The organism is Streptomyces lusitanus (assembly GCF_042647945.1).
GTDB classification, from domain to species: domain Bacteria; phylum Actinomycetota; class Actinomycetes; order Streptomycetales; family Streptomycetaceae; genus Streptomyces; species Streptomyces pseudogriseolus.
The window spans coordinates 171,678-394,988 of sequence record NZ_JBHRWL010000011.1 but is presented as its reverse complement, the minus strand read 5'-3'; the positions used below and the strand labels follow the sequence as shown (position 1 = coordinate 394,988).

At 73.0% G+C, this 223,311-nt stretch carries 205 protein-coding genes, 1 tRNA gene, 1 other RNA gene, 4 pseudogenes and 1 riboswitch (2 of these 212 running past the window's edge); of the genes and pseudogenes, 111 read left to right on the top strand and 100 right to left on the bottom strand.

The genetic code is table 11. From position 1 onward, the window contains the following. The 4 genes from ACFOSY_RS19775 to ACFOSY_RS19760 form a co-directional block, all read left to right on the top strand. On the top strand, nucleotides 1-146 hold the end of the coding sequence (locus ACFOSY_RS19775; RefSeq protein WP_394308649.1) for a DUF1963 domain-containing protein. 799 nt of this gene lie to the left of the window's left edge; only the last 146 of its 945 coding nucleotides appear in the window; the start codon falls outside the window, past its left edge; the stop codon is at nucleotides 144-146. Between the two features lie 26 nt (nucleotides 147-172). Then, entirely contained in the window at nucleotides 173-1,561 is a 1,389-nt protein-coding gene (locus ACFOSY_RS19770; RefSeq protein ID WP_394308647.1) for a hypothetical protein, read from the top strand. 114 nt (nucleotides 1,562-1,675) lie between these two features. Then, a complete protein-coding gene (locus tag ACFOSY_RS19765; protein WP_394308644.1) occupies nucleotides 1,676-1,933 on the top strand; it encodes an SCO2583/SCO2584 N-terminal domain-containing protein in 258 nt (85 codons plus the stop codon). 49 nt (nucleotides 1,934-1,982) lie between these two features. Next, entirely contained in the window at nucleotides 1,983-3,320 is a 1,338-nt protein-coding gene (locus tag ACFOSY_RS19760; RefSeq protein ID WP_394308977.1) for a hypothetical protein, read from the top strand. Nucleotides 3,321-3,338: 18 nt separating this feature from the next. Here the strand turns inward: ACFOSY_RS19760 and ACFOSY_RS19755 are convergent, their stop codons facing one another. Beyond that, nucleotides 3,339-3,653 carry a hypothetical protein gene (locus ACFOSY_RS19755; protein WP_031061755.1) on the bottom strand — a complete coding sequence of 105 codons (315 nt, stop codon included), beginning with the start codon at nucleotides 3,651-3,653 and terminating at the stop codon, nucleotides 3,339-3,341. A gap of 232 nt (nucleotides 3,654-3,885) precedes the next feature. Here ACFOSY_RS19755 and ACFOSY_RS19750 point away from each other — a divergent pair, with 232 nt between their 5' ends. The 7 genes from ACFOSY_RS19750 (at nucleotide 3,886) to ACFOSY_RS19720 (ending at nucleotide 11,268) form a co-directional block, all read left to right on the top strand. After that, a complete protein-coding gene (locus ACFOSY_RS19750; protein WP_394308641.1) occupies nucleotides 3,886-4,245 on the top strand; it encodes an arsenate reductase family protein in 360 nt (119 codons plus the stop codon). 147 nt (nucleotides 4,246-4,392) lie between these two features. Beyond that, complete coding sequence (locus ACFOSY_RS19745) at nucleotides 4,393-5,079, top strand: hypothetical protein (protein ID WP_394308639.1); 687 nt, start codon at nucleotides 4,393-4,395, stop codon at nucleotides 5,077-5,079. A 278-nt stretch (nucleotides 5,080-5,357) separates the two neighbouring features. Beyond that, nucleotides 5,358-6,386, top strand: a complete 1,029-nt coding sequence (gene glnII, locus ACFOSY_RS19740) for a glutamine synthetase (protein ID WP_031061758.1) — start codon at nucleotides 5,358-5,360, stop codon at nucleotides 6,384-6,386. A gap of 139 nt (nucleotides 6,387-6,525) precedes the next feature. Continuing rightward, nucleotides 6,526-7,536, top strand: a complete 1,011-nt coding sequence (locus ACFOSY_RS19735) for an NAD-dependent epimerase/dehydratase family protein (protein WP_394308636.1) — start codon at nucleotides 6,526-6,528, stop codon at nucleotides 7,534-7,536. Between the two features lie 68 nt (nucleotides 7,537-7,604). Next, nucleotides 7,605-8,864, top strand: coding sequence for a sensor histidine kinase (locus ACFOSY_RS19730; protein ID WP_394308634.1), 1,260 nt, complete (start codon nucleotides 7,605-7,607; stop codon nucleotides 8,862-8,864). Then, nucleotides 8,855-9,508 (top strand): response regulator transcription factor, encoded by a 654-nt coding sequence (locus ACFOSY_RS19725; protein ID WP_394308631.1) that lies wholly within the window; start codon nucleotides 8,855-8,857, stop codon nucleotides 9,506-9,508. Before ACFOSY_RS19730 ends, ACFOSY_RS19725 begins: the two co-directional genes overlap by 10 nt. A 212-nt stretch (nucleotides 9,509-9,720) precedes the next feature. After that, on the top strand, nucleotides 9,721-11,268 hold the full coding sequence (locus ACFOSY_RS19720; RefSeq protein ID WP_394308629.1) for a DUF1996 domain-containing protein: 1,548 nt from the start codon (nucleotides 9,721-9,723) through the stop codon (nucleotides 11,266-11,268). A 126-nt stretch (nucleotides 11,269-11,394) separates the two neighbouring features. Here ACFOSY_RS19720 and ACFOSY_RS19715 read toward each other — a convergent pair whose 3' ends face one another. Continuing rightward, on the bottom strand, nucleotides 11,395-11,826 hold the full coding sequence (locus ACFOSY_RS19715; RefSeq protein ID WP_394308625.1) for a hypothetical protein: 432 nt from the start codon (nucleotides 11,824-11,826) through the stop codon (nucleotides 11,395-11,397). A 191-nt stretch (nucleotides 11,827-12,017) separates the two neighbouring features. On the opposite strand from ACFOSY_RS19715, the gene ACFOSY_RS19710 reads away from it, so the two are divergent. After that, nucleotides 12,018-13,940 carry a hypothetical protein gene (locus ACFOSY_RS19710; RefSeq protein ID WP_394308622.1) on the top strand — a complete coding sequence of 641 codons (1,923 nt, stop codon included), beginning with the start codon at nucleotides 12,018-12,020 and terminating at the stop codon, nucleotides 13,938-13,940. 65 nt (nucleotides 13,941-14,005) lie between these two features. Beyond that, nucleotides 14,006-14,701: a TetR/AcrR family transcriptional regulator gene (locus ACFOSY_RS19705; RefSeq protein WP_394308619.1), complete on the top strand. Its 696-nt coding sequence runs from the start codon at nucleotides 14,006-14,008 to the stop codon at nucleotides 14,699-14,701. 54 nt (nucleotides 14,702-14,755) lie between these two features. Here the strand turns inward: ACFOSY_RS19705 and ACFOSY_RS19700 are convergent, their stop codons facing one another. The 8 genes from ACFOSY_RS19700 to ACFOSY_RS19665 all read right to left on the bottom strand — a co-directional run bounded on the left by ACFOSY_RS19700 (nucleotide 14,756) and on the right by ACFOSY_RS19665 (nucleotide 28,396). After that, nucleotides 14,756-15,115 carry a 5-carboxymethyl-2-hydroxymuconate Delta-isomerase gene (locus tag ACFOSY_RS19700; RefSeq protein WP_394308616.1) on the bottom strand — a complete coding sequence of 120 codons (360 nt, stop codon included), beginning with the start codon at nucleotides 15,113-15,115 and terminating at the stop codon, nucleotides 14,756-14,758. Nucleotides 15,116-15,170: 55 nt separating this feature from the next. Then, entirely contained in the window at nucleotides 15,171-20,582 is a 5,412-nt protein-coding gene (pulA, locus tag ACFOSY_RS19695; protein WP_394308614.1) for a pullulanase-type alpha-1,6-glucosidase, read from the bottom strand. A gap of 269 nt (nucleotides 20,583-20,851) precedes the next feature. Further along, nucleotides 20,852-21,508, bottom strand: a complete 657-nt coding sequence (locus ACFOSY_RS19690; RefSeq protein ID WP_394308612.1) for a hypothetical protein — start codon at nucleotides 21,506-21,508, stop codon at nucleotides 20,852-20,854. A gap of 149 nt (nucleotides 21,509-21,657) precedes the next feature. Next, nucleotides 21,658-23,031, bottom strand: a complete 1,374-nt coding sequence (locus ACFOSY_RS19685) for an alpha-amylase (protein WP_394308610.1) — start codon at nucleotides 23,029-23,031, stop codon at nucleotides 21,658-21,660. Between the two features lie 169 nt (nucleotides 23,032-23,200). Further along, nucleotides 23,201-24,895, bottom strand: a complete 1,695-nt coding sequence (locus tag ACFOSY_RS19680; RefSeq protein WP_394308608.1) for a glycoside hydrolase family 13 protein — start codon at nucleotides 24,893-24,895, stop codon at nucleotides 23,201-23,203. A 199-nt stretch (nucleotides 24,896-25,094) separates the two neighbouring features. Further along, entirely contained in the window at nucleotides 25,095-26,009 is a 915-nt protein-coding gene (locus tag ACFOSY_RS19675; RefSeq protein WP_394308606.1) for a sugar ABC transporter permease, read from the bottom strand. Between the two features lie 13 nt (nucleotides 26,010-26,022). Continuing rightward, nucleotides 26,023-27,027, bottom strand: coding sequence for a carbohydrate ABC transporter permease (locus tag ACFOSY_RS19670; RefSeq protein ID WP_006130103.1), 1,005 nt, complete (start codon nucleotides 27,025-27,027; stop codon nucleotides 26,023-26,025). Nucleotides 27,028-27,124: 97 nt separating this feature from the next. Beyond that, the gene (locus ACFOSY_RS19665; protein WP_394308603.1) at nucleotides 27,125-28,396 is read right to left on the bottom strand and encodes an extracellular solute-binding protein; all 1,272 of its coding nucleotides are present in this window, start codon (nucleotides 28,394-28,396) and stop codon (nucleotides 27,125-27,127) included. A gap of 419 nt (nucleotides 28,397-28,815) precedes the next feature. Here ACFOSY_RS19665 and ACFOSY_RS19660 point away from each other — a divergent pair, with 419 nt between their 5' ends. Both ACFOSY_RS19660 and ACFOSY_RS19655 read left to right on the top strand, forming a co-directional pair. Next, on the top strand, nucleotides 28,816-29,850 hold the full coding sequence (locus tag ACFOSY_RS19660; RefSeq protein ID WP_031019702.1) for a LacI family DNA-binding transcriptional regulator: 1,035 nt from the start codon (nucleotides 28,816-28,818) through the stop codon (nucleotides 29,848-29,850). A 158-nt stretch (nucleotides 29,851-30,008) separates the two neighbouring features. Continuing rightward, nucleotides 30,009-30,920, top strand: a complete 912-nt coding sequence (locus tag ACFOSY_RS19655; RefSeq protein ID WP_394308601.1) for a phosphatase PAP2 family protein — start codon at nucleotides 30,009-30,011, stop codon at nucleotides 30,918-30,920. 34 nt (nucleotides 30,921-30,954) lie between these two features. Here ACFOSY_RS19655 and ACFOSY_RS19650 read toward each other — a convergent pair whose 3' ends face one another. After that, nucleotides 30,955-33,963: a bifunctional [glutamine synthetase] adenylyltransferase/[glutamine synthetase]-adenylyl-L-tyrosine phosphorylase gene (locus ACFOSY_RS19650; protein ID WP_394308599.1), complete on the bottom strand. Its 3,009-nt coding sequence runs from the start codon at nucleotides 33,961-33,963 to the stop codon at nucleotides 30,955-30,957. A gap of 165 nt (nucleotides 33,964-34,128) precedes the next feature. Between ACFOSY_RS19650 and ACFOSY_RS19645 the strand changes: the two genes are divergently transcribed. Next, nucleotides 34,129-34,680 carry a pyridoxamine 5'-phosphate oxidase family protein gene (locus ACFOSY_RS19645; RefSeq protein WP_394308596.1) on the top strand — a complete coding sequence of 184 codons (552 nt, stop codon included), beginning with the start codon at nucleotides 34,129-34,131 and terminating at the stop codon, nucleotides 34,678-34,680. A gap of 41 nt (nucleotides 34,681-34,721) precedes the next feature. Continuing rightward, nucleotides 34,722-35,162: a VOC family protein gene (locus ACFOSY_RS19640; protein ID WP_394308594.1), complete on the top strand. Its 441-nt coding sequence runs from the start codon at nucleotides 34,722-34,724 to the stop codon at nucleotides 35,160-35,162. A 22-nt stretch (nucleotides 35,163-35,184) separates the two neighbouring features. Here the strand turns inward: ACFOSY_RS19640 and ACFOSY_RS19635 are convergent, their stop codons facing one another. From ACFOSY_RS19635 to ACFOSY_RS19620, 4 genes are all read right to left on the bottom strand, one after another. Next, a complete protein-coding gene (locus ACFOSY_RS19635) occupies nucleotides 35,185-35,622 on the bottom strand; it encodes a type II toxin-antitoxin system VapC family toxin (RefSeq protein WP_394308592.1) in 438 nt (145 codons plus the stop codon). Continuing rightward, nucleotides 35,619-35,888: a ribbon-helix-helix domain-containing protein gene (locus ACFOSY_RS19630; RefSeq protein WP_394308588.1), complete on the bottom strand. Its 270-nt coding sequence runs from the start codon at nucleotides 35,886-35,888 to the stop codon at nucleotides 35,619-35,621. Before ACFOSY_RS19630 ends, ACFOSY_RS19635 begins: the two co-directional genes overlap by 4 nt. Nucleotides 35,889-35,969: 81 nt before the next feature. Continuing rightward, nucleotides 35,970-36,446, bottom strand: coding sequence for a hypothetical protein (locus tag ACFOSY_RS19625; RefSeq protein ID WP_394308586.1), 477 nt, complete (start codon nucleotides 36,444-36,446; stop codon nucleotides 35,970-35,972). Continuing rightward, nucleotides 36,443-36,658, bottom strand: a complete 216-nt coding sequence (locus ACFOSY_RS19620) for a hypothetical protein (RefSeq protein ID WP_394308584.1) — start codon at nucleotides 36,656-36,658, stop codon at nucleotides 36,443-36,445. Before ACFOSY_RS19620 ends, ACFOSY_RS19625 begins: the two co-directional genes overlap by 4 nt. A 133-nt stretch (nucleotides 36,659-36,791) precedes the next feature. Between ACFOSY_RS19620 and ACFOSY_RS19615 the strand changes: the two are divergent. Together ACFOSY_RS19615 and ACFOSY_RS19610 are read left to right on the top strand one after the other, a co-directional pair. Then, nucleotides 36,792-36,980, top strand: a pseudogene (locus ACFOSY_RS19615) (Scr1 family TA system antitoxin-like transcriptional regulator); the annotation flags it as partial. Then, on the top strand, nucleotides 36,977-37,180 hold the full coding sequence (locus ACFOSY_RS19610; RefSeq protein WP_394308582.1) for a DUF397 domain-containing protein: 204 nt from the start codon (nucleotides 36,977-36,979) through the stop codon (nucleotides 37,178-37,180). The pseudogene ACFOSY_RS19615 and the gene ACFOSY_RS19610, both read left to right, overlap by 4 nt. Nucleotides 37,181-37,216: 36 nt before the next feature. Here the strand turns inward: ACFOSY_RS19610 and ACFOSY_RS19605 are convergent, their stop codons facing one another. Next, a complete protein-coding gene (locus ACFOSY_RS19605; RefSeq protein ID WP_394308581.1) occupies nucleotides 37,217-38,764 on the bottom strand; it encodes a pectate lyase family protein in 1,548 nt (515 codons plus the stop codon). Between the two features lie 352 nt (nucleotides 38,765-39,116). On the opposite strand from ACFOSY_RS19605, the gene ACFOSY_RS19600 reads away from it, so the two are divergent. Next, nucleotides 39,117-39,683, top strand: coding sequence for a DinB family protein (locus ACFOSY_RS19600; protein ID WP_394308579.1), 567 nt, complete (start codon nucleotides 39,117-39,119; stop codon nucleotides 39,681-39,683). A gap of 43 nt (nucleotides 39,684-39,726) precedes the next feature. Here ACFOSY_RS19600 and ACFOSY_RS19595 read toward each other — a convergent pair whose 3' ends face one another. Both ACFOSY_RS19595 and glnA read right to left on the bottom strand, forming a co-directional pair. After that, nucleotides 39,727-40,323: a GNAT family N-acetyltransferase gene (locus tag ACFOSY_RS19595; protein WP_394308577.1), complete on the bottom strand. Its 597-nt coding sequence runs from the start codon at nucleotides 40,321-40,323 to the stop codon at nucleotides 39,727-39,729. 55 nt (nucleotides 40,324-40,378) lie between these two features. Then, on the bottom strand, nucleotides 40,379-41,740 hold the full coding sequence (gene glnA / locus ACFOSY_RS19590) for a type I glutamate--ammonia ligase (protein WP_394308575.1): 1,362 nt from the start codon (nucleotides 41,738-41,740) through the stop codon (nucleotides 40,379-40,381). 290 nt (nucleotides 41,741-42,030) lie between these two features. On the opposite strand from glnA, the gene ACFOSY_RS19585 reads away from it, so the two are divergent. Next, nucleotides 42,031-43,212 carry a globin domain-containing protein gene (locus ACFOSY_RS19585; protein WP_394308573.1) on the top strand — a complete coding sequence of 394 codons (1,182 nt, stop codon included), beginning with the start codon at nucleotides 42,031-42,033 and terminating at the stop codon, nucleotides 43,210-43,212. 12 nt (nucleotides 43,213-43,224) lie between these two features. Here ACFOSY_RS19585 and ACFOSY_RS19580 read toward each other — a convergent pair whose 3' ends face one another. Further along, nucleotides 43,225-43,668 carry an RrF2 family transcriptional regulator gene (locus ACFOSY_RS19580; protein WP_394308571.1) on the bottom strand — a complete coding sequence of 148 codons (444 nt, stop codon included), beginning with the start codon at nucleotides 43,666-43,668 and terminating at the stop codon, nucleotides 43,225-43,227. Between the two features lie 168 nt (nucleotides 43,669-43,836). Between ACFOSY_RS19580 and ACFOSY_RS19575 the strand changes: the two genes are divergently transcribed. The 3 genes from ACFOSY_RS19575 (at nucleotide 43,837) to ACFOSY_RS19565 (ending at nucleotide 46,976) form a co-directional block, all read left to right on the top strand. Further along, nucleotides 43,837-44,508, top strand: coding sequence for a DUF3105 domain-containing protein (locus tag ACFOSY_RS19575; RefSeq protein WP_394308569.1), 672 nt, complete (start codon nucleotides 43,837-43,839; stop codon nucleotides 44,506-44,508). Next, nucleotides 44,505-45,137, top strand: a complete 633-nt coding sequence (locus ACFOSY_RS19570) for a DUF305 domain-containing protein (protein ID WP_394308566.1) — start codon at nucleotides 44,505-44,507, stop codon at nucleotides 45,135-45,137. Before ACFOSY_RS19575 ends, ACFOSY_RS19570 begins: the two co-directional genes overlap by 4 nt. Before the next feature lie 72 nt (nucleotides 45,138-45,209). Beyond that, nucleotides 45,210-46,976 carry an NAD+ synthase gene (locus ACFOSY_RS19565; protein ID WP_394308563.1) on the top strand — a complete coding sequence of 589 codons (1,767 nt, stop codon included), beginning with the start codon at nucleotides 45,210-45,212 and terminating at the stop codon, nucleotides 46,974-46,976. Nucleotides 46,977-47,057: 81 nt separating this feature from the next. Here ACFOSY_RS19565 and ACFOSY_RS19560 read toward each other — a convergent pair whose 3' ends face one another. The 3 genes from ACFOSY_RS19560 to ACFOSY_RS19550 all read right to left on the bottom strand — a co-directional run bounded on the left by ACFOSY_RS19560 (nucleotide 47,058) and on the right by ACFOSY_RS19550 (nucleotide 50,613). Beyond that, entirely contained in the window at nucleotides 47,058-48,107 is a 1,050-nt protein-coding gene (locus tag ACFOSY_RS19560) for an endonuclease/exonuclease/phosphatase family protein (RefSeq protein WP_394308561.1), read from the bottom strand. Nucleotides 48,108-48,323: 216 nt separating this feature from the next. Further along, entirely contained in the window at nucleotides 48,324-48,944 is a 621-nt protein-coding gene (locus ACFOSY_RS19555) for a TetR/AcrR family transcriptional regulator (RefSeq protein ID WP_394308559.1), read from the bottom strand. Nucleotides 48,945-49,011: 67 nt separating this feature from the next. Beyond that, nucleotides 49,012-50,613 (bottom strand): MFS transporter, encoded by a 1,602-nt coding sequence (locus tag ACFOSY_RS19550; RefSeq protein WP_394308557.1) that lies wholly within the window; start codon nucleotides 50,611-50,613, stop codon nucleotides 49,012-49,014. A 226-nt stretch (nucleotides 50,614-50,839) separates the two neighbouring features. On the opposite strand from ACFOSY_RS19550, the gene panB reads away from it, so the two are divergent. The 3 genes from panB (at nucleotide 50,840) to ACFOSY_RS19535 (ending at nucleotide 53,845) form a co-directional block, all read left to right on the top strand. Then, nucleotides 50,840-51,715, top strand: a complete 876-nt coding sequence (gene panB, locus ACFOSY_RS19545; protein ID WP_394308555.1) for a 3-methyl-2-oxobutanoate hydroxymethyltransferase — start codon at nucleotides 50,840-50,842, stop codon at nucleotides 51,713-51,715. A gap of 277 nt (nucleotides 51,716-51,992) precedes the next feature. Beyond that, nucleotides 51,993-53,021, top strand: a complete 1,029-nt coding sequence (locus tag ACFOSY_RS19540; RefSeq protein WP_394308552.1) for an ATP-binding cassette domain-containing protein — start codon at nucleotides 51,993-51,995, stop codon at nucleotides 53,019-53,021. Then, the gene (locus tag ACFOSY_RS19535; protein WP_394308549.1) at nucleotides 53,018-53,845 is read left to right on the top strand and encodes an ABC transporter permease; all 828 of its coding nucleotides are present in this window, start codon (nucleotides 53,018-53,020) and stop codon (nucleotides 53,843-53,845) included. Before ACFOSY_RS19540 ends, ACFOSY_RS19535 begins: the two co-directional genes overlap by 4 nt. A gap of 27 nt (nucleotides 53,846-53,872) precedes the next feature. Here the strand turns inward: ACFOSY_RS19535 and ACFOSY_RS19530 are convergent, their stop codons facing one another. Continuing rightward, the gene (locus tag ACFOSY_RS19530; RefSeq protein ID WP_394308547.1) at nucleotides 53,873-57,151 is read right to left on the bottom strand and encodes a BTAD domain-containing putative transcriptional regulator; all 3,279 of its coding nucleotides are present in this window, start codon (nucleotides 57,149-57,151) and stop codon (nucleotides 53,873-53,875) included. A 154-nt stretch (nucleotides 57,152-57,305) separates the two neighbouring features. Here ACFOSY_RS19530 and ACFOSY_RS19525 point away from each other — a divergent pair, with 154 nt between their 5' ends. Continuing rightward, nucleotides 57,306-58,100: a site-2 protease family protein gene (locus tag ACFOSY_RS19525; protein ID WP_394308545.1), complete on the top strand. Its 795-nt coding sequence runs from the start codon at nucleotides 57,306-57,308 to the stop codon at nucleotides 58,098-58,100. 320 nt (nucleotides 58,101-58,420) lie between these two features. Here the strand turns inward: ACFOSY_RS19525 and ACFOSY_RS19520 are convergent, their stop codons facing one another. After that, on the bottom strand, nucleotides 58,421-58,612 hold the full coding sequence (locus tag ACFOSY_RS19520; RefSeq protein ID WP_394308543.1) for a hypothetical protein: 192 nt from the start codon (nucleotides 58,610-58,612) through the stop codon (nucleotides 58,421-58,423). A gap of 61 nt (nucleotides 58,613-58,673) precedes the next feature. After that, nucleotides 58,674-59,390, bottom strand: coding sequence for an NADPH-dependent F420 reductase (npdG, locus tag ACFOSY_RS19515; RefSeq protein WP_394308541.1), 717 nt, complete (start codon nucleotides 59,388-59,390; stop codon nucleotides 58,674-58,676). Between the two features lie 141 nt (nucleotides 59,391-59,531). Between npdG and ACFOSY_RS19510 the strand changes: the two genes are divergently transcribed. After that, a complete protein-coding gene (locus tag ACFOSY_RS19510) occupies nucleotides 59,532-60,134 on the top strand; it encodes a hypothetical protein (RefSeq protein WP_394308539.1) in 603 nt (200 codons plus the stop codon). Nucleotides 60,135-60,154: 20 nt separating this feature from the next. Here ACFOSY_RS19510 and ACFOSY_RS19505 read toward each other — a convergent pair whose 3' ends face one another. Continuing rightward, entirely contained in the window at nucleotides 60,155-60,382 is a 228-nt protein-coding gene (locus ACFOSY_RS19505; RefSeq protein WP_006130070.1) for a hypothetical protein, read from the bottom strand. 58 nt (nucleotides 60,383-60,440) lie between these two features. Here ACFOSY_RS19505 and map point away from each other — a divergent pair, with 58 nt between their 5' ends. The 4 genes from map to ACFOSY_RS19485 all read left to right on the top strand — a co-directional run bounded on the left by map (nucleotide 60,441) and on the right by ACFOSY_RS19485 (nucleotide 62,784). After that, nucleotides 60,441-61,298 (top strand): type I methionyl aminopeptidase, encoded by an 858-nt coding sequence (gene map, locus ACFOSY_RS19500; protein ID WP_394308536.1) that lies wholly within the window; start codon nucleotides 60,441-60,443, stop codon nucleotides 61,296-61,298. Between the two features lie 52 nt (nucleotides 61,299-61,350). After that, nucleotides 61,351-61,998, top strand: a complete 648-nt coding sequence (locus ACFOSY_RS19495; RefSeq protein WP_394308534.1) for a biliverdin-producing heme oxygenase — start codon at nucleotides 61,351-61,353, stop codon at nucleotides 61,996-61,998. Between the two features lie 94 nt (nucleotides 61,999-62,092). Next, nucleotides 62,093-62,461: a type II toxin-antitoxin system RelE/ParE family toxin gene (locus ACFOSY_RS19490; RefSeq protein ID WP_394308530.1), complete on the top strand. Its 369-nt coding sequence runs from the start codon at nucleotides 62,093-62,095 to the stop codon at nucleotides 62,459-62,461. Beyond that, nucleotides 62,461-62,784, top strand: coding sequence for a helix-turn-helix domain-containing protein (locus ACFOSY_RS19485; RefSeq protein WP_394308527.1), 324 nt, complete (start codon nucleotides 62,461-62,463; stop codon nucleotides 62,782-62,784). Before ACFOSY_RS19490 ends, ACFOSY_RS19485 begins: the two co-directional genes overlap by 1 nt. Here ACFOSY_RS19485 and ACFOSY_RS19480 read toward each other — a convergent pair. Next, nucleotides 62,765-63,310 (bottom strand): AAA family ATPase, encoded by a 546-nt coding sequence (locus tag ACFOSY_RS19480; protein WP_394308525.1) that lies wholly within the window; start codon nucleotides 63,308-63,310, stop codon nucleotides 62,765-62,767. The two genes, ACFOSY_RS19485 and ACFOSY_RS19480, sit on opposite strands and share 20 nt — an antisense overlap. Nucleotides 63,311-63,401: 91 nt before the next feature. Then, a pseudogene (locus ACFOSY_RS19475) lies at nucleotides 63,402-63,578 on the bottom strand (AAA family ATPase); the annotation flags it as partial. 78 nt (nucleotides 63,579-63,656) lie between these two features. Here ACFOSY_RS19475 and ACFOSY_RS19470 point away from each other — a divergent pair. Further along, on the top strand, nucleotides 63,657-63,860 hold the full coding sequence (locus ACFOSY_RS19470) for a DUF397 domain-containing protein (RefSeq protein WP_394308524.1): 204 nt from the start codon (nucleotides 63,657-63,659) through the stop codon (nucleotides 63,858-63,860). Here ACFOSY_RS19470 and ACFOSY_RS19465 read toward each other — a convergent pair. After that, on the bottom strand, nucleotides 63,841-64,902 hold the full coding sequence (locus ACFOSY_RS19465) for an NAD(P)-dependent alcohol dehydrogenase (protein WP_394308521.1): 1,062 nt from the start codon (nucleotides 64,900-64,902) through the stop codon (nucleotides 63,841-63,843). The genes ACFOSY_RS19470 and ACFOSY_RS19465 overlap by 20 nt on opposite strands. Before the next feature lie 97 nt (nucleotides 64,903-64,999). Between ACFOSY_RS19465 and ACFOSY_RS19460 the strand changes: the two genes are divergently transcribed. Continuing rightward, complete coding sequence (locus ACFOSY_RS19460) at nucleotides 65,000-65,587, top strand: TetR family transcriptional regulator (RefSeq protein ID WP_394308519.1); 588 nt, start codon at nucleotides 65,000-65,002, stop codon at nucleotides 65,585-65,587. 14 nt (nucleotides 65,588-65,601) lie between these two features. On the opposite strand, the gene ACFOSY_RS19455 is transcribed toward ACFOSY_RS19460, so the two are convergent. After that, a complete protein-coding gene (locus ACFOSY_RS19455; RefSeq protein ID WP_031019746.1) occupies nucleotides 65,602-66,246 on the bottom strand; it encodes a PhzF family phenazine biosynthesis protein in 645 nt (214 codons plus the stop codon). 231 nt (nucleotides 66,247-66,477) lie between these two features. On the opposite strand from ACFOSY_RS19455, the gene ACFOSY_RS19450 reads away from it, so the two are divergent. Beyond that, nucleotides 66,478-67,647: a serine hydrolase domain-containing protein gene (locus tag ACFOSY_RS19450; RefSeq protein WP_394308514.1), complete on the top strand. Its 1,170-nt coding sequence runs from the start codon at nucleotides 66,478-66,480 to the stop codon at nucleotides 67,645-67,647. Nucleotides 67,648-67,716: 69 nt separating this feature from the next. On the opposite strand, the gene ACFOSY_RS19445 is transcribed toward ACFOSY_RS19450, so the two are convergent. Beyond that, nucleotides 67,717-69,234 (bottom strand): HtaA domain-containing protein, encoded by a 1,518-nt coding sequence (locus ACFOSY_RS19445; RefSeq protein WP_394308512.1) that lies wholly within the window; start codon nucleotides 69,232-69,234, stop codon nucleotides 67,717-67,719. Nucleotides 69,235-69,264: 30 nt separating this feature from the next. Next, nucleotides 69,265-70,701: an HtaA domain-containing protein gene (locus tag ACFOSY_RS19440; RefSeq protein WP_394308510.1), complete on the bottom strand. Its 1,437-nt coding sequence runs from the start codon at nucleotides 70,699-70,701 to the stop codon at nucleotides 69,265-69,267. Between the two features lie 101 nt (nucleotides 70,702-70,802). Between ACFOSY_RS19440 and ACFOSY_RS19435 the strand changes: the two genes are divergently transcribed. The 5 genes and pseudogenes from ACFOSY_RS19435 to ACFOSY_RS19415 all read left to right on the top strand — a co-directional run bounded on the left by ACFOSY_RS19435 (nucleotide 70,803) and on the right by ACFOSY_RS19415 (nucleotide 74,867). Beyond that, entirely contained in the window at nucleotides 70,803-71,831 is a 1,029-nt protein-coding gene (locus ACFOSY_RS19435) for a heme/hemin ABC transporter substrate-binding protein (protein WP_394308508.1), read from the top strand. 5 nt (nucleotides 71,832-71,836) lie between these two features. Beyond that, a complete protein-coding gene (locus tag ACFOSY_RS19430) occupies nucleotides 71,837-72,925 on the top strand; it encodes a FecCD family ABC transporter permease (RefSeq protein ID WP_394308975.1) in 1,089 nt (362 codons plus the stop codon). Continuing rightward, entirely contained in the window at nucleotides 72,922-73,758 is an 837-nt protein-coding gene (locus ACFOSY_RS19425) for a heme ABC transporter ATP-binding protein (RefSeq protein ID WP_394308506.1), read from the top strand. The genes ACFOSY_RS19430 and ACFOSY_RS19425 overlap by 4 nt, the downstream gene beginning before the upstream one ends. 4 nt (nucleotides 73,759-73,762) lie before the next feature. After that, a pseudogene (locus ACFOSY_RS19420) lies at nucleotides 73,763-73,885 on the top strand (iron transporter); the annotation flags it as partial. Next, nucleotides 73,860-74,867: a hypothetical protein gene (locus tag ACFOSY_RS19415; protein ID WP_394308504.1), complete on the top strand. Its 1,008-nt coding sequence runs from the start codon at nucleotides 73,860-73,862 to the stop codon at nucleotides 74,865-74,867. The pseudogene ACFOSY_RS19420 and the gene ACFOSY_RS19415, both read left to right, overlap by 26 nt. 40 nt (nucleotides 74,868-74,907) lie before the next feature. On the opposite strand, the gene ACFOSY_RS19410 is transcribed toward ACFOSY_RS19415, so the two are convergent. Continuing rightward, entirely contained in the window at nucleotides 74,908-75,642 is a 735-nt protein-coding gene (locus ACFOSY_RS19410) for a bifunctional DNA primase/polymerase (protein ID WP_394308502.1), read from the bottom strand. A gap of 217 nt (nucleotides 75,643-75,859) precedes the next feature. Between ACFOSY_RS19410 and ACFOSY_RS19405 the strand changes: the two genes are divergently transcribed. Further along, nucleotides 75,860-76,741: a glycerophosphodiester phosphodiesterase gene (locus ACFOSY_RS19405; RefSeq protein WP_394308500.1), complete on the top strand. Its 882-nt coding sequence runs from the start codon at nucleotides 75,860-75,862 to the stop codon at nucleotides 76,739-76,741. 56 nt (nucleotides 76,742-76,797) lie between these two features. On the opposite strand, the gene ACFOSY_RS19400 is transcribed toward ACFOSY_RS19405, so the two are convergent. Continuing rightward, nucleotides 76,798-77,418: a TetR/AcrR family transcriptional regulator gene (locus ACFOSY_RS19400; RefSeq protein ID WP_394308498.1), complete on the bottom strand. Its 621-nt coding sequence runs from the start codon at nucleotides 77,416-77,418 to the stop codon at nucleotides 76,798-76,800. 103 nt (nucleotides 77,419-77,521) lie between these two features. Between ACFOSY_RS19400 and ACFOSY_RS19395 the strand changes: the two genes are divergently transcribed. Further along, on the top strand, nucleotides 77,522-77,722 hold the full coding sequence (locus tag ACFOSY_RS19395) for a DUF6243 family protein (protein WP_394308495.1): 201 nt from the start codon (nucleotides 77,522-77,524) through the stop codon (nucleotides 77,720-77,722). Between the two features lie 19 nt (nucleotides 77,723-77,741). On the opposite strand, the gene ACFOSY_RS19390 is transcribed toward ACFOSY_RS19395, so the two are convergent. The 3 genes from ACFOSY_RS19390 to ACFOSY_RS19380 all read right to left on the bottom strand — a co-directional run bounded on the left by ACFOSY_RS19390 (nucleotide 77,742) and on the right by ACFOSY_RS19380 (nucleotide 81,837). Next, on the bottom strand, nucleotides 77,742-78,743 hold the full coding sequence (locus ACFOSY_RS19390; protein ID WP_394308493.1) for a small ribosomal subunit Rsm22 family protein: 1,002 nt from the start codon (nucleotides 78,741-78,743) through the stop codon (nucleotides 77,742-77,744). A gap of 566 nt (nucleotides 78,744-79,309) precedes the next feature. Next, nucleotides 79,310-80,479 carry a serine hydrolase domain-containing protein gene (locus ACFOSY_RS19385; RefSeq protein WP_394308491.1) on the bottom strand — a complete coding sequence of 390 codons (1,170 nt, stop codon included), beginning with the start codon at nucleotides 80,477-80,479 and terminating at the stop codon, nucleotides 79,310-79,312. Further along, on the bottom strand, nucleotides 80,440-81,837 hold the full coding sequence (locus ACFOSY_RS19380) for a multidrug effflux MFS transporter (protein WP_394308489.1): 1,398 nt from the start codon (nucleotides 81,835-81,837) through the stop codon (nucleotides 80,440-80,442). Before ACFOSY_RS19380 ends, ACFOSY_RS19385 begins: the two co-directional genes overlap by 40 nt. Before the next feature lie 138 nt (nucleotides 81,838-81,975). Here ACFOSY_RS19380 and ACFOSY_RS19375 point away from each other — a divergent pair, with 138 nt between their 5' ends. Then, nucleotides 81,976-83,025 carry a Gfo/Idh/MocA family protein gene (locus tag ACFOSY_RS19375; RefSeq protein WP_394308487.1) on the top strand — a complete coding sequence of 350 codons (1,050 nt, stop codon included), beginning with the start codon at nucleotides 81,976-81,978 and terminating at the stop codon, nucleotides 83,023-83,025. A 43-nt stretch (nucleotides 83,026-83,068) separates the two neighbouring features. Here ACFOSY_RS19375 and ACFOSY_RS19370 read toward each other — a convergent pair whose 3' ends face one another. Beyond that, on the bottom strand, nucleotides 83,069-84,733 hold the full coding sequence (locus tag ACFOSY_RS19370; RefSeq protein ID WP_394308485.1) for an alkaline phosphatase D family protein: 1,665 nt from the start codon (nucleotides 84,731-84,733) through the stop codon (nucleotides 83,069-83,071). A gap of 137 nt (nucleotides 84,734-84,870) precedes the next feature. On the opposite strand from ACFOSY_RS19370, the gene ACFOSY_RS19365 reads away from it, so the two are divergent. After that, nucleotides 84,871-85,647 carry an SDR family oxidoreductase gene (locus ACFOSY_RS19365; RefSeq protein ID WP_394308483.1) on the top strand — a complete coding sequence of 259 codons (777 nt, stop codon included), beginning with the start codon at nucleotides 84,871-84,873 and terminating at the stop codon, nucleotides 85,645-85,647. Nucleotides 85,648-85,896: 249 nt separating this feature from the next. Here ACFOSY_RS19365 and ACFOSY_RS19360 read toward each other — a convergent pair whose 3' ends face one another. The 6 genes from ACFOSY_RS19360 to ACFOSY_RS19335 form a co-directional block, all read right to left on the bottom strand. Further along, the gene (locus ACFOSY_RS19360; RefSeq protein ID WP_394308476.1) at nucleotides 85,897-86,883 is read right to left on the bottom strand and encodes an aldo/keto reductase; all 987 of its coding nucleotides are present in this window, start codon (nucleotides 86,881-86,883) and stop codon (nucleotides 85,897-85,899) included. A gap of 74 nt (nucleotides 86,884-86,957) precedes the next feature. Further along, complete coding sequence (locus ACFOSY_RS19355; protein ID WP_394308474.1) at nucleotides 86,958-87,476, bottom strand: hypothetical protein; 519 nt, start codon at nucleotides 87,474-87,476, stop codon at nucleotides 86,958-86,960. Further along, a complete protein-coding gene (locus ACFOSY_RS19350) occupies nucleotides 87,469-87,849 on the bottom strand; it encodes a hypothetical protein (RefSeq protein WP_394308472.1) in 381 nt (126 codons plus the stop codon). Before ACFOSY_RS19350 ends, ACFOSY_RS19355 begins: the two co-directional genes overlap by 8 nt. A gap of 424 nt (nucleotides 87,850-88,273) precedes the next feature. Then, nucleotides 88,274-89,005 carry a DUF7873 family protein gene (locus tag ACFOSY_RS19345; RefSeq protein WP_394308470.1) on the bottom strand — a complete coding sequence of 244 codons (732 nt, stop codon included), beginning with the start codon at nucleotides 89,003-89,005 and terminating at the stop codon, nucleotides 88,274-88,276. Between the two features lie 89 nt (nucleotides 89,006-89,094). After that, on the bottom strand, nucleotides 89,095-89,580 hold the full coding sequence (locus ACFOSY_RS19340; protein WP_394308468.1) for a hypothetical protein: 486 nt from the start codon (nucleotides 89,578-89,580) through the stop codon (nucleotides 89,095-89,097). Further along, a complete protein-coding gene (locus ACFOSY_RS19335; RefSeq protein WP_394308467.1) occupies nucleotides 89,577-89,909 on the bottom strand; it encodes a plasmid mobilization protein in 333 nt (110 codons plus the stop codon). Before ACFOSY_RS19335 ends, ACFOSY_RS19340 begins: the two co-directional genes overlap by 4 nt. Nucleotides 89,910-90,097: 188 nt before the next feature. On the opposite strand from ACFOSY_RS19335, the gene ACFOSY_RS19330 reads away from it, so the two are divergent. Then, entirely contained in the window at nucleotides 90,098-91,324 is a 1,227-nt protein-coding gene (locus ACFOSY_RS19330; RefSeq protein ID WP_394308465.1) for a cytochrome P450, read from the top strand. Nucleotides 91,325-91,435: 111 nt separating this feature from the next. Here the strand turns inward: ACFOSY_RS19330 and ACFOSY_RS19325 are convergent, their stop codons facing one another. From ACFOSY_RS19325 to ACFOSY_RS19305, 5 genes are all read right to left on the bottom strand, one after another. After that, nucleotides 91,436-92,626 (bottom strand): cytochrome P450, encoded by a 1,191-nt coding sequence (locus tag ACFOSY_RS19325; RefSeq protein WP_394308972.1) that lies wholly within the window; start codon nucleotides 92,624-92,626, stop codon nucleotides 91,436-91,438. Nucleotides 92,627-92,712: 86 nt separating this feature from the next. Beyond that, nucleotides 92,713-93,330, bottom strand: a complete 618-nt coding sequence (locus ACFOSY_RS19320) for a GTP-binding protein (RefSeq protein WP_394308463.1) — start codon at nucleotides 93,328-93,330, stop codon at nucleotides 92,713-92,715. Then, complete coding sequence (locus ACFOSY_RS19315; protein WP_394308460.1) at nucleotides 93,311-93,670, bottom strand: DUF742 domain-containing protein; 360 nt, start codon at nucleotides 93,668-93,670, stop codon at nucleotides 93,311-93,313. Before ACFOSY_RS19315 ends, ACFOSY_RS19320 begins: the two co-directional genes overlap by 20 nt. Beyond that, nucleotides 93,667-94,089 (bottom strand): roadblock/LC7 domain-containing protein, encoded by a 423-nt coding sequence (locus tag ACFOSY_RS19310; RefSeq protein ID WP_394308969.1) that lies wholly within the window; start codon nucleotides 94,087-94,089, stop codon nucleotides 93,667-93,669. Before ACFOSY_RS19310 ends, ACFOSY_RS19315 begins: the two co-directional genes overlap by 4 nt. 139 nt (nucleotides 94,090-94,228) lie before the next feature. Next, entirely contained in the window at nucleotides 94,229-96,181 is a 1,953-nt protein-coding gene (locus tag ACFOSY_RS19305; protein WP_394308458.1) for a sensor histidine kinase, read from the bottom strand. Between the two features lie 869 nt (nucleotides 96,182-97,050). Here ACFOSY_RS19305 and ACFOSY_RS19300 point away from each other — a divergent pair. Then, entirely contained in the window at nucleotides 97,051-98,946 is a 1,896-nt protein-coding gene (locus tag ACFOSY_RS19300) for an ATP-binding cassette domain-containing protein (RefSeq protein ID WP_394308455.1), read from the top strand. Nucleotides 98,947-98,991: 45 nt separating this feature from the next. After that, complete coding sequence (locus ACFOSY_RS19295; protein WP_394308453.1) at nucleotides 98,992-99,330, top strand: hypothetical protein; 339 nt, start codon at nucleotides 98,992-98,994, stop codon at nucleotides 99,328-99,330. 23 nt (nucleotides 99,331-99,353) lie between these two features. Here ACFOSY_RS19295 and rnpB read toward each other — a convergent pair. From rnpB to ACFOSY_RS19280, 3 genes and pseudogenes are all read right to left on the bottom strand, one after another. Continuing rightward, nucleotides 99,354-99,758: RNase P RNA component class A (rnpB, locus tag ACFOSY_RS19290), an RNA gene on the bottom strand. Between the two features lie 112 nt (nucleotides 99,759-99,870). Then, nucleotides 99,871-100,590 (bottom strand): annotated as a pseudogene (locus ACFOSY_RS19285) (DMT family transporter); the annotation flags it as partial. A 59-nt stretch (nucleotides 100,591-100,649) separates the two neighbouring features. After that, complete coding sequence (locus tag ACFOSY_RS19280) at nucleotides 100,650-101,507, bottom strand: AraC family transcriptional regulator (protein ID WP_394308451.1); 858 nt, start codon at nucleotides 101,505-101,507, stop codon at nucleotides 100,650-100,652. 167 nt (nucleotides 101,508-101,674) lie between these two features. Here ACFOSY_RS19280 and ACFOSY_RS19275 point away from each other — a divergent pair, with 167 nt between their 5' ends. The 4 genes from ACFOSY_RS19275 to eda all read left to right on the top strand — a co-directional run bounded on the left by ACFOSY_RS19275 (nucleotide 101,675) and on the right by eda (nucleotide 104,887). Then, complete coding sequence (locus ACFOSY_RS19275; RefSeq protein ID WP_394308449.1) at nucleotides 101,675-102,430, top strand: MerR family transcriptional regulator; 756 nt, start codon at nucleotides 101,675-101,677, stop codon at nucleotides 102,428-102,430. Nucleotides 102,431-102,605: 175 nt separating this feature from the next. After that, complete coding sequence (locus tag ACFOSY_RS19270) at nucleotides 102,606-103,184, top strand: hypothetical protein (protein WP_394308447.1); 579 nt, start codon at nucleotides 102,606-102,608, stop codon at nucleotides 103,182-103,184. A 100-nt stretch (nucleotides 103,185-103,284) separates the two neighbouring features. Then, nucleotides 103,285-104,067: a peroxide stress protein YaaA gene (yaaA, locus tag ACFOSY_RS19265; protein ID WP_394308445.1), complete on the top strand. Its 783-nt coding sequence runs from the start codon at nucleotides 103,285-103,287 to the stop codon at nucleotides 104,065-104,067. Nucleotides 104,068-104,221: 154 nt separating this feature from the next. Next, on the top strand, nucleotides 104,222-104,887 hold the full coding sequence (eda, locus tag ACFOSY_RS19260) for a bifunctional 4-hydroxy-2-oxoglutarate aldolase/2-dehydro-3-deoxy-phosphogluconate aldolase (protein ID WP_394308443.1): 666 nt from the start codon (nucleotides 104,222-104,224) through the stop codon (nucleotides 104,885-104,887). 31 nt (nucleotides 104,888-104,918) lie between these two features. Here eda and ACFOSY_RS19255 read toward each other — a convergent pair whose 3' ends face one another. From ACFOSY_RS19255 to ACFOSY_RS19245, 3 genes are read right to left on the bottom strand one after another with little or no spacing between them, the layout of a single operon-like run. Further along, nucleotides 104,919-106,544, bottom strand: coding sequence for a bifunctional RNase H/acid phosphatase (locus ACFOSY_RS19255; RefSeq protein WP_394308441.1), 1,626 nt, complete (start codon nucleotides 106,542-106,544; stop codon nucleotides 104,919-104,921). Nucleotides 106,545-106,573: 29 nt separating this feature from the next. After that, entirely contained in the window at nucleotides 106,574-107,317 is a 744-nt protein-coding gene (locus ACFOSY_RS19250) for a zinc ribbon domain-containing protein (RefSeq protein WP_078886665.1), read from the bottom strand. After that, on the bottom strand, nucleotides 107,314-108,183 hold the full coding sequence (locus tag ACFOSY_RS19245; protein ID WP_394308439.1) for a Nif3-like dinuclear metal center hexameric protein: 870 nt from the start codon (nucleotides 108,181-108,183) through the stop codon (nucleotides 107,314-107,316). Before ACFOSY_RS19245 ends, ACFOSY_RS19250 begins: the two co-directional genes overlap by 4 nt. Before the next feature lie 300 nt (nucleotides 108,184-108,483). Between ACFOSY_RS19245 and ACFOSY_RS19240 the strand changes: the two genes are divergently transcribed. Both ACFOSY_RS19240 and ACFOSY_RS19235 read left to right on the top strand, forming a co-directional pair. Beyond that, the gene (locus tag ACFOSY_RS19240; protein WP_394308436.1) at nucleotides 108,484-109,758 is read left to right on the top strand and encodes a hypothetical protein; all 1,275 of its coding nucleotides are present in this window, start codon (nucleotides 108,484-108,486) and stop codon (nucleotides 109,756-109,758) included. A 97-nt stretch (nucleotides 109,759-109,855) separates the two neighbouring features. Then, nucleotides 109,856-110,023, top strand: coding sequence for a hypothetical protein (locus ACFOSY_RS19235; protein WP_394308433.1), 168 nt, complete (start codon nucleotides 109,856-109,858; stop codon nucleotides 110,021-110,023). A gap of 93 nt (nucleotides 110,024-110,116) precedes the next feature. Here the strand turns inward: ACFOSY_RS19235 and ACFOSY_RS19230 are convergent, their stop codons facing one another. Together ACFOSY_RS19230 and ACFOSY_RS19225 are read right to left on the bottom strand one after the other, a co-directional pair. Next, nucleotides 110,117-110,980 (bottom strand): MaoC/PaaZ C-terminal domain-containing protein, encoded by an 864-nt coding sequence (locus ACFOSY_RS19230; protein WP_394308431.1) that lies wholly within the window; start codon nucleotides 110,978-110,980, stop codon nucleotides 110,117-110,119. A 175-nt stretch (nucleotides 110,981-111,155) separates the two neighbouring features. Next, entirely contained in the window at nucleotides 111,156-112,589 is a 1,434-nt protein-coding gene (locus ACFOSY_RS19225) for an MFS transporter (protein WP_394308429.1), read from the bottom strand. 223 nt (nucleotides 112,590-112,812) lie between these two features. Between ACFOSY_RS19225 and ACFOSY_RS19220 the strand changes: the two genes are divergently transcribed. From ACFOSY_RS19220 to ACFOSY_RS19200, 5 genes are all read left to right on the top strand, one after another. Beyond that, nucleotides 112,813-114,564, top strand: coding sequence for an MFS transporter (locus ACFOSY_RS19220; protein WP_394308427.1), 1,752 nt, complete (start codon nucleotides 112,813-112,815; stop codon nucleotides 114,562-114,564). Nucleotides 114,565-114,711: 147 nt separating this feature from the next. Then, the gene (locus ACFOSY_RS19215; RefSeq protein WP_225654097.1) at nucleotides 114,712-115,371 is read left to right on the top strand and encodes a class I SAM-dependent methyltransferase; all 660 of its coding nucleotides are present in this window, start codon (nucleotides 114,712-114,714) and stop codon (nucleotides 115,369-115,371) included. Nucleotides 115,372-115,380: 9 nt separating this feature from the next. After that, nucleotides 115,381-116,349 carry an N-acetylmuramoyl-L-alanine amidase gene (locus ACFOSY_RS19210; RefSeq protein WP_394308425.1) on the top strand — a complete coding sequence of 323 codons (969 nt, stop codon included), beginning with the start codon at nucleotides 115,381-115,383 and terminating at the stop codon, nucleotides 116,347-116,349. A gap of 161 nt (nucleotides 116,350-116,510) precedes the next feature. Then, nucleotides 116,511-117,323 (top strand): DUF5336 domain-containing protein, encoded by an 813-nt coding sequence (locus ACFOSY_RS19205; protein WP_394308423.1) that lies wholly within the window; start codon nucleotides 116,511-116,513, stop codon nucleotides 117,321-117,323. Nucleotides 117,324-117,433: 110 nt separating this feature from the next. Continuing rightward, entirely contained in the window at nucleotides 117,434-117,727 is a 294-nt protein-coding gene (locus tag ACFOSY_RS19200; protein ID WP_394308421.1) for a hypothetical protein, read from the top strand. Nucleotides 117,728-117,787: 60 nt separating this feature from the next. On the opposite strand, the gene ACFOSY_RS19195 is transcribed toward ACFOSY_RS19200, so the two are convergent. From ACFOSY_RS19195 to ACFOSY_RS19185, 3 genes are read right to left on the bottom strand one after another with little or no spacing between them, the layout of a single operon-like run. Then, complete coding sequence (locus ACFOSY_RS19195; protein WP_394308418.1) at nucleotides 117,788-118,891, bottom strand: prenyltransferase; 1,104 nt, start codon at nucleotides 118,889-118,891, stop codon at nucleotides 117,788-117,790. Continuing rightward, entirely contained in the window at nucleotides 118,888-119,628 is a 741-nt protein-coding gene (locus tag ACFOSY_RS19190; RefSeq protein WP_394308416.1) for a class I SAM-dependent methyltransferase, read from the bottom strand. Before ACFOSY_RS19190 ends, ACFOSY_RS19195 begins: the two co-directional genes overlap by 4 nt. Next, a complete protein-coding gene (locus tag ACFOSY_RS19185; RefSeq protein ID WP_394308414.1) occupies nucleotides 119,622-121,130 on the bottom strand; it encodes a glycosyltransferase family 4 protein in 1,509 nt (502 codons plus the stop codon). Before ACFOSY_RS19185 ends, ACFOSY_RS19190 begins: the two co-directional genes overlap by 7 nt. 207 nt (nucleotides 121,131-121,337) lie before the next feature. Here ACFOSY_RS19185 and ACFOSY_RS19180 point away from each other — a divergent pair, with 207 nt between their 5' ends. From ACFOSY_RS19180 to ACFOSY_RS19150, 7 genes are all read left to right on the top strand, one after another. Then, nucleotides 121,338-121,985, top strand: coding sequence for a TetR family transcriptional regulator (locus tag ACFOSY_RS19180; protein ID WP_394308412.1), 648 nt, complete (start codon nucleotides 121,338-121,340; stop codon nucleotides 121,983-121,985). 134 nt (nucleotides 121,986-122,119) lie between these two features. Next, a riboswitch (cobalamin riboswitch) is annotated at nucleotides 122,120-122,172 on the top strand. Between the two features lie 147 nt (nucleotides 122,173-122,319). After that, nucleotides 122,320-123,540 (top strand): prenyltransferase/squalene oxidase repeat-containing protein, encoded by a 1,221-nt coding sequence (locus ACFOSY_RS19175; RefSeq protein WP_394308409.1) that lies wholly within the window; start codon nucleotides 122,320-122,322, stop codon nucleotides 123,538-123,540. Beyond that, a complete protein-coding gene (locus ACFOSY_RS19170; protein ID WP_394308407.1) occupies nucleotides 123,537-124,214 on the top strand; it encodes an SCO2322 family protein in 678 nt (225 codons plus the stop codon). The genes ACFOSY_RS19175 and ACFOSY_RS19170 overlap by 4 nt, the downstream gene beginning before the upstream one ends. After that, on the top strand, nucleotides 124,207-125,391 hold the full coding sequence (locus ACFOSY_RS19165; RefSeq protein ID WP_394308405.1) for an energy-coupling factor transporter transmembrane component T: 1,185 nt from the start codon (nucleotides 124,207-124,209) through the stop codon (nucleotides 125,389-125,391). Before ACFOSY_RS19170 ends, ACFOSY_RS19165 begins: the two co-directional genes overlap by 8 nt. Continuing rightward, on the top strand, nucleotides 125,388-127,052 hold the full coding sequence (locus ACFOSY_RS19160; protein ID WP_394308402.1) for an ABC transporter ATP-binding protein: 1,665 nt from the start codon (nucleotides 125,388-125,390) through the stop codon (nucleotides 127,050-127,052). The genes ACFOSY_RS19165 and ACFOSY_RS19160 overlap by 4 nt, the downstream gene beginning before the upstream one ends. Further along, entirely contained in the window at nucleotides 127,049-127,894 is an 846-nt protein-coding gene (locus ACFOSY_RS19155) for an ECF transporter S component (protein ID WP_394308398.1), read from the top strand. Before ACFOSY_RS19160 ends, ACFOSY_RS19155 begins: the two co-directional genes overlap by 4 nt. 306 nt (nucleotides 127,895-128,200) lie before the next feature. Further along, the gene (locus ACFOSY_RS19150) at nucleotides 128,201-128,629 is read left to right on the top strand and encodes an aggregation-promoting factor C-terminal-like domain-containing protein (RefSeq protein WP_189480115.1); all 429 of its coding nucleotides are present in this window, start codon (nucleotides 128,201-128,203) and stop codon (nucleotides 128,627-128,629) included. A 79-nt stretch (nucleotides 128,630-128,708) separates the two neighbouring features. On the opposite strand, the gene ACFOSY_RS19145 is transcribed toward ACFOSY_RS19150, so the two are convergent. Next, nucleotides 128,709-129,380, bottom strand: coding sequence for a maleylpyruvate isomerase N-terminal domain-containing protein (locus ACFOSY_RS19145; protein WP_394308394.1), 672 nt, complete (start codon nucleotides 129,378-129,380; stop codon nucleotides 128,709-128,711). A gap of 19 nt (nucleotides 129,381-129,399) precedes the next feature. Next, a complete protein-coding gene (locus ACFOSY_RS19140) occupies nucleotides 129,400-130,005 on the bottom strand; it encodes a hypothetical protein (protein WP_394308392.1) in 606 nt (201 codons plus the stop codon). 81 nt (nucleotides 130,006-130,086) lie between these two features. Here ACFOSY_RS19140 and ACFOSY_RS19135 point away from each other — a divergent pair, with 81 nt between their 5' ends. Continuing rightward, nucleotides 130,087-131,739 (top strand): hypothetical protein, encoded by a 1,653-nt coding sequence (locus ACFOSY_RS19135; RefSeq protein ID WP_394308390.1) that lies wholly within the window; start codon nucleotides 130,087-130,089, stop codon nucleotides 131,737-131,739. On the opposite strand, the gene ACFOSY_RS19130 is transcribed toward ACFOSY_RS19135, so the two are convergent. After that, nucleotides 131,693-133,804, bottom strand: a complete 2,112-nt coding sequence (locus ACFOSY_RS19130; RefSeq protein WP_394308387.1) for a bifunctional glycosyltransferase 87/phosphatase PAP2 family protein — start codon at nucleotides 133,802-133,804, stop codon at nucleotides 131,693-131,695. The genes ACFOSY_RS19135 and ACFOSY_RS19130 overlap by 47 nt on opposite strands. A 389-nt stretch (nucleotides 133,805-134,193) precedes the next feature. Between ACFOSY_RS19130 and ACFOSY_RS19125 the strand changes: the two genes are divergently transcribed. Beyond that, nucleotides 134,194-135,663, top strand: coding sequence for an MFS transporter (locus ACFOSY_RS19125; protein WP_394308385.1), 1,470 nt, complete (start codon nucleotides 134,194-134,196; stop codon nucleotides 135,661-135,663). Between the two features lie 80 nt (nucleotides 135,664-135,743). Then, complete coding sequence (locus ACFOSY_RS19120) at nucleotides 135,744-136,421, top strand: O-methyltransferase (RefSeq protein WP_394308383.1); 678 nt, start codon at nucleotides 135,744-135,746, stop codon at nucleotides 136,419-136,421. A 39-nt stretch (nucleotides 136,422-136,460) separates the two neighbouring features. Here ACFOSY_RS19120 and ACFOSY_RS19115 read toward each other — a convergent pair whose 3' ends face one another. Then, nucleotides 136,461-136,853, bottom strand: coding sequence for a hypothetical protein (locus tag ACFOSY_RS19115; RefSeq protein WP_394308381.1), 393 nt, complete (start codon nucleotides 136,851-136,853; stop codon nucleotides 136,461-136,463). A 102-nt stretch (nucleotides 136,854-136,955) separates the two neighbouring features. Between ACFOSY_RS19115 and ACFOSY_RS19110 the strand changes: the two genes are divergently transcribed. Continuing rightward, nucleotides 136,956-137,393, top strand: a complete 438-nt coding sequence (locus ACFOSY_RS19110) for a DnaJ family domain-containing protein (RefSeq protein ID WP_394308379.1) — start codon at nucleotides 136,956-136,958, stop codon at nucleotides 137,391-137,393. 54 nt (nucleotides 137,394-137,447) lie between these two features. Here the strand turns inward: ACFOSY_RS19110 and ACFOSY_RS19105 are convergent, their stop codons facing one another. Together ACFOSY_RS19105 and ACFOSY_RS19100 are read right to left on the bottom strand one after the other, a co-directional pair. Next, nucleotides 137,448-138,134, bottom strand: a complete 687-nt coding sequence (locus tag ACFOSY_RS19105; protein WP_394308377.1) for a hypothetical protein — start codon at nucleotides 138,132-138,134, stop codon at nucleotides 137,448-137,450. 5 nt (nucleotides 138,135-138,139) lie between these two features. After that, on the bottom strand, nucleotides 138,140-138,814 hold the full coding sequence (locus tag ACFOSY_RS19100; protein ID WP_394308374.1) for a hypothetical protein: 675 nt from the start codon (nucleotides 138,812-138,814) through the stop codon (nucleotides 138,140-138,142). Nucleotides 138,815-139,003: 189 nt separating this feature from the next. On the opposite strand from ACFOSY_RS19100, the gene ACFOSY_RS19095 reads away from it, so the two are divergent. Beyond that, a complete protein-coding gene (locus ACFOSY_RS19095) occupies nucleotides 139,004-139,498 on the top strand; it encodes a GNAT family N-acetyltransferase (protein WP_394308372.1) in 495 nt (164 codons plus the stop codon). Nucleotides 139,499-139,519: 21 nt separating this feature from the next. Here ACFOSY_RS19095 and ACFOSY_RS19090 read toward each other — a convergent pair whose 3' ends face one another. Beyond that, entirely contained in the window at nucleotides 139,520-141,625 is a 2,106-nt protein-coding gene (locus tag ACFOSY_RS19090; protein ID WP_394308370.1) for a DHA2 family efflux MFS transporter permease subunit, read from the bottom strand. 159 nt (nucleotides 141,626-141,784) lie between these two features. Here ACFOSY_RS19090 and ACFOSY_RS19085 point away from each other — a divergent pair, with 159 nt between their 5' ends. Continuing rightward, entirely contained in the window at nucleotides 141,785-143,626 is a 1,842-nt protein-coding gene (locus ACFOSY_RS19085) for a peptidoglycan-binding domain-containing protein (protein WP_394308368.1), read from the top strand. Between the two features lie 108 nt (nucleotides 143,627-143,734). On the opposite strand, the gene ACFOSY_RS19080 is transcribed toward ACFOSY_RS19085, so the two are convergent. Together ACFOSY_RS19080 and ACFOSY_RS19075 are read right to left on the bottom strand one after the other, a co-directional pair. Then, a complete protein-coding gene (locus ACFOSY_RS19080; RefSeq protein ID WP_394308366.1) occupies nucleotides 143,735-144,403 on the bottom strand; it encodes an HAD-IA family hydrolase in 669 nt (222 codons plus the stop codon). Between the two features lie 176 nt (nucleotides 144,404-144,579). Beyond that, nucleotides 144,580-145,161 (bottom strand): TMEM165/GDT1 family protein, encoded by a 582-nt coding sequence (locus ACFOSY_RS19075; protein WP_394308364.1) that lies wholly within the window; start codon nucleotides 145,159-145,161, stop codon nucleotides 144,580-144,582. Between the two features lie 401 nt (nucleotides 145,162-145,562). Between ACFOSY_RS19075 and ACFOSY_RS19070 the strand changes: the two genes are divergently transcribed. The 4 genes from ACFOSY_RS19070 (at nucleotide 145,563) to ACFOSY_RS19055 (ending at nucleotide 149,718) form a co-directional block, all read left to right on the top strand. Then, complete coding sequence (locus tag ACFOSY_RS19070; RefSeq protein WP_225655913.1) at nucleotides 145,563-146,207, top strand: HNH endonuclease family protein; 645 nt, start codon at nucleotides 145,563-145,565, stop codon at nucleotides 146,205-146,207. Between the two features lie 112 nt (nucleotides 146,208-146,319). Then, a complete protein-coding gene (locus ACFOSY_RS19065) occupies nucleotides 146,320-147,966 on the top strand; it encodes an alkaline phosphatase D family protein (protein WP_394308360.1) in 1,647 nt (548 codons plus the stop codon). Nucleotides 147,967-148,309: 343 nt separating this feature from the next. Next, nucleotides 148,310-148,762, top strand: coding sequence for a DoxX family protein (locus ACFOSY_RS19060; RefSeq protein ID WP_394308358.1), 453 nt, complete (start codon nucleotides 148,310-148,312; stop codon nucleotides 148,760-148,762). A 356-nt stretch (nucleotides 148,763-149,118) separates the two neighbouring features. Beyond that, nucleotides 149,119-149,718: a DedA family protein gene (locus ACFOSY_RS19055; RefSeq protein ID WP_394308353.1), complete on the top strand. Its 600-nt coding sequence runs from the start codon at nucleotides 149,119-149,121 to the stop codon at nucleotides 149,716-149,718. Between the two features lie 211 nt (nucleotides 149,719-149,929). On the opposite strand, the gene ACFOSY_RS19050 is transcribed toward ACFOSY_RS19055, so the two are convergent. Further along, nucleotides 149,930-150,166 carry a DUF2277 domain-containing protein gene (locus tag ACFOSY_RS19050; protein WP_394308351.1) on the bottom strand — a complete coding sequence of 79 codons (237 nt, stop codon included), beginning with the start codon at nucleotides 150,164-150,166 and terminating at the stop codon, nucleotides 149,930-149,932. 109 nt (nucleotides 150,167-150,275) lie between these two features. Between ACFOSY_RS19050 and ACFOSY_RS19045 the strand changes: the two genes are divergently transcribed. Next, the gene (locus ACFOSY_RS19045; protein ID WP_394308349.1) at nucleotides 150,276-150,623 is read left to right on the top strand and encodes a hypothetical protein; all 348 of its coding nucleotides are present in this window, start codon (nucleotides 150,276-150,278) and stop codon (nucleotides 150,621-150,623) included. Nucleotides 150,624-150,684: 61 nt separating this feature from the next. Here ACFOSY_RS19045 and ACFOSY_RS19040 read toward each other — a convergent pair. Further along, a tRNA-Val gene (locus ACFOSY_RS19040) sits at nucleotides 150,685-150,756 on the bottom strand. Nucleotides 150,757-150,975: 219 nt separating this feature from the next. Between ACFOSY_RS19040 and ACFOSY_RS19035 the strand changes: the two genes are divergently transcribed. The 3 genes from ACFOSY_RS19035 to ACFOSY_RS19025 all read left to right on the top strand — a co-directional run bounded on the left by ACFOSY_RS19035 (nucleotide 150,976) and on the right by ACFOSY_RS19025 (nucleotide 153,545). Continuing rightward, a complete protein-coding gene (locus ACFOSY_RS19035; protein WP_394308347.1) occupies nucleotides 150,976-151,782 on the top strand; it encodes a DUF4097 family beta strand repeat-containing protein in 807 nt (268 codons plus the stop codon). Between the two features lie 74 nt (nucleotides 151,783-151,856). After that, nucleotides 151,857-153,287 carry a hypothetical protein gene (locus tag ACFOSY_RS19030; protein ID WP_394308345.1) on the top strand — a complete coding sequence of 477 codons (1,431 nt, stop codon included), beginning with the start codon at nucleotides 151,857-151,859 and terminating at the stop codon, nucleotides 153,285-153,287. Nucleotides 153,288-153,323: 36 nt separating this feature from the next. After that, nucleotides 153,324-153,545 (top strand): FmdB family zinc ribbon protein, encoded by a 222-nt coding sequence (locus ACFOSY_RS19025; protein WP_380796377.1) that lies wholly within the window; start codon nucleotides 153,324-153,326, stop codon nucleotides 153,543-153,545. A 24-nt stretch (nucleotides 153,546-153,569) separates the two neighbouring features. Here the strand turns inward: ACFOSY_RS19025 and ACFOSY_RS19020 are convergent, their stop codons facing one another. Both ACFOSY_RS19020 and ACFOSY_RS19015 read right to left on the bottom strand, forming a co-directional pair. Beyond that, nucleotides 153,570-154,217, bottom strand: a complete 648-nt coding sequence (locus tag ACFOSY_RS19020) for a response regulator transcription factor (protein WP_394308344.1) — start codon at nucleotides 154,215-154,217, stop codon at nucleotides 153,570-153,572. After that, the gene (locus ACFOSY_RS19015; RefSeq protein ID WP_394308342.1) at nucleotides 154,208-155,350 is read right to left on the bottom strand and encodes a sensor histidine kinase; all 1,143 of its coding nucleotides are present in this window, start codon (nucleotides 155,348-155,350) and stop codon (nucleotides 154,208-154,210) included. The genes ACFOSY_RS19020 and ACFOSY_RS19015 overlap by 10 nt, the downstream gene beginning before the upstream one ends. Nucleotides 155,351-155,503: 153 nt before the next feature. On the opposite strand from ACFOSY_RS19015, the gene ACFOSY_RS19010 reads away from it, so the two are divergent. Then, nucleotides 155,504-156,328, top strand: coding sequence for a DedA family protein (locus ACFOSY_RS19010; protein ID WP_394308339.1), 825 nt, complete (start codon nucleotides 155,504-155,506; stop codon nucleotides 156,326-156,328). 70 nt (nucleotides 156,329-156,398) lie between these two features. On the opposite strand, the gene ACFOSY_RS19005 is transcribed toward ACFOSY_RS19010, so the two are convergent. Genes ACFOSY_RS19005 through ACFOSY_RS18995 form a run of 3 tightly spaced genes read right to left on the bottom strand, consistent with a single transcriptional unit; the run spans nucleotide 156,399 to nucleotide 160,887 of the window. Beyond that, a complete protein-coding gene (locus tag ACFOSY_RS19005; RefSeq protein ID WP_394308337.1) occupies nucleotides 156,399-157,208 on the bottom strand; it encodes an HAD family hydrolase in 810 nt (269 codons plus the stop codon). Then, nucleotides 157,208-159,682 carry a phosphoribosyltransferase gene (locus tag ACFOSY_RS19000; protein ID WP_394308335.1) on the bottom strand — a complete coding sequence of 825 codons (2,475 nt, stop codon included), beginning with the start codon at nucleotides 159,680-159,682 and terminating at the stop codon, nucleotides 157,208-157,210. Before ACFOSY_RS19000 ends, ACFOSY_RS19005 begins: the two co-directional genes overlap by 1 nt. Nucleotides 159,683-159,720: 38 nt before the next feature. Continuing rightward, on the bottom strand, nucleotides 159,721-160,887 hold the full coding sequence (locus ACFOSY_RS18995) for an HpcH/HpaI aldolase/citrate lyase family protein (protein WP_394308333.1): 1,167 nt from the start codon (nucleotides 160,885-160,887) through the stop codon (nucleotides 159,721-159,723). A gap of 174 nt (nucleotides 160,888-161,061) precedes the next feature. Here ACFOSY_RS18995 and ACFOSY_RS18990 point away from each other — a divergent pair, with 174 nt between their 5' ends. After that, a complete protein-coding gene (locus tag ACFOSY_RS18990; protein ID WP_394308331.1) occupies nucleotides 161,062-162,048 on the top strand; it encodes a TerD family protein in 987 nt (328 codons plus the stop codon). A gap of 84 nt (nucleotides 162,049-162,132) precedes the next feature. Here ACFOSY_RS18990 and ACFOSY_RS18985 read toward each other — a convergent pair whose 3' ends face one another. From ACFOSY_RS18985 to ACFOSY_RS18960, 6 genes are all read right to left on the bottom strand, one after another. Further along, nucleotides 162,133-162,870, bottom strand: coding sequence for a TerD family protein (locus ACFOSY_RS18985; RefSeq protein WP_394308329.1), 738 nt, complete (start codon nucleotides 162,868-162,870; stop codon nucleotides 162,133-162,135). 135 nt (nucleotides 162,871-163,005) lie between these two features. Then, a complete protein-coding gene (locus tag ACFOSY_RS18980) occupies nucleotides 163,006-164,145 on the bottom strand; it encodes a DUF475 domain-containing protein (protein WP_394308327.1) in 1,140 nt (379 codons plus the stop codon). A gap of 48 nt (nucleotides 164,146-164,193) precedes the next feature. Further along, the gene (locus ACFOSY_RS18975) at nucleotides 164,194-164,769 is read right to left on the bottom strand and encodes a TerD family protein (RefSeq protein ID WP_254587688.1); all 576 of its coding nucleotides are present in this window, start codon (nucleotides 164,767-164,769) and stop codon (nucleotides 164,194-164,196) included. 151 nt (nucleotides 164,770-164,920) lie between these two features. Then, nucleotides 164,921-165,496 (bottom strand): calcium homeostasis/redox stress adaptation protein, encoded by a 576-nt coding sequence (locus ACFOSY_RS18970; protein ID WP_031018683.1) that lies wholly within the window; start codon nucleotides 165,494-165,496, stop codon nucleotides 164,921-164,923. Nucleotides 165,497-165,609: 113 nt separating this feature from the next. Continuing rightward, entirely contained in the window at nucleotides 165,610-166,068 is a 459-nt protein-coding gene (locus ACFOSY_RS18965; protein ID WP_369155786.1) for a peroxiredoxin, read from the bottom strand. Nucleotides 166,069-166,186: 118 nt separating this feature from the next. After that, entirely contained in the window at nucleotides 166,187-166,624 is a 438-nt protein-coding gene (locus ACFOSY_RS18960; protein WP_031018687.1) for a DUF3052 domain-containing protein, read from the bottom strand. Nucleotides 166,625-167,028: 404 nt separating this feature from the next. On the opposite strand from ACFOSY_RS18960, the gene aceE reads away from it, so the two are divergent. Continuing rightward, complete coding sequence (gene aceE, locus ACFOSY_RS18955; RefSeq protein WP_394308322.1) at nucleotides 167,029-169,776, top strand: pyruvate dehydrogenase (acetyl-transferring), homodimeric type; 2,748 nt, start codon at nucleotides 167,029-167,031, stop codon at nucleotides 169,774-169,776. A 137-nt stretch (nucleotides 169,777-169,913) separates the two neighbouring features. Here aceE and ACFOSY_RS18950 read toward each other — a convergent pair whose 3' ends face one another. Then, nucleotides 169,914-170,219 carry a small hydrophobic protein gene (locus ACFOSY_RS18950; protein WP_394308321.1) on the bottom strand — a complete coding sequence of 102 codons (306 nt, stop codon included), beginning with the start codon at nucleotides 170,217-170,219 and terminating at the stop codon, nucleotides 169,914-169,916. Nucleotides 170,220-170,358: 139 nt separating this feature from the next. Further along, entirely contained in the window at nucleotides 170,359-171,978 is a 1,620-nt protein-coding gene (locus tag ACFOSY_RS18945; RefSeq protein WP_394308319.1) for an MFS transporter, read from the bottom strand. Between the two features lie 111 nt (nucleotides 171,979-172,089). Between ACFOSY_RS18945 and ACFOSY_RS18940 the strand changes: the two genes are divergently transcribed. From ACFOSY_RS18940 to ACFOSY_RS18930, 3 genes are all read left to right on the top strand, one after another. Continuing rightward, the gene (locus ACFOSY_RS18940) at nucleotides 172,090-172,779 is read left to right on the top strand and encodes a TetR family transcriptional regulator (RefSeq protein WP_394308317.1); all 690 of its coding nucleotides are present in this window, start codon (nucleotides 172,090-172,092) and stop codon (nucleotides 172,777-172,779) included. Between the two features lie 54 nt (nucleotides 172,780-172,833). After that, nucleotides 172,834-174,051, top strand: a complete 1,218-nt coding sequence (locus tag ACFOSY_RS18935; RefSeq protein ID WP_394308314.1) for an alpha/beta hydrolase — start codon at nucleotides 172,834-172,836, stop codon at nucleotides 174,049-174,051. A 66-nt stretch (nucleotides 174,052-174,117) separates the two neighbouring features. Next, nucleotides 174,118-174,990, top strand: a complete 873-nt coding sequence (locus ACFOSY_RS18930) for a DUF4429 domain-containing protein (RefSeq protein WP_394308313.1) — start codon at nucleotides 174,118-174,120, stop codon at nucleotides 174,988-174,990. A gap of 61 nt (nucleotides 174,991-175,051) precedes the next feature. On the opposite strand, the gene ACFOSY_RS18925 is transcribed toward ACFOSY_RS18930, so the two are convergent. Both ACFOSY_RS18925 and ACFOSY_RS18920 read right to left on the bottom strand, forming a co-directional pair. Continuing rightward, nucleotides 175,052-176,068, bottom strand: a complete 1,017-nt coding sequence (locus ACFOSY_RS18925) for an aldo/keto reductase (protein WP_394308966.1) — start codon at nucleotides 176,066-176,068, stop codon at nucleotides 175,052-175,054. Further along, nucleotides 176,068-176,529, bottom strand: a complete 462-nt coding sequence (locus tag ACFOSY_RS18920) for a MerR family transcriptional regulator (RefSeq protein ID WP_394308311.1) — start codon at nucleotides 176,527-176,529, stop codon at nucleotides 176,068-176,070. Before ACFOSY_RS18920 ends, ACFOSY_RS18925 begins: the two co-directional genes overlap by 1 nt. Nucleotides 176,530-176,623: 94 nt before the next feature. Between ACFOSY_RS18920 and ACFOSY_RS18915 the strand changes: the two genes are divergently transcribed. The 6 genes from ACFOSY_RS18915 (at nucleotide 176,624) to ACFOSY_RS18890 (ending at nucleotide 185,943) form a co-directional block, all read left to right on the top strand. Next, nucleotides 176,624-177,091, top strand: a complete 468-nt coding sequence (locus ACFOSY_RS18915) for a GNAT family N-acetyltransferase (protein WP_394308308.1) — start codon at nucleotides 176,624-176,626, stop codon at nucleotides 177,089-177,091. Between the two features lie 18 nt (nucleotides 177,092-177,109). Then, nucleotides 177,110-177,931, top strand: a complete 822-nt coding sequence (locus ACFOSY_RS18910; RefSeq protein WP_394308305.1) for a serine hydrolase domain-containing protein — start codon at nucleotides 177,110-177,112, stop codon at nucleotides 177,929-177,931. A 147-nt stretch (nucleotides 177,932-178,078) separates the two neighbouring features. Next, nucleotides 178,079-179,059: a hypothetical protein gene (locus tag ACFOSY_RS18905; protein WP_394308303.1), complete on the top strand. Its 981-nt coding sequence runs from the start codon at nucleotides 178,079-178,081 to the stop codon at nucleotides 179,057-179,059. Between the two features lie 66 nt (nucleotides 179,060-179,125). Then, on the top strand, nucleotides 179,126-180,973 hold the full coding sequence (locus tag ACFOSY_RS18900) for an HSP90 family protein (RefSeq protein WP_394308301.1): 1,848 nt from the start codon (nucleotides 179,126-179,128) through the stop codon (nucleotides 180,971-180,973). Nucleotides 180,974-180,975: 2 nt separating this feature from the next. Next, entirely contained in the window at nucleotides 180,976-183,987 is a 3,012-nt protein-coding gene (locus tag ACFOSY_RS18895) for a hypothetical protein (protein WP_394308299.1), read from the top strand. A 381-nt stretch (nucleotides 183,988-184,368) separates the two neighbouring features. Next, complete coding sequence (locus ACFOSY_RS18890; RefSeq protein WP_394308297.1) at nucleotides 184,369-185,943, top strand: S8 family serine peptidase; 1,575 nt, start codon at nucleotides 184,369-184,371, stop codon at nucleotides 185,941-185,943. Nucleotides 185,944-186,004: 61 nt separating this feature from the next. On the opposite strand, the gene ACFOSY_RS18885 is transcribed toward ACFOSY_RS18890, so the two are convergent. Together ACFOSY_RS18885 and ACFOSY_RS18880 are read right to left on the bottom strand one after the other, a co-directional pair. Next, a complete protein-coding gene (locus ACFOSY_RS18885; protein ID WP_394308295.1) occupies nucleotides 186,005-186,742 on the bottom strand; it encodes an alpha/beta hydrolase in 738 nt (245 codons plus the stop codon). A gap of 144 nt (nucleotides 186,743-186,886) precedes the next feature. After that, nucleotides 186,887-187,543: a pirin family protein gene (locus ACFOSY_RS18880; RefSeq protein WP_394308293.1), complete on the bottom strand. Its 657-nt coding sequence runs from the start codon at nucleotides 187,541-187,543 to the stop codon at nucleotides 186,887-186,889. 143 nt (nucleotides 187,544-187,686) lie between these two features. Here ACFOSY_RS18880 and fasR point away from each other — a divergent pair, with 143 nt between their 5' ends. The 5 genes from fasR (at nucleotide 187,687) to ACFOSY_RS18855 (ending at nucleotide 192,651) form a co-directional block, all read left to right on the top strand. Beyond that, nucleotides 187,687-188,892 (top strand): fatty acid biosynthesis transcriptional regulator FasR, encoded by a 1,206-nt coding sequence (gene fasR, locus ACFOSY_RS18875; protein WP_394308291.1) that lies wholly within the window; start codon nucleotides 187,687-187,689, stop codon nucleotides 188,890-188,892. Between the two features lie 89 nt (nucleotides 188,893-188,981). After that, nucleotides 188,982-189,896 carry an ACP S-malonyltransferase gene (locus ACFOSY_RS18870; protein ID WP_394308288.1) on the top strand — a complete coding sequence of 305 codons (915 nt, stop codon included), beginning with the start codon at nucleotides 188,982-188,984 and terminating at the stop codon, nucleotides 189,894-189,896. Between the two features lie 22 nt (nucleotides 189,897-189,918). Next, the gene (locus ACFOSY_RS18865) at nucleotides 189,919-190,950 is read left to right on the top strand and encodes a ketoacyl-ACP synthase III (protein WP_394308286.1); all 1,032 of its coding nucleotides are present in this window, start codon (nucleotides 189,919-189,921) and stop codon (nucleotides 190,948-190,950) included. 80 nt (nucleotides 190,951-191,030) lie between these two features. Continuing rightward, on the top strand, nucleotides 191,031-191,279 hold the full coding sequence (locus tag ACFOSY_RS18860; protein ID WP_004931691.1) for an acyl carrier protein: 249 nt from the start codon (nucleotides 191,031-191,033) through the stop codon (nucleotides 191,277-191,279). Between the two features lie 100 nt (nucleotides 191,280-191,379). Then, nucleotides 191,380-192,651: a beta-ketoacyl-[acyl-carrier-protein] synthase family protein gene (locus ACFOSY_RS18855; protein ID WP_394308282.1), complete on the top strand. Its 1,272-nt coding sequence runs from the start codon at nucleotides 191,380-191,382 to the stop codon at nucleotides 192,649-192,651. Nucleotides 192,652-192,757: 106 nt separating this feature from the next. Here ACFOSY_RS18855 and ACFOSY_RS18850 read toward each other — a convergent pair whose 3' ends face one another. Continuing rightward, entirely contained in the window at nucleotides 192,758-193,252 is a 495-nt protein-coding gene (locus ACFOSY_RS18850) for a DUF3145 domain-containing protein (protein ID WP_006134787.1), read from the bottom strand. A 274-nt stretch (nucleotides 193,253-193,526) separates the two neighbouring features. On the opposite strand from ACFOSY_RS18850, the gene ACFOSY_RS18845 reads away from it, so the two are divergent. The 3 genes from ACFOSY_RS18845 (at nucleotide 193,527) to ACFOSY_RS18835 (ending at nucleotide 196,993) form a co-directional block, all read left to right on the top strand. Further along, nucleotides 193,527-194,426 (top strand): SGNH/GDSL hydrolase family protein, encoded by a 900-nt coding sequence (locus ACFOSY_RS18845; RefSeq protein ID WP_394308279.1) that lies wholly within the window; start codon nucleotides 193,527-193,529, stop codon nucleotides 194,424-194,426. 15 nt (nucleotides 194,427-194,441) lie between these two features. Then, nucleotides 194,442-195,413, top strand: a complete 972-nt coding sequence (locus ACFOSY_RS18840) for an aldose epimerase family protein (RefSeq protein ID WP_394308277.1) — start codon at nucleotides 194,442-194,444, stop codon at nucleotides 195,411-195,413. 317 nt (nucleotides 195,414-195,730) lie between these two features. After that, the gene (locus tag ACFOSY_RS18835; RefSeq protein ID WP_394308275.1) at nucleotides 195,731-196,993 is read left to right on the top strand and encodes a pyroglutamyl-peptidase I family protein; all 1,263 of its coding nucleotides are present in this window, start codon (nucleotides 195,731-195,733) and stop codon (nucleotides 196,991-196,993) included. On the opposite strand, the gene ACFOSY_RS18830 is transcribed toward ACFOSY_RS18835, so the two are convergent. The 3 genes from ACFOSY_RS18830 to ACFOSY_RS18820 form a co-directional block, all read right to left on the bottom strand. Then, complete coding sequence (locus ACFOSY_RS18830) at nucleotides 196,965-197,579, bottom strand: LysE family transporter (protein WP_394308273.1); 615 nt, start codon at nucleotides 197,577-197,579, stop codon at nucleotides 196,965-196,967. The two genes, ACFOSY_RS18835 and ACFOSY_RS18830, sit on opposite strands and share 29 nt — an antisense overlap. Further along, nucleotides 197,576-198,379, bottom strand: coding sequence for an EI24 domain-containing protein (locus ACFOSY_RS18825; protein ID WP_394308271.1), 804 nt, complete (start codon nucleotides 198,377-198,379; stop codon nucleotides 197,576-197,578). The genes ACFOSY_RS18830 and ACFOSY_RS18825 overlap by 4 nt, the downstream gene beginning before the upstream one ends. Before the next feature lie 144 nt (nucleotides 198,380-198,523). Beyond that, complete coding sequence (locus tag ACFOSY_RS18820) at nucleotides 198,524-199,546, bottom strand: NADP-dependent oxidoreductase (protein WP_394308269.1); 1,023 nt, start codon at nucleotides 199,544-199,546, stop codon at nucleotides 198,524-198,526. A gap of 91 nt (nucleotides 199,547-199,637) precedes the next feature. Here ACFOSY_RS18820 and ACFOSY_RS18815 point away from each other — a divergent pair, with 91 nt between their 5' ends. Further along, nucleotides 199,638-200,084, top strand: a complete 447-nt coding sequence (locus tag ACFOSY_RS18815) for a MarR family winged helix-turn-helix transcriptional regulator (RefSeq protein WP_394308266.1) — start codon at nucleotides 199,638-199,640, stop codon at nucleotides 200,082-200,084. A 67-nt stretch (nucleotides 200,085-200,151) separates the two neighbouring features. Here the strand turns inward: ACFOSY_RS18815 and ACFOSY_RS18810 are convergent, their stop codons facing one another. Continuing rightward, nucleotides 200,152-200,967 carry an SCO2400 family protein gene (locus ACFOSY_RS18810; protein WP_394308264.1) on the bottom strand — a complete coding sequence of 272 codons (816 nt, stop codon included), beginning with the start codon at nucleotides 200,965-200,967 and terminating at the stop codon, nucleotides 200,152-200,154. Nucleotides 200,968-201,205: 238 nt separating this feature from the next. Here ACFOSY_RS18810 and ACFOSY_RS18805 point away from each other — a divergent pair, with 238 nt between their 5' ends. From ACFOSY_RS18805 to ACFOSY_RS18770, 8 genes are all read left to right on the top strand, one after another. Beyond that, nucleotides 201,206-202,372 (top strand): mandelate racemase/muconate lactonizing enzyme family protein, encoded by a 1,167-nt coding sequence (locus tag ACFOSY_RS18805; RefSeq protein ID WP_394308262.1) that lies wholly within the window; start codon nucleotides 201,206-201,208, stop codon nucleotides 202,370-202,372. Next, nucleotides 202,369-203,373 (top strand): zinc-dependent alcohol dehydrogenase, encoded by a 1,005-nt coding sequence (locus ACFOSY_RS18800; protein WP_394308260.1) that lies wholly within the window; start codon nucleotides 202,369-202,371, stop codon nucleotides 203,371-203,373. Before ACFOSY_RS18805 ends, ACFOSY_RS18800 begins: the two co-directional genes overlap by 4 nt. Before the next feature lie 163 nt (nucleotides 203,374-203,536). Next, on the top strand, nucleotides 203,537-204,505 hold the full coding sequence (locus ACFOSY_RS18795; RefSeq protein WP_394308258.1) for a hypothetical protein: 969 nt from the start codon (nucleotides 203,537-203,539) through the stop codon (nucleotides 204,503-204,505). A 215-nt stretch (nucleotides 204,506-204,720) separates the two neighbouring features. Next, on the top strand, nucleotides 204,721-205,833 hold the full coding sequence (gene chvE / locus ACFOSY_RS18790; RefSeq protein WP_394308256.1) for a multiple monosaccharide ABC transporter substrate-binding protein: 1,113 nt from the start codon (nucleotides 204,721-204,723) through the stop codon (nucleotides 205,831-205,833). 32 nt (nucleotides 205,834-205,865) lie between these two features. Then, nucleotides 205,866-207,416, top strand: coding sequence for a multiple monosaccharide ABC transporter ATP-binding protein (mmsA, locus tag ACFOSY_RS18785; RefSeq protein WP_394308254.1), 1,551 nt, complete (start codon nucleotides 205,866-205,868; stop codon nucleotides 207,414-207,416). Next, complete coding sequence (gene mmsB, locus ACFOSY_RS18780) at nucleotides 207,413-208,657, top strand: multiple monosaccharide ABC transporter permease (RefSeq protein WP_394308252.1); 1,245 nt, start codon at nucleotides 207,413-207,415, stop codon at nucleotides 208,655-208,657. Before mmsA ends, mmsB begins: the two co-directional genes overlap by 4 nt. A 56-nt stretch (nucleotides 208,658-208,713) precedes the next feature. Continuing rightward, nucleotides 208,714-209,868 (top strand): aldose epimerase family protein, encoded by a 1,155-nt coding sequence (locus ACFOSY_RS18775; RefSeq protein WP_394308249.1) that lies wholly within the window; start codon nucleotides 208,714-208,716, stop codon nucleotides 209,866-209,868. Between the two features lie 242 nt (nucleotides 209,869-210,110). Continuing rightward, nucleotides 210,111-211,835, top strand: a complete 1,725-nt coding sequence (locus ACFOSY_RS18770) for a pyridoxal phosphate-dependent aminotransferase (RefSeq protein WP_394308247.1) — start codon at nucleotides 210,111-210,113, stop codon at nucleotides 211,833-211,835. Between the two features lie 12 nt (nucleotides 211,836-211,847). Here ACFOSY_RS18770 and ACFOSY_RS18765 read toward each other — a convergent pair whose 3' ends face one another. The 3 genes from ACFOSY_RS18765 to ACFOSY_RS18755 all read right to left on the bottom strand — a co-directional run bounded on the left by ACFOSY_RS18765 (nucleotide 211,848) and on the right by ACFOSY_RS18755 (nucleotide 214,484). Then, complete coding sequence (locus tag ACFOSY_RS18765) at nucleotides 211,848-212,825, bottom strand: arabinan endo-1,5-alpha-L-arabinosidase (protein WP_394308244.1); 978 nt, start codon at nucleotides 212,823-212,825, stop codon at nucleotides 211,848-211,850. A gap of 117 nt (nucleotides 212,826-212,942) precedes the next feature. Then, entirely contained in the window at nucleotides 212,943-213,677 is a 735-nt protein-coding gene (locus ACFOSY_RS18760; RefSeq protein WP_394308242.1) for a PH domain-containing protein, read from the bottom strand. Nucleotides 213,678-213,836: 159 nt separating this feature from the next. Further along, nucleotides 213,837-214,484: a DUF4360 domain-containing protein gene (locus ACFOSY_RS18755; RefSeq protein WP_394308240.1), complete on the bottom strand. Its 648-nt coding sequence runs from the start codon at nucleotides 214,482-214,484 to the stop codon at nucleotides 213,837-213,839. A 311-nt stretch (nucleotides 214,485-214,795) separates the two neighbouring features. Here ACFOSY_RS18755 and ACFOSY_RS18750 point away from each other — a divergent pair, with 311 nt between their 5' ends. Beyond that, a complete protein-coding gene (locus tag ACFOSY_RS18750) occupies nucleotides 214,796-217,630 on the top strand; it encodes a beta-galactosidase (RefSeq protein ID WP_394308238.1) in 2,835 nt (944 codons plus the stop codon). A gap of 49 nt (nucleotides 217,631-217,679) precedes the next feature. Here ACFOSY_RS18750 and arfA read toward each other — a convergent pair whose 3' ends face one another. From arfA to ACFOSY_RS18730, 4 genes are read right to left on the bottom strand one after another with little or no spacing between them, the layout of a single operon-like run. Next, complete coding sequence (gene arfA / locus ACFOSY_RS18745) at nucleotides 217,680-219,185, bottom strand: arabinosylfuranosidase ArfA (RefSeq protein ID WP_394308236.1); 1,506 nt, start codon at nucleotides 219,183-219,185, stop codon at nucleotides 217,680-217,682. Between the two features lie 32 nt (nucleotides 219,186-219,217). After that, nucleotides 219,218-220,096 carry a carbohydrate ABC transporter permease gene (locus tag ACFOSY_RS18740; protein ID WP_394308234.1) on the bottom strand — a complete coding sequence of 293 codons (879 nt, stop codon included), beginning with the start codon at nucleotides 220,094-220,096 and terminating at the stop codon, nucleotides 219,218-219,220. Continuing rightward, entirely contained in the window at nucleotides 220,093-221,034 is a 942-nt protein-coding gene (locus tag ACFOSY_RS18735) for a carbohydrate ABC transporter permease (RefSeq protein ID WP_394308231.1), read from the bottom strand. The genes ACFOSY_RS18740 and ACFOSY_RS18735 overlap by 4 nt, the downstream gene beginning before the upstream one ends. Beyond that, entirely contained in the window at nucleotides 221,031-222,389 is a 1,359-nt protein-coding gene (locus tag ACFOSY_RS18730) for an extracellular solute-binding protein (protein ID WP_394308229.1), read from the bottom strand. The genes ACFOSY_RS18735 and ACFOSY_RS18730 overlap by 4 nt, the downstream gene beginning before the upstream one ends. 266 nt (nucleotides 222,390-222,655) lie before the next feature. Here ACFOSY_RS18730 and ACFOSY_RS18725 point away from each other — a divergent pair, with 266 nt between their 5' ends. After that, on the top strand, nucleotides 222,656-223,311 hold the 5' portion of the coding sequence (locus tag ACFOSY_RS18725) for a DUF6545 domain-containing protein (RefSeq protein ID WP_394308227.1). The gene runs 571 nt beyond the window's last position; the window shows 656 of its 1,227 coding nt (coding positions 1-656); it begins with the start codon at nucleotides 222,656-222,658; the stop codon falls past the right edge of the window.

The following is a 223,311-nucleotide window of genomic DNA, read 5'->3' as shown; positions in this document are numbered from 1 at the left end:
GAGGACCAGGAGCATGGCTGAACCTCCTGGAGGTCTCTGAGGGCGTCGTCTTCGAGATGGGAGACGGCGAGGCGGGCTGGATCATCAACCGCGACGACCTGCTGGCGCAGCGCTTCGACCGGGTCTACCAGGCGTACCACTGCTGACCGCGGGACGGGGGAGGAGGCCGGGTATGCCGGACACCGGTGAGGAGACGGCCGCCGTCCGTCCCGGGGCGGAGGCCGGGGCGGACGGCGTCAGGAGCGGAGGTGTGCCACGGGCGGCACGGGGGCGTCGGGTGGTGCGCCGGCTGCGGCAGCTCGCGGCCGTGCTGGTCAGTGTCTGCGCCTTGGTGGGAGCGGTGCGGCTGGTGGTGCCTGCCACCGCGGGGCCGGACGGCGAACCGCCCGGCGTCGAGAGGCAGCTGGCGTTCCTGCGGGAGGCACTGGACGACGGGGCCGGTGACGAGGCGCAGGCCATGTTCCCCGAGGGGTACTTCTTTCTGCACGTGCTCTACGGGCTGAGCCGGGTCGAGCTCGGCCTGCGCGCCCCGGCCGGCGAGCGGTCGACGGCGCTGCGGGAGGCCCGGTGGGCGCTTCGGCAGCTGGACTCCCCGGCGGGCCGAGCCCCGTTCAGCCCAGAGCTCACCCCGCCGTACGGCGTCTTCCACCGGGGGTGGAGCAACTGGCTGCGCGGCGGGGTGCTGAGCCTCCAGCCGGCCGGGCACCGCGATGCCGCCGAGGTGCGCCGGTTCGCGCGGGACTCGGCCGAGCTCGGCGCGGCGTTCGACGCCTCCTCCTCGCCCTATCTGGAGGCGTATCCGGGGCAGGCGTGGCCGGTGGACTCGACCGTGGCGGTCGCGTCGCTGCGGCTGCACGACCGACTGCTGCCGGACCGGTTCGGCCCCACCGTGCGGCGGTGGCTGCGGGAGACGCGCGAGCGGCTCGATCCGCGCACCGGACTGCTCCCGCACCGGGCCGACCCGGTCACCGGGGAGCCGGCCGAAGTGGCCAGGGGCAGTTCGCAGAGCCTCGTCCAGCGATTTCTGGTCGACATCGATCCCGTTTTCGCCGCCGGGCAGTACGCGCGCTTCCGCGACCTGTACCTGACCACACCGCTCGGTCTCGGGCCGGCCGTGCGGGAGTATCCGGACGGCACGGACGGACCGGCCGACGTCGACTCCGGTCCGCTTCCGCTCGGGGTGAGCCTGTCGGCGAGCGTCGTCACCATCGGCGCGGCCCAGGTCCACGGAGACGCCCGGCTCGCCGGCGCGCTCGCGGGCGTCAGCGAACTGGCGGGCGTCCCGGTCGGCTCTCCGTGGACCAAGCGGTACGCCTTCGGTCTGCTCCCGGTCGGTGACGCGTTCCTGGCCTGGTCGAAGACCGCCCGGCCGTGGGTGGCCCAGGTGCCGGCCCCGCCGCCGGCGGCTGTTCCGGCGTGGTGGCGTGTCCCCCTGCTGTCGCTCCTGGCGCTGTGCGGCGCCCTGCCCTGGCTGCCCGCTCTGCTGCGGCGCCTGCGGGACCGGCGAGCCCGGTCCCTGGCCCTGCCGGGCGTCCGCCCCGCGAGCGGGACGGAACCGTGAGCCCTCCCCCGCTGCCGTCGTACGAGCTGCCGTCGTACGACCGGAAAGCTTCCCTCCATGCGGCCGGGGAGGGATCCTGGTGATGACACTGCTGTTCGAGAGAAGGTCACGGGGATGTCCGAGCGGGACGACGAGGAGCGCGAGTTCGATCTGAAGTGGGCGGACGGGGCCGCGCACAAGGAGCCCTCGGCCCGCGCACGGATGCTCGCCGCCCGCTGGAAGGACAACCCGCCCGGGCCGGTACCGTTCCGCGCCGAGCCCGAGCACCGCGGCTCGGCGGGACGCTCGTCGTGGGTGTCGACGGTCGTGGTGCTGGGGTGCGTGGTCGCGGTGATCGTGCTGCTGGGGTACGTCAATCTCCGGCCGTACTGATTCCGTGGACGACGACCTCGGAAGCGGGCAGGCCGCCGCGGTCCGGCTGATGAGCGGCGTCCCCCTGAGCGAGGCCCTGGACACCGGGGACGCCCGCGCGTGGACCGCCCTCGACCTGGGCGTCCGGCAGGAGATGCGGTACGGCGTCGCGCCGCCGCCCGTCGACGCCGGGGGCCCGGAGGGACGGCTCGCCCTGGCCCTGTGCCATCCCGACGGCCGCAGACGCGAGGCCGCGCTGGACGAGGCCGTGGCGCACCCGGTGCTGCTGCCGCTGCTCGTCGTGCGGGCCGGCGACTGGGCCGCACCGGTGCGTGAGCGGGCGCGGCGGCTGCTGGGTGAGGTGCTCGACGTGAGGGCGGCCGTCCGTCTGGCGTCGGTGATCCTGCGGGTCGGCCGGCGTGAGCGGGGGGCGTTCGGGATCAGGCTGCTCGAAGGCGCGCTCCGCCGTGCGCCGCGCGAGCGGCTGCTGCCGCTGTACACCCACACCGACCGGATCGTGCGCAGGTTCGCCTTCCGGCTGGCCGTGGAGGGCGGCCTGCTCTCCCCCGGCGAGCTGGCCCGCCGTGCCTCGTGGGACGAGGACACGGTCGTCCAGACGCTGTGCGCCGACGCCGCCGTGGCCGCGGTGACGGGCGCGGACGACTGGGACGAGGTGCTGGAGCCGCTGCTCGCCGCCCGGAGTCCGCGGGCGCGTGCGGCCGGTGTCACCGCGCTGCGGCGGGCCGGGCGTCCCGGGCGGGCGACAGGGTTCCTCACCGACCGGTCCTCGGTCGTACGGGCCTGCGCACGGTATGTCGTACGGCAGCACGGGACGGATCCGCTGCCCTGGTACCGGGAGCGGTGTGCGGGGCCCGCGGTGGAGCCCGGCGCGGTGATCGGGCTGGCGGAGTGCGGGGAGCGGGCGGACGCGGAGCTGCTGTGGCCGCTGCTCGCCCACCCGGCGCCGAGGGTGCGGGCGCGGGCGGTGGCCGGGCTGCGCACGCTCGACGTGGCCGACGCGGCCCGGCTGTCGCCGCTGCTCGACGACCCGGCGCCCGGTGTGGTGCGGGAGACGGCCGCCGCGCTGCTCCCCTCAGCCCGGACGCTGCCCGAGGGTCCGCTGCTGGCGCGGCTCGGCGCCGGGCGGCCCCGGCACGTCCGGGCCGCCGCCTTCCGGCTGCTGGACGCGCGCGGCGGGACGACGGCGCTGCGGGCCGCCGTCGCCCTGCTGGACGACCCGGACGACAAGCTCCGCGCCTGGGCGGACCAGTCGGTGCAGCGGTGGCGTCCGGGGGCGGACACCCGGAGCGGCGACCCGGAGGTCGGCGCGCTGCTGGACCGGGCACGGCACCTTTTCAGCGACTACGTCCTGAAACGGCGTAAGTGGGAGGCGGGGCTGCCCGCTTGAGGCGGCCCCGCCCCGGTGTCAGCGGTTGTAGCGCATGAACGCCCTGACCATGTGGCACGTGGTGTCCGACGGCGGGTGGACGCCGATCAGTTCGGCGGCGGTGCGGATCGTGTCGTTGCGCGCCTGGCTCGGCAGGTAGACGCCGGAGTCGAGCAGGGCGATGGCGAGGCGCATCGCCTTCAGGCGGCGGTTGTGGGTGATGTACCACTCGCGCGGGCGGCCCGGGGGCAGCGGGCGCTTCTCCACCGGGGCGCAGGGCAGTTCGAGCAGGACGGGGCGCTTCGCGGTGGACTGGACGGGCAGGGGCTTCGGCTTGAGTGCGGCAGCGGGCACGGGCATCCTCCTGTCGCGGTCGGGGCCGTCGTCCGAGGTCCACGGCGACCTCGGCGATTCCCTCGAACACTGCCTCCATTCTACGGGCCGCCACTGACAATCGGCAGGCCCGCTTCGGCCATCAAAGGCGCTGGTGGGATTGGGTTTTGGGGCGTCGGTGCGGGTGGTGCGCGAGGGGCGCGCGGTGGCCCCTTAATTCGAACAAGCGGGGTCCGGGCGTACGGTGTGCGGCATGGAGATCTGGATCAATCCCGCCTGTTCCAAGTGCCGCAGCGCGATCAGCCTGCTCGACGCCGAGGGGGCGGAGTACACCGTCCGCCGTTACCTGGAGGACGTGCCGACCGAGGACGAGGTCCGGGAGGTGCTGGGGCGGCTCGGCCTTGAGCCCTGGGACATCACCCGGACGCAGGAGGCGGCGGCCAAGGAACTGGGGCTCAAGGAGTGGCCGCGGGACGCCGGGACGCGGGACCGCTGGATCGCCGCGCTGGCCACGCATCCGAAGCTGATCCAGCGGCCCATCATCACCGCGGACGACGGCACGGCGGTGGTGGGCCGCACGGAGGACGCCGTACGGGACGCGCTGTCCCGTTGAGGCGCCACCCCGCTGACGGCCCGTCCCCGCACGGCTCAACACCCCTGTGACGCAGGCCACTTCGGTGACTTGGGCCGGCCGCTGAGCAACTGCGTTCGGTATCTCGTACATAGCGGCGTACGCACCCCCGATCCATTGGAGGCGCGCATGTCGCGCAGGAGAACTCTCGGCCCGAAGAAGAAGCTCGCGCTGTTGCTGAGCGCGGCCACGGTGGCGGGCGGCGGCGCCTTCGTCATGGCGACCACGTCCAACGCCAGCCCGCCGGCGCCCACCACCAAGTCCGCGGCGAACTCGACGGTCTGCGCCGGGCTGGCCACCGCGCTCGGCAACAACGAGCGGTTCATCGCGGACCAGCGGGCCAACCCCGACGCCCAGTCCGAGGCGCGGATCGCCAACCGCGAGGCGGTCATCAAGCAGATCAAGGTGCAGCAGGAGGCGTCCGGGTGCGCGGTGGGGGAGTCGGCTCAGGGCTCCCAGCCGGCGCAGCCGGCGCAGCCCGCCCCGTCGCAGCCCGCCGCGGGCGGTCAGGCGGGCCAGGGCGAGCAGGCCGGCCAGGACGGGCAGGCGGGCGGCGGCGCCGCGGCCGGTGAGCAGGTGTGCAACGGCTCGACGGTGACCCTGTCCGGCGAGGAGGGCGCCCCGGCCGCGTCCAGCAACCAGTTCCCGGCGGGCACCACGCTGAAGGTCACCAACCTGGACAACAACAAGTCCACGACGGTGCAGGTGACGTCGGTGTCCGGCAGCTGCGTGCTGCTGAACAACGCGGCCTTCGAGCAGGTCCGCGAGCCGGGCAAGTTCCTGATCCGCCGGGCGCTGATCGAGAAGGTGGGGTGAGGTCGCGGTACGCCCGTAAGAGGGCCCGCCGCTCCGGGGAGGAGCGGCGGGCCTTCTTCTGTCGTCACGTCCCGTCGCATACACCCGGCCCCCTCCCCCGCACGCTCACGGAGTGGGGCCGGGCGCACGGGCGTGGCGGTAACACGGGGTTCACACATGGGCAACGGTCGGGAAATCGCCTGTTGACAAGCTGCGGGGCATCGACGGCGGCGCCCCAGTGCCGCAGCGCCGCAGCATCCGCACCGAGCGCCCAGACCCACCCCCGAAGGATGTGGACCGTGAGCTTCAAGGCCGAGTACATCTGGATCGACGGCACCGAGCCGACCGCGAAGCTGCGGTCCAAGACGAAGATCCTGGGCGACGACGCGAAGGGCGCCGACCTGCCGATCTGGGGCTTCGACGGGTCGTCCACCAACCAGGCCAAGGGTCACGCCTCCGACTGCGTGCTCAAGCCGGTCTTCGTCTGTCCCGACCCGATCCGCGGCGGTGACGACGTCCTGGTGCTGTGCGAGGTCCTGAACACGGACATGACGCCGCACGAGTCCAACACCCGTGCCGCGCTGGCCGAGGTCGCCGGGAAGTTCGCCGCGCAGGAGCCGATCTTCGGCATCGAGCAGGAGTACACGTTCTTCAAGGACGCCTACCCGCTGGGCTTCCCCAAGGGCGGCTTCCCGGCCCCGCAGGGCGGCTACTACTGCGGTGTCGGCTCCGACGAGATCTTCGGCCGTGACGTCGTCGAGGCCCACCTGGACAACTGCCTGAAGGCGGGTCTGGGCATCTCCGGCATCAACGCCGAGGTCATGCCCGGCCAGTGGGAGTTCCAGGTCGGCCCGCTGGCCCCGCTGGAGGTCGCCGACCAGCTGTGGGTGGCCCGCTGGCTGCTCTACCGCACCGCCGAGGACTTCGGCATCGCCGCCACCCTGGACCCCAAGCCGGTCAAGGGCGACTGGAACGGCGCCGGCGCGCACACCAACTTCTCCACCAAGGCGATGCGCGAGTCCTACGACGCGATCATCACCGCCGCCGAGTCGCTGGGCGAGGGCTCCAAGCCGTTGGACCACGTCAAGAACTACGGCGCCGGCATCGACGACCGCCTCACCGGTCTGCACGAGACCGCCCCGTGGAACGAGTACTCCTACGGCGTCTCCGACCGCGGCGCCTCGGTCCGCATCCCGTGGCAGGTCGAGAAGGACGGCAAGGGCTACATCGAGGACCGCCGCCCCAACGCCAACGTCGACCCGTACGTGGTGACCCGTCTGCTGGTCGACACCTGCTGCACCGCGCTGGAGAAGGCCGGCCAGGTCTGATCCGCACCGCACGACCCCCGAGGGGCGCCCGCCGGAAAGGCGGGCGCCCCTCGGGGCGTCCCGGCGGACGGCACCGGGCGGGTCTGCCGACAGCAGACCGCCCTTCCCCCGGGCCCTTGGACGGGGCAGAGTCGCCGGTATGAGACTTCTGGTGCTGGGTGGTACGGAGTTCGCGGGCCGGGCGGTCGTCGAGGCGGCGCTCGCGCGGGACTGGGAGGTGACCGTCTTCCACCGGGGACGGCACGCGGCGCCCGACGGCGTCCGGGAGCTGCTGGGCGACCGCACCGCGGTGGACGGGCTCGCGGCGCTCGACGAGGACCCGGGGACGTGGGACGTGGTCGTGGACACCTGGTCGTCCGCCCCGCGCGTGGTGCGGGACGCGGCGCGGCTGCTGCGGGAGCGCGCCGGGCGGTACGTGTACGTGTCGAGCCGTTCGGTGTACGCGTGGGCGCCGCCCGCCGGGTACGACGAGGACGCGCCGGTGGTGGAGGGCGCCTCCCCGGACGCCGGGGCGACGGACTACGCGCGGGACAAGCGGGGCGGCGAGCTGGCCGCCGTGGACGCCTTCGGCGCGGACCGCTCGCTGCTGGTGCGGTCGGGGCTGCTGATCGGGCCGTACGAGAACGTGGGCCGGCTGCCCTGGTGGCTGAACCGCGTGGCGCGCGGCGGTCCGGTGCTGGCCCCCGGCCCGCGGGACCTGCCCCTGCAGTACGTCGACGTCCGCGACCAGGCGGAGTGGATCCTCGACGCGGCGGAGCGGGAGCTGAGCGGGCCGTACAACCTCACGTCGCCGTCGGGGTACGCCACCATGGGCGAGCTGCTGGAGGCGTGTGTGCGGGTGACCGGAGGTCCGGCCGAGCTGCGGTGGACGGCGCCCGAGGTGGTCCTCGAGGCCGGGGTGGAGCCGTGGACGCAGCTCCCGGTGTGGGTGCCGCCGCACAGCGACCTGCACGACGCCCTGCACGCGGCGGACGTCTCCCGGGCGGTCGCCTCCGGGCTGCGCTGCCGGCCGGTCGCGGAGACCGTCGCCGACACCTGGGCCTGGCTGCGGGAGATCGGCGGCGCGGCCCCGCAGCGGACGGACCGCACGGCCGTGGGTCTCGACCCGGAGGCCGAGGCGAAGGTGCTGGCCGCGGCCTCGGGGGTGTAGCCGGCCCCACCCCCGGTGCGGGGGTTGGGCCCAGTGTGCCGCCGGGCGCGGACGGCGAGACTGGGCCCATGACGACCGGGACGGACGGACACGGCAGGGTGAGCGCGGCGCGGGGCTACCCGCTCGCGGCGGTACGGGGACTCGCGCTCGCGCTGGTGTCGCTGCCGGGGGCGGTGGTGTGCTTCGTGACGGCCGTCGTGTCGATCGGCCTGATCCCCATCGGCGTGGGCCTCGTCACCACCCCGTACGTGCTGAAGGGCGTGCGGGCGTTCGCGGACCTGCGGCGGGTGCTGGCGGCCGAGTGGGGCGGGGTGCGGATCCCGCGCGCGTACCGGCCGCTGCCGAAGGACGCGAACCCGTGGGGGCGGACGTTCGGCATGCTGGGCGATCCGGCGACCTGGCGTGACCTGCTGTGGCTGCCGGTCGACATGACGGCCGGCTTCGTCACCGCGCTGCTGACGGCCGCCCTGCTGTTCTACCCGCTGGAGGGGCTGGCGGTGGCGGCCGGGCTGTGGCGGGTGCTGCCGGACCCGTGGTGGTACGGCTTCGTGCCGGTGTCCGGGCAGGGGACCGCGCTGGCCGCCGGGGCGCTCGCCCTGGCGCTGCTGGCGGCCGGGCACGTCGGCGCCGTACGGGTGCTGCGCGCGCACTTCCTGCTCACCCGGGCCGTGCTGGCCCCGGGCGGGAGCGAGCTGGCCGAACGGGTGCGGGTGCTGACGGAGACCCGGCGGGACGCGGTGGACACCTCCGCCGCCGAGCTGCGGCGCATCGAGCGGGACCTGCACGACGGGGCGCAGGCGCGGCTGGTCGCCGTGGGGCTGGACCTGGGGACGGTCGAGGCGCTGATCGAACGGGACCCCGCGCAGGCGCGGGAGCTGCTGGCGCGGGCCCGGCAGTCCTCCACGGAGGCGCTGACCGAGCTGCGGGAGCTGGTGCGGGGCATCCATCCGCCGGTGCTGGCGGAGCGGGGACTCGGGGACGCGGTGCGGGCGCTGGCGCTGCGGCTGCCGGTGGCCACGGAGGTCAACGTGTCGCTGCCCGGGCGGGCCGACGCGCCGGTGGAGTCGGCCGCGTACTTCGCGGTGAGCGAGGTGCTCGCCAACGCGGTGAAGCACTCCGGCGCGGACCGGATCTGGGTGGACGTGCACCGGGAGGAGGGCCGGCTGCGGATCACCGTCACGGACAACGGGCGGGGCGGCGCGGTGGCCGGGGCCGGTTCGGGTCTGGCCGGGGTGGAGCGCAGGCTCGGTACATTCGACGGCGTCCTCGCCGTCAGCAGCCCCGTCGGCGGCCCCACGCTGGTCACCATGGAGATTCCGTGCGGGTAGTCCTGGCCGAAGACCTCTTCCTGCTGCGCGACGGACTCGTCCGGCTGCTCCAGGCGCACGGCTTCGAGATCGCCGCGGCGGTGGCGTCCGGGCCCGAGCTGACCCGGGCGCTGGCCGAGGAGGAGCCGGACGTCGCCGTGATCGACGTGCGGCTGCCGCCGAGCCAGACCGACGAGGGGCTTCAGTGCGCGCTGGAGGCCCGGCGCAGGCGGCCCGGACTGCCGGTGCTGGTGCTGTCCCAGCACGTGGAGCAGCTGTACGCGCGGGAGCTGCTGGCGGACGGCAGCGGCGGGGTGGGCTACCTGCTGAAGGACCGGGTGTTCGACGCGGAGCAGTTCGTGGACGCCGTACGGCGGGTGGCGTCGGGAGGTACGGCGATGGATCCGCAGGTGATCCAGCAGTTGCTGGCGCGGCGGTCCGGGAACGACCGGCCCCTGGCGCGGCTGACGCCCCGGGAGCTGGAGGTGCTGGAGCTGATGGCGCAGGGGCGGACCAACGCGGCCATCGCGGCGCGGCTGGTGGTGACGGAACGGGCCATCGCCAAGCACACCGCGAACATCTTCGCGAAACTGGGCCTGGAGGTGTCGGACGACGACAACCGCCGCGTGCTGGCGGTTCTCGCGTATCTCGACCACGGCCGGTGAAACCGGACGCCCGGCTTCACCCCGGGTGCCTCACCCGCAACTCCCGGTATCCGTAAGGCTGTTGAAACCCGCGGAAGGCACTGACTTCTCATCGATTCCTGTGACGGGTGAACACGCGTGAGGCGCTCTGCGTACTCATGGGCGCCGCTTCCCCTCCCGGGCGCCTCGATGCCCCGCACAGGGATGCCCCGCAAGGAAGTCAGAGGAGTTCCATGGGACGCAACACGAGAAAACGCCGTACACCGCTGGCCACGAAGGTGATAGCCGGGGCGGCGGCCCTGGCGATCGGTGGGGGCGGTCTGGTCTGGGCCAACTTCTACGCCTCGGCGCACGAGGAGGACGGGGGCCACAACGCCACCAAGTCCGGGCAGACCCGGGTCGCCACGATCAACTGTCCGGACGTCGGCCAGAAGCTGACCCGCGTGCCCCGCAAGGCGCGCTGGGGCGTCGCCCGTGAACTGGCCCGGCTCGACCGCCAGATCACCGACGCGTACACGCGCCTCGCCGAGACGCGCCAGGCGCAGGCGGGCGACGCGAGCTACGTCGACAACGCCATCCTCGCCCCGCTGAAGGACAAGCGCGCGGCCACGCTGGACCGGATCGGCATCAACATCAACCGGGCCGGCGGCCAGGCGCCGCGCGACCTGGGCCGGTTCGCCCGCTGCCAGGGCGTGCCCGCCGAGCAGCCGCCCGGCGACGGCGGCCAGGACGACGGCCAGAACGACGGAGGCCAGAACGACGGCGGTCAGAACGACGGCGGTCAGGACGGCGGCGGCGGTCAGGACGGCGGCCAGGACAACGGCGGCGGTCAGGACAACGGCGGACAGGCCGGGAACGGTCCGGTGGCGGACGACTTCATCCGCATCGAGGACGTCCCGCCGAACTCCCGCAACCTGCCCAACGGCCTCGCCGCGAACGGCGACGGCGGCTCGACCGGCAGCTTCACCACCGAGTGCGGCACCAACGAGAACGCGCTGCGCAACTCGGACAACGTGATCGCCGCTCCCGGCGTCAGCAACGGCGCCCAGCACCAGCACGACTACGTCGGCAACCAGGCCAACAACGCCTTCGCGAGCGACGAGGACCTGGCCAACGGCGAGACCTCCTGCCAGAACCAGGGCGACCGGTCGACGTACTTCTGGCCGGTGCTGCGGATCCAGGACGGTACGCAGGACATCGACCAGGGCCAGCCGGGCGGCGGCCAGGACGGCAACGTCGGCAAGATCGTCGCGCCCACCGACGTGGAGCTGAAGTTCGTCGGCAACCGCACCAGCGACGTCGTCGCGATGCCGCGGGCCCTGCGCATCATCACCGGTGACGCCAAGTCCTTCACCAACGGGCTGAACAACGCCAACACCGCGTGGAGCTGCACCGGCTTCGAGGACCGGCAGGTGACGGACAAGTACCCGATCTGCCCCGAGGGCAGCGGCGTGGTCCGCACGACCAACTTCCAGAGCTGCTGGGACGGCCAGAACACCGACAGTGCCAACCACCGCACGCACATGGACTTCGTCGAGGCGGACGGCACCTGCTCGAACGGCTTCCAGGCCATCCCGCAGCTCCAGGTCCGCCTGGTCTACGACAACATCCCGGCCCCGCAGATCGAGAACGGGCAGGTCGTGAACCCGTTCGCGCTCGACTCCTTCCCGGAGCAGCTGCACAAGCCGATCACCGACCACAACGACTTCATCAACTTCTTCGACGAGGACCTGATGAACGAGATGGTCGAGTGCATCAACAGCGGCCGCGACTGCCAGTAGGCGGTACCGCCCGCTGAGGGAAGCCTGAGGGGTCCCGAGGAAGGCGAGGAGCCCGAGGGAAAGGGAGAAGGCCGGCGGTGGGAGTTCCCACCGCCGGCCTTCTGTCGTGCCGGGCGCGTGAGCGGCTCAGCCGTGGTGGCCGCCCTTGTTGTGGCTGCCGCCGGGGTTCATGTGCTCCGAGCCCTCCTCCAGGTCGCCGCCGAGTTCGGTCTGGAGCGCCTCGACGGTCCGCTCCTCGCCGACGGCGACCCACTTGCGGCCCACGAGGTAGTAACCGCCGTAGTCCTTGGCCGTGTTGAGCCACTCGGCCTGGCCGCGGTCGGTGGAGAAGGTGGCGAGGACGTACTTCTCGTCGCCCTTCTTGCACAGCGCCTGCCGGATGGTGTCGGCGTCGGTCTGCATGTCGGGGTCGCACTCCGCCACGGCGGCCAGCTTCTCCAGGCTGCCGGTGGCGGTGGGCGGCAGCTCGTGCCCCCCGTGGCCGCCGGACCCGCAGCCCGCCAGCGCCAGGGCCGCCACCGCGCAGGTCAGCGCGAGCTTCGGTCGGGTCACCCTCATGTGTTCCTCCGGTCTTGACGGCGACAGCGTGGGGCGGCGACATGCCGCACGGAGCCCCGGCGCGGGGCCCTCGGCATTCGATACGGCTGCGGCGCGCCCGGTGCTCAATCGACGCGCGGTGGGCTGCGCCCGGTGGCCGGAACGGCGCGGGTGTCAGGTGACCATCGGCGGATTCGCTCGTTCTGCTGAACGTGCAGTCACAGGATGCCGCCGCCCAGTCCCCCGCGCCCTCCGCCCCGGCCGGTCCGGCCGTGGACGTCGAACAGGCCGAGGCCGCGCTCGTCGAGCACTACGCGCGGCTCGTCCGGCTGGCCTACCTGGTGCTGCCGGGCCGTATGGGCCGCACCCGGCGGGTGCTCACCGCGCACGCCCTGGTCCAGCGGGCACTGCCCCGGGGCCGGGCCGACGCGCCGCTGATCCCCGCGCAGAGCGCCGGCCGGGACGGCGACCCCGGGTACGCGCTGGTGCGGCTCCAGGTGGTGCGCTCGGCGCTGGAGGCGGGTCTGCCGCTGCGCCGCCGGGGCCTGCCGAAGCGGTCCCAGCTGCCGCCGCTGCTGCCGCAGGTGTGGGGCCTGACGGTGTTCCCGCGGCCGGGCGGCGCGGACGAACTCGCCCTGGACCAACGCCTTGCGGCGCTGTCCGGGCCGGCCCGTGCCGCGCACGCGCTGCGCGGTCTGGAGCGGCTGCCGGACACCGACGTGCGCCGGGTGCTGGCCGGCGCGGGCGTCGGAGACCCGGACGCCGCGCTGACGGAGGCCGACTCCGTCCCCGACCCGTACCGGCTGCTCGAATCCCCCGAGTTCGACCCCTGTTCGCTCCAGGCCCGGCCGACGGACCTGCTGCGCCGCCGCCGGCACCTCAAGGCCGCGCTGGTCGGGGCGGCGGCCCTTGTGGTGTGCGGGGCGCTGCTGTCGCTGCCCGGGGACGGCTGGGGCGCCGACGGCCCGGCCGCTCCCCCGTACGCGCGCAACCCGGCCGCGCAGGCCGCGCTGGACCCCGAGCGGCTGACCCGGACGCCCGCCTCGGCGTGGGAGACGTCGGCGCGCACCGACTTCTCGGTGTGGCCGGCGCGCGGCACGCTCACCGGCGACCGGGCGCTGCTGCGCCGCGCACTCGCCGTGTGGGCGCGGCCGGGCGAGGGCGTCACGGCGTCGGCCACACCCGGCACACCCACCGGCGGGCCCGCCGGGCCGCCCCGCCTGCTGTACGCGGGCACGGTGGACGGCGCGCGCGTGGTGATCCTGTACGACGGCTGGCGTCTCGCCCGGTACGCCGAGCCGGAGGAGGGCGCCCGGAGCGCGGCCCTGGACCTGGCGCGGGTCGACGGGGCCGGGCGGGCCGGGGCGAGCGCGGTGGTGCTGAGCCGCTCGGACGGCAACGTCCGCTTCCTGGTGGCGCCGTGGGTGCGCGAGGCGGCCCAGCGGGACCTGCGGAAGCCGGGCGAGGGCGCGACGGCCCTCCCCCTGGAGGACGGGGTGACCGGGCCGCTCGTCTCGGGCCAGGGGCGGGAGCCGTGCACGGCGTGGCACGCGCTGGAGCTGACCGACACCGCCGGCACCCGGCTCTTCACCGACCTGGGCGAGCTGGTCCCGGCGCGGCTGACCACCGGCCGTCCGGGCAAGGTGAAGGACGTGTCCGGCGAGAAGGGGCTGCGCGCCTGGGAGCCGTACGCCTGCTCGCTGGCGGTGATGCGGTCGGCGGGCGTGCGCAGCGTCAACGCCTGGGCGTACGCGAAGCAGCCGCTGCCCGGCGGCGACGGCGAGGCCGAGTGGCTGTGCGCGCGCGGGGAGACCTGGCGGGGCACCGGGGCGCGGGTGCTGGCGCAGTTCCTCTCGCCGGGCGCGCGGTACGGGGCGGTGGCGGCGCGCGCCGAGGACGCGCCGGCCTGCGGGGAGCGGCAACCGGACGTGCTGGCCGGGGTGTTGTGGAAGTCCGCCGGCGGCACCTGGTACCTGCTCGCGGCCGGCAGTGACGGGGTGGAGTCCGTCAAGGCGACCGGCGGCGTCGAGGGGGAGGCGGAGGAGCGGCTGCTGTCGGTGCGCGCGGAGAAGGGTGCGCGGGCCGAGCTCACGGGCACACTGGAGGACGGGGGGTCGGTCGGCGGGCTGCGGTGATCCGGGGGAACACCGGTCCCCGGTCCGGCCCGTGGGAGGCCGGAAACGATCGGTAAGGTGTTCGTATGGGTACCGGGGTGCGTCGGAGGATGGGAGTCGAGGAGCGCCGCCAGCAGCTGATCGGCGTGGCTCTCGAACTGTTCAGCAAGCATTCCCCGGACGAGGTCTCGATCGACGAGATAGCGTCCCGGGCGGGCATCTCGCGCCCGCTCGTCTACCACTACTTCCCCGGCAAACTGAGCCTGTACGAGGCCGCGTTGAGGCGGGCGGCGGAGGATCTGTCGTCCCGGTTCGCCGAGCCGCACGAGGGTCCGCTGGGCGCGCGGCTGCGGCGGGTGATGGCGCGGTTCTTCGACTTCGTGGAGGAGCACGGCCCCGGCTTCTCCGCACTGATGCGCGGCGGCCCCGCCGTGGGCTCGTCGACCACCAACGCGCTGGTGGACTCGGTGCGTCAGGCCGCCTACGAGCAGATGCTGGCGCACATGGGCGTGGTGGGCCCGGCGCCGGCCCGGCTGGAGCTGGTGGTGCGCTCGTGGATCTCGCTGGTGGAGTCGACGGCGCTGATCTGGCTGGACGGGCGGCGGGTGCCGCGCGAGGAGCTGGAGACCAAGCTGGTGCAGGACTTCGCGGCGCTGGCCGCGGTGGCCGCCGCCCGGGACGAGGAACTCGCCACGCTGCTGCGGGGGCTGGTCAAGCAGGAGACGGGCGACGGCCCGTTCTCCGACCTGGCCGCCCGGATGATCGCCCTGGCGGAGGAGTGAGCCGGGCCGCGACGTGAGCCCGGCCGCGGCGGGCCGGGCTGCGGTCGATTGCGGCTACTCGCCCTCGAACTTGCGGTAGGACGGGTCGAGGTCGCGGACCTCGGCGGAGGCGTGCAGCATCTCTCCCCCGGCCGGCTTCACATGCCGCCGCAGCAGTTCCAGGACCGTCTCGGTGAGCCGGGCCTTGGTCTCGTCGGTGCGGCCGGCCAGCAGGCCGATGTGCACGTGCACCAGCGCGTGGCCCTCGGTGTCGGGGCCGACCACCGGGTCCTCGGTGCGCCGGAACCGCGTCTTGCACGCGGGCGGCTTGGCCGCCGCGATCTCCACCACGGCGGTGTGCAGGTCCCGCGCGAAGGCGGGCCGGTCGAAGCCGTCCGCGAGCCGCTCGGAGTAGTCGACGGTGATCTGCGGCATGAGCCCTCCTGTTCCAGGTCAGGAGGGCTCACACTAGCCGCAGCCCCTCAGGCGGTCAGTCGGCGGTGGTGAACACCGCCACCGTGCGGGCCGGCACGTGGAACGTGCCGGTCGCCTTCGCGTACGACGAGGTCTTCACGACCGCGTCCCCGCCCGCCGCCTGCACCGGGTGCAGACGGTGGGCCGTCCCGGCGAGCGCGGCGACGCGCTGCTCCTGCCGCTCGGGCGTGGCGTTGAAGACGACCACCAGGTCACCGAGGGTCATGGTGATCACGCCGGGTGTCTCGTCCTTCCCGGACAGCGGGAACGACAGCCGGTCCTGCACCTGGTCCGCGGTGTCGAGGGAGAACACCTTCTCCGTGGTACGGATCCGCAGCAGGTCCCGGTACGCGGCCGAGGCGCCCTCGATCTGCGGGCAGCCCACCGTGACGGACCCGAGCAGCGGCTTGGCGTACGGCCACTTGTCCTGGTTGTCGGCGGCCGGCGGCAGGCCGCGGCCCATGCCGTTGCCGTCCGCGCAGTTCCAGTGGATCGCGTTGAACCAGTCGCCGCTGTCGTAGGAGTTGCGGTCGAGGGACTTGGAGCGCAGCAGGTCGGTGCCCGCCTGGGAGAGCGCCGGCCCCTGGGAGAGGGCGGCGGTCGCCATGGCGAGGACCTGCATGCGGGCCCGGTCCGCGGCCGGGGTGTCCTTCGGCAGCTTGAAGGCGAGCGCGTCGAACAGCGACTCGTTGTCGTGCGCGTCCGCGTAGGCGAGGGCGTCGCCGGGGGCGGCCGCGTAGCCGGCGGGGGCGCCGTTGTAGTCGACCTGGGAGCCCTTGACCTCCGTGCCGGTGGTGTCGGTGAAGGTGTAGTCGGCGAGGTTGCCGCTCAGGCCCACCTTGATCAGGTCCTGGTAGTGCAGCAGCCGGGCCTTCTGCTCGGCCGGGGTGCCGTTCGCGGCCGAGGAGTTGGGATCGGTGTAGAGACCGGAGGCGAAGCCCTGCACGCCGGGGTCCTCGTCGAAGGGTCCGCCGCCGCGCACGGCGTCACGGGCCCGGTCGGAGAAGGTGGCGATGCCGGTGCCGGCCATGTTCTTCTGCGTGGCCTGGACGAAGCGGGTGTCGTCGGCGATCTCGCCGAAGTTCCAGCCCTCGCCGTACAGGATGATCTTCTTGCCGTCGACGCCGTCCTTCGCGAGGGTCAGTTCGTCGAGGGCCTTCCTGACCGCGAGGATGTTGGCCTTCGGGTGGTGTCCCATGAGGTCGAAGCGGAAGCCGTCGACCTTGTACTCCTTGGCCCAGGTGACGACCGAGTCGACGACCAGCTTGCCCATCATGGCGTTCTCAGTGGCCGTGTTCGCGCAGCAGGTGCTGTTGGCGACCGAGCCGTCGGCCAGGAGCCGCTGGTAGTAGCCGGGCACGATCCGGTCCAGGACGGAGGTCTTCGCCTGGCCGCTCGCGGCGGTGTGGTTGTAGACCACGTCCATCACGACCCGCAGGCCGTCCTCGTTGAGCGCCTTGACCATCTTCCGGAACTCGACCGTGCGGGCGGTGCCGTCCGGGTCGGTGGCGTAGGAGCCTTCGGGGACCGTGTAGTGGTACGGGTCGTAGCCCCAGTTGAAGGCGTCCTTGGCGGCGGCCTTCGCCACGCACTCCTGCTGCTTGTCGGAGTCTGCCGGGTAGGAGGCGAGGTCGCAGTCGACGGTCGCCTGGTCGGACTTGTTCTCCGGGATGGTGGCGATGTCGAAGGCGGGCAGCAGGTGCACGTACGAGGTGCCGGCCTCGGCCAGCTCTCGCAGGTGCCGGCTGCCGTCGCTGTCCTTGTCGGTGAACGCGAGATAGGTGCCGGGGTGGTCCGCGGTGCGGTCCGCGACGGAGAAGTCGCGGATGTGCAGCTCCTGGATCTGCGCGTCCTTCAGCGGTACGGCCTTCGGCTTGGCGTAGCCGTCCCAGCCGCGCGGCCGGAGGGACCGGTCGGCCAGGTCGACGACGAGGCTGCGCTCGGAGTCGGTGGTCAGGGCGGTCGCGTACGGGTCGGTGACCTCGTTGGTGACGATCTCGCGGGTGCTGGGCGCCCACACGGTCACCGCGTACCGGTACTCCTCGCCCTTCCAGGAGGCGGGGCCGGTGACGGACCAGACGCCGGTGGCGTCGTCGCGGCGCATCCGGACGGTGCGGTCGCCGATCTCCAGGGAGACGTCCTGCGCGGTCGGCGCCCACACGGAGAGGGTGGGACGGCCGTGGCGGAACACCGGGCCGAGCTTCGCCTTCGTGGCGCCGGCCGCGTACAGGTCGTCGAGCACGCCGGCGATCTGCACGCCGGTCGCCGCGAGCACGGCGCCGTTGGCGGAGCGCTGGGTGGCGACGACCTGGCCGCGCAGGGCCTCGCGCACCCGGTCGCGGTCACGCGCGTCGACGGTCCAGGCGGTGCCGCTCGCGAGATGCGGGAACTTGGCCTTCTGCGCGTCGGTGAGGGCCGACTTCGTCAGGCGGATCCAGCGGGCGTCGCCGGGGTTCAGCTTCCCGTCCGTCACCGTGACCGAGCCGGTGCGGGAGGCGAGGAGCTGGGTGGAGGCGGCCGCGGCTGAGCCGTCCCAGACGAGGGTGGAGCGGTCGATCCAGACCGCCTTGGAGGTGGTCAGGTCGAGGGCGGCCGCGGACCCGGCGGGCTGCGGCAGCAGGTACGTCTCCTGGCCGCTCACCAGCCACACCTCGTGGCCGTTCGCCCTGAGGTCCAGCGACTGGTCGGTCGGTAGGTCCTTCTCGTCGCCCTTGTGGAGGATGTAGCTGAGGCTGGTGGCACCCTCGGCGAGCGGCACCTCGAAGACAGCGCCATAGGAGTCAGTCTTCACCGGCTCCAGCGGCTTCGCCCAGTCGGTGGGGTTCGCGGCGCCGGTCCAGGTGTGCAGTCCCCAGCCGTCGTAGTTGCCGTCGGCCCGGTGGTAGTGCAGGACGGCCTTGGTGGTGTCCTGCGCCGGGTACTCGGGCCGCTCGGTGGTGACGGTTTCGTCGCCCTGCTTGATCCAGATCTCGCCGGTGCGGGTGACGTCGATGGTGCGGTCGGCGGCGACGTCCTTGGTGCCGTCCTTGTCGACCACGACGAAGCCGACGTCGGATGCGCCCGGCTTCAGCTTGACCCAGGCGAAGGCGCCGTAGGCGTCGCGGCCGGTGAAGGCGTGGCCCGCGGGCCATTCGGTGGCCTCGCCGTCCGCGAGGTCGCCCCAGGCGTACAGGCTCCAGTCCTGGTAGTCGCCGTCGGGGCGCTGGTAGTGGACGATCGCGTACTCGCGGGAGGCGGCGGTGGGCTCCTCCTCGGCGGGCGGGGCGCCGGTCGTGGAGGCGGCCAGGGCGCTCGCGGTGCGGCCGGCCGAGTCGATCACGACGGCCTTGTAGCGCAGGGCGGTGCCGGCGGGGACGTCCGCGCCGACGGTGTGGGTGACCTTGTACGGGGCGTGGTCGGCGGAGCCGAGCGTCCGCCACGCGCCGTTGCCGGTCTGGGCGGCGAACACGACGCGGTTGAGCCGGCCGCCCTGGACGTCGGCGGTGACCTCGACGGTGCCGGTGGCGCCCGCCTCGGGGGCCTTCAGGGTGAGCATGGGCTTCGCGTCAGGCTCGCCGAGCGGGGCGGCGGCCTTCAGGACGATCGCGGAGCGGGCCGGGACGGAGACGGTGATCTTCCTGTCGGCGTCGCTGCGGACGGTCGCGTCGGTGCCGTGGATGCCCCGGAACGCGGTCCCGGCGGAGCCCGTCGCGAAGGTGGCCGTCCGCGTCTCGCCGGCGTTGTTGAAGGCGACGACGTACTCGGTGGGATTCTTGCCGGTGGCGGTGCGCGAGAAGGCGTAGACGCCGGGGCCGTCGTCGGCGTACCGCTCCTGCTGGACGCCGTCGGTCAGCGCGGGGTGCGCCTTGCGGAGCGCGGCGAGGGCGCTGATCTGCCGGTAGAGCGGGGAGCGGGTGTCGTAGGCGTCCTCGGCGTGGGTGCGGTCGGTGCCGATGAGGTCGTCGTCGAGGTAGTCGGCGGTGCGGGACGCGAAGAGGGTCTGGCGGGCGTCCTTGTCGCCGCCGGCGCCGGTGAAGCCCTGCTCGTCGCCGTAGTAGACGACCGGGTTGCCGCGGCTGAGGAACATCAGCTCGTTGGCGAGCATGTCCCGCTTCAGCAGCTCCGCGTCGGACGCCTTCGGGTTGTCCTGCGTCAGGAACGTCCCGATGCGGCCCATGTCGTGGTTGCCGAGGAAGGTGACCTGCTCGTAGGCGTTGGCCTTGCCCGACGTGTACTTGTAGTCGTCACCGAAGACGGAGGCGAGCTTCTTGGCGCTGCCGCCCTGGGAGGCGTACGCGCGGGCCGCGTCCTGGAAGGGGAAGTCGAGGGTGGCGTCGAGCCGGCCCTGGGTGACGTAGGGGGCGGTGACGTTCGTGTCGGCGGAGAAGACCTCGCCGAACATGAAGAAGTCGTCGCGGCCCTTCTTCGCCGCGTAGGCGTCGAGCGCGGTGGCCCACCGGTTCCAGAACTCCATGTTGACGTGCTTCACGGTGTCGATCCGGAAGCCGTCGATGTCGAAGTCCCGCACCCAGCGCTGGTAGATCTTCTCCATGCCGTCGACGACCTCGGGACGCTCGGTCCACAGGTCGTCGAGCCCGGAGAAGTCGCCGTACTCGCTGGACTCGCCGGCGAAGGTGGAGTCGCCGCGGTTGTGGTACATCGCCGGGTCGTTGAGCCAGGACGGGACCTTGAGCCGCTTCTTCGCCGTGGGCACGGCCGGGGTGCGGGGGAAGGAACCGGCGTCCACGCGCGGGAACCTGCGGCTTCCGTCCGCGTAGTCGGCGTCGTCGAAGGGCACGCCGTCCTTGGTCAGGTACGGGAAGGCGCCCTTGGAGAGGTAGTCGTAGGACTTCTCCTCGTAGTCGATGACGTCGGCGGTGTGGTTCGTGATGACGTCGAAGAAGACCTTCATGCCCTTGGCGTGGGCCTTGTCGATGAGGGTCTCGAGGTCCTGGTTGGTGCCGAAGTGCGGGTCGACCTGGGTGAAGTCGGTGATCCAGTAGCCGTGGTAGCCGGCGGAGGCGTTCTCCCCGGTCCCCTGCACGGGCTGGTTCTTGAAGATCGGCGCCAGCCAGATGGCGGTGGTGCCGAGCCCCTTGATGTAGTCGAGCTTCCGCGTGAGCCCCTTGAGGTCGCCGCCCTGGTAGAAGCCCTTGTCGGCGGGGTCGTAGCCGTGGGTGAGGCGCGAACCGGTCAGTCCGCCGCGGTCGTTCTTCGTGTCCCCGTTGGCGAAGCGGTCCGGCAGGACGAAGTAGAACTGCTCCCGCGTCAGGTCGTGGCGCGCCGGGGAGGCGGCGAGCTTCGCGTCCGAGGGGGGCGGGGGCGGGGTGGCGGCTCGGGCGGCGACCGGCTGCACGAGCGCCGCGGCGAGCGCGGCCACCGTGACGGCGGCGACGCGGCGGCCCCGCGCGGTGCGGCGCCCCGGGGGCGCGGGCCATCTGGGTATCAAGGCGTGAACTCCTTGCGCTTACGGCTCATTGGGTCCGACCCCACGCCCCGGCGGGGACAGTTTCGGCCACATCACCGGAGCGTCGGCGTGACCGTACCGTCGTTGAAAGCCTTACAGCAATAGTTGTGAAAGTGTCGGCAAGAACTTCCAGCGGGAACTTTCCGGCAGGGGCGGACGAGTCCGGCGGGCAAGGAGGGGAAAAGCGGCGCGCCGCCGGTCTCCTGTCGGGGAGGCCGGCGGCGCGCGGTGCACGCGGGGCGGACCGCTCGTCAGGCGGCCGCGGTGGCGCAGATGTAGTCGTACGGACGGCCGATCGCGATCGTCAGCTTCAGCGGGTCCGTGGTGCCGGAGGGGCACTCGGCCTCCGTCTTGGTGAGGTCCAGGACCTTGTAGTCCTCGGCGCCGGCCTGGGCGCAGGCGACCTCCTGGGCGTTCGCGTCGATGCAGTCGCCCTTCACCAGCTGGCCGCCGCCGGCGCCCGCGTCGCCGGGATGGTCGCCGGACAGGTTGCGTCCGCAGACGGTGCTGTTCGGGATGCCGCTGTCGGAGGAGCCGAAGGTGAGGGACACCTGGATGATGATGTCGGTGCCGGCGGGGCACTGGATGGAGTCCGGCAGGATGGCCGCGTCCATGATCTTGAGCGCCTTGAAGGTGGCGCCGGAGTCGTCGCAGTCGAGCGCCTGGTAGCTGTCGCCCGAGCGCTCCGGGTCCGGGCCGCCGCAGTCACCGACCTTCCACTCGCCGGACTCCTCGTCCTGGGACGCGGAGGACGACGAGGGCAGCGGCGAGGAGGACGACGACGAGTCGTTGTCCTTGTAGGCGTTGTAGGCGACGAGCGCGCCGAGGATGATCAGCGGCACCAGCAGCGCCTGAAGGCATCCCGCCGCGCGTCCGCGCGGGCGACCGGTGGTGTTGTTGACAGCCATGTGAACGGCTCCCCCTGCGGCGCGGAAGACGGTCGCGTGGAAGTGGATCGCGCCGCGCCTCCTCACCCAGCGGGGGACGGTGTGCACCCCCGTGATCACGCTAGCGTCCGGCGGCCGCGGAACCGGCCGCCGGACGTCACAGTTGTGCTTCAGCAGCCGCTCTTGCCCGCGTACACGGCGAGGGCGGTGTTGCTGCCGAGGGTCGCGGTGAGCCGGCCCGAACCGTCCACCGTCACCGGCTTGTTGCTCTGCACGTCGCAGTACGTGCCCGCCGGGAGGGAGGTCTGGTAGGTGCGGGTGAGGGAGCCGGACTCGTGGTTGATCGCCACGAAGCCCTTGTTCCCGCGCCCGAAGGCGATGGCGTCGCCGCCGTTGTCCCACCAGTTGGTGACCGACTGGCCCCGGGTGGCGTTGCGGAAGGCGACCATCGACTTGATCTCCGGCCAGTTGTGCTGGCACTTCCAGCCGCTCTGCCAGCAGGCGTCCACCCGGCCGCCATTGGGGGGTCCGGCGTCGTGGTCGGTGAACTCGTAGCCGGAGTTGATGTCGGGGGCGCCGTAGGGCCAGGCCAGCATGAAGACGTTGGCCAGGGTGTAGGTGGCGTTGTCCTTGTAGCTGAGCGTGGAGCCGTTGCGCTCGGTGTCGTGGTTGTCGACGAAGACGCCGGCGGAGCCGCTGTTCAGGTAGCCCCAGCCCTCGCCGTAGTTCTTCAGGTAGGCGAGGTTCTCGTTGTTGAAGACCCGCTTGAGGTCGTAGGCGTAGCGGAACTCCTGGACGTCGCCGGTGCCGGTGTACTCGGTGGGCTGGACGGCCTCGCCGGCGCCGTAGATGACCTCCTGCTTCCAGTACGCGCTGGGGTTGGTCAGCCGGGACTTGATGTTCGCCAGGTCGGCGGCGGGGATGTGCTTGGCCGCGTCGATGCGGAAGCCGTCGACGCCGAGGGAGAGCAGGTCGTTCAGGTACCCGGCGATGGCCCCGCGGACGTAGTCCTCGCCGGTGTCGAGGTCGGCGAGGCCGACCAGTTCGCAGTTCTGCACGTTCCAGCGGTCGCCGTAGTCGCTGATCTGCGAGGTGCAGTTGTCGAAGTCGTACGAGGAGTACAGGCCCGGGTAGTTGTACTTGGTGTACGACGAGCCGCCGGTGCCCGTGCCGCTGCCTGCGGACATGTGGTTGATCACGGTGTCGGCGACGACCTTCACGCCGGCCGCGTGACACGTGTCCACCATGCTCTTGAAGGCGGCGCGGTCGCCCAGCCGTCCGGCGATCCGGTAGCTCACCGGCTGGTACGACGTCCACCACTGGGAGCCCTGTATGTGCTCGGCGGGCGGGGAGACCTGCACGTAGCCGTAGCCGGCGGGTCCGAGGGTGGTGGTGCACTCGCGGGCGACCGAGGCGAAGTTCCACTCGAAGAGGACGGCCGTGACGTCCTTGGAGCCGGGCGGGGAGGCCTCGGCGACTGTCGGGGTCATGACAGCCGAGGCGGCCGCGAGGGCGGCGATCCCGGCGAGGGTTCTGCGTGCCATGTGGGGATCCTTCTTCATCGAAGGGTGTGGGGAGTACCGGCGAAGTGGTTGAAGCTTCTTGCAGAAAGCTTCAGCAACCTTGCGGCACCGCAGATGGTAGAGGCCCGCCACCCGAAAGGGCAGCGGGCCGTACCAACTTGAAGGAAAAAAGTTGCGAGGCGTACGACCGTCAGGCCGTCGTCCACCACACGGTCGTGTCGGCCGCGACCACGGCCTCGCCGCCCGTCTCCTCCACCTCGCCGCTTGTGATCAGCACCCGCCCGTACGCGGGCACGGTCACGGGCGCGCCCGTGGTGTTCGCGACGCACACGAAGTCCCCGCGGCGGAACGCCAGCACGCCCTCGGGCGCCGGCAGCCACTCCACCGCGTCGCCCGCGCCCAGGTCCGCCTGCTCGCGGCGCACGGCGAGCGCCGAGCGGTACATCTCCAGGGTGGAGCCGGGCACGCCGGTCTGCGCCTCGACGCTCAGCTCGCCCCAGCCCTCGGGCTGCGGCAGCCAGCTGCCGCCGTCGCCGAAGCCGTGGCTGGAGCCCTCCCTGGTCCACGGGATCGGCACGCGGCAGCCGTCACGGAAGCCGTCCTGGCCCGCGCCGCGGAAGTACGCCGGGTCCTGGCGCACCTCGTCCGGCAGGTCCACGACGTCCGGCAGGCCCAGCTCCTCGCCCTGGTAGACGTAGGCCGAGCCGGGCAGCGCCAGCATCAGCAGGGTCGCCGCACGGGCCCGGCGCAGCCCCAGCTCACGGTCGCCGGCCTCGCGGATCTGGGTGCCGAGGCCCGCCGGGTTGGCGAACCGGGTGGCGTGCCGGGTGACGTCGTGGTTGGACAGCACCCAGGTGGCGGGGGCGCCCACGGGGCGCATCGAGTCCAAGGTGCGGTCGACGACCTCGCGCAGCTCGGCCGCGTCCCAGTGCGTCGCCAGGTACTGGAAGTTGAACGCCTGGTGCAGCTCGTCCGGGCGGACGTAGTTGGCGGTGCGCTCGACGGTCGGCGTCCACGCCTCGGCGACGAAGATCCGCTCACCGGAGTACTCGTCGAGGATCAGCCGCCACTGCCGGTAGATGTCGTGCACGCCGTCCTGGTCGAAGAACGGCGTGACATCGTTGCCCAGCAGCCGCATCTCGTCGTGCGACCCCAGGTCCGGCAGGCCCTCGGCCTTCACCATGCCGTGGGCCACGTCGATCCGGAACCCGTCCACGCCCATGTCCAGCCAGAACCGCAGGATGGAGCGGAACTCGTCGCCGACCGCCGGGTGCTCCCAGTTGAAGTCGGGCTGCTCGGGCGCGAAGAGGTGCAGGTACCACTCGCCGGGGGTGCCGTCCGGCTCGGTGACCCGGGTCCAGGCGGGCCCGCCGAAGATCGACTCCCAGTCGTTGGGCGGGAGTTCGCCGTTCTCGCCCTTGCCGGGACGGAAGTGGTAGCGCTCACGCAGCGGCGAGCCGGGGCCCTCCGCGAGGGCGCGCTTGAACCACTCGTGCTGGTCGGAGGAGTGGTTGGGCACCAGGTCGACGATGATCCGCAGGCCCAGCGCGTGCGCGTCGCGGATCAGCGCGTCCGCGTCGAGCAGGGTGCCGAACATCGGGTCGACGGCGCGGTAGTCGGCGACGTCGTAGCCGGCGTCGGCCTGCGGGGAGGCGTAGAAGGGGCTCAGCCACACGGCGTCCACGCCGAGGTCACGCAGGTACGGCAGACGGGAGCGGATGCCCTCCAGGTCACCCATGCCGTCGCCGTTGCTGTCGGCGAAGCTGCGCGGGTACACCTGGTAGATCACCGCGTCCCGCCACCAGTCACGGCGCCGCGCGACGGTGGCGACGGCCGAGTCGGTCGTGGGGGTCGGGGCCGGGGCGGCGGACTGCTGCTGACTCATGACGTCCTTGATACGGGTTCGGGCATGGAAGCGGGACGAGGCGGCCGCCTTGACAGCGGGGTCGGATGGCCAAAACGACCGCCTCGAGTGTGGAGCGCCCCGAAGGGGCGCGGGGCTGTATCGATGTGCGGCTCCGCCGCGTGGGCGCGACCAGCCACGGCGAAGCCGCAGCCGGCCGACGGCAGAAGTCCCCCGGGACTTACCCCTTGGTGCCACCGGCCGTAAGACCGGCAACAAGGTTTTTCTGAACGAGGTAGAAGAACCCCGACACGGGTATCGCGATCAACACAGCGGTCGCAGCCATCAAATTCCGCTGAGCATCATGCTCACTCACAAAACTCTGCAGCCCCACGGCCAACGTGTACTTCGTGTCGTCCAGCATGAACGTCGTGGCGAACGCCACCTCCCCGAACGCGGTGATGAAGCTGTAGAACGCCGCGACCGCGAGCCCCGGCTTGGCGAGCGGCAGGATCAGCCGCGCGAACGTGCCGAACGGGGTCAGTCCGTCGACGCGTCCCGCCTCGTCGATCTCGAACGGGATGGTGTCGAAGTAGCCCTTCATCAGCCAGGCGCAGTACGGCACCGCCGTGGAGCAGTACACGAGGATCAGGCCGAGGTAGCTGTCGATGAGCTGGAGGTCCGACAGGATCTGGTACATCGGGACCATCAGCACGGCCACCGGGAACATCTGGGTGACCAGCAGCACCCACATGAACTTCTTGTAGCCGGGGAAGCGCATGCGGGAGACCGCGTAGCCGGTGGTGGCCGCCACCAGGACGCCGATGACCGTGGTGCCGAGCGACACGATCAGCGAGCTCTTCAGCCAGTCGAAGAAGTTCGTGTTCTGCAGCACGAACGAGTAGTTGTCCAGTGTCATTTTGCCCCAGATCCCGCCGGGACGCAGATAGTCGTCCTTGTCGGGGCCGAGGGACAGGAAGACCAGCCAGGCCACCGGGAACAGCGCGATCAGGCTGGCCATGATCAGGATGCCGTGGGAGGTGAGGCGGCCCAGGGGGCTGACCTCACCGCGCCGGAGGCCCTTGCGGGGCGCGGCGCTCCGCTCGCCGTCGGGGCGGCCGGCCTCGGCGGCGGTGGGGAGGGTCGAGGTGCTCATGGGGGCTCCCGCCTCAGATCGCGAGCTGCTGGTCGTTGCGGTTCAGCCAGCGGCGGTAGAAGGACGTGAAGACGATCAGGATGGCCAGCAGCAGCATGCCGTAGGCCGCGGACTCGGCGAACTCACGCGGCTGCTGTCCGAAGCCGAGCTGGTAGGCCCAGGTCACGAGGATCTGCGCGTCGGGGGCGGTGTTGCCGAACAGCAGGAAGATGATCGCGAACTGGTTGAACGTCCAGATGATGCCGAGCAGCACCACGGTGGAGCTGACCGAGCGCAGGCCGGGCAGGGTGACGTGGCGGAACCGCTGCCAGGCGCTCGCGCCGTCCATCTCGGCGGCCTCGTAGAGGGTGCTGTCGATGGACTGGAGTCCGCCGAGCAGGGAGACCATCATGAACGGCACACCGCACCAGGTGTTGACCATGATCGCGGCGAACCGCTGCCAGAAGGAGTCCTCCAGCCATGCCGGGGTGGGCAGGCCGAGGAAGTCGAGGCCGGAGTTGATGATGCCGGCGTCGGCGAGCATGAAGCGCCAGCCGAAGACGGTGACGAAGGTCGGCACGGCCCACGGCAGGATGAGGACCAGCCGGTAGAAGGTGCGGCCGCGCAGCTTCTGGTTGAGCAGCAGCGCGAGGCCGAGGCCGATGCCGTAGTGCAGGGCGACACAGGCGGCCGTCCACACGATCGTCCAGATGAAGTGCGACCAGAACCGGTCGTAGGCGGTCTCGCCCCACAGGATGTCGGCGTAGTTGTCGATGCCGATGAACTTGTAGGTGGCCTCGATCTCGTTGACGCCGATGGTGCGTGCCGAGTTGAGGCTGTCCGCGTCGGTGAGCGTGAGGTAGAAGCCGTAGACCAGGGGGTACAGCACGATGACGCCGAGCACCAGGGCCACCGGCGCGATCATGGCGTAGGCGTACCAGTGCTTCTGGTAGGAGTGCTTCAGGCGCTGGCCCGGCCCGGGGCGGGGCGCGCGGTCACCGCGGCGCTTGCCGGTCGCGCGGTCGATGGCGACTGTCATGGTTCGGCACCTTCTGGAGGATCAACGAGTACGGCACACAGGCCGGCGGCCGCCGGACCCTCCCCTCCTGGAATCGGGTCCGGCGGCCACGCGGGCATTACTTGGAGAAGTCCGGCACCAGCTTGGTGAACGCGGCCTCCGCGTCGCTCAGGCCCTTGTCCAGGGACTCCTTGCCGCTGGCGATCTGCGGCAGCTCGTCGTCCATCGGGCCCCACAGGGAGCTGTACTCGGGCAGCGCCGGGCGCGGCTGGGCGGCCGAGAGGACCGTCTGGTAGCCGGCGATGCCCGGGTCGGCCTTGACCTCGGCGGTGTAGGCGTCGTCGCGCGTGGGCAGCGTGGAGTTCTTCAGCGCGATGGTCTCCTGTGCCTTGGCCGAGGTCATGAACTTCACGAACTTCAGCGCGGCCTCCTGCTTCTCCTTGCTGGAGCCGGCGTAGACGGAGAGGTTGTGACCGCCGGTGGGGGCGCCCGCCTTGCCGGTGGAGCCGGCCGGGACGGTGGCGATGCCGAGGTTGTTCTTGTCCTTGAAGGCGGAGCCCTTGTAGAAGTTGGTGATCTCCCACGGGCCCTGGACGATCGAGGCGACCTTGCCGTTGACGAAGGCGTCCTGGATGTGGGCGTAGGCGTCGGCGGTCACGTCGGCCTTGTGCAGGCCCTTGCCGTCGAAGAGGCTCAGCCAGGTGCCGTACGCCTTCTTGGCCGCGGCGGACTTGATGGTGATCTTCTTGGCCTCGGCGTCGACCATGTCGGTGCCCTCGCCGTAGAGGAACGGCTGGGCGTAGTAGCCGGCCGTGGAGCCCCAGAAGCCGTCGACGCCGGTCTTCGCCTTGATCGTGGCGGCGGCGGTCTTCAGGTCGTCCCAGGTCTTGGGGGCCTCGACGCCGGCCTTCGCGAAGAGCTGCTTGTTGTAGACGAACGCGAGGGTGTCCGTGGTGAACGGGACGCCGTAGGTCTTGCCCTCGTACTTGGCCTGCTCGAGCAGGTTGGGCTTGAACTTGTCCTGCTCGGCGAGAGCCTCGGTGCCGTCCAGGGGCAGGAAGAAGCCCTTCTTGGCGAACGCGGGCGTCCAGCCGACCTCGGAGCGCAGCACGTCGGGGGCGCCCTTGGAACCGGCGGCGGTGTCGAACTTGTTCTGCGCCTGGTCGAACGGGACGTTGACGAAGTCGACCTTGATGTCCTTGTTGGCCGCCTCGAACTCCTTGACCAGGGCCTGGTAGGTCGGCGCCTCGTTGGTCGCGTTGGAGGTGTCCCACCAGGTGATGGTGACCGGGCCGCCGGCCTTGTCGCCGCTGTCGCTGTCGCCGCCGCAGGCCGTCGCCGCGAGGGCGAGGGACGCCACCAGCGCGGTGGCCGCTATGCCACGCCGCATGAGGTTCTCCTTGAGGGTTAAGCCCGTGAGGCGGGAACGGCCCCGTCTGCCGTCCCGCGAGGTGCCGACTGCGCCGTTGCGGCGGCCGGGCGACGTGAACGTAACAGCGCCGGAACGTTTCCGAAAGACCTTGCAGAAAAGTTTTGCAAGGGCTGCCGACAGTTATGCCGCCGTGACCCGATCTCGACCGTCGCGCGACCCTGGTTTCCGCCCGTACGCCGGGGGTTCGGACAGTTGTGCAAGACTCTGCAAGCACTTGCCATCCGTTGCCGCCGGGGGAATCATCCGTTGCGGAGCGGACGCCGACCACGACTCGAGGGATCGCGATGAGCCAGCAGCCCACCACGGGCCGTCCCACGGCGCGCACCAGGCGTCCGTTCGGTGTGCAAGGTGACAACCGGCAGCTACAGTCCGGTCCTGTGACCACACGGCTTGCTGATATCGCTGCTCAGGCGGGGGTGAGCGAGGCGACCGTCAGCCGGGTCCTGAACGGGAAGCCGGGCGTCGCCGCCACCACCCGCCAGTCTGTGCTCGCCGCGCTGGACGTGCTGGGTTACGAGCGCCCGGTACGGCTGAGGCAGCGCAGCGAGGGCCTCGTCGGGCTCATCACGCCCGAGCTGGAGAACCCGATCTTCCCGGCGCTGGCCCAGGTGATCGGGCAGGCGCTGACCCGGCAGGGCTACACCCCCGTGCTCGCCACCCAGACCCCGGGCGGCTCCACCGAGGACGAGCTGACCGAGATGCTCGTGGACCGCGGCGTCGCCGGCATCATCTACGTCTCCGGGCTGCACGCCGACACCACCGCCGACATGCAGCGCTACGAGCGGCTGCGCGCGCAGGGCGTGCCATTCGTGCTCGTGGACGGTTTCTCGCCGAAGGTGCAGGCGCCGTTCATCTCCCCCGACGACCGGGCCGCGATGGCGCTAGCCGTCACCCACCTCGCGTCCCTCGGGCACACCCGGATCGGGCTGGCGCTCGGGCCGAAGCGGTTCGTGCCGGTGCAGCGCAAGGTGGAGGGCTTCGTGCGGGCCGTGCAGGAGCAGTTGGGGCTGAGCGCGGAGACGGTCGAGACGGAGCTGATCCAGCACTCGCTGTACACGCTGGAGGGCGGCCAGGCCGCGGCCGGCGCGCTGATGGACCGGGACTGCACGGCGGTGGTGTGCGCGAGCGACATGATGGCGCTGGGCGCGATCCGGTCGGCCCGGCAGCGCGGCCTCGAGGTGCCGCGCGACATCTCGGTGGTCGGCTTCGACGACTCGCCGCTGATCGCCTTCACCGACCCGCCGCTGACCACGGTGCGCAAGCCGGTCCCGGCGATGGGGCAGGCGGCGGTGCGCACACTCCTTGAGGAGATCGGCGGAACGCCCGCGCCGCACAGCGAGTTCGTGTTCATGCCGGAGCTGGTGGTGCGCGGTTCGACGGCGTCGGCGCCCGGGGAGCGCAAGCGTCCCTGAGTCCCGGCCCCGGGACTCGTCCGCGAGGCGGAGAGCGCGGGCGCGTGCGCCCTGCGCGAGGAGGAGGCCGAAGGCCTGTTCCCGGGGCAGAACATGCGGGCCGGACCCGCCCGGGGGATGATCTGACCAAGAGGTCTTTTCTGGCAGACTCTGTGCCCATGGGTGACTCGACCGTGACCACGCTGGACGGCCGCCGGGCGGCCGGGGCGAGCCCCGTCGGACAGACGGCGGGGGCCGGTCGCCTGCGCCGTCTGCGCGCTCCCCGCCGGCCCCGGCTGTGGTTCGAGATCCTGCTCATCGCGGTGAGTTACGCCACGTACTCGCTCGTGCGCAACGCGGTGCCCGAGCAGAAGGCGGAGGCGCTGCGCAACGCCGACTGGATCTGGCGGCTGGAGGGGCAACTCGGCACGGCCTTCGAGGAGTCCGTGAACCACGCGGTGAACTCGGTGACGTGGCTCGTCGTCGGGATGAACTACTACTACGCCACCTTGCACTTCGTGGTGACGCTGGGCGTGCTGGTGTGGCTGTACCGCAGACACCCCGGCCGGTACGCGGCGACCCGGCTGGTCCTGTTCGTCACCACGGGTTTCGCCCTGGTCGGCTTCTACCTGTTCCCGCTCGCCCCGCCGCGGCTGATGAACGGCCAGAACTTCGTCGACACGGTCCTGGTCCACCAGACGTGGGGCTCGATGGCCTCCGGCGACCTGAAGAACGTCTCCAACCAGTACGCGGCGATGCCGTCCATGCACATCGGCTGGTCGATGTGGTGCGGCATCACGCTGTTCGCGCTGGCCACGGTGCCGTGGGCGCGGGTGCTCGGGCTGCTGTACCCGGTGGCGACGCTGGTGGTGATCGTCGCCACCGCCAACCACTTCTGGCTGGACGCGGTCGGCGGCGTCGTGTGCCTCGCCGTCGGCTACGGCGTCGCTTACGCCTGGTACGGCCGCCGTCCCTCGGCGCTCCCGCGCCATGTCCCGGACGGAACGGCGAGAACTCCGGAGACTCCGGAGACTCCGGAGCAGCCGCCGACCGCCGCCCCGGAGCGGGTGCCCGTGCAGAAGCAGGTCTGACGGCCAGCCCCTTTTCGAGACGTCTCGGGGAGGCCTACAGCCCCCCGTAGAACAGCTCCTCGACGATGCCCCGGGCGCGGCGGGCCGTACGGCGGTAGGCGTCGAGCATGTCGCCGGCGTGACCGGGGCCGTAGCCCAGATAGCGGCCGACGGCGGCCAGCTCGCGCGGCACGGTGGGGAAGGTGTCCCCCGCCCGGCCCCGTACCAGCATCACCGCGTTGCGGACGCGGGTGGCCAGCACCCACGCCTCGTCGAGGTGGGCGGCGTCCTCCTCGGACATCAGCCCCGCCTCGCGCGCGGCGGCCAGCGCCTCCCGGGTGCGGGTCGTCCGCAGCCCCGGCACCTCCCCCGCGTGCCGCAGCTGCGCCAGCTGCACGGTCCACTCCACGTCGGACAGCCCGCCCGGGCCGAGCTTGGCGTGCAGCTTGGGGTCGGCCCCGCGCGGCAGCCGCTCGGCCTCCATACGGGCCTTGAGCCGCCGGATCTCCCGGACCGCGTCCTCGTCAAGGCCGCCGGCCGGGTACCGCAGCGGGTCGATCAGCTCCACGAAGCGGCGGCCCAGGTCCTCGTCCCCGGCGACGGGCTCGGCCCGCAGCAGCGCGTGCCGCTCCCACACCAGCGCCCAGCGCCGGTAGTACGCCTCGTAGGAGGCGAGCGTGCGCACCAGCGGCCCCGACTTGCCCTCCGGGCGCAGGTCGGCGTCGATCAGCAGCGGTGGGTCGGCGCTGGGCACCTGGAGCAGCCTGCGCATCTCCGCGACGACCTTGTTCGCGGCCTCGGACGCCTCCCGCTCGCTCACGCCCTCCCGCGGCTCGTGCACGAACAGGACGTCCGCGTCGGAGCCGTAGCCCAGCTCGTGCCCGCCGAAGCGGCCCATGCCGATGACCGCGAACCGGGTGGGGAGGGTGTCCCCCCAGCCCTCGCGGACCACCGCGCGGAGCGTGCCGGCGAGGGTGGCGGCGGTCAGGTCGGACACCGCGCCCCCCACCAGGTCCACCAGGGCGCCCTGGTCGGCCTCGGCGGGCTGTGACTCGGTGCCGTAGGAGCCGACGATGTCGGCGGCGGCGGTGCGGAACAGCTCGCGGCGGCGCACCCCGCGGGCGGCGGTGACGCCCTGGACGGCGTTGTCGGCGCGGCGGACCGCGGCGAGGACCTCCTGCTCCAGGGAGGCGCGGGAGCGCGGGGTGAGCCCGCCGCCACCGCCGTCCCCGTCGCCGAGCAGCGCGACCGCCTCGGGGGCGCGCATCAGCAGGTCGGGGGCGAGCCGCCCGGCGGACAGCACCCGGGCGAGGTTCTCCGCGGCGGCGCCCTCGTCGCGCAGCAGCCGCAGGTACCAGGGGGTCTTGCCGAGGGCGTCGGAGACCTTGCGGAAGTTCAGCAGGCCGGCGTCGGGGTCGGCGGAGTCCGCGAACCAGCCGAGCAGCACCGGCAGCAGGGTGCGCTGGATGGCGGCCTTGCGGGTGACGCCGGAGGCGAGGGCCTCCAGGTGGCGCAGCGCGGCGGCGGGATCGGCGTAGCCGAGGGCCACCATGCGGGCGCGGGCGGCCTCCGCGCTGAGCCGGGCCTCGCCGGGGGCGAGCGCGGCGACGGCGTCGAGCAGCGGCCGGTAGAACAGCTTCTCGTGCAGCCGCCGCACCACGGTGGTGTGGCGCCGCCACTCGCGGGTCAGCTCGGCGACCGGGTCGGTGCGCAGGCCCAGCGAGCGGCCGAGGCGCCGCAGGTCGGCCTCGCCCTCCGGGACGAGGTGGGTGCGGCGCAGCCGGTGCAGCTGGATGCGGTGCTCCAGGGAGCGCAGGAAGCGGTACGCCTCGTCGAGCTGGGCGGCGTCCGCGCGGCCGACGTAGCCGCCGGCGGCAAGGGCCTTGAGCGCGTCGAGGGTGGTGCCGCTGCGCAGGGAGGCGTCGGCGCGGCCGTGCACCAGCTGGAGCAGCTGCACGGCGAACTCGACGTCCCTGAGGCCGCCGGGGCCGAGCTTGAGCTGGCGGTCCACCTCGGCGGCGGGGATGTTCGCCACGACCCGGCGGCGCATCTCCTGCACGTCGGCGACGAAGTTCTCCCGCTCGGCGGCCTGCCACACCAGCGGCCGGAGCGCGGCCGTGTACTCCTTGCCGAGCGCGAGGTCACCGGCGACCGGGCGGGCCTTGAGCAGCGCCTGGAACTCCCACGTCTTCGCCCAGCGCTGGTAGTACGCGAGGTGGGAGGCGAGGGTGCGCACCAGCGGGCCGTTGCGGCCCTCGGGGCGCAGGTTGGCGTCGACGGGCCAGATGGAGCCCTCGACGGTGGTCTCCGAGCAGATCCGCATCATGTGCGAGGCGAGCCGGGTCGCGGCGCGCAGCGCCTTGTCCTCCTCGGCGTCGCCGGCCGCCTCGCCGACGAAGATGACGTCGACGTCGGAGACGTAGTTCAGCTCGTGGCCGCCGCACTTGCCCATCGCGACCACCGCGAGCCGGCACATCGCGGCGTCCTCGGGCGCGTCGGCGGCGGCCAGCGCGAGGGCCGCGCGCAGGGTGGCGGTGGCGAGGTCGGCGAGCTCGGCGGCGGTCTGGGCGACGTCGACGGTGCCGCAGACGTCGCGGGCGGCGATGGACAGCAGGCAGCGCCGGTAGGAGACGCGCAGGGCGACGGGGTCGGCGGCGTCGGCGAGGCCGCGTTCGAACTCCTCCACGCCGGGGTGCAGGTCGCGCGGCTCGTAGGTGACGAGGGCCTGCCAGTCGTGAGGGTGCCGGGCCAGGTGCTCGGCGAGCGCCGAAGAGGCCCCGAGCACCCCGAGGAGGCGGTCGCGCAGCGGCTTGGCCGCTATCACGGTGTCCAGCAGCTCCTGGCGGTCGGTGGCGCCGTCCTGCGCCTCCAGCAGCCGCACCAGTCCGTGCAGGGCGAGGTCGGGGTCGGCGGTGCCGCCCAGGGCGTCCAGCAGGACCGGGTCGTTGCGGACGGTCGCCAGCTCGGGGCTGTCGAGGAGGCGTTCGGCGGCCGACGGATCGGTGAAGCCGTGCCGCAGCAGCCGCGTGAAGATACTGCTCCTGCGCCCCGGCGCCGACGTCATCCCCGGCCTCCCTCGTGCCTCGGTTCAGGGTCGTACGGCCCTGAGCCTAACCGGAGGACGCGATCACGGCCCTGGGGCGGCCCACGATGAATTCCGGGGCCGGACAGGGTCTGATGGAAGGACCGCGGTCTCGCGGTGCGTCCTCCCGACCGTCCAGGAGTTCCCATGCCCGACGCTCCCGACACCCCCGGCACCTCTGCCGCGCCCGCCGCGCCCGCGCCCGAGGGCCGTCTCGATCCCCGCTACAGCAGCCCGGAGGCCGGGAGGCCGCCCTGGGAGGAGGTGGAGCGGCTGATCGCGGAGGCGGAGCTGTTCTGGGTCTCCACGGTCCGTCCCGACGGCCGCCCGCACGTCACCCCGCTGCTCGCGGTCTGGTCGGCCGGCGCCCTGCACTTCGCCACCGGGCCCGGGGAGCGCAAGGCCCGCAACCTGGCGGAGAACCCGCACGTGACGCTGACCACCGGCGTCAACACCTGGACGGAGGGCTACGACGTGGTCGTCGAGGGCCGCGCGCGGCGCGTCACGGACGACGCGCGTCTGCGCGAACTGGCCGCGCTGTGGGAGGAGAAGTACGGCGAGTCGTGGCACTTCGAGGTGCGGGAGGGCCATTTCCACCACGCGCCGGGCAGCGCCGTGGTGTTCTCGGTGGCGCCGCACACCGTTTTCGGTTTCGGTAAGGGGGAGCCGTTCAGCCAGACCCGGTGGCGGTTCGCCTGACGCGGTACCCGACGAACCCGACGACGGAGCCGGAGGCTCTCATGGACATGACCCTCGAAGTGATCCCGCTGCCGGTGAGCGACATCGACCGGGCCCGGGACTTCTACCGGGACAAGGTCGGCTTCCACGTCGACATCGACCAGGAGGTCATGCCGGGCATGCGTATCGTCCAGCTGACCCCGCCCGGCTCCGGCTGCTCGATCGCCCTCGGCGAGAGGATCTGGGACATGACGCCGGGCCCCACCCCGGCCCCCGGCGCCTACCAGGGCCTCCAGCTCTGCGTCGCCGACATCGACAAGGCCCACGCGGAGTTCGTCGCACGCGGCCTGGAGATCTCCGAGCCGGTCCGCTACGCCGACGCCGACGGCGCCACGTTCATGCACTTCACGGACCCCGACGGCAACGGGTGGGCGGTCCAGGAGTACCGGCGGCGGGCGACGGAGCCTCTGCACAAGGTCCTGACGGAGCAGGCGGAGTCCTAGCCGGACGCGGCGCGGCGTCAGGTCAGAGGTCGTCTGGCAGGACCCGGAAGCAGGTGTACCGCCCGCCGGCCGGACGGACCGTACGGAAGTCCCTGAGGTCGCGGGTGAGGACGGCGTCCGTGTCGTACTCGGCGGCGAGCGCGACGTTGACCGCGTCCACCAGGTCCAGGTTCAGGGACGCGTACCGGGCCCGGACGGTCAGGGCGGCGTCCAGGATCTCCGGCGTCGTCGGGGCGAGAACCAGCCGCATCTGCCGGACCCGCTCCGTGAGGGCACGGAGGATGGCGTCGGCCGCCGCGCGCCCGGCGCGGACGGTGGCGACCTGATGCACCTCGGTGAGGGCGAGCGGACTGGCGACCAGGAAGCCGCACCGGTCCGCGGCCTTGCGGGCGGCGTGGTGGTCCGGGTCGGAGCGGTTGAACAGGGTGAGGATGCCGGACGTGTCGGCGACGGCGATCAAGCGGCGGTGCCCCTGTTCCGTCGCTCCCGCTCCTCGTGCCCTCGGGTCACCGCGGAACGGACGTCGTCCTTCTCGACGGGACCTCCGAGGTCGAAGGTCTCCTCGTCGGAGACGAACGGCTCGTCCCACACCCGGCGCGCCAGCGCGATGCGGTGGATGCCCTCGCGAATGATCTCCGCCTCGGACACCCCGAGCCGGGCGGCCGCCTCCTTGATGAGGCGCAGGTCGCCGTCGTCGGCGTAGACGTTGGTGCGCTTGAGAGCCATGCCGTCATGGTACAGCTCGTGTACCACTGCGGCATGGTCGCGACGCCACCTTGCCGTCTGTGTGGCTGCAATCGATTTCGGTCATACGTAGGGCATGAAGGTCGCAACAAAAAGATTCTTACCGTGGCCGCGCGCCGCTTCTTTGAATTCTTCGCAAACCTTTGGCCGATCGAGACATTCGAATGCTGCGTAATCTATTACGGTTACACCGTACTTGGGATGCCCTGCCGGCATGTCACCGGACAGCAGCAGAGGGTCCACGCCTCCCCTATGCGTGCTCCAGCCGGCCGACTGCAGCGCCATCTCTATGTGAGCGAGGGAACCGCCATCCGAGGCAACGGAAAGAAGGGCATAACTGTCCTCCCAGTCATTGCCTGGGCTCGCAACGCTAGCCTCTTCCAGGATTCGCACATGTTCCGACTCGGCCGATTCGGTCACATCCGTCGGCACGCCAGGCAGATCCAGCCAGGAGCCAATCAGCGCCACAATGATCGCCGATGCGACGACCGCGACTGCCAGACGGGCCCACCACATTGACTGGTATCGGTGACGAATCATCTGCAGCCCCTTGCAATATCGGAACAGAAACCGTCCGGATCGCCGACCTGTGTCGCGGGCGGCGACGATAGACGGAATAGCTCGACCATCGACTTCCCACTCGCGGATAGATGCGCCGTGTTTGCCTCGTACCGCTCCGACCATCTCAGCAGGACTGGGTTCGCCTGAACCAGCGGATCCTCATTTCCGCGCCACGCGAGCAGCTTGATCATCACTAGGAGCGTACCCCAGGTAGGCTTACTTCCTGACTCCCGCAGTGATGTCGATTTCCAGCTCGAGAGCAGCTACAGATACCGCGCACTTCTCGTTTACAGACAAAGCCTGGCGTATGGCATCAACTTGCGTCTTCTCGAAGTGCCGAAGTTCGCGGACGGCACCGCGGTGGGGCGCTCCGACGGGGCGTTCGCCGGCCGGCCGGTGACGGACCCGAAGCAGTTGAGGATCCTCGAACTGCGTTATGGCATGATCCGCGCCCAGGCACTCACCCCCCGGGAATCGCGGGCCTTCATCGAGCAGATGCTTGGAGAGTCATGACCCACACCCCTGAGCGGGACGCCCCCACGCTGCCGTGGTTCCGCAGCAGCTACAGCAGCAGCGGGGACGGAAACGACTGCGTGGAGGTAGCGATGGCCCCCGGTACCGTCCACGTCCGGGACTCCAAAGCCCCCGACGGCCCCCGGCTCACCCTCACGTCCGCCGCGTGGAGCCGCTTCGTGTCGCACAGCGCCCACTGAGGCCGGGGGCCGCCTCAAGAACGGCCCCCGGGTCGGTCAGCTCGCGTACGTCTCGAACTCCGCGATGCGCGGGGTGCCCGAGGCGCTGGTGATCTCGAAGGTGATCTTCTTCAGCGAGGTCGGGGCGAAGCCGATGACGCCCGCTCCGCTGCCGGAGGCCAGCACCGCACCGGTGTCGTGGTTGACGACGCGGTACGCGCCGACCGTGCCGGAGCCGGACGCCAGGCGGACGTTGACCTTCGACACGGTGGTGGCGGAGCCCCACTTCACCGACACCGAGCCGGTCGAGCCGGACGGCGACCAGTACGTGCCCGTGTCGCCGTCCACCACGTTGCCGTAGCTGGTCCCGGAGGCCTTGGAGGAACCGTCGGCGCCCGCGCCGAGGCTGAGGTTGGTGCCGGCGGGCGGGTCGGTGGGACCGGGGTCGGTCGGCTCACCCGGGTCCGTCGGGCCGGGGTCGGTCGGGTCGGGGCTCTGCGGGGTGCAGCTGCCGTCCGACACCTTCAGGCCCTTGTTCGCGCCCGCCGTCTGCGCCACCACGCTCGGCACGCAGTTCGCCGCGTCGAGGGTGAAGCCGTACGGGATGCTCACGGACGTGTTCGACGTCGGGTTCGGGCCGGCCGGGTTGTGGTCGTCGCTGCGCGAGGACCAGGTGACGTTGTCGAAGACGTTGCCGCTGACCTGCCAGTAGCCGGCCTGGTCGGTGTAGAAGGTGCCGAGGACGTCCTTGGAGTCCTCGAAGTAGTTGTTGTCGACCTTGGCGCGGGCGCCGGCACGGGAGTTGATGCCGGACTCGTTCAGCTGCTTGTAGTGGTTGTTGTACATGTGCGCGATGCCGCCGCGCAGCAGGGGCGTACGGGAGTCGATGTTCTCGTACAGGTTGTGATGGAACGTCACGTACCCGTTGGAGCGGTCGCTCTCGCTGGAGCCGATGAGGCCGCCGCGCCCGGAGTTGCGCAGGACGCTGTACGACAGCGTCACGTACTGGGTGTCGTCCTTCATGTCGAACAGGCCGTCGTAGCCCTCGGACTCCCCGCCGGACGCCTCCAGGGTGACGTGGTCCACCCAGACGTTTCTGACACCGCTTTCCATTCCGATGGCGTCGCCGCCGTTCGAGGTCGGCGAGCCGGACTTCTTGACGTTCCGGACCGTCACGTTCTGGATGACGATGTTCTCGGCCTCGCGGATGTGGATGCCCAGCTGGTCGAAGACCGCGCCGTTGCCGACGCCGACGATGGTGACGTTGCTGATCTGCTTGAGCTCGATCTTGTCGGCGGCGGTGTTGCAGCTGGAGCCCGACACCTTGGTGGTGTTGCCGTGGCTGATGGTGCCCTCGACCTGGATGGTGATCGGGGTCGAACTGCTGGCCCGGTTGCAGAGGGCCTGGTGGATGGCGGTGCCGGTGGTGGCACGGACCGTCTGCCCGCCCGCCCCGCCGGTGGTCCCGCCGTTCTGGGTCGCGTAGCCGGTGACGCCTCCGGTGGCGGCGGACGCGGTGGTCGTGGACAGTGCCACCCCGCCGGCGGCGGTCAGGGCCCCGGCGGCCAGTAACGCGGAGAGGCGTACGGCGACTGCTCGTCTCATGGTGATTGCCTTTCGTCGTTCGCGGTCGGTGAATGTCATGGGCATGTCACTGCAACGTCACTGCAACCGATGAGGTCGAGCGGGGTGGGTCGAACCCATCGGCCGGCGTTTCGAGAAAGCGCTTTCTGTCCGTGCGTCGGGACAGTAAGGGCCCGCCTGCGAACTGGCAAGGCTCCGCGCAGGAAGCGGATCAGCGGCTTCCGCATTACGAGGTGAAGGGCGCGGCAACTAGGACGTGATCTGACCTACATGGTTCCTAACGTGGTCCACGTCGAGCCGGTCGCGAACCGCACGGAACGACGAACCCCGATCAACGACCAACCCTGATCACCGAATTGACGAAGGCGGAGCCATGACCGTGAACCAGCTGCCCACCGACCAGTCCGCCGGGACCCCCGAGACCCCCGCCCTGACAGGTGAGCGTGCCGATCTGCTGGAGGTGCTCGCCAAGCACCGGGACTTCCTGCGGTTCACCACGCGCGACCTCACCGACGAGCAGGCCGGCCTGCGGACGACGAAGAGCGAGCTGTGTCTGGGCGGCCTGATCAAGCACGTCACCGCGGGCGAGCGAGCCTGGGTGAACTTCATCCTGGAGGGCCCGTCCGCGATGCCGGACTTCTCGGCGATGACGGAGGAGGACTTCGCGCGCCGGGAGGCCCAGTTCAAGATGCTGCCGGGCGAGACGCTGGCCGGCGTCCTGGAGGCGTACGACGAGGTGGCCCGCCGCACGGACGAGGTCGTCAGGACCCTGCCCGACCTGAACGCGTCGTGGCCGCTGCCGAAGGCGCCGTGGTTCCAGGGCGAGACGGAGTGGAGCGCGCGGCGGGTGCTGCTGCACATCATCGCCGAGACGTCCCAGCACGCGGGCCACGCGGACATCATCCGGGAGTCGCTGGACGGGGCGAAGACGATGGGCTGACCGGGGGTCCGGCCGGGGTGAGGGGGGTGCCCCCTCACCCCCCTCACCCTGTGGCCGTCTCGGACGCCCGCCGGCCGGTGGGACGGTCCGCCTGCTCGGTCGTCCACTCCTCCTCGAGCATCGAGTGGACGACCGAGTCCCGCCACCGGCCGGCCTTCAGGATGTGGCCCCGGATGGTCCCTTCCTCCGTCATCCCGGCGGCCGCCATGGTCCTGGCCGAGCCCTCGTTCAGAGGGGACCGGGCGCCCCAGATCCGGTGCAGGCCGATCTCCTCGAAGCCGAGGCCCAGCAGGAGCCGTACGGTTTCGACTCCGTGGCCGACGCCCCAGGTGTCCGGACGGAGAGCGAAGCCGAAGGTGGCCGCGCGCTGTTGATGGGGGTCCAGGGCGATCCGGCCGAAGCCGATGACCTGATCCGTTTTCTTCTCCACGACCGCCAGCGCGTACTCGCTGCGCGGCTCCGCCGTGGCCGAGGCCACCGAACGAGCGACGATCAGCCCGACCTGTTCGCGGGTGCGCGGCTCGAACGACAGGTGCTCCGTCGCCTCCGGGCTGCCGTAGACGGCGAACACCGCACCGACGTCGTCGACGGTGAGTTCACGGAGCCGCAGGCGCTGACTCGAACGGTCCACCGGGTACATGCCGGGCACCCTACCGCCGGGTTCCCGAGGGCCGTACCGCCCGCCGGGGCGGCCCCTACAGCACCGGCAGGTTCTTCCGCAGCTCGAAGGCGGTGACCTCGGAGCGGTACTCCTCCCACTCCTGCTTCTTGTTGCGCAGGAAGAAGTCGAAGACGTGCTCGCCGAGCGTCTCGGCGGCCAGGTCGCTGCGTTCCATCAGGGTGAGCGCCTCGCCCAGGTTCTGCGGGAGCGGCTCGATGCCCAGGGCGCGGCGTTCCGCGTCGGAGAGGGCCCAGACGTCGTCCTCGGCGCCCGGCGGGAGCTCGTAGCCCTCCTCGATGCCCTTGAGGCCGGCCGCGAGGAGCAGGGCGTAGGCCAGGTACGGGTTGGCGCCGGAGTCGAGGGAGCGGACCTCCACGCGGGCCGAGCCGGTCTTGCCGGGCTTGTACATGGGCACGCGGACCAGGGCCGAGCGGTTGTTGTGGCCCCAGCAGATGTACGAGGGGGCCTCGCCGCCCGCGCCGGCCGTGCGCTCGGTGCCGCCCCAGATGCGCTTGTAGGAGTTGACCCACTGGTTGGTGACGGCGGAGATCTCCGCCGCGTGCCGCAGCAGGCCCGCGATGAAGGAGCGGCCCACCTTGGAGAGCTGGTACTCCGCGCCCGACTCGTAGAAGGCGTTGCGGTCGCCCTCGAAGAGGGACAGGTGGGTGTGCATGCCGGAGCCGGGGTGCTCGGAGAAGGGCTTGGGCATGAAGGTCGCCTGGACGCCCTGCTCCAGTGCCACCTGCTTCATGACCAGGCGGAACGTCATGATGTTGTCCGCCGTGGACAGCGCGTCCGCGTAGCGCAGGTCGATCTCCTGCTGGCCGGGGGCGCCCTCGTGGTGGGAGAACTCGACCGAGATGCCCATCGACTCCAGCATGGTGATCGCCTGGCGGCGGAAGTCCATGCCGACGTTCTGCGGGGTGTGGTCGAAGTAGCCGGAGTTGTCCGCCGGGGTCGGGCGGCTGCCGTCGACCGGCTTGTCCTTCAGCAGGAAGAACTCGATCTCCGGGTGGGTGTAGAAGGTGAAGCCCAGGTCGGAGGTGCGGGCGAGGGCGCGCTTGAGGACGTAGCGCGGGTCCGCGAAGGACGGGGAGCCGTCCGGCATGAGGATGTCGCAGAACATGCGGGCGGTGCCGGGCGCCTCGGCGCGCCAGGGCAGGATCTGGAACGTCGACGGGTCCGGCTTGGCGATCATGTCGGACTCGTGCACGCGGGCGAAGCCCTCGATGGCGGAGCCGTCGAAGCCGATGCCCTCGTCGAAGGCCTGCTCGAGCTCGGCCGGGGCGACGGCCACGGACTTGAGGAAGCCCAGGACGTCGGTGAACCACAGGCGAACGAACCGGATGTCGCGCTCCTCCAACGTCCGGAGCACGAACTCCTGCTGCTTGTCCATCTTCCGCTTCCCCATTCCTGCCGGTCAGGCCGCCCGTTCCGCCCGGTCCCCGGGAGACGGTCCGGCACTCGTGCATCCCACCACACCAGCGTTTCATACGCGTTGCCGGGCCCGGTCGGGCGATCGGCCGTGGCCTGAACCGCCGGGGCCGGGCGGACACACGGCTCCTCTGCTCATCTTGCCCGGTCAGGGCCCTCGCCACGACAGAAGACCCCCCCACCTAAATTGGAATCCAGGATGCAAGTTTTAATGGGGGCGCAGGCATCCGAGCGACGAGGAGAAGAGACCTCATGCTGTCCGAGCAGTCCGCCGCCACCGTCCGCGCCACCCTTCCCGCCGTGGGCGCGTCCCTCGGCGAGATCACCGAGCGTTTCTACGCCGGGATGTTCGCCGCCCGTCCCGAGCTGCTGCGCGACCTGTTCAACCGCGGCAACCAGGCCGCCGGCACCCAGCGCCAGGCCCTCGCGGGCTCCATCGCGGCCTTCGCGGCCCACCTGGTGGACCACCCCGACGACCGGCCCGACGCGATGCTGTCGCGCATCGCCCACAAGCACGCCTCTCTCGGCGTCGCCCCCGACCAGTACGCGATCGTCCACGAGCACCTGTTCGCCGCCATCGCCGAGGTGCTGGGCGACGCCGTCACGCCGGAGGTCGCCGCCGCCTGGGAGGAGGTCTACTGGCTGATGGCGAACGCCCTGATCGCCGTCGAGAAGCGGCTCTACGAGGAGCGCGGCGGGGCCGCCTGGCGGCCCTGGGAGGTCGTCGAGCGGGTCACCGAGACCGCCGACGTGGTGACCTTCCGGCTGCGTCCGGCCGACGGCGGCCCGGTGCGCGGCTTCCGCCCGGGCCAGTACGTCTCCGTCCGGGTCCGGCTCGCGGACGGCGCCCGGCAGATACGGCAGTACAGCCTCTCCGGGGCGCCCGGCCCGGACCTGCTGCAGTTCAGCGTCAAGCGGGTGCACGAGGACCCGGCGCCCGAGGGTGAGGTGTCCGGCCACCTCCACGCGCGCGTCCGCGTCGGCGACGTGCTGGAGCTGTCGGAGGCGTACGGCGACCTGGTGCTGGACGCCGACGGCGACACCCCGCTGCTGCTGGCCTCCGCCGGGATCGGCGTGACCCCCGTCGTCGCGATGCTCGGGCACCTCGCCGGGTCCGGGCACCGCGCCCCGGTCACCGTCGTGCACGGCGACCGCTCCCCCGCCCACCACGCCCTGCGCACGGACCACGAGGCCTACGCGGCGAAGCTGCCGGACGCGACCGTGCGGTTCTGGTACGAGCAGGACGCCCCGGCGGACGCGGACACCGGGTACGTCGACCTCACGGACGTGCCGGTCGCGCCCGGTACGCGCGCGTACCTGTGCGGGCCGCTGCCGTTCATGCGGAAGGTCCGGGAGCAGCTGATCGGCAAGGGCGTGGCCCCGGCGGACGTGCACTACGAGGTGTTCGGGCCGGACCTCTGGCTCGCGCGATGAACAGCCGGGCCGTCAGCGGACGCGCGGGACGCCCAGCAGCAGGGGGCCCGTCGGGGCCGCCGTGAGGTCCGCGACCGTCAGCGGGTCCAGCGAGGCGTAGAACGCCTCCTGGGCCCGCCGCAGCGCGCCGCGCAGCCGGCAGTCGGACCGGAGCGGGCAGGGTGCGGTGGTGGCGGCGCCGTCGCAGTCGACGACGTCCCCCTCGCCCTCCAGGGAACGGACCAGGCCGCCCACGGAGGCTTCGCGGCCCTGCTCGGTGAGGGTCAGACCGCCGCCCCGGCCGCGCCGGGCGGTGAGCAGCCCCCGGTGCTGGAGGTCGGCGACGACCTTCGCGGCGTGCGTGTACGGCACGTCCATGGCCTCCGCGACCTCCCGCGTGGTCGGGGTGGTGTCGCCGGCCACGGCGAGGCGCATGAGGACCCGCAGGGCGAGGTCGGTGGAGCGCAGCAGCCGCATACCGGCAGCGTAGGTAATTGGAATCCTGGCTCAAAATTTTCGGCCGGACCTTCACCGTTTCCGCCAGGTCCGGTCCGTCGCCCCCTACGACTCGCCCGTCTCCCCCATTACGATCAGCTGACCCGATCGTCACTCCGGCCCCACCTCCGCCGACCCGAAGGACACCTCATGGGCTCCGCCAAGAAGAGCAGCGCGGCACGCACGGCACGCGTCGAGGAGATGCGGCGCGCCGAGCAGGCCCGTGAGCGCCGCAACCGGATCCTCGTGATCGCCGCGTCCGTGGTGGTCGTCGCGGGACTGGTCGCCGGCGGGGTGGTGCTCGTGCGGTCGCAGTCGGACGACGACGGCGGCGGCAGCAGCGCTGCGGACGACGCGAAGAACGCCGGGAGGTTCGTCACCGACGCGGACGGCGTGCGCGCGTGGAAGGGCACGCTGGGCCGCAACCACGTCACGAAGTCCGTGGACTACCCGGTCACGCCTCCCGTGGGCGGCGACCACAACCCCGTGTGGATGAACTGCGACGGGGACGTCTACGAGGACGAGATCAAGGACACCAACGCGGTCCACTCCCTGGAGCACGGCGCGGTGTGGGTGACGTACAACGGCGACGCGCCGAAGGCGGACGTCGAGGCGCTGGCGGCGAAGGTGGAGAAGACGCCGTACACGCTGATGAGTCCGGTCGACGGGCAGAAGGACCCGATCGTGCTGACCGCGTGGGGCCACCAGCGCACGGTGACCGGCGCCGCCGATCCGGCCGTGGACGCGTTCCTGGAGAAGTTCGTGCAGGGCGCGCAGACGCCCGAGCCGGGTGCGGCGTGCACGGGCGGACTGTCGAAGTGAGGCGGCCCGCCCTGGCCGGCTCGGTGGCGGCGGCGGTGCTCGCCGCTGCCGCGGCGACCGGGTGGGCAGTGGCCTCGGCGGACGGCGACGAGGGGCGTGCGACACCCGTCCCGGCGGCGGACTCGGCGGACGCCGGGTTCGCCCGGGACATGGCGGTGCACCATCAGCAGGCCGTGGAGATGTCGTACGTCGTGCGCGACCGCACCGACGACGAGGAGGTGCGGCGGCTCGCCTACGACATCGCCCAGACCCAGGCCAACCAGCGCGGCATGCTGCTGGGCTGGCTCGACCTGTGGGAGCTGCCGAAGGTGTCCGCCGATCCGCCCATGTCCTGGATGGGAATGGGCGACATGGCCGCCGGCGAGGACGGCGCGCTGATGCCGGGCATGGCGACGGACGCGGAGATGACGCGGCTGGGCCGGCTGAACGGCAGGCAGGCCGAGGTGTTCTACCTCCAGCTGATGACGGACCATCACCGGGGCGGGGTGCACATGGCCGAGGGCTGTGTGCGGGCCTGCGAGGTGGAGGCGGGCAGACGGCTGGCGCGCGGGATGGTCGAGGGGCAGCAGTCGGAGATCCGGCTGATGGCGGACATGCTGAGGGCGCGGGGAGCGGCCGCGCGGCCGTGACGGCGGGCGCCCCGGCACGTGTCCGCGGGCCTGCCGCCCCCATCGCGTCGCTCTGACGATTACACTGGCCGGGTGCCTCAACTACGACTCGCCCTGAATCAGATCGACTCGAGCGTCGGCGATCTCGCCGGCAACGCGGAAACGATTGTCCGCCGGACCCGGGAGTCCGCCGGGCGGGGGGCGCATCTCGTGGCGTTCCCGGAGATGGCGCTGACCGGGTATCCCGTCGAGGACCTCGCCCTGCGGTCGTCCTTCGTGGAGGCCTCCCGGGCGTCCCTGCGCGCCCTGGCCGCGCGGCTGGCCGAGGAGGGCCTCGGCGACGTGCCGGTGGTGGTCGGCTACCTGGACCGCAGCGCCTCCGCCCAGCCGAAGTACGGGCAGCCCGCGGGCGCCCCGCGCAACGCGGCGGCCGTGCTGCACCGGGGCGAGGTGGTGCTGAGCTTCGCCAAGCACCACCTGCCCAACTACGGCGTCTTCGACGAGTTCCGGTACTTCGTGCCCGGCGACACCCTGCCGGTGGTGCGGGTGCACGGGGTGGACGTGGCCCTGGCCATCTGCGAGGACCTGTGGCAGGACGGCGGCCGGGTGCCGGCGGCGCGTTCGGCGCGGGCCGGGCTGCTGCTGTCGGTGAACGCCTCGCCGTACGAGCGGGACAAGGACGACACGCGTCTTGAGCTGGTGCGCAAGCGGGCGCAGGAGGCCGGCTGCACGACCGCGTACCTGGCGATGATGGGCGGGCAGGACGACCTGGTCTTCGACGGGGACTCGATCGTCGTCGGCGCGGACGGCGAGGTCGTCGCGCGTGCCCCGCAGTTCTCCGAGACGTGCCTGGTGGTCGACCTGGACCTGCCGGCCGCGGCGGCCGACGCGCCCGAGGGCGTGGTGGACGACGGGCTGCGCATCGAGCGGGTCGTGCTGTCCGAGGACCCGGTCCCCGCCTACGAGCCGGAACACACCGGCGGCTACGCGGAGCGCCTCGACGACGACGCGGAGGTGTACTCCGCGCTGGTCGTGGGCCTGCGCGCGTACGTACGGAAGAACGGTTTCCGTTCGGTGCTGATCGGGCTGTCCGGCGGCATCGACTCGGCGCTGGTCGCCGCGATCGCCTGCGACGCGGTCGGCCCGGAGAACGTGTACGGCGTCTCCATGCCGTCGAAGTACTCCTCGGACCACTCCAGGAGCGACGCGGCGGAGCTGGCGCGGCGCACCGGGCTGAACTTCCGCACGGTGGCGATCGAGCCGATGTTCGACGCGTACATGGGGTCGCTGGAGCTGACCGGCCTGGCGGAGGAGAACCTCCAGTCGCGGCTGCGCGGCACGATGCTGATGGCCATCTCCAACCAGGAGGGCCACATCGTCCTGGCCCCGGGCAACAAGTCCGAGCTGGCGGTGGGCTACTCGACGCTGTACGGCGACTCGGTCGGCGCGTACGGGCCGATCAAGGACGTCTACAAGACGCTGGTGTTCCGGCTGGCGCGGTGGCGCAACCGCGCCGCCGAGGAGCGGGGCGAGACGCCGCCGATCCCGGAGAACTCGATCTCCAAGCCGCCGAGCGCGGAGCTGCGTCCCGGCCAGGTGGACACGGACTCGCTGCCGGACTACCCGGTGCTGGACGCGATCCTGGCGCTGTACGTGGACCGGGACAAGGGCGCGGACGAGATCGTCGAGGCCGGGTACGACCGCGAGCTGGTCGAGAAGACACTCAGGATGGTGGACCGGGCGGAGTACAAGCGGCGCCAGTACCCGCCGGGCACCAAGATCTCCCCGAAGGGCTTCGGCAAGGACCGCCGGCTGCCCATCACCAACGGCTGGCGCGAGGGTCTGCCGCCGGAGGTGTGAGGCCCGGTACGACGGCGGCGGGCGGGGCGCGGTGGTCCGCGTCCCGCCCGCCGCCGTGTGTCCGGCCCCCGGCACCGGAGGTCAGTCCGCTGTGCCGGTGACCTTCACCCGTGCCGCTATCGGCAGGTGGTCGCTCGCCGTCGGCGGGAGCGTCCAGGAGCTCTCCGGCTCGGCGCCCCTGACCAGGATCTGGTCGATCCGCGCCATCGGGAACGACGCCGGCCAGCTGAACCCGAAGCCGCTGCCCACCGCGCCCTGCGTGGAGCGCATCTGGGAGGTGACGGCCTTCAGGGCGCGGTCGTTCATCGTGCCGTTGAGGTCGCCGAGCAGGACGACGTTCTCCAGCGGCTCGTCCGCGATGGCCTCGCCCAGCGCGTCGGCGCTCTTGTCGCGCTGACGGGCCGTGAAACCGGCCTCCAGCTTCACCCGCACCGACGGCAGATGCGCCACGTACACCGCGACCCGGCCGGCCGGCGCGTCCACCGTGGCGCGCATCGCCCGCTGCCAGCCCAGCCGGATGTCCACCGACCTGACGTCGCTGAGCGGGTACTTGGACCACAGCCCGACCGTGCCGACCACCTCGTGGTACGGGTAGGTGTCCGACAGCGCCGCCCGGTAGGCGGGCACCTCGGAGGCCTTCAGCTCCTCCAGCGCCAGCACGTCCGCGCCCGCCGCGGCCACCTCGCGGGCGGTGCCGGAGGGGTCGGGGTTCTCCGCGTTGACGTTGTGCGTGGCCACCGTCAGGTCGCCGCCGGAGGCGTTCTTGTCACTGAGCAGGCCGCCGAACAGGTTCAGCCACACGACCACCGGGAGCACCGTCGCGATCAGCGCCGTCGCCGAGCGGCGGACCAGGGCCAGCACCAGCAGCACCGGCACGAACACGCCCAGCCAGGGCAGGAACGTCTCCAGCAGGCTGCCCAGGTTGCCGACCGCGTTGGGGACGTGCGCGTGGGCCAGCATCAGCAGCGCCAGCAGCAGCGCGCAGACGGCCACCACCCAGCCCCGGCGCCAGATGCCGCGGTCCTCCCGCAGGGCGCCCAGACGGTCGACCAGGCGCCGCAACCGGGAGGCCGGGGTCCGGGGGCCCTGGCGCCCGTCGTCCGTCTCCGTCATGTACGCCTGCTGCGCCATACCGTCGCCTCACAACCTGCCGTGCACACCGTCGCCCCGTCGTCGCTAAGACACTAGGGGATGTTCGGTTTCTTTCCTCCGCCGCCCGGGCGGCCGTACGGGAGCGGAGACGTGCGGGGCCGCGCGGGCAGTTCCTCAAGTGCGTGACCAGGGTGGCGTCTGTGACGAAATCCGCACAGAGCGGCCGGGGTCAGGATCCGCACAGAGCGGCCGGGGTCAGCCGGCGGACGGGCGCAGCCCCTGGAGCAGGGTGTCGACGACGCGCTCGGCGAGATCCGCGGGCAGGTCCGCGTCGGGCCGCAGCACGGTGCGGACGAGGACGGGGCCCACCACCAGGTCGTTGAGGAGCTCCAGGTCGACGTCGGCGCGCAGTTCGCCGTTGTCGCGGCCCCGGCGCAGCACCTCGAGGCCCACCCGGCGGCGCGGCTGGATGACGGTGTCGTGGTAGGCGGCCCAGAGGTGAGGGCTGGACTTCATCTGGGCGCGGACGTTGTGCAGGATCGCCGAGGTGCGGCCGGCCAGTCCGCGCAGCCGCAGCGACTCCAGCAGGACCACGAGGTCGTCGCGCATGGAGGTGCCGGGCAGCTCGGGGTCGGGGGGCTCGGCCGCGCGCATGACGTCGACGAAGAGCTGCTCCTTGCCGGACCAGCGCCGGTAGATGGCGGCCTTGCCGACGCCGGCGGTGCGGGCGATGCGCTCGATGGACAGCTCCGCGAGCGGGACGCCGTCCTCCAGGAGCTTCATCACCCCCTCGATGATGGCGCGTTCGACCGCCTCGCTGCGGGGGCGGCCCCGTGCGGGGCCGCCCCGTCGGGGGCCGGTGCCGGCCAGGCTCACGTCGACGGTCCTTTCGGTGGGCGGGCACGACGATTCTCCCCGGTGGGCGCGGGGGTGCCGCCCATGTTCAGCCGTCGGCGGACTCCGCCGCGGACACCAGTTTCCCGTCCGCCTCCGCGCCACCGGGACCCGCCGGTCGCCCGGGCAGGAACACGGCGACGACGACCGCGCCCAGCACGGCCACCCCGGCGCCCAGGAGCGCCGTGACGTGCATGGCGTGCAGGAAGGCGTCGTCGGCCGCGGCGGCCAGGGCGTCGGCGCGCGGGCCCAGCCGGTCGGCGACGGCGAGGGTGGCCTCGATGGACTCGCCGGCCGCGTGCCGGGCGGCGGGCGGCAGCACGCCCAGCTCGTCGTAGACGGCGCCGCGGTAGGCGGTGGACAGCACCGAGCCGAGCACGGCGATGCCGAGGGCGCCGCCGACCTGACGGAAGGTGTTGCTGAGCGCGGAGGCGGAGCCGGCCTTCTCGCGGGGCAGCGCCTGCATGATGACCACGCTGACCGGCGTCATCACGTGCGCCATGCCCGCGCCCATCAGGAAGAAGATCACTTCGAGGATCCAGATGGGCGTGTCCGCGTCCAGCGCGGCGAACGCGGCCAGCATGCCGGCGAGGAGCAGCAGTCCGGCGGTGGTGGTGGCCTTGTTGCCGAAGCGGTCCACCAGCAGCCGCGCCCGCGGCGCGAACACCAGCTGCGCGGCGGCCAGCGGGAGCAGCAGCAGACCGGTCTCCAGCGGCGAGTAGCCGCGCACGCTCTGGGTGTAGAAGACCGCGAAGAACGTCACGCCCATCAGCGCGAAGAACACCAGGGCGATGGCGCCGATCGCCGCGGAGAACACCTTGTTGCGGAAGTAGCTCATGTCGATGGACGGATGGTCGCTGCGCGCCTCGGCCACCACGAACACGGCGAGGACGACCAGGCCGCCGCCGATGGAGCCCAGCACCACGGGGTCGCCGAAGTCGGCGAGCTGGCCGCCCTTGATGATGCCGTAGACCAGCAGGACCAGGCCCGCGACGGACAGCACCACGCCCAGCGGGTCGATCCGTCCGGGGGCGGGGTCCCGGGAGTCCGGCACCAGCCACAGCATCAGGCCGATGCCGAGGACCACGATGGGGACGTTGACCAGGAAGACCGAGCCCCACCAGAAGTGCTCGAGCAGCAGTCCGCCGGTGATCGGGCCGATGGCGATGGCGAGGCCCACGCCGCCCGCCCAGATGCCGATGGCCTTGGGCTGCTCGTCCCGCTCGAAGACGTTCATCAGCACCGCCAGGGTGGCCGGCATGACGAACGCGGCGCCCAGGCCCATCACCGCGCGGAAGCCGATCAGCTCCGCGGGGGTGCCGGAGAACGCGGCGAGCACCGAGCCGATGCCGAACACCGCCAGCCCGCCGACCAGCACCTTCTTGCGGCCCAGCCGGTCCCCGAGCAGCCCGGCGGTGAACAGCAGGCCCGCGAAGACCAGGGTGTAGGAGTTGATCGCCCACTCCAGCTCGCCCTGCGTGGCGCCGAGACCGGTGGGGGCGGGCGTGGAGATCGTCTTGATGGCGACGTTCAGGATCGAGTTGTCCAGGACGACGATCAGCAGGCTCAGCATCAGCACGCCGAGAATCGCCCAGCGGCGGCGGTGGACGGCCTCCGGGACCCGGCGGGCGGGGGCTGCGGGAGAAGTCATACGGCCCACCCTAGGGACTTCCGATACGGAACCGTCTCGTATCGGAAAGGCTTTGCCGTAAACATGCCCCGACATTGCACCGCGTTGCGCCGTCCGGAGCAGCGCGGCACGGCGGGGCGGAGGTCACAGGGGGGCCTCTGGCCCTCGTCCGGCGGAGGTGCCACCATGGACGTGGTCCGGGGACGCCGTCAGGGCGCCTCGAGATGACGTGTTGGGAGACGGATCCATGACGCAGCTTTCGGCTGCCCAGACCGGTACGCCCGGTTCCTCCTCCGGCGGCAAGACGCTGTACGGGGGCAAGGGCACGCGCCGCATCACTGTCCGGGACATCGCCCTCGCCAAGGAGCGCGGCGAGAAGTGGCCCATGCTCACCGCGTACGACGCGATGACCGCGTCCGTGTTCGACGAGGCCGGCATCCCGGTGATGCTCGTCGGCGACTCCGCGGGCAACTGCCACCTCGGGTACGAGACCACCGTGCCCGTCACCCTCGACGAGATGACCATGCTGGCCGCCGCCGTCGTCCGGGGCACCTCGCGCGCCCTGATCGTCGGCGACCTGCCGTTCGGCTCCTACCAGGAGGGCCCGGTGCAGGCCCTGCGCTCGGCGACCCGGCTGGTGAAGGAGGCCGGGGTCGGTGCCGTGAAGCTGGAGGGCGGCGAGCGCTCGCACCGGCAGATCGAGCTGCTGGTGGAGTCCGGCATCCCGGTGATGGCCCACATCGGGCTGACGCCGCAGTCGGTGAACGCGATGGGCTACCGCGTGCAGGGGCGGGGCGAGGAGGCGGCGCAGCAGTTGCTGCGGGACGCGAAGGCCGTGCAGGACGCGGGGGCGTTCGCGGTGGTGCTCGAGCTGGTGCCGGCGGAGCTGGCGGCCGAGGTGACGCGGACGCTGCACATCCCGACCGTCGGGATCGGGGCGGGGCCGGAGACGGACGCGCAGGTGCTGGTGTGGACCGACATGCTCGGGCTGACGGGTGGGCGTGTGCCCAAGTTCGTCAAGCAGTACGCGGATCTGCGTGAGGTCATGAGCGGGGCGGCCAAGGCGTTCGCCGAGGATGTGGTGGGCGGGGCGTTTCCGCGGGAGGAGCACTCCGTGCACTGAGCCGTGCCGGGTGCGTGAGCCGCTTACGTACCCCCTGTGAGCCACTGCCGCACCACCTGCCGGCCCCGTCGATCTTCCCCCGTCGACGGGGCCGGCGCATGTCCGGGGCCGGGCGGGGGGTGTTCGCGCAACCCGGCGCTTGCGGGGTGCCGCCCGCGCCCACCCGTGCCGCCCTAGGCGGCACGAATGCCCGCGGACTGCGGGCCTGTCGGCGGCTTGTCGGCGGGTGTCGGTGGTCTGTCGGGGGTTTGTCGGTGGGGCCTGCGAAGGTCGGGGCATGACGCGATACGACGAACGAACGGGGGGCGCGGGGAGCGCCGTGACCGTGCGGGGGCTGGTCAAGCACTACGGGGAGACCAAGGCCCTGGACGGGGTCGACCTGGATGTGGCCGAGGGGACCGTGATGGGGGTGCTCGGGCCGAACGGGGCCGGCAAGACCACGCTGGTGCGCGTCCTGTCCACGCTGCTCGCCCCGACCGCCGGGCACGCCACCGTGGCCGGGTACGACGTGGTCCGCCAGCCCCGGCAGCTGCGCCGGGTGATCGGGCTGACCGGGCAGTACGCCTCCGTGGACGAGAAGCTGTCCGGCTGGGAGAACCTCTATCTGATCGGGCGGCTGCTGGACCTGCCGCGCAAGGAGGCGCGGCGCCGCGCCGACGAGCTGCTGGAGCGGTTCTCGCTCACCGAGGCCGCCCGGCGCCCGGCGGGCACCTACTCCGGCGGCATGCGCCGGCGGCTCGACCTGGCCGCCTCGATGATCGGCCGCCCGGCCGTGCTGTACCTGGACGAGCCGACCACCGGCCTCGACCCGCGCACCCGCAACGAGGTGTGGGACGAGGTGAAGCGGCTGGTCGGCGACGGGGTGACCGTGCTGCTGACCACCCAGTACATGGAGGAGGCCGAGCAGCTCGCCTCCGAGCTGACCGTGGTGGACCGGGGCAAGGTCATCGCGAGCGGCGGCATCGAGGAGCTGAAGGCCAAGGTGGGCGGGCGCACGCTGCGGATCCGGCCGGCCGACCCGCTGGAGCTGCGCCCGCTGGCGAACGCCCTCGACTCCCTCGGGATCACCGGGCTCGCCACGACCACCGTGGACACCGAGCGGGGCGCCGTGCTCGTCCCGGTGCTCAGCGACGAGCAGTTGACGGCCGTGGTCGGCGCGGTCACCGCGCGCGGCATCACGCTCAGCTCCCTCACCACCGAACTGCCCAGCCTGGACGAGGTGTTCCTGTCCCTCACCGGCCACCGTGCCAGTGCCCCGCAGGACACCGCGCCCGCCGAGACCCACGAGGAGGTCGTCGCCGTATGAGTGCCGCCACCGCCACCACGACCGCCGCCGACCTCCGCGCCGACGCGCGGATCTCGCCGCGGGCCCATCTGCGTCACACCGGGGCGCTGGTGCGCCGCAACCTGCTGTGGATCCGGCAGGACCCGGAGTCGATGTTCGACGCCGTGCTGTTCCCGATCGTCTTCACCCTGCTGTTCGTGTTCGTCTTCGGCGGCTCGATCGGTCAGTCCCTGGGCGGCGGGCAGCAGGCGTACGTGCAGTACATCGTGCCCGGCCTGATGGCCATGATGGGCATGAACATGGCCCAGGGGGTGGGCACCGGGTTCAACCAGGACTTCAACTCCGGAGTCATGGACCGCTTCCGGTCGCTGCCCATCGGGCGCGGCTCGGTGCTGTTCGCGAAGATCTCGGTCGAGATGGTGCGGATGCTGATCGCCACCGCCATCCTGCTGGTCGTCGGTGTGCTCGTCGGCTTCGACATCCACAACTGGCCGGGGCTGTTCGCCGCCGTGGGCCTGTCCGCGGTGTTCGGGTCCGCCCTGATGTGGATCTTCCTCACGCTGGGCGTGGTGATGAAGAACGCGCAGTCCGTGCAGGCGATGGGTTTCCTGGTGCTGATGCCGCTCCAGTTCGGCTCGTCGATCTTCGCGCCGACCCAGTCGATGCCCGGCTGGCTGGAGTCCTTCACCCAGGTCAATCCGCTGTCCGCGCTGGCCGACGCCGCGCGCGGGCTGATGGTGGGCGGGCCGGTCGCCCACGACCTGTGGCTGACGCTGGCCTGGTCCGTGGGCATCACGGCGGTCATGGCGCCGGTCGCCATCCACAAGTTCCGTACGAAGACCTGATCGCGCGCCGCCGTGCGCCGGCCGTGGTCACGCCGGGTCGAGCAGGGCGACGGTCTCCTCCTGGGAGAGGCCGTCGCCCTCGGCGTACGCGGCCTCGAAGCCGGCGTCGCCCAGCACCTCCCGGATCCGGGCCTCGGCGCGGGCGCGGGTGACGCGCTCCACGAGAGCCTCGGGATGGCCGTCGGGCAGCCAGGAGTCGGCGGCGCCCAGGCAGCGGGCGGCGTCCCGGGCGTGCCGTCCGCCGTCGAGGCCGGCGAGGGCGACGGCGGCCAGGGCCGTGTACGAGGCGATCATGTGCGGGGCCATGGCGGCGGACAGCGGGTCGCTCGCCTGCCGGATCGCCTGCCGGGCGATGTCGAGCCCCCGCGCGTCGTCGCCCTCGGCCACCTCGATGTAGGCCTCGGCGCCGAGGATGAACGCGTCGAAGACGACGTAGTGCGCGATGCGGAACTCCTCGCGCAGCGCCCGCACCTGCTCGCGGGCCTCCGCCGTGCGCCCGCTGACGCACAGCCGGCCGATCAGGAACAGCCGGGCGGCGGGCAGCGCCTCGATGTGCCGGCCGCGGGTGCTGTCGATGACCTCGCGCAGCAGCCGCTCGCCGTGCTCGGTGTCCCCCGCCTCGATCAGCGCGTTGCCGAGCCGGGCGGTGAGCACGGCCGTGTGGGAGCGGGCACTGAGGCGTTCGGCGTGCTCGATGGCCGCCTCGTAGTCGGCGGCGGCCTCCCGGTAGGCGCCCGCGCGCTCCCGGGCCTCGCCGCGCGCGGAGAGCGCCTCGGCGATGCCCCAGGTGTCGCCGAGCCGCCGGTGGATCTCCAGGGCCTCGTCGGCGTCGCGGCGGGCGTCGCCGGCCCAGTCGCTGCGGTTGGCGAGGAAGTTGGCGCGCAGCTGGAGGTTGCAGGCCAGCTCCCATTCGAAGCCGGGGTTCTCCCGGCAGGTGCGGACCGCCGCGTCCACCACCTCGCGCAGCCGCTCCATGTCCCCGGTGAGCATCACGGCGAACGTCCACAGCAGGCCCGGCGGGCGGCAGACCTGCGGCAGCCCCGGCTCGTACGTCGCGGCCACCAGCCGCAGCCGGTGCTGGGCCTGCGGGGTCTGCCAGTCGTCCAGCTCGGTGTCCATCTGGGCGAGATGGGCCAGGTGCACCCCGCGGCGGGCCTCGGCGAGCAGCTCGCCGGTCAGCGGGGGCGGCTGGTCGGTGCAGCGCTGCCACAGCGGGGCGGCCGGCCGCACGGGTTCGGTGAACGGATCGGGGGCGAGCGCCATGACCTCCCTGCACCAGTTGCGGGCCTCGATGCGCAGGTCGCGCATCTGCCAGTACCAGACCAGGGACAGGGTGATGCACAGCGCCTCCTGCTCGTCGCGCCGGGCGACGGCGTGGCGCAGCGCGGTGCGCACGTTCTCGTACTCGCGCTCCAGCCGGGCGACGCCCTCCGCCTGGCGCGGGCCGCGCAGCATCGCCTCGGTGGTGCGGGCGAGTTCGCGGTAGTACGTCAGGTGGGCGCGTTCGGCGTCGTCGCGGCCGCCGGTCTCGTCGAGGCGTTCGCCCGCGTACTCGGCGACGGTCTCCAGCAGCCGGTAGCGCATGCCGCCGTCGCCCGAAGGGGCGGCCACCACCAGCGACTTGTCGACGAGGGAGCCGAGCGCGTCCAGGGCGGCGGGTCCGCACACGGCCTCGGCGGCGGTGAGGTCGCAGCCGCCCGCGAACACGGACAGGCGGCACAGCACGTCGCGTTCGCCAGAGTCGAGCAGCTCCCAGGACCAGTCGACGACGGCCCGCAGGGTCTGCTGGCGGGGCAGGGCGGTGCGGCTGCCGGAGGTGAGGAGGCGGAAGCGGTCGTCGAGCCGGTCGGCGATCTGGCGCGGGGTGAGCATCCGCAGCCGGGCGGCGGCCAGTTCGATGGCGAGGGGCAGGCCGTCGAGGCGGCGGCAGATCTCGGCGCACGCCTCGGGGTCGTCGTCGGTGCGGAAGCCGGGGCGGGCGGCGGCCCCGCGCTCGGCGAGCAGGCGCAGCGCGACCGGTTCGGGCAGCGGCTCCACGGGGCGCAGCAACTCGCCGCGCACGTTCAGGGGTTCGCGGCTGGTGGCGAGGACGGTGAGGCCGGGGCAGCGCTCGAGAAGGGTCTCCACCAGGCGGGCGGCGGCCTCGACGACGTGCTCGCAGTTGTCGAGGATCAGCAGCATGCGGCGCGGCCCGCAGTGCTCGGCGAGCCGTTCCACGGGGGCGCTGTGCCGGTCGGTGACGGCCCGCATGCTCTCGGCGCCGGCGCCGTACAGCACGGTCTGGCGGGCGCCGACGGCGGTGAGGACCGCCTCGGGCACGGCGCCGGGGTCGTCCACGGGGGCCAGTTCGGCGAGCCATACGCCGTCGGGGTGGGCGGCCCGTACGGTCTCGGCGGCCTCCTGCGACAGCCGGGTCTTGCCCGCCCCGCCCGGGCCGAGGAGCGTCACCAGGCGGGCGGCCGTGAGGTCGGCGCGGATCGCCTGGATGTCCGCCTCACGGCCGACGAACGAGGTGAGCCGGGCGCGCAGGTTGCCGGGCGCCGGGCCGCCGGGCCGCGCGGGCGGCTCGTCCGTGTCCGGGCTGAGCAGTTCGGCGTGCAGGGCGCGCAGTTCCGCGCCGGGGTCGGAGCCGAGACGGTCGGCGAGCAGCCGGCGCACCTCGTCGTAGGCGGCGAGCGCCTCGGCGGTGCGGCCGGTGTCGCGCAGGGCGCGCAGCCGCAGCGCCTGGAGCGGTTCGTCCAGGGGGTGGCTGTCGCAGAGGGCGGTCAGTTCGGGCAGGGACTGCTCGGCCTGGCCGAGGGCCAGGGCGGCGGTGTGGCGGGCGCGCTCCACATCGAGGTGCCGGGTCTCCACGCGGGCCGCCTCGGCGGTGCGGTCGGGCAGCCCGGGCAGCGCGGGGCCGCCGCGCCACAGGGCGAGGGCGTCGTCGAGCACGGCGGCCGCCTTGGCGGGGTCGCCGTCGCCCAGGGCGCGCAGGCCCTCGCCGGCCAGCCGCTCGAAGCGGTGCAGGTCGACGTCGTCGGGCGCGGCGGTGAGCCGGTAGCCGCCGTCGGCGGAGGCGACCGCGTCCGCGCCCAGCATGCGGCGCAGCCGCCCCACCAGGGCCTGCACGGCGCCGGTGGCGTCGGCGGGCGGGTCGCCGTCCCAGACCTCCTCGACCAGCAGGCCGACCGGCACGCTGCGGCCGGCCCGCAGGGCGAGCACGGTCAGCAGGGCGCGCAGCCGTGCGCCGCCCACGGGGACGACGGTGCCGTCGGGGCGGACTGCCTGGGTGGTGCCGAGGATGCGGTAGCGCACGGGGTCCATTCTCTCCGGTGCCGGCCGCGGCGGTGAGGCGGCCCGGCGTCAGGGGCGCCCCCACCTTGCACGGAACCGGCCGCCCGTGCGAAACGTTTTCCGGGCGTGGCGGGCACGGGTACGGTCGGGCAGGCCCGCGCGCTCTTCTCATCCAGGGAGTTCCATGACCACCGCCGCCACCCGTCCCAGCGACCGGCGGGTCAGTCCCGTCTTCCTGGGCATCCTGGCCGTCACGGCCGTCACCGGCTGGGCCACCTGGACCGGGTTCGCGGCCGAGCCGGGGCTCGCGGTGTTCCTCTTCGTGACGTCCGCGTGGGTCGTCTCCCTGTGCCTGCACGAGTACGCGCACGCGCGCACCGCCCTGCACGGCGGGGACATCTCCGTCGGAGCGAAGGGCTATCTCACGCTGAACCCGATGAAGTACACGCACGCGCTGCTGAGCGTCGTGCTGCCCGTCGTCTTCGTCATCATGGGCGGGATCGGTCTGCCGGGCGGGGCGGTGTTCATCGAGCGCGGCCGGATCCGGGGGCGGTGGAAGCACAGCCTGATCTCCGCGGCGGGTCCGCTGACGAACGTGCTGTTCGCGGTGGTGTGCACGGCGCCGTTCTGGCTGGGTGCGCTGGACGGCGTGCCGCCGGCGTTCCGGTTCGCGCTGGCGTTTCTCGCGTTGCTTCAGGTGACGGCGGCGATTCTGAACTTCCTGCCGGTGCCGGGGCTGGACGGGTACGGGGTGATCGAGCCGTGGCTCTCCTACGGCGTCCGCCGCCAGGTGGAGCCGTTCGCGCCGTTCGGGCTGCTGTTCGTTTTCGCGTTGCTGTGGGTGCCGTCGGTGAACGGGGTGTTCTTCGACGCGGTGGACGGATTGCTGGGGGTGCTGGGAATCGAGGAGCTCGACACGTACTGCGGCTTCGACTTGTTCCGCTTCTGGCGGGGGTCGGACGAGCTCTGCGGGGTCTGACCGCACCGGGGTCCGCGCCCCCCACCCCCGCTGCGGGCAGTCGCCACCCCACCCCCGCTGCGAGGCGCGCGGCCCCGCCGCGCCCCGCCCGCTGCGGGCAGTCGTGCCGCTGGGGCGGCACGGGTGGGCGCAGCGGCACCCACCACCGTGGGTAGGTGACCGACGGGTGCGCGAGTGCACCTACCGACGCTGCACAGGCGCCCGGGTCTCGGCACCCCACGGCGTGGACGCTAGGGCCGCTGACGGCCGAGGTCGCTGCGCCCACCCGTGCCGCCCTGCGGCACGACTGCCCGCAGCGGGGCGGACGAGACCGCCCGCGGCTAGCGGGGCGCCGGGTCGCCGTTGCCGGAGGCCCTGCCCCGGCGGACGTAGTACCAGGTCATGTTCGACGACAGGCCCGCCAGGAGGATCCAGACCACGCCGATCAGCACGCTGCCCTGCACGAAGGAGACGACGGCCGCGGCGACGGCGAGGAGGCACACGACGAGGGCGTAGACGGCGAGGCGGGGCATGGCGGGGGGCTCCTGTCGGAGGACGGGGGACACTGCTTCCGCTCCAGTGTCCCCCATCGCCTCATACGTCCGTGACGCGGAGCCCGGCGTGCGCCTTGTAGCGGCGGTTGACCGAGATCAGGTTGGCGACCAGCGACTCCACCTGGTGGGCGTTGCGCAGCCGCCCGGCGAAGATGCCCCGCATGCCGGGGATGCGCCCGGCCAGCGCCTGGACGATCTCCACGTCGGCGCGGACCTCGCCGAGGACCATGACGTCGGTGTCGATCTCCTCGATCTCCGGGTCCTGGAGCAGCACCGCCGACAGGTGGTGGAACGCGGCGGTGACCCGGGAGTCCGGCAGCAGCGCGGCGGCCTGCTGGGCGGCGCTGCCCTCCTCCGGCTTGAGCGCGTAGGCGCCCTGCTTGTCGAAGCCGAGCGGGTTGACGCAGTCCACGACGAGCTTGCCGGCCAGTTCCTCGCGCAGGGACTCCAGGGTCTTGCCGTGGCCGTCCCACGGCACGGCGACGATCACCACGTCGCTGCGCCGGGCGGTCTCGGCGTTGTCGGCGCCCTCGACGCCGTGGCCGAGCTCCTCCGCGGCGGCCTGCGCCCGCTCGGCCGCGCGGGAGCCGATGATCACCTTCTGGCCGGCCTTGGCGAGCCGGTAGGCGAGGCCCTTGCCCTGCGGTCCGGTGCCGCCGAGCACGCCGACGACCAGGCCGGAGACGTCGGGCAGGTCCCAGGGGTCCTTGGCGGGGGCCTTCTTCGGGGGCTGCTGTGCGCTGTCGCTAGTGGTCATGGCCCGACTCTACGTGCGCCCGGCCGCCGCGACCGGCCGGGCGTGAGGCCCGTCACGGAGGTGCGCGGGTGTCCCCGGGTCGGGCGAACCGTGGGCGAACACCGGGACGCGGGCCGCCCGTTGGGGGCAGGATGCGGCGGCATGGACGCCGTACGGGTCGCGCTGCTGAGGGAAGTGCTCGCGGGGACGGAGTGGCTGGGGGCGACCCGGCACTTCGCGGGGACGCTGCGCGGCTCGGTGGTGTCGCACGGCGGGGGGCTGCTGCTCGTGGGCACCCCGGAGTACGAGCCCTGGCACCTGGCGGCGCACCTGGTGGACGAGGCCGCCTGGTCGGGCACCCCGGAGCTGGCCCCGACGCTGGTGCGGCACGACGCGCGCCCCACGGACCCGGCGCACCTGGCGGTGGGTCCGGGCCGGCTGGAGGCGGCGCGGCGGGGCGAGACGCTGCTGGTGGTGGCGCCCGGCGAGCCGCCCGCGGCGCTGCTGGAGCGGGTGTCGGACGCCCGCCGGGCCGGGGCGACGCTGCTGTCGCTGGGCCCGGAGGCGGGCGAGCTGCCGGCGCTGGCGCACGAGGTGCTGCCCGTGCCGGACGGCTCCGAGCTGGACCTTGACACCGTGCAGCACCTGGTGAGCGCGGCGGCCGGGGAGAACGCGCTGCCCGCCCACCGGGGCCGGCGCCGGTTCCGGGACCGGCTGTCCCGGCTGGCCGACCTGCTCACCGCGCCGCCGCCGACCCGCTGGTAGAGCGCGGCGGCGACGGCGGCTCAGCCCTCGTCGCGGCCCTTCGGGGCGTCGTGCCACGCGGGGTCGTTCTCCCACTGGAGGTTGCGCTCGCGGGCGGTCTCCATCGCGTGCTCCGCCTCGGCGCGGCTCGCGTACGGGCCGAACCGGTCCTTGGCCGGGCACTCGGGCCCTTCCTCGACCTTCTTGTGCTCCAGGCAGTAGTACCACTCGCCGGGTTTGCCGGCCGTGCGCTTCTTGAACAGGGGCATGTCGGCTCCTCTCGCCACGGAAGATGGTCCCCCGTCGCGGCTGAATTAGACTCGCGGCATGTCTGGCCAGTCACTCCTCGTACCGGGGAAGCTCTCCCCCATCCGCTCCGTGCCCGGGAACATCCGCCGTCCCGAGTACGTCGGCAAGCCCGCGCCCACCCCGTACACGGGGCCGGAGGTGCAGACGCCCGAGACGATCGAGGCGATGCGGCGCGCCGGCCGGATCGCGGCCCGCGCGATGGAGGAGGCGGCGAAGCTCATCGCGCCCGGCGTGACGACGGACGAGCTGGACAAGGTGGCGCACGAGTACATGTGCGACCACGGCGCCTACCCGTCGACGCTCGGCTACCGCGGCTTCCCCAAGTCGCTGTGCACGAGCGTCAACGAGGTCATCTGCCACGGCATCCCGGACTCGACGGTGCTGCGCGACGGCGACATCGTCAACCTGGACGTGACCGCGTACATCGGCGGGGTGCACGGCGACAACAACGCCACGTACCTGGTCGGCGACGTGGACGAGGAAAGCCGTCTGCTGGTGGAGCGGACCCGGGAGGCGCTGAACCGCGCGATCAAGGCGGTGAAGCCGGGCCGCCAGATCAACATCATCGGCCGGGTGATCGAGTCGTACGCGAAGCGGTTCGGCTACGGGGTGGTCCGTGACTTCACCGGTCACGGCATCAACTCGTCCTTCCACTCGGGCCTGATCGTCCCGCACTACGACAGCCCGCACGCGACGACGGTGATGCAGCCGGGGATGACCTTCACCATCGAGCCGATGCTGACGCTGGGCACCCACGAGTACGACATGTGGGACGACGGCTGGACGGTGGTGACGAAGGACCGCAGGCGCACGGCGCAGTTCGAGCACACGCTGGTGGTCACGGACTCCGGGGCGGACATCCTGACCCTGCCGTGACGCCCCGAAGGGGGCATTGACTTAGGTAAGGCTAACCATACAAACTCGGCGCATGGACTCCTTCTCGGCCCTGATCCGTACCGCCTCGCACGAGCAGCACGTGGAGGCGGAGTCCTCGGCCTTCATGACCGATCTGCTGGGCGGACGGCTGGGCGTGGACGCCTACGCGCGTTACACCGAGCAGCTGTGGTTCGTGTACGAGGCGCTGGAGTCCGGCGCCGCCCGTCTGGCGTCGGACCCGGTGGCGGGCCCGTTCGTCCAGCCGGAGCTGTACCGGCTGGCCGCGCTGGAGCGGGACCTGGAGCATCTGCGCGGCCCGGACTGGCGCTCGACCCTGACCGCCCTGCCCGCGACGCGGGTCTACGCGGACCGGGTGGCCACCGTGGCCCGTGACTGGCCGGCGGGATACGTCGCGCACCACTACACCCGCTACCTGGGCGACCTGTCGGGCGGCCAGATCATCCGCGACAGGGCGGAGCGGACCTGGGGCTTCGCCAGGAAGGGCGACGGCGTCCGCTTCTACGTCTTCGACCAGATCCCCAACCCGGCCGCCTTCAAGCGGGAGTACCGCGCCCTGCTGGACGCGGTCCCGCTGGACGACCTGGAGAAGCAGCGCGTGGTGGCCGAGTGCAAGCGGGCGTTCGCCCTGAACACCGACGTCTTCCGGGCGCTGGGCGAGGAGTTCCCGCTGTCGGCGTAGCCGCCACTGACGCGCGGTGCGACGAGGGAAGGCGCAGCCCACGGAAGCCTGCGAGACTTGCGTCATGCAATTGAAGGTATATACCGTTGATTGCATGACGGGGCGGTGGGAGATCGAGATCGAACCCGAGGTACGGGACTGGTTGGAGCTGCTTCCGTTCCGCCTCTACCGACGCGTGGAGGACAAGACGGACCGTCTCTTGGACGAGCCGACGACGCTCGGCGAACCGTACTCGCGCCACCTGGGCGGCAAGCTGCGTGAACTGCGCTTCGAACTGGACGGCGAGGCCGTACGCATCCCGTACTGGCTCGCTCCCGGACAGCGGATCGTTCTGCTGACAGTGTTCCGTAAGACGAAGATGCGCGAGGCGGCGGAAGTCGAGCGTGCGCAGCAGGCCCAGAAGGTCTGCGAGGCCGAACACGGCCGAGCCGAGCACACCTATGACCGGCGCAAGGAGAGTTGATGAATCACAGCACGTGGAAGACGCGCCGGACCCGGCAGCTCGCGGGTGAGGCCGTGGAGTACGACCAGGAGTACGTCGACGCGCGCCTGGCCGGTGATCTCGGGCAGGCGGTCTACGACCGTCGGATCGAGCTCGGCCTGTCCCAGGCCGAACTGGCCGAACGGTCCGGGATGACGCAGCCCCAGGTGTCCCGGATGGAGGGCGGCGACACCGTGCCCACCCTCCCCCTGCTGCGACGCCTGGCCAAGGCCTTGGACGGCAGCCTCCACCTGACCATCGACGAAGGTGACTCCTACGTCACCTTCACCCCACACGCCGCCTGACACGGACGACGTCACCGAACCGGGTGACGGTGTCCAGGAACACCACCGAGTCCGGGGCGTCCTCCAGCGCGGCGGCGAGCGCGACCGGTGAGTGGGTGGTGATCAGGATCTGCCTTCCGTCACCGGCGGTGAGCGTCGCCGGGTCGCTGGTTCTGCCCTTGAGCCGGGACAGCAACTGTGGGACCCGGGTGGGGCGGAGGCCGTTCTCGGGTTCCTCGATCAGGAGGAACCCCTCATGCGCGGGGTCGTGGGCCGCGGCGAGCAGCGCCAGAACGCGCAGGGTGCCCGCCGACGCCGCACCAGGGGTCACGCGGTGCTCGTGCCGGTGCTGGAGCCAGACGTCCCACTGCCCCCACTCGGCGTTCGCCTCCACCGTGATGTCCACGAGGTCGGGCAGCAGCGCCACGGCGTCGGCGCGGAAGTCGTACCAGCGCTCCGGGGCCCGGGCGATCCGCCCCAGGACGGCCCCGAGGTTCTTGCCGTCCTCCGCGAGGGGGGGCGGTGTCGTACGTGGAGGAGACGACACGCATCGCCTTCGGTGAGGGTTCGAGGATCCGCCAGTTCCTGGTGGCCCGGCCAGCTCTCTGCGGTATGCGGCGTCCTGCACGGGCAGCTCGATGCAGGTCGACGGCTTCCAGCAGGTTGGACTTGCCCGAGGCGTTGGCTCCCACCAGGACGGTGAACGGCGACAGGTCGAGGGCGAAGTCGTCGAACGACTTGTACCCGTCGACCTCAATCCGCGTGATCACCTTGCCACCTCCTCTCCCCACTGCCGCATGTGCACTGCGCCACATTATGACGATGCTCGAATGGCAGCATTGCCCCCTACGGAATCACTCGCGCTGATCCAGCGCGTCGCCAAGGAGTAGGTCATGAGCCACGAAGCACTCAACCGTGAGACCAACCAAACGGCGATATGGCGCAAGAGCAGTTACAGCGGCGGGCAGGGCGACTGCCTCGAACTCGCCCACAACATCCCCGCCCTCGCCCCTGTCCGCGACAGCAAGGACCCCGCCGGGCCGGTGATCCCTTTCGGCCGGGACGCGTGGGGTGCGTTCATCGCGCGGCTGGACTGATGTCCAGGTCGGACATGTCGAGGACGAAGCGGTAGCGGACGTCGTTGCGGCCGAGGCGGGTGAGAGCCTCGTCGACCTGTGACGAGGCGAGCAGTTCGATGTCGGCGGTGATCCCGTGCTCGGCGCAGAAGTCCAGCATGGCCGCGGTCGAGGGCCTGCCGCCGCTGCCCGCGGAGCCGAGCTTCTTGCGGCCCACCAGCAGGTCCATGGTCTCCACGGTGACCGGCCCCAGGTACCCGACCATGCTGAGCGTGCCGTCCATGGCGACCATGCGCAGGTACGGCCGGAGGTCGTGCGGGGCGGAGACGGTGTCGAGTACGACGTCGAACCGGTCACGGGCGTCGGCCAGTTGGTCCGGGTCCGTGGAGACGACCAGGTCCCGGGCGCCGAGCCGGCGGGCGTCGTCGGCCTTGTCCGCCGAGCGGCTGATCACCGAGGTGTCGGCTCCCAGCGCCACGGCGAACTTGACGGCGAGGTGGCCGAGGCCGCCCAGGCCCGCCACGGCGACGCGGGTCCCGGGGCCCACGCCCAGTGAGCGGAGCGGTTCCCAGACGGTGATCCCGGCGCAGAGCAGAGGTGCGGCGGCGGCAGGATCCAGGGCGGCGGGAAGCGCGTAGGCGAACCCTTCGCGGACGACGTACTCGCGGGACCAGCCGCCCAGGGTGGTCGATCCGTCGTGGCGGTCGACGCCGCCGTAGGTCAGGGTCGGGAAGGCCTGGCAGAAGTTCTCCTGGCCGGCCCGGCACATGGGGCACTCGCCGCAGGAGTCGACGATGTTGCCGACCGCGACGGCGTCACCGGCGGAGAAGCGGGTGACCGCGGAACCCGTTGCGGTGACGACGCCGGTGAACTCGTGCCCCGGCACCAGGGGGCGGCCGGCCGCGGGGTCGTGGCTCCGGACGGCGTGCAGATCGGTGTGGCAGACGCCGCAGTGGTCGACGCGGACCGCGAGGTCGTCGGGGCGCAGGTCACGCCGCTGGAGGGGCGTGCGCCGCAGTTCGCCCGTCGTGCCGTCCGCCTGCCAGCCGGTTGTCGTACGCACAGTGCGCCTCCTCCAAACAAACTGTTCTGTCTATTTCACGGTAGGCACATCCGCCCCGCAAAGGCAAACCAACAGTTCTGTTTGGTAGCGTGCCGGTATGCCCGATCAACCCCTGACCTCGCGCGGAGCGGCGACGTACCGGCGCATCCTCGATGTGGCGACCCAGGAGTTCGCCGAGTACGGGATCGCCGGGGCGCGCATCGAGCGGATCGTGGCCGCCGCCCGCACGAACAAGGCGCAGCTGTACGCCTACTTCGGCAACAAGGAAGGGCTCTTCGACGCCATCTTCTTCGGCTCGCTGGACCGGATCGTGGACGTGGTCCCGATCGACGCGACCGACCTCGCGGACTGGGCCGTGCGCCTCTACGACGAGTACCTGCGCCGGCCCGACCTCATCCGGCTGGCCACGTGGGCGCGGCTGGAGCGCCGCCCGGCCGGCCACCTGGTGGAGACCCACGAGCTCCGGCACGACGCCAAGCTGCGCGCCATCGCCGACGCCCAGGCGGCGGGCCTGGTGCGCCAGGGGGACCCGTTCGACATCATGGCCATGGTCATCTCGATGTCCATGGCCTGGTCACCGGTCAGCAACGTCTACGCGGCGACCGCCGAGGAACCGGCCGACCTGCACGAACAGCGCCGCGCGCTGCTCCGTGAGAGCGTGCGCCGCGCCATGGCGGCCGGCTGATCCGGTCCGGGCCGTCAGCGCTCCAGGTAGACCCGGCCGCCGACCTCCGTCCAGCCCTCCGGCTGTGGCGCCGTGAGGATCTGCGAGCCCGTGCCCTGGGTGATGTTCAGGGCGCGGCCGAGGCGGTCGGTGAGCAGCAGCGCCGCCGCGCCCGTCGCCTCGTCCTCGTCGATGCCGTCGTCCCGGCCGGGGAAGGCGCGGGCCCGGATCCGCCCGGCCGGCTCGTCCAGCCAGGCCCAGGCGTAGATCCACTCCCCCTTCGGGGGCAGGGGCAGCTCGTCCACCTCGGCGGCGGTGGCGTACTGGCGCAGGGTGCGCGGCGGCACCCACTCCGCCCGCGCCTCGATCCAGCAGAACTCCCCGTCCTGCCGGGCGCCCACGACCCCGGCGGGCGTGACGAGTTCGGGCACGTCGAGCAGCCAGGCGGCGCCGACGCAGGGGTGCCCGGCGAAGGGCAGGCGGGTGGTGGGGGTGTAGATGTCGATCACCCCGCGCTCGGGGTCGTCGACGAACACGGTCTCGCTGAAGCCGAGTTTGGCGGCGAACTCCTGGCGCTCCTCCGGTCCGGGCAGCACCGAGCCGTCCCGGACGACGCCCAGTTCATTGCCGTATCCGCCGCGTGGGCCGCAGAAGACACGCAGCACGTCGTAAGCAGTCACGGGGGCATTCAAGCACCGTCCGCGCCACCCCGGCCGCCCGGCCATCCCGGGCCCCCGGCCTCGTGCCCGCCCGTCTCAGGGTCGCGGCCCAGGGAAGTCCCCGAGGCGCGGGCCCGGTTGCCGGGGGACGTCTCAGGGGCGGGCCTCCTCACCGCGTACGATCCGGCCGCCGCCCGTGATCACCAGGATGGTCCCGTCCGCAGCACCCACCGCCCCGACGGGAGACCCTCCATGTCCTCAGGCACCACCGCCCGTGCCCGCGTCACGGCCCTGTCCGCCTTACTGGCCTCGTCCCTGCTGCTCGTCCCCCTCGCCGGAACGGCCGCCGCCGGGCCCGCGCAGGCCTCCCCCGCCTCCCCCGCCGTCTCCGCGCCCCGCGCCGACGGGTTCGACGCGACCGCGCTGGAACGGGCGCTCGCCGAGGTCCCGGACGGGGACGTCTCGGCGGCCCTGATCCGGGTGGGCGGCAAGGGCAGCTGGGCGGGCAGCGCGGGCGTCCGGGACCTGCGCACGGGGGCGCCCGCGCTGCCGTACGCCCGCTTCCGGGCCGGCTCCACGACCAAGGTGGTCACCGCGGCGGTCGTGCTCCAGCTCGTCGCGGAGAAGCGCGTCGCTCTCGACGCGCCCGTCACCCGCTACCTGCCGGACCTGCTCCCGCCGTCCTTCACCGAGCCCCCGACCGTGCGTCACCTGCTCACCTACACCAGCGGGCTGCACCCCGGCGCGAGTCTCGGCTCGACGACCGAGGAGATGTACGCCCACCGGTTCGAGACGCTCACCCCGGAAGAGGTGGTGGCGGCGTCCGTCGCCCAGGGGCCGGCGTACACGCCGGGCGAGCGGCAGACGTACGGGAACATCCACTACACCGTGCTCGGCATGCTCATCGAGAAGGTGACCGGCGACACCTACGAGCACCAGGCCGCCGTACGGATCTTCCGCCCCCTGGGCATGCGGCACACCGGGTTCCCCTGCGGCCCCGACCCCCGTGTCCACGGTCCGCACAACCGCGCGTACGCCGACATCGGCGGCCGGACCACCGACGTCACCGAGTGGAACATGTCCGACCGCTGGGCGGCCGGGGACATGATCTCCACCACCGCCGACCTGGAGCGGCTGGTGTTCGGCCTGTTCGGCGGCAAGGTCGTGCCCCGGCCGCTGCTGGACCAGATGCTCACCGTGCCGGACGTCGACGGCGCCACCTTCGGGATGGCCCTCCAGCGGTTCGTGGTCGACGGCCGGGAGGTCTGGGGCAAGACCGGCTCCCGGCCCGGCTACCACACGGTGCTGGGCGCGACCCGTGACCTGTCCCGCACGGTCGTCTACTCGGTCAACGCCAAGAGCGCCCGCGACGACGGCTTCCCGCTCGTCGCACGGTTCGCCCTGCCGGCCTTCGCGAGCTGACCCGGCCGGACACACGCAAGGGGCGCCCCCCCGAGTGAGGGGGCGCCCCTTGTGCGCGGTCCCCGTGGCTCACTCCACCATCGCGTGCCTCCGGCGCAGGGCGAGGACGACGCCCGCACCCGCGGCGACGGCCGCGCCGGCCGCCGCGCCCAGGGCGCCGACCGGGACGTCGGACCCGGTACTGGCGAGGCTGCCGTCCAGGTCGCCGCCGACGGTCGAGCCGGTGCCGCCGGTCGTGGAGCCGGTGGCGCCGGAGCCGCCGTCCGTGCCGGTGCCTCCGGTGCCGGTGCCCCCGTTGCCGCCGCCGTCCGTGCCGCCTGTGCCGGCGGGCAGTTCGGCGTCCTCGGTGAGGGTCACGGCCAGGCTGACCGGGTCGAGTGCGGCGCCGGCGGTGTAGAAGCCGCCGAAGGCCTCGGCGCCCGCCTCGGTGAGGGTGGCGGTCACGCCGTCGAGCGAGATGACGTCGTCCCGCGCGGTGAGCGCGGCCGACGGGGCGGACAGGTCGGCGAGGACGACGTCCTGGGAGGTCTCGCCGAGGTTGTCCACGTCGGCGGACAGCGTGCCCTCGCCCTGGGCGAGGCTCACCCGCAGGTCGCTGAAGGTGAGGTCGAGACTCCAGGCGCCGTCGTGCTCATGGCCTCTGAAGGTGACCGCGCCCTTGAAGGCGGCCTTCAGGGTGCCGGCCTCCGTGTCGTAGGCGCCGGTGGCGCCGGAGAAGGTGAACGCGCCGTTGCCTGAGGCCTGGGTGGCACCGTCCGAGGCGGTGATCTCGCCCTTGGCGACCGGGCCGGTGACATAGGCGCGGAAGGACTGCTTCACGCCCCAGTCGAGGGTGCCGTCGGCCATCTCGCCCCGGGTGGCGGGCGCGGTGGACGGCGAGGCGGTGGCGCTCGGCGTGGGCGTCGGGGCCTGTGTGGTGGGCGAGGCGGAGGGGGTGGGGCCGGCCGTCGGGGTGGCGGAACCGGTGGGCTCGGTGGACGGGGACGCGGGCGGGGTGGTGGCGGTCTCGGTGGTGGACGGCTCCGGCTCCGGGCCGGTGGTCTTCACCACGGTCAGGGGGTCGCCCGCCGCGCCCGCGTACGAGGCGCTGCCGAAGACCTGGCCGGCCTCCTCGGTGAGGGTGGTGGCCATGTCCGTCATCGACCGGGTGACCGTGACCGTGGCGAGCGGGACGTCGTCCTGGACGGCTCCGCCACGCTCGACGTCGGCGGTGATCCGGCCCTCGCCGCTGTCGAACTTCAGGTCGGACAAGGTGAGTTCGAAGCCGTGCGCGGTGGACTTGACGTTCAGCGCGCCCTGGAAGCCGAGCTCCGTGACATGGGTGGCGGAGTCGTAGGTGCCGGTGCCGCCGGTGAAGGTGAACGCGCCGTTGTTCTCCGCCTGGCGCGCGCCCGCGGTGGGCGTGAAGGCGCCCTGGGCGAAGGTCGTGACGTAGGTGCGGTACGACTGCTTGATGCCCCAGGTCAGTTCGTAGCCGGACAGGGGGATCTCGGCGGCGGAGGCGGAGGGGGCGGCGGTGGCGCCGAGGGCGGCCGCCGTGGCCACCGCGGCGGCGAGGGCGAGGGAGCGGCGTCGTCTTGCGGACATACGGGGGTGTCTCCTCGGAGGTGGAAGGGATCAGTGGTCCTGCGGGGTGTCCGCGGCGCCCCTGCCTGCGCGGCGCCTGCGGACGAGGAGTGCGGCGGCGCCGGCGAGCACCAGCAGGGATCCGGCCGCGAGGGAGAGGGGAAGCGCGGGGGACGTGCCGTCGTCCGGCTCGGTGGCCTGCGCCACCGGCTCGGGCGGGGCCGCGGAGGCGGACGGGGAGGCCGCCGGGGCGGCGGTCGGGGCGCTGCCCAGGTCGGGGAGGGCGGGGAGTTCGGCGGTGTCGGTGAGGGCGACGGCGAGGGTGACCGGGTCCATCGCGGTGCCCGCCGGATACATCCCGCCGAAGGCCTCGGCGCCCTGGGCGGTGAGCTTCGCGGGGGCCTCGGTGACGGTGACGAGCCCGGCCCTGGCCTTGAGGTTCCCGGCGGTGAAGGTGACCAGCGGAATTCCGCGGCGGGTGCGGTCCGGTGAGGTGACGTCGGCGTGCAGGGTGCCCTTGCCGTCCGTGACGGTGACGCGGACGCCGGTGATCCGCAGGTCGAGGCCGTGTTCGCCGGTGAAGCGGACGGCTCCGCGGAACGCGGCGGTGAGGTCGCCGTCCTCGAACGTCCCGCGCCCGCCGGGGAAGCGGAAGAGGGCGCCGCCGTCCAGGGCTCCGGAGGTCAGGGTCCACCTGCCGCGGGCGATGTCGCCGGTGACGTACTCGCGGAAGGTGCGGCGCACCCCCCAGTCGACCGCGCCGTCGACGAGCCCGGTGCCCTTAGCGTCCGTGTCGGTCTTCCCGGTCTGCTCGGTCTCCTTCGGCTGCGGGCTCCTCGGGGCGGGGCTCGTGGCCGTCGTACGCGGCGGCCGCCGGACGTCGGCGGAGAGGCTGACCGGGTCGAGGGGGGTGCCGGCGGTGTAGTAGCCGGCGAAGGCCCTGGCGCCCTGAGCGGTGAGGGTGGCGGGCAGGTTGTCGAGGACGACGGAGGTACCGCCGCCGCGCATGTCGATGCCGCCCAGGGAGAGGGAGGCGAAGGGCACCTGACGGGACGTCGTGACCGCCCCGGTGTCCTTCGCCTTGCCCGTGACGTCCACGTACAGCGTTCCGGCGCCGCCCGCGATGACCACGGTGGGGCTGCTGAGGGTGAGGTCGAGCTGGTACGCGCCGCTGTCGGTGCGGTGCCCCACGAAGCGCACCCCGCCGGAGAACGCGGCGCGGAAGGCGCCCGTGTCGCCGTCGTAGGTCCCGGTCGCGGAGTGGAAGCGGAACCCGCTGCCGCCGACCGTGGCCGCGCCGCCGGTGAGGGTGTAACTCCCGTTCGCCACGGGTCCGGTGACATAGCGCTGGAAGGACGTCCTGACGCCCCAGTCGAGCCTGCCGCCCTGGACGGTACGGCTCTCGGCGTGCGCCGTGGCGGCCGGGGCGAGCGCGCCCAGGACGGCCGCGCAGACCACGGCGGCCAGGACGCGAAGACGCGTGGGCATGGGAAGTCCTCCGGTAGCGGGCCGGTAGCGAACGAAGGTAAGGCTAACCTAAGCTGCACCTCGGTCACCATCCACCACGGCCGGAAGGAACGGACGGAACCGTGCGACGCTTGCGCACCGAACTGGCGGGAGCACTGCTGTCGTTGCTCGCCCTCCTCCTCACCACCACCGCGTGCCAGGGCTCCTCCGACGCGGCCTCCCCCTCCCCCGCGGACGCCTCCGCCCGGACGGCCGACCGCGTCGAACCCCTCGGCTCGACCCCCCGGCCGCGGCTCCCGGTGACCGTCCGCTCCGCCGACGGGCGGGAGGTGACGGTCGAGCGGGCGGAGCGGATCGTCCCGCTGTCCGGGGGCCTGAGCGAGATCGTGTTCACCCTGGGCCTCGGCGACCGGGTCGTCGCGCGCGACGTCACCGCCACCTTCGCGCAGGCGGCAGACCTGCCGGTCGTCACCCGGGGCCACGACGTCTCCGCCGAGGGCGTGCTGTCCCTGCGCCCCGACCTGGTGCTCGCCGAGTCCACCACCGGCCCCGCCGAGGCCATGGACCAGATCCGGGCGGCCGGCGTCCCCGTCCTCGTCGTCGAGGGCGCCACCGGACTCGACGACGTGGGCCCACGCATCGAGTCCGTCGCCGAGGCGCTCGGTGTGCCGTCGGCGGGAGCGGAACTGACCCGGAGAACGGAGGAACGCATCGCCGCCGTCGCCGAGTCGGTGCCGGCGCAGAAGGAGAAGCCGCGGGTCGCCTTCCTGTACCTGCGCGGCACCGCCTCCGTGTACCTCATCGGCGGCAAGGGCTCCGGCGCCACCTCGCTGATCGAGGCGGCAGGGGCGGTGGACGCGGGCGCCGAGTCGGGCATGGAGAAGGCGTTCACCGCCCTCACCAGCGAGGCCCTGGCCGAGGCGGCCCCCGACGCGCTGCTCGTGATGACGAAGGGGCTGGAGTCGGTCGGCGGCGTCGACGGGCTGGTGCGGATCCCCGGCGTCGCGCAGACCCCGGCCGGGATGGACCGGCGGATCGTCTCCGTCGAGGACGGCGTGCTGCTCAACTACGGCCCGCGCACCGACCAGGTGCTCGCCTCCGTGGTGGATCAGCTCTACGGCGACGGCGACGGCGACGGCGGTGCGCGGTGAGCGTCCTGGCCAAGCCCCCTTCCGGCACCACGGACCCGCGCCGCCCGGCCGACGCGCCCGCCCGGCGCCGCGGCGTGCCCTGGCTGCTGACGGCGGGTCTGATCGCCGCCCTCGCCGTGCTCGTGCCGGTGGCGGCCCACACCGGCGCCTATCCCGTGCCCGTCGGTGACGTGCTCGCCTCCGTGCTGCACCGGACGGGCCTGGGCGGCACGGAGCTGGACCGGGTCGCCGAGTCGGTGCTGTGGAACGTGCGCTTCCCGCGGATCGTGCTGGCCCTGCTCGTGGGGGCGTCGCTGGGCTGCGCGGGCGCGCTGATGCAGGGCGTGTTCGGCAACCCGCTCGCCGAGCCCGGCGTCATCGGCGTCTCCTCCGGCGCGGCGGTCGGCGCGGTGGCCGCCATCGCGCTGGGGCTGAACTTCGCCGGCAACTGGACCGTCCCGCTCCTCGCGTTCGTCTCCGGCCTCGCCACCGTGCTGCTCGTGTACGCGATGTCCCGGTCGGGCGGGCGCACCGAGGTGGTGACGCTGATCCTCACCGGTATCGCGGTGAACGCCTTCGCGGGCGCGCTGATCGGGCTGTTCCTGTTCTTCGCGGACACCGCCGCCGTCAACCAGATCACCTTCTGGCAGCTCGGTTCGCTGTCCCAGGCGACCTGGGCGAAGGTGCTGGCGGTGCTGCCGTGCGCGGTGCTCGGGCTGGCCGTCGCGCCCCGGTACGCCCGCCGCCTGGACCTGCTGGCGCTGGGCGAGCGGCCCGCCCGTCACCTGGGCGTGGACGTGGAGCGGCTGCGCATCGTGCTGGTGCTGGTGATCGCGCTGCTGACCGCGGCCGCGGTGAGCGTGTCGGGCATCATCGGCTTCGTCGGTCTGGTCGTCCCGCATCTGCTGCGGATGGCGGCCGGACCCGGGCACCGCTTCCTGCTGCCGGGCAGCGCGCTGCTGGGCGCGCTGGTGCTGCTGGCGGCGGACCTGGCGGCCCGTACGGTCGCCGAGCCGGCCGAACTGCCCCTCGGTGTGCTCACGGCGCTGCTCGGCAGCCCGTTCTTCTTCTGGCTGCTGCGCTGCACCCGGCGCAGGCAGGGAGGCTGGGCATGAGGTCTCTTGCGGTCCTTCGCGCGCGCCGCCGTCCCCTTCCTCCGCCGGCCGCCGCGCCCGGTGACGTCCTCGCCGAGGCCGAGGGCGTGTCCGTGCGGCTCGGCGACCGCCAGGTGCTCACGGACGTGCACGTCCGTGTGCGGGCCGGTGAGGTGCTGGCGCTGGTCGGCCCCAACGGGGCGGGGAAGTCAACCCTGTTGAGCGTCCTGGCCGCCGATCTGCCGCCCGCCTCGGGCGCCGTACGCATCCACGGGCGGGTCGCCGCGGAGTGGTCCGCGCCCGAACTCGCCCTGCGCCGGGCCGTCCTGCCCCAGTCGGCCACGCTGTCCTTCCCGTTCACGGTGGCGGACGTGGTGCGGATGGGCAGGGCGCCCTGGACCGGCGCGCGGCCCGAGGAGGACGAGGCGGCCGTCGCCGAGGCGATGGCCGCGACGGAGGTGACGGCGTTCGCGGCGCGTCCGTTCTCCGCGCTGAGCGGCGGGGAACGCGCGCGGGCGGCGCTCGCCCGGGTCCTCGCCCAGCGCGCGCCGCTGCTGATGCTCGACGAGCCGACGGCCGCGCTCGACCTGCGCCACCAGGAACTGGTGCTGCGACTGTGCCGGGAGCGGGCGCGGGCCGGTGACGCGGTGGTCGTGGTCCTCCACGACCTGGGTCTCGCCGCCGCCTACGCCCACCGGGTCGCGGTCCTCAGGGCGGGCCGCGTCGAGGCGGACGGGCCTCCCGAGGACGTCTTCACGGAGTCCCTGCTGACGAGGGTCTACGACCAGCCGGTCGAGGTGCTGCCCCACCCGCGCGGCGGGACGGTGCTGGTGCTTCCCGTCAGGGAACCGTGAGGCTCAGGTCACGGTGTGGCCGCTGTGGACGGTCCCCGCGTCCGGCGGTGCGGGCGTCCCGGTAGGGTTCGCCTCCGGGAAGGGGAAGGTGAAGCAACCGGATGAGCAGGGATCTCGGTCTTCGTAGGCTCCACGGACTCCGCGGGCCCCGCGGGCCTCGCCGGACCGCGCTGATCGCGGCCTCCATGACCGCGCTGTCGCTGACGGCGAGCGGCTGTGTGGTGGTGCACGGCGAGCGCGAGGTGCTCCCGGCGACCACACGCGCCGAAGCGGCGAAGGCGCTCGAGGAGTTCACCGCCGCGTACAACAAGGCCGACAAGGCGTACGACTCCTCCCTGGACGCCGACCGCACCACCGGCGCGCTCGCCGACATCGACAGCGCGCGGCTCAAGGCGGGCAAGGTCAACCACCCGGACGGCAACCCGGGTCACGCGCCGCTGAAGCTGACCGACGCGAAGTTCACCATCCCCGCCAAGGCGGGCTGGCCGCGCTGGTTCCTCGCCGACGCGGCCGCCAACAAGGGCGGTGACGTCCGCTGGCTGCTGGTGTTCACCCGCGACGCGCTGGACGACCCGTTCGAGGTGGCGTATCTGACGCTGGTCTCCCCGGACGACATACCGAAGTTCAAGACGGACAAGGACGGCTGGGCCGAGGCCGTCCCCGCGAACTCCTCCGATGTCGCGGTCGCGCCGGGCGAGTTGAGCCAGAAGTACGCCACGTATCTGAAGGACGGCGGTGCCGGTTTCGCGGACGGCCCGCACACCAGCGCCTGGCGGGACTCGCGGAAGCAGAAGTCGGTGCGGCCGGGGCTCGCCACGCAGTACATCGACGAGCCGATGGTGAACGGCGACTACGCGCCGCTGGCGTTGCGCACGGCGGACGGCGGGGCGCTGGTGTTCTACACGACGCGGCACTTCGAGAAGCAGACGGCGGCGGCCGGGGCGACGGTGCCGACGCCGAACGAGGACGTGCTGGCGCTGACCAGCGGGGAGATACGCCAGTCGCTGACGATGGAGTTCGTCTCCAACGAGGTGGCGCTGGATCCGGCGGACGGTCCGGTCCAGGTGCTGGGGCGGATCCAGGGGCTGACGTCCGCGAAGGGCGAGTAGCGGCGGCGGACCGTCGGCGCGGGAGCGGTGAGCGCGGCGGTCAGTGGTGGAGGGGCCAGGCGGCCCCGGTGGGGTCGGGCCGGCCCTCCGCGTACCGGGCGCAGGCGTCCGTGAGGTACTCCAGCAGGCTCAGCGGGTCGGGCAGCGGGTGCTCGAGGCCGCGTACCCAGCGGACCGACGGGTCGTCGTCGCCGGGGAGGCGGGCCGGGGGGACGAGGACGTAGGAGCCCCGGCAGTGCCAGCGCAGTCCGGGATGCTCGTCCATGGTCTCCGGGTGGCAGTCCAGCTCGCAGGGCCACCACTCGTCCTCGTCCTCGGGGGTGCCGCGGGTGAGGGTGAAGAACAGCATGCGGCCGTCGTCGCTCTCGGCGACCGGGCCGACCTCGACCCCGGCCCCGAGGAGCCGGTCCAGTGCCTCGCGGCCCGCGTCGAGGGGGACGTCCAGGACGTCGTGGACCATGCCGGTCGCGGTGATGAAGTTGGCCTGCGGCTGGTGGCGGGCCCAGCGCTCGATCTGGCCGCGGTCGGTGGTCGACTGGGTCTGCCAGGCGAAGGACACCGGGTGCCGGGCGGGGGTGGGACAGCCCACGCGGTCACAGGAACAGCGGTAGCCGGCGGGGTGCGCCGCGGGCGCGAGCGGCAGTCCCGCTTCGACGGCGGCGAGCAGCAGGGCCTCACGGCCGCCGTCGCCGGCGGCCTGCTTCGGGCGGCGTCCTCGCAGCCACTGGGAGAGTTTGCCCTGCCGGCCGCTCGGGCCGCCGAACTCCGCGCTCATCTATCCCCTCGCCTCGCCGTCGTGCGCTCCAGCATGCCCTATGGTCCCACGATCGTGCGCATCGGGGGCCCGGAGCGAGTAATCACCGCAGGTGGGGCGAGGGTGATACGACAGGGCGCAAGCTGACCGGTGGGGCGAAGGGGACATCTACGGGGGCGCGGCGGAACGGGGTGTCATTGCACGGCCCGCGCTGACGGGCCCGCCTACCGTGGGCGGCATGGTCATGTGGATCGCGTCGTCGGCGCCGGCCGCCCTGGTGTCCGTGGTGTCCCTGGCCGCGCTGACGCTCACCGGGCACGGCGGCTCTCCCCCGCTGGAGTGGGGTGACGGGCCGCTGACGGTGGACTCGCTGCCCCGGGTGACGTACGTCGCGCACCGCGGCGGGGCGCGGGAGGTGCCGGAGAACAGCATGTCGGGGCTGATGGCGGCGTACCGGCGCGGCACGGCGCAGGTGCTGGACTTCGACACCCGGGTGCTGCGGGACGGCACGCCGGTGGTCTTCCACGACGCGACCCTGAACCGCACGACCTTCCTGGGCGGTGAGGTGCGGAAGCTGGACGCGGAGGAGTGGAAGGGGGTGCGGCTGCGTCCGCGCGACCGGCTGCCGGGGAGCTGGCGGTCGGAGCGGCCGCCGACGGTCGCGGAGGTGCTGGACCGGCTGGGCGGGCGGATCCTGCTGATGCTGGAGCTGAAGGACCCGGCCGGGCTGGACCGGGTGGCCGGGATGATCCGGGCGCGGGGGCTGACCCGGTCGGTGTTCGTCAACACCAACGACCCCCGGGTGGCGCTGCGGGTGCACCGGCTGGGCCTGCTGACCCAGCTGTGGCGCTCGGCCGGCCAGATGCGCACCGACCGGCCGGAGCGGTGGCGCTCCTTCGTCGACCTGCTGGACGTCGACATCCGCGCCCGGGACGCGGACATCGGGCGGGCGGTGCGGTCGGGGATCGGGCGGGTGTGGGCGCACACCGTCCTCACCCCGGCCCAGCGCGACCGGGCCCTGGCGCTCGGCTGCGACGGCGTCCTCACGGACGCGCCGGGACGGCTGGCGCGGTACCGGGCGCGGGTGCCGGGGCCGGTCAGCTCGGTGACGGGACGCTGAGCGGGGCCCGGTGAACGGGGCCCGGTGAGCGGGGCCCAGGGACAGCGGGTTCCGGGTCAGCGGGGTGCGAGGCCGTGGAGCGCGTAGTCGACGAGGGTGTCGGTGTACTCGTAGGTGATCGGACCGGTGTGCTGGAGCCAGCGCTGGGCGAGCGGGGAGACGAACAGCTCCAGGGCGATGCGCGGGTCGACGTCGGGGCGGACCCCCCCGGCCTCCTGCGCGGCGCGCAGCCGGTCGACGTAGAGCTGGAGCTGGGGTTCGAGGAGCTGGGCGACGAAGCGGCGGCCGAGCTCCTCGTTGACGAGGCCCTCGGCGGCCAGGGCGCGGGAGGGCGCCTCGAAGGCGGGGTCGTGCAGCTCGTCGACGGTGGCGCGCAGGACGTACTTGAGGTCGGCGGCGAGGTCCCCGCTGTCCGGGATGCTGTACGGCACCTGTCCGGCGGCCTCGGCGGCCTGGTTGCTCAGGTCCAGGAACGCGTCGAGCAGCACGTCCGCCTTCGACGACCACCAGCGGTAGATCGTCTGCTTGCCGACGCCGGCGCGGGAGGCGATCCCCTCGATGGTGGTCTTCGGGTACCCCACCTCGGCGACGAGGGCGAGGGCTGCGTCGTAGATGGCACGACGGGACCGCTCGCTGCGGCGCGAGGTGTCGGGGGCGGACGACTGGTTCTGGGCCATGGCCCCAATTTATCAGGTTGACAAGACGCAGCGTCTCGCCGGATGCTGGAGAAGTAGGCGAGACGAACCGTCTCGTACCGTTGTTGGTGGAAGGGAGCCCCTCATGACCCGAGGCGGAGGAAACATGCTGGGCGTCGGCGGCACCCGGCAGCACCTGGGCCGCAAGGCCCTGCGCGGCGGGGGCCCCGCCGGCCGCATCGGCGGCGGCACGGACCCCCAGGCCCAGAAACGCGCGCTGCTGCGCACGCTCCAGGAACAGCGCGAGACCCGCCGGGAGGGCGACGCGGAGAAGGAGAACGGCTAGCGCCTGCGTGTCCTGGCGGTCAGTCCCGCACGGACGGCGGCGGCCACGGGTCGCCCCAGTCCGTGTCGCGGGCGGCGCGGTAGAGGACGCCGTGGCGTTTGGTGACCGTGGCGCGGTGCAGGGCCGGGTCCGTCTCGCAGAGGTCGAGAAGGACCTGGCCCTTACGGATCTGGGGCTTGCGGACGACGCGGGCGGGGGCCGGGGTGACCGGTTGCCGGGTCGCGGCGACGTAGCTGAACTTCTCGTCCTCGTAGGGGAGGGTGCCGCCCTTGATCTGGCGGTGCAGCGAGGAGCGGCTGACCCGGGCCGAGAAGTGGCACCAGTCGGTGCCGGGCACGATGGGGCAGGCCGCGCTGTGCGGGCAGGGGGCGGCCACGTGGAAGCCGGCGGCGATCAGCCGGTCGCGGGCCTCGATCATGCGGGCGTAGCCGTCGGGGGTGCCGGGCTCCACGATCACCACGGCCTGCGCGGCGCCGGCGGCGGCGTCGACGAGGGCGGCGCGGTCGGCGGCGGTGAGTTCGTTGAGCACGTAGGAGACGGTGACGAGGTCGGCCGGCTCCAGGGTGAGCGCGGATCCGATCCGGGCGCGCTCCCAGCGGGCGGCGCGCAGGGCGGGGTGACCGGCGGCCAGCTCACGGCCGAGGTCCAGCGCGGGCGCGGCCCAGTCCAGCACGGTCACCGGACGCTCCCCGTCCCAGGTCGCGCTCACCGCCCACGCCGCCGCGCCGGTGCCGCCGCCCACGTCGACATGGCTCCCGGGCGCCCACCCGGGCACGGCATCGGCGAAGGCACGCAGCGCCGCGTGCACCGCCTCGAAGGTGGCGGGCATGCGGTAGGCGGCATACGCGGCAACGTCGGCGCGGTCGCGCAGGATGGGGGCGTCGGTGGGGGTGGCACCCCGGTAGTGGGCGATCAGCCGCTCGACGGCCTGACCGGCCTGCCGCGCGGGAACCCCGTCCAGCAGCTCACCGAGGGCGGCACGCAGGGAGTCGGCGGTGTGGAGGGGGGCGGGGGCGTTCACCCGGCGATTCTAGTGCCCGCGGCGGGGGCGAGCGTCTTGTGGGGAGGGGGCGCTGGCCCCCTGGGAGGCGCACCCTGCCGGGGGCGCTGGCTCCGTGGGACGGGCACCCCGCCGGGAGCCACGTTTCGTGCGCGAACGTGGGCGCGGACCCGCGGCTCCACCACGGACGGGGCGCGCAGAGACGCGGGCCTGCGACTCAGCCGCGAGCACCGGGCCGCCCGGGCCCTCGAACCGCGCGGGCGCGGACCTGCGGGTCCACTGCGGCCGAAGGCGCGCGCGGGAACACGGCCTGCGGCTCAGCCGCGAGCGCCTGACCCCCGGCGACCCGACCCACGCGGGCGGGCAGCGTGCTCGCGCGAACGCGGGCGCGGACCCGCGGCTCCACCGCGGCCGAAGGCGCGCGGGGCGCGGGTCGGCCGTAGGGCGGCTCGGACGAGGTGTGCGTCGCGCGGCCCCCGGCGACCAGCGACCGTCACCGGGGCGTCGCCCCGCGTCTCCCCCGTGCGGGACGCCGAAGCGGCGGGACGGTCTCGTCGGCGGGGGGCCGCCCTCGCAGGCGAGCCCCCTCAGCTCCCGCGTACCGCCCGCGCCACCCGTGTCGCCGCCTCCGCCCTCGGGGTGCTGTCGGGGCGGACGGGGCGGCGGGGGTGGACCGTGTTGGCCAGGAGGACCACGAAGGTGTCCGTCGCTCGGTCGAGGATCAGCGACGTCCCGGTGAAGCCGCAGTGGCCCGCGGCGCCGTGGCCCGACAGGGCGCCCATGAAGTAGGGACGGTCGACGGCGAAGCCGAGGCCCGGGGGGCGCAGCATCAGGTCCACGTGGTCCTGGCCGAGGACGCGGGCCGGGCCGTACGCGCCGCCCGCCAGCAGGGTGCGGCAGAAAACCGCCAGGTCGCCCGCCGTGGAGAAGAGGCCGGCGTGGCCGGCGACCCCGCCCAGCGCCCAGGCGTTCTCGTCGTGCACCTCGCCCCGCAGCATCCCCCGGTCCGCCTTGGCCCAGGGCCGCCGCTGGTCCTCGGTCGCCGCGGCCGACGGACACGGCCCGAACCCGGTCGCGTCCATGCCGAGCGGCCGGGTGATGCCGTCGCGCACCAGGACGTCGAGAGCGCGCCCGGTGAGGCGCTCCAGGAGGTGCTGGAGCAACAGCATGTTCAGGTCGGAGTAGCAGTACGTGCCGGGCGCGGCGGCCGGCCGTTCCGCGCGCAGCAGTGCCAGGCGTTCCGCGTCGTCGGCGCAGTCGTACAGGGGCAGTTCGGGGCGCAGCCCGGAGGTGTGGGTGAGGAGCTGGCGCACGGTGATGCCGTGCCGTACGGCGGCCGTGAAGTCCGGCAGGTACGTGCCGACGCGCGCGTCGAGTTCCAGCGTGCCGCGCTCGATCTGCTGCACGGCGGCCACCGAGGTGAACAGCTTGGTGACGGAGGCGAGGTCGAACGGGGTGTCCACGGTCACCGGCACCCGCCGCTCCGGCGGCAGTTCGACGGGCGCGTCCGCGTGCTCGTCGTAGCCGGAGTACCGCACCGCCCAGCCCGCCGCCTCCTCGACGGCGATCACCGGTCCGCGTCCGGCGACCACCACCGTGCCCGCCGCCCAGGGCCGTGGCCCCTCGGTGCGGGCGCGGACCTCCTGGACCAGGCGGCGCAGCTCCCCGGCGTCCAGCCCGGCCCGTTCCGGGGTGCCCCGGCGCAGTCGCGGGGTGCTCAGACGCCCCCGCCCTTCACGCTCGTCCCGCTCTTCCACGGGCGGCACATTCCCAGGAAGCAGGCCGTCGCCACCAGGGCGGAGGCCAGCTGGACGACGGCCATCGGGACGGCGGTGTCCTCCCCCGCGATGCCGACCAGAGGGGTGACCACGGCGGCGACGAGGAAGGACGTGGTGCCGAGCAGGGCGGAGGCGGAGCCGGCGGAGTGCTTGGTGCGCAGCAGGGCGAGGGTCTGGGTGTTGGGCATGGTGATGCCCATCGCGGACATCAGCACGAACAGCGCGACGGCCACGGGCGCCAGCCCGGTCTCGCCGAACACGCCCAGCGACAACAGCAGCAGCACCGTCGCCGCGACGAGCACGACGGCCAGTCCCACGCCGAGCACCCGGTCCAGCCGGACCCGTCCGACGAGCACCTTGCCGTTGACCTGCCCCATCACCATCAGTCCGACGGAGTTGACCGCGAACAGCAGGCTGAAGGTCTGCGGGGAGGCGCCGTAGATCTCCTGGATGACGAACGGGGACGCCGACACGTAGGCGAAGAGGGAGGCGAAGGCGAAGCCGCCGGCCAGGGTGTAGCCGGTGAAGACCCGGTCGGCGAGCAGCCGGCGCATCGCGCCGAGGGTCTCGCCCACTCCCCCGTCGTGCCGGTCGGCCGGCGCGAGCGTCTCCGGGAGTTTCACCCACACCACGGCGCCCAGCAGCACCCCGATGACGGCGAGGACGACGAACACGCCGCGCCAGTCGGTCACCCGCAGGATCTGCCCGCCGACGACCGGCGCCAGGATCGGCGCGAGCCCGGAGATCAGCATGAGGGTGGAGAAGAAGCGGGCCATGGCCACGCCGTCGTACAGGTCGCGGGCGACCGCGCGGGCGATGACGATGGCGGCCGCGCCCGCGAGGCCCTGGGCCAGCCGGAAGGCGACGAGGAGCTCCACGGTGGGGGCGAGAGCACACAGCACGGTGGCGACGACGTACACCGCGAGACCGGCCAGCAGCGGCCGGCGGCGGCCCCAGCGGTCGCTCATCGGCCCGACGACCAGCTGCCCGAACGCCATGCCGGCCAGGCAGGCGGTGAGGGTGAGCTGGACGGTGGCGGCGGGCGCGTGCAGGGAGCGGGTGACCTCGGGGAGGGCGGGAAGGTACATGTCCATCGCCAGCGGCGGCGTCGCGGTCAGCCCGCCCAGCAGCAGCGTGACCAGCAGGCTCGCCCGCCGGCCGGGGACCGCGCGCCGGGCCGCGCCTGCCGTACCGCCTCTCGCCCCCGCCGTGCCGCCCGGTGCCGTGTCCGGCTTCCCGCCGCCGCTGGGGTCCGGGGTCCCCGCCGGTGCCCCCGCCGCCCCCGCGTCGGCCGTCCCGGCCGACGGCTTCGATATGGACGCCCCACCCTCGGGCATGTGCCCCTCCCTTTTCATGCCATCGGCTCCCTATGCTCTCAGCTCGTACGGAGTGCTCGGCGTCGACGACGATGTCATGGGAGCGCTTCCATGGACCTCGTCGACGATACGGCGAACGACACGATCAGGGTGGGACGGATGACAGAGCAGAAGGTGCGCTGGGGAATCCTGGCGACCGGCGGCATGGCCGCGACGTTCACGGCGGACCTGGTGGACATGCCCGACGCCGAGGTCGTCGCGGTGGCGTCCCGCTCGGCGGAGTCGGCCAAGACCTTCGCCGACCGGTTCGGCATCCCGCGCGCCTACGGCGACTGGGAGACGCTCGCGGCGGACGAGAACCTCGACGTGGTCTACGTCGCCACACCGCACGCGGCGCACCGCGCGGCGGCCGGGATGATGCTGGAGGCCGGTCACCACGTGCTGTGCGAGAAGCCGTTCACGCTCAACGCGCGCGAGGCGGCCGAGCTGGTCACGGCGGCGCGGGACGGCGGGCGCTTCCTGATGGAGGCCATGTGGATGTACTGCCACCCCATGGTGCGCCGCCTGAAGGCGCTGGTCGCCGACGGCGCGATCGGCGAAGTGCGTCATGTCCAGGCGGACTTCGGGCTCGCGGGCCCGTTCCCGGCCACGCACCGGCTGCGCGACCCCGCGCTCGGCGGCGGTGCGCTGCTGGACCTCGGGGTGTACCCGGTGTCGTTCGCCCAGCTGCTGCTCGGCGAGCCGGCGGACGTCGTGGCGCGGGCGACGCTCTCCGAGGAGGGCGTCGACCTCCAGACGGGGGCGCTGCTCTCCTGGGACGGCGGCGCCCTCGCCTCGGTGCACTGCTCCATCGTGGGCGGTACGGCCACCTCCGCGTCGGTGACCGGGTCCAAGGGGCGGATCGACGTGCCCGAGGGCTTCTTCTTCCCGGAGCGGTTCGTGCTGCACCGGGACGGGCGGGACGCCGAGGAGTTCGCCGCCGACCCGGCCGACGGCCCGCGCGGCAGCCTCAAGCACGAGGCGGCGGAGGTGATGCGGGCGCTGCGGGCCGGGGAGACGGAGTCGCCGGTGGTGCCGCTGGACGGCACCCTCGCCGTGATGCGGACGCTCGACGCGATCCGGGACCGCGTCGGCGTCCGCTACCCGGGTGAGGACGCGGACCCGGGCGAGGACGCCCGCCCGGACCGCGCGGCGGTCACGCGGGCTTGAGTCACCCGGGGAGTCACCCGGGTTCGAGTCACCCGGGCTCGAGTCACGCCGGCTTGAGCCCCGGGTCCCCCGCCTCCGTGACGAAGGAGGCGGCGGTGGTGAGCGGCGCGCCCTGCGTGGTGACGTGGGAGACCGTCTTGAAGTCGGCGCGCGCCTGCTCCCGGCCGAGCGTGACGGTCGTGTAGCCGCGCAGGCCGTTGTAGAACCGCATGTGCGGGTTGGCGGCCGTCATGGTGTCCCAGTTGGCGGGCTTCGCCGAGCCGTTGCCGCCGCTGGTGATCGAGGTCGTGACGATCTCGGTGCCCACGGTCTTCGAGCCGGGGTCGGAGAAGTCCCGCTTGATGTCGAAGCCGTAGTGGACGTGCACGTCGCCGGTGAGGACCATCAGGTTCTCCACACCGGCGGCCTGCGCGCCGGCCAGCACGCGCTGGCGGGAGGCCGGATAGCCGTCCCAGGAGTCCATGGAAACCTTGGCGGGCGGGGTGGTCCTGTCCAGCCGCTGGGAGAAGGTGACCTGCTGCGGCACGACGTTCCACACCGCGTCGGAGCGGCGCCAGCCGTCGGTCAGCCAGCGCTCCTGGGCGGCGCCGGTGAGGGTGCGCGAGGGGTCCTCGGACTCCGCGCCGGGGTACTGCCAGCCGTCGCCGTAGGCCTGGTTGGAGCGGTACTGCCGGGTGTCGAGCACGTCGAACTGGGCCAGCCGGCCCCAGTGCAGCCGCCGGTACAACTTCAGGTCGGGGCCCTCGGGGAGCTGAGGCCGGCGCAGCGGCATGTTCTCCCAGTAGGCGCGGTAGGCGGCGGCCCGGCGCAGCAGGAACTCCTCCGGCGGGACGCTGTTCTCGGGGGTGTCGTCGGCGTAGTTGTTCTCGGTCTCGTGGTCGTCCCAGGTGACGACGAAGGGGTGCGCGGCGTGCGCCGCCCTGAGGTCGGGGTCGGACTTGTAGAGGGCGTACCGCAGCCGGTAGTCCTCCAGCGTGACGGTCTCCCGGTTGAACAGGCCGGAGGGCAGGGTGCCGGCCGGGTAGGCGCGGGAGCCGGCGGCGTCGTTCACGGCGTACTCGTAGAGGTAGTCGCCGAGGTGGAAGACGACGTCGAGGTCCTCCTGCGCGAGGTGCCGGTAGGCGGTGTAGTAGCCCTGGTCGTAGCGCTGGCAGGAGACGACGCCGAAGGTGAGGCCGGCGGCGCGGCTGCGGGCGGCGGGCGCGGTGCGGGTGCGGCCGGCGGGGCTGGTGAAGCGGCCCGCGCGGAAGCGGTAGTGGTAGACGCGGCCGGGGGCGAGCCCGCCGGCCTCGACGTGCACGGTGTGGTGGAACTCGGGGTGCGCGGTGGCCTTGCCGCGTCTGACGACGCTGCGGAAGCGGGCGTCGAGGGCGATCTCCCACTCGACGGTGACGCGGCGCGCGGGCAGTCCGCCGTCGGCCTGGTACGGGACGGGCGCGAGGCGGGTCCACAGGAGCACCGAGTCGGGGTGCGGGTCGCCGGAGGCGACGCCGAGGGTGAAGGGGTCGTCGGTGAGCCGCGCGCCGTCCAGTTCGGCGGCGGCCGCGGTGCCCGCGCCGGGCACGCCGACGGCGAAGGCGAGCGCGGCGGCGGCTCCGGTGGCGGTCAGGAAGCGGCGGCGGCCGATGTGACGGGCGGCGGCGCGGAGTTCGGGCGCGTGGGACGGGCGCGCTCCGGATGTCGTCGGGTCCTGCGGGTCCTGCGTCATCGGTCCTCCCCTGGCGGACATGTGGGTGCGGGAGGAATTGCACCGGCCGGGAACGACGGGGCATTGACGCGTACACAGCATCCGGATGACGGTCGCATGAGGTCCGCATGGCGAACCCTCCCGTACGCTGCGGGCCCATGAACGCCAAGGAAACGGACGGACGGACCGGGCGGACCGGGGTCGCGGTGGTCACCGGGGCGGGCTCCGGGATCGGACGCGCGGTGACCCGTGAACTGCTGCGCGGGGGATGGTCGGTGGCGCTGGCGGGGCGCAGGTCGGAGACGCTGGAGGAGACGGCGGAGGAGGCCGGCGGGGAGACCCTGATCGTGCCGACGGACGTGTCACAACCGGCGGACGTGGAGGCACTGTTCGCGGCGACGGTCGAACGCTTCGGCCGGGTGGACCTGCTGTTCAACAACGCCGGTACGTCGGGGCCCGGCGGGGTGCCGGTGGAGGAGCTGCCCTACGAGGCGTGGCGGCACGTGGTGGACACCAACCTCAACGGGGCGTTCCTGTGCGCGCAGGCCGCGTACCGGCAGATGAAGGGGCAGACCCCGCAGGGCGGCCGGATCATCAACAACGGCTCGGTCTCCGCGCACGTCCCGCGCCCCCGCTCGGTCGCCTACACGGCCACCAAGCACGCGCTGACCGGCCTGACCAAGTCCCTCGCGCTGGACGGGCGTCCGTACCGGATCGCGGTGGGCCAGATCGACATCGGCAACGCGGCGACGGAGATGACGGAGCGGATGCGGGCCGGAGTGCTCCAGGCCAACGGGGAGATCGCGCCGGAGCCGGTGATGGACGTCGCGGACGTGGCGCGCACGGTGCGGCACATGGCGGAGCTGCCGCTGGAGGCGAACGTGCAGTTCGCGACGGTGCTGGCGACGGGGATGCCGTACGTGGGGCGGGGCTGAGGCGTTCCTGCCCTGCCGGCGTGCCGCGATCCCCACAATCGGAATTGACGCATCCGACCCATTGCGGCCGGTGATGGATCTATGCTCAACTCGTCTCCACCAAAGCTTCACAGTTGAGGCAGCGGCCTTCCGTCGAGCCACATCCAGGGGGGAGGCGGCAGCCGTTCCACATCGCCGGCTGGGGGTGGGCCCGCGCGGGACCGCGGGTGCACACCGGCGGGTGGAACGGCTGCCGCACCGTTCTGTGGGCTATCGCCGAAGGATGCGCTCCACCTCCGCCAACTCCCCGTCGGTCAGCGGGCCCTTGTCGAGCGCACCGGCGTTCTCCTCGGCCTGCGCGACGGACCGGAACCCGGGGATGGGCACCGTGCGCGGACTGCGCGCCCACAGCCAGGCCAGGGCGCCCTGGGCGAGGGTGCGGCCGCCGCCGGTGAGGATGTCACGGAGCGCGTCGACGCGGGCCAGCCACGCGGGGTCGGCGCCGCTGCCGTCGCCGAACCCGCGCAGCCAGGCAGGCGGGCGGCTGCGGATGTCACCGGTCTCCAGCGGCCGGCCGCCGCGGTGCTTGCCGGTCAGCAGACCCATGGCGAGGGGGCTGCGGTTGACGGACGCGAGGCCCGCCTTCTCGCAGAGCAGCAGCATCTCGGGGGCGTCGTCGAGGACGTTGAGCGCGTGCTGCACGGCGGCGCAGTGCGGCCCTTCGGCGAAGACGGCGGCGCGGGCGGGATCGTCGGTGCTCCAGGCGTACGCCCGGATCAGCCCCTCGGCGACCAGCTCCTCGCAGGCGTCGCGCAGCCGGGCGGCCCGGTCGGGGTCGGCGTCGGCGAGGTGCAGCTGGTAGAGGTCGACGTGGTCGGTGCCGAGCCGGCGCAGGGAGGCGGTCAGGGCACGGCGGAGGTGCTCCGGGGAGTCGTCGGCGCCGGTGAGGGTGCGGGTGTCCGCATCGAAGAGGTTGCCCCACTTGGTGGCGACGACGACCTCGTCCCGCCGCGAGCCGAGCGCCCTGCCCAGGATCAGCTCGCTGTGCCCGGCGCCGTAGACGTCGGCGGTGTCGAAGAAGGTGACACCGAGATCGAGCGCCCGCCGGACCGCCCGCACGGACTCCTCGTCGTCGACCTTCCCCCACCCGAGCGGCTGCCCGCCCCGGTCCTGCCACTCCCCGCCGATGGCCCAGCACCCGAACCCGAGCGCGCTGACCTGGATACCACTGCGTCCCAGTGTGCGTGTGAACTCCATGCCGGGGACGGTAGGAGTTGGAGCGCGCGCGAGGGCAAGGGGGGGTGTGGACGACGGCCCGGTGCGGGCGCGTGTCATGGGGCCGCCGTCCGCTCCACGGGCAGGTCCGCGTCGCACAGGGCGCACACGTAGGTCTGCTCCCTCACAACGTTCCAGCCCTCGCAGCGCGGGCAGCACCGGAAGACGATCGCGTGTGTGAATCCGGTGCCGTGCGCGATCCCGGCGCGGTCGAGGCTTCGGGCGACGGCGGCCCAGGACTCCAGGTCGGGGCAGTACCCGGTGGACTGATTGCTGACGTACTCCGCGGACCACCGCGCGCCGCTGCGCCGGAACCCGATCTCCCCCGCACCGAGCACCGCCTCCCCACCGGCACAGGCGACGTGCTCCGAGCGCCGAGGCGCGAGCAGCAGCCGCCCGGCGGTGTCGACGACGTAGGTGAACGGTTCCGCGACTTCGGACGCCGGCCGCTGTGAGAGGAAACGCTCGAGATCGCCGATGTCGAGAACGGTCGCCCCACCGACGGAGGTCACCCCCTGCCGCAATTCCGTCGGCCCCACGTAGACATAGGCGGCGGAACGCGAGACGTCACTCATGCGCCCTCACCGCCCGCTCGACGGTCGCGGGGATCACTTCCACATCGACCGTCACCGCGAAGCCGTACGCGTCGTCGCAGAGGATCAGCTCCACCATCGGCGGGACCAGGCGTCGGTACCAGACGGCGAAACGGACCGCGAGGTGCAGGGGGCCTTCGAGATAGAGGCATGTGCCGTCCACGTGCGAGCGCCCTTCGAGGCGGTGGCCCGCCTCCTCGTACTGCCAGGTCACGTCCCGTACGTCGCGTCCGGGGGTGTCGTCGCCGCTCATGGAGACGTTCGCCCCGGGCCAGTCCGTACGGAGGGCGCCTGCCAGTACGCTCCGGTCGACGGCGTGGCCGCCCTTCCCCTCGAACGCGGCGAGATACGTCACGGGCCCACCCTCTCGCGGAGCGGAAACGTGGCGAAGCCCGGGAGTCGTATCCAGCTCCCGGGCCCCTGGGGATGCCACCCAATTCGCACGCCGGCGGCGATTGAGGACGGATCAGTCGTCAGGCCGTCGTGTTCTTCCTTTGAACTACCGCGCCGTGCAAGAGGCGCAGGCGAGAGTCGAACTCGCATCCGACGGCGTTCGTCCGTCCCCGGTCGCCCGGCGATCGGCGGCGATGCTGAGACTGGAGCGAGAGTCTGAGATTGACGACGGCCGCCTTTGCGGCGGACCGCCTCTTCAGGCTGAACTTCAGTGTCAGCTTGCGCTCCTGGCGCGAACCGGTCCTCACCCGGCCCGCGCCCTGTGGCGCACCCCCGCGCTCGCACGCGGGGGCGATCGTGGTTGCCACCTGTGGCCGCGCCGCGCGTCAGCCGAACAGGTAGCCGAACACCGCGTCGCCGACCCGCTGGTCGGTGACCTCGGTGCCGTTGGCCTCCTCGCGGGCGAACTTCACGGCCTGCTGGAGCTTCTCGACGCGCTCCAGCAGCTCGTTCACCCGCCGCGCGGGGAGGGCGCCGGAGAACTTCACGGTGGTCCAGTAACCGATCGGCACGTCCTCGTAGTACACCTCGACCTGCGCCGGGTGCTTCTCCGTGGCCTCCGCCTTGACGTGGTTGCGCGGCACCTTCTTCGTACGGATGGTGCGCACCGCGTCGGTCTTCCACCAGTCCGTGGACGGGTCGAGCGACCAGGACTCCGCGGCGTCCAGCGTCGGCAGCTTCTTGACGAAGCCGTGCAGTTCGGCGAGCTGCTTCTCGAGGAAGAGCAGATAGCTGACGGGGACGTCGGCGACGACCGTCCGCCCGTCGACCGTGACGTCCGCGCGGGCCAGGCAGTTCGCCCAGTCCTTCGTCGCGGTGACGTCGAACAGCCGCGTCAGCGAGGCGGACACCTCGCGCAGCACGTCCTCGGCCTGCACCTGCACCCGCGTGGACTCGGGCGGCAGCTGCTCGCCCTCCTCGTCCTTCGGCTGGTACGTGCGCGAGATGCCGGCCAGCAGCGCCGGCTTCTGCACCTTGGCGTGCGCGGCGTTGATGTCCTGGAGCGACTTGCTCTTGACACCCTTCTCGACCGCGATGATCTGGTTCAGCTTGGTCACGGGCTCCCCCTTCGAACAGCGAGGAGCCTGTCAGACGGGGGTGACCGGCGCACACCATTTTCCTGGCTCGGCTCGCGTGGCTCAACGCGTCAGACCGCGACCACATGCACGTCCGCCGGCGCCAGGACGGCCAGGTAGGCATGGATGTCCCCCGGGTCGGTGGTGAAGATCACCGCGCTGCCGTGCCGGGCCGCGGCAAGTGCGACCCAGACGTCCACCGCGTCCGGCCGCTTCTTCGGCGGCAGTGCCGCCCCGCCCAGAGCGGTGCCGATGCGCCGCCAGTCCGCGAGGTCCGGACCCGTCGTACAGGCCAGGCACTCCGGGCGGCCCGCCCTGGTCTCGCGCATCGGCGGCTCGGACGTACGCGCCTGCGGGACGGTGCAGTCCTTCAGCACCCCGGACAGGGCATGCACGAGCGCCGGCTGGGGGCGCCACACCTGGGCGAGGACCGGTCCGAGCACCAGCGCCCGGTGCGGGACCGTGCGCAGTCCCTCGTGCAGCGCGACCGCCTTGGCCTTGCGGTCGGCGAGGGCGATGAGCATCCCGGTGTCGTAGACCGGCACCCGTGCGTTCATGCCGCGTGACCCGGGCGGCGGCCTGCCCGGTCCCGGCCGTGAACGAGTCCCAGGGCCTCCTCGACCTCACGGCGCTCCTGCTCCGTCAGCTCCGCGGCGGGTTCGCCCGCGTCGCGCTCACCGGGAAGCCCGTCCGCCGCCTGCTCCGCCCGGGCGATGAGCGCGTCCACCTCGGCGAACTGTTCCTCTATGGCGTCACTTTCCGCCATCTGGCGCGTGGCGGCGTGCACCAGGTACGCCGAGACGTCCATGCCCGCCCGTTCCGCGTGCTGCCTGATGCGTTCGGCCTGGTCCTGGTCCAGGCTGATGCTGATCCGAGCCTTTGCCATAGAGGCATCGTAATACGCGTATGACGACCGCGCGAGTGCCGACGCCCGTGAGCGGCCCCCAGCGTCGGCAAGGGGCGATTTTCGGCCGGTTCATGGTTCGAGCAGATCCGGCCACCGGGCGCTCTGTCGCTACTGACGGTTGATCAATAACCTTGTGCGGTACATGAATCACGATCACAGGGAGCCCCATGTCCACCGCCCAGCAGGTGCCCGACATCCTCTCGCCCGAGTTCGCCGCCGACCCCTACCCGGCCTACCGCGTGATGCGCGAGTCCGCGCCCCTCATCTGGCACGAGGCGACCAAGAGCTACATCGTGTCGCGCTACGAGGACGTCGAGCGCGTCTTCAAGGACAAGGCCGGCGAGTTCACCACCGACAACTACGCCTGGCAGATCGAGCCCGTGCACGGCAAGACGATCCTCCAGCTCAGCGGGCGTGAGCACGCCGTGCGGCGCGCCCTGGTCGCGCCCGCGTTCCGCGGCAAGGAACTGGAGCAGAAGTTCCTGCCGGTCATCGAGCGCAACTCCCGTGAACTGATCGACGCCTTCCGCCACAAGGGCTCCGCCGACCTGGTCGACGACTACGCGACCCGTTTCCCGGTCAACGTCATCGCCGACATGCTGGGCCTGGACAAGGCCGACCACCCTCGCTTCCACCGCTGGTACACCGCCGTCATCGCCTTCCTCGGCAACCTGTCGGGCGACCCCGAGGTGGCGGCGGCCGGTGAGCGGACCCGGGTGGAGTTCGCCGAGTACATGCTGCCGATCATCCGCGACCGCCGGGAGAACCCGGGCGACGACCTGCTGTCCGCGCTGTGCAGCGCCGAGGTCGACGGCGTACGGATGAGCGACGAGGACGTCAAGGCGTTCTGCAGCCTGCTGCTGGCCGCCGGCGGCGAGACCACCGACAAGGCCATCGCCGGCATCTTCGCGAACCTGCTCGCCCACCCCGACCAGCTCGCCGCCGTCCGCGCCGACCGCTCGCTGATACCGCGCGCCTTCGCGGAGACCCTGCGGTACACCCCGCCGGTCCACATGATCATGCGGCAGTCCGCGACGGAGGTCACCGTCACCGGCGGCACCATACCCCCGGGCGCCACCGTCACCTGCCTGATAGGCGCCGCCAACCGGGACGAGCGGCGGTACGCCGACCCGGACCGGTTCGACATCTTCCGTGAGGACCTCACCACCACCACGGCCTTCTCCGCCGCCGCCGACCACCTCGCCTTCGCGCTCGGCCGGCACTTCTGCGTCGGCGCGCTGCTGGCCAAGGCCGAGGTGGAGACCGGCATGAACCAGCTGCTCGACGCCATGCCGGACGTCCGGCTCGCCGACGGGTTCCGGACGGCCGAGGAAGGCGTCTTCACCCGCGGCGTGCAGAGCCTCCCGGTCCGGTTCACGCCGGTCCAGGGCTGACCCGCGCCGCTCACCGTCGTACGCGCCGCCCCCGCCCCGGCCGGGTCCGCCGCACCGGCCCGCCCGCGGGGGCAGCGCCCCTGAGCACCCCTCACGTACCGCCGTGGGGCGCTACTGCACCACCGGCGTGAACTGCACCGGCAGTTCCATCAGGCCCCGCATCCAGATCGACGGACGCCACACCAGTTCCTCCGGCTCGACGGCCAGCACCAGGTCCGGCAGCCGCTCCAGCAGCGTCTCGACCGCCGTGCGCGCCATCACGTCCGCCAGCAGCGGGGCCGGGTACGGGCAGCGGTGCTCGCCGTTGGAGAAGGACAGGTGCGCGGCGTTCTCCGCGCCGACATGCCCCTCGGGCCAGATCTGCGGGTCGGTGTTGGCCGCGGCGAGGCCCAGGACCAGGCAGTCGCCGGCCTTGATCTGCCGGCCGCCGAGCTGCACGTCCCGTACCGCCCAGCGCCCGATGAAGTTCTGCGTCGGCGTGTCCAGCCACAGCACCTCGTTGAGCGCCTCACCGACGCTGAGCCGGCCGCCCGAGACGTTCACGGCGAAGCGTTCGTCCGTCAGCAGCAGACGCAGCGTGTTGCAGATCCAGTTGGCGGTCGGCTGCTGGGCCGCCGCGATCACCGAGATGAGGTCCTGGACGACCTCCTCGTCCGTCAGCCCCGCCGGGTGCATCAGCATGCGCGAGGTGACGTCCGGGCCGGGCGCGGCCCGCTTCTCCTTCACCAGCTGCCGCAGCCGCTCGCCCACCCTGCCGTACGCGGCGACCGGGTCCTCGCCCTCGCCGGCGTCCAGGGAGATCCGCAGGTCGTCGACGAACCGGAGGGTGTCGTCGCCGGTGGACGGCATGCCGCACATCTGGACCACGGTGCGCATCAGCAGAACGTGCACGTAGTCGGTCATCAGCTCGGCCTGGCCGCTGCCGGCGAACCGGGCGATGAGATCGTCGGCGATCAGCAGGCACTCGTTGGAGAGCTCGAACTGGTCGACGCCCTCCAGCGCGTCGGTGATCACGCCGGCCCGCCGCCGGTGCTCGTCGCCCTCGGTGAACAGCACCGACGGCTGGTAGCCGACGAACGGCAGCAGCGGCCAGTCCGGCGGGATGTTCTCCCACTGGTTCCAGCGCCGGGAGTCCCGCGCGAACAGCTCGTCGTGGCTGGTCACATAGCTGACCTCGGTGTAGCCCAGCACCAGCCAGGCCGGGATGCCGCCGTCGAGCAGCACCGGCGCGACGGGGCCGTGGTCACGGCGCAGCATGCGGTAGAGCTTGGACGGCGTCTGCGGGTACTCCGCCCCGGTCATGCTCACCGCCCCGGCGTGCGCGGGGCACCCGGGGGGCGGCTCGGCGCCGGTGCGGGCCAGGGACGCGAAGGGGTCGGCCTGATCGGTCACAGTGTCGCCTCCTTGGCGGTGGCCAGGTCGTGGAGGTGGTTCACGAGGGTGATCAGCACGTCCTTGCCGGAGGCGCGGACCCGGGCGTCGCAGTCGACCATCGGCACGTGCGCGGGAAGGGCGAGCGCCTGGCGTATCTCCTCCAGGGAGTACCGGGCGCCGTCCTCGTCGAAGCGGTTGACGGCCACGACGAACGGCGTGCCGTGGTGCTCCAGCCGGTCGATGGCGTACCAGGAGTCGTCCATCCGGCGGGTGTCCACGAGGACCACGGCGCCGAGCGTGCCGGAGAACAGCCGGTCCCACAGGAACCAGAAGCGTTCCTGCCCGGGCGCGCCGAACAGGTACAGCACCATGCGGTCGTTGAGGCTGATCCGCCCGAAGTCGAAGGCGACGGTGGTCGTGGTCTTCGCCGCCACCCCGTCGGTCACGTCGACGCCCACGCCGGCCTGCGTCATCACCTCCTCGGTGTTCAGCGGCCGGATCTCGCTCACGGAGCGGACCAGGGTCGTCTTGCCCACGCCGAACCCGCCCACGACGACGATCTTCAGTCCCGTCTCCGCGGTGTCGCGGAGCGGTGTGCGGTGGGCGGGCAGCTCAGAGGTTGCGGAGTCCATGGAGCACCTCTTGGAGTAGGGCGGAATCGGGCAGGGAGGCGACGGACGCCGCCGCCCGCGGGTGGCGCGCGGTGATGCGCCCGGTGTCCAGCAGGTCCCCGAGCAGGATGCGTACGACCGTGACCGGCAGCCCGAGTTCTGCGGCGACCTCGACGACGGCGACGGGGTGTTCGCACAGGGCCAGGATCCGGGCGTGCTCCGACTGCATTCCCGGCGTCGGCGCGCTCTCGCTGACGATCAGGGTGACCAGGTCGAAGGCCTCGTGGGCGCGGCTGCGTCCACCGGTGACGGTGTAGAGCCGGTCCGGGTCGCCCGTGTCGACGGGTTTGCGGGGAGTCACGAGGTGCCGTTCCCCGCGGCCTCGGTTCGCGGTTCGGCCCGCAGGTGGTCGCCGATCTGCTCGACCAGCTCCATCATCTGGTGCCCGACCACGCCGGGGTCGGCCTCCTCCCCGGCGACGACGGCGAGGTGCGCGCCCTCGCCGGCCTCCACGATGAACAGCAGTCCGCCGTGGAACTCGGTCATGGACTGCCGTACGCCGCCGGTGCCGTCGCCGAACTCCATGGAGGCGCCCTGGGCGAGGGCCTGGATGCCGGAGCAGATGGCCGAGAGCTGGTCGGCGAGGTCGAGGGTCAGGTGCTCGCTCCAGCAGAGCTTGAGGCCGTCCCGGGAGAGGACCAGGGCGTGGCGTGCGCCGGGGGTCCGCTCCAGGAGCCCCTGCAGGAGCCAGTTGAGGCTGTTGTCGGTGGTCGTCTGCATGGTGGGTGTTGGGACGGTGGTGTCCGGCTGGCCGGTCACCGGCCCGTTCCTCCTATCTCACGTGCTCGAGCGGGAAGGGGCGCCGTCGCCCCGGACGCCGTACGGGGCCGGGGGCGGCGCCGTACGGGATGGGGTGGGACTAGGGAGCCGCGGGCGGCTGGGCGCCGTCGCCGTCGCTGTGGCCGGCCGCGCCGGTGAGGCCGCTTCCCGGGTTGCCGGTGAGGCCGTTGCCGGAGGTGCCGGTGACGCCGTTGCCGGACTGGCGGGCGCCGCGGTGGAAGGCGCCGAAGCGGGAGCCGGCGTCGCGTGCCCCGCGCCGTGCGGACCCCGTGTCGCCGGAGCGGGCGGCCGCCGACTGGCGCTGCTCGCGCTCGCGTTCCGCCTCGGCCATGGTGCGGCCGGGGGCGCGGACCGGGAGGCCGTTGGGGGTGGTGCCCTCGGGCTGCCGGTGCCGCCCCTGGCCGGGCACGGAGGGCAGGTCGGGACGCTCGGTGCGGGGGGCCGGGGGCTCCGGGGAGGCGGCGGGCGCGGCGGCCGCGGGGCGGACCTCGGCAGCGTTGTCACGCTCGCCGCCGAGGGCGCGGGCGGGCAGCGCGTCGGCGTCGCTCCGGGAACCGGCCGGGGCCGGCGCGTCCGCGCCCCGGGTGGGCAGCGGGGCCGCGGCGGACGGGGACGCGGCGGACGGGGACTGGGCGGGCACCCCGCGGGCGACGCCGCGGCCGGCCGTCTCGTGCGGGGACGGCTCGCGCTGCTGGGCGAGCAGGTGCAGGGGCAGCAGGACGACGACGCCGGTGCCGCCGCGGGAGGACGGGCGGTAGTTGACGCTGATGTCGTACTTCGAGGCGAGCCGGCCGACGACGGCCAGGCCGAGCCGGGTGCCCTGGAGCGAGGCGAGGTCGGTGACGCGGCCGGTGACGGACTCCTCGGCGCGCCGCATCGCCGCGTCGGCCATCTTCAGGCCGCTGTCCTCGATGGTGACGACGATGCCGGCGCTGCGGTCCTCGACGTAGACGTGCACCTCGTCGATGGGCGGGGAGAAGTTCGCCGCGTTGTCCATGAGTTCGGCGAGCAGGTGCATGACGCCCTCGGCGGCGAAGCCGGCGACCGCGCTGCGGGTGGAGCAGTGCAGGCGCACCCGCTGGTAGGCGGCGATGCGGCCGGCGGCGCCGCGCAGGATGCTCTCCATCACGATCGGCTTGTTCCAGGCACGGCTGGACCGGCCGCCCATGAGCAGCGCCAGCCGGTCGGTCATCAGGCCGAGCTGGGAGGTGCTGTGGTCGAGCTTCAGCAGGTCGCCGAACACCTCTTCGCCGTGTCGTTCCTGCATCTCGCGCAGGTCGGCGAGCATCTGGACGGCCTTGGCCTGGACCCGGCTGAGCGCCTTGGCGGAGGCGGCCTGGGCGGCGGCGGCGCGGCGCTCGCTGTAGGCGAGTTCGCGGATGAAGGTTTCCGCGGGGAGGCGCAGGGTGGGGTGCTGCGGCAGCTCGGTGGAGGCGAGCACGGTGTCGGCGGAGCGGCCCTCGCGGAGCCGGCCGATCGCGGCCGGCATCGTCTCGCGTACGAAGCGGTCGTGTTCGGCCGCGGCCTGGTCGAGTTCGTGCCGGATCGCGCGGTACTCGTCCTCGACGGCGATCACGCGCCGCACGTCATCCTCGACGGTGGCGGCGAAGGCGTGCGTGACGCGGGAGAGCTGCGGGTCGGACGGCGGGGGCACGGCGGCCAGCGCGTCGGCCGCGCTGATGCCCTCCCGCAGCCGTTCGGCCAGGTTGGGCAGGGTGGCTCCGGCCAGGTGGGAGATTTCCGCGGAGCGCCGGGCCGCCTCGGCGCGGAGGCGGCCGAGTTCCGCCTCCCGGTCGGCGGTGGTGGAGCGGGCCCGCTGGACGAGGCGGTGGTCGACGAGCACGGTGACGGCGACGCACGCCCATCCGGCCAGCACGACGGCCAGGGCCCAGGTGGTGGCGCCGGACGGCGCCAGGGCGAGTGCCGCACCACCGGCGGCGGCGGTCACCACCAGTACGGCCGCCCGTGCGGCGAACGAGGTGCGCGGCGCCCCCGCCGGCGGGTGCTGGCTGGGAGAAGCAGGCACTGGCATGGAGCGGTCCCTCGGTCGGTGAGAACAGGGGAAGGGGCGGCCGTAGGACGACGGCCGCGGGCCGGGAGGGGGATCGGCCGACAGAAGGCGATCTTCCGACCACGTACGGCTCATGCTAATCACCCCGATGGGTGCGGAAGCCCCGCTTGCTGAACAGCCCGTCAGCTAAATCAGTTCGTCGTGAACCCATCGCTCGTGCGTTCCGCTGTGGTAGCCGTGACGAGGCCGGACGAGCCGGGCCGGAGTGCGACAACGCGCCCCGCTCCGCACCTGACGGTCCGTCACATCTGCTTCACAGCAGGCCTTTTGTCACTCGTTTCACACACACGAGGCATCGATTTTCAGCCAACTGCGGGTATGCCAGGGGCTCTTCACGCCTGACCTCGGTAACGAGGAGGACATGAAGGTGAAGAAACCCGGCCGCTCGTGAAGCTTCGGTGACGACGGCTCGCGCCGGGTTGCGTGAGCGGGGCCACACGGACGCTCTCAGGGAGGGGAAGGGGAGCTTTCCCGGGGGGAGGCGGAGGGAAACGGGAGTCCCGGAACGGCATCCGGTTCGGGACCTGGTTCGGGGACCCGGCTCGGAATCCGCTACGGGACCCGGTTCGGAACCCGGCTCGGAATCCGCTACGGGACCCGGTTCGGAACCCGGTATGAATCGGAACCCACCGGCCACACCCGTACCAAGCGTCGGCGTTTCGGCCAGTCCCGGTCCCGCGGGAAGCCGTACGGCGCCGACGCCGTGCGCGCGGCGCCCCTTGTTTCCGGGCCGCGCCGACGACCGGAATCGAGCGTGTTCGATTCGCTCCGCCCCTCGTTGGGCCAGGCACCGCCGGACCGTCCAGGCACGGCGCCGACCCCAAGGAGGGATGCAGGTGCCCCCGACCGCCGCCTCTGCCGAAAGCTCCCCGACGCCTCCACCGCCGCCTCCGGCCGCCATCGTCTACGAGGGGAAGTCCGGGAAGAACCCGCTGGAAGAAGCCGACTTCCGCAAGATGTGCGCCCGGCTGCCCTCGGTCCTCGGCGACACCACACGGATGGCGTGGGCCGTCGACCGGCGCGGGGTCGTCCTGCTCCTCGCCTGTCAGATGCTCACCGGAACCGCGGCCGCCGTCGTCCTCGGTTTCACCGCGCAGGCCATGACCCACCTCCTCGGCGTCGGCACGGTGTCCGAACGCCTGCACGGCGCCCTCCCCGCCCTCACGGTCGTCACGGCCGCGGCGGCCATCGGCCGGGTCAGCGGCGCCCTCGCTGCCTACGCCGACGGCCGGATCACGCCCCGCCTGGTCACCGAGGCCGACGTCGCCCTGGTCTCCGCGGTCTGCCACGTCGAAGCGGCCGCCCACGACACGGACGGCTTCGCCGACCGGCAGGAGGCCGCCGAGGTGGGCGTCACGCGCACCACCTACATGGTCAGGGACGCCCAGCGGTTCATGTCGGCGCTCATCCGCATGATCGCCGCGGCCGGCGTGATCACCGCACTGCACTGGGTGCTGCTTCCGCTGCTGCTCCTGGCCGTGCTCCCCGCCGGCGCCGGGGCGGTCCTGTCCGCCCGCGTCGACTACGAGACCCACTACGCCAACGTCGGCGACCGCAACGTACGCGGCATGATGCGCTGGTGGGCCACCTCCTCCCGCAACGGCGACGAGGTCCGTGCCAACGGCATGACCGGCTACCTGACCTACTGGTACCGCGCCCTGTCCGAACGCATCGACCGGCGCACCCTGACCGCGGCGCCGCGCATGCTCCGCATCACCCTGACGACGTCCGCCGTCGGCGGCCTGTTCCTCCTGCTCACCTGGGCGGCCCTCGCCTGGCTCGCCTCCACCGGCCGGGTCGGCCTGGCGGTCGCCGCCACCGCCGTGGTCGGCGTCCAGACCGCGCTCGCCGCCCTGTCCCAGGTCGTCCTCCACGGCGCCGCTCTCTTCCACACCTCCCTCTACCTCGCCGACATGCGGTCCTTCCTCGACACCGCGGCCGAACAGGCCCCGAAGCGCGGCCGGCTGACCATCCCGGAGCGGGTGGACGAGATCCGCCTCGACGAGGCCGCCTACCGGTACCCCGGCAAGGAGGAACCCGCCGTGGCCGGCGTCTCCCTCACCCTGCGCCGCGGCGAGATTGTGGCCGTCGTCGGCGAGAACGGCTCGGGCAAGTCCACCCTCACCAAGCTCATCACCGGCATCCTGCTCGCCGACAAGGGCCGCGTGCTGTGGGACGGCACGGATCTCGCCGACGCCGACCCGGAGGCGGTGTGGAAACGCACCGCGCTGGTCCCGCAGAACTTCGCCTGCTGGCCCTTGCGCGCGCGGGAGAACATCACCCTCGGCCAGCCCCGGACCTTCGACGACGGCCCCGTGTGGGCCGCCGTCGACGCCGTCGGCATGCGCGAGGCCGTCGAGAAGCTGCCCCGGCAGCTCGACACCCTCCTCGCACGCGAACTGTTCGGCGGCGCCGAGCTGTCCGGCGGCCAGTGGCAGCGCCTGGCCTGCGCCCGCGCCCTCTACCGGCGTACCCCCCTGCTCATCCTGGACGAGCCGACCTCCCAGATGGACCCCCGCGGCGAGCACCAGATCTTCCTGGAGATCAAGCGGATCGCCGCCGAGCGGATGACCATCGTCGTCACCCACCAGCTGGAGAACACCCGCCTCGCCGACCGGATCGTGGTCATGCAGCACGGCCGGATCATCGAACAGGGCGGATACGACGACCTCGTCAACGCCGGCGGCCTCTTCGCGGAACTGGTGGCGCTCACCCAGGACCGCTGACCGTCCCTTCGCCGCACCGATGACCGACCCACGAGGGAGCCGCACGTGAACGACACCTGGACCACGATCGCCCGCCTCGCGACCCGGCTGGAGGAGCACTCCACGCTCCCCCGCGAACAGCGGATCCTCTTCCAGTTGCTCAAGATCCAGGAGGAGGCCGGCGAGGTCGCCGAGGCCGCGATCGGGGCGATGGGGCAGAACCCCCGCAAGGGCTTCTCCCACACCTGGGAGGAGGTCGAGGCGGAGGTCTGCGACGTCATCGTGACGGGCATGGTGGCTTTGACGCGCATGAACCCACACGCTGCCGAGGTGTTCGCCGAGCACCTGGAACGCATTCGACGGCGGGACGTCGGCGACGTCGCGAAGATCGCGCCCGAGCAGTAGACGCACGGAAAGAAGGGGAGCGGCAGACGAGTCGGGCTGTACGCCGGGTTCTGTTCCCCGGTGCCCTCGCGGGCGCCGGGGCGACGGCCATCCATCTAGGACCGGTGTTGCCACCGGCCTCGTGCGGTCCACCCGCGGACTCGGGCGGGCAGCCCTCGATCGTCCGCGCAGAAGCACCGGGGTGCTTCCTTTTGACCTTGCTCCGGGTGGGGTTTACCTAGCCGCCTGGGTCACCCCAGGCGCTGGTGGTCTCTTACACCACCGTTTCACCCTTACCGAGGGCCTTGCGGTCCCCGGCGGTCTGTTCTCTGTGGCACTGTCCCGCGGGTCACCCCGGGTGGCCGTTGGCCACCACCCTGCCCTGTGGAGCCCGGACGTTCCTCGGGAAGCCCCCTAGGGGGACTCCACGCGGCCGTCCGCCCGGCTCGTCTGCCGTGTCGACCATGGTACCCGCCGCCCGGCCGGCTTCCGTTCCCGCGCGTTGGCCAGCACCGATCCGGTGAGGATCAGGACGAAGGCGGCCAGCACGGTGGCGGTCAGGGCCTCGTCCAGGAAGAGCGCGCCGGCCGCCACCGCGATCGCCGGATTGACGTACGTGATCACCGACGCGCGGATCGGGCCGGCCTCCTTGATCAGCTCCAGGAAGGCGACGAACGCCACCGCCGTGCAGACCACGCCGAGTGCGGCCAGCGCGGCCAGGGTCTCCGGCGCGGGGAGAGCCGCGGGACGCGAGGCGATCGCCGCGGGGGCGTAGACCAGGGCGGCCAGGGCCAGGCAGGGCGTGATCAGGTGCAGGGTGGGGACGTCCTTGAGGTGGCGGTCGGCGATCAGCGGGGCCGTCGCGTAGCCGACGACCGTGACCAGGACCTCCGCGAGGGAGAGGGCGTCGCCGCCGGTGAGGTGGGGGACGGTGAGGACGCCCACGCCGCCGAGACCGAGGGCCAGGCCCGTGATCCGGCGCGGTCCCAGGGCCTCCGCCCGGCCGAAGGCGCGGGACAGCAGCACCCCGACGCTCGGGACGCCCGCGATCAGCAGGCCGGCCGTGGAGCTGGAGAGGTGGCGTTCGGCGTCGGTCAGGGTGTACCAGGGGCCCACGATCTCGATGACCGCGAACGCCAGCATCGGCTTCCAGTGCGCCCGCACGTTCTGGGCGAGGCCCGCCTGACGCAGGGCGAACGGGAGCAGGAGAAGCGTGCCGACGGCGCACCGGGCGAAGACCACGCCCGACGGGGACACCTCGTCCACCGCCACTTTGATCATCAGATAGGGGATGCCCCAGACCACTCCCATCAGGGAGAACAGGAACCAGCCGCGTGCAGTCATGTGACGGAGTGTGCGCCGGGCCGGCGACCCGCGTCTTGAACGCTGTTGCGGTACGCCGCCGGGGTCACCCCGAGCACGCGGCGGAACCACCGGGTGAGGTGCGCCTGGTCGGCGAAGCCGACGAGGGCGGCCGCCTCCGCGGGCCGCATCCCCGCCTCCAGCAGGGCGCGGGCCCGGGTCACCCGGTACTGGGCGAGCCACGCGTACGGCGGCACGCCCATGGTCGTACGGAACGCGCGCAGCAGCTGGTAGCGGGAGAGGCCGAGGTCGGCGGCGAGGTCGGCCAGGGAGGGCGGGGCGAGGAGTTCGTCGGCGAGGCGGTCGCGGACGGTGAGCGCGACGGACCGGGCCCGGGGGACTGCGGCGTCGTCGGCGCGGGCGGTGGAGTGGCGGCGGGCGAGCGCGGCGAGCAGCCAGGGCAGGCGCGACTCGGCCTCCAGCGGGTCGGGGCAGGCGCTGAGGTCGGTGTGCGTACGGCGCAGGGCGGCGGCCAGCTCCGCGTCGTGCAGGACCGGTTCGGGGAAGTACGGGTGGCCGGTGCCGAGGGTGCCGTCGCCGAGGAGGGCGGGGGCGGCGTAGAGGGCGCGGTACGCGTAGCCCTCGGGGGCGGCGGGGCCGCCGGTGTGCATCTCGCCGGGTTCCAGGACGACGATCGAACCGGGTCCGGACACGATGCGTCCGCCGCGGTAGGCGATCGTCTCGAGCCCGCCGACGGTGACCCCGACCGTGTACTCGTCGTGCGCGTGCGGGGCGTACTCGTGCCGGGCGAACCGGGCGGTGAGCAGATCCAGCGCGGGCCCGCACCGCCCCAGCCGCGCCCGGGTCCACCTGGCCTGTTCCCGCACGTTCCCCACGACGTCCCACCCCCGGATCCAGGGGATCAGAGGAAGTCGGCGGTGTCCAGGTCGAAACCGAAGGGTGTCGAGGGCGAGGGGCTTGCCGTGGCACAGGAGCACAGTCCCTCGCGGACGCCGCTTCGTTCGCTTGACCCTGTCGCGACGTCAACGTTTCTACTGGGGGCATGCGGATCGGAGAGCTTGCCTCGGCCGTCGGGGTCACCACCCGGGCGGTGCGGCACTATCACCATCTCGGGCTGTTGCCGGAGCCGGAGCGGCTCGGGAACGGGTACCGGGACTACACCCTGCGGCACGCGGTCGTGCTCGCGCGGATCCGGCGGCTGACCGAGCTGGGGCTGGGGCTCGCCGAGGTGCGGGACGTGCTCGCGGACGACGCGGGCAAGGACCTCGCCGAGGTGCTGGCGGAGCTGGACGAGGACCTGGCGCGGCAGGAGGAGGCGATCCGGGAGCGGCGGGCGCGACTGCGGACGCTGCGGGAGTCGGAGGGCGGGACGGCCGCCGATGGCCCCGTCTCGCCGGAGCTGGCCGCGCTGTTCCGGGACACCGCCCGTCTGACCGACTCCCCGATGGCCGCGAAGGACCGCGAGATCCTCGCGCTGATCGAGACCTCCGCGCCGCCGGAGGAGCGGAAGCGGCTGATGGGGCTGATGAGCGGGGTCGTCGGGGCGCCGGGCGGGCTGGAGCGGGCGATGGACGTGTACCGGCTGCTCGACGAGCTCGACGGGGTCGGTGCCGACGATCCGCGGGTCGACGAGGCCGCCAGCGCGCTCGCGGAGTGCGTGCCCGCCGGGCTGCTGCCCGAGGACGCTGTCCTCGACGAGAGCAACAGCTTCCTGGCCGCCCTCTACGCGGACTTCGCCCCCGCGCAGGCGGAGGCGCTCCGCCGGGCGCTGCGGATCGTCGCGGAGGGGCGGTCGTGAGCGGGGCGTGGCGGTGGGCGGTGGTGCGCCGGGTGCCCGTGTGGGCGGGCGGTCGTGAAGGGAGGGCGTGGTGAGTGTGGAGCGTGCGGGCGGGGTAGGTCCCGCGGTGGGCGGACCGGCCGACGGCGGGGCGGGGGCCCGGGGGCGGCACGGACGGGGATGGAGGGGGTACGTGATGGCGGCGGCGCGGGTGGGGTGGACGCTGGTGCGGCACGAGGCGCGGCTGCTGGCGAGCCTGATGCTGTGGATGGCACGGCGTACGCACGGCACGCGCGAGGGCACGGCCTTCGGGTACGCGCGCGGGGAGGCGGCCATGATGTTCGGGCTCGCGTTCGTGTGCGTGGTGGAGACGGTCGCGATGTCCGCGCTGCTGAGCGACTGGCCGGCCGCGCACACGGTGGTGCTCTTCCTGGACGTCTACACGGTCGTCCTCGTCGTCGCCCTGTACGCCGCGTCCGTCGTACGGCCGCACGTCGTCGGGCCCGACGGGCTGCGGGTGCGTCGAGCCGTCCATGTGGACCTGCGGATACCGAGGGAGCGGATCGCGTCCGTGCGGCGCGAGCTGCGGATGACCCACGAGCCGGCGGACGGCGAGCTCGACCTCGCCGTCGGCTCTCAGACGACCGTGACGGTGGAGCTGACCGAGCCGGTCCCGCACCGGTCGCTCCTCGGCCGGACCCGTGACGTCCGCGTGGTCCGCTTCCACGCCGACGACGCCGACGGCCTGGTACGGGCGCTGACCGCCGCCGCGTGACGGGCGCGGCGGCGAGTGCCGTCGTACGCCCACGCCACCCGGCCGGACGGCCGGCGGCAGGCCGTACCCTGACTGGCGGGCCCAGATCGAAGGAGTACGTGTGCTTGTCCTGCTGCCGCCGTCCGAAGGCAAGGCCGCTTCCGGCCGCGGCGCCCCGCTGCGGACCGAGTCCCTGTCGCTGCCGGGACTGACCGCCGCGCGGGAGGAGGTCCTGACCGAGCTGGTCGACCTCTGCTCCGGCGACGAGGAGAAGGCGCGCGAGGTGCTCGGGCTGAGCGAGGGGCTGCGGGGCGAGGTCGCGAAAAACCGCGAGCTGCGCACCGCCGGGGCCCGTCCGGCCGGGGAGATCTACACCGGCGTGCTGTACGACGCCCTGGGCCTGGCCTCGCTCGACGCGGCGGCGAAGCGGCGGGCGGCGAGGTCGCTGCTGGTGTTCTCCGGGCTGTGGGGCGCGGTGCGGGTGACCGACCGCATCCCCTCCTACCGCTGCTCGATGGGGGTCAAGCTGCCTGGCCTCGGGGCGCTGGGCGCGTTCTGGCGGGCGCCGATGGCGGAGGTGCTGCCGGAGGCCGCGGGGTCGGGGCTGGTGCTCGACCTGCGCTCGGCGGCGTACGCGGCGGCGTGGAAGCCGAAGGGCGAGGTGGCCGGGCGGACGGCGACGGTCCGCGTGCTGCACGCGCCGACCCGGAAGGTGGTCAGCCACTTCAACAAGGCGACCAAGGGCAGGATCGTGCGGAGCCTGCTGACGGACGGGGCCGCGCCGAAGGGTCCGGCGGAGCTGGTGGAGGCGCTGCGGGACCTCGGGTACGTGGTGGAGGCCGCAGCGCCGGCCCGTGCGGGGACGGCGTGGGCGCTGGACGTGCTGGTGGACGAGGTGCACTGACCCGCCTCGCCAACTCGCCGACTCATAGGCTCGTTGGCTCGTTGGCTCGTTGGCTCGTTGGCTCGTTGGCTCGTTGGCTCGTTGGCTCGTTGGCTCGTTGCATTGTGTGCAACGACCTTTGCGCAGGATGCGTGGCGACGGCAGGATGAGCGTCATGAACGCTCCCCTGCCGCCGTCCGGCATGCCCGAACCGGGCACCGCCCCCTCCTTCTCGGTGCTCGGGCTCGCTCCCGTGGTGCCCGTGGTCGTCGTCGAGGACGTCGCCGACGCCGTGCCGCTGGCGCGGGCGCTGGTGACGGGCGGGCTGCCCGCGATCGAGGTGACGCTGCGGACCCCGGCCGCGCGGGACGCGATCCGGGCGATCACCGCCGAGGTGCCGGGGGCCGTGGTCGGCGCCGGAACGGTGCTCACGCCGGAGCAGGTGACGGACGCGGTGACGGCCGGGGCGCGGTTCCTGGTCAGCCCGGGCTGCACGGACGCGCTGCTGGCGGCGATGCGGGCGTCGGGGGTGCCGTTCCTGCCGGGCGTGTCCACGGCGTCGGAGGTGATGGCGCTGCTGGAGCGCGGGGTACGGGAGATGAAGTTCTTCCCGGCGCGGGCCGCGGGCGGCACCGCGTATCTGAAGTCCCTGGCGGGTCCGCTGCCGCAGGCACGCTTCTGCCCCACCGGAGGGATCGGCCCCGACACCGCCCCCGAGTACCTGGCGCTGCCCAACGTGGGCTGTGTCGGCGGGAGTTGGATGCTGCCGGAGGACGCGGTGGCCGCCCGCGACTGGGACCGCGTGGAGCGGCTGGCGCGGGAGGCCGCGGCGCTGCGGTGACCGGCGGGCGGGGCCCTGCGGGTGAATACGGCTAGCGCAGGTGGGACGTGTCGTTGAACAGCCGGACGCTGGCGTTGCCGTCGGCGTAGTACGCCACGGCGGACAGCGAGGCGGCGGACAGTTCCATGCGGAACAGCGCCTCGGGCGGGGCGCCCAGGGCGAGGCGGATCAGGGTCTTGACCGGGGTCACGTGCGTGACCAGCAGGACCGTACGACCCCGGTACTCCGCGAGCAGCTTGTCACGGGCCTCGGCGACCCGGGCGGCGGTGGCCGCGAAACTCTCGCCGCCGCCGGTGGGTTCGGCGTCCGGCGACGCCAGCCAGGCGTCCAGGTCCTCGGGGTACCGCTCGCGCACCTCGCCGAAGGTGAGGCCCTCCCAGGCGCCGAAGTCCGTTTCGCGCAGCCCGTCCTCGACGGTCACGTCGAGTCCGAGCCGGGCGGCGACGATCCCGGCCGTCTCGCGGGTACGGGCGAGGGGCGAGGCGACGACCGCCTGCACGGTGCCGCGCCGGGCGAGCGCGGCGGCGGTCTTCTCGGCCTGCTCGCGCCCGATGCCGGAGAGGGAGGGGTCACTGCCCCCGCTGCCCGAGAACCGCTTCTGCGGGGTGAGCGGCGTCTCACCGTGCCGCAGCAGCACGAAGGTGGCCGGCGCCCCCATGTCGGCGGGCGCCCACCCGGAGGAGGGGGTGGCGACGGCCTGGGCGGCCCGACGATCGGCGTCGGCGGCCACGGCCGCGCCGGGTTCATCGGCATCGGCGCCGGCGTCACGAGCGGGGGTGTCCGTCGCCGGGCGGCTCACCGCCGACGCTCGCGCACCCTTGCCCGCGCCGTCTCCGGTGCCGGCTGCGGGGCCCTCGCCCGGTGCGCCCGCGGCTCGGTCCTCCGCAGCGCTGTGCTCCGCCGGCCGGCCGCCCGAAGCCCGGCCGGTCGGCGCCGCACCGCTCGTTCCGTCACCGCTTGCTCCGGCGGCGCGCCCGCCGTGGGTGTCCGCCGCGTCCGAGTCGACGGCCCCCGCGCCACGTTCCGCGGCCGGCCCCGCACCGGAGGCGACCTCGCCATAGGCGACCTCGCCGGAGGCGTCCTCGGCGCCGCGGCCCTGGGCTGTGCCCGCCGCCGACGCCATCGCCGCCCGTACCCGTGCCGCGCCCGCCGTCGCGTCGCCGGGCGGGCCCTCCGGGGCCGGGGCGGCCGGAGCGGTCGAGGGGGTGTCCAGGTCGGCGCGGCTCGCCGCCGGCGACCACCGCTCCCCCCGCCTGCCCGCGTCCATCGCCTCGTTGGCCAGGCGGTCCGCGTGGGTGTTGCGTTCGCGGGGGATCCACTCGTAGGTGACCTGCCCCGGCGGGAAGACCGTCGCGGCCTCCGCCGCGAGCGGCTTCATCGCCGGGTGCTTGATCTTCCAGCGGCCGGACATCTGCTCGATGACGAGCTTGGAGTCCATCCGGACGTGGACCCGGGCCTCGGGGTCCAGCTCCCGGGCGGCGCGCAGGCCGGCCAGCAGACCCCGGTACTCGGCGACGTTGTTGGTGGCGACGCCGATGTACTCGGCCGCCTCCGCCAGGGTCTCCCCCGTCGCCGCGTCGCTCACCACGGCCCCGTACCCGGCGGGTCCCGGGTTGCCCCGTGACCCGCCGTCCGCCTCGACGACGAACTCCCGCATCGGACTCGATCCCTTGCCGGTGGTGGTTCCTACAGTCCCGACTCCGCCGTGCGGACCAGGATGCGGCGGCAGTTCTCGCAGCGCACCACGGTGTCCGGGGCGGCGGCGCGGATCTCGTTCAGCTCGGTGATGGCGAGCTCCTGACGGCATCCCTGGCACGTGCGGGCGTACAGCTTGGCCGCGCCGATGCCGCCCTGCTGCTCGCGCAGCTTGTCGTACAGGCTGAGCAGCGCGGCCGGCACGGAGGCGGCGACGACCTCGCGCTCCTTCGTCACGGAGGCGGTCTCGCCGTCGATCTGCTCCAGCGCCGCGTCCCGGCGGGCGGTCGCGTCGTCGATGCGGCCCTGCACGGAACCGACCCGCTCGGTCAGCTCGGCGACCCGCTCCTGGGCGGACTCACGGCGCTCCATGACCTCGAGGACGACGTCCTCCAGGTCGCCCTGACGCTTGGCGAGGGAGGCGATCTCGCGCTGGAGGTTCTCCAGGTCCTTGGGCGAGGAGACGGCGCCGGAGTCGAGACGCTTCTGGTCGCGGGCGGCGCGCTGGCGCACCTGGTCGACGTCCTGCTCGGCCTTGGTCTGCTCGCGCGCGCAGTCGCTCTCCTCGGTCTGCGCGGCGACGAGCAGGTCGCGCAGCTGGGTGAGGTCCCGGTTCAGCGACTCGATCTCGGCGTGCTCCGCCAGCGACTTCCGCTTGTGCGCGAGCTGCTGGAGGCGGACGTCGAGGTCCTGTACGTCGAGAAGTCGGATCTGGTCGGCGGGCTCGGCGTTCAGTTGGGGGCTCCAGATGTGTCAGTGGTGGCGCTGGACGACGCCGCGTGGGCGGTCCAGGGGTCGGTGACCGTGCGCGAGACGTGGACCCGCAGGTCCCAGCCGTGCCGGTCGGAGATCTCGTCGAGCTGGGCGGCGGCCAGCTCGCACCAGGGCCACTCGGTGGCCCAGTGCGCCGCGTCGAGCAGCGCGAGAGGACGGTGGGCGCGGTCCGCCATGAACTCGGAGGCCGGGTGGTGGCGCAGGTCCGCGGTGAGGAAGGCGTCCACGCCGGCGGCCCGGACGTGGTCGAAGAGGCTGTCGCCGGAGCCGCCGCTGACGGCCACCGTCCGCACCGGCGCGTCCGGGTCGCCGGCGACGCGGATGCCCTGCGCGGTGGCGGGCAGCCGCTCGGCGGCGAGGGCGGCGAACTCCCGCACGGTGTGCGGGGTGTCGAGCTCGCACACGCGGGCCAGGCCCCGCCGGCCCGCGGGGTCGGACGGGTCCGGCACCAGGGGTCGTACGACACGGAGGCCGAGCGCGCCGGCGAGGGCGTCGGAGACTCCCGGGTCGGCGGTGTCGGCGTTGGTGTGGGCGACGTGCAGCGCGATGTCGTTCTTGATGAGCGTGTGCACCACGCGGCCCTTGAAGGTGGAGGCCGCGACGGTGGTCGTGCCGCGCAGGTAGAGCGGGTGGTGGGTCACCAGCAGGCCGGCGCCGAGCTTCACCGCCTCGTCGACGATCTCCTGGACCGGGTCGACGGCGAACAGGACGCGCTCGACGTCCTGGTCCGGATCGCCCGCGACGGTGCCGACCGCGTCCCAGGACTCGGCCCGCTCGGCGGGCCACAGGTTGTCCAGCGCAGCGATGACTTCTGACAGACGGGGCACGCCGCCAAGGCTACCTGCCCCTTTCGCACGGCAGTACCGGATCCGGCCCCGGCCCGCTGCGGGCACGGTCCCCGGCCGCTTCAGGCCCGCTGCGGGCACGGTCCCCGGCCGCTTCAGGCCCGGTGCGGGCACGGTCGCGTGCGAGAACCGGCAGGCGTCCGGCACGCACCGGGTGGAGCACACTCCCCGCCCTTCCTCAGCAGAATCGTTCCTGGAGCACCCTTACGTGTGAAGCGCGCCCCTCCGCTCCGCCGCCTCCGTCCGCGAAAACTACCGTTCGTCACCGGAGGTGACCGAACGATGACGGTCTGCGCCATCGAACCTGCGGCGGCACACGAGAACGGAGCGGGACGGGCGGGCTGCACCATCACCGCGGACGGCTGCTACGCCGCCCGCCTGGCCCTCGCCGGCGACTCCCTGTTCCCGGAGCGCTGGACCCTGGACGGCCCCGAGCCGTACGCGGTGCCGCTGCCCGGCAACCAGCCGGAGGAGCCCGGCACCGAGGTACAGCCCCTCAGTGACGGCCGGGTCCTCATCCGCCGGCTGGTGGACGGGCGGCACGCCTTCTCCCTGCTGTACCCGACCGGCCCCGGCACCGGCGAGCTGCCGCTCGGCGTGGTCGAGTGCCCGGAGGAGGGGACCCGGCTGCGGCTGCTGCCCCCGGCCCCGGACGGCCGCCGGGCGTACGCCCTCGCCGCCGGCCGGCACAGCGCGACGGTGTGGCTGGTGGCGGGCGGCGGGTCCGGGCCCGAGCGGGTCGCGGAGATCCCCGGCGGCTGCTCGGGCGGGGTGTGGCTGGACCGCGAGGGCCGGATGCTCGCCCTGGACCGGGAGGCGGGCGGACGCGTCAAGTCGGTCGTGGTCGACCTCGGACGCGGCGGCGAGGTGTCCCCGCTGCTGCAGATCGCCCCCGGCAGCGACGACCGGGTGCTGCTCGCCGACCCGGACAGCGGCCTGCTGCTGATCCGCTCGGACGCTCCCTCCCCCGGCCGGGCGCGGCTGGGCTGGGGGGTGCTGGGCAGCACCCTGCCGGTGCGGTTCCCCGAGTGCCTGCGGCTGCCGGACCGTACGGTCACGCCGTTCGCGGTCCAGCCGGGGCAGATGCTGACCCCGGAGGGCTGCGCGGTGGCGCTCCACGTGGAGGGGGCGGACGGCGCCGGCTGGATCGGGCTGTGGCGTCCCGCCGAGCGGCGCGTCCACCATGTCCCGGCCCCGGCGGGCTGGCTGTCCGGCACGGGGCTGTGGACGGTGGACGGGGTGCTGCGGCTCCCGTTCTCCACCGGCGCGGTGCCGTGCGGGGTGGCCACGCTGACGATGCCGGACGAGGAACGGCGGGCGGAGGACGACCCTCAGGGCGCCGGGGCGGACGCGCAGGGCGCGGCAAACGCGGTGGGCGGGGAGGGCGCGGTGGGCGCCGGGAGCGCGGAACCGGCGTCTCCGCACCCCGACCAGTTTACCGGTCAACTACCCACCGGTAAAACGGAGATGACGGTTCATCACCTCAACTCCCTGGCCGACGTGCCGCGTCCGGTGCCGCTTCAGCAGGCGCCCCTCGGACGGCTTGTAACGAACTAGTGGCGGTTGGCGTGGCCGCCTGGATCCGGGGTGCGGTGGGCCGGTTAGACTCGCCCGGCTGTAGGAAAGATCATGTTTACGGGGTGAATTCCTTCCGATGAGCGACGTCATCACGCACGAGCCGCGGCCCGTCGAGCACGAGCAGGCCGCCGTGGGTCAGGGCAGGCACCGGGGGCCGGTCTCCACGCAGGAGACGGAGACGTCCCCGCGTGGCCGGCACCGCAAGCCGACCCAGGAGAACGACCGCGGGGAGTCGGCCGCCTGACCCAGGTCAGCGGTCCTCACCCTCCGCGGGTGGAACGAGCAGCACGGCCCCGATCGTCGTCCGACGGTCGGGGCCGTCGCCGTCTCCCCGTCCTCAATCCTGGGCGAACTCCACCGTCGCGCCCGTCAGTACGGGCGCGTCCTCGCGTTCCACCGCGCCCACGGTCACCCGCACCGTGCCGTCCCCGCGCCACATGCGGATCCGCAGCGTCTCCCCCGGGTACGTCACCCCGGCGAACCGGGCGGTGCTGGAGCGGACGCGGGTGACGTCGCCGTCGAGGAGGGTGTCGACGACCGCCTTGAGGGTCATGCCGTAGGTGCACAGCCCGTGCAGCACGGGGCGGTCGAAACCGGCGCGGCGCGCGAACCCGGGGTCGGCGTGCAGGGGGTTGAGGTCGCCGGTGAGGCGGTAGAGCAGCGCCTGGTCCTCCCGTACGGGGCGCTCGACGGTGCGGTCGGGGGCGCCCTGCTCCTCAGGCGCGCCCGCCGACGGCCCGCGGTCGCCGCCCCAGCCGCCCTCGCCGCGCACGTACACCTGCGCCTCGGCCGTCCACAGCGGGCCGTCCGCGTCGGCGGCGTCGCTCCGCAGGACCAGCACCGCGGCCTTGCCCTTGTCGTGCACGGCGGTGATCCGGTCGGTGCGGGTGGCGGTGGCCCGCACGGGCAGGGGGCGGTGCACGCGGAGCGACTGGCCGCCGTGCAGCACGCGGGCGAGGTCCACGTCGACGCCGGGCATGGACAGGGCCGCGATCACCCCGGGCGGCCCGCCGCCCGCGACGGTGGCGAAGCTCGGCAGGACGTGCAGCCGGGACTCGAGGGTGTAGCGCAGCTCGCGGGGGTCGGTGGCGGGGACGCCCGCGCCGATGCCGAGGTGGTAGAGCTGGACGTCCTCGGGGGTCCAGGAGATCTCGGTGGTGCGGGGCGCGGCGGCGAGCGCACGGGTGATGTCGACGGGCATGGGGCTCCTGATCACGGGTGTGTTCGGAACCTGTATAGCCCGGCAACGTGTGTGGCCCGGCGACCCGCACGGCCCGGCGTGCGGTGGCGGGTCAGCGGGGGGGTGGCGGGTCAGCGGACGGTGGCGGGTCAGCTTGGGGAAACACCGGGGGCATCCCCCGAGCCGGACCGGAGGTTCAGCCCTTCTCCCCCGCCCCCGTGCGCGGCAGCCACGCCCACATCAGGACCGCGCCCACCGCCAGGACGGCGGTTCCCGTGGCGAAGACCAGGGCATAGCCCTCGGTCAGGGCCTCCGGTGTGCCGCGGCCGTCGGTGCGGGCCGCCGCGATCGTCGCCATCACGGCGAGGCCGAGCGAGCCGCCCATGGTGCGGGAGGTGTTGACCAGGCCGGAGACCAGGCCGGCCTCCTCGGGGGCCGCGCCCGACGTGGCGAGGGAGGCCAGCGGGGTGCCGGCGAGGCCCGCGCCGAGCATCATCAGGACGCCCGGGATCATGATCGCGGTGAGGTAGTCGCCGTCCGCCGTCATCGTGGACTGCCAGGCGAAGCCGGCCAGCGCGACGAGCGTGCCGAGCACGGCCACGGCGCGCGCTCCCGTGGCCCGCATCAGACGCGGGGCCGCCTTGGAGCCGACGATCACGGCGAGGGAGCTGGGCACCAGGGCGAGTCCGGCGTCGAGCGGGGTGTAGCCGAGGACGTTCTGCGCGTAGAGGGTCATGAAGAACCACATGCAGAACATCGCGGAGCCGCTGAGGAACATGGCAACGTTGGCGGAGGCCACGGACCGCAGCTTCAGCAGCCCGAGCGGCATCAGCGGGGCCTTGGCGCGGGCCTCGGCGAGCAGGAAGAGGGCGACGAGGGCGAGTCCGGCGCACAGCGGCACCACGGTGGACGCCGCCGTCCAGCCGGCCGCCTCGGTCTGGGAGACCCCGTACGCCAGGGTGGCGAGGCCGGCCGTGACGAGGATCGCGCCGGGCAGGTCGAGGCGGCGGCCGTCCCCGGCGCGGCTCTCACTGATCCAGCGGGCGGCGGCGGCCAGGACGACCGCGCCGACGGGCACGTTGATCAGCAGCACCCAGCGCCAGGAGAGCGCCTCGACGAGCACCCCGCCGACGAAACCGCCCGCCGCGCCGCCGCCCGCGCCGACGGCGGTCCAGGTGGCGATGGCACGGGCGCGGGCCGCGCCCTCCGGCACCGCCGAGGTGACGAGGGTGAGCGTGGAAGGCGCGAGGACGGCCGCCCCGAGGCCCTGCACGGCCCGCGCCACCAGCAGCTGCCAGCCCTCCTGGGCGAGTCCGCCGGCCAGCGAGGCCAGGGTGAACAGCCCGAGCCCGACGAGGAACATGCGCTTGCGTCCGTAGAGGTCGCCGGCCCGGCCGCCGAGCAGCATGAAGCCGGCGAACGCGATGGAGTACGCGTTGACCACCCATTGCAGGCCCTGCTCGTCCAGCGCGAGGCCGCCGCGTACGGACGGCAGCGCCACGTTGACCACGGAGATGTCGAGGACGACGAGGAACTGGCCGGCGCAGGCGAGCGCCACCACCAGCCACACGGGCGGTGCGGTGCGGGCGGGGGCGCGGGTGGTGTCGGGGGCTTCGAGCATGGGGGTCATGCTCTCAACCGCCTCGCGCGGGCCGCATCGGCATTTCGTCCGACCTCCCGCTCCGCCCCGGGACCGAGGAAGGACGGGCTGCCTTCTGCCCGGCGGCCGGTCTGCGGACACTCAAGGAACGGTCAAGAAATCGTTAGAGGGCCAAAGCAACGGAATAGTTGCCTCGGCGCACGGGGTTCAGCTTCCACGTACCTTGCCGTTCGGCTGCCTGGAGGCACCCTTCATGACACAGACGTCGCCCGTCCGTCCCTCCGGAAGAGCGGGCGCGGCGGTGGTCCCCGTCCTCGCCTTCGCGGGCATCGTCGTCGCGGTGATGCAGACCCTGCTGGTCCCGGTGATCAAGGACCTGCCGCGCCTGCTGGACACCGCGCCCTCGGACGCCACCTGGGTCCTGACCTCGACCCTGCTGTCGGGCGCCGTGGCCACCCCGATCATGGGCCGGCTCGGCGATCTCTTCGGCAAGCGGCGGATGCTGGTCGCGAGCCTCGCGGTGATGGTGGTGGGCGCGCTGGTCAGCGCGTTCACCAGCGATGTGCTGGTGATGATCGCCGGCCGTACGCTCCAGGGCTTCGCGATGGGCGCGATACCGCTCGGCATCGGCCTGATGCGGGACATGCTGCCGCGCGAGCGGCTGGGCTCCGCGATGGCGCTGATGAGCTCCTCGATCGGCGTCGGCGGCGGTCTGGCGCTGCCCGCCGCCGCGCTGGTAGCCCAGCACACCGACTGGCACACCCTCTACCTCGGCGCGGCAGGCCTCGGCGTCCTCGCGATCGCCCTCACCCTGGCCGTGGTGCCCGAGTCGCCGCTGCGCGCCAAGGGCTCCTTCGACCTGCCGGGCGCGCTGGGGCTGACCGCCGGTCTGGTGCTGTTCCTGCTGCCCGTCTCCAAGGGCAGCGACTGGGGCTGGACGTCCGGCACCACGCTCGGCCTGTTCGGCGCGGCGGCGGTGGTGCTGCTGCTGTGGGGAGTGATGGAGCTGCGGGTGAGCGCCCCGCTGGTGGACCTGCGCACCACCGCCCGCCGTGAGGTGCTGCTCACCAACCTCGCCTCGATCATGGTCGGCGTCTCCTTCTTCGTCGTGTCCCTGGTCCTTCCCCAGCTGCTCCAGCTGCCCGCGGAGACCGGGCACGGGCTCGGGCAGTCGATGGTGGTCGCGGGACTGTGCGTGGCGCCGCTGGGCCTGACGATGATGTTCACGGCGCCGGTGTACGCGCGGCTGTCCTCCCGGTACGGCCCCAAGACCACTCTGATCATCGGCCTGCTGGTGATCGCGGCCGGGTACGGCGGCGGGCTCGGGCTGATGAGCGCCGCCTGGCAGACCGTCGTCACCTCGGTGGTCCTCGGCGCGGGCATCGGTCTCGCCTACTCCTCGCTGCCCGCGCTGATCGTCGGCGCGGTTCCGGCGTCCGAGACCGGCGCGGCGAACGGCCTCAACACCCTGATGCGCTCCATCGGCACGTCGGTGTCCAGCGCCGTGATCGGCATGGTGCTGGCGAACACCTCGGACGTGGTGGGCGGGGTCGCGGTGCCGACGCTGCACGGGTTCCGGGTGTCGTTCGGCATCGCCACGGCGGCGGTGGCCGTCGGGTTGGTGCTGGCCCTGTTCCTGCCCGGCCGGCGTCCGTCGGCTCGCCCGCAGCTGCGGGCGAGCAGCGAGGAGGAGGCAAACTTGGAGCGGGCGCGGGCGCGGGCGCGGGAGGCGCTGCGCGGCTTCCGGGGGCGGGTGCTGGACGCCTCCGGCGCGCCCGTCGCCCACGCCCGGGTCACCCTCATCGACCGGCACGGCCGCCGCGCGGGCGCCACGGTCTCCGCGACCGACGGCACCTACACCCTCGCCGTCCCGGCGCAGGGCCCGTACGTCCTCGCCGCCCGCGCCCCGGGCCACGGCCCCCTGGCCGCCCCGGCGACCCACACGGGCGACGGCCACTGCGTGGACGTGGACCTGGCCCTCCCGCCGGAGACGGTCACGGCGTAACCGGCTGGTGGGTGTGTCGTCCGTGGCGTGTCACGGGACGGCACACCCACCGGGTTACCTGCCAGTACCCCCCTCCCCCGCCCCCGCAGGGACTACGGCAGCATGGCCCCCGTGGAGACTTCTGTGAGCCGCGGAGAGGCGGAGGCCATGGTGAAGGGGCCGGAGGCGGCCGTGCTCGCCGCGTTCGAGGCGGCGAAGGGGTTCATGCCGCTGGACGAGGGGCTGGCGCTGTACGCGGCGGCGGCCGAGGCCGGGCGGCTGGGGCTGCCGTTGCTGGAGATCGGCACGTACTGCGGCCGGTCCACGGTCCTGCTCGCCGGCGCGGCCCGCGCGGCCGGGGTCACCGCCCTCACCGTGGACCACCACCGGGGCAGCGAGGAGCAGCAGCCGGGCTGGGAGTACCACGACCCGGAGACGGTCGACCCGGAGCTGGGCGTGATGGACACGCTGCCCACCTTCCGGCGGACCCTGAACCGGGCCGGCCTCGAGGAGCACGTGGTGGCGCTGGTGGGGCGTTCCCCGCAGATCGCCGCCCTGTGGGCGCACCCGCTGGGCCTGGTGTTCATCGACGGCGGCCACACCGACGAGCACGCGAGCGCCGACTACGAGGGCTGGGCCCCGCATGTCGCCGAGGGCGGGCTGCTCGTCATCCACGACGTCTTCCCCGACCCGGTGGACGAGTTCACCGGGCAGGCCCCCTACCGCGTGCACCAGCGGGCGCTGGCGTCCGGGGAGTTCACGGAGGTGTCCGCCACGGGTTCGCTGCGCGTCCTGCGCCGCACGGGTGCGGCCGCCGCGCACCGTTAGGGTGGCTGCGTGTCGTACACAGGTCCCGACTTCGATCCGCCCCCGCAGCGGCGCTCGCGCCGCGGTCCGCTGACCGTCGGCGTCGCCGCGCTCGTGTGCGGCGGACTGCTCGGCTGGGGCGTGTACGCGGCCACGGGCGGCACGGACGACAAGGGCGCGCAGGCCGAGGGTTCCCCGTCGGCCGCGCCCCGTACGCCGTCGCCCGCCGCCTCCTCCCCCGCCGAAGGCGGCGCCTCGCCGTCCGCCGGGGGCGAGAAGTCCCCCGCGTCACGGACGCCCTCCGCGTCCGCGCCCGCCGCGGCCGGCCCGCTCAAGGGCAAGGTGGTCGTCATCGACCCCGGGCACAACCCGACGAACGCCGAGCACACCGCCGAGATCAACCGGCAGGTGGACGTGGGCACCCACCGCAAGGAGTGCGACACCACGGGCACGTCCACCAACGACGGGTACGCCGAGGCGGAGTTCACCCTGGACGTCGCCCATCGGATGCGCGCCGTCCTGGAGAAGCAGGGCGCGACGGTGAAGCTGACGCAGGACGGCGACCGCCCGTTCGGGCCGTGCGTGGACGAGCGGGCCCGGATCGGCAACGCGGCGAAGGCCGACGCGGTCGTCTCGATCCACGCGGACGGCTCCGGCGCCGGCAACCGCGGCTTCCATGTGATCCTGCCGGGCTCGGTGAACGCCGGTGAGGCGGACACCCGCGCCATCGTGGCGCCCTCGCGCGCACTCGGGGAGCGCATCGCGGGCAACTTCGTACGCGTCACCGGCACCGCGCCGTCCAACTACATCGGCGGCGGCACCGGTCTCGTCACGCGGAAGGACCTGGGCGGTCTCAATCTGTCAACGGTTCCGAAGGTGTTCATCGAGTGCGGGAACATGCGCGATAGCAAGGACGCGGCGCTGCTGACCAGCGGCGCCTGGCGGCAGAAAGCGGCGCAAGGGATTTCCGAGGGAATCGTGAGTTTCCTGCGCGGGTAGGGATCAGCGCGCTGATCCGGGCGGACAGCCCGATCCGGCGGACGATAGTGTCGTCCGTACGATCAGGGGCCACCCCCGCGCTTCGCACCGGACCCCACGGGGGCCGACACGGTGACAGCGACGCCTCTTCCGACGACGAGACAACCTACGAAGGACCTGAAGTGAATATCCGCTCCCTCACTCGAGGCGACGGCGTGGTGATCGGAGCAGCGGTATTGCTGTTCATCGCGTCGTTCCTCGATCTGTACTCGATCGAAGGCGCCCCGGACAGCGCGGAGATTCCCAGCCTGTGGGCAAGCGGTCCGGTGCTGCTGGGCGTCGTGCTCGCGGGGCTCATCGCCGCCGCTCTCATCGTGGTCGCCCGGGGTCTGCCGCAGGCGCCGAAGGTCGCGGGTCTGGAACTGGCCCCGTTCGGTGTGGCGTTCGCGGTGTTCGCCGCCTGGAGCGCGCTGGGCAACGTCTTCGACCCGGCAGGCGGCGCCGACAACTTCGACGGCGCCGGTGACGGCCCCGACGCGGGCCTCGGTCTGATCCTCGCCCTCGTCGCGACCCTGCTGATGGCTGCCGCCGCCGTGGCCACGCCGCTGGTGCCAGCGCTCAAGGGCGCGCTGATCCCGGCCGCCCGTCCCGCCGCCCCGCAGCAGCCGTACGGCGCGCAGCCGCCCGCCGGTTACGGCTACCCGGGCGCCCAGCAGGCGTCCTTCGGCGGCGGCCAGCCGGGCCAGCCGTACGGCGGTCAGCCGCAGCAGGGCCAGCCGGCCGCGCCGCCCGCGCCCGACTTCTCGCCGTTCTGGTTCGCCGTGCCGGTGCCGCGTCCGCTGTTCCCGGAGGACGGCTCGCCGACGCCGATCGCCGAACTCGCCCCGGGCACCTGGTACCTGGCGGTGGAGCAGCGCGGTCAGGCGCTGGTCGCGCAGACGCAGGACGGCCGCCGCGGCGTCCTCCAGGACACGTCGGGCATCCAGCGCGGCTGAGCCACGGCCCCGTCGTCGACGGCCCCTCGCCCTCCCGGGCGGGGGGCCGTTCGCGTGCGGCCCGCGAACGCGGCTGGTTTCAAGCGGGCGTTCGGGGCCAGACGGAGACCATGTCCCCTCGATATCGCTCTGGTTCCACCTCCGCGGGGACGGTCATCGCGGTGATCGCGGACGTCATGGCCGTCATCCTCGGACTGTGGATCGTGATGTATCTGCTGGACGCCAACCGGGCCAACGACCTGGTGCGGTTCGTCCACGACGCGGCGAACTGGCTGGCCGCCTGGTCGCGTGACCTGTTCACCTTCGACGAGGAGTGGGCGCGGGTCGTCGCCGGCTACGGACTCGCCGCCGTCGTCTACCTGTTCATCGGCCACGCCGTCGCCGGCCGCCTGCGCCGCCACTGACCCGCCCGGCCGGGCGTCCGTACCGGCCAGGCGTCATCACCGGTCAGGCGTCCATACCGGTCAGGCGTCCGGGCAGCAGTCCGGGTCCATGCCCTTCGGGAGCTGCTCGCCGCCGAAGACCGCGCAGGTCGGCTCGTGGCCGCCGAGGGCGGCGACGGCCAGCAGCAGCGAACCGGCCGTCCAGGTGGTCAGCTCACGCGGCCATATGGCGTCGTCGTCGAAGACGTAGCCCGTCCAGTACAGGCCGCTCTCCGCGTCGCGCAGGTGCTGGATGGACTGGAGCACCTCCAGCGCGCGGTCGGACTCGCCCGTCGCCCAGAGCGCCAGGGCGAGTTCGGCGGACTCGCCGCCGGTGACCCACGGGTTGGGCACCACGCAGCGCACCCCGAGACCGGGCACCACGAACCGCTCCCAGCCCGCGTCGATGCGCTCCCTTGCCTCGGCGCCGGTCAGCGCGCCGCCGAGCACCGGGTAGTACCAGTCCATGGAGTAGCGGTCCTTGTCCAGGAACCGCTCCGGGTGGCGGCGGATGGCGTGCCGCAGCGCGCCCACGGCCAGCTCCCAGTCGGGCTGGGGCTCCTCGCGCTGCTCGGCGATCGCGAGGGCGCAGCGCAGGGCGTGGTGCACGGAGGAGGAGCCGGTGAGCAGCGCGTCCGTGGCGGGCGTGCCGTCGTCGTCGCGCCGCCAGCCGATCTGGCCGCCGGGCTGCTGGAGTTCGAGCACGAACTCCACGGCCGCGCACACGGCGGGCCACATGCGGTCCAGGAAGGTGTCGTCGCCGGTGGCCAGGTAGTGGTGCCACACGCCGACCGCGATGTAGGCGACGAAGTTGGTCTCCCGGCCCCGGTCGGTGACGTCGTGCGGGTCCCCGTCGGCGTAGGCCGCGTACCAGGAGCCGTCGGCGAGCTGGTGCCGGGCCAGCCACAGGTAGGCCCGTTCGGCCGCCTCGTGCTCGCCCGCCGTGTCCAGCGCCATCGCGGCCTCGACATGGTCCCACGGGTCGAGGTGGTGGCCCCGGAACCACGGGACGGCGCCGTCCTCCCGCTGCACGGCCAGGATCCCGGCGACGGTCCGCGCCGCCTCCTCTGCCGTCAGCACGCCGTCGAGGACGAGGTGTTCGGAGCGGGGGATGCGGGGGTCGCCGGCCGGCCGGGCGGTCGTCACGTGGCGTCCGCCTGGGCGCGCGGCAGGTGCGGCTTGGTCGCGTAGGCCACGAAGCTCTTGCCGATCACCGGGTTCAGCGCCCGCTCGGCGACCCGGGTGGCCAGCGGCTTCTTCATGATGTCCCAGACCAGCAGCTTGTGGTACGCCCGGACCGGCAGCGCCTTGTCGTTGTCGACGCCGAACGCGCACTTCAGCCACCAGTACGGCGAGTGCAGGGCGTGGGCGTGGTGGGTGCCGTAGGGGCGCAGGCCCGCCTCGCGGATCCTGGCGAGGAGTTCGTCCGCCTTGTAGATGCGGATGTGGCCGCCCTCGACCTCGTGGTAGGCGTCGGACAGGGTCCAGCAGACCTTCTCGGGGCCGTAGCGCGGGACGGTGACGGCGATGCGGCCGCCGGGCCTGAGGACGCGCACCATCTCGGCGAGGACGCCCTTGTCGTCGGGGATGTGTTCCATCACCTCGGAGATGATGACGACGTCGAAGGACTCGTCGGGGAAGGGCAGGGCGAGGGCGTCGCCCTCCATGGCGGTGGCGGTGGCCCCGGCGGGCGCCTCACCGGCCTCCTTCATCGCCGCGAACCACTTGGCGACCTCGCGGATCTCCTCGCCGTTCCGGTCCAGCGCGACGACCTGGGCGCCGCGCCGGTAGCACTCGAAGGCGTGCCGTCCGGCGCCGCAGCCGAGGTCCAGGACGCGGTCGCCCGGGGCGAGCGGGAACCGGGAGAAGTCGACGGTCAGCACGTGGCCCTGCTTTCACGGTCGGAGGTGTCGGCGGCGGGCACGGACACGGCGGCGGCCGGGTCCGTGGGGGTGTCGGGAGCGGCGTCCCCGGCGACGGCCGGGGCGTCGGGGGTCGCGGGGTGGTCGCCGGCCCCGGTCGCGGCACGGTCCGCTCGCCGGGTCCCGGGCCGGGCGGCGCCCGTGTCCCGGCCGGCACGCGCCGTCGCCGTCGCCATCGCCTCGCGGTAGCGGGCCACCGTGCCCTGGGCCGCACGCGCCCAGGTGAAGCGGGCCAGCACCCGCTCCCGTCCGGCTGCCCCGAGCCGGGTGCGCAGTTCCGCGTCGCCGAGCAGCCGGGTCAGCGCGGCGGCCAGGGCGCCCGCGTCGCCGGGCGGTACGGCGAGACACGTCTCCCCGTCCGGGCCGGCCACCTCGGGAATCGCCCCGCCGGTGGTGGCGACCAGCGGGGTGCCGGTGGCCATGGCCTCGGCGGCCGGGAGGGAGAAGCCCTCGTAGAGCGACGGCACGCAGGCGACCTGCGCCGAGCGCACCAGGTCGACGAGTTCGGCGTCGGAGATGCCCTTGACGAACTCGACGGCGCCTTCGAGGCCGTAGCGCTCGATCGCCTGGGCGACGGGCCCCTCGGCGGGGCGCTTGCCGACCACGACGAGGTGGGCGTCGGGCTGTTCGGCGCGCACCTTGGCGAGCGCCTCGACGAGGAAGACCAGGCCCTTCAGCGGCACGTCCGCGCTGGAGGTGGTGACGATGCGGCCCGGCACGACGGCGACGGACGGGTCCGGGGAGAACAGGTCGGTGTCGGCGCCGATGTGGACGACGTGGATGCGGTCGGGCCGTACGCCGAGGTCGTCGACGATCTCCGCACGGGAGCTGCCGGAGACGGTGAGCACGGACGGCAGCCGGCGCGCGACGCGCTTCTGCATGCGGGTGAAGGCGTACCAGCGGCGCACCGACATGCGGCGCTGCCAGTCGGCGGCGGCGTCCAGTTCGAGGCGGCGGTCGACGGTGATGGGGTGGTGGATCGTGGTCACCAGGGGCGCGCCGAGGTCGCCGAGCAGGCCGTAGCCGAGGGTCTGGTTGTCGTGGACGACGTCGAAGTCGCCGCGGCGGGCGCGCAGATGGCGGCGGGCGCGCAGCGAGAAGGTCAGCGGCTCGGGGAAGCCGCCGGTCCACATGGTGCCGACCTCGAGGGCGTCGATCCAGTCGCGGTACTCGTCGCGCTTCGGGGTGCGGAAGGGGTCCGGCTGGCGGTAGAGGTCGAGGCTGGGCAGCTCGGTGAGGACCGGTCCGTCGTGGATCTCGTCGAGCACCGGGTAGGGCTGGGCGCCGATGACCTCGACGCGGTGCCCGAGCCGGGCCAGTTCGCGGGAGAGGTGGCGCACGTAGACGCCCTGGCCACCGCAGAACGGGTTTCCCTTGTAGGTGAGGAGCGCGATGCGGAGCGGTCGCGAGCCGTCGGATGCGGGGCCTGCCGAGGGCCCGGCCTGACTGGCCTCAGCGGTCACTCTGGGACCCCCTTCTGCCTGCACTGTCCCGCGACAGTACGACGGGACGCCGATCTAGAACAAGTTTCAGAGTTGATCGTTCGGAGGATCCGAATCTACCGGCAGGTAAGAACGTCGGCAGCGGTGGATCAGGTGATTCACGCCACGGCGGACGCCGTGCCATGCTGTCCGATCATCGCCCCTCACCGACTGTCACGGACGGGACCCATGCCCGCGGATGCCCACAGGACCAAGGCGGCGCCGGACGCCGGGCGCGCCGAGCCGGCCTCCCCGCTCACCGAGCGGCAGGAGGCCCGCAGGCGGCGCATCCTCCAGGCGTGCGCGCGGCTGGCCTCGCGGGGCGGTTTCGACGCGGTGCAGATGCGCGAGGTCGCGGAGTCCTCGCAGGTGGCGCTGGGCACGCTGTACCGGTACTTCCCGTCGAAGATCCACCTTCTGGTCGCCACGATGCAGGACCAGCTGGAGCATCTGCACGCGACGCTGCGGAAGAAGCCGCCGGCGGGCGAGACGGCGGCGGAGCGGGTCGCCGGGACGCTGATGCGGGCGTTCCGCGCGCTCCAGCGCGACCCGCTGCTGGCCGACGCGATGGTGCGGGCGCTGACGTTCGCGGACCGCGGTGTGAGCGCGGAGGTGGAGCAGGTCTTCCGGCAGACGACGGCGATCGTCCTGGACGCGACGGACCTGGCGGACCCGACGCCCGAGCAGCTGTCGGCGGTGCGGGTGATCGGGCACACCTGGCACTCGACGCTGATCACCTGGCTGTCCGGGCGTGCCTCCATCGAGCAGGTGGGCGTGGACATCGACACGGTGTGCCGGCTGATCGACCTGACGGTGCCGCCGCCCGGGCGGGACTGACGGAGCGTGCGCGGGACCGTCCGGGTGACCCCGGTCACCTCCCGCGTCCGTGCCTCTTCCCGCGCACGCGACCGCCCCGGACGCCCGTTCTACGGGCGGGTACAGTGGCCGGGTCGTATCACAGTCGTACGGGGGGAAGCCGGTGCGAATCCGGCGCTGACCCGCAACCGTGAGCCGTCGAGGAGACGGTGAGCCGGACTGCCCCGTACGGATCGTGACCGGCTCACGTGCCCGGCATCCCGCCGGCGCACGGGCACCGTCGAGGTATACGGAGCCGAGCCGCCGGGGTGTCCCGCGCTGCCCGGCCCTCTTCAGGGAGAGGCACCCGCCCGTCATGAACGTCCGCCGCAGCGCAGCGGTGCTGGCCGCCGTCGCCGTCCTCGGCGCCGCCGCACCGGCCGCAGCCGACTCGTCCCCGTCGCCGACCCCGCAGGCACTGCCGTCCGCGCTGTACGGGGACGCGGACCCGCAGTACGACGGGGTGTGGCGCCAGTCGCTCGCCCTGCTCGCCCAGCACGCCGCCGGGGTCGAGCCGCCGAAGGCCGCCGTCGGCTGGCTGGCCGGCCAGCAGTGCGCCGACGGTTCCTTCGCGCCGTTCCGCGCCGACCCGTCCGCCGCGTGCGACGACAAGACCATGGTGGACACCAACCAGACCGCCGCCGCCGTGCAGGCGCTCGCCGCGCTCGGCGGGCACGACGCCGTCACGGAGAAGGCCGTCGGCTGGCTGAAGTCCGTGCAGAACAAGGACGGCGGCTGGGGCTACACCGCGGGCGGCGCCAGCGACACCAACTCCACGTCCGTGGTCGTCGGCGCGCTCGCCGCCGCCGGTGAGCGGCCGGGCGAGGTGAAGAAGGGCGGCAAGTCCCCCTACGACGCGCTGCTCGGCCTGGAGCTGCCCTGCACCGGCAAGGGCGCGGGCGCGTTCGCGTTCCAGCCGGAGAAGGACGGCTCGCTGACCGCCAACGCGGACGCGACCGCGGCGGGCGTGCTCGGCGCGCTCGGCCAGGGACTGCTGGCCGAGCCCGGCAAGGGCGAGGGCGGCGCGGCCGGCTCCTGCGTCAAGGCGACCACCCCCGAGCAGGCCGCCGCCAACGGCGCCGCCCACCTGGCCGGCGCGCTCGCCGCGACGGGTCACCTGCTCGCCGCGACGCCCGGCGCCGAGAAGCAGCCCGACGTCGGCAACACCGCCGACGCGGTGGTCGCGCTCGCCGCCCAGGGCGACCAGGCCCAGGCGAAGAAGTCGTACGCCTGGCTGGAGAAGAACGCCTCAGGCTGGGCCGCGCAGAGCGGGCCCGCCGCCTACGCGCAGCTGATCCTCGCCGCCCACGCGACCGGCGCGGACCCGCGTGCCTTCGGCGGCACGGACCTGGTGAAGCAGCTCCAGGCCACCGGCCCGGCCGCCCCGGAGAAGACCACGAAGGCGGCGGAGAGCGCCGAGGAGGAGAAGGACGAGTCCTCCCCGTTCGGCGTGTGGTGGTTCGTCGGCGTCTGCCTGGTCGCGGGCATCGGCATCGGCTTCCTGATCAGCAACCGCACCAAGAGGCAGCAGCCGTGATCCGCCGGGCCGCCGTGCTGTTCCTGGCCGCGCTGCTGCCCGTGCTCGCCGGCGCCGGCCAGGCGTCGGCCGCCGGGTACCGCTACTGGTCCTTCTGGGAGCGGGACGGCTCGGCGTGGACGTACGCCACCGTGGGTCCGTCGCTGGCGCGGCCCGCGGACGGCGACGTCCAGGGCTTCCGCTTCTCGGTCAGCGAGGACTCCGGTGACGCGGCCAAGCCGCGCGGCGCCGCCGACTTCGGCGCGATCTGCGCGAGGACGCCCGCGAAGGACGGCACGAAGCGGGTGGCGCTGGTGCTCGACTTCGGCACGCCCGCCGACGCCCCGTCCGGGGAGCGGCCGCCGGCCGGCCGCACGGCCTGCGCGCAGGTGGCCCAGGACGCCACGACGGCGGAGGCCCTCGCCTCGGTCGCCAAGCCCCTGCGCTACGACAGCAACGCGCTGCTGTGCGCGATCGAGGGCTATCCGGCGAAGGGCTGCGGCGAGCAGGTGGCCACCGGCGGCAGGACGTCGGACGGAGAGACGTCCGCGTCCGGCACGGAGCGGACCGGCACGGAGCCGACCGGCGCGCAGGACGACGGCGGCTCCGGGCCCTCGGTGGGGCTGATCGGGGGCGCGACGGTGATCGTCGTACTGGGCGCCGCCGCCGTCTGGCAGGTCCGCCGCCGTGCGTGAGTCCCGCGGCTCCGGGCGTCCGGGCCTCGCCCCGCCGCGCCCGGAGCGGGGGACGCCGCCCGCCGGCGGCCCCGTTCCGCGCTCGCGCCGCGCCCAGCCGCACCCCGGCGCGTGGTGGCTGTGGGCGCTCGCGCTGGGCACCGCGGCCACCCGCACCACCAACCCGCTGCTGCTCGCCCTGCTGATCACCGTCTCCGGGTACGTGGTGGCCGTCCGCCGCCCGCACACGCCGTGGGCCCTCTCCTACGGCGCGTTCGTGAAGCTCGCGGCCGCCGTGCTGCTGCTGCGCCTCGCCTTCGCGGTGGTCCTCGGCTCCCCCGTCCCCGGCACCCACACCGTGTTCACGCTGCCCGAGGTGCCGCTGCCCGACTGGGCGCAGGGCATCCGCCTGGGCGGCCGGGTCACCGCCGAGGGCCTCGCCTTCGCCCTGTACGACGCGCTGCGGCTGGCCGCGCTGCTGATCTGCGTGGGCGCCGCGAACGCCCTGGCCGGCCCGTCCCGTCTGCTGAAGTCGCTGCCCGGCGCCCTGTACGAGCTGGGGGTGGCCGTGGTGGTGGCGCTGACCTTCGCGCCGAACCTCGTCGCCGACGTGCGCAGGCTGCGCGCCGCCCGCCGGCTGCGCGGCCGCCCCGACAAGGGCGTGCGCGGTCTGGTGCAGGTCGGACTGCCGGTGCTGGAAGGCGCGTTGGAGCGCTCGGTGTCCCTGGCCGCCGCGATGGACGCGCGCGGGTACGGCCGTACCGCCGAGGTGCCGCCCGCCGTGCGGCGCACCACGGCCGCCCTCACGCTCGGCGGTCTGCTGGGCGTGTGCGCGGGCACGTACGGGCTGCTCACCGCCGCGGGCGGCAGTTACGGACTGCCCGTGCTGTTCGCCGGGCTCGCGTCGGCGCTCGCGGGCCTGTGGCTGGGCGGCCGGCGCACCCTGCGCACCCGCTACCGCCCGGACCCGTGGGACGCGCGCGCCTGGCTGGTCACCGCGTCCGGCGTGTCCGTGGCGGCGCTCCTGGTCCTGGCCGGCTCGCTGGATCCCGGGGCCCTGCACCCCGGTGTGGTCCCGCTGGAGCCGCCCACCCTGCCCCTGTGGCCGGCGGCGGCCGTGCTGATCGGCCTGCTGCCCGCCTTCGTCACCCCCGCCCCCGAGGCGGTCCGCGACACCCGCGAGGAGCCGACGCCGTGATCCGCTTCGAGAACGTGTCGGTGACCTACGACGGCGCGGCCGAACCCGCCGTCCAAGGCGTCGACTTCGAGGTCCCGGAGGGCGAACTGGTCCTGCTGGTGGGCCCGTCCGGCGTCGGCAAGTCGACGGTGCTGGGCGCGGTGAGCGGTCTGGTCCCGCACTTCACCGGCGGCACCCTGCACGGCAGGGTCACCGTCGCGGGCCGCGACACCCGCACGCACAAGCCGCGCGAACTCGCCGACGTGGTGGGGACGGTGGGCCAGGACCCGCTGTCCCACTTCGTGACGGACACGGTGGAGGACGAACTCGCCTACGGCATGGAGTCGCTGGGCCTGCCGCCCGAGGTGATGCGCCGCCGGGTGGAGGAGACCCTGGACCTGCTGGGCCTGGCCGGCCTGCGGGACCGGCACATCTCCACGCTGTCCGGCGGCCAGCGGCAGCGGGTGGCCATCGGCTCGGTCCTCACCCCGCACCCGAAGGTGCTGGTCCTGGACGAGCCGACGTCCGCCCTGGACCCCGCGGCGGCCGAGGAGGTGCTGGCCGTCCTCCAGCGCCTGGTGCACGACCTGGGCACGACGGTCCTGATGGCCGAGCACCGCCTGGAGCGGGTCGTGCAGTACGCCGACCAGGTCGCGCTGCTGCCGGGCGCCGGCGAACGGCTCCGGCAGGGGAGTCCCGCGGAGGTGATGGCAGTGTCCCCCGTCTGCCCGCCGGTGGTCGAGCTGGGCCGGCTGGCCGGCTGGTCCCCGCTGCCCCTGACCGTCCGCGACGCCCGCCGCAGGGCGGCCCCGCTGCGGGAACGCCTGGAGGGCGGGCAGCCCGCGCGGGACACCGCGCCGCCGCGGACCGCTCCCCCGGCGAAACGCCTCTTCGGACGGGTGAAGAAGGAGAGCGCCGACGCCCCGGAGCCGGTGGCGGAGGTGCGGTCCCTCGCCGTCCGCCGCGACCGCGTGCGGGCGCTGACCCATGTGGACCTCACCGTCGTCCCCGGCGAGACGGTCGCGCTCATGGGCCGCAACGGCGCCGGCAAGTCGACGCTGCTCGGCGCGCTGGTCGGTCTGGTCGCCCCGTCCTCCGGGTCGGTCCGCACCGGCGGCGCGGTCCCGCACCGCACCCGCCCCCGCGACCTGGTCCGCAAGGTCGGCCTGGTCCCGCAGGAACCCCGGGACCTGCTGTACGCGGACACGGTGGCGGCGGAGTGCGCGGCCGCCGACCGGGACGCGGAGGCGGAGCCCGGCACCTGCCGTGCGCTGCTCAACGAGCTGCTGCCGTCGGTGGCCGACGACATGCACCCGCGCGACCTGTCCGAGGGGCAGCGGCTCACCCTCGCCCTCGCGGTGGTGCTGACCTCCCGGCCGCTCCTGCTGCTGCTCGACGAGCCGACCCGCGGCCTGGACTACGCGGCGAAGGCCCGGCTGACGGCGATCCTGCGCGGGCTGGCCGCCGAGGGCCACGCCATCGTCCTGGCGACGCACGACGTGGAGCTGGCGGCGGAGCTGGCGCACCGGGTGGTGCTGCTCGCCGAGGGCGAGGTGATCGCGGACGGCCCGTCGGCGGAGGTGGTCGTGGCGTCCCCGGCGTTCGCCCCGCAGGTGGCGAAGATCCTCGCGCCGCAGCCCTGGCTCACGGTCGCCCAGGTCAAGGAGGCGCTGGAGCGATGAGCGCGCCGACCCCCGCACGGCCCGCGGACCGCCAGGCCCGCGCCCTCCGTCTCGGTCCCCGCACCTGGCTGGCGCTCGCCCTGGTCAGCGCGGTGGGCGTGGCCGGCTTCGGCTGGCCGTTCCTCGCCCCGCCCGACGCGGCGGTGAACGCGCACCAGGGTGACGCCCCGTGGCTGTTCGCCGGGCTGCTGGTGCTGCTGGTGGCCGTGGTGGGGGCGGCGCTGTCGGAGTCGGACCTGGGCGCGAAGGCCGTGGCGATGCTCGGTGTGCTCGCGGCGGCGGGCGCGGCCCTGCGGCCCGTCGGCGCGGGCACGGCAGGACTGGAGCCCATGTTCTTCCTGATGGTGCTCAGCGGCCGGGTCCTCGGCCCGGGCTTCGGCTTCGCCCTGGGCTCGGTCACGATGTTCGCGTCCGCGCTGCTCACCGGCGGGGTGGGCCCCTGGCTGCCGTTCCAGATGCTGGCGATGGGCTGGTTCACGATGGGCGCGGGCTTCCTGCCCGGCCCGGACCGGCTGCGGGGCCGCCTCGAGGTCTGGATGCTCGCCGCGTACGGCTTTCTGGCCGCCTTCGCCTACGGCACGGTGATGAACCTGGCGGGCTGGACCTTCATGAGCTCGCTGGCCTCGAACATCGCCTTCGACGGCGACGACCCGGTGTCCGCCAATCTGGCCCGCTTCGTCGCGTACTGCCTGGCCACCTCCCTGGGGTGGGACCTGGGGCGGGCCGTGATCACGGTGGTGCTCACCCTCACCGTCGGCGCGACGGTGCTGCGGGCGCTGCGCCGCGCCACGCGCCGGGCCGCTTTCGAGGCCCCGGTCACTTTCGGCGACACCCCTCGGTAGGCGTGCGTGCGCGGGCCGTGGGCGAGGTGGTGAAGCACCCCACATGACCCGGGTCACATACGAAGGAGGGCCGTAGACCGGCCGCTCCCTCACTTCCCGCCGACGCCCGCCAAACCGGACGTTGCGGACATGGGGTGACAGGCACCTCCGACCATCGGTAGTAAAAGGGACCTTTGCGGGCAATCCCGGGATTTGTTTCTGTGGAGCAGTCGCCAGGCGCCGACGCCCTCCACGGGTCGCGGCGCCGACGTTTGCCCGCCTCACGGCGGGCGCGCGACTCCCCTGCTTCCGACCGAAAGGCCGCCTGTGTCCGCCGTTTCCCTCCTCCGCTCCGTCGCCACCCCGAAGAAGGCCCTCGCCGGTGCCGCCCTGACGGCCGCCACCTGCGGCACGCTGATCGCCGCCGCGCCCGCGCAGGCCGCGACCACGGCGGCCCCCGCGTCCGCCTCCTCGGCCCAGGCGACCGCGAAGAAGATGATCGGCAACTCGGCCGAGTTCCAGTGCTTCTCGAACATCGTGTCGCACGAGAGCGGCTGGAACCCGCAGGCCACCAACGCCTCCAGCGGCGCCTACGGCCTGGTGCAGGCGCTGCCGGCCTCCAAGATGGCCTCGGCGGGATCCGACTGGAAGACCAACCCGGCCACCCAGATCAAGTGGGGCCTGGACTACATGAAGGACCGCTACGGCAGCGCCTGTGACGCCTGGTCCTTCTGGCAGGCCAACAACTGGTACTGAGCGTCACCCCTGATACCGAAGGCGGCGGCCCCCCGATCCCCGGGGCCGCCGCCTTCGCCTGTCTCGGAGCTCCTGAGTGTCAGCCCAGGATCAGTGGCAGCCGCGCGGTGAGGCCGCCCAGCGCGGCGGTCTCGTCGGCGGTGGGCGTGCGCCGGCCCGTGCCGAGCAGCAGGGCGTCCGTGTCGGACAGTTCCGCGGGGAACGGGGCGCCCGCGATCCGCTCCAGCGCGGCGCGGGCGGCCGTCAGTGTCCCGGCCGGGGGCTGCGGGGCGGACGGCAGGTGGGCGATCAGGTCCAGGTGGTGCAGCGTCCATTCGAGGACGTACGCCGCGAGGTAGTCGCCGGCGGTCAGCACCTTGTCCTTGGTGCTCACGAGGGCGGCGGGATCGGCCAGTCCGGCCGCCCGCCCGGCCGCGGAGCCCACGTCGTCCAGGTGGAACCTCAACAGCGCGGGATCGCCGTAGGCGGCGGCCAGACGCGGGATGAGCGCGTCCAGCGGGTCGTCGCCGGTGGGCGGGTCGACGAGGTCCCAGTACGTCGTCGCGTCCGCCGTGGGTGCGGTGCCGGCGGGCGTGACGAGCGTGATGAGGACGTCCTGCGCGTCGATGACGAGATGGCAGACGAGGTCCCGCACCAGCCAGCCCCGGCAGCCGGACGGCCGTCCGAAGTCCTCGCCGGGAATTGCGGCCACGGCGGCGAGCAGCGCGCCCCAGCTGCGGGAGAAGTCACCGGTCCCCATGTCGCGTGCCATGTCCCGGATCCTAGGCGCTTCAGATCTCCCCGGCGTCCCGCAGCCACGCCGTGAAGTCCTCCGTCAGCGCGGGCGGGTTGGCGGCCCGGGTGGCGTGCGCCTCCCAGCCGGGGCGGGCCATGTCGAAGACGACGACCGGCAGCGGGCGGCCGAGGACGCGCTCGATCACCCCGTCGGCGTGCAGCTGCCGGGCCAGGTCGATCACGGCGTCGCAGAAGTGCGCGCGCAGCAGTGCGGCGCGGGCGGCCACGTCCTCGTCGTCGAGCAGCCGGTCCAGGTCGACCTCCCCGTCGTACCAGACGCCGAGACTCCGGACCTCCTCCTCGTACACCCGGCTGCCGACCGGGTCCTCGGGGACGTTGCCGAGCGTCTCGAAACCCTCGAGGAGCCAGTGGGCGTAGTTCCAGCGGGCCTCGCCGTCGTCGTCCGGGGCGCGCTCCCGCTCGTACTGCGTCTCGGTGTTGTAGCCGACGGCCACGTACGGGCGGCGGTCGTCGTCGTCCACCCGCCAGACGCGGAAGGACAAGGCGTAGATCTCGGGCCTGAGTTCGGCCGGGAAGCGTTCGAGGACGCCGACGGCCGCGGTGCGCAGGTGGGCGAGGAAGGTCTCCGGTCGATCCGTCATCCGGGGAGCATCCCATCCGTCAACGACAGGCGATGGGACCCCCCTTGAGGAGTGAACGCCGGGACCGAGTATGACGTCCTCATGATCGTGCCCTCTGCCGACCTCACCCTGCTCCGGCGCCCCGGCCCGGCCCCGGAACGCGGGCGGACCGTCCGTTCCTTCTGCCGGCGTCGTCGCGTGCCGCTCCTGGCCGTGTCGGCCGTGCTGCCGCTGTACGCGCTGTGGTGGGCGGTGCTGGCCACCGGCGGCGGCGACCTCGCCGCCCAGGACGCGTGGGCGGATTTCGCGGGGCGGCACGGCTCGTCGGCGTACAGCCTGTTCTGGTACGGCGGCATGCACACCGCCAACTACAGCCTCATATCCCCGTACCTGATGGCGGCGGTCGGGGTGCGGGCGCTCACCGTGGCGTCCGGGCTGGCCGCCACCTGGATCGCGGCGGTGCTGGTCGCACGGGCGCTGCCGCGCCGGCCGGTCGCGCCCGCGCTGCTGGCCGCGCTCGGCCTGTGGGGCAACGTGGCCTCGGGGCGCACCACGTTCGCCCTGGGAATCGCCTTCGGTCTCGCCGCGTGTCTGTACCTCACCGGTCCGCGCCTCACCGAGCAGAAACGTCTCGTCCTCACCGGCGCCTACGCCGCCCTCGCCACCATGGCGTCCCCGGTCGCGGGGCTGTTCCTCGCGGTCGTCGGGGCGGGCCACGTACCGGTGCGGCGGCCGGGTCCCGCGGTCGCCCTGATGCTGCCGCCCGCCCTGGTGGTCGGGGTGACCAGTCTCCTCTTCCCCTTCCACGGGGAGCAGTTGATGCCCGCGGGCCGGATATGGACACCCGCGGTCCTCGGGATCGCGGTCGCGGTGCTGTCCCCGCCGTCCTGGCGGGTGGCGCGGTGGAGCGGCGCCGTCTACGCGGCCGGGACCGTGCTGGTGTTCCTGATCCCCTCGCCCATCGGCACGAACCTCGAGCGGTTCGCCGAGTACGCCGCTCCCGTCGCGCTGCTGGTGGCCCTGCTCGCGCAGCCGCGGCTGCGGGCGGTGCGGCGCGGCCTGCTGGTGGCCGCGCTGGTGTTCTCGGTGGGGTGGACCGGCAAGAAGACCGTCGACGACCTGAAGGTGTCCACATCCGTCCCGGCCTGGGCGGCGCAGACGGAGGGGGTCGTACGCGCCCTGGAGGCCCTCGGCGCCGACCGGACGCGAGTGGAGGCGGTGCCCGCCCGCAACCACCGGGAGGCGGTGGCGCTCGCCCCGCACGTCCACCTCGCGCGGGGCTGGAACCGGCAGCTCGACATGGAGCGGGCCCGGCTGTTCTACGACGGCTCGTTTTCCGCCGCCACGTACCGGGCGTGGCTGGACCGGTGGGCGGTCGGGTTCGTGGTGCTGCACGACGGGAAGCCCGACGGGTACGCCGAGGAGGAGGCGCGGCTGGTGCGGGAGCGGCGGCCCGACTGGCTGGTGCCGGTGTGGCGGGACGCGCACTGGGCGGTGTTCCGGGTCCGGGACGCGGTGCCGCTGGTGTCCGCGCCGGGGTCGGTGGTGCGGACCTCCGGCGCGGAGCTGGTGCTGCGAGTTCGGCGGCCCGGGACGGTGACCGTGCGGATCGCGTACTCGCCGTGGCTGCGGGTGGACGGTGGCGGGTGCCTGTCCCGCGCGGGCGAGTTCACCCGGCTCACCATGACCGCGCCCGGCGAGTACCGGATCAGCTCGGAGTACGGTCCTTCTCCGGCGCGGACGGAGAGCTGCTGACCTCCTTCGCGTCCTTCGCGTCCTTCGCGCCCTTCGCGTCCTCCGCGTCCCGCTCGCTGTTCTCGGCCGCCGCCGTGACCGTGCGGGCCCGGGGGCCCTGAAGCAGGTACGTCAGGCCGAACCCGGCGCCGACGACGACCGCGCCGCCGGCCGCGTCCAGGATCCAGTGGTTGCCGGTCGCGACGATCGCGGCGGCCGTGAACAGCGGATGCAGCAGCCCGAGGGCCTTCATCCACACCCGGGGCGCGATGACCGCGATCACCAGGCCGCACCACAGCGACCAGCCGAAGTGCAGCGACGGCATCGCCGCGTACTGGTTGGTGAGCGCGGTCAGCGTGCCGTAGTCGGGCTGGGAGAAGTCCTGCACGCCGTGGACCGTGTCGATGATGCCGAGGTCCGGCATCAGACGCGGCGGGGCCAGCGGGTACAGCCAGAAGCCGGCCAGGGCGAGCAGGGTGGCGAAGCCGAGGGCGGAGCGCGCCCAGCGGTAGTGGACGGGGCGGCGCCAGTAGAGCAGGCCGAGCACGGTCAGCGGCACGACGAAGTGGAACGACGTGTAGTAGAAGTCGAAGAACTGCCGCAGCCAGCCCACCTGCACCACGGCGTGGTTGACCGCGTGCTCGATGTCCAGGTGGAGCAGGCGCTCCAGGTCGAGGATCTGCTCGCCGTGCTCCTCGGCGCGGGCGCGGCCCGCCTCGTTGCTGCCGCCGGTCGCGGCGAGGCGCACCCTGGCGTATCCGGCGTAGGTGACGCGGATGAGCAGCAGCTCCAGCAGCAGGTTCGGCCGGATCAGCACCCGCCGCAGGAACGGCAGCAGCGGCACGAACGCGAACCGGGCCGGCACGGGCGGGGCGTACGGCGTCGGCACCGGTTCGCGGAAGTACGGCGAGGTGCGGCCGAGGAACGGCACGGCGGTGGCGGCGGCCAGCGCGGCGAGCAGCACCACGTTGTCGCGCAGCGGGTGCAGGAACGCCATGTTCGGCAGCATCATCTTGGCCGGCAGCGTCATCACCAGGACGACGGCGACGGGCCACACCAGCCGGTCGCGGGCGCGTGTGCCGACCCGGCCGACGACGGTGAGCAGCACCCACAGCAGCTGGTGCTGCCAGGCGGTCGGGGACACCGCTATGGCGGCGCACCCGGTGATGCCGACGGCGAGGAGCAGCTGGCCGTCGCGCGCGTAGTGGACGGCGCGTCTCAGGCCGAGGGCGACGACGGCGGCGCCCAGCAGCAGGAACAGGGCGATCTCCAGCGGACCCTCGAGGCCGAGCCGGAGCAGCGCGCCGTGCAGGGACTGGTTGGCGAGGGCGTCGGCGGGGCCGCCCAGGCCGACGCCCGCCAGGTGGTGCACCCAGTAGGCGGCGGAGTCCTGCGGCATGGCGGCCCAGGCGAGCGCGGTGGCCGAGGCGAAGGTGACGGCCGTCGCGGTGGCGGCCTGGCGGCGGCCGGTGAGCCACAGCAGCGGCGCGAAGAGCAGCAGGGTCGGCTGGAGGGCCGCCGCGACCCCGACGAGGACGCCGCCGGCCCTCTGCCCGTGGGCGACGAAACAGCCGAGCAGGACGAGCAGCACCGGGATGACGCTCGTCTGGCCGAGCCAGAGGGTGTTGCGCACCGGCAGGGACAGCATGAGCAGGCTGACCGCGACGGGCGCGGCGAGCAGCGCGGTGCGCCGGCCGACCGGCTGGGGCAGCGCGCGGGCGGCGATCAGCGCCAGCGCCACCACCAGCAGCAGGGTGCCGAAGGTCCAGCCCCAGCCGAGGGTCTGTTCGGCCGACCGGGTCAGCGGTTTGAGGACGAGCCCGCCGAACGGCGTGCCGGTGAACTCGGTGGAGTCGTAGAGGGAGCCGCTGACGTGCAGCACGCCCTCGGGGCCCACCCAGGTCTCCAGGTCGGTCAGGCGTTCACCGCTCGGGGTGGTGAGGACGAGGGCGACCTGGCGCACCGCGAGGACGGCGGCGAGCAGCCACAGTCCGAGGCGCGCCGCCCGCAGCCGCGCCCGGGTGCCGCCCACGGCCGTCGCGCCGAACGTCTCGGCCGGTCGCCCACTGTGTTCCGCATTCGCCACGCCTCGTCGGCCTCCCGCCCCGTTGTCGCCCCGCGCGTCCCGTGCGGGGGTGGTGCCGTGCGCCGCCCGGCGGGCGCGCACCCCTCGGCTAGGACGCAGGACACCGCCGCTTCACCTGACGGCCCTCTCTCTTTTGTCCGGATGACGATAGTCCGGACGGGATGCGGTTGCCTCGGGGCGACGCGAGAAGGATCACAACCGGCCACCCCCGGCGAAGATCGCCGGGGTCGCGACATGCCTGCGCACACCGCATTTCCGTGCAGTATGCATCGATCCCCGTACCGTACGTAACGGGGGAAACGCCGCCTATCGTCGCTGGCTTGGCCCGCCCGACAGCGCCGCCGCGCGGACCCGTCCCTGTTCCCGACGAAAGGCAGGCGAGCGAAGTCTTGTCGACTGCTCAGGTCGCCCCTCACTCCGTCGCCCCCGGTCCCGCCGGCGCTCCCGCCCCCGGCACGGCCGGTGCGGCACAGGCACCCGACCCCGCCCTCGGCCCCCCGACGGTCACCGACCCCGCGCTGGTCAGGCGCGCCGTGAAGGCGGCCGCGCTCGGCAACGCCATGGAATGGTTCGACTTCGGTGTCTACAGCTACATCGCCGTCACCCTGGGCAAGGTCTTCTTCCCCACGGGCAACGCCACCGCCCAGCTGCTGTCCACGTTCGGCGCCTTCGCCGCGGCCTTCCTGGTCCGCCCGCTCGGCGGCATGGTCTTCGGCCCGCTCGGCGACCGCGTGGGCCGGCAGAAGGTCCTCGCCCTCACGATGATCATGATGGCCGCGGGCACCTTCGCGATCGGCCTGATCCCCTCCTACGCCGCCATCGGCGTGGGCGCCCCGATCCTGCTGCTGGCGGCGCGCCTGGTGCAGGGCTTCTCCACCGGCGGCGAGTACGCCGGCGCGTCCACCTTCATCGCCGAGTACGCCCCCGACAAGCGGCGCGGCTTCCTCGGCAGCTGGCTGGAGTTCGGCACCCTCGCCGGCTACATCGGCGGCGCCGGCCTGGTCACCCTGATGACGGCGCTGCTGTCCACGGACGACCTGCTCTCCTGGGGCTGGCGCGTCCCGTTCCTGATCGCGGGCCCGATGGGCATCATCGGCCTCTACCTGCGGATGCGGCTGGAGGAGACCCCCGCCTTCGCCGCCGAGGTCGCCAAGGCCGAGACCGAGCGCCCGAAGGTGCCGCTGCGCGAGATGGTCACCGGCCAGTGGCGCGCGCTGCTGCTGTGCGTGGGCCTGGTGCTGGTCTTCAACGTCACCGACTACATGCTGCTGTCGTACATGCCGAGCTACCTCACCAGCGAGCTGGGCTACGACGCAACGCACGGCCTGGTCGTCGTGCTCGGCGTGATGGTGCTGATGATGGTCGTGCAGCCGTTCGCGGGCGCGCTGACCGACCGGGTGGGCCGCCGCCCGGTGATGGCGGCCGGCTGTGCGGGCTTCCTCGTGCTGTCCGTGCCGGCGCTGCTGCTGATCCGCGACGGCGGGCTGCTCGCGGTCGCCGCCGGCATGGGCGCGCTCGGCATGCTGCTGGTGTGCTTCACCGCCGCGATGCCGTCCGCGCTGCCCGCGCTGTTCCCCACCCGGGTCCGCTACGGCTCGCTGTCGATCGGCTTCAACGTCTCGGTGTCCCTGTTCGGCGGCACCACCCCGCTGGTGGTCACGGCCCTGATCGGCGTGACCGGCAATGTGATGATGCCCGCCTACTACATGATGGCGGCGGCCGTGATCGGCGGGTTCGCGGTGTGGCGCATGGCCGAGTCGGCCGGCCGCCCGCTGCCCGGCTCGCCCCCGTCGCTGGAGCCCGAGATGCACGGTGCGCACCCCGGGACTCGCCCCGGGACACGCCTCGAAAAGGTCTGACGGGCCCGGGCCGCGCCCCGTATCTTCGACAGCCGATCCGGCGGGGCAGGTCCGGCCGGCCCGACGGAAGGCACACCCGCATGAGCGAGGCGCGGCTCTGGCACGCGGTGGACGACTACTTCACCGGACGGCTCCTGGGCGACGACGGCGACGAGGCCCTGGCGGCGGCGCTGCGCGACAGCGACGCCGCCGGACTCCCGCCCATCGCCGTCTCCCCCCTCCAGGGCAAGCTGCTCCAGCTCCTCGCGCGGCTCCAGGGCGCCCGGCGCGTCCTGGAGATCGGCACGCTCGGCGGCTACAGCACCATCTGGCTGGGCCGCGCGCTGCCCGCCGACGGGCGGCTGGTCACCCTGGAGTACGACCCCCGGCACGCCGAGGTCGCGGTCCGCAACCTCGCCCGCGCCGGACTCGCCGAGCGGGTGGAGGTGCGGGTCGGCCCGGCGCTGGAGACGCTGCCGAAGCTCGCGGACGAGCAGCCGCCGCCGTTCGACCTGGTGTTCATCGACGCCGACAAGGCGAACAACCCGCACTACGTCGAGTGGGCGCTGCGCCTGACGGCCGCGGGCAGTCTGATCGTCCTCGACAACGTGGTGCGCGGCGGCCGGGTCGCCGACCCCGGGAACACCGACCCGGACGTGGTGGGCACCCGCGCCGCCCTGGAGATGTTCGGCACCCACCCGCGGCTGGACGCCACGGCGGTGCAGACGGTCGGGGCGAAGGACCACGACGGGTTCGCGCTGGCGCGCGTGGTGTCCTGAGCGGGCGGGGAGCTTCGCGGCGGGGAGGGCCCGGCGGGCTCAGACCTCGTGGTAGAAGCCCACGTTGACGCTGCGCGGGGCGGTGCGGTCCAGGATCACGACCTCGCCGCTGCCGCCCCGGGGCAGCGGCACGGTCCCGCCGTACGCGAGCGGCTGGGCGTACTCCCCGACGGTCAGCCGCACCTCCGACGACGGCTCGGGCAGCGAGCCGCGCAGCCAGGTCAGATGCCAGCTGCCGTCCTGCGCGCACTGGAACTCCAGATGCACCCTGGACACGAACAGCCAGTCGTCCGGCGTCGCCAGACGGCACAGGGACGTGTCCCGGCCCACCCGCAGCACGGTGCCCGGCTCGCTGGGCGCGTCGGCCATCAGCATCCCGGCCGTGGCGCCCGCTTCCGCCGCGGACACCGCGGCCATGGTGAGTTCGAGCACGTGCGCTCCTCCTGAGAGGTCCTGGGGGCGGAACGGCCGGATCGGCCGCCCGCCGCCAGATGATAAAACGCCCGGCCGTACCGCGTCCGGCACAATGGGGTCATGACCGAGCGCAAGCCACCCGGCGTCGACTTCGAGAGCTGGGTCGACAAGCAGATCCGCGATGCCGACGCGCGCGGGGAGTTCGAACGGCTCGAGGGCGCCGGCCGGCCGCTGCCGCCCGAGGTGGAGAGCACCTACGACGAACTGTGGTGGGTCAAGCGGAAGATGGTCCGCGAGGGCATGTCGGTGCTGCCGCCGACGCTGGCCCTGCGCAAGGAGGCCGAGGACGCGCTGGAGGCGGCCCTCACAGCCCCCTCGGAGCGGGTGGTGCGGAAGATCATCGCGGAGATCAACGCGAAGATCAGCGACATGATGTTCAAGCCGCCGCCCGGCCCCCCGCTGGGCAAGAAGCCGTACGACGTCGAGGACGTCGTACGCCGGTGGCGGGAGCGCCGGGCGGCGTCGGACGGACGTGACGGGCAGGGCTCACAAGGCTGACAGCACTGACAGCACTGACAGGACCGACGGCGCGGGCGGGGCGCACAGGGCGGCTCAGACGCCCAGCAGGCGCTCCGCCAGTTCGCGGTAGTCCCGCAGCGCGAGCCGCAGTTGCTCGGTGTCGGCGGCCGGAGCGGTGTCGCCCTTCCGCGGGTCGCCGGAGGCGGGCGTCTTCCAGTTCTGCGCGAGAGTGCGGCGGCGCTCGGTGAGCGCGTCGGTCAGCCGCTCGGTGATCTCGCGCAGGACGAGGTCGGCCTCCTCCACGGCGTCCCGCGGCCGGTCCACGAACCCGGCGACGGCCTGCCGCAGTTGCGCGGAAAGACGGTCACAGGTGTCGTCGGCGAGGAGGCGGGACTCGGACCCGGGACGGCCGTGGTGTGCGGACGCGCCGTCCGCCGCGTGGGCGGAGGTGTCCTCGCCGGTGCGCGGGTGGGCCGCGACCAGCGGGCTCTCGGTGCCGGCGGGGCCGGTCCCCGTACCGCTGCCGTGCGCGGTGTCCGTACCGTCGGCGCCGGAGCGGCGCGGGGCGTCGCTCTCGCCGAAGCCGACCGTGGAGTCCGCGCCCCCGCGGCTCGGGGAGGTCCCGGCCCTGCGGCCGGCCTCCGTCTTGCGGCCGAGCGTGGCCGCCTCGTGGCCGGGGTCCGCGGAGGCGGGGCCGGCCGGCGCGGTGTCCGTGCCGTTCGGGCCGTTCGGGCCGTTCGGGATCCAGGTGTCCTGGGTGTGACGGGGTGCCTCGGGCATGACGATCAGCTCTCCTTCGCCTGGCGGCGGCGCAGCAGCGACGGGGTGCGGTGACCGTCGCCGCGGGCGGCGGGGGCGTCCGTGCGGTCGCCGTGCGCGCCACGGTGTCCGCCGTCGTGCCGCGACGGCCGGACCAGCTCCTCGAACAGCGCCCGCGCCTCGACCATCGCCTCGCGCATCTCCTCCGTGCCGGCGGCGCCGTCGTGCGCGCCGTCCGGGTGGGCCCGCGCGACGCGGTGCACGCGGCGGTAGCCCTCGACGTGGTGGGCGTGGTGCACGGACAGCGCCGCGACCTGCTCCTCGTACTGCCCGCCGGCGGGGAAGCCCCGCGTGCCGGCGAGTTCGGCGATCAGGCGGTCCGCCTCGGCGACCGCCTCACGCGGCGCGTCGACGAACCGCTCCTGGGCGGCCGTCCAGCGCGCCTCGTAGCGCTCGCGCTCGGCCGGCTCCAGCGGCCGTACGCGCAGGGAGCCGTGGCGCTCCACGCGCGCGGACAGCTCCCGTTCGGCGGCCTTGGTGTCCCCGTCGTGCCGGGCGACGGCACGCTCGTACTCGGGACCGAAGCGCCGCTTGAGGCTCGCGCCGTGCCGCGGGCCGCGTGCGCGCAGGGTCAGGACGGCCGCGACGGCGACAACGACCGCGACAATCACGATCAACGCAATGATCAGGCCAGTGGACATGAATGCCTTCCGGGGGTTCTCGTCCCAACCGGCACTCCTCGCGAGCCGGTTCGCCCCCACGGGTTGCCCGTTGCACCGCCCACAAACTGCGCGGCGCAGACGGCGGTCTCCGCGGCCCTCGCCTGCCGACCGGTCCCCGGCGGCCAATTCGCTTGCGCCGGGGGCCGGTCGGGCGCCGAGAATGCCGTCATGACCTGGACCGTCGCCCCGGAACGTCCCGGCTCGCCCGCCGCCCTCGCGCTCTGGCGGGCGTACTACACGGAGGTCAGCGACCGCTGGTACCTGCTGCACGAGGGGCGCCGGACCGACCCGGACGAGCTGGAGCGGGAGATCGCCGCGCAGTCGGGCGCGGACCTCGCCCCGCCGCGCGGGCTGCTGCTGGTCGCGCGGTACGCGGGTGAGCCGGCGGGCAGCGCCGGGATCAGGCTGTCGCCGGACGGCACGGCCGCCGAGCTGACCCGGGTGTTCCTGTACGAGCGGATGCGCGGCCGGGGCGGCGCGGCGCTGCTGGTCGGGGCCGCGGAGGAGGAGGCGCGGGCCCGTGGCGCCCGCCGGATGATCCTGGACACCCGCGGCGACCTGGTGGAGGCCCGCGCCCTCTACGCCCGCCTCGGGTACGCCGAGACCGAGCCGCACAACGACGACCCGTACGCCGAGCACTGGTTCGCCAAGCCGCTCGCCTGAGGCCGGGTCACCGCCCGCCTCTCAGCTCGCCGGGGCGGCCGCGCGGGCGGACTGGGGGCGTTCGCCGCGGGAGCCGCACAGCTCGTCGTTGAGTTCGTGCACGAGCTGCACCAGGTCGGTCGGGCGGTCCGGTCCCCACCAGTCGCCCAGCAGCTCGGCCAGGGACTCCTCGCGCGCCCGCGCCAGCCGTTCGCTCACCTCGCGGCCCTCGTCGGTGAGCACCATGTCCAGGCCCCGGCGCACGGCGAGGTGCCGGCTCTCGACCTGCCGGGTCGCCTCCAGGACGACGTCCAGCGGAACGGGGTTGCGTTCGGCGAGCCGGGCCGGTTCCACCGAGCCGTGGCGGCGGATCCGCAGCAGCAGCCAGCTGGACGCGGGCAGCAGGTCGTAGCCCGCGCGGTCGGTGATCTTCCGGTAGATCTCCCGGCGTCCCTCGCGGGTGCCGAGCACCGACAGGGCGCGGTACACCTCGTCGTGCGAGGAGCGTTCCACCGGGTTGGGGGCCAGCGTCTCGGAGGCGTCGGGCGCGGTGACCGAGGCGCGCAGCGGGTCCTCCTTGAGGAACCAGGCCAGCGCGAAGCCCAGCAGCGCGACCGGCACGGCGTACAGGAAGACGTCGGTGATGGCGGTCGAGTAGGCGTCGAGCGCGGCGGGGCGCAACGGGGGCGGCAGGGCGGCGATGCCGCGCGGGTCGGCCTCCAGCGTCTCGGGCGAGACGCCGAGCGGCAGGTCCACGCCGCGGAAGGCCGCGCTGAGCTGGTCGCCGAGCCGGCCGGCGAAGATCGCGCCGAACACGGCGACGCCGAACGAGGCGCCGATGGACCGGAAGAAGGTCGCCCCGGAGGTGGCGACGCCGAGGTCCTCGTAGGGGACGGCGTTCTGCACGATCAGCACCAGGACCTGCATGACCAGGCCGAGACCGAGGCCGAAGACGAAGAAGAACCCGCTCATCACCGCGGTGGAGCTCTGTGTGTCGAGCTGGTGGAGCAGCAGCAGTCCGACGGCGGTGACGGCGGTGCCCGCGATCGGGAACACCTTCCAGCGGCCGGTGCGGCTGACGATCTGCCCGGAGCCGGTGGAGGACAGCAGCATGCCGGCCACCATCGGCAGCATGTGCACCCCGGAGAGGGTGGGGCTGATCCCGTGCACCACCTGGAGGAAGGTCGGCAGATAGGTCAGCGCGCCGAACATCGCGAAGCCGACGATGAAGCTGATCACGGCGGACAGGGTGAACGTCCGCACGCGGAACAGCTTCAGCGGCAGCACCGGTTCGGCGGCCCGGCGCTCCACCGCCACGAACGCGACGATCAGCACGGCGCCCAGCACCGCGAGCCCGATGATCTGCCACGACGCCCAGGGCCAGGTGGTGCCGCCGAGGGAGGCGACCAGCACCAGACAGGTGGCGACGGAGGCGATGAGCAGGGTGCCCAGGTAGTCGATCACATGCTTGGTCGACCGGCGGGGAATGTGCAGCACGGTGGCGATGACGGCGAGCGCGACGATCCCGACGGGCACGTTGACGTAGAACACCCAGCGCCAGCTCAAGTGCTGGGTGAACAGCCCGCCGAGCAGCGGCCCGAGCACGCTGGTCGCGCCGAACACCGCCCCGAACAGGCCCTGGTAGCGCCCGCGTTCGCGAGGCGGCACCAGGTCGCCGACGATCGCCATCGACAGCACGATCAGCCCGCCGCCGCCGAGGCCCTGGAGCGCGCGGAAACCGATCAGCTGAGGCATGTCCTGCGCGGCCCCGCACAAGGCGGAGCCGACGAGGAAGATGACGATGGCGGTCTGGAACAGGCGTTTACGGCCGTACTGGTCGCCGAGCTTGCCCCACAGCGGGGTCGCGGCCGTGGACGCCAGCAGATAGGCGGTGACCACCCAGGACAGGTGCTCCAGGCCGCCCAGGTCGCTGACGATGGTGGGCAGGGCGGTGGAGACGATCGTCTGGTCGAGAGCGGCCAGCAGCAGGCCGAGCAGCAGCGCGCCGATCGACAGCACCACGCTGCTCGACACCTGGTCCGTGTGGTCCGCACCCCCGGACGGTCCCCGCGGGACCGCCGGACCGTCCGGGGGTGCGGACCGCGCGCGTCCCGTGTCCGGCGCCGAACGGTGAGCGTCCCCGGCCATGCGGACCTCCAGAGGTTCTCGTATCACCCTCCATCGTGATCGGAGTGTCCGTTTATGGCCTGTTGAGTCCGAGCGGAAGTCCGCATTCCGGGGGCGCACGAACAAGAGTGTGAAGAAGATCTGCATAATCTCTGGAGTTCGCGAGGGGAGGGATCACGCGTGGACCAGCCGAACGGGCACCCGTGCCCGGAATGCGGTGCGCCCAGGCACGCCGACAACACGCCGTCGTGCGGCTGCGCCCGCCGCGCCGCCGACGCCCTCCGCGACGTCCGCACGGCCGAGGCCGCCGCGGCGGAGGACTTCGACCCGCTGCGGATACGCCCGTACGTCGAGTTGAGCAGCACTACGCCGGACGGGTTGCCCCAGGCAACGGACCCGGGGTCGTTGTCGACGCCCGAGGCGCGGAGGGGGGACGGGTCCCCGGACTCCCCCGACGCCACGATGACCCTCAAGGCGATACGCCTTGACGCGGCGGAGCGCGGCGGGGTGACGGCGTCTGGGCCGGCGGGCGGGGGCGAGGCGGCCGACGCAGGCGGGTCGGCCGGCGCTGGGGCGCCCGGCAGCGGGGCCGCGGCGACCGGCGTGAGCGCCGCGCGCGGCAGCCGCGCCGACGACACGACACCCGGCCGAGCAGGCGCGTCGGCCGACGCGAGCGGGTCGGCCCGCACCGGAGCGCCCCTTACCGGGACCGCAGCGAACGGCGCGAGCAGCGCGCACACCGGCGGCCCCGCCGACCACGCGACCCCCGGCCCGGCGTCCGCACCCGGCGAAGGCGGGCCGACCGGCGCGGGCGGACCGACCGGCACCGAGGCGTCGCCCCGTGCCGGGGCCGCAGCGGCCGGCACGGCCGGCGGAAGCACCGCGCACACCAGCAGCCGCCCCGACGACACGACGCCCTTCCCCGCGTCCGCACCCGGAGCGGGCGGGTCGGTCGGCTCGATGGCGCCCCACGCCGGAGCCGGAGCGACGGGCGCGAGCACCGCGCACGTCAGCAGCCCCGCCGACGCGGCGTCCCGGTCGGCCGGCACCCAGGCGCCCCGCACCGGAGCCGCAGCGAACGGCGCGAACGCCGGGCACGCCCACAGCCCCGCCGACTCAACCCCCGGCACCGCGCACCGCGCCCCCGCGCCCGGCGCATCGCAGCCCCCGGCGGACGCCACCATGACGCTGCGCGCCGTCCGCCCCAACGGCGCCGCGCCCGGCACCGGGCAGCCCGGCGCGACCCCGGCCGGAGGCGCCGACGCCCCCTCCCTCCCCACCCCCCTGGCCCCCGGCACCGCCCAGCCGAACGCCGACGACCTGGGCCTCTTCGACGACTCGACGCGTCCGCTCCGCGCGGTGTCCCCGGGCGCGGCCGCCCCTCGCCCCGATGACGCCGCGCCGCGCAAACGCCGCCGGCGCGGTGCGCTGATCGTGGCGTCCGGGGCCGCCGTGGCCGTCCTGGGCGCGGCGGGCTGGGCGAGCGGGCTGTTCTCGTACGACACGCCGTCACGGAACACCGCCGCCCCGGACGACGTCAGGGCGGGCCTGCCGGACGCGTCGTCGGCGGCCCCTTCGGCGGAGGTGTCCTCCGAAGCCCCGTCCGTCTCCCCCGGCGCGTCCGCGTCGGCCTCGGACTCCCCGGCCGCGAGCGCGAGCGCGTCCGGGTCGCCGTCGCCCTCGGAGTCCAGCTCCGCGCCGAGCGCGTCCGCGAGCACCGAGCCGTCGGCGACCCCCTCGGCCGACGCCGAGTCGTCCGCGCCGGCCGTGGCCCCGGAGCCGGAGGAGCCGGTCGACACCGCGCCCGTGCTGCGGCGCGGCGACCGGGGACCGGAGGTCGTCGAGCTCCAGCAGCGTCTGCGTCAGGTGTGGCTGTACCAGGGGGACACGAACGGCCAGTACGGCCGCCGGGTGGAGGAGGCCGTGCGCCACTACCAGTGGTCGCGGGGCATCAACGAGGAGCTGGGCGTCTACGGCCCGCAGACCCGTGCCCGCCTGGAGGCGGAGACCGGGACGCCGTGACGGGCCGGCGGCAACCCGCGGCCCGTCACCCCCGCGCGACGCTCATCGCGCGGCACTCCCCGCGCGGCACTCGCCGCCCGTCACTCCCGGCCCGTCGCTCCTGGCCCGTCACTCCGAGACGTGCAGCAACATCGTGCCCTCCGGCGTGCGCTCCACCCGTACCTGGGTGAGGTCGCGGACGACGACGTCCGGCCGGTGGAAACCGGCGCGCGGGCCGATGCCGACCACCCGCATCCCGGCGGCGCGCCCCGCGGCGATCCCCGCGCCGGAGTCCTCGAAGACGACGCAGTCGGCCGGGTCGACGCCCAGTTCGGCCGCGCCCTTCAGGAAGCCCTCCGGGTCGGGCTTGCTCGCGCCGACCGACTCGGCGGTGATCCGCACCGCGGGCTGTTCGAGGCCCGCGGCGGCCATCCGCGCCGTGGACAGGGCGACGTCCGCGGAGGTGACGAGCGCGTGCGGCAGCCCGTCCAGGGAGGCGAGGAACTCCCGGGCGCCCGGTATCGCGACGACGCCCTCGGTGTCCGCGGTCTCCTCCGCGAGCAGCCGGGCGTTCTCGGCGTAGTTCTGTTCCATGGGGCGGCCCGGCAGCAGCAGGGCCATGGAGGCGTAGCCCTGCCGGCCGTGCACCACCTTCATGACCTCGTCGCCGTCCAGCCCGTGGCGCTCGGCCCAGCGGCGCCAGATGCGCTCGACCGAGGCGTCGGAGTTGACGAGGGTGCCGTCCATGTCGAGCAGGAGGGCGCGGGCGGGAAGTACGGCGGTGGCGGTGGCCGTCATGGGCTGCTCCAAGGCGGTAGTGCGGGACCGTGGAGGCGGTTCCCGTGCGGGACAGAGCGGCCCCGCCCGCCGGTCAGGGAAAACGGGCGGGAGCCACTTTGTTCAACCACGGTACAAAACATCCCGGCCTCCCGCCACCGCCTCCACGGGGTGTTCACCGACGGGACGGCCGCGGGTCACCCGGCGACCGCCTCCCACAGGCTCCACACGCCCAGGCCCAGCATGAGCAGCGCGGCGATCCGCGTGATCAGCTTCAGCGGCACCCGCTTCATCAGCGCCTTGCCGCCGACGATGCCCAGACCGGCCACCGCCCACAGCGCCAGCACGGCGCCCAGGGCGACGGAGAGCGGGTCGTCGTAGCGGGCGGCGAGGTTGGCCGTCATGATCTGCGTCAGGTCGCCGAACTCGGCGACCAGGATGAGCATGAACCCGGCCCCGGCGACCTTCCAGAAGGACTGGTCCTCCGGCTTGCGGATCTCTTCCTCACCCTCGTCCTTCTTGAGCAGCAGCATCGCCGCGCCCGCGAGGAAGAGCACACCCGTGACCGCGTGCACGAGCTGCTGCGGCAGCAGGGTCAGCACACTGCCCGCCGCCACGGCCAGCGCGACATGCACCGCGAAGGCGGCGGCGACGCCGGCGAAGACGTACGAGGCGCGGTAGCGGGTGCCGAGGACGAGACCGGCGAGCGCGGTCTTGTCGGGCAGTTCGGCCAGGAAGACGACGCCGAAGACGACGGCCGTCACGGTCAGGCTGATCAACGGTTCCTCAATCGGTCGGGGCCGCCCCACCGAGAGTGATGAGCTTTCGCGCAAGACGCCTCGGCACGGCAGCACACTCGGCGCCCGCACCGTGGGGCGCGGGCGTGCACTGCTTGCCGAAGGTCTCGCTGGCGACACCCGTGACGGGTGGGCCTCCGGGCGCCGGCTCAGGCGGGCTGAGCAGTATGTCGACGGTCCGGCGAAGAGCTACTCCCCTTCTGCGCCGTCCATCGTACGCGACGCCCGCGCGCGGCCTCGTACGCGGAAACTTCACACCTGAACCATAGACGTGTCATGAGCGCGTCATTAACTTCTTACCGGACCCTCGCCTCCCGGCAACAAGGCGCCGCGAGCATTCCCCTGCACGCACGCCAACGCCCGCACCCCACAAGGGAGTTCGCATGTCGAAGTTCTACGCGCGTCGACGGCTCAGCATAGCCGCGGCACTCACCGGACTCATAGCCTCCGTCGGGCTGTTCAACGCCCCGGCCGCCTCCGCCGCCCTCCCCACCCCGGTCAGCGCCGCCACCGCCCGCAGCTATCTCGCCACCCTCGACGTCCGCACCGAGAGCCGCACCGGCTACGACCGCGACCTGTTCCCGCACTGGATCACCCAGTCCGGCGCCTGCAACACCCGCGAGACCGTGCTCAAGCGCGACGGCTCGGGCGTCGTCACCGACTCCTCCTGCGCCGCCACCAGCGGCAGCTGGTACTCCCCGTACGACGGCGCCACCTGGTCCGCCGCCTCCGACGTGGACATCGACCACCTGGTGCCGCTCGCCGAGGCCTGGGACTCCGGCGCGGGCTCCTGGACCACCTCCCGGCGCCAGGCCTTCGCCAACGACCTGACCCGCCCGCAGCTCCTCGCCGTCACCGACAACGTCAACCAGGCCAAGGGCGACCAGGACCCCGCCACCTGGATGCCGTCCCGCACGGCCTACCGCTGCACCTACGTCCGCGCGTGGGTCCAGGTGAAGTACTACTACGACCTGGCCGTCGACTCCGCGGAGAAGTCCGCGCTCCAGGGGTACCTCAACAACTGCTGACGCCGCGCGGACGACCGCCGAGGCCGCGCGGCCCCGAATTGCCGGGCGCGCAAATCTCCCCGGTGACCTCCGTCGCTGCGTACCGTACGGGGCGACGGAGGAAGGGGTCACCATGGCCGGACTGCGGCTCGGACCGCTGCTGAGGTACGTCGACGGGTCGTCCGCGACCGTCTGGGCGGAGACGGACGGCCCGGGCACCGTCGAGGTGCGCTGCCCGGACGGCACCGGCGGGACGTCCGGCACCTTCCAGGTGTGCGGCCACCACTACGCGCTGGTCCGGGTCACAGGCCTCACCCCGGGCACGACGACCCCGTACGAGGTCTTCGTGGACGGCGAACGGGTGTGGCCGCTGACCAGGGAGCCGTTCCCGTCGTTCCCGCCGTCGGTGATCCGCACCCCTGCCGGCGACGACCGGGCGCGCATCTCCTTCGGCTCCTGCCGCTGGGCCTCCCCGCCCACCGGGGAGCCCGACCCGGTGGGGCCGGACGCCCTGGACGCCCTCGCCAAGCGCCTCGCCGCCGACCCCGACGGCGAACGGCCCGACGTCCTGCTGCTCCTCGGTGACCAGGTGTACGCCGACGAGACCTCCGACGCCACGAAGGAGTGGCTCGCCAAGCGCCGCAACCTGAGCGAGCCGCCGGGCAGCCAGGTGGCGGACTACGAGGAGTACACCCACCTCTATTACGAGTCCTGGCTCGACCCGCAGGTGCGCTGGCTGCTGTCCACCGTCCCCACCTGCATGATCTTCGACGACCACGACGTCATCGACGACTGGAACACCTCCGCCTCCTGGGTCGAGGACATGCGCGCCACCTCCTGGTGGCGGGACCGGGTGCTCAGCGGGCTGATGTCGTACTGGGTGCACCAGCACCTGGGGAACCTCTCCCCCGCCGACCTCGACGCCGACCCGCTCTACGCGGCCGTGCGCGAGGCGCCCGACGGCACCGGCGCGCTGCGCGACTTCGCCTCCCGGGCGGAGGCCGACGCGACGGCGGTGCGCTGGAGCTACCGGCGCGACTTCGGCCGGGTGCGGCTGGTCATGGTGGACAGCCGCGCGGCCCGGGTGCTCGAGGAAGGGCGCCGCTCGATGCTCGACCGGGACGAGGCCGCCTGGCTGCGCGCCCAGATCTTCGACGACCGGGGCTCCTACGACCACCTGCTCGTCGGTACGTCCCTGCCCTGGCTGCTCCCCCACCTGGTGCACGACGTCGAGGTGTGGAGCTCCGTGCTGTGCCGGGGCGACAAGGGCCCGCGCTGGGCGCGGCTCGGGGAGAAGCTGCGGCGCGCGGCGGACCTGGAACACTGGTCGGCGTTCCCGGACTCGTTCGAGGAGCTGGCGGAGCTGCTCGCCGAGGCGGGCAGCGGCCCGGACGCGCCCGCCACGGTGTGCGTGCTGTCCGGGGACGTCCACCATGCCTATGTCGCCGAGCCGGACTGGCCGGGGCGCGCGGCGCCCGAGGCGCGGGTGGTGCAGCTGACCTGCTCCCCGGTCCACAACTCCATCCCCGCCTCGATGCGGGTGGGCTTCCGCTTCGGCTGGAGCGCCGCCGCGCGGACGCTGGGCCGGCTGTTCACGCTCCACGGCGGCCTCGGGCGGCCGCCGGTCGGCTGGCGCAGGACGGGCGGGCCGTGGTTCGGCAACCAGCTGATGACGCTGGCCACCCGGGGGCGTTCGGCGGTGCTGCGGCTGGAGCACGCCCGTCAGGAGGGAGCGGGGGTGCGGCTGCGGCGCGTGATGGAACGGCAGTTGAGCCGGTGAGGCGGCCGAGTCGCGGAGCCGGTGAGGTGCCCGGCCAATGAGCCGGTGAGGTGCCGGGCCGCTGAGCCGTTGGGGCGTCGAGCCGCCGTTGCTTTCGGGTACCTGTGGGTTTGCTGTGCGGCGGGGGGGCGGTTCCGGTCATGCCGGTGATCAAGGGGGTGCCTCGGGGCGCGTGGTGACGTGCGGCGGGGGTGCGCGGGAGGGGGTCAAAAGGGGCCGAAGTCGTGGCCAAATGTTGAACTTGCAAGCAAGTTTTAGGCACACCTAACGTGGGTCTCCGACTCGGTTCCGCCCCCCTGGACCGGCCTCATCCGGGGGCCGGCCCGACCGAAGGAGACCCCCCATGAACGGACGCCTCACCAGCGCCCAGCCATACGCCCTGGGCCTGTTCCGCATGGTCGTCGGCCTGCTCTTCGCCTGTCACGGCGCCGTGTCCCTGCTCGGCCTGTTCGGCGGCACGGACGGCAACGGCGGCACCGTCGAGACCGGTGCCTGGCCGAACTGGTACGCCGCCGTCATCGAGCTCGTCGGCGGCTCGCTCGTCCTGCTCGGCCTCGCCACCCGCGCCGCCGCGTTCCTGTCCTCCGGCGCGATGGCGTACGCGTACTTCAAGGTGCACCAGCCCGAGGCCCTCTGGCCCATAGAGAACAACGGCGAGGGCGCGGCCATGTACTGCTGGGCCATGTTCCTGCTGATCTTCACCGGCTCCGGCGCCTTCGGCCTGGACCGCCTGCTCGCCCGTCGCGCCTCCGCGCGGGACGGACGGCCGGCGGAACACACCCCCGTGGCCGCCTGACCGCACCGCACCACCGCACGACCCCGCACGACCGCCGACGCCTCCCCACGGCACCCGCCTCCCCAACGGCACACCGAGTCGCACAGGGCGCCCCCCGCCGCACAGGGCGGGGGGCGCTTCCGCGTGCGGGCGGGTTGGTCCGCGGACGCGGGAGGGGAGGTCGGACTCGGCGTCGGAGGGGGGACGGACGTCATGCGGGCGAACTCCGCGCAATGGGCGGGCGAACCCCCCGTGACCTTTCTGTCACTTACCGGGCGTACGCTGTATGGCTGTCATCGGCCTCTCCTGCCACCCCTGCCGCCTCCACCGCGACAGCGCGGCAGGCACGGGCCCACGGGGGCGTACGGGGAGTGCGAGTGGAGAGTGTCGGGTCGCTGGTCGGCAGCCCGTGGATCTACGCGGTGGTGGCCCTGTCGGTCCTGCTCGACGTGTTCCTCCCGGTGCTGCCCAGCGGGGTGCTGGTGATCACCGCGGCAACCGCGGCGGCCGCGAGCACCGCCGCCTACGTGCCCGACATCCTGGTGCTGACGCTCTGCGCCGCCACGGCCTCCGTCCTCGGCGACCTGGTCGCCTACCGCCTCGCCTGGCGCGGCGGCGCCCGCCTGGACCGGGCGCTCGCCCGCTCCCGTCGGCTGCGGGGCGCGCAGGAACGTCTCGGCGCGGCGCTGGCCCGGGGCGGCGGCGGTCTCGTCGTCCTCGCGCGGTTCGCCCCGGCCGGCCGCTCGGTGGTCTCGCTCGGCGCGGGCGCCGCCCGCCACCGCGCCCGCGACTTCCTCCCCTGGTCCGCCCTGGCGGGCCTGACCTGGGCCGGCTACAGCGTCGCCCTCGGCTACTTCGGCGGCCAGTGGCTCGGCGCCACGTGGCTCGCCGCAGCGGTCTCCGTCGGCGCCCTGCTCGCGGCGGGCGCGGGCGCGGGCTACCTGATGCGCAAGCCGCAGCCGACGGAGGCGCGCTAGGCGCCCCAGGGACGCGGGGAACTGCGCGACCAACCACAACACAACCCGCACCCGGCGGACAACAGCCACCGGCACCCCAGTAGCCGAGGGGGCGGCAGGCACCCTCAGGGGCGCGGGGAACTGCGCGACCAACCACAACACAACCCGCACCCGGCGGACAACAGCCACCGGCACCCCAGTAGCCGCGGCGAGCGGGGGGCGGCGTCGCCATTCAGCTCGCGGCACCCTCGCGGGCCGGGGCTCCCCGGACCTCCAGGCCGTCCAGCAGCTCGGCCGTCGCCTCGGCGATCGCCTCGACCGCGCGGTCGAACACCTCACGGTTGTGGGCGGCCGGCGCACGGAAGCCGGACACCTTCCGCACGTACTGAAGCGCGGCGGCGCGGATGTCCTCCTCCGTGGCCTCCTCGGGGAGCGCGGGCGGACGCAAAGTCTTGATACTCCGGCACATGACCCCAGTCTCGCGCCTCCCACCGCCCGTGGCCACGAAGGAATGAACACCGCCCCGGAGACCCCGGAACAACTCGCCACCCAAAATCGAACAGGCGTATCATTGGGCCGTGGCTGCGACCTATGACTTTCCGAGTGACCTCCTCGCCGGTCAGGAGGAACTGCATCAGGTCCGGGCCGAGCTGTCGGCCCTGCTGAAGCGGCTCCCCTGGTCGGTCGAACCCCTCGACGGGTTCAGCGACGACAACGGCTGGCGCAAGATCGAGCGCCCCGCCTCGCCCGGCTGGACCGAGGACGAGCAGGCCGAGGTCGAGAAGCTCCGGCGCCGCGAGCACGAGCTCGCGGTGTTCGTCAGCACCCACCGCTACTGGTCCGAGATCACCGGCACCGACCGCGTACGGGCCCGCTCCGCGCTGAAGCACGCCCACGAGAGCGCGGACGAGGAGGACTCGCCGTAGCCCCCCGACGCCCCCCGACGGCACAGGGCCCCCGGAGACGCTCCGGGGGCCCTGTCATGTGTGGGCGCGGACGGTTTCGAACCGCCGACATCCTGCTTGTAAGGCAGGCGCTCTACCCCTGAGCTACGCACCCCTGACCCGCGCTCGCCGCCCGGGTCGAGTGGACAGACTACATGTCCGGGGTCACGGTCCCGCAAACCCCGTACGCCCCGGCAGGGGGGATATCCCCACTCCGGATCCGCCGGGCGGCCGGATCCCCTCCGGGCCCCCGCCTCCGTACGGTCGAAGACGTCCGGCGCCGCCGCACCACGCGGTGTCCGTCCGTCAGCCGTACGCCCAGGGGGAGCCCGTCATGACCGCCACCGCCCGCACCACCTCGCCCGCCCGCACCTCCCGTCCCGCGCGGCTGCGGGTCCTCGCGCTCGCGGGGGCCGCCGTGGTGCTCGGCGCGGCACTGAGCGCCTGCGGGACGTCGGCCGCCGACGACGACGAACCCGACCAGCGCACCTTCGAACTCCCCGGCGCCCGTCTCACCGTCGACTCCGACGAATCCGCTCTGGAGATCGTCGCCTCGGACGACCAGCCGGACGGCGAGATCGCGGTCACCCGGTGGTTCGAGGGCACCGTCGCCCTCGGCTCGGACCCGGAGGTCACCTGGTCCCTGGACGGCGACCGGCTGGTGCTGCGCGAACACTGCTCGGGCGTCGTCGCCGACTGCTCCTCCAAGCACCGCATCGTCGTGCCGCGCGGCGTCGCCGTCACCGTCGAGAGCGGCGACGGCAGCGTCCGGGCCGACGGCTTCCGCGACGCGCTGACCATCCGCACCAAGGACGGCTCGGTCCGCGTCGGCGACACCAGCGGCCCGCTGGAGCTGCGCAGCGGCGACGGATCGGTGCGCGCCGAGGTTTCCTCGCGCACCGTACGCGTCCACAGCGGCGACGGCTCCGTGCACCTCGTCCTCACCGCAGTGCCGGACCGGGTGGACTCCCGCAGCGGCGACGGTTCGACGACCATCGACCTGCCGCGCGGCGCCTACCGCGTGGACGCCTCCACCGGCGACGGCGCCGAGGACGTGTCCGTTCCGCGCGACGACTCCAGCCCTCACGAGGTGACCGCGCGCACCGGCGACGGCAAACTCACCGTCCGCACGGCGAACTGACGGGCCCGTGTGTTCGTCCTGTACCGGTGGGAGAATGACAACGGGCAGGGCGAACGACAGTACGGGAGAGGGATGTGACGGCGACACCAGCGCAGCCGTACTCGCCGTCGGAACCGCGCGTGCCTCGCCTGCGCCGAGTCCCGTTCCCCGTACCGGCGGGCCGGCGTGCCCGCCGCGCCCCTGGGCCTCTGCGTGACGCGCTCGCCCTGGCGGCCCTGCCGCTGGTCGCGGCGCTGGTGCTGCCCGCCGCGTTCGCCGGGGGCGGCACCCGGCGCTGGTTCGGCGGGCGCGCGGAGAACCAGCGCGCCGAGGCGCAGGCCGCCAAGGACGCCGCGGCCGCCGCCTTCTACGAACTCGACACCGCCCAGCGGGATCTGCGGATCTCCATCGAGACCATCACCGCCGTCGACGACTCCCCCGCCGCGCGCCGGGCCGTCGACGACTTCGCCGCGCTCGGCCGGCGCATCGACGAGGCCAGCAGCCGCTACATCAGCGCCGTCGACGCCCACGACCTCGACCGCGACGACCTGGACGCCTCCACGGCCTCCCGGGCCCGCACCGACCTGACCGCCGCCAAGGACGAACTGGGGCGGGTCAAGCAGGACCTGGACCGGTTCGCCGACGGGCTCGGCCCGCTGCTCGGCAAGGCGGAGACCCAGCTGGCCCGGCTCGCGCCCGCGGTCGAACGCGCCCGGCAGGCCCTGCTCGCCGCCTCCCAGGCCCTCGACACCGCCCGCGGCTCCGGGCTGACGGCCGACGACCTCGCCGCCCGGCTGGCCGCCCTCTCCCCCGAGCTGACCAAGCTGAACCAGGGCGCCGGGCAGCACGGCGTGCCCGGCACCCTGGACCGGGCCGCCCGCGTCACGCGCGAGGCCGAGGCGATCCGCGTGGAGGCCGAGCGGCTGCCGGAGCGGGCCGCCGAGATCGACCACCGGCTGGTCTCCCTGCGCACCCGCGCCCAGGCCCTCACCACCCGCTCCGAGCAGGTCGAACCCGTCCTGAGCGAACTGCGCCGGCGCTTCACCGCCGCCTGCTGGCAGGACCTCCAGGGCGTGCCCGAGCTCGCCGAACGCAACGTCCGGCAGGCGGAGGACCGCCTCGCCGAGGCCCGCACGGCCCGCGACGCACAGCGCTGGGCCGACGCCACCTCCCTGCTGTCCACCGCACGGGCCCTGCTGAACACCACCGACGAGGCCGTGTCCGCCGCCGGGGACCGCCTGCGCCGCCTCAACGCCGTGCAGAAGGACCCGGAGCAGGAGATCGAACGCACCCGGTTCGCCATCCGGGACGCCCAGCGGCTCGCCATGGCCGGCCGCAACACCCCCGACCCGCGCCACGCCCGCCCGCTCGACGACGCCGTGGCCCGGCTGGAACGCGCGATCGCCGGACTGGAGGGCCGCCACCCCGACTACTGGCACTTCCTCACCGAGACCGAGGCGGTCCGGGAGGCCGCGAGCCGCGTGGTGGCGCAGATCCGGGAGGAACGCGGCGCCGGCGCCAACTGACCCGCCCCCTCCTGCCGGTCCGGTTAGCCTGTGCCCATGCCTCGCTACGAATTCCGCTGCCGCACCTGCGGCGACACGTTCGAACTGAGCCGTCCGATGGCGGAGTCCTCCGCTCCCGCGGCCTGCCCGGCGGGCCACGACGACACGGTCAAACTCCTTTCCACGGTCGCGGTCGGCGGCACCGCCTCCGCGTCCGCCCCGGCCCCCCGCGCGGGCGGCGGAGGCGGCGGCTGCTGCGGCGGGGGCTGCTGCGGCTGACCCCGCGCCGCCCGGCCCGGCGGATCAGCTCCCCAGGTAGCGGAGCACCGCCAGCACTCTGCGCGAGTAACCCTCCCCTCCGCCCGCCAGTTCGAGCTTGTCGAAGATCGCGTTGGTGTGCTTCTCCACCGCGCTCTGCGAGATGTGCAGCCGCCGGGCGATGGCCGCGTTGGTGTGTCCCTGCGCCATCTCGGCCAGCACCGAACGCTCCCGCGCGCTGAGCCGGGCCAGCGGATCCACGTGGGTGGTGCGGCCGAGCAGCTGCCGGACGACCTCCGGATCGAAGGCGGCCCGCCCGGCGGCCACCCGCTCCAGCGCATCCAGGAACTCGTCGACCTGGACCACCCGGTCCTTCAGCAGATAGCCCACCCCTTCCGACTCACCCGTCAGCAGCTCCGTCGCATACCGCTTCTCCACGTACTGCGAGAGCACCAGCACCCCCACCTCGGGGCGGCTGCGGCGGATCTCCAGGGCCGCGCGCAGCCCCTCGTCCGTGTGCGTGGGCGGCATCCGGACGTCGGCGACCACCACGTCCGGCGGTGTCGCGGCGACCGCATCCATCAGCCGGTCCGCGTCGCCGACGGCGGCGAGCACCTCGTGCCCCTCCTCCGCCAGCAGCCGCACCAGCCCCTCCCGCAGCAGGATGGAGTCCTCGGCCAGGATCACGCGCACGGCAGCTCCGCGGTCACCAGCGTCGGCCCGCCCGGCGGACTGCGCACCTCCAGCCTCCCGTCCAGGGCGGCCACCCGCCGGGCCAGCCCGAACAGGCCGCTGCCCGACGCGTTCGCCCCGCCCCGGCCGTCGTCCTCGACACTCACCCGCAACGCTCCTTCCTCCGCTCCGACCGCGACGACTATCCGGCTCGGCGCCGCGTGCTTCACCGCGTTGGTGACGGCCTCGCAGACCACGAAGTAGACGACCGTCGCCACCGGCCGCGACGGCTCCCCGCTCAGCTTGTACTCCACCCGCACCGGGACCGACGCCCGCTCGGCGACCGTCTCCAGCGCCGCCCGCAGCCCCGCCTCGTCCAGGGTCGTGGGGTAGATCCGCCAGGCCACTTCCCGCAGGTCGTCCAGGGCCTGCCGGCTCTCCTCGTGCGCCTGGCGCAACAGCCGGTCCGCGCGCTCGGGGTCCTGGCTGCGCAGGGCCCGGCCCAGCAGCATGCCGAGCGCGACCAGCCGCTGCTGCACCCCGTCGTGCAGGTCCCGCTCGATGCGGCGCCGCTCGTCGTTCACCGCGTCGACCACGGCCGCGCGGCTCGCGGACAGCTCGGCGATGCGCCGCTCCAGCTCCTCCTGGTGGCGGGGACCGAGCATGCGGCGGGCCAGCTTCCCCTCCAGCTCGGCGACCGCGAGTATCCCCTGCACGGTGAGGAAGAGCAGGAAGAGCCCGGCGAGGGACGTGTAGACGACCGCTCCGGTGTTCCGCACGTCGTCGACCAGCAGCCACAGGTACATCCAGGACGTGCCGTAGCCGAGGCCGACCGCCGCCGAGAGCATCACGACCGCGCCCAGCACGCCCAGGGCCCAGCGGGAGGCCAGATACTGCAGGGCCTGTCCGTCCTCGTACACAGGAGAGGTGTGGACCCGGAGCCAGACCCGCAGCCGGGCCCTCTCCAGCTCCGTCATCCTCCGCGCGCACGCGAGGACCGGGCGGAGCACGGCCCGGCGGGGCCGCGGCCAGGCCACGACGAGCAGGATCAGCAGGCCGGCCAGGACCGTCCCGAGCAGCTCGACGACGGCCGCGGCGGCCCCCCACATGAGACCGACCGCGCACCGCACCACACGCCGCGCCATGACTCGCATGATCGCGAGACTAGCCGGGCCGGCCGGGGGCACACACTGCGGAAAACCGCAATTCGCCCTGCGGAGAACCGCAAGGGACCGTGCGGAGAACCGCACCCGATCGTGCGGCTTTCCTCAGCGACCCTTCAGCTCCGATTTCCTAGCGTGGACGACATGACAGCCATCGCAGCGCAGACGATCATGGCGGCCTCGGACACGGACGCCGGACCCCGGTGGGTCAACGACCTGATGGACGCCCTCGGCGCGCCCGGGGCCGGCCTCGCCATCGCGCTCGAGAACCTCTTCCCGCCGGTGCCGAGCGAGGTGATCCTGCCGCTGGCCGGCTTCGCCGCGAGCAACGGGCGGATGGGCCTGATCGCCGTGCTGCTGTGGACCACCGCCGGCTCGGTGATCGGCGCGCTCGCCCTGTACGGGGTGGGGGCGCTGCTGGGCCGGGAGCGGACGCTGGCCCTGGCGGGACGGCTGCCGCTGGTGAAGGCCGCGGACGTGGAGAGGACGGAGGCGTGGTTCCTGCGGCACGGGCCGAAGGCGGTGTTCTTCGGCCGGATGATCCCGCTGTTCCGCAGTCTCGTGTCCATACCCGCCGGGGTGGAGCGGATGCGGCTGCCGCTGTTCCTCGGTCTGACCACGCTGGGCAGCGCGATATGGAACACGGCGTTCGTGCTCGCGGGATACGTGCTCGGGGACAACTGGACGCAGGTGACGTCCGTCGTGTCGGCCTACTCGAAGGCGGTGCTGGCGGCGGCCGCCCTGGCCCTCGTGGCCTTCGTCGTCATACGCCTGTTCCGTTCGGGCGGCGGCAGCCGTCGCGCCGGCCGCGGCCCGGCGGGGGCAGGCTCCCGCGACGCGGACGGCGAGTCCGGCTCCGACGCGGAAGCCGGCGCCCGTGCCGGCCAGGACTCCGGCGCCCCGTCCGGGGACGCCCGCCCTGCGCGGCACCAGGCCGCCGACACCCTGAGCCTGCGCCGCCCCGGCTGATCCCGCCGCCGGCCCCGGCAGGGCGCCGGCCCCCGGCAGGGCGCGGGCCGACCCCCGGCGAGGCCCCCGCTCAGCGGGAGCGGACGGTGCGGAGGAACTCGCGGAGGATGCGTTCGCCCGCCAGGACGCCCCGCTCGGGCAGGGCGCGGACTCCGGGGGCCGTCCAGGAGGCCTCGGCGAGCTCGCCGTGGCCGGGGCGCCAGCCCAGGTCGGCGGCGAGGAGCAGGTCCGCGTCCAGGAGGGAGTCGCCCGCGGCGAGGGTCAGGTCGGCGCCGGAGCGCCGGGCGACCTCCCGCATGGCGGTGCTCTTGGTGAGCGGCTTGGGCACGGCGTAGATCTTGCGGCCCTGGAGGGACACCGTCCAGCCGCGGTTCTCCGCCCACTCCCCGAGTTCCTTCACCCACTCCTCGCGCAGCAGCTCGCGCTCCACGACGAGGTAGGCGAAGAGGTCCTCGGCGGTCCGGTGCTTGCGCACCCACACGGGGTCGGCGGTGCGCAGCAGGTGGTCCTGGACCTCGGCCAGCGGGGCGCACTCGTCGGCCAGCCGGGCCTGGACGCGCGCGTGCCAGTCCGGGTCGGAGACGCCGTCGACGAGCAGATGGCCGCCGTTGGCGCAGATCGCGTAGGTGGGAGGAGGTCCCGGGAGGTTGATGCGCTGGTACTGCTTGCGGGTGCGGGTGGTGGTGGGGACGAACAGGGCCTCGTCGCCCAGCTCGGTGAGGAGCTGGGCCGCGGTCTCCGTCAGGTAGGACAGGGGCCGGCTCTCGTGGACCTCCACGCACAGCAGCCGGGGCGCCCGCGCGTCGGGCATGGTCAGGGCGAGCGCGGCGGCGGAGTAGATGAGGGTGCGGTCGAGGTCGCTGGCGACGATGACGGGCATCAGCGGGTCACCGCCGTGCCGTCGGCGCCGGTGGCGCCCCGGGTGAAGCGGGGGTGGATCAGGCCGACGCAGGTGTAGGGCAGGCCGGGGACCTCCTCCACGGGGACGCCCCGCTGCTCGGCGAGGAGGCGGACGTGGTCGAGGTCGGCGCCGGCCCCGGCGCGGGCCAGTACCTTCCAGGGCACCCGGCGCAGCAGCACCCGGGTGGTCTCGCCGACGCCGGGCTTGACGAGGTTGACGTCGTGGATGCCGTACTCCTCGCTGATGCGCTCCACGGCGGCCCAGCCCTCCCAGGTGGGCGTGCGGTCGGCGGCGAGCAGGTCCTTGGCCTCGGCGCAGGCGGCCTCGGTGACCTCCTCGAAGCGGGCGGAGACGGCGTCCAGGAAGGCCACCGAGAGGTCGGCGTCGGCGAGTTCGCGGTAGTACTTCGCGCCGTGGTAGTCGTCCGGGCCGACCAGGTCGGCGCGGAGCACGGTGCGGGAGATCAGGCCGGAGACCGTGGAGTTGAGGCAGGCGGAGGGGATCAGGTAGTCCTCGCGGGTGCCGTAGGTGCGGACGCAGGAGCCGGGGTCGGCGAGGACCGCGATCTCCGGGTCGAAGCCGGTGACACCCTCGGCCTTCTCGAACGCCTCGACGGCCTGGGCGAGTTCGCGGGTGATGGCGCCCTTGCCGGTCCAGCCGTCGACGAACACCACGTCGCGCGGGTCGTGGTGGGCGGCCAGCCAGCGCAGGGCGTTGGCGTCGATGCCGCGGCCGCGCACGATGGAGACGGCGTAGTGCGGCAGGTCGAGGCCGTGGCGGTGCCGCGCCCAGCGGCGCATCAGGATGCCCACGGGGGTGCCGGCGCGGGCCAGCGACACCAGTACGGGGCGGGGCGGCCGTTCGGCGAGGACGGTCTCGGTGACCACGCCGACGGCGTGCGCGAGGCGGGCCGCCGAGGCGTCCAGGGCGTTGTGGAAGAGCCGCTGGTACTGCTCGCTCGGCTGGTACTCCACCGGCAGCGACTCGGCGTAGTGGGCGCCGCCGCTCTGGATGGCCTCCTCGCGCTCCTCGGTCGGCGCCTCCAGCGTCACGTCCGAGAGGTCCTGGAGCAGCCAGCCGACCTCCTCGGGCGCGTACGAGGAGAAGGCGGGGCCGCGGAGGGGCTCGGGCAGCATGGTGGCGGGCCTTTCGGGGGCGTCCTGGGCGACGGCGGGCACGTACGACGGTACGACCGCCAGGAGGACGTGCGGGGTGTGTTCGGCGAGCCGGGCGAGCAGGCCGCCGGGGGCGTGCAGCGCGGGGGTGTCGGCGGCCGAGTCGACGACGGCGACCACGGCGTCGAAGCCGGCGCCGGCGACGTTGTAGGCGTAGCGCTCGCCGGGGCCGTCGGCGGGGTCGTCGTGGGCGGGGAAGGCGAGGCGGGTGCGGATGGCGTACCCGGGGTCGTCGACCGCCAGGACGGGTGAGCGGGTGGTGGTGGAGAAGCGCACCTCGGCGGTGGTGGTGCGCTCCAGTTCCGCGGCCAGCCGCAGGGGGGCGTACATCAGTTCCTCGAAGCCGAGGATCAGGACGCGGTGCGCGGTTTCCGGGAGGGCGGTGGCTATTCGGTCCGCCATGGCGGGGAGGGCGGCTTCCAGCCGGGTGCGGTGGGAGGGCGTGAAGCCGTGACGGCCTCCGTCCGGGAGGCCGGCCGGCCAGCGGAGGTCCACTCGCGTGACGTTGCCAAGCGGCTGCGGCCCGGTGGGGGCTTGTCGCGCGGTTCCCCGCGTCCCCGAGGACGGCACCGCGGCCGTCTCATGTTCCGCGACCAGCTCCTGCCCCTTCTCCAGGACGCCGTCGGGCAGCCGCACCGTGCCCGACGCGGTCGTCACCAGGTCGATCCGCGCGCCGATCTCCCGGGCGAACCCCTCCAGCCGCCCGGCGTCCGCCGGCGACCGCATGTCGACCAGGGCGACCACCACGTACCGCTGCCGCGGATACCGCGCGTGCAGGTCGCGCACGGTGTTCAGGACCGTGTTCCCCGTCGAGAACTCGTCGTCGACGAGCACCAGCGGCCCGTCCCCGGCGAGCAGGGACGGGTCCTCGGGCAGCAGCAGGTGGGAGGTGGCGTGCGAGTGGGACTCCTCGAAGCCGCCGGCGGTGGCGACCCCGGCGACCGGCCGGCGCGTGGAGTGCAGGTAGGGCGCGGCGCCCAGGCCGTCGGCGACGGAGTGGCCGAGGCCGGTCGCGGTCTCGGCGTACCCGAGCACGACGGCCCGGCCGGCCGCGGCGTCGCCCAGCAGCTCCCGCACCTGGCGGCCGAGCTCGACGCCGTGCCCGTACACCACGGACGGCGCCTGGGGCACGTGCTTGCCGAGGACGTTGGAGACCAGCAGGTGGGCGCGCTTGGGGTTGCGCCGCAGCGCCAGCCCCAGCATCCCGCGCAGCCGTTCGTCGCCGGCCAGCTCGACGCCGAGCCGCTCGGCGACCCAGGTGCCGGACCAGGTGTTCACACTTCTCTCCCTCTCGGTCACTGAGCCGGACGCCCCGCTCACTCGGCCAGGCCGGCCGCGAGCAGTTCGACGAAGCCGATGTCCTCGTTGGCGACGCCGAAGACCGTGGCGCGCAGCAGGGTCCGTTCCGCCCAGGCGCGGTGCGGCTTCACCTCGTTCATCTTGTTCGTGTACGCGGACCGCAGTACACCCCCGCCGTCGCGTTCCGGCCGGAGGATGTCCTGGGCGTCGCTGAACTCCTCGTGGCTGACGACGGACAGCGCGTGCACGGGCAGCACGTGCGAGGGGTGGATGCAGGTCTTGCCGAGCAGGCCGTTGGCCCGGTCCAGGGAGATCTCGCGGAGCAGGCCGTCCATGGCGTGCTCGATGAGCTTCTGGCGCAGGGCCGTGGCCTCCACCTCCAGGAAGGGGCTCTGCCGCAGCTGCGGTTTGAACATGCGTTCCTGCACGTGGAAGTACTCCCAGACGGGCCCGGTCACGGTGAAGCCGGTGCCGTCGGCGCGGCCGAGCATGTTCACCACGTCGGAGATGACGGAGGCGACGACCTGGATGTCGTAGGCGGTCATGTCGGGGCCGCGGCGCAGCCCGTAGGAGGAGCAGAAGTCGGTGACGCCGAGGCGCAGGGCGAGGACGCGGTCGCGGTACTTGTCGACGGCGCGGAAGATGCCCTCGAGGGTCTCCACGCGGCTCTCGCGGTAGAGCAGCTCGGGCGACTCCAGCACGGGCATGGCGAACAGCCGGCGGCCGGAGGCGGACTCGGCGGCGGTGAGCGCCTCGAGGAAGGGCAGGCCGCGCTCGCCGGTGAACTTCGGCAGTACGAATCCGGACAGCACCGCGACGGCGGGGCCGAGGCGGCGGACCAGGTCGCCGATCTGCTCGGGCTCGCGGACCCGGACGAACAGCAGCGGCAGGTCCGCCCCGGGGCGTCCGGCGAGGTCGGTGAGCTGGCGGACCAGGTTCTCCTCGCCGGCGGCGACGTCGGCGTCGCTGATGGAGTCCTCCAGGCACAGCACCATGGAGACCACGCCGTGGGCGCCCTGCTTGAGGATGTCGTCGGCGAGCCGGGGCCGGGTGGCGGGGCTGTAGAGGGTGGCGCCGAGCGCCGCGGACAGCACCCGGGCCGGCGAGTCGGCGGTGAACTCGCAGGGCTCCCGATAGAAGAGACGTTTCCGCACCTCAGGGGCGATGTGCCCGAAATGACGCATTGAAACTCCCCCGTGGCAGTGATGGACTCTGTGAAAGGCCGGAAGGTGGCCGGTAATAGTACGTAGAGGTCCATGTCGGCGGTTCCCGCCGGGCATGAACTTCAAGTAACCCCGTGATGTCGGAGCCAACCCCCCGCGTTGTCGTGACCAGGACGGAGAAGGCAGGATGACCGCATGACGCACGCGATGCTGAAGGGGTCGAACGTTCCTCTCGAGGCCACCACGGTACGCGCCGTGCTGCGCTGGTCGCCCGGGCAGGGGGTGCCGGACGTGGACGCCTCCGCGCTGCTCCTCGGTCTCGACGGCCGCGTGCGCTCCGACGAGGACTTCGTCTTCTACAACCAGCCCCGGCACCCGTCCGGGAAGGTGTGGCGGCTCGGCAAGAAGCGCGTCGCCGAGGCCCTGACCGACACGATCCAGACGGACCTCGCCGGTGTCGAGTCCGGTGTCGGCCGGATTCTGCTCGTCGCGTCGGCGGACGGCGTCACCTTCGACCGCGTACGGGCGCTGCGCATTCTGCTGTACGACGCGCAGAACCCGGACGGCGAGGCCCTGGCGTACTTCGACGTCAAGCCGGAGACGGGCCAGGAGACCGCGCTGATCTGCGGCGAGCTGTACCGGCGCGGGGAGGGCTGGAAGTTCCGGGCGCTCGGCGAGGGCTACTCCAACGGGCTGAAGGGCCTGGCGACCGACTTCGGTATCTCGGTGGACGAGTCGGAGGCCGCCGAGGAGCCGGACGCGTCCGCCGCGCCGGGCACGCCCGAGCCGCTCGCGCAGACCCCCGGTTCCGCCTCGCCCGACGCGGTGACGACGCAGGTCCCGGCGCCGCCGGCCCCGGAGGTGTCCCGGCCGCTGCCGCCCGAGCAGCCGCCCGCGGGCGTGCCCACGCAGCCCGCGTACGGCTACCCCCCGCAGCAGCCCCCGGCCGCCCAGCCCGCCGCCGCCCAGCCCGCCTACGGCTACCCGCACCCGTCCAGCCCGCCCGGCTACGGCTACCCGCACCCGACGAGCCCGCCCGGCCAGGGCTACCCGGCGCCCGCGCCCGCCACGGCCGCCGCCCAGGCGGCGCAGGACAGGTACGGCTTCCCGCCGCCGGCCACGGGCGCGCCCGACCCGGACTTCCGGCTGCCCCCGCAGGGACCGCAGTTCATCGGCCGCTAGGCCGCACCGGCACAGGCACCGGAACCAGCGGCACCGACACCCGCACCGGACCAGAACCAGGACCAGGAACCGGCCGGCCGCGCCTCAGCGGTCGGCCTTGGTCTTGAAGCCCCGGCCCCACTGCAGGCCCCACCCGTACAGCCGGTCCAGCTCGGCCTGGAAGCCGTAGACGAACCGGACCTCCCGGCGCACGACGATCTCGTTCTTCACGTTCTCGATCAGCACCACCGCGCAGGAGCGGGCCTGCGGCTGGCGTTCGTCGAGGGAGATCTCGATGCGCGGGCCGTTGCTCGGGTAGAGCGTGACGACGGCCTTGGTGCGGTCGAAGGCGGGCGTCTGGTCGTAGATGTAGGCGAAGACCAGCAGGCGTTTGATGTTCTCCCGCTGGTCGAGGTTGACGTAGATCGTCTCGCCGGAGGCGGAGCCGAACCGGTCGTCGCCGCTGAGCTTCACGTACGGCGGGCCGTTGACGTCGCCGAGGTAGCCGCCGAGGGGCTGCACCACGCCCTTGGTGCCGTCCTGGAGCTCGTACAGGCACCCCAGGTCGAGGTCGACGTTGACCATGGACTGGCTGTGCCCGACGACCTCCGGCGGCCTGAGCGCCTTGAACGGGTGGCGCAGCAGGCTCTCGCGCTGCGGGCCGCCGAAGTCGGAGGTGCGCATCTGCCAGCTCAGGTTGATCCGCAGATGGCCGGTGGCCGCGCCCTGTTTGGTCAGCGACACATGGCTGTGCCGCTTGGTCAGCTCGATGGCGTTGGTGGCCGCGTTGCCGGAGTCGAAGTCGTCGTTCCGGCCGCGCCGCAGTCCGTCCAGTAAACCCATTCCCGCCCCACGTCCACTCGTCGAACCCCCGCCGGCGGCCGCGGGGCGCCGGTGCGCCGCACGGCCGACGGGGCGGCCTGCGAGGACTGCTCCTCGTGGCCGCCCCGTCGAGAGCGTTCCTCTCCCGGAGGGCTGTCACACCCCGGACGAGACCTCGGTCTTCTCGCCCGCCTGTGCCTCGGCCTCCGCGATCCGCTTGTTGCGGCGCACGGAGGACCAGAAGGAGGCGCCGATCAGCACGACGCCGACGAGACCGGTGATGATCTCGTTGATCTGGTACTGGATGGTGACCAGCAGGATCAGCGCCAGGGCGCCGATCGCGTAGTGCGCGCCGTGCTCCAGGTACACGTAGTCGTCCAGGGTGCCCTGGCGGACCAGGTAGACCGTGAGCGACCGGACGTACATGGCGCCGATGCCGAGGCCGAGCGCCATGAGGACGATGTCGTTGGTGATGGCGAAGGCGCCGATGACACCGTCGAAGGAGAAGGACGCGTCCAGCACCTCGAGGTAGAGGAACATGAAGAACGCGGCCTTGCCGGCCAGGGCGACCGCCGACCTGGGCTTGCCCTCGCGGGCGGCCTTCTCCTCCTCCTCGTGCTCCTGCTCCTCCTCCTCTTCGAGCTTGTCCTCGAAGTAGCCGGAGAGTCCGCCCACGATCATGTAGGTGACCAGACCGGCGATGCCGGCCAGCAGGACGGTCTCCGCCTTGTCCACGTGCGCGCCGCCGTGCTGGTGGGCGTGGGTGGCGAAGGTCATGGCGGAGATCAGCAGGACGATCAGCGCGATGCAGACCGACAGCATGTCGACCTTGCCGAGCTTGGCCAGCGGCCGCTCCAGCCAGGCCAGCCACTTGATGTCCCGGTCCTCGAAGATGAAGTCCAGGAAGATCATGAGCAGGAACATGCCGCCGAAGGCCGCGATGGCCGGGTGGGCGTCGGTGACGAGCTCCTGGTACCGGTCCTTGTCGCTGAGCGCGAGGTCGACGGCCTCGATCGGTCCGAGCTGTGCGCTGATCGCGACGATGACGACGGGGAAGACCAGTCGCATGCCGAAGACGGCGATCAGGATGCCGACGGTGAGGAAGATCTTCTGCCAGAAGGCATTCATCTTCTTCAGGATTCCGGCGTTGACCACCGCGTTGTCGAAGGACAGCGAGATCTCGAGGATCGAGAGGATCGCCACGATTCCGAAGGCGGTCCACCCCCCGAAGAGGATCGCTGCGACCAGGCCGAGCGCGGTCACCGCGAACGACCAGCCGAAGGTTTTCAGAACCACTGGCTACCCCAGGTGTGTGTACGGGTCTCCCCCGCCGCCGTGGCGGCTTTACGAAACGTTGACCCCGAAGTCTAGAGCGATGCCCCTCAGACCCGACGCGTACCCCTGCCCTACTGCACGGAACTTCCACTCGCCCTGGTAGCGGTAGAGCTCACCGAAGATCATCGCCGTCTCCGTGGAGGCGTCCTCGCTGAGGTCGTAGCGGGCGAGCTCCTGGCCGTCCGCCTGGTTCACCACGCGGATGAAGGCGTTGCTGACCTGGCCGAAGGTCTGGCCGCGCTCGTCCGCCATGTGGATGGACACCGGGAAGACGATCTTGTCGCACTGCTGCGGCACCTTGGACAGGTCCACCAGCAGGGACTCGTCGTCGCCCTCGCCCTCACCGGTGAGGTTGTCGCCGGTGTGCTCCACGGAGCCGTCGGGGCTCTTGAGCTGGTTGTAGAAGACGAACCACTCGTCCCCCATGACCCGGCCGCCGCTGCACATCAGCGCACTGGCGTCGAGGTCGAAGTCGGCGCCCGTGGTGGAGCGCGCGTCCCAGCCGAGCCCGACCATCACCTGCGTGAGGTTGGGTGCGGCTTTGGACAGGGAGACATTTCCCCCTTTGGCGAGCGTGACGCCCATGATGCTGGTCCCCCTCCGGGTGGTGTTTCCAGGTGCTCCTGCACTCCCCCGCGAGGGGGCGTCCCCGGGCGCCGCGCGTGTGGTGCGCGCGGCGCCCGGGCGGTGGCCGTACGGGACGGCCGATCGGGTCCGTACCCGGGACGTGCCCGTCTCAGACGTTCACGCCGAAGTCCTGCGCGATGCCGCGCAGACCGGAGGCGTAGCCCTGGCCGATGGCGCGGAACTTCCACTCCGCGCCGTGGCGGTACAGCTCGCCGAAGACCATGGCGGTCTCGGTCGAGGCGTCCTCCGACAGGTCGTAACGGGCGATCTCGGCGCCGCCGGCCTGGTTCACGACGCGGATGAACGCGTTGCGCACCTGGCCGAAGGACTGCTGGCGGTTCTCGGCGTCGTAGATGGAGACCGGGAAGACGATCTTCTCGACGTCGGCCGGGACCGTGGCGAGGTTGACCTTGATCTGCTCGTCGTCGCCCTCGCCCTCGCCGGTGAGGTTGTCGCCGGTGTGCTCGACGGACCCGTCGGGGCTCTTGAGGTTGTTGAAGAAGATGAAGTGCTGGTCGCTGGCGACCTTGCCCGAGTTGTTCAGCAGCAGGGCGCTGGCGTCGAGGTCGAAGTCGGTGCCGGTCGTGGTACGGACGTCCCACCCCAGTCCGACGATGACCGCGGTCAGGCCCGGCGCCTCCTTGCTCAGCGATACGTTGCCGCCCTTGCTGAGGCTGACTCCCACGAGTCCTCCCTTGGTGTCCCGGGGGCGGGATGCCCCGTTGTGCATGGATGTCGGATCAACGAGTCGATCCTAGTGACGGGTTCCCCCGGCCCGCAGGCCCTGGGGACGGACGATCACAGGGTGTCGAGCGCCGCGAGGTACTCGCCGGCGTCCCGGGCGTCCGCCATCGCGCTGGTGACGGTGGCGCGCACGACGCCCTGCCGGTCGATCACGAAGGTTCCGCGTACCGCGCAGCCCTTGTCCTCGTCGAAGACGCCGTAGGCACGCGAGACGTTGCCGTGCGGCCAGAAGTCGCTGAGCAGCGGGAAGGGAAGGTCCTCCTGCTCGCCGAAGACGCGGAGGGTGTGGATGGAGTCGTTGGAGACGGCGAGCACCTCGGCGTCGCGCTCGGCGAACTGCTCCAGCCGGTCGCGGATCTCGCTCAGCTCGCCGGTGCAGACGCCGGTGAAGGCGAACGGGTAGAAGAGCAGCACGACGTTCCTGTGCCCGCGGAAGTCGGACAGGCGCACCGGGGCGCCGTGGTTGTCCTTGAGTTCGAAGTCGGGGGCCTGCGCTCCGACCGGGATCGTCATCGTCGTCCTCGTGTGTCCGGGGTGGTGCCGTGCGGCCACCCTACGCAGGCCGGACGAGGGTCCCGCGAACGGGCCGACGCGTGCGACGCACGTCGTCGCCGGCCCGTCCGGGGGTGTGTCACCGCTTCGACTTGGCGGCCTTCGGGGTCGCCAGCCGGCTGCCGCTCCAGTCCTTGCCCACGCTGACGCTCTTGGACGCCGTCAGGCCGGCCGTGGTGGCGGCCTCCGAGATGTCGCTCGGCTCGACGTAGCCGTCCCGGCCGGTCTTCGGCGTGAGCAGCAGGATCGCGCCGCCCTCTTCGATGTACGTGGTGGCATCCACCAGCGCATCCGTCAGGTCGCCGTCGTCGTCGCGGAACCACAGCACAACGGCGTCGGCCACGTCGTCGTAGTCCTCGTCGACAAGGTCGCTCTCGATGACGCCCTCGATGGCCTCGCGGAGCTCCTGGTCGACGTCGTCGTCGTAGCCGATCTCCTGGACCACCTGCCCGGGCTGGAACCCCAGCCTGGCGGCAGGGTTCGTCCGCTCCTCCGCGTGGTCCGCGGTCGCGCTCACGGGTTGCCTCCTGATCATGTCTTGGGAAATGTCTCAGCCACGCGCGTGCGCGAAGCATTGGCCGTAGTCCACACGGGCGGGACGGATCGCGCAAGTACCCGGCCGTGCGGACCGCCGAAACGGTGACGATCCTGGCCGGGTCACCGCAACTCCAGGCACCCCGTCTCCGTCAGCAGTGATGGACACCACACCTTTGTGCCCCGTTTGGGCGTTTGGGAACCGTCTGTGGGTACGAGACTCGCATGTATTCGCCCCTTGCGTCACCGTACCGGCCGCGCCGAGGGATTACCTCTCGGTAGAGATGACGTCCGCGGCCGCGGGGTGGAGCATGGGAGCGGCGCACACCGGGCCGTGGCGAGCGAGACGACGGCCCTTTCACGGCCCTCTGACAGGTAAGGAACAGCGTGGCTTCCGCATCCGATCGCAGCCCGATCATCATTGGCGGCCTTCCGAGTCAGGTTCCTGACTTCGACCCCGAGGAAACCCAGGAGTGGCTCGACTCCCTCGACGCCGCGGTCGACGAGCGCGGCCGGGAGCGGGCCCGTTATCTGATGCTGCGGCTGATCGAGCGGGCCCGCGCCCGGCGCGTGGCCGTGCCCGAGATGCGCAGCACGGACTACGTGAACACGATCCCCACCCGGGCGGAGCCGTTCTTCCCGGGCAACGAGGAGATCGAGCGCAAGATCCTGAACGCGACCCGCTGGAACGCCGCGGTGATGGTCTCGCGCGCCCAGCGCCCGGGCATCGGGGTGGGCGGCCACATCGCGACGTTCGCCTCCTCGGCGTCGCTGTACGACGTGGGCTTCAACCACTTCTTCCGCGGCAAGGACGAGGGCGACGGCGGCGACCAGGTCTTCTTCCAGGGGCACGCCTCGCCGGGCATCTACGCGCGCGCGTACCTGCTGGACCGGCTGAGCGAGCAGCACCTGGACGGCTTCCGCCAGGAGAAGTCGAAGGCGCCGTACGCGCTGTCGTCGTACCCGCATCCGCGCTCGATGCCGGACTTCTGGGAGTTCCCCACCGTGTCGATGGGCCTCGGCCCGATCGGCGCGATCTACCAGGCGCGGATGAACCGCTACATGCACGCGCGCGGGATCGCGGACACCTCGAAGTCGCACGTGTGGGCGTTCCTCGGCGACGGCGAGATGGACGAGCCGGAGTCGCTGGGCCAGCTGAGCATCGCCGCGCGCGAGGGCCTGGACAACCTGACCTTCGTCGTCAACTGCAACCTCCAGCGGCTGGACGGCCCGGTGCGCGGCAACGGCAAGATCATCCAGGAGCTGGAGTCGGTCTTCCGCGGCGCCGGCTGGAACGTGATCAAGCTGATCTGGGACCGCACCTGGGACCCGCTGCTGGCGCAGGACCGCGACGGCGTGCTGGTGAACAAGATGAACACCACGCCGGACGGCCAGTTCCAGACGTACGCCACCGAGTCCGGGGCGTACATCCGCGACCACTTCTTCGGCGACGACCACCGGCTGCGCGCCATGGTCGAGGGCATGACCGACGACCAGATCCTGCACCTGGGGCGCGGCGGCCACGACCACCGCAAGATCTACGCGGCGTACAAGGCGGCGGTGGAGCACAAGGGCCAGCCGACGGTCATCCTGGCGAAGACGATCAAGGGCTGGACGCTCGGCCCGAACTTCGAGGGCCGCAACGCCACGCACCAGATGAAGAAGCTGACGGTCGACGACCTGAAGCACTTCCGGGACCGGCTGCACCTGCCGATCCCGGACAAGGACCTGGAGTCGGGCCTGCCGCCCTACTACCACCCGGGGCCGGACTCGGAGGAGCTCCAGTACATGCACGACCGGCGCCGGTCCCTCGGCGGGTACGTGCCGACCCGGGTGGTGCGCGGCAAGCCGCTGGCACTGCCGGACGACAAGGCGTACGCGAGTGTGAAGAAGGGCTCGGGCCAGCAGTCCATCGCGACGACCATGGCCTTTGTGCGGCTCCTCAAGGACCTCATGCGGGACAAGGAGATCGGCCGCCGGTTCGTGCTGATCGCGCCGGACGAGTACCGCACGTTCGGCATGGACTCGTTCTTCCCGAGCGCGAAGATCTACAACCCGCTCGGCCAGCAGTACGAGGCGGTGGACCGGGAGCTGCTGCTCGCCTACAAGGAATCGCCGCAGGGTCAGATGCTGCACGACGGCATCTCCGAGGCGGGCTGCACGGCCTCGCTGATCGCGGCGGGCTCGGCGTACGCCACGCACGGCGAGCCGCTCATCCCGGTGTACGTCTTCTACTCGATGTTCGGGTTCCAGCGCACCGGCGACCAGTTCTGGCAGATGGCCGACCAGCTGGCGCGCGGTTTCGTGCTGGGCGCGACCGCGGGGCGGACCACGCTGACCGGCGAGGGTCTCCAGCACGCCGACGGGCACTCGCAGCTGCTCGCCTCGACCAACCCGGCGTGCGTCGCGTACGACCCGGCGTTCGGCTTCGAGATCGCGCACATCGTGCGGGACGGGCTGCGCCGGATGTACGGCTCGTCCGAGGAGCACCCGCACGGCGAGGACGTCTTCTACTACCTGACGGTCTACAACGAGCCCATCCAGCACCCGGCGGAGCCGGAGAACGTGGACGTGGAGGGCATCGTCAAGGGCCTGTACCGCTTCAGCGAGGGCACGGCGGGCTCGCTGCCGGCGCAGATCCTGGCGTCCGGGGTCGCGCTGCCGTGGGCGGTGGAGGCGCAGAAGATCCTCGCGGAGGAGTGGAACGTCAAGGCGGACGTCTGGTCGGCGACCTCCTGGAACGAGCTGCGGCGCGAGGCGGTGGAGTGCGAGCGGCACAACCTGCTGCACCCGGAGGAGGAGCAGCGCACCCCGTACGTGACGCGCAAGCTGGCCTCGGCGCAGGGGCCGGTGGTGGCGGTGTCCGACTGGATGCGGTCGGTGCCGGACCAGATCGCGCGCTGGGTGCCGGGGACGTACCAGTCGCTGGGCGCGGACGGGTTCGGCTTCGCGGACACGCGCGGGGCGGCGCGGCGGTTCTTCCACATCGACGCGCAGTCGGTCGTGCTGGCGGTGCTGACGGAGCTGGCGCGTGAGGGGCATCTGGACCGCTCGGTGCTGAAGCAGGCGATCGACCGGTACCAGCTGCTGGACGTGGCGGCCGCGGACCCGGGCGCGGCGGGCGGCGACGCGTAGCGCCTCCGGCGGGGCGGGGAACGCCACCCGGGGCGGCGGGGCGGCCGCGGGCGGGTCCGGGCCGATCGCGCGGTTCACACATGAGGGGGCCTCCGGCTGTTTCGCCGGAGGCCCCCTCACTGATGCCGTCGACCGGGTCAGAGCATGCCGGTCCCCATGCCGCCCGCCCCGGCCAGCCAGATGACGGCCAGGAGCGTGTCGATGGCGCCGAGAACCAGGGCGACCAGGGCCGGCGCCGAGCGGGAACCCGCCCAGCTGCGGCCCATCGCCAGCCAGCCGCACACCATCGCCACCGGGCCGAGCACGATGCCCAGGACGAGGAATCCGGCGACGGCGCAGATGGCTCCGATCATCCCGAGCGTCGCGCGATCCGGCCCGGACCGCGACCACGTCCGGCCGCGAGTGCGGGGGTGCCTGCGCGTTCCGTGTCCGAAGCTCGCCATCGTCAACTCCCTGACGGGTTGGTTGACATGGCGGGTACCCCCGCTTCCGTACGGAATTCCCCCGCGTGTACGGCCGGACGGCCGCCGCGCGCGCCGCTCCCCTCCAGCGGCGCGCGCGGCGGCCTGTCGTGACGTGCCGTCAGATGTGTCCGACGCCCGCGCCCGCCTCCGCGTTCTCACCGCGCTTGGTGAGCAGCGCGACGAAGATGGCGACCGCGGCGACCCCGGCGGCGACCAGCGACGCCAGGCTCATGCCGGAGATGAAGGTGTCGTGGGCGACGTCGGTGATCTTCGCGGCGATCGCCTCGGGGGTGCCCTTGGCGACCGGAGGCACGCCGACCTGGACCGCCTGGGACGCCGCGCCGGTCTGTTCCGGCGTCAGCGGCGGGAGCCCGGCCTTCGCCCAGTTGTCCGGCAGGTCGCCGTCCACCTTGGAGGCCATCACGGCGCCCAGCACGGCGGTGCCGAGGCTGCCGCCGACCTGCATCGCGGACTGCTGGAGACCGCCGGCCACACCGGAGAGCTCCAGCGGCGCGTTGCCCACGATGACCTCGGTGGCGCCGACCATGACGGGGGCGAGGCCGAGGCCGAGCAGCGCGAACCAGACCGACATGGTGAGGCTGCCGGTGCTCTTCTCCAGCGTGGAGATGCCGTACATGGCGAGCGCGGTGCAGGCCATGCCGCCCGCCAGCGGGATCCGCGGGCCGACCTTGGTGATCGCCACGCCCGCGAGCGGGGAGCCGACGATCATCATGCCGGTGAGCGGCAGCAGGTGCAGACCGGCGTCGACCGGGCTGAGGCCGTGCACGTTCTGGAGGTAGAAGGTGACGAAGAACAGGCCGCCCATGAAGGCGATGGCCATGAGGACCATCAGCACCACGCCCGCGGACAGCGGGACGGAGCGGAACAGGCCGAGCGGGATCAGCGGCTCCCTCACCTTCGTCTCCCAGAAGGCGAAGACGACGAAGCCGGCCACCGAGGCGGCGATGAACGCCCAGGTCCTGCCGTCGCCCCAGCCCCACTCGGGCGCCTTGATGAGCGCCCACACGAGGCAGAACATCGCGCCGGACAGCAGGGCGATGCCGGGGATGTCGAAGGAGCGCGGCGCGTTCTCCGCGCGGTGGTCGAGCAGGATCCACACGCCGAGCGCGACGGCGACGACGCCGACGGGCACGTTGATGAAGAACACCGACTGCCAGCTGACGTGCTCGACGAGGACGCCGCCGAGGATCGGGCCGCCGGCGGTGGAGGCGCCGATGACCATGCCCCAGATGCCGATGGCCATGTTGAGCTTCTCGGCGGGGAACGTGGCCCGCAGCAGGCCGAGCGCGGCCGGCATCAGCAGCGCGCCGAACAGGCCCTGGAGGACCCGGAAGACGATGACGAGCGTGATGCTGTCGGACAGGCCGATGGCCCCGGAGGCGGCGGCGAAGCCGACCACGCCGATGAGGAAGGTCTGCCGGTGGCCGAAGCGGTCGCCGAGCTTGCCCGCGGTGATCAGGGACACCGCGAGGGCGAGGAAGTACGCGTTGGTGATCCACTGGACGTCGGCGAGCGTGGCGCCGAGGTCGCTGGCGATGGCCGGGTTGGCGATGGCCACGATGGTGCCGTCCAGGGCCACCATCATCACGCCCACGGCGACGGTGAACAGCGTGAACCAGGGGTGCCCGCGCAGCCCCTTGCCGGGCGTCGCCTCCGACGGGCCGGCCGAAGGGCCGTCCCCCTGTCCCGCCTTGTCGAGGGTGGTCTGACTAGTCATACGTTCGAGGCTAGTGTCAGCCGCTGACACTTGACAAACCATTTCACCGGTCAGTAACTGACAGGACATGCGCCCATAGCCTGAACTGGGCGAACGGTTCAAGGAGGAGCCATGGACACGGTCGGGACCGTCGTGGGCGCGCTGCCACGGCCGGGTCTGCGCGAGCGCAAGAAGCAGCAGACCCGGGACGCCCTGGTCCGGGCCGCCCTGGACCTCATCGTCACGCGCGGGTACGACGGCACGACGGTCGACGACATCGCCGCGGCCGTGGACGTCTCCCAGCGCACCTTCTTCCGCTACTTCGCCAGCAAGGAGGAGGTGGCGCTCTTCGTCCCGGGCCTGGCGGAGCAGCGGATCGCCGAGGCCGTACGGGCCCGCCCGCGCGACGAGGCGCCGCTGGAGGCGCTGCGCCGGGCCGTGCTGGACAGCTGGGACGCCATCGGCGAGGCCGTCGGCCGGCTCGTGCCGATGGAGCTTCACATGCGCGTGTACCGGGTCATCGAGTCCACGCCCGCGCTGCTCGCCGCGCATCTGCGCCGGTCGGCGGAGCTGGAGGAGGAACTGGCGGGCATCATCGCCGAGCGCGAGGGGCTGGACGTCGACTCCGATCCCCGGCCGCGCATCCTGGTGGCCGCCTTCGCCGGGGTGATCCGGGTGGCGGAGCGGCTCTGGTCCGCCGGTGACGACCTCGGCACGGAGGCGCTGCGGGATCTGATGCGGACCTGCCTGGACCATGTCGGCCCGGCCCTCGCCACGAACTGGCGTACGGATGCATCCCTGAATCGGCCCCACGAAACGTGATCCCGGTCACTGGATTCCCGCGAGACACTCTCGTTCTCCTAGTGTGTCCTCCCAGTGACTTCCTTCGACACCTCCCCCCAGCTGAACGTGTGGCGGGCGCTGCTGGCGCTCGCCGTGGTCTTCGTGATGCTGGCGACCACCGGCTGGACGGCGCTGCGCCACCAGCGCCACCCCGCTCCCCTCCAGGCGTCGCTCGCGGCGTGGGAGGACGGCCGGGTGGCCGGGAAGCGGCTGCCCGACCCGCAGTCGGCGCCGACGCGACTGGCCCGGTTCTTCGCCTCGCTCACCGCCGCGCAGCGGCTCCGGCTCGCCGAGCGCTTTCCGCTGGCGGTCGGCAACATGAACGGCGCGCCGGTCGAACTGCGCTACCGCGCCAACCGGATCGCGCTGGCCGAGGCCCGCGAGACGGAGCTGAGACGGGTGCACGACAGCCGGCTCACGCCCGACGGCCAGGCGCAGGCGGCCCGCAGGATGGACCGCATCGAGGCGCTGATGCGGCCGGACCGGCACATCCTCGCCTTCAACCCGGCGGGCGCCGGACGGGTCGCCGAGGTCTTCGGCGACCTGCGCCGTGCCGAGCGGGTGTCGGTGGTCGTCCCCGGTGTCGACACCGACCTGCTCACCTTCCAGCGCACCGAGCGGCGGCACTCCGCCCCCGTGGGCATGGCCAAGTCGCTCTACAAGGCCGAGCGGCGGGCCGATCCCGGGACCCGCACGGCCGTGATCGCCTGGGCCGACTACACCACGCCCAGCGGGCTCGGCATGGACGCGGCCACGGCGATGCGCGCGGAGGAGGGCGCGGACCGGCTGGACGCGCTGGTGCGGGGGCTGCCCGGCCTCGCCCCGGTCTCGCTGTTCTGCCACAGCTACGGCTCGGTGGTGTGCGGCGTGGCCGCGCCCGGACTGCCGGAGCGGGTGTCCGACATCGCCGTGGCCGGCAGCCCGGGAATGCGGGTGGAGCACGCCTCCCAACTGCGCACCACCGCGCGGGTGTGGGCGATGCGGGACGCCGACGACTGGATCCAGGACGTGCCCCACCTGGAGCTCGGCGGACTGGGCCACGGGGCCGACCCGGTGGCCGACGGGTTCGGCGCGCGGGTGCTGTCGGCCCGTGACGCCAAGGGGCACGCCGGGTACTTCGTGCCCGGCACGGACAGCCTGCGCAACTTCGCGGGCATCGGGGTTGGCGCATACACGGCGGTGTCGTGTGCGCAGAGGAACGACATCTGTCTGGCGGGTTTGTCCGGTACGACCCCTACCGGACGCGCGTAGAAGCGGAGATACTGCGGTATGCGTGGGGAGGGGACGGAGAAGCTCGTGCCGCATACGATGAGCCGCATGGGTGACGTACTGGCCGGATTTCATGCCGCCTGGGAGTTCGAGTCCGACTCCGTGCTCATCCGTTACGTACGAGGGATTCGAACACCCAAGCTGTTCCAGGCGCTCGGGGAACGGCGCGTGCCGCTGGAGGCGATCGAGGGCGTGACCCTCTCGCCCGGCAAGCGCGGGACCGTCGTCCTGCGTCTGGAGCCCCGGCCGGGAGCGGACCCGCTGATGGAGGCGGCCGCCGGGCAGCTGAAGGAGAGCAGCGACCCCTACCGGCTGGTGCTGCCCGCCGAGCGGGAGACGCTCGCCGAGTACTACGCCGACGAACTGCGCGAGCAGCTCACCGAGTCGGGCCCCGCCGAACGCCACCTGGTGGCCGCGCCCGAGCCGCCGCTGCAGTTCAAGGCGTACGACGGCAAGGCGGTCTTCGACGGCACGTCGGTGGCGTTCCGCTGGTTCTGGACCGGGGCGTCCTCGGCGAAGTGGAAGGCCGGCGACCAGCGCTTCCCCGTCTCCGAGCTGAGCGGGGTGGAGTGGCGTTCGCCCGAGGTGTTCGAGGGTCATCTGCGGCTGCTGCGCCGGGACACGGCGGTGCCGGCCCCGGCGCAGGCCGACCAGGACCCCGCCGCGGTGGTGTTCGGGCTCGGGTACGGGCCCGTGCACGAGTCGCTGCCGTTCGCGGCGGCGGTGCTGGCCGCGGTGCGGGACTGCGCGGCGGTGCCGGCGATATCGCCTGCGGCGGGCGCGGGGGGTGTGACGTCCGCCCGGCGCGATCCCGCGGACATCGCCGAGCGGATCCGGCATCTTGGGGAGCTGCACCAGGCGGGGCTGGTGACGGATGAGGAGTTCTCGTCCAAGAAGGCGGAGTTGCTCGCCGAGCTGTGACGTCCCCGCGGGTGCGTGGGGGCTTGGCGCGCAGTTCCCCGCGCCCCTTCGGGGCGCGCCTCTACTCCCGCCCTGCTGACGTGAACGACATGTCCGCGTAGCGGGTTCCCGCCACCTTGTCCGCGATCGGGCCGAGCAGGGCCAGGTCGGACTCCGTCAGCGTGATGCGGGTGGCCGCCGTGTTCTCGTCGACGCGGGACGGGCTGCGGGTGCCGGGGATGGGGACGACCGGGAGGTCACGGACCGTCGCCTGCTGGTGGACCCAGGCCAGGGCGATCTGCGCGGGGGTCGCGCCGTGGGACTCGGCGACCGAGCGGACCGGCTCCAGCAGGGCCGCGTTGGCCGCCGCGTTGTCGCCGGTGAAGCGCGGCATCGTCCGGCGGAAGTCGTCCTGCGTGAGGTCCTTCGAGGCGTCGGTGAAGGCGCCGGTGAGAAAGCCGCGGCCGAGCGGCGAGTACGGGACGAGGGTGACGCCCAGGTCGCGCGCGGCCGGCACCACGGCGGCCTCGATGTCCCGGCTGAACAGCGACCACTCCGACTGCACGGCGGCGATCGGGTGCACGGCGTGCGCGGCGCGCAGCTCACCGGCCGTCACCTCGCTGAGGCCCAGCTGCTTCACCTTGCCCTCGCGGACCAGGTCCGCCATGACGCCGACGGTCTCCTCGATCGGCACGTTCACGTCGCGCCGGTGCATGTAGTAGAGGTCGATGACGTCGACGTCCAGGCGGCGCAGGCTCGCCTCGACGGCCTGCCGGATGTACGGCGGGTCGTTGCGGACGATGCGCCGGGTCGGGTCGTCCGGCGGGATCGACAGGGCGAACTTGGTGGCGATCAGCACCTCGTCGCGGTGGGCCGCGAGGAACGGGGCGAGGAACCGCTCGTTGTCGCCCGCACCGTACGCGTCGGCCGTGTCGAAGAGGGTGACGCCCCGCTCCAGGGCGCGTTCCAGGGCCGCCCGGGAGGCGTCCGCGTCGGTGGGGCCGTAGGCGAAGCTCATGCCCATGCAGCCGAGGCCCTGCACGCCCACCTCGGGGCCGCCCGCGCCGAGCGTCGTCGTCGGGATGGTGTGGTCGGTCATCATGCCCTTTCCGAGGCCAGGGCGCGCCCGGCGTCCGCGTAGAAGCTGATCTTGCGGTCCAGGACGGCGAGGGTGCCCTGGAGTTCGGCGATGCGGGCCAGCACGTCCTCGCGGGTCGCCTTGAGCAGGTCGAAGCGCTCGGCGTAGGTGTGGTCGCCGGCCCGGACCAGTTCGGCGTAGCGCACCATGTCGGCGACCGGCATGCCGGTCAGGCGGAGCTTGCCGACCAGGGCGAGCCAGTCGAGGTCGCGGTTGGTGTAGCGCCGCTGCCCGGTGTGGGAGCGGTCGATGTGCGGCATGAGCCCGATGCGCTCGTACCAGCGCAGGGTGTGCGCGGTCAGCCCGGTGAGGGCGGCCACCTCGCTGATCGTGTACTTGTCCTTGCCGTCCGGCCGCCGGTCGCCTTGCGGGGGTCCGGCGCAGGTGTCGCTCCTGGTGTCCGTAATCTCCGTCACCGTCATGGCGTCCACGCTAGATCCTTGGAGTGCGCTCCAGGCAAGCGCCGCCGGTGAGAAATGGGCGGTCGTGTCGGGATTCCCCGGCTACCGTGCGGGCATGAGCCCTGCACGCCGGGCGACGCCCGACGACGCGGCGGAAGTGCTGCGTCTGCGCCAGGTGATGATCGACTCGCTGGCCCGCTCCGACCCGTCCACCGCGTGGCACGCCGAGTCTTTGCCGGTCCTGCGCGAGCGGCTGGCGAAGGACGGCTCCTTCGCCGCGTTCGTCGTGGACCACCCCGAGCGGCCGGGCGCCCTCGCGGCGCTGGTGGCCGGCACGATCGAGTACCGCATCGGCGGCGCGCACGACCCGCACGGCACCGACGGCTACGTGTTCAGCGTCGCCACCGACCCGGACGCGCGCCGCCAAGGCTACGCGCGGGCGTGCATGGGCGCGCTGCTGGAGTGGTTCCGGGAGCAAGGTGCCCGGCGGGTGCGGCTGACCGCGAGCCCGGAGGCGGAGCCGCTGTACCGGTCTTTGGGGTTCACGCCCAAGCCGGACCCTTTGCTGGAGCTCAGGCTGTGAGCGCTTAGGCTCGACGGCATGTCGCTGAAGAGCCTCGCGTCGATCGAGAACTGGCCGGTTCCCACCGCTGCGGCGGGGGTGGTACGGGCGGACGGCACCGTCCTGGGCACGCACGGTCCGGCCGGGCGCCGCTTCCCGCTGGCCTCGGTGACCAAGCCGCTGGCCGCCTACGCGGTGCTCGTCGCGTACGAGGAGGGGGCGGTCGAGCTGGACGAGCCGGCCGGTCCGGACGGCGCCACGGTCCGGCACCTCCTCGCGCACACCTCGGGTCTCGCCTTCGACGAGCACCGGGTCACCTCGGTGCCCGGTGCGCGGCGGCTGTACTCCAACGCCGGGTTCGAGCAGCTGGGCGACCACGTGGAGAAGGCGACGGAGATCCCGTTCGCCGAGTATCTGCGGCAGGCGGTGCTGGAGCCGCTGGGCATGGCGTCCACCTCGCTGGAGGGCTCCCCCGCCAAGGACGGCGTGTCCACGGTGGAGGACCTGCTGCGGTTCGCCGCCGAGGTGCAGGCGCCGCGGCTGCTGGACCCGCGGACGGTGGCCGCGGCGATGACCGTGCAGTACCCGGGCACCAAGGGCGTGCTGCCGGGCTACGGGCACCAGAACCCGAACGACTGGGGTCTCGGCTTCGAGATCCGGGACGGCAAGTCGCCGCACTGGACGGGCGCCTCGTCCTCGCCGCGCGCCTTCGGGCACTTCGGCCAGTCGGGCACGTTCCTGTGGATCGACCCGGACGCGGGCGCGGCCTGCGTGGCGCTCACCGACCGGGCGTTCGGACCCTGGGCCGTCGAGGCGTGGCCGCCGTTCACCGACGCCGTGCTGGCGGAACTGCGCGGCTGACTGCCGCCGTTCGTCCGGATTCGCCGTAATCACCGGCCCCACCTGCGGGGTTGGCATGGCCTCGGTGTGAAAACCCTGTGGAAGCGGTGTCACAGGCGCGCCCTATGATGCGCCGAACGATCACGCGGGACCAGGGGAGGGCGCGGCATGTTCGGCAAGCTGTTCGGCAGGGGCGAGGACGGACCGGGGGCGGATCCGCACGCCCTTCCGGTCCCGCGGCGCAGGAGCGGCGTCCACCCGCTGCGCGCCCTCGGCGACCGGCGGGTGCTGGCGCTGGTGGAGGCGGCCGACGCGGGCGACTGGGAGGGCGTCAAGGAGGCCTTGGCCCCGTTCGACCTGGGCCGCGACCACCAGGTCCTCGGTCAGCTCACGGACATCGGCGGGCTCGAGGACTGGATCGTCCGCGCCGTCGAGGAGGACAAGGAGCACCGCGCCGAGGCCCTGCTGATCTCCGGGGCGCGGCACATCCACTGGGGCTGGGAGGCGCGCACCGCCGCCCGCGCCGTGGACGTCTCCCAGGAGCAGTGGCGCGTCTTCCACGAGCGGCTGCACATCGCCGAGCGGCAGCTCCTCGAGGCCGCCGAGCTGCGCCCGGACTGGATCACACCGTGGCGCCATCTGCTCACCTCCGCGCGCGGCATGTCGCTCGGCACCCCGGTCGCGGAGACCCGGCGCGACGCCGCCCTGCGCCGCGACCCGCTCGACCTGGAGGTCCACCTCGAGTGGCTGTCGCGGCTCCAGCCCCGCTGGGGCGGTGAGCAGGGCGAGGCGCTGGAGTTCGCCCGCGCGGCGTTCGCCGCCGCGCCCGACGGCCACCGGCTCGGCTGCGTGGTCGCCATGGCGTACATCGAGGAGTGGGTGGAGTCCGACGACGGCGCGTGCCTCCAGGACCCCCGCGTCCGGACCGAGCTGAGGCAGGCGGCGGAGCGCAGCGTCCTGCACCACGCCTACGAGCGCCGCCTGGGCTGGCAGGGCGACTACAACATCTTCGCGATGGCCCTGTCCCTGGCCGGGAGCAGCACCGCCTCCAACGTCTTCCGTGAGCTGGAGGGCGCGTACACCGAGTGGCCGTGGACGTACATGTCCGAGCCGCGAAAGGCGTACGCGCGCTTCCGCAAGACCTTCTGAGCCCCGGCTCGCCCGGCTCCCCCTGCCCGACGTCACCGCACGCCTTCTCGACACCCCGGACCGCCGATGACCCTGCCCGAGACCGCATCACAGCCGACCGGCGCCGACCGCACCTTCCAGGTGGATCTGCGCGGCCTCGTCGACCTGCTCTCCCACCACCTCTACTCCAGCCCCCGCGTCTACCTGCGTGAACTGATGCAGAACGCGGTGGACGCGCTCACCGCCCGGCACGCCCTCGAACCGGCGGCGCCCGCCGGGTCGTTCGGCATCCGGCTGTACGCCGACCGCTCCGTGGTCCGCGTCGAGGACGACGGCGTCGGCCTCACCGAGGCGGACGTGCACACCTTCCTGGCCACGATCGGCCGCAGCAGCAAGCGCGCCGACGGGATCGCCGAGCAGCGGGGCGACTTCATCGGCCAGTTCGGCATCGGCCTGCTGTCCTGCTTCCTGGTCGCGGACGAGATCCACGTGGTCAGCCGGTCCGCCCGCACGCCCGGCGCGCCCGCCGTGGAGTGGCGGGGGCGCGGCGACGGCAGCTACACGGTGCGCACCCTGCCCGCCTCCGCGCGGCCCGCCCCCGGCACCACCGTCACGCTGACCCCGCGCGCCGACGCGGGCGAGTGGACCGCGCCCGCCCAGGTCCAGCACCTGGCACGCCACTTCGGCTCGCTGCTGCGCCACCCGGTGACCTTCGACGACGGGTCCGGCGGAAGCGCCGTGCCGGTCAACCCGGAGCCGGCGCCCTGGGCGCGGACGTACCCGACGCCGGGCGCCCGGTCCCGCGCGCTGTCCGCGTACGGCGAGGAGGTGTTCGGCTTCACCCCGCTGGACACCCTCGAGCTGGACCTGCCGGCGGTGGGTCTGAAGGGCATCGCGTGCGTGCTGCCGGAGGCGGTGCCGGCCGGGCGCCGGCACGGTCATCGGGTGCACGTCAAGGGCATGCTGCTGTCGGAGCAGGCGGAGGAGATCCTGCCCGACTGGGCGTTCTTCGTGCGCTGCGTCGTCGACGCGGAGAGCCTGCGCCCGACGGCCTCCCGCGAGTCCCTGTACGAGGACGACACCCTGGCCGCGGTGCGCGACGCGCTGGCCGAGCGGCTGCGCGCGTGGATCGCCCGCGTCGCCGCCAGCGACCCGGAGCTGCTGCACCGCTTCCTCCAGGCGCACCACCTGTCGGTGAAGTCGCTCGCCGTGCACGACGACGAGATCCTGCGGATGCTGCTGCCGTGGCTGCCGTTCGAGACCACCGACGGGCACTGCACGCTCGACGAGTTCTCCCGCACCCACCGCACCGTGCTGGTGACGTCCAGCGTGGAGGAGTTCCGGCAGGTCGCGGCGATCGCGTCGGCCGCCGGGCTCGGCGTGGTCAACGGCGGCTACACCTACGACCGCGAACTGGTGCACCGGCTGCCCGAGATCCGGCCGGAGGTGAGCGTCGCCGACCTGGACCCGGCGACGCTGACCGCGCACCTCGACCCGGTCGACCGGGAGACGGAACTGGCCGCCGCGGCCTACCTCGCGCTGGCCCGCGACGCCCTCGCGGTGTTCGACTGCGACGTGGCGCTGCGCTCCTTCCAGCCGGCCTCCGCGCCCGCCCTCCTCGTCGACAGCCGGGAGGCCCGGCACGAGCGCACCCGCTCCCGGCTCGCCCGCGAGCAGGAGGGCGGCCTGTGGGGCGACATCCTGGGCGCCCTGCAACAGGAGGCGCCGCGCGCCCAGCTGATCCTCAACCAGCTGAACCCGCTGGTGCGCACCGCCGTCGCGATCGACGAACCGGAGCTGGCCCGCACCAGCGCCGAGGCCCTGTACGGGCAGGCCGCGCTGCTGTCCCGGCGTCCCCTCAGGCCCGCCGAGTCCAGCCTGATCAACCGCTCCTTCCTCGACCTTCTCGCCCACGCCCTGCGCAAGGACAGCTGACGATGCAGAACCCGCCCCAGACCACCGACGAGCTGTACGCGGCGCTGGGGGAGAACGACCGTCTCCCCTACGGCCGCACCCGTACCGTCACCGCCGAGGAACTCGCCGAGGCGGCCGAGCTGTTCGGCGAGCCGGTCCCGCTGATCCACGCCCTGCTGGAGCTCCAGGAGGCGTACACCTACGGCTCCGAGCCGCGGAAGTCGCCGGTGGTGTTCGCCCGGCTGCTGAACCTCTTCGACGAGCAGCCCGACGTGTTCGACGCGCGGCTGCGCCACCAGCTGTTCTGGCGGTTCAAGTGGGTCGCGAACGCCCTGCGCAGCCTGCCCGAGATACCGCTGGCCAGCCTGCGCCAGTGGATGACGGAGATGCGCGACCGCTACGAGAAGGCCGGCCTCGACCTCCAGCCGTACTACGGCCAGGCCTACCAGCTCGCCGCGCACGTCGGTGAGGACATGGACCTCGCCTACGAGCTGTGGGCGGGCCGGACCCGCAGCGTGCTCAGCGACTGCGAGGCGTGCGAGACCTGCGAGCGCGCCCTGTACCACCTGACGGCGGGCGACGACGAGCGGGCGCTGCGCGTCTGGGAGCCGGTGCTCGCGGGCAAGGAGTCCTGCCAGGAGGAGCCGGCCCGCTCCGTCTCGTACGCGCTGCTGCCGCTGCTGCGCACCGGCCGCGCGGACGAGGCGCGCCATCTGCATCTGGCGGGCTACCGCGGCAGCCGCCGCAACCCGTCGATGGCCGGGGAGATCGGCCGCCACCTGGAGTTCTGCGCGCTGACCGGCAACGAGGCGCGGGGTCTTGAGCTGCTGGCGGAGAACCGGAACCTGTTCGACGAGGTGGACTCGCCGCTGGCCCTGCTCGACCTGCTCACCGGCGTGGAGGTGCTGCTCGCCCGTGTGGAGGGGCTGGGCCACGGGGAGCTGCCCGCCGCCGGGTTCCCGGGCCGGAGCTGGACGGTCGCGTCGCTGCGGGCGGAGGTGCGCGACCGCGCCGACGACCTTGCCGCCCGCTTCGACGCCCGCAACGGCACCACGGCGCACGGCGACCGCCGCCGCGCCCGCCTGGACCGCGCCCCGCTGCTGGAGTCGCTGGAGCTGACCCTGCGCCCGCGCACCCTGGACGACGTGGCCCCGGCGCCAGCCCCGGCCGCGCCGCAGCCGGCCGAGGCGCTTCCCGAGTCGCCGGCCGACCTGATCAGGCGGGCGCGGGAGCTGGACGAGCAGGGGCACCCGGACGCGCACGCCTGCTGGGCGCGGCTGCGCGAGCTCACCGCCGCCGGTGGCTACGTCCACCCGGACGACCCGGACGTGGGCCCGCTGGTGCGGCTGCGCGCGGACCTGCTGGAGGAGGAGGCGACGCTGGCGGACCGCAAGGACCGGCACGCGGAGGCGGCGGCGCTGTACGAGGAGGCCGCGGGCCTGTACGAGGACGCGGGGCTCGCGGGTCACGCGGTGTTCGCCCGGGCGAGCGCGGTGCTGGCGGAGGCGCAGGTGGTTCCCCCGGAGGCGGACGGCGAGGCGGCCGACGGCGAGGGGGCGCGTCCTGAGGGTGCGGCGGCCGAGGGGGCGCGTCCTGAAGGTGCGGACGCCGAGGCGCGCGCCGCCGCCCAGGCCGACGTGCTGGCCGGGGCGCACGCGGAGCTGGTGCGGCTGCACGAGGGGGCGTCCGGGCTCGCCCCGTTCCTTCAGGCGCGGCTGCTGCGGCTGCGGGTGAGCGCGCGTGGTCTGCGGCTCCAGGCGTCCGGGGACAAGGAGCACGTGGCCCCGGTCCTCGCGGAGGCGGAGCTGCTGTACGACGTCGCCACCCGGCACGGCCTCACCGGGCAGATCGCCGCCGCCCGGCTGCTGCGGGCCACCACGCACGCCATGTCCGGAGACCTGCCCACCGCCCGTGCCGAGGCGGACGGCCTGGTCGCGCTGCTGCGGACGGACGGCCCCGCCTGGCACCTGCCCCGCGCGCTCTCCCTCCTCGGCAAGATCCAGCTCGGCCTCGGGGAGGCGGAGGCCGCGCACGCGAGCCTGAGCGAGTCGATGCGGCTGGCCGCCGAGTGGCCCGCCGAGGGGGTCGACGCCCCGAACGTGCACGGCGAGCTGGCGCAGGCCTGCCTGCATCTGGGCCGCCCCGACGAGGCGTTGCGCCATCTGACGCGGGCGGCGGAGCTGGACCTGCGGGCGGGCGACCGGTTCGACGCGTTCTGCGCCTGGAGCAACGCCGCCCAGCTCAGTCTCGACCTGGGCCGGATCGAGGACTGCATCGCCCTGCTCGACTCCCTGCTCGTCGAGCCGGACGTCGTCAACGGCGAGCTGGACGACCGGCTCGTGGCCCAGCTGCGGCTGACCCGCGCCCGCGCGCTGCACGCCGGGGAGGACCTGAAGGCCGCCACGGCGGAGTTCGTGTCCCTCGCGGCCGAGTCGGCCGGCTGGGACGACGACCCGGGCAGCCACGCCATGATCGCCGCGGAGACGGCCGTCCTGCTCGGTGAGGCCGGGGAGTTCGAGCAGGCGCGGGAGGCCGTGGACCGGGCGCTCGCCGCCCATGCCCGCGACCCGCGGTTCGAGATGCTCAGCAACGCCCTGCGGGAGCTGGCCCGCCTCCAGGCGCACCAGCAGGGCCCGGACGGCCTGGAGGGCGCCCGCGCGTTCCTGGACGACGCCGGCCGGGTCGCCGACGCGGCCCGCGCCGCCGGGTACGAGGCGCACGGCCGCCCGCTGGACTCCGCCCTCGCCTACGAGCACGGGCGGGTCAACGCGTACGGAGGCGCCTACGAGGAGGCGCTGGCCGCGCTGGAGAAGGCGATCGGGCTGATCGGGGAGCCGGGTGAGGACGCCGGGCGGGCCGCCGAGTGGGCGGAGTGCGTGCGGCTGGCCGCCGTCGTGGAGGGCGTCTACCTGGAGCGGCGCGCGGCGGCGCTCGGCCGTGTCGGGGCGGCGGTGGAGCGGCTGGCGGCCCTGGGCCACGGGGAGGCGGCGGAGCCGCTGACGGAGCTGGCGGAGAGGCTGCGGGACGAGGAGTAGGGGGCCTCTCTGGGGGCGGGTCGGGGCGGGCCGCGGCCGGTGTGGCCGGGCGTCCCGCCCGCTCCCGTCTCGCAGTGCGGGACGGTGACTGTGGCCGTCGTCATGTTTACGCCGCGTCTGTGTGCCAGTTGATGACCTTGTGTCGCCCTCGCTTTGTGGCACGGACGTTAACGAGCGACCGAACCCCTTGTGCAATCCGCGTAGACAGATCAATCTTTCGCCTGGCGACAGGACCTGCGGAACACGGCCACCTCGTCCGTGTTTGGCATGTTCCTGACATACATACGTTCCGGCGATCCGGGACGGACGTCCGCCGTGCGGCGCCTCACCCCCAAGAGGCGCCACCCCCACACTCCCCACCTGTCGAGGAGGAACCCTCAGATGGCAGTGATGCGAAACGCCAAGCACAGATCGATCGTCGGCGTCGGCGCGGTCGCCGCGGCGGCTCTCACGGGCGGTCTCTTCACCGCTCCCGCCGCGCACTCCGCCGAAACCCCCAAGGGGACGATCGCCTACGCGGACGCGCCGAACGCGGTCGAGGGCAGCTACATCGTCACCCTGAAGCCGGGCACCGAGGCCGCGTCCGCCAAGGGCAAGGGCGTCGCCAAGAAGTACGGCGCCGACGTCGAGCGCACCTTCCGCGAGGCCGTCAACGGCTACACCGTCGAGGCCACCGAGGCGGAGGCCGCCGAGCTGGCCGCCGACCCCTCGGTCGCGCTCGTCGAGCAGAACCGCGCCTTCACCATCCAGGCCACGCAGACCAACCCGCCGTCCTGGGGCCTGGACCGCATCGACCAGACCGCGCTGCCGCTGAGCGGCTCGTACACCTACGACGACACGGCCGGCCAGGGCGTCACCGCGTACATCATCGACACCGGTGTGCGCATCTCCCACAGCGACTTCGGCGGCCGCGCCCGCAACGGCTACGACGCGGTCGACGGCGACAACGTCGCCCAGGACGGCAACGGCCACGGCACCCATGTCGCCGGCACCGTCGCGGGCAGCGCGTACGGCGTCGCCAAGAAGGCGAACATCGTCGGTGTGCGCGTGCTGGACAACAACGGCTCCGGCACCACCGCCGGCGTGATCGCGGGCGTGGACTGGGTCGCCGCCAACGCGGTCCTCCCGGCCGTCGCCAACATGTCGCTGGGCGGCGGCGCGAGCACCACGCTCGACAACGCGGTACGCAACGCCATCGCGGCCGGCGTCACCTTCGCCGTGGCCGCGGGCAACGAGTCGACGACCGCGACCGGTTCGCCGGCCCGGGTGGCCGAGGCGATCACCGTCGGTGCGACCACCTCCACGGACGCCCGCGCCAGCTACTCCAACTACGGCTCGAACCTGGACATCTTCGCGCCGGGCTCGTCCATCACGTCGACCTGGAACACCGGCGACAGCGCCACCAACACCATCTCCGGCACCTCGATGGCCACCCCGCACGTCGCGGGCGCCGCGGCGCTGTACCTCGCGGACAACCCGTCGGCCACCCCGTCGCAGGTCGCCTCCGCGCTGATAGCCGACTCCGTCCCCGGCGTCGTCTCGAACCCCGGCACCGGCTCCCCGAACCGTCTGCTGCACGTCGGCGGCAACGGCGGCACCACCCCGCCGCCCGGCAAGACCTTCAGCAGCACCGCGGACTACACGATCCGCGACAACGCGACGGTCGAGTCCCCCGTCACCGTCACCGGCGTCTCGGGCAACGCCCCGTCGGCCCTCCAGGTCCCGGTGAACATCGTCCACACCTACATCGGTGACCTGACGGTCCAGCTGGTCGCGCCCGACGGGTCGGTCTACACCCTGAAGTCCTCCGGCACCGGCGGCTCGGCGGACGACATCAACACCACATACACCGTGAACGCGTCCTCGGAGACGGCCAACGGCACGTGGAAGCTGCGCGTCACGGACAACTACTCCGCCGACACCGGCTACATCAACAGCTGGGGCCTGACCTTCTGAGCCCCTGAGCACAGCACTCCCCTCCGCCCCGGCACGGGTTCACCGTGCCGGGGCGGTGCGCTCAGCGCCCGAGGTGCCGGGCGAAGAACCGCAGCGTGCTGTCCTGTTCGAAGGGCGGGACCTCGCCGTGTCCGCCGGGGTTGGCGTGCAGGGTCTTCTCCCGCGAGGCCAGGGCGTCGTAAAGGGCCAGGCTGTGTTCGCGCGGTACGCGTTCGTCGTCCCACTGGACCAGGAACCGCACCGGGACGGTGATCCGGGCCGCGGCCTCGGACGAGGCCAGGGCGCCGCCCAGACCCAGGACCGCCGCGCGGACCCGCGGTTCGGCGGCGACGAACGGGACGCCGAGGCCGCAGCCCAGCGAGACGCCCCAGTAGCCGACCGGGCCGGCGCCCACGTGGCCGAGTTCCTGTACCGCGTCCAGGACCGCCCGCCATTCCGGCACGGTCCGGCGGGCCACGCGGGCCTGGAAGGCGGCGATCAGCGGGGCCAGTTCCTCGCCCGCCTCCACGCGGGCCTGGTTCGCGGCGGCGAGGCGGTCGTACTCCTCGACCTTGGGCCGGTCACCGTGGGCGGGGACGTCGACGCACACGGCGGCGTGACCGCACTCCCTGACCAAGCGGTGGGCGAGCGCCAGGACTTCGGGGTCCTTCTTGTGCCGGCCGCCTCCGTGTCCCAGGAGGACGAGTGGCAGCGGGGCGGCGGGGGCGGCTTCCGGCGTCCACAGGGCGCCGGGGATGTCGTCGAGGGTGAAGAGCTGTTCGCGGACGCCGTCGGACGACGTGTCGGAGAGGAAGCGCACAGCGATGCGTGCCTTTCGGGAGACCTCTGCGGGCGCTCCCTAGGCCATGCGAGGGAGGGAGGCCCGACCTGTCGAAGCGTTGATCGGTCCCACCTCCTCAGGTCGCAGCGGTGCACGGCGGCAGGAACCTACCACGACGTGCCGTCAGACGGCCGCCATCTCCCACATCAGCACCTCCGCCTCCCCCTCCGCCACCGCCTCCGCGTCCTTCTCGTCCGTGAGGCGGGCCGCGTCGCCCGCCGTGAGGACCTCGCCGTCCAGGCGGACCGTGCCGCGGGTGACGTGGACGTAGACGTAGGGCGCCGCGGGGACCGCCGTGCGCTCCCCGGGGGTCAGCCGGCGCACGTGCAGCATCGCGCCGGCCTCCGGGAGGGCGTACGGGGTGGAGTCCGCTATGCCCCGGACGACCTCGTAGCGGGGTTCGCCGCCCGGCTTGAGGGGCGACAGCCACATCTGGAGAAAGGTCAGCGGGGTGCGGCCCGCGTTGCGCTCCACGTGGCGGACGCCCGACGCCGCACTCAGCCGCTGGACGTCGCCGGGGCGGATCACCGTCTCGTGGCCCGTGGAGTCGCGGTGGGTCAGTTCGCCGGCGATCACCCACGTCACGATCTCGGTGTGGCTGTGCGGGTGCTCGTCGAAGCCGGCGCCCGGGCCCAGGTGCTCCTCGTTGCAGGCGATCACCGCGCCGAAGCGCAGGTTGTCCGGGTCGTAGTGGGGGCCGAAGGAGAGGGAGTGCCACGACTCGATGCCCGCCGCCGGGTCCCCGCCCCTGTAGCGCTCGCTCGCTCGCCTGACGTCCATCACGCCCTCCACGGTAGGCCCTGCCTCAGGGGGCGGGGACGGCGCACGGCCGGGGGCACCGGAGCCCGGACACGGGGCACGGACCCGGGGGCCGGTGCGACCCTGGAGCACGGCCCGCCGTCCGGATGAGGCAGTCTTGTCCCGTGCCCGAACCAGAGACCAGTACCCCCCAACCCGACGCGCGCCCCGCCCATCCGCACTCCGCGACACTGAAGCGGCTGGAGCAGTCGTCCGGCTCGCTCGCCGCCCAGGCCATCGCGCGGATGGACGAGACGCTGCCCTGGTACCGGGCCATGCCGCCGGAGAACCGTTCCTGGATCGGCCTGGTCGCCCAGGCGGGCATCGCCGCCTTCACCGAGTGGTTCCGGCACCCCGACGCCCCGCAGGCCATCTCCACCGACGTCTTCGGCACCGCGCCGCGCGAGCTGACCCGGGCCATCACGCTGCGGCAGACCGTGGAGATGGTGCGCACCACCATCGAGGTCATGGAGTCCGCCATCGACGAGGTGGCGGCCCCCGGCGACGAGAGCGTGCTGCGCGAGGCGCTCCTCGTCTACGCGCGGGAGATCGCCTTCGCCACCGCCCAGGTGTACGCCCAGGCCGCCGAGGCACGCGGTGCCTGGGACGCGCGCCTGGAGTCGCTGGTGGTGAACGCCGTGCTCAGCGGCGAGGCGGACGAGGGGGCCGTCTCGCGGGCCGCCGCGCTCGGCTGGAACTCCCCGGAACATGTGTGCGTGGTGCTGGGCACCGCCCCCGACGGGGACTCCGAGCTGACCGTCGAGGCCATCCGGCGGGCCGCCCGGCACGCCAAGCTCCAGGTGCTGACCGGGGTGCTCGGCGACCGGCTCGTCGTCATCGCCGGCGGCAGCGACAACCCGCTGGCCGTCGCGAAGTCGCTGATCGGCCCGTACGCGGCCGGTCCCGTCGTGGCCGGACCCGTGGTGCCGGACCTGCTGGCCGCGACCCGGTCCGCGCAGGCCGCCGCCGCGGGGCTCAAGGCGTGTTCCGCCTGGCAGGACGCCCCGCGCCCGGTGCTGGCGGACGATCTGCTGCCGGAGCGCGCGATCGCCGGGGACCCCTCGGCGCGCGAGCAGTTGGTGGAGGAGATCTACAGACCGCTCGAGGAGGCCGGCGCCGCGCTGCTCGAGACGCTCAGCGTGTATCTCGAGCAGGCGAGCAGCCTCGAAGGCGCGGCGCGGATGCTGTTCGTTCACCCCAACACCGTTCGTTACCGGCTCCGACGTGTGACAGACGTCACCGGCTGGTCACCCTCCGATGTACGCTCGGCGTTCACCCTGCGGATCGCGCTGATCCTGGGGCGTCTGGCCGATGGTGATCTCCAGAGCTAGCTTTTTGTCGGGGGTCGACAAAACCCCCTCCGGTTCTTCGTCCTTGTCCCCACGGGCCGCCGCGCCCGTACGCAAGAGAGAGTGTGAGAGTGCTCGTACTCGTCGCTCCCGGCCAGGGCGCCCAGGCGCCCGGCTTCCTGACCGAATGGCTCGACCTCCCCGGTGCCGCCGACCGCGTCGCCGCGTGGTCGGACGCCATCGGCCTCGACCTCGCCCACTACGGCACCAAGGCCGACGCGGACGCGATCCGCGACACGGCCGTCGCGCAGCCGTTGCTGGTCGCGGCCGGGCTGCTGTCCGCCTCGGCACTGGGTGACATCGCCCCCGGCGCGGTCGCCGGTCACAGCGTCGGCGAGATCACCGCCGCCGCCCTCTCCCGCGTCCTCGACGACGACGCCGCCCTCTCGCTGGTCCGCAAGCGGGGTCTGGCCATGGCCGACGCCGCCGCGATCACCGAGACCGGGATGGCGGCGCTGCTCGGCGGCGACCCGGACACGACCGTGGCGCACCTGGAGAAGCTGGGTCTGACCCCGGCGAACATCAACGGCGCGGGCCAGATCGTCGCGGCCGGCACCACGGAGCAGCTCGCCGCGCTGGAGGCCGACAAGCCCGACGGCGTCCGGCGGGTCGTCCCGCTCAAGGTCGCCGGCGCCTTCCACACCCACCACATGGGTCCGGCCGTCGACGCGCTGGCAAAGGCCGCCAAGGCCCTCACGCCCGCCGACCCGAAGGTCGCCTACGTGTCGAACAAGGACGGCAAGGCGGTCACGTCCGGCGCCGAGGTGCTGGAGCGCCTGGTGGGCCAGGTCGCCAACCCGGTCCGCTGGGACCTGTGCATGGACACCTTCAAGGAGCTCGGCGTCACGGCCCTCCTGGAGCTCTGCCCCGGCGGCACCCTGACCGGCCTGGCCAAGCGTGCCCTGCCCGGCGTCAGGACGCTGGCCCTGAAGACCCCCGCCGACCTCGACGCGGCCCGCGAGCTCATCGCCGAGCACGCCGCCTGACGCCCTTAAGGAGCCGACCCGCATGGCGAAGATCAAGCCCAGCAAGGGCGCCCCGTACGCGCGCATCCTCGGCGTGGGCGGCTACCGTCCCACCCGGGTCGTGCCGAACGAGGTGATCCTCGAGACGATCGACTCGTCCGACGAGTGGATCCGCTCCCGCTCCGGCATCGAGACCCGGCACTGGGCCTCCCCCGAGGAGACCGTCGCCGCGATGTCGATCGAGGCGTCCGGCAAGGCGATCGCGGACGCCGGGATCGACGCCTCGCAGATCGGCGCCGTCGTCGTGTCGACCGTGTCGCACTTCTCGCAGACCCCTGCCGTCGCGACCGAGATCGCCGACAAGCTGGGCACGGAGAAGGCCGCCGCGTTCGACATCTCCGCCGGCTGCGCGGGCTTCGGCTACGGCCTGACCCTCGCCAAGGGCATGATCGTCGAGGGGTCCGCCGAGTACGTCCTGGTGATCGGCGTGGAGCGGCTGAGCGACCTGACCGACCTGGAGGACCGCGCGACGGCCTTCCTGTTCGGCGACGGCGCGGGCGCCGTGGTCGTCGGCCCCTCGCAGGAGCCGGCCATCGGCCCGACCGTGTGGGGCTCCGAGGGCGACAAGGCCACCACGATCAAGCAGACGGTCCCGTGGGACCGGTTCAGGATCGGCGACGTCTCCGAGCTTCCCCTGGACAGCAAGGGCAACGTCAAGTTCCCCGCGATCACCCAGGAAGGCCAGGCGGTGTTCCGCTGGGCCGTGTTCGAGATGGCGAAGGTCGCCCAGCAGGCGCTGGACGCGGCCGGGATCAGCGCGGACGACCTGGACGTCTTCATCCCGCACCAGGCCAACGTGCGGATCATCGACTCGATGGTGAAGACCCTGAAACTGCCGGAGCACGTCACGGTCGCCCGTGACATCCGCACCACCGGCAACACCTCGGCCGCCTCGATCCCGCTCGCGATGGAGCGGCTCCTGGCGACCGGCGAGGCGAAGAGCGGCGACACCGCGCTCGTCATCGGCTTCGGGGCGGGTCTCGTGTACGCCGCGACTGTCGTTACCCTCCCCTAGGCACTCCGTGCCGGATCATGCATCCGGTACAGGAGGAAACACCGCCACACCCTCTGGAATCACAACGAAGGAGCGCCACCATGGCCGCCACTCAGGAAGAGATCGTCGCCGGTCTCGCGGAGATCGTGAACGAGATCGCCGGCATCCCGGTTGAGGACGTCCAGCTGGACAAGTCCTTCACCGACGACCTGGACGTCGACTCGCTGTCCATGGTCGAGGTCGTCGTCGCCGCCGAAGAGCGCTTCGACGTCAAGATCCCGGACGACGACGTCAAGAACCTCAAGACCGTCGGCGACGCGACCGACTACATCCTCAAGCACCAGGCCTGAGCGCGCGGGGCGTGAGCCCCGCCAGGGCCGGGAGCCCCGGCCCCGCCACCCGGCGGTGGCGCCGTACGCATTCTCGTCAATCGTGGGAGAAAGAATTCCGATGAGCTCGACCAATCGCACCGTGGTCGTCACCGGTATCGGCGCAACCACACCGCTGGGTGGCGACGCGGCCTCTACCTGGGAGGGCCTCGTCGCCGGACGTTCCGGCGTGAAGCCCCTGGAGCAGGAGTGGGCCGCCGAGCAGGCGGTCCGTATCGCGGCCCCGGCGGCCGTGGACCCCACCGAGGTCATCCCCCGGCCGCAGGCCCGCCGCCTGGACCGCTCGGCGCAGTTCGCGCTGATCGCGGCCAAGGAGGCCTGGGCGGACGCCGGGTTCGAGGCGAAGGCCGGCGAGGACCCGAACGTCGACCCCGACCGGCTGGGCGCCGTGATCGCCTCCGGCATCGGCGGCGTGACGACCCTGCTGGACCAGTACGACGTGCTGAAGGAGAAGGGCGTCCGCCGCGTCTCCCCGCACACCGTCCCCATGCTGATGCCGAACGGCCCGTCCGCGAACGTCGGTCTCGCGGTCGGCGCCCGCGCGGGCGTGCACACCCCGGTGTCCGCGTGCGCGTCGGGCGCGGAGGCCATCGGCTACGCCATCGAGATGATCCGCACCGGGCGCGCCGACGTGGTCGTCGCGGGCGGCACGGAGGCGGCGATCCACCCGCTGCCGATCGCCGCGTTCGGCAACATGATGGCGATGTCCAAGAACAACGACGACCCGCAGGGCGCCTCGCGCCCCTACGACGTCGCCCGGGACGGTTTCGTCCTCGGCGAGGGCGCGGGTGTGATCGTCCTGGAGTCCGCCGAGCACGCCGCCGCGCGCGGCGCCCGCGTCTACGCGGAGGCGGTCGGCCAGGGCATCTCGGCCGACGCGCACGACATCGTGCAGCCGGAGCCGGAGGGGCGGGGCATCTCGCACGCCCTGCAGAACCTGATGGACCGCACGGACCTGGACCCGGCGGAGATCGTGCACGTCAACGCGCACGCGACGTCGACGCCGGCCGGTGACATCGCCGAACTGAAGGCGCTGCGGAAGGTGTTCGGGGACGACGCGGACCACATGGCGGTGTCCGCGACGAAGTCGATGACCGGGCATCTGCTCGGTGGCGCGGGCGGCGTGGAGTCGGTGGCGGCCGTGCTGGCGCTGTACCACCGGGTGGCTCCGCCGACGATCAACGTGGAGAACCTGGACCCCGAGGCCGAGGCGAACGCGGACGTGGTGCGCGGCGAGGCGCGGAAGCTGCCCGTGGACGGGCGGATCGCCGCGCTGAACGACTCGTTCGGGTTCGGGGGGCACAACGTGGTGCTGGCGTTCCGGACGATCTGAGCCGCCCTCGGGCGGTTTCCGGAAGGGGTTCACCTCTGGGAGGTGGGCCCCTTTCCCGTGGTGGGGGCTGAGCGCGCAGTTCCCCGCGCCCCTTGGGGGCGGGGCGCTACACGACCTGGTGGAGCCAGCGGACCGGGGCGCCCTCGCCCGCGTAGCGGAAGGGTTCCAGTTCGTCGTCCCAGGGCTTGCCGAGGAGCTTGGCGATCTCCGACTCCAGGTCGGTGTCCTCCGTGCGGGAGCGGACCAGGGCGGCGCGCAGGCGGTCCTCGGGGATGAGGATGTCGCCGTGGATGCCGGTGACGGCGTGGAAGATGCCGAGGTCGGGGGTGCAGCTGTAGCGCTCGCCCTCGGCGGTGGGGCACGGCTCGGAGGTGACCTCGAACCGCAGCATCTGCCAGCCGCGCAGCGCGGAGGCGAGCTTGGAGGCGGTGCCGGCCTGACCCTGCCAGGAGAACTCCGAGCGCCAGGTGCCGGGGGCGGCCGGCTGGCGGATCCAGTCCAGGCTGACGCGCGTGCCGAGCACCCCGGCGACGGCCCACTCGACGTGCGGGCACAGCGCGCGCGGCGCGGAGTGCACGTACAGAACTCCACGAGTCGTCACCGGAACCTCCGGGCTGAGCGGGTCGTCTTCGATCGGGCGGTGCGGTCACGGCCCGGCGGGCCGCGTTGAGGGCGAGGCTACCGTGCGACGGGGCAAGGAGTGTGACGTACCGTCCGTCCCGGTGGCGGGAAAGTCGCGCTGTTCACCCGGCAGGACGTCTGTGCGGGCGCCGGGGTTCATTCCGGACGGGCCCCTCGGGGGAGCGGGAACTCGGTTGCGTTGTTATGGGTTGGGGGACGGCACGGACGTGGTGGGACGCTCGGGGAGGCGGCGGATGGCTCAGGCGACGCGGAGGCGGGGGCGCCGTGGGCGGGTTGCGCTCGCCGCGGTGGCGGCCGTCGCGTTCGGCGTGGCGGGCTGCGACGCGGGCGGGGGTCAGGAGCCCGGTGCGGCCGGTTCGAGGACGCCTTCGCCGAGGCCGACGCCGCTGTGGGACACCCGGCCCGGCTCGGTGGCCGCGGTGGGCGACTCCATCACGCGGGGCTTCGACGCGTGCGCGGTGCTGACGGACTGTCCGGAGGTGTCGTGGGCCACGGGTGACAGCGAGGAGGTCGACAGTCTGGCCGTACGGCTGCTGGGGCGGGCCGGGGCGGCCGGGCGGAGCTGGAACTACGCGGAGACCGGCGCCCGGATGGAGGACCTGCCGGAGCAGATGGCGCGGGCGGTGCGGCGCCGTCCGGAGCTGGTGGCGGTGATGGCGGGGGCGAACGACGCCTGCCGGGAGAGCGTCTCGGCGATGACGCCGGTGGCCGAGTTCCGCGCGGACTTCGAGGCGGCGATGCGCACGCTGCGCGAGGCGCTGCCGAAGGCGCAGGTGTACGTGGCGAGCGTGCCCGACCTGAAGCGGCTGTGGTCGCAGGGGCGGACCAGCGCGCTGGGCAAGCAGATCTGGAAGCTGGGCATCTGCCCGTCGATGCTGGGCGACGCGGACGCGATGGACTCGGCGGCGGTCGAGCGGCGCGCGGCGGTGCAGCAGCGCGTGGAGGACTACAACAAGGTGCTGCGCGAGGTGTGCGCCGAGGACCGCCGGTGCCGCACGGACGACGGCCAGGTGCACGCGTACCGGTTCGGCACCGCGCAGCTGAGCCGCTGGGACTGGTTCCACCCGAGCGTCGAGGGTCAGGCCGAGCTGGCCGAGATCGCGTACCGGACGGTCACGGCGCCGGGGCCGTGACCTATTGTTTCGCACATGAACGAACTCATCGGCACACTTTCCGACGGCACGCCGGTGCACCGGTGGACCCTGGAGCGGGCGGGCGTACGGGTACGCATCCTGTCGTACGGCGGGATCGTGCAGGACGTCGAGGTGCCGGACCGGGACGGGCGGACCGGGAACGTGGTGCTGGGGTTCGACGGCCTGGACGGCTATCTCGCGCACCCGGAGCCCTTCCTGGGCGCCCTGATCGGCCGGTACGCCAACCGGATCGGGGGCGCGCGCTTCACCCTGGACGGCGTCGAGCACGTCCTCGCGCCGAACGACGGGCCGAACTCGCTGCACGGCGGTGAGCGGGGCTTCGACAAGCGCGTCTGGGACGTCACCGAGGTGGCGCACGGGCTGCGGCTGTCGCTGGTCGCCGAGGACGGCGAGGAGGGCTTCCCGGGCCGGCTGGAGGTCGCGGTGACCGTCACGCTGGACGAGCGGGGCGCGCTGCACCTGGCGTACGAGGCGGTGACGGACGCCCCGACGCATGTGAACCTGACGAACCACACGTACTGGAACCTGGCCGGGTCCGGCACGGCGGGCGGGCACGAGCTGCGGGTGGCGGCGTCCCGCTGGACGCCGTCCGACGCGGGGCTGATCCCGACGGGCGAGCTGGCGGACGTCTCCGGCACCCGGTACGACCTGCGCGAGGCGCGCAAGGCGGGCGGCGGCTACGACGACAACTTCGTGCTCGACAAGGGGGTGACGGCGGCGCCCGAGGAGGTGGCGGAGCTGTACGACCCCGCGTCGGGCCGGGTGCTGTCGGTGGCGACCACCGAGCCGGGCATCCAGGTGTACACGGCGGACCACATCGGGGAGCCGTTCGAGCCGGGCGCGGGCATCGCGCTGGAGACGCAGCACTTCCCGGACTCGCCGAACCGTCCGGAGTTCCCGAGCACGGTGCTGCGGCCGGGCGAGGTGTTCCGCTCCGAGACGGTGTACGGCTTCTCCGTGCGGTAGCGGGCGGGCGGGCCCCGCGCGGGGCCCCCACGACGCACATGAGCCCCGGTCCGGGGTCAGGGTCCCGGGCCGGGGCTGTTCATGGGCTACCCCACCGGGACCCGACGTTAACCGCTGAACCACTCCGGCGGCCGGGGATCCGGGGCCCGCGGCGAATTACGTACGAACCCTTCACATCCGGCCACGGGGTGTCCCCTCGCGTGTCGGGCGCCTTCCGGACGGTGTCCTTCGCACCGTGGTGTGATCCACGCCGGCCGGGCGATACTGCGGGCTTCCGGCATCCACCCGTACCCCACGACGACGGAAGGCCCCCTCCTGTGATCCCACCCCGTGTGCGCACCGGTGTGCTCGGTCTGGCCCTGCTGACCGCCCTGTCCGCCCCCACGACCGCGACCGCCGCCTCACCGGCGGCCCCCGGTTCCGCCGCGCCGCCGACCGTCGAGGAGCTGCGCCTCGACCGGGCCGCGCCGCAGGAGATACTCCGCCGCTCCGGCTTCGACGCGGTCGCGCCCGCCTTCGCCCGCGCCCTGGACCGGGCCCGCTCCTACGCCGAGGCGCGGCGGGTCGTGCAGCGGGAGGGCTCCGCGCTGTGGCGCAGAGCCGTGGACCGGGTGCAGGGCCGGGGGCCGGCCGGCGGCGACCTGAGCCGGGACGACGACCGGCCGCTGTACTGGGCGCGGCTCGGCATGACGCGTGAACTGCGCGTCTGGGAGCCCCGGTTCGGTCTGGACGAGGCGCGGCGGGCGAAGCTGCTCGACACGCTGGAGCGGACCTCGCGCGGGCAGACCGCGATCCGGTATCCGCACGGCAGGGGCCTGAAGCGGGTGCTGGTGACCGGGTTCGACCCGTTCACCCTGGACCGGGACATCCGGATCTCCAACCCGTCGGGGGCCGTCGCGCTGGCCCTGGACGGCACGGTGATCGAGACGGCGAGCGGCCCGGCGCGCGTCGAGACGGCCGTGTTCCCGGTGCGCTGGCGGGACTTCACCGACGGCACGGTGGAGCGGGCGCTGCGGCCGCACCTGCCGGAGGTCGACCTGTTCACCACGGTGAGCCAGGGCCGGGTGGGCCGGATCGACGTCGAGCGCACCAACGGCGCCTGGCGGGGCGGCTTCGGCGACAACGAGAACACCGGCACCCCGGAGATCGTGCCGGTGTCCGACCCCGCCTCCCAGCCGCAGTGGACGTCGACGACGCTGCCGTACGCGGCGATCACGGCGGCGGACACCGGGCGGTTCCCGGTGTACGACAACACGAGCGTGACGGAGATCCCGGCGGGAGGCACGGAGCCCGTCGTGCGGCCGGACGGGCCGACCCCGGGCTCGACGGCCCGCGCCGGGGGCGGCGGCGACTACCTGTCCAACGAGATCGCCTACCGGGCGACGCTGCTGCGCGACCGGCTCGGGCTGCACGGCACGCTGCCGGGCGGCCATGTACACACGCCGGTGCTGGAGTTCGGGGCGGGCAACACCACGGAGGTCACCGACCCGCAGTTCGTGCGCAACCGGCTGGACATCGTCGCCCAGGTGCGCGCGATCGTGTCCGTCGCGGTCAGCGCGTCGGAGCGAGCGCGAGACTGACGCCGAGGCCGGCCAGCGCGGTCCCGATCACCTTGTTCAGGACCCGCTGGCCGCGCAGCATCAGGGCGCGCATCCGGTCGTGGGAGAAGAACAGCGCGACGGCGGCGAACCACAGCAGGTGGGCCCCCGACATGAACAGGCCGTAGCCCGCCTGCCGGAGCAGCGGGGTGCCGGGGCCGACGACCTGCGCGAACGTCGAGACGACGAACAGCGTGGTCTTGGGGTTGAGGACGTTGGTGAGGAACCCGGTGCGCAGCGCGGCGAGCGGGGTCAGGCCGGCGCGGTGCTCCAGGTCGACGGTGACCTCGGCGCGGGTGCGGAAGGTGCGCACGCCGATGTACACGAGGTAGGCCGCGCCGGTCAGTTTGACGACGGTGAACAGGAAGGCCGAGGAGGCGATCAGCAGGCCCACGCCGAGCATGGTGTACGTGACGTGGACCAGGACACCGGCGGCCACCCCGGCGGCGCCCAGCAGCCCCGTGCGGCGGCCGTACAGGTAGCTGTTGCGGACCACCATCGCGAAGTCGGCGCCGGGGGCGATCACCGCGAGGACGGTGATCACGGCGACGGCGAGGACCTCGGTCACGCGCCGACGCCGTCCTGCCGCTGCTCGGCGGTGTCGCCGTCCGCGGTGTCCTCGGTGTCCTCGCCCATCAGGTCACGTGCCATGAGGGTGGCGCCGGCGACCGCGCCGGGCATCAGGAACACCGCGACGAACGGCACGAGGAACGCCACCGCGAGAGGCGTGCCGAAGCCCCACACGAGGGTCTTGCGGGAGCGCAGCAGCGCGAGCCGCTCGCGCACCTCGACGCCGCGCCGCTGGAGGGCGACGGCGGTCAGTTCCTCGGTGAGGAAGAAGCCGGTGACGAAGAACCCGATCACCGGGACGACGGTCTGCCCGGCGACCGGGACGAACCCGAGCGCGAACAGCAGCACCGCCCACACGGCGGCCCGCACGAGGACGCGCAGGCTGTCGCGGGCGGAGATCCACAGCTCCCGCCACAGCGGCAGGTCCGACTCGGGCGCGGTGCCGTCGGGCGAGACGTCCCGGTCGACCCGCTCGGAGAGGCTCTCGTAGAAGGGCTGCCCGACGAGCAGGGTCGCCGCGGTGAAGGTGAGCACGCTCAGCAGCAGGGCGAGGGCGAACAGCACGGCGGTGAGGAAGCCGCGGAACAGGCCCGCCCAGGGGTCGGCCCAGTCGTCGGCGAACGGCGTCGCCCAGCCGACCAGGTCGGAGCCCCACAGGGCGAGGGCGACCAGGGCGGCCGCGTACAGCACCAGGGTGATCAGTCCGGGCAGCAGCCCGAACCCGTAGCTCTTGCCGTGCCGGCCGACCCACCGCTGGCCCTTCAGCAAGTACCGGAAACCCACCCCGAGATCGCGCATGGGAGGACTGTAGCGGGACCCCGGCGACGGCACGGGACGGGGCCGCACCCCACGTCCAAGGATGCGGCCCTCGCCGTACGCAACGACACGGGCCGGGCGGGCGTCACGGCCCGCCCGGCCCTGGTGCCGGCCCGTGCCGGCCCGTCAGAGCTTGACGATCATCTTGCCGGTGTTGTCGCCGCGCAGGACGCCGAGGAAGGCCTCCAGGTTGTTCTCGATGCCCTCGACGACCGTCTCGCGGTACTTCAGCTCGCCCGAGCGGATCCAGGCGCCGACCTCCTCCACGAACTGCGGCTGGAGGTCGTAGTGGTCGCCGACGAGGAAGCCCTCGATGCGGCCTCGGGTCTGGATGAGGCGGGCGAGGTTCTTCGGGCCGGGGGCCGGCTCGGTGTTGTTGTACACGGAGATCGCGCCGCAGACGGCGATGCGGCCGTCCCGGTTCAGGGAGCCGATGGCCGCCTCCAGGTGGTCGCCGCCCACGTTGTCGAAGTAGACGTCGACGCCGTCGGGGGCGGCGGCGCGCAGCTGCTCGCTCACGGGGCCGTTCTTGTAGTTGAACGCCGCGTCGAAGCCGTACTCCTCGGTGAGGAGCTTGACCTTCTCGTCGGAGCCGGCCGAACCGATCACCCGGGAGGCGCCCTTGAGCTTGGCGATCTGGCCGACCTGGCTGCCGACGGCGCCGGCCGCGCCGGACACGAAGACGGAGTCGCCCTCCTTGAAGGAGGCGGTGCGCAGCAGGCCCGCGTAGGCGGTGAGACCGGTCATGCCCAGCACGCCCAGGTACGCCGACAGCGGCACGGCGTCCGGGTCCACCTTGACGGCGCTCTTCGCGTCCACGACGGCGTACTCACGCCAGCCGAGGAAGTGCAGCACGCGGTCGCCGGCGGAGATCCCCTCGGCGTTGGACGCGACGACCTCGCCGACGGCGCCGCCCTGCATGGCCTTGCCCAGCTCGTAGGGGGCGACGTAGGACTTGGCGGCGCTCATCCGGCCGCGCATGTACGGGTCGACGGAGAGGTACTCGTTGCGCACCAGCACCTGGCCCTCGCCCGGGGTGCGGACCTCCGCCTCGACCAGCGCGAAGTTCTCCGGCTCGGGCCGGCCGACCGGCCGGCTCAGCAGGTGCCACTCGCGGGCGGTGGCGGGGAGCGTGGGGGTGTCGGACATGAAGAGCGCCTTTCCTCGAATACTTCAGCACCTGAAACAACCATGCGGCTGAATATTTCAGGATGTCAAGCACATGGGTACCCTGGTGGGCATGGCCACACCCCGTTCCGCGTCCCGCCGTCCCGACGCTCTCACCCTGGAGGTCGTCGAGCTGATCGGCGAGGTCGTGGCGCGCTACCACGAGGAGTACGAGGAGGCCGCCGCCGGGCACGCGCTGACCGGCGCGCAGGCGCGGCTGCTGAGCCTGCTCAGCCTGGAGCCGCTGCCCATGCGGAGACTGGCGCAGCGGCTGAAGTGCGAGCCGTCGAACGTCACCGGCATCGTGGACCGTCTGGAGGCCCGTGGTCTGGTGGAGCGCCGCCCGGACCCGGCGGACCGCCGGGTGAAGCTGGCGGCGGCGACGGACGAGGGGCGGCGGGTGGCGCGCGGCCTCCAGGAGTCGCTGCGGTTCGCCCGCGAGCCGCTGGCGGGGCTGCCGGACCAGGAGAGGGTGGCGCTGCGGGACGCGCTGCGGCGGATGCTGGGGGACGCCGGGTGACGCGCTGAGGCCGGGCATCGGCGGCACCGGGCGCTTCGCTCCGGTCAGCCGGGGCGGAGCCCGCTTCTCAGGTGCACCACCACAGGAACCGCTCGCACGTCTTCGTGGGCTCGGGTTCCGGTTCGTCCGTGGTGGGGTCCGGGTCGGGGGCGTCCGTCTCCGGGGGGTCCTGCGGGGGCTGCTCGGTCGTCGGCTCGCCGGCCGTGGCCGTCCCGGCGGGGGCCGACGAGGCGCTCGCCCCGGCCGACTCCTTGTCCGCCTCCTCCGACTCCTTGTCCTCGGGGGCGGACGCGGACGCCGACGCGGAGTCCGACGCACCGGCGCTGGGCGACGCGCCCGGCTCCCCCGCGCGCGGGCCGCTCCCGGTCGCCGACGCGCTCGGCTCGACCTCCTCCGAGCCCCCGTCGACCGACTCCTCGCCCGCCACCGCCGGACGCGGGTCGGAGCCGGGCGCGTCCAGGCCCAGTTCGGCCAGGCTCAGCCCGCCGGCCGCGAGGACGAAGCCCGCGACGATCAGCAGGGTGCGGTTGCGCCGGCGGCGGTGGGCGGCAGCCTTCCGGTCCCGGCGGCTCTGTCCGGCGCCCGGGTCCTCGTCCTCCGGCGGCGGCGCGGCCTGCGGCGCCCGCTTCCCCCGGCGCCGGTCCGCACGCCGTCCGCGGGGCGCCGCGTCCGCCTCGAGGTCCTCGCGCGGGTCGGGGTCGTCGTCCCCGGAACGGCCGCCGTCGCCGTCGTCGCCGTACCCGTCGCCCGCGTCGGCTCGCAGGGGCGCACCGCCGTCGGGCGCGGCCTGCTGACGGGCGCGCAGCGTCTCCACGGGCGTGCCGCAACCAGGGCAGGCCAGAGCGCCGTTGAGGTGCCGTCGGCACGGGTGGCAAAAGTCCATGACGCGGGAAGGTTAGGTTCCGGTCCGGTCCGGTTCCTAGGCCTTGCTGTGAAGGTTTGGTGCGGACCCTTACGCAATGGTTTCGAAACTGCCGAAACCGAAACACGCGCGACCCATTGACACCCCCGCCGCGCCGTCCTTACTGTCTCGCCAGCATTTCGAACGTGTGACGAAATATCGAACGCATCGAACCGCCGCATCCGATGCCAGTCACCACCGCAGCGAGGGGCCAACTGCCGTGCGCATCACCGGAATCAGCACACACGTGGTCGGGACGCCGTGGCGCAACCTGACGTACGTCCAGGTGCACACCGACGAGGGAATCACCGGGGTCGGCGAGACCAGGATGCTCGGCCGCACCGACGCCCTCCTGGGCTATCTGAAGGAGGCCGAGGCCAACCACATTCTCGGCTCCGACCCGTTCGCCGTCGAGGACCTGGTCCGCCGCATGAAGTACGGCGACTACGGCCGCGCGGGCGAGATCGTGATGTCCGGCATCGCGGTCGTCGAGATGGCCTGCTGGGACATCAAGGGCAAGGCGCTCGGCGTCCCCGTCTGGCAGCTGCTGGGCGGCAAGGTCACCGACAAGGTGAAGGCGTACGCCAACGGCTGGTACACCACCGAGCGCACCCCGGAGGCGTACCACAAGGCGGCGCGCGCGGTCGTGGAGCGCGGGTACCGGGCGCTGAAGATCGACCCCTTCGGCACGGGCCACTTCGAACTCGACCACCAGCAGACCCTGTACGCCGTCTCCCTGATCGAGGCGGTGCGGGACGCGATCGGTCCCGAGGCGGAGCTGATGCTGGAGATGCACGGCCGCTTCTCCCCCGCGACCGCCGTCCGCCTCGCGCACGAACTGGCGCCGTTCCGCCCGGCCTGGCTGGAGGAGCCGGTGCCGCCGGAGAACCTCAAGGCGCTCCAGAAGGTGGCCGCGAAGGTGGACATGCCGGTCGCGACCGGTGAACGCGTCCACGACCGCATCGAGTTCCGCGAGCTGTTCGAGAACCAGGCGGCCGACATCATCCAGCCCGACGTGGGCCACATCGGCGGCATCTGGGAGACCCGCAAGCTGGCGGCGACCGCCGAGAGCCACTACGTGCTGGTCGCCCCGCACAACGTCGGCGGCCCGGTGCTCACCGCCGCGTCCCTCCAGGTCGGTTTCACCACCCCGAACTTCAAGATCCTGGAGCACTTCAACGACTTCGCCGACGCGGAGATCAAGAAGGTGGTCAAGGGCGCGCCCGTGGTGGACCCGGAGGACGGCTGCTTCCACCTCTCCGACGCGCCCGGCCTGGGCGTCGAGCTGGACGTGGACGCGGCCGCCGAATTCCCGCAGCAGCAGGCCCGGTTCGACCTGTGGGCCGAGGGCTGGGAGCAGCGCAGGCCGAAGGGGACGGGGCAGTGAGCGTCGCCGTCGTCGTCGAGGCGCCCGGACAGCACCGCCTGGTGCCGCACGAGCCACGGGAACCCGGCCCCGGCGAGGCGCTGGTGCGCGTCCACGCGGTCGGCATCTGCGGCAGCGACCGCGAGGTCCACCAGGGCAACCGGCCCGAAGGATACGTCCGTTACCCGCTCACCCCCGGCCACGAGTGGTCCGGCACCGTCGCCGCCGTGGGCGACGGGGTGCCCGGGAGCCTGACCGGACGCAAGGTGGTCGGCGAGGGCTTCCGCAACTGCCAGGTGTGCGACCGCTGTCACGCGGGCGAGACCACGCTGTGCACGGCGGGCTACGAGGAGACCGGCTTCACCCAGCCGGGCGCCATGGCCTCCACGCTGACCCTGCCCGCCCGGCTGCTGCACGTGCTGCCGGACGACGCCGACCTGACGGCGGCGGCGCTGCTGGAGCCGGCCGCGTGCATCGCCGCCGCCGCGCTGAAGGCGCGCGCGGTGCCCGGCGAGCGGGTCGCCGTGGTCGGCACCGGCACGCTGGGGATGTTCGCGGTGCAGTTCCTCGCGGCCGCCTCGCCCGCCGAGCTGCTGGTGGTGGGCACGCGCCCGGACCGGGCCGAGCTGTCCCGGCGGTTCGGAGCCACCGGCTTCCGCACCAAGGACCGGCCGCTGCCGGACGACGTCGACGTGGTGATCGAGACGGCCGGGTCCGCCGACGCGGCCCGTACCGCGGCCGGACTGCTGCGGCGCGGCGGCCGGCTCGTGCTCACCGGCATCCCGGCGCCGGGCGCGGACGGGCTCGACCCGACCGACCTGGTGGTGCGGCAGCTGGAGGTGCACACCGTGTTCGGCGCGCCGCCGGACGCCTGGGCGCACACGGCGCGGATGTTCGCGGCCGGGCTGCTCGACCCGCTGCCGCTGGTCACCCACGAACTCCCGCTCACCGCGTTCCCGGACGCCATCGAGCTGGTGGGGTCCGGCGACCCGAAGGTGGGCAAGGTCCTGCTGCGTCCCTGAACCCGCGCCGGTACGGGGACACGCTGACGGCCCCGTACCGGCGCGCCCGGCCCGTCCTCCCCCGCACCCCGCCCCGCCCCGTCTTCCGTTCCGCCCGGACCCGGCCGGCCCGTGGGGCGGACCGCGAACCTCGTCCGACATATCGAACACCGAAGGACACCCTGTGACCGACGCTTCCGCCACGGCGCCCCGCAGGCCCGGTGAGCAGGCGCTCACCGCGCTCGGCCTGGGCGCGCCCGCCCTCGACCCCGCCGACGCCTCGCCGCACTCGTTCCCCGGCGGCGGCCGCTGGCGCACCGAGATCCCCTCCTGCGAGGGGCCGGAGGCGCTGGCGGTGGTGCTGAAGGAGGCCTCCCGCCTCGACGTGCCGGTGCACCGGATCAGCCAGGGCAGCGGCGTGTGGATGCTGACCGACGCCGAGATCACCGAGATGGTCGAGGCGACCGCCGAACGGGACATCGAGCTGTGCCTGTTCACCGGCCCGCGCGGCACCTGGGACATCGGCGGCTCGGTCCGCACCGACTCGCACGGCGCGGGGCTGCGCGCCCGCGGTCTCGACGCGGTGGCCGGCTGTGTCGAGGACGCGGTGCGCGCGACCGAACTGGGCGTCAGATGCCTGCTGGTGGCCGACGAGGGCGTGCTGTGGACGCTGCACCGGGCGCGGGCGGCGGGCATCCTCCCGGCGGACACCACGCTGAAGGTGTCGGCGCTCGTCGGGCCGGTCAACCCCACCTCGTTCGCGGTGCACGAGCAGCTCGGCGCGGACTCCATCAACGTGCCCAGCGACCTGACGCTCGCCCATCTCACGGAGATCCGGCGGGTGTCGGCCGCGCCGATGGACATGTACATCGAGGCGCCCGACGACCTGGGCGGTTATGTGCGGATGTACGAGGTCGCCGAGCTGATCCGGCGCGGCGCCCCGGTGTACCTGAAGTTCGGGCTGGCCAAGGCGCCCGGCATCTACCCGTACGGCCACCACCTGCGGGAGGTCGCCCTGGCCACGGCGAAGGAGCGGGTGCGGCGCGGCAGGCTGGCGCTGGACCTGCTGGCCCGGCACGGCGCCGACGGCGGCATGGCGCCGCTCGGTTCGCGGCTGCCGGGCACGCTGCGCCGGTTCGACATCCCGTCATAACGTTCCGGAAACGCGGCTTCACAGAAGTGGACACAGCCGCGCACAATCCCACACACCCGCCGGGCGGTCCCGGGGGCGACTGCACCTCCGGCGCCTGACCCGTCACCGCGTCGCACACGGCACCACCGACTCGCCCGAGTCGCCCGCACAGCCCGCTCAGCTCAGCCCGCTCAGCCCGACTGGCCCGACTGGCCCGACGATCAAGGAAGATCATCATGCGTAACCGCAGAGCCGCATTCGCCGCGACGGCCACCGCCGTCACCCTCGCCCTCTCCCTGACCGCCTGCGGCCAGAACAGCGAGGGCGGCAGCGAGGAGAACAAGGGCGGCTCCGAGGGAGCCACCATCGGCATCGCGATGCCGACCAAGTCCTCGGAGCGCTGGATCGCCGACGGCGACAACGTCGTCAAGAACCTGGAGTCCAAGGGCTACAAGACCAAGCTGGTGTTCGGCGAGGACGAGCCGGACCAGCAGGTGTCCCAGATCGAGAACATGATCACGCAGGGCGTGGACGCCCTGATCGTGGCGGCCATCGACAACAAGTCGCTGAACAACGTGCTCCAGCAGGCCGCCGACGCCGACATCCCGGTGATCTCCTACGACCGCCTGATCCTCGGCACGGAGGACGTCGACTACTACGCCTCCTTCGACAACGAGAAGGTCGGCGAGCTCCAGGGCACCTACATCACCGAGCAGCTCGGCCTGGCGGACGGCAGCGAGAAGGGGCCGTTCAACATCGAGCTGTTCGCCGGCTCCAACGACGACAACAACACCCGCTACTTCTTCCAGGGCGCGATGAAGGTGCTCCAGCCCTACATCGACAAGAAGCAGCTCGTCGTCAGGTCCGGCCAGACGGAGCTGACCCAGGTCACCACGCTGCGCTGGGACGGCGCCACCGCCCAGCGGCGCATGGACGACATCCTCACCAAGTCGTACAAGAGCGCCAAGGTCGACGCGGTGCTCTCGCCGTACGACGGCATCTCCATCGGCATCATCTCGGCGCTGAAGTCGGACGGCTACGGCACCGCGAGCAAGCCGCTGCCGGTCGTCACCGGCCAGGACGCCGAGGTCGCCTCGGTGAAGTCGATCATCGCCGGCGACCAGTCGATGACCGTCTACAAGGACACCCGCGAGCTCGCCAAGGTGGCCGCGAGCATGGTCGACGCGCTGCTCAACGACAAGAAGCCCGAGGTCAACGACACCAAGACCTACGACAACGGCGCGAAGGTGGTGCCGGCCTACCTGCTGGAGCCGGTCGCCGTGGACAAGGCGAACTACCAGAAGGTCGTCGTCGACTCCGGCTACATCAAGGAAAGCGACCTCAAGTAACCGCCGCACCACACGGATTGGAAGGCACGACCATGGCGGGACCCGTCCTGGACATGCGCTCGATCGTCAAGACCTTTCCCGGCGTCAAGGCGCTGTCGGACGTCAGCCTGACCGTCCGGCAGGGCGAGGTCCACGCCGTCTGCGGGGAGAACGGCGCCGGCAAGTCGACCCTGATGAAGGTGCTCTCCGGCGTCCATCCGCACGGCACCTACGAGGGCGAGATCCTCTTCGAGGGGGAGGTCTGCCGCTTCAAGGACATCCGGGCGAGCGAGCAGCGCGGCATCGTCATCATCCACCAGGAGCTGGCGCTGGTGCCGTACCTCTCCCTCGCGGAGAACATCTTCCTCGGCAACGAACACGCCACGCGCGGGTTCATCAACTGGAACGAGACGCTTCGGCACGCCACCGAGGTGCTGCGCCGGGTCGGGCTCGACGACCACCCGGAGACCCGGGTCGCCGACATCGGCGTCGGCAAGCAGCAGCTGGTGGAGATCGCGAAGGCGCTGTCGAAGAAGGTGAAGCTGCTGATCCTCGACGAGCCGACCGCGGCGCTGAACGACGAGGACAGCGGCAAGCTCCTGGACCTGATCCTGGAGCTGAAGAAGCAGGGCATCACCTCGATCATCATCTCGCACAAGCTCAACGAGATCCGCCGGGTCGCCGACTCGGTGACCATCCTGCGCGACGGGCGGACCATCGAGACGCTCGACGTGAGGGCCCCGGAGACCACCGAGGACCGGATCATCAGCGGCATGGTCGGCCGGGACCTGGAGAACCGCTTCCCGGAACGCACCCCGCACCAGCCGGAGGAGGGCACGGCGCCCGCCCTGGAGATCCGCAACTGGACCGTGCACCACCCCATCGACCAGCACCGCAAGGTGGTCGACGACGTGTCGCTGCACGTGCGGCGCGGGGAGATCGTCGGCATCGCCGGGCTGATGGGCGCGGGCCGCACGGAGCTGGCGATGAGCGTCTTCGGGCGCAGCTACGGGCGGTACACGGGCGGCACGGTCGTCAAGGACGGCGAGGAGATCCGGACCAGGACCGTCGCCGAGGCGATCCGGCACGGCATCGCGTACGTCACCGAGGACCGCAAGCACTACGGCCTCAACCTCATCGACACCATCAACCGGAACATCTCGCTGAGCGCGCTCGGCAAGGTGGCCCGGGCCGGAGTGGTCGACGAGCACGAGGAGCGGAAGGTCGCCGAATCCTTCCGCACCTCGATGAACATCAAGGCGCCGACCGTGTTCGAGCCGGTGAACAAGCTGTCGGGCGGCAACCAGCAGAAGGTCGTCCTCAGCAAGTGGATCTTCACGGGCCCCGACGTGCTGATCCTCGACGAGCCCACCCGCGGCATCGACGTGGGCGCCAAGTACGAGATCTACACGGTCATCGACCGGCTGGCCGCCGAGGGCAAGGCGGTGGTCTTCATCTCCTCCGAGCTGCCGGAGCTGCTCGGCATGTGCGACCGCGTCTACACCATGGCCGCCGGACGGCTGACCGGAGAGTTCTCGCGGTCGGAGGCCACGCAGGAATCGCTGATGCGCCAGATGACGAAGGACAAAGAGGTAACGCGATGAGCACGGATGTGACCGCCAAGACGCCGGCCCCGGCGCCGTCCGGCAAGGGGGGCGGGGCCGCGGACGGCGGACTGTGGGGGCTGGTCCTGGAGGGCATGCGCCGCAACATGCGGCAGTACGGCATGCTGATCGCGCTCGGCCTGATCGTGGCGCTGTTCGCGGTGTGGACCGACGGCGACCTGCTGCTGCCCCGCAACGTCTCCAACCTGGTGCTGCAGAACAGCTACATCCTGATCCTCGCGATCGGCATGATGCTGGTCATCATCGCCGGCCACATCGACCTGTCGGTGGGATCGCTGACCGCGTTCGTCGGCGCGCTGGCCGCCGTGTTCATGGTCAAGAACGACATGCCGTGGCCGGTGGCGGTGCTGCTGTGCCTGGCCATCGGCGCGCTCGCCGGCGCCGTCCAGGGGTTCTTCATCGCGTACGGCGGCATACCGTCGTTCATCGTGACCCTGGCGGGCATGCTGGTCTTCCGCGGACTGACGGAGATCTTCCTGGAGGGGCAGACCCTCGGCCCGTTCCCCAAGGGCGAGCAGAAGATCGGCATCGGGTTCCTGCCGGAGGTCGGACCGGAGACCAACTACCACAACCTCACGCTGCTGCTCGGTCTGGTGCTGGTCGCGGCCGTGCTGCTCCAGGAGATCCGGGACCGCAGGCGGCAGCTGTCGTTCTCGCTGGACGTGCTGCCGCGCAACCTGTTCCTGCTGAAGCTGGTCGCGGTCACCGCGGCCATCCTCACCGTCACCCTGCTGCTCGCCAGCTACAAGGGCACCCCGATCGTGCTGCTGATCCTGGGCGTCCTGGTGGTCGGCTACAGCTACGTGATGCGCAACTCCGTCTTCGGCCGCCACATCTACGCCATCGGCGGCAACCTGCCGGCGGCCAAGCTGTCCGGCGTGAAGGACAAGAAGGTCACCTTCTACGTCTTCCTGAACATGGGCATGCTCGCGGCCCTGGCCGGTCTGGTGGTCGCCGCCCGGCTGAACGCGGCCTCGCCGAAGGCGGGCCTCAACTTCGAACTCGAGGCGATCGCCTCGGCGTTCATCGGCGGGGCCTCCATGAGCGGCGGTGTCGGCACCGTCCTCGGCGCCATCATCGGCGGTCTCGTCCTCGGCGTGCTGAACAACGGCATGAACCTCCTCAGCGTCGGCACCGACTGGCAGCAGGTCATCAAGGGCCTGGCCCTGCTGGCCGCGGTCGGCTTCGACGTGTGGAACAAGCGCAAGGTCGGTTCGTAGATCAGCCCGGGCCCCGCCGCACGGCGGGGCCCCTTCCTTCTGAGGGAGCCGCACTGATGGAACTGAACAGACGCACGGTCATCGCGGGAGCCGCGGCGGCGGGAGTGGCCGCCACCGCCTGGGGCGGGACGGCGCACGCCTCGTCCACAGGGCGCGGGAGGCCGGTCCGGGAACTCTTCGGCAGGCTCGCCGACGGCACCCGGGTGGACCGCTGGACGCTGCAGAACGGCGGCACCCGGATGGGGGTGCTCTCCTACGGGGGCATCGTCCACTCGCTTCAGGTGCCGGACCGGCGCGGACGGTACGCCAACGTCTCCCTCGGCCTGCGCACCCTGGAGGAGTACGTCGCCTCCAGCCCGTACTTCGGCGCGCTGATCGGCCGGTACGGCAACCGCATCGGCAAGGGGACCTTCACGCTCGACGGCACCCGGTACCAGCTCTCCGTCAACGACGGCGAGAACAGCCTGCACGGCGGCGCGCAGGGCTTCGACAAGCGGGTCTGGGACGTCGAGCCGTTCACCCGCGGCTCCGACGTCGGTCTGCACCTGTACTACACGGCGGTCGACGGGGAGATGGGCTACCCGGGCACCCTGCGCACCAAGGTGACGTACACACTCACCCGGGACGGCGACTGGCGTGTCGACTACGAGGCGGTCACCGACCGGCCCACGGTCGTCAACCTCACCAGCCACGTCTACTGGAACCTGGCAGGCGAGGGCAGCGGCAGCATCATGGACCACGAGCTGTCGGTCGCCGCCTCCCGCTACACCCCCGTCGACGCGGGCCTGATCCCCACCGGCGAGCGCGCGAAGGTCGCCGGCACCCCGTTCGACTTCCGGCGGGGCAAGCCGGTCGGCCGGGACATCCGCACCGCCCACCAGCAGCTGCTGTACGGGCAGGGCTTCGACCACAACTGGGTTCTGGACAAGGGCATCACCGCCCGGCCCGAGCACGCGGCGACCCTGCGTGACCCGGCCTCAGGGCGCACCCTGCGCATCGCGACGAACGAGCCGGGCCTTCAGTTCTACTCCGGCAACTTCCTCGACGGGACCCTCGTCGGCAGCGGCGGCCGGGTGTACCGGCAGGGCGACGGGCTGTGCCTGGAGGCGCAGCACTTCCCGGACTCGCCGAACCAGCCGGCGTTCCCCTCGACCGTGCTGCGGCCCGGCGAGACGTACCGGACGACGACCGTGCACAGCTTCGGGACGTGACCCGCGTGCCGGTGTGAGCGCCGGGGTGAACGCGTCCGTGTGAGCGCTTCGGCACGGGCGTCGCGGAGTGAGCGTTTTCGGTGTGAGCACGATCACGAGCCGTCCTCACATTTTCCTCACACGTGCTGAACGGCCCCCCGCCTGTCTCCGTACTCCTGGGTGGCCCGTGCTCCCCCGCGCGGGCCACCCAGGCATGACGGGCCCGTCCCTCCCCAACGGGTCCGCCGCACACGGAGGTTCCCTTGGCCGACAACGTCACCTCGCTGTTCCGCAGCACCGCGGCGCACAGCCCGTCGATGGCGGCGCTGACGAGGGAGAGCGACGGGGCCGGCCCGGTGGACTTCTGCATTCCCTGCAACCCGTACTTCCCCACCCCCGCCATGTTCGAGGAGATGGCGGCCCGGCTGCGCGACATCATCACGTACTACCCGAGCAGCGCGGACACCATCACCGCCGAGCTGTGCAGCCTGCTGCGGCTGCCGCCGCAGTGCGTGGCGATGGGCAACGGCTCGACCGAGCTCATCACCTGGATCGACCATCTGCTGGTGCGCGAGTCGCTCGCCGTGCCGGTGCCGACCTTCGGCCGCTGGACCGACCAGCCGATGGAGACCGGCAAGCGGGTCGACATGTTCCCGCTCCAGGAGTCCAGCGGCTTCGCCCTGGACCTCGCGCAGTACGCCGAGTTCATCCGCGCCCGCGGCACCCGGGTCGCCGTCATCTGCAACCCGAACAACCCCGACGGCGGCTTTCTGCACAAGCACGCGGTCGTGCAGTTCATGGACGCCATGGCCGACCTGGACCTGGTGGTGATCGACGAGTCGTTCCTGGAGTTCGCCGACGCCGAGAACGAGCCGAGCGTGGTGCAGGAGGCGATGCTGCGCCCCAACGTCATCGTGCTGCGCAGCCTCGGCAAGAACTTCGGCCTGCACGGCATCCGCTTCGGCTATCTGGTCGCCAACCCGGCCCTGGCCGGCCGGGTGCGCTCCATGCTGCCCAAGTGGAACCTCAACTCCTTCGCCGAGCACGTGGTGTTCATGCTGAAGGAGCACGGCGCGGAGTACGCGCAGAGCCTGCACCAGGTGCGCCGCGACCGGATGGACATGTCCGGGCAGCTCTCCTCCCTGCCCGGCCTCACGGTCTACCCCTCCCAGGGCAACTTCCTCTTCGTGCGGCTGCCCGTGGGCGCCGAGGGCACCGTGGTCCGCGACCGGCTGCTCACCGAGCACCGGATCCTGGTGCGTGAGTGCGGCAACAAGATCGGTTCGTCCAGCCGCTTCCTGCGTCTCGTGGTGCGCCCCCAGGTCGACGTCCGTCGCCTGGTGACCGGCCTGGAACAGGTGCTCTACGGGACGTCCAGGAGGGGAGCCGCCGTGCCCGAGCAGGCCTCAGGGACCGCCTACAGCTCGGGCACGGCGGCGGTGGACCGCCTGGTGAGCCAGACCAACGGGGCCGGGACACGCGGCCTCGCCCAGGCCGCCGGCGCCGGCATGCCGCTCCCCGCCGCCGCGTCCGCCCCGGCGGTGGGCGCGGGCGGCGGGATGCCGGCGCCGGCCGCGGCGGGACTGCCCCAGCCGGAGCCGCTGCCCGTGCCGCAGGAGGCGCCCCGGCCGCAGCCCGCCCCCCAGCCGGTGTCCCAGCCCGTGGTGCCGCAGCCGGCGCCCGTGCCTCAGCCGCAGCCGGTACCGCAGCCCGTGCCGCAGCAGTTCCCGCAGCCGGCGGCGTACCCGGAGCCGGTCCCTCAGCCCGTACCGGCCGCCCCGCCCCTCGCCCCGGCGGCCGCGTTCCCCGCGCCCGCGCCGATGCAGGTCCCGCCGCCCACCGGTCCCACCCCGCCCGGCGTCCCGGCGCGCGGCGGGCTGACGGCCGCCCAGGTGCGGGGCACGGACGGGCTGTCCATGGCCCCGGCGACGGGCTGGCCGGGGGCGCAGAGCTGGCCGGACGCGGCGGGGATGGGGGCGGCGGGCTGACCCCCTGGGTCGTCAGTAGGCGACCGGCCAGCCGCTGCTCCAGTCCAGCAGGTTGATGCCCAGCTTGGGTGTGCCGTTGTCGTTGCCGTCGTAGTAGTGGTAGACGATCAGGTCCCCGTCGACGTCACGCAGGACCGACTGGCCGCCGGGGCCGATGACGCTGCCGTGCGACTCCAGCACGGGCGTGCCGCCGTTGTTGGTCATCGCCACGCCGTTGCGGTCGCGGTACGGGCCGGTGACGCTCGTGGCACGGCCCACCTTGACCTTGTAGGTGGAGGAGGTGCCGGCGCAGCAGGTGTCGTAGGAGGCGAACAGGTAGTAGTAGCCGTTCCGTTTCACGACGAACGGCGCCTCGACGGCCTTGGTCCCGGTGGGGCGGGAGGCCAGCGCGTACCGGGTGGTGTCGGAGGAGAGCTGCTTCCCGGTCGAGGGGTTGATCCGGATCATCTTGATCCCGGTCCACCAGCTGCCGAAGGACAGCCACCACTTCCCGTCGTCGTCGACGAAGAGGTTGGGGTCGATGGCGTTGTAGTCGCTGGAGGAGTTCGAGGTGTGGACGACGCCCTGGTCGGTCCAGCTGCCCGGCTGCCCGGTGGCGGAGGTGGCCAGCCCGATGGCGGAGGTGTTGGAGCCGAACGAGGAGACGGAGTAGTACATGAGGTACCTGCCGCCGTGGTACGAGATGTCGGGCGCCCAGGCCTCCGGCACGGAGGAGTAGGTGCGCCACCATCCGGGGCGCGACGAGAACGCGTCGGCGCCGGCGGAGAAGGCGATGCGGTCGGCGGAGGTCTTGCTGCTGATGCCGCCGCCGGTCGCGTAGAGCAGGTACTGCCCGGAGGACGTGCGGAGCATCGACGGGTCATGGGTGACGACGGACCCGGTGACGCGGCCGGGGTTGGGGTACGCCGAGGCGGTGGCCGGCATCAGGGCCAGCAGCGCGGCGGCGGGGAGCGCGAGGAGGGCGGTGCGCTTGCGGAGGGTGCGGCTCATACGGGGTTCTCTCCTTGCGGTGGGGGTGAGGAGCCGTTCGGGATTCCGAACGGCGATCGCAAGTTCGAACGGACCGTAGAATCGAACGAGTTGCGCGTCAATCGCCCGCGCAGCCCGTCACTCCCCGTCGGCCAGGACGCGGACGCGCTTGCGGTAGGACAGGACCGCCGCGGAGACGAAGACGGCGGGAAGGCCCACTCCCAGGACGACGAGGGGGGACAGGACCGTCTCCAGCGGCCCGGGGACGTCCGCGAACAGGGGGACGAGCATCAGCACCACCAACGGGACGAACGCCAGCATCGACCACGCGAAACCGGACATCATCGCCAGCCTGCGCGCCTCGCCGCGTTCGATGCGCCGGGTGATGTCGGGCGAGCTCGTCCAGTCCTCACCGCGCAGTTCCTCCCACGCGGCGCGCAGCACGCCGATCTCGCGCTCCAGGTCGACGGTCGCGTCGTCCAGGTACATCAGCTGCACCCGTCTGCCGTCGGCCCGGTAGGCGTAGGAGACGTAATCACTCTGCGCCGGGCCCTGCTGGGCGACCGCGCCGGGGTTGATCTCGACCCGGATGTCCTGGATCTCCTCCCAGGCCAGTCGCCGCGTCCCCGTGAAGCCCCTGACCCGGATGCCCTTGAGGTCCGCGGTGGTGGAGGCACGGAGGGAGGCGGTGACGAGCCAGGCGAAGAGCGCGAAGAGGGGAAGGGTGACCGACCACTTCACCGGGGCGGAGAGATCCTCCGCGGTCCAGAGGGGAAGCATGCCGAGCACGCTCGCCACCGCCACGGCGGCCACGACGCCGGTGGCCCGCCCCTGACTGATCCGGTACTCACGCGGCAACGACCGAGCACTCATCCCGTCCACCCCCGGTTCCTGCGGCACGGACCGCCGCGCACATACGTGCGAAGAAAGTGTGAAGCTTCAACTCGCGTCACAGCAAGGGTTGTTGAGCCATACAGTCGAAACGGGCGGGCCCGCGCCTCCGCGCCGGCCCGCCCGCGCACCGGCGGCCGGTCAGTCGGCCGGGCACCGCTTCCACGCCAGGTGGTACACCGTGCTGATGTCCCCGTCGGTGGAGTCCATCGTCATGAAGCTGACCTCGGACGGGTCGCTGCCCGCGGTGACTCTCAGCTCCGTGTTGATGTTGAAGTTGCGCTGCACCCCGCAGGGCGCGTACACGAGCTGCGCCCAGTCGGTCTCGTCGGTGGCCTGCCAGTTGTCGTCGTACGGGCCGGCGAAGACGTGCGTGCGGTGCTCGGTGTTGGGCGAGCCCTGGAAGTAGTACGAGGCCCGCTCGGTGCCCCGCGCGCCGGGCCGGAGCGCGGCGAAGCCCCGGTAGTCCGCGCTGGCGATGGCGTAGGTGAAGCCCTGCGGGACGTGGACCAGCAGGCTGAGCTGGCAGTTCCTGCGGGCGGCCGTGGGGTCGGAGCTCCCGCCGGCCTGGGCGATGTAGTCGCTGTAGGTCACGGTGAACGCGGTGTTGTCGGCCGAGACGGCGACGGCCGCGGTACCGGCGGGACATCCCGACCCGTTCACCGTGGCGACCTTGATGACGATCTTGTCCGGCGGCGGGTCGTCGAACGAGGACCCGGGGTTGTCCGCGGGCAGCGCGGCGCCGAGCAGCGTGGCCGCCGCGACACCGAGGAGCAGGCCTGAAGCCATGGTTCTCCGTCCTTGGGTGGGGGGTGGTGCGGTGCGATGGTTGAAGCGTCATGCACATGCCAAAAGTGCGGGCACATGCAGCCCCCGGCTTCGTGAAGGAGGCATGAAGGAGCGGTGAAGGCCGGGAGCGCTCGCATCGTATGGAGCGCCGCCACGGCCGGACAGGGCGAACTCCGGCCATTCACTCCCGGTCCGTATACCGCCGGTGAACGCCACGCCGTGCAGGGGCTCCCCTGGGGACGGTGGGCCGTTCCGGTTCGGGGACAATGACCCACCAGCACCGCTTGTGGCACAGACCAGGAGGCGCTCCCTTGGAGCTCAGCAGGCGCACCTTCACCGCCCTGACCGGCACGGCCGCGCTCGGCCTCGCGCTGGCCGGCAGCGGCGGGGCGGCGACCGGCCCGCGGGGGCCGCGCGTCGTGCCGACCGGACCGCCGCCCCCGCTTCCGCAGGCCGACGGCCGGCGCCATCGCGTCACCTACGACCGGCACTCGCTGCTGGTCGACGGCAGGCGTCTGGTGCTGTGGTCCGCCGAGGTCCACCCGTTCCGGCTGCCCAGCCCGTCACTGTGGCGGGACGTGCTCCAGAAGCTGCGCGCCCACGGCTTCACCGCCGTCGACGTGCCCGTGCCGTGGAACGTCCACTCCCCCGCGCCCGGCGTGCACGACTTCACCGGCGTGCGGGACCTGAACCGCTTCCTCACGGTGGCCGCCGAGGAGCGGCTGTACGTCGTGCTGCGGCCCGGCCCCTACCTCGGCGCGGACCTGGACGCCGGCGGCCTCCCCGGCTGGCTGACGACCGTCCCGGGCGCCGCCCGCACCGACGACCCCGAGTACCTGCGGCACGCCGAGGCATGGCTGGCCGCCGTCAATGCCGTCGCCGTACGGCATCTGTACACCGCGGGCGGCGGAACGGTGCTGCTGTACCGGCTGGAGGACGGGCGTCCGGCGCCGGCCGGGGACCCGGCCGCGCGCGCCCACCGGGCGCGGCTGCACGCGCGGGTGCGCGCCGACCTCATCGACGTGCCCGTGCTCGACGGGGAGGGCTGGCCGGGCGGCGAAGGCCCGCCCACGGCCGGTCTCACCGCCGTGGCGGGCGGGGCGGCCGACGCCTGGGGCGGGCCGCTGTCCGGCGGCGAGGGCTACGCGCGGGTGCGGGCGGCCCACGACGCGCGGCACGAGCGGCGGCGCCATCTCACCGCCCTCGCCGACCGGGTCACCGTGCACCACACCGGCATCGGGTTCGGCGGGACGTCGTGGGGCTGGCTGCCCGGACCGGACGTCTACACCTCGTACGACCACGGGGCGGTGCTCGACGAGGGACGCCAGGCGGCGCCGAACATGGCCGCCGCCCAGCAGCTCGGCCATCTGGTGCGCACCGTGCCCGACCTCGCCCGGCTGGAACCGGACGGCGACGGGCCGGAACGCGCCGCGGACGGCCGGCTGACGGTGCGCCGGCTGACCAACCCCGACACCGGCGCGCGGTTCTTCGTGGTGCACAACGACTCCGGCGAGGAGGTGCGCGCCCCGCTGCCCGGCACCGGCATCGAGGTGCCGGTCACCGTGGCCGCGGGCGACGCCAAGCTGGTCGCCTCCGACCTGCGCCTGGGTCACCGCAGGCTGGCGTACACCACCGCCCAGCCGATGCTCTGCGTCTCCACCGGGCGTCAGGACGTGGCCGTGTTCGTCGGCCGCAAGGGGGAGACCGCCCAGCTCGCCCTGGACTGTGAGAAGCAGCCGGGCGCCGACCGCGCCGACACCGAACCCGCCTGGGCGTACGACCAGGGCCGGCTGAACGTCGTCTCGCCGCTCGGGGTGGGCGGCCTGAGCCGGGTGCTGGTCAAGGACGGCGACTCCGAGACACCCCTCGTGCTGCTGTTCGCCGACGACGAGACCGCGCTGCGCCTGTGGACGTACGAGACCCCGGCCGGACCGCTCGTGGTCTACGGCCCGGCCGTGCTGCGCTCGGCCGAGGTGCGCGGCTCCACGATCCATCTGACCGGCGACGTCACCGTCGAGACCGGCGTGGAGGTGTGGGGGCCGCGCGGCATCGCCGAGGTCACCTGGAACGGCGAGCCGGTGCCCACCTACGTCGGCCGCGCCCGCAGCCGGGTGATGGAGGGGCTGATGCCCGCCGTGCGCGCGGTGGCGCTGCCCGCCCTCGACGGCTGGCGGTGCCGCACGGAGAACCCGGAGTCCGACCCGGACTTCGACGACTCGGCCTGGACGGTCGCCGACCGCACCACCTCGCACAGCACCACGCCGGTGCCCGAGGGCGGGCCCGTGCTGTTCGCGGACGACTACGGCTACCACCACGGCGACGTCTGGTACCGGGGGCGCCTTGAGGATTTGAGCGGCATCCGGTCGGTGGCCCTGTCGTACAGCACCGGCACCGAGGGGCTGCTGATGGCCTGGCTGGACGGCCGGCCGCTCGGCACCCACCGCATGCCGGCGCCCGACGAGGACACCGTCGCGCGCGGCACCTGGACGGCGACCGCCCGGTTCACCGTCCCCGGGGCGGTGCGCACCCCCGGAGAGCACGTGCTGTCGGTGCTGGTGCGGCCCATGCAGCACGCCGGGACGGAGCCCGGCGAGGACGCCCACAAGGCCGCGCGCGGGCTGGTCGCCGTCGAGTTCGCGGGCGGCGACCGCGGCGTGGAGTGGCGCGTGCGGGGCGCCACCGAACCGGAGCGGGTGACGGGCCCGTTCAACAACGGCGGCCTGTACGGGGAGCGGCGCGGCTGGCATCTGCCCGACCACGACGACCGCGGCTGGCGGGTGGTGGAGTTCCCGCGCGAGCAGCGGCGGCAGGGCGTCACCTGGTACCGCACCCGCTTCCGGCTGGGTCTCGAACCGGGGCTCGACGCCTCGGTCGGGCTGACGTTGGAGGACGACCCGGAGCGCGCCTACCGGGTGCAGATCTTCCTCAACGGCTGGAACGTGGGCCAGTACGTCAACGACGTGGGCCCGCAGCATACCTTCGCGCTGCCGAACGGCATCCTGCGCACCCGCGGCGCCAACACCCTGGCTCTGGCGGTGCTGTCCGACGGGACCACGCCGGCCGGGCCGGGGAAGGTCACGCTGACGCTGCTGGGCGCGGCGCGCGGCGGCGTGCCGGTCGAGCCGGTGGACCCACCGGGGAGGTGAGCCCACCGGCCCGCGCGGACACGGGGCGCCGCAGCACACGGTCCGCGTGTCACGCCAGCCGGATCACGTTCCAGGACAGCGGCTCCAGCACGGCCGTGAGCCGGCCGCCGTCCAGGGCGGTGCCCTCGGCCGCGTGCGGCGCCACCCGGTCCGGCGCGTCGAGGGTGTTGCGGGCGTCGGGGTCGGCGTCCGCGAGCACGCTGTGCTCGACGACGGAGGTCGGTCCGAGCCCGTTCAGCGCCACCTCCAGCGGCAGCGGCTCGGTGCGGGAGCGGTTGACGGCGAACACGGTGACCGTGCCGTCCTCGGCGCGCACGGCGGTGGCGTGCAGCAGATCGGTCTCGCCGTACTTCTCAGTCCCGTACGTCGGGGAGTCCACGCGCACGTCGAGGACCTCGCCGCGGCCGTACCTCGAGGCCTGGGCGAACGGGTAGAACGTCGTCTGCCGCCAGGCCGGGCCGCCCGGCTCGGTCATGATCGGCGCGATGACGTTGACCAGCTGGGCGAGGCAGGCGACGGTGACCCGGTCCGCGTGCCGGAGCAGCGCGATGAGCAGCGAGCCGAAGACGACCGCGTCCATGACGCTGTAGCTGTCCTCCAGCAGGCGCGGCGCCTCGGGCCAGTCGAGCGCGCTCACCTGCTCCTCGGTGCGGGACATGTACCAGACGTTCCACTCGTCGAACGACAGGTTGATCTTCTTCCGGGACTTCAGGCGCGCCCCGACGTGGTCGCAGGTGGCCGCCACGTCCTCGATGAAGGTCTCCATGTCGACGGCGGAGGCGAGGAAGGAGTCGATGTCGCCGTCGAGCGGCTCGTAGTAGGCGTGCAGGGAGATGTGGTCGACGAGGTCGTACGTCTCCTGGAGGACGGTGGCCTCCCACGTGGCGAAGGTGGGCATGGAGCGGCCCGAGGAGCCGCAGGCGACGAGCTGCACGCCGGGGTCGATCTGGCGCATGGCGCGGGCGGTCTCGGCGGCGAGGCGGCCGTACTCCCCGGCGGTCTTGTGGCCGGTCTGCCAGGGGCCGTCCATCTCGTTGCCCAGGCACCACAGCCGGATGCCGAAGGGGTCCTTGTCGCCGTGCTCGGCGCGCAGGTCCGACAGGGCGGTGCCGCCGGGGTGGTTGGCGTACTCCTGGAGCTGGAGCGCCTCGGCCACGCCCCGGGTGCCGAGGTTGAGGGCCATCATCGGCTCGGCCTGCGGCCCGATCTTCCGCAGGAAGGAGATGAACTCGGACAGTCCGAAGCGGTTGGTCTCGGTGGAGCGCCAGGCCAGGTCGAGGCGGCGGGGGCGGTCCTCGACGGGGCCGACGGAGTCCTCCCAGCGGTAGCCGGAGACGAAGTTGCCGCCGGGGTAGCGGACGGCGGTGACGCCCAGTTCACGGACCAGGGCGAGGACGTCGCCGCGGATGCCGTCGGCGTCGGCGGTGGGGTGGCCCGGTTCGAAGACGCCGGTGTAGACGCACCGGCCGAGGTGCTCCACGAACGATCCGAAGAGGCGGGGGTCGACCTCGCCCACGGTGAAGGCGGGGTCCAGGGTGAAGCGGGCGGTTCGCATGAGGTCCTTCCGGTGCGGTGCGGAGTCGGGGGTCACTGGCCGGCCAGACCGGTGTGGGCGACGCCCGCCACGATCTGGCGCTGGAAGAAGACGAAGACGACGATCAGCGGCAGGCCCGCCATGAGGCCGCCGGCCATGAGCTGGGCCCACTGGATGCCGTAGGAGTTCATGACGGTCGCGATGCCGTTCGGCATGGTCATCAGGTCGGGGTTGTTGGTGACCATGTACGGCCACAGGAAGTTGTTCCAGGAGCTGATGAAGGTGAAGATGCCGACCGCGGCGAGGGAGGGGCGGGACAGCGGCACGACGATGGTGAGGAACACCCGCCAGCGGCCCGCGCCGTCGATGTACGCGGCCTCCTCCAGCTCGCGCGGGACGCCCTGGAAGAACTTGTAGAGGATGTAGACCATCGCGGCGGGCGCGCACTGCGGCAGGATCATGCCCCAGTAGGTGTCGACCATGCCCATCTGCTGGACGGTGGTGAACAGGGGGACGCCGAGGACGGCCGGGGAGACCATGAGGCCGGCCATCACCAGGCCCAGCAGGACGTGCTTGCCGCGGAACTCGGTGCGGGCGAAGCCGTATCCGGCCAGGGCGCTGGTCACCAGCACGATCGTCGTCACGCAGACGGACACCACCAGGGAGTTCACGAACCAGTTGGTGATGTTGCCGGTCTCGAAGATCGCCGTCCATGCCTGGCCGGTCCACTCCTTCGGCAGCCAGTGCGGCGGCACCTCGACGGCCTCGGTCTCCGACTTGAAGGAGGTGAACAGCGCCCAGGCGAGCGGGGCGAGGAACACCGCGGAGACGGCGGCGCCGAGGAGGGTGAGGACGATCTGGCCGGGGGTCCAGGGGCGGCGGGACAGGGCCCGTGTGCGCGGTGCGGCGGTGGTCGTCGGAGCGGTGGTCATCGGACGCCCTCCTCACGGGTGCGCAGCAGCCACATCCGGGCGAGGGCGACGGCCGCGATGATCACGAAGAAGATGATGGAGAGGGCCGAGGCGTAGCCCACGCGGTAGCTGGTGAAGCCCTCTTCGAGGGTGTACTGCACGAAGGTGCGGGTCGAGCCCTCCGGTCCGGGCAGGAAGTCCATCATCACCACGGCCTGGTCGAAGACCTGGAGCGAGGCGAGGATCTGGAGGGCGACGACCAGGCCGGTGATGTTGCGCAGCAGCGGCAGGGTGATGCGGACCATGCGGTGCCAGGCGTTGGCGCCGTCGAGCGCGGCGGCCTCGTAGAGGTGGGCGGGGATGCCCTGGAGGGCGGCGAGGTAGAGCAGGAAGCTGAAGCCGACGGTCCACCACAGGGTGGTGACGACGACGGCGAGCATCGCGTACGACTTGTCGGTCAGCCAGGGCGTCTCGATGGAGAAGACGTGGTTGACCATGCCGGTGCCGGGGTTGAACAGCCACTGCCAGAGGTTGGCGGCGACGGTGGACGGCAGCAGGAACGGCAGGAAGAAGCACAGCCGCCACAGCCACTTCCCGCGCTCGATGTGGTGGGCGAGCATCGCGAGGAGGAAGGCGAGGACGGTGATGCAGGGGACCACGAGCAGCGTGAAGTACGCGCTGTGGCCGAGGGTTTCCCACATGAGGGGGTCGTCGAGGGCCTCGCGGTAGTTGTCGAGGCCGATGAAGTGCGCGCCGTCGCCGGAGATGTTGGCGTCGGTGAAGCTGAGGTAGAGGCCGCGCAGCAGCGGCCAGACGACGAAGAGCGCGAACAGGGCGAGGAACGGGGCGACGAACCAGCCGCCGTGCTGGAAGCCCTGACGGCGGCGGAGAGCGGCGCCGGTGGCGGCGGTCCTGGCGCGTGCCGGGCGGATGACGGTCCCGGCGCTGGTCGTCGTCATGCGACGGCACCTCCCTGTGCGGCGGTTTTGCCGTCCATGGGGTTCTTCGAGGCGAGGAGCGCGGTGAGTTCGCTCTTCATCCGGCGGGCGACGGCGTCGGGCCGGGCGGAGCCGGTCGTGGCGGAGACGACGACGGGTCCGACGCGCTGGGCGAGGATGCCGGTGGAGCCGGCGAACCACACCTTGGGCTCGGTGGCCTGGTGGTCCATCGCGGAGACGTACTCGCTCTGCGGCCGGAGCGCGCGGTACTCCTTGGTGGACAGGGTGGGCGTGTAGGCCGGGATGTGTCCGCCGGCGGCCCACTGCCGGGCGTGCCGGACGATGTAGGCGGCGAGCCGGTGGGCGCCCTCGTTGGCGGCGCCGCCGCGGCCGGACTGGTGCGGGAGCACGAAGGCGTGCGACTCGGCGTGGGTGGCCTGCCTGCCGAAGACGGGCGGCAGGGGCGTGGCCCCGTACTCGACCTTCGCCGCGTCGAAGACGGGCACCGACCAGTTGCCCTCCCAGACGAACGGGGCGCCGTTGACGAACTGTTCGGCGCCCGCGCTGCCGCCGAAGCCGGGGTCGGCGTACCCGTCGGTGAGGTGGCGGCGCAGGAACTCCAGGACTTCGGTGGCCTTGTCGGTGTCGAAGGTGACCTCGGTGTGGGTGTCGTCGAACCAGGTGCCGCCGAGCTGGGTGTAGAAGGCGACGAAGAACCACCACTGGAAGTTCTGGTCGTTGTGCCACAGGCCGATGGTCTGGAGGCCCTTCCGGGTGGCCTTCCTGGCCTCCTTCAGCACGTCGAACCACTCGTCGGCCGACGTCACCGGGACCATCCGGCCGTCGGCGCCGAGGAGGCCCGCCTTCCGCAGCACGTCCTTGCGGTAGAAGCAGAGCTGGACGTGGATGTCGAGGGGGAGGGCGTAGAGCGTGCCGTCGACGACGGCGCGTTTCCACAGCTCGGGGTTGAAGTCGGCCTCCTTCACGCCGTACTCGGCCAGCAGTTCCACGTCCCAGGGGTCGAGGAGGCGGCCGGGTGAGAAGCCGGTGACGCGGCCCAGGTGCATGACGCCGAGGTCGGGGGCGCGGTTGCCGGCGGCCGCCATGGCGAGCTTGGTGTAGAAGGGGCTGCCCCACTGGAGGGTGGAGTCCTTCACCTCGATGCCGGGGTTGTCCTTCCGGAAGGAGTCCAGCATCGCGATCATGTTGTATCCGTCGCCGCCGCTGAAGAGGTTCCAGTAGCGCACCCGGGTGTCCGCGCCGGAGGCGAGCGCGTCGGCCCCCGTCCCGAGCGCCGCGAAGCCGAAGCTTCCGGCGACCGTCAGTCCGCCTAGTCCGGCGAGGAGTTGCCTGCGGTTCAGGCCAGGTCGTCCCATTCCCTGCCCCATCTGCTCATCGAGTGTGCGAGACCTGCTGGTTCGAGATTTCGGATGACGCCCGTAACTTCGAACGGACCGTATGGGTGACGCCCCCGTGCGTCAATGCCCCGGACACGAACTCGTACGACCTTCACGGGCGGGGTGGCCCGGCGGGCGCGGACGGCCGGAACCAGGCGCATCCGTCACCGGGACGGCATGACGCGGACACGCCTGTCCGCGTAGGCTCGAGCAGGCTCGACACCGGCAAGGAAGCGAGGGTCGCGATGGGGTTCGCGGACGCGGCCATGGGCCCGGCCTCGTTCCTCGGTGAGTTCTACCCGTCCTTCTGGTGGGTGCCGGCCGTCGTCCTGGCCGCCGCCCTGGCCATCAAGGTGCCGACCATCATCCGGCTGTGGAGCGACCCGCTGCTGCGCGCCGTCGGCGGACTGCTGCTGCTCGCCTGCGCCGTCTTCGTGTTCGTGGCGCCCTCCACCATCGGCTGGGTCAACCGGGTCACCGGCGTGCCCAACATCTCCGCCCCCTGGGTGTACTCCCTGCTCACCGCGTTCTGCGGGTCCTGCCTGGTGCTGATCATCGCCTGGCGCGACGGCCTGTCCGAGCGGTCCGCCGCCACCCGCCGCGCCACCCGCCTGGTGATCGCCGCGTACGGGGGCGTCATCGTCGCGCTGTGGGTGCTGTTCGCCCTCGCGGACGTGCCCGTGGAGCGCACCCGGGACCTGGACACCTACTACGCCACCACGCCGTTCATGCGCGAGGAGATCCTGCTCTACCTCCTCGCCCACACCACCGCCGCGCTCATCACCTCGAAGCTGATCTGGAACTGGATCCGCACCGACGGACTCGACGCGCTGCTGCGCTGGGGACTGAAGTTCCTCGGCGCCGGCTACGCCCTCAACCTCGGCTTCGACGCGGCCAAACT

Bases quoted from the DNA above. Each gene is read 5' to 3' on its own strand.
- ACFOSY_RS18740 (WP_394308234.1), bottom strand. From the start codon at position 220,096: ATGACCACCGCTCCGACGACCACCGCCGCACCGCGCACACGGGCCCTG.
- ACFOSY_RS19705 (WP_394308619.1), top strand. From the start codon at position 14,006: ATGGGTACCGGGGTGCGTCGGAGGATGGGAGTCGAGGAGCGCCGCCAG.
- ACFOSY_RS19700 (WP_394308616.1), bottom strand. From the start codon at position 15,115: ATGCCGCAGATCACCGTCGACTACTCCGAGCGGCTCGCGGACGGCTTC.
- ACFOSY_RS19730 (WP_394308634.1), top strand. From the start codon at position 7,605: ATGACGACCGGGACGGACGGACACGGCAGGGTGAGCGCGGCGCGGGGC.
- ACFOSY_RS19155 (WP_394308398.1), top strand. From the start codon at position 127,049: ATGAGCGCGCCGACCCCCGCACGGCCCGCGGACCGCCAGGCCCGCGCC.
- ACFOSY_RS19370 (WP_394308485.1), bottom strand. From the start codon at position 84,733: ATGACGCAGGACCCGCAGGACCCGACGACATCCGGAGCGCGCCCGTCC.
- ACFOSY_RS19070 (WP_225655913.1), top strand. From the start codon at position 145,563: ATGTCGAAGTTCTACGCGCGTCGACGGCTCAGCATAGCCGCGGCACTC.
- ACFOSY_RS19425 (WP_394308506.1), top strand. From the start codon at position 72,922: ATGAGGTCTCTTGCGGTCCTTCGCGCGCGCCGCCGTCCCCTTCCTCCG.
- map (WP_394308536.1), top strand. From the start codon at position 60,441: ATGTCTGGCCAGTCACTCCTCGTACCGGGGAAGCTCTCCCCCATCCGC.
- ACFOSY_RS19410 (WP_394308502.1), bottom strand. From the start codon at position 75,642: ATGAGCGCGGAGTTCGGCGGCCCGAGCGGCCGGCAGGGCAAACTCTCC.
- ACFOSY_RS19715 (WP_394308625.1), bottom strand. From the start codon at position 11,826: ATGAGGGTGACCCGACCGAAGCTCGCGCTGACCTGCGCGGTGGCGGCC.
- ACFOSY_RS19605 (WP_394308581.1), bottom strand. From the start codon at position 38,764: ATGAGACGAGCAGTCGCCGTACGCCTCTCCGCGTTACTGGCCGCCGGG.
- ACFOSY_RS19025 (WP_380796377.1), top strand. From the start codon at position 153,324: ATGCCTCGCTACGAATTCCGCTGCCGCACCTGCGGCGACACGTTCGAA.
- ACFOSY_RS19230 (WP_394308431.1), bottom strand. From the start codon at position 110,980: ATGCCCGTCGACATCACCCGTGCGCTCGCCGCCGCGCCCCGCACCACC.
- ACFOSY_RS19640 (WP_394308594.1), top strand. From the start codon at position 34,722: ATGGACATGACCCTCGAAGTGATCCCGCTGCCGGTGAGCGACATCGAC.
- ACFOSY_RS19375 (WP_394308487.1), top strand. From the start codon at position 81,976: ATGACAGAGCAGAAGGTGCGCTGGGGAATCCTGGCGACCGGCGGCATG.
- ACFOSY_RS19495 (WP_394308534.1), top strand. From the start codon at position 61,351: ATGGACTCCTTCTCGGCCCTGATCCGTACCGCCTCGCACGAGCAGCAC.
- ACFOSY_RS19095 (WP_394308372.1), top strand. From the start codon at position 139,004: ATGACCTGGACCGTCGCCCCGGAACGTCCCGGCTCGCCCGCCGCCCTC.
- ACFOSY_RS18925 (WP_394308966.1), bottom strand. From the start codon at position 176,068: ATGACCGACCACACCATCCCGACGACGACGCTCGGCGCGGGCGGCCCC.
- ACFOSY_RS19200 (WP_394308421.1), top strand. From the start codon at position 117,434: ATGTCCCCTCGATATCGCTCTGGTTCCACCTCCGCGGGGACGGTCATC.
- arfA (WP_394308236.1), bottom strand. From the start codon at position 219,185: ATGCGAACCGCCCGCTTCACCCTGGACCCCGCCTTCACCGTGGGCGAG.
- ACFOSY_RS19060 (WP_394308358.1), top strand. From the start codon at position 148,310: ATGAACGGACGCCTCACCAGCGCCCAGCCATACGCCCTGGGCCTGTTC.
- ACFOSY_RS19320 (WP_394308463.1), bottom strand. From the start codon at position 93,330: ATGGACTCCGCAACCTCTGAGCTGCCCGCCCACCGCACACCGCTCCGC.
- ACFOSY_RS19380 (WP_394308489.1), bottom strand. From the start codon at position 81,837: ATGCCCGAGGGTGGGGCGTCCATATCGAAGCCGTCGGCCGGGACGGCC.
- ACFOSY_RS19675 (WP_394308606.1), bottom strand. From the start codon at position 26,009: ATGAGCACCTCGACCCTCCCCACCGCCGCCGAGGCCGGCCGCCCCGAC.
- ACFOSY_RS19175 (WP_394308409.1), top strand. From the start codon at position 122,320: ATGAACGTCCGCCGCAGCGCAGCGGTGCTGGCCGCCGTCGCCGTCCTC.
- ACFOSY_RS18810 (WP_394308264.1), bottom strand. From the start codon at position 200,967: ATGGACTTTTGCCACCCGTGCCGACGGCACCTCAACGGCGCTCTGGCC.
- ACFOSY_RS19485 (WP_394308527.1), top strand. From the start codon at position 62,461: ATGAATCACAGCACGTGGAAGACGCGCCGGACCCGGCAGCTCGCGGGT.
- ACFOSY_RS19765 (WP_394308644.1), top strand. From the start codon at position 1,676: ATGTCCGAGCGGGACGACGAGGAGCGCGAGTTCGATCTGAAGTGGGCG.
- ACFOSY_RS18900 (WP_394308301.1), top strand. From the start codon at position 179,126: ATGACCCTGCCCGAGACCGCATCACAGCCGACCGGCGCCGACCGCACC.
- ACFOSY_RS19770 (WP_394308647.1), top strand. From the start codon at position 173: ATGCCGGACACCGGTGAGGAGACGGCCGCCGTCCGTCCCGGGGCGGAG.
- ACFOSY_RS19585 (WP_394308573.1), top strand. From the start codon at position 42,031: ATGCTGTCCGAGCAGTCCGCCGCCACCGTCCGCGCCACCCTTCCCGCC.
- ACFOSY_RS19005 (WP_394308337.1), bottom strand. From the start codon at position 157,208: ATGCCCGTCATCGTCGCCAGCGACCTCGACCGCACCCTCATCTACTCC.
- ACFOSY_RS19010 (WP_394308339.1), top strand. From the start codon at position 155,504: ATGACAGCCATCGCAGCGCAGACGATCATGGCGGCCTCGGACACGGAC.
- ACFOSY_RS19535 (WP_394308549.1), top strand. From the start codon at position 53,018: ATGAGTGCCGCCACCGCCACCACGACCGCCGCCGACCTCCGCGCCGAC.
- ACFOSY_RS19275 (WP_394308449.1), top strand. From the start codon at position 101,675: ATGCGGATCGGAGAGCTTGCCTCGGCCGTCGGGGTCACCACCCGGGCG.
- ACFOSY_RS18940 (WP_394308317.1), top strand. From the start codon at position 172,090: ATGGACACGGTCGGGACCGTCGTGGGCGCGCTGCCACGGCCGGGTCTG.
- ACFOSY_RS19360 (WP_394308476.1), bottom strand. From the start codon at position 86,883: ATGGAGTTCACACGCACACTGGGACGCAGTGGTATCCAGGTCAGCGCG.
- ACFOSY_RS19600 (WP_394308579.1), top strand. From the start codon at position 39,117: ATGACCGTGAACCAGCTGCCCACCGACCAGTCCGCCGGGACCCCCGAG.
- ACFOSY_RS19105 (WP_394308377.1), bottom strand. From the start codon at position 138,134: ATGCCCGAGGCACCCCGTCACACCCAGGACACCTGGATCCCGAACGGC.
- ACFOSY_RS19255 (WP_394308441.1), bottom strand. From the start codon at position 106,544: ATGCGGGAGTTCGTCGTCGAGGCGGACGGCGGGTCACGGGGCAACCCG.
- ACFOSY_RS19400 (WP_394308498.1), bottom strand. From the start codon at position 77,418: ATGGCCCAGAACCAGTCGTCCGCCCCCGACACCTCGCGCCGCAGCGAG.
- chvE (WP_394308256.1), top strand. From the start codon at position 204,721: ATGCGTAACCGCAGAGCCGCATTCGCCGCGACGGCCACCGCCGTCACC.
- ACFOSY_RS19470 (WP_394308524.1), top strand. From the start codon at position 63,657: ATGAGCCACGAAGCACTCAACCGTGAGACCAACCAAACGGCGATATGG.
- ACFOSY_RS19325 (WP_394308972.1), bottom strand. From the start codon at position 92,626: ATGACCGGGGCGGAGTACCCGCAGACGCCGTCCAAGCTCTACCGCATG.
- ACFOSY_RS19580 (WP_394308571.1), bottom strand. From the start codon at position 43,668: ATGCGGCTGCTGCGCTCCACCGACCTCGCCCTGCGGGTCCTCATGCGC.
- ACFOSY_RS19550 (WP_394308557.1), bottom strand. From the start codon at position 50,613: ATGACTTCTCCCGCAGCCCCCGCCCGCCGGGTCCCGGAGGCCGTCCAC.
- ACFOSY_RS19145 (WP_394308394.1), bottom strand. From the start codon at position 129,380: ATGGCACGCGACATGGGGACCGGTGACTTCTCCCGCAGCTGGGGCGCG.
- ACFOSY_RS18815 (WP_394308266.1), top strand. From the start codon at position 199,638: ATGGCCACACCCCGTTCCGCGTCCCGCCGTCCCGACGCTCTCACCCTG.
- ACFOSY_RS18855 (WP_394308282.1), top strand. From the start codon at position 191,380: ATGAGCTCGACCAATCGCACCGTGGTCGTCACCGGTATCGGCGCAACC.
- ACFOSY_RS18975 (WP_254587688.1), bottom strand. From the start codon at position 164,769: ATGGGCGTCACGCTCGCCAAAGGGGGAAATGTCTCCCTGTCCAAAGCC.
- ACFOSY_RS18995 (WP_394308333.1), bottom strand. From the start codon at position 160,887: ATGCGTCATTTCGGGCACATCGCCCCTGAGGTGCGGAAACGTCTCTTC.
- ACFOSY_RS19340 (WP_394308468.1), bottom strand. From the start codon at position 89,580: ATGAACGCACGGGTGCCGGTCTACGACACCGGGATGCTCATCGCCCTC.
- ACFOSY_RS18865 (WP_394308286.1), top strand. From the start codon at position 189,919: ATGGCGAAGATCAAGCCCAGCAAGGGCGCCCCGTACGCGCGCATCCTC.
- ACFOSY_RS18945 (WP_394308319.1), bottom strand. From the start codon at position 171,978: ATGACTAGTCAGACCACCCTCGACAAGGCGGGACAGGGGGACGGCCCT.
- ACFOSY_RS19270 (WP_394308447.1), top strand. From the start codon at position 102,606: ATGGCGGCGGCGCGGGTGGGGTGGACGCTGGTGCGGCACGAGGCGCGG.
- mmsB (WP_394308252.1), top strand. From the start codon at position 207,413: ATGAGCACGGATGTGACCGCCAAGACGCCGGCCCCGGCGCCGTCCGGC.
- ACFOSY_RS19015 (WP_394308342.1), bottom strand. From the start codon at position 155,350: ATGCGAGTCATGGCGCGGCGTGTGGTGCGGTGCGCGGTCGGTCTCATG.
- ACFOSY_RS19355 (WP_394308474.1), bottom strand. From the start codon at position 87,476: ATGAGTGACGTCTCGCGTTCCGCCGCCTATGTCTACGTGGGGCCGACG.
- ACFOSY_RS19520 (WP_394308543.1), bottom strand. From the start codon at position 58,612: ATGCCCCGCCTCGCCGTCTACGCCCTCGTCGTGTGCCTCCTCGCCGTC.
- ACFOSY_RS19405 (WP_394308500.1), top strand. From the start codon at position 75,860: ATGGTCATGTGGATCGCGTCGTCGGCGCCGGCCGCCCTGGTGTCCGTG.
- ACFOSY_RS19750 (WP_394308641.1), top strand. From the start codon at position 3,886: ATGGAGATCTGGATCAATCCCGCCTGTTCCAAGTGCCGCAGCGCGATC.
- ACFOSY_RS19050 (WP_394308351.1), bottom strand. From the start codon at position 150,166: ATGTGCCGGAGTATCAAGACTTTGCGTCCGCCCGCGCTCCCCGAGGAG.
- ACFOSY_RS19760 (WP_394308977.1), top strand. From the start codon at position 1,983: ATGAGCGGCGTCCCCCTGAGCGAGGCCCTGGACACCGGGGACGCCCGC.
- ACFOSY_RS19670 (WP_006130103.1), bottom strand. From the start codon at position 27,027: ATGACAGTCGCCATCGACCGCGCGACCGGCAAGCGCCGCGGTGACCGC.
- ACFOSY_RS19655 (WP_394308601.1), top strand. From the start codon at position 30,009: ATGGGTGACTCGACCGTGACCACGCTGGACGGCCGCCGGGCGGCCGGG.
- ACFOSY_RS18860 (WP_004931691.1), top strand. From the start codon at position 191,031: ATGGCCGCCACTCAGGAAGAGATCGTCGCCGGTCTCGCGGAGATCGTG.
- npdG (WP_394308541.1), bottom strand. From the start codon at position 59,390: ATGACCACTAGCGACAGCGCACAGCAGCCCCCGAAGAAGGCCCCCGCC.
- ACFOSY_RS18930 (WP_394308313.1), top strand. From the start codon at position 174,118: ATGGGTGACGTACTGGCCGGATTTCATGCCGCCTGGGAGTTCGAGTCC.
- ACFOSY_RS18915 (WP_394308308.1), top strand. From the start codon at position 176,624: ATGAGCCCTGCACGCCGGGCGACGCCCGACGACGCGGCGGAAGTGCTG.
- ACFOSY_RS19445 (WP_394308512.1), bottom strand. From the start codon at position 69,234: ATGTCCGCAAGACGACGCCGCTCCCTCGCCCTCGCCGCCGCGGTGGCC.
- ACFOSY_RS18735 (WP_394308231.1), bottom strand. From the start codon at position 221,034: ATGACGACGACCAGCGCCGGGACCGTCATCCGCCCGGCACGCGCCAGG.
- ACFOSY_RS18880 (WP_394308293.1), bottom strand. From the start codon at position 187,543: ATGGACGTCAGGCGAGCGAGCGAGCGCTACAGGGGCGGGGACCCGGCG.
- ACFOSY_RS19080 (WP_394308366.1), bottom strand. From the start codon at position 144,403: ATGACGGCCACCGCCACCGCCGTACTTCCCGCCCGCGCCCTCCTGCTC.
- ACFOSY_RS19225 (WP_394308429.1), bottom strand. From the start codon at position 112,589: ATGACCCCCATGCTCGAAGCCCCCGACACCACCCGCGCCCCCGCCCGC.
- ACFOSY_RS18895 (WP_394308299.1), top strand. From the start codon at position 180,976: ATGCAGAACCCGCCCCAGACCACCGACGAGCTGTACGCGGCGCTGGGG.
- ACFOSY_RS19215 (WP_225654097.1), top strand. From the start codon at position 114,712: ATGGTGAAGGGGCCGGAGGCGGCCGTGCTCGCCGCGTTCGAGGCGGCG.
- ACFOSY_RS18765 (WP_394308244.1), bottom strand. From the start codon at position 212,825: ATGAGCCGCACCCTCCGCAAGCGCACCGCCCTCCTCGCGCTCCCCGCC.
- ACFOSY_RS19525 (WP_394308545.1), top strand. From the start codon at position 57,306: ATGACCACCGCCGCCACCCGTCCCAGCGACCGGCGGGTCAGTCCCGTC.
- ACFOSY_RS19685 (WP_394308610.1), bottom strand. From the start codon at position 23,031: ATGGCACGCAGAACCCTCGCCGGGATCGCCGCCCTCGCGGCCGCCTCG.
- ACFOSY_RS19235 (WP_394308433.1), top strand. From the start codon at position 109,856: ATGAGCGACGTCATCACGCACGAGCCGCGGCCCGTCGAGCACGAGCAG.
- ACFOSY_RS19510 (WP_394308539.1), top strand. From the start codon at position 59,532: ATGGACGCCGTACGGGTCGCGCTGCTGAGGGAAGTGCTCGCGGGGACG.
- ACFOSY_RS19540 (WP_394308552.1), top strand. From the start codon at position 51,993: ATGACGCGATACGACGAACGAACGGGGGGCGCGGGGAGCGCCGTGACC.
- ACFOSY_RS19530 (WP_394308547.1), bottom strand. From the start codon at position 57,151: ATGGACCCCGTGCGCTACCGCATCCTCGGCACCACCCAGGCAGTCCGC.
- ACFOSY_RS18840 (WP_394308277.1), top strand. From the start codon at position 194,442: ATGAACGAACTCATCGGCACACTTTCCGACGGCACGCCGGTGCACCGG.
- ACFOSY_RS19035 (WP_394308347.1), top strand. From the start codon at position 150,976: ATGACCGCCACCGCCCGCACCACCTCGCCCGCCCGCACCTCCCGTCCC.
- ACFOSY_RS18825 (WP_394308271.1), bottom strand. From the start codon at position 198,379: ATGCGCGATCTCGGGGTGGGTTTCCGGTACTTGCTGAAGGGCCAGCGG.
- ACFOSY_RS18965 (WP_369155786.1), bottom strand. From the start codon at position 166,068: ATGACGATCCCGGTCGGAGCGCAGGCCCCCGACTTCGAACTCAAGGAC.
- ACFOSY_RS19395 (WP_394308495.1), top strand. From the start codon at position 77,522: ATGACCCGAGGCGGAGGAAACATGCTGGGCGTCGGCGGCACCCGGCAG.
- ACFOSY_RS19650 (WP_394308599.1), bottom strand. From the start codon at position 33,963: ATGACGTCGGCGCCGGGGCGCAGGAGCAGTATCTTCACGCGGCTGCTG.
- ACFOSY_RS19460 (WP_394308519.1), top strand. From the start codon at position 65,000: ATGCCCGATCAACCCCTGACCTCGCGCGGAGCGGCGACGTACCGGCGC.
- ACFOSY_RS19335 (WP_394308467.1), bottom strand. From the start codon at position 89,909: ATGGCAAAGGCTCGGATCAGCATCAGCCTGGACCAGGACCAGGCCGAA.
- ACFOSY_RS19745 (WP_394308639.1), top strand. From the start codon at position 4,393: ATGTCGCGCAGGAGAACTCTCGGCCCGAAGAAGAAGCTCGCGCTGTTG.
- ACFOSY_RS18755 (WP_394308240.1), bottom strand. From the start codon at position 214,484: ATGGCTTCAGGCCTGCTCCTCGGTGTCGCGGCGGCCACGCTGCTCGGC.
- ACFOSY_RS19440 (WP_394308510.1), bottom strand. From the start codon at position 70,701: ATGCCCACGCGTCTTCGCGTCCTGGCCGCCGTGGTCTGCGCGGCCGTC.
- ACFOSY_RS19330 (WP_394308465.1), top strand. From the start codon at position 90,098: ATGTCCACCGCCCAGCAGGTGCCCGACATCCTCTCGCCCGAGTTCGCC.
- ACFOSY_RS19620 (WP_394308584.1), bottom strand. From the start codon at position 36,658: ATGATCAAGCTGCTCGCGTGGCGCGGAAATGAGGATCCGCTGGTTCAG.
- ACFOSY_RS19490 (WP_394308530.1), top strand. From the start codon at position 62,093: ATGACGGGGCGGTGGGAGATCGAGATCGAACCCGAGGTACGGGACTGG.
- ACFOSY_RS19415 (WP_394308504.1), top strand. From the start codon at position 73,860: ATGAGCAGGGATCTCGGTCTTCGTAGGCTCCACGGACTCCGCGGGCCC.
- ACFOSY_RS19735 (WP_394308636.1), top strand. From the start codon at position 6,526: ATGAGACTTCTGGTGCTGGGTGGTACGGAGTTCGCGGGCCGGGCGGTC.
- ACFOSY_RS18950 (WP_394308321.1), bottom strand. From the start codon at position 170,219: ATGGCGAGCTTCGGACACGGAACGCGCAGGCACCCCCGCACTCGCGGC.
- ACFOSY_RS19560 (WP_394308561.1), bottom strand. From the start codon at position 48,107: ATGGCGCAGCAGGCGTACATGACGGAGACGGACGACGGGCGCCAGGGC.
- ACFOSY_RS19135 (WP_394308390.1), top strand. From the start codon at position 130,087: ATGATCGTGCCCTCTGCCGACCTCACCCTGCTCCGGCGCCCCGGCCCG.
- ACFOSY_RS18990 (WP_394308331.1), top strand. From the start codon at position 161,062: ATGACGCACGCGATGCTGAAGGGGTCGAACGTTCCTCTCGAGGCCACC.
- ACFOSY_RS19240 (WP_394308436.1), top strand. From the start codon at position 108,484: ATGACGGTCTGCGCCATCGAACCTGCGGCGGCACACGAGAACGGAGCG.
- mmsA (WP_394308254.1), top strand. From the start codon at position 205,866: ATGGCGGGACCCGTCCTGGACATGCGCTCGATCGTCAAGACCTTTCCC.
- ACFOSY_RS18910 (WP_394308305.1), top strand. From the start codon at position 177,110: ATGTCGCTGAAGAGCCTCGCGTCGATCGAGAACTGGCCGGTTCCCACC.
- ACFOSY_RS19690 (WP_394308612.1), bottom strand. From the start codon at position 21,508: ATGGCTGTCAACAACACCACCGGTCGCCCGCGCGGACGCGCGGCGGGA.
- ACFOSY_RS18905 (WP_394308303.1), top strand. From the start codon at position 178,079: ATGTTCGGCAAGCTGTTCGGCAGGGGCGAGGACGGACCGGGGGCGGAT.
- ACFOSY_RS19450 (WP_394308514.1), top strand. From the start codon at position 66,478: ATGTCCTCAGGCACCACCGCCCGTGCCCGCGTCACGGCCCTGTCCGCC.
- ACFOSY_RS19595 (WP_394308577.1), bottom strand. From the start codon at position 40,323: ATGTACCCGGTGGACCGTTCGAGTCAGCGCCTGCGGCTCCGTGAACTC.
- ACFOSY_RS18985 (WP_394308329.1), bottom strand. From the start codon at position 162,870: ATGGGTTTACTGGACGGACTGCGGCGCGGCCGGAACGACGACTTCGAC.
- ACFOSY_RS18820 (WP_394308269.1), bottom strand. From the start codon at position 199,546: ATGTCCGACACCCCCACGCTCCCCGCCACCGCCCGCGAGTGGCACCTG.
- ACFOSY_RS19305 (WP_394308458.1), bottom strand. From the start codon at position 96,181: ATGCCAGTGCCTGCTTCTCCCAGCCAGCACCCGCCGGCGGGGGCGCCG.
- ACFOSY_RS19300 (WP_394308455.1), top strand. From the start codon at position 97,051: ATGCAGGTGCCCCCGACCGCCGCCTCTGCCGAAAGCTCCCCGACGCCT.
- ACFOSY_RS19630 (WP_394308588.1), bottom strand. From the start codon at position 35,888: ATGGCTCTCAAGCGCACCAACGTCTACGCCGACGACGGCGACCTGCGC.
- ACFOSY_RS18775 (WP_394308249.1), top strand. From the start codon at position 208,714: ATGGAACTGAACAGACGCACGGTCATCGCGGGAGCCGCGGCGGCGGGA.
- ACFOSY_RS19610 (WP_394308582.1), top strand. From the start codon at position 36,977: ATGACCCACACCCCTGAGCGGGACGCCCCCACGCTGCCGTGGTTCCGC.
- glnA (WP_394308575.1), bottom strand. From the start codon at position 41,740: ATGGACAAGCAGCAGGAGTTCGTGCTCCGGACGTTGGAGGAGCGCGAC.
- ACFOSY_RS19110 (WP_394308379.1), top strand. From the start codon at position 136,956: ATGACCGAGCGCAAGCCACCCGGCGTCGACTTCGAGAGCTGGGTCGAC.
- ACFOSY_RS19720 (WP_394308629.1), top strand. From the start codon at position 9,721: ATGGGACGCAACACGAGAAAACGCCGTACACCGCTGGCCACGAAGGTG.
- ACFOSY_RS19365 (WP_394308483.1), top strand. From the start codon at position 84,871: ATGAACGCCAAGGAAACGGACGGACGGACCGGGCGGACCGGGGTCGCG.
- ACFOSY_RS19065 (WP_394308360.1), top strand. From the start codon at position 146,320: ATGGCCGGACTGCGGCTCGGACCGCTGCTGAGGTACGTCGACGGGTCG.
- ACFOSY_RS19310 (WP_394308969.1), bottom strand. From the start codon at position 94,089: ATGCAGACGACCACCGACAACAGCCTCAACTGGCTCCTGCAGGGGCTC.
- ACFOSY_RS19680 (WP_394308608.1), bottom strand. From the start codon at position 24,895: ATGAGTCAGCAGCAGTCCGCCGCCCCGGCCCCGACCCCCACGACCGAC.
- eda (WP_394308443.1), top strand. From the start codon at position 104,222: ATGAACGCTCCCCTGCCGCCGTCCGGCATGCCCGAACCGGGCACCGCC.
- ACFOSY_RS18845 (WP_394308279.1), top strand. From the start codon at position 193,527: ATGGCTCAGGCGACGCGGAGGCGGGGGCGCCGTGGGCGGGTTGCGCTC.
- ACFOSY_RS19120 (WP_394308383.1), top strand. From the start codon at position 135,744: ATGAGCGAGGCGCGGCTCTGGCACGCGGTGGACGACTACTTCACCGGA.
- ACFOSY_RS19665 (WP_394308603.1), bottom strand. From the start codon at position 28,396: ATGCGGCGTGGCATAGCGGCCACCGCGCTGGTGGCGTCCCTCGCCCTC.
- ACFOSY_RS18890 (WP_394308297.1), top strand. From the start codon at position 184,369: ATGGCAGTGATGCGAAACGCCAAGCACAGATCGATCGTCGGCGTCGGC.
- ACFOSY_RS18730 (WP_394308229.1), bottom strand. From the start codon at position 222,389: ATGGGACGACCTGGCCTGAACCGCAGGCAACTCCTCGCCGGACTAGGC.
- ACFOSY_RS19090 (WP_394308370.1), bottom strand. From the start codon at position 141,625: ATGGCCGGGGACGCTCACCGTTCGGCGCCGGACACGGGACGCGCGCGG.
- ACFOSY_RS19180 (WP_394308412.1), top strand. From the start codon at position 121,338: ATGCCCGCGGATGCCCACAGGACCAAGGCGGCGCCGGACGCCGGGCGC.
- ACFOSY_RS19625 (WP_394308586.1), bottom strand. From the start codon at position 36,446: ATGATTCGTCACCGATACCAGTCAATGTGGTGGGCCCGTCTGGCAGTC.
- ACFOSY_RS19645 (WP_394308596.1), top strand. From the start codon at position 34,129: ATGCCCGACGCTCCCGACACCCCCGGCACCTCTGCCGCGCCCGCCGCG.
- ACFOSY_RS19220 (WP_394308427.1), top strand. From the start codon at position 112,813: ATGACACAGACGTCGCCCGTCCGTCCCTCCGGAAGAGCGGGCGCGGCG.
- panB (WP_394308555.1), top strand. From the start codon at position 50,840: ATGACGCAGCTTTCGGCTGCCCAGACCGGTACGCCCGGTTCCTCCTCC.
- ACFOSY_RS19100 (WP_394308374.1), bottom strand. From the start codon at position 138,814: ATGTCCACTGGCCTGATCATTGCGTTGATCGTGATTGTCGCGGTCGTT.
- ACFOSY_RS18920 (WP_394308311.1), bottom strand. From the start codon at position 176,529: ATGACGGTGACGGAGATTACGGACACCAGGAGCGACACCTGCGCCGGA.
- ACFOSY_RS19140 (WP_394308392.1), bottom strand. From the start codon at position 130,005: ATGACGGATCGACCGGAGACCTTCCTCGCCCACCTGCGCACCGCGGCC.
- ACFOSY_RS19575 (WP_394308569.1), top strand. From the start codon at position 43,837: ATGGGCTCCGCCAAGAAGAGCAGCGCGGCACGCACGGCACGCGTCGAG.
- ACFOSY_RS19505 (WP_006130070.1), bottom strand. From the start codon at position 60,382: ATGCCCCTGTTCAAGAAGCGCACGGCCGGCAAACCCGGCGAGTGGTAC.
- ACFOSY_RS18760 (WP_394308242.1), bottom strand. From the start codon at position 213,677: ATGAGTGCTCGGTCGTTGCCGCGTGAGTACCGGATCAGTCAGGGGCGG.